The sequence below is a fragment of the Amorphoplanes friuliensis DSM 7358 genome, from assembly GCF_000494755.1.
Classification (GTDB): domain Bacteria; phylum Actinomycetota; class Actinomycetes; order Mycobacteriales; family Micromonosporaceae; genus Actinoplanes; species Actinoplanes friuliensis.
Genome location: NC_022657.1, coordinates 1,052,688 through 1,282,820, shown reverse-complemented (window position 1 = coordinate 1,282,820; position 230,133 = coordinate 1,052,688). Strand labels below are relative to the sequence as shown.

Below are 230,133 nucleotides of genomic sequence, written 5' to 3'. Positions count from 1 at the left end.
CTGACCCGCGGAGGCCGCACTCCCGGCGTCACGGTCCGCTTCATCATCGCAACCGGCGCGGGGCTGGGCCTCGGCGCGCTGGGCGCCCTCTCGATCATCACGATCAACACCGAGGGCTGGCTGTACGCCGTGGTCGGCGGCACCGTCGCCGCCGCGGCCACGATCGGCGGCGCCCTCGCGGGCCTGCGCTATCCCCGGGTCATCGCGGCGGTGTGCTGGGGCGCGGTCGCGGTGTTCGTCGTCGGCTTCGTGCTCAACTACCTGCAGGACCCGCTGCTGTCCGCCCTCGGCTCCGGCGACACCGCCGCGTCGCAGACCGGCGCGGCGAGCTGGTTCGCGCTGCTCCAGTCGGTGCTCAGCGGCGTGGCCGGGGCCGTCGTGGCCTACCGGGTGCTGCGCCGCGCCCGCCGCCGCAGCGGCTCCGACGTGCGCTGGCCGTTCTACGCGCTCGCCGGTGCCGGCCCGGGCCTGCTGCTGATCGTCGGTGAGGCGCTGACGCGGACGGCGGGCTCCCGGGTGCTGGAGCTGGCCGGCAAGGTCAGCGAGCTCGAGCTGACCGTCCAGCAGATGCTCAGCGGCTCCCGGCTCAACAACGGCCTGATCGTCCTCTTCGTGGGCGCGTTCACCGGCATGATCGCGGTGGGCCGCACGATGGGCTCACCCGCGGCCGCCCCCGCTCCCGCCCCGGCTCCGGCTTCCCCTCCGGTCGATCCGGACGCGATCGAGCAGGAGGCACGGGCCGACGAGCCTTCTACAGCAACTCGTCCAGCTCCGTGACCGCGTACCACTCGAGCTCGTGATCCTCGGCGCCGTCCACCGTGAACTGCGCGTCCGGGTCGCCCGCGAGGGCTTCTTCGACCACGTCGGCCGCGGCGCCGATCTCCGCCGCCGCGGACAGGCCGTCGAGGTGGATCGACGCGACCTCCTTCAGGGAGATCGGCTGCGGCAGGCGCACGGTGCTCGAACCCAGCTCGACGTCCTCCCGCACCAGGGCGGTCGACGCGACATCGGCCGAGACGACAACCCGGCGGCGCGGAGCCTTGGGGTCGTGGCGCAGCAGCTGCAGCGCGGCCTGGGCGGCGCGGGTGAAGGCGACGTACTCCAGCTCCTCCTCGTCGCCTTCGGCGTACCACTCGCGCAGCGCCGGGGTGACGGCGTGTGCCACCACCGGACCCGCGCCGAGCTGCCCGGTCGTGCGCATCTCGGCCAGCATCGGAACGGTCGCCGGCACGTAGACCCGGACCAGATCGGTGATCGGCACTCTTCCCCCTGCGATTGACGTCCCCCGTATTACACCGCGGGGGACGCTACCGGAAGGCTTTTGGCGCCCTCAGCACCCACAAGCGACAACCAGCGGATCGGCCTCCCGCGCCACGTCCCCACCGGCCGTCCGCAGCGGGAATCCCTCGCGGATCCAGTACTCGACTCCGCCGATCATCTCGCGTACGGCGTACCCCTGGATCGACAGCGCGAGCGCCGCCCGGGTCGCGCCGTTGCACCCGGGCCCCCAGCAGTAGGTCACGACCGGCACCGCCGGATCCAGCACCTCGGCCGCCCTCTCGGCGATCTCCGCGGTCGGCAGATGCAGCGCGCCGGGCACGTGCCCCTGAGCCCACGCGGCGTCGGAGCGAGAATCCACCAGCACAAACCCGGGTACGGCCGCAGTCAGCGCAGCCTGCACGTCAGCCACATCGGTCTGGGTCGCAAGCCGCTCGGCAAAAATCTCGGCGGCCCGCTCAGCACTCATCGTCATGCCCAAAACCTAAGATCTTTTCCGGTACGCCGACAGGCGCGCTCCACGGCCTCCCGTTGTTCTCGCGCTCGAATCAACGGTAGTTTGCGCCCATGCCCGTGGATCCCACGCTCGACCAGACGGACTGGCGTCTGCTGGCCGAACTCCAGCGCGACGGCCGAGCCTCCTACGCCGACCTGGCCCGCGCGGTAGCCATGTCCCCGAGCGCCGTAGCCGATCGGGTTCGCCGCCTCGAGGAAGCCGGAGTGATCGCCGGCTACCGCGCCGCCGTGGACCCGGACCGCGTGGGCCTGCAGGTGATGGCCTTCGTCCGCCTGCGCTACCCCACGGGCAACTACAAGCCGTTCCACGCCCTGCTGGACACCACTCCCGAGATCATCGAAGCTCACCACGTCACCGGCGAGGACTGCTTCGTCCTGAAGGTCCTGACCCGCTCGATGCGCCACCTGGAAGAGGTCACCGGCCGCATCTCCGGCCTCGGCTCGGTAACCACGAGCGTGGTCTACTCCAGCCCACTCCCCGGTCGTGCGGTGTCCCCGTCGTAAGCAAACGGTGGCAAACTGAGTGTGTTGGTGAGGGAAGGAGCCCGGCGTGGAGTCCAGATTCATGCTGCTGTCGGACGTAGCGGCAGAGCTGAACGTCTCGGACTCCCAGGTCTACCACCTGGTCCGCAGCGGCGACCTCCCCGCCATCAAGATCGGCGGCCGCGGCCAGTGGCGCGTCGAACGCGCCAAGCTGGAGGAATACATCCAGCAGAAATACGACGAAACGGCAGTCTGGGTCGAAAACAATCCCCTGACCGACCGCGACCCCGACTGACCAGGGGTTCTTCTCCGTTATCCACAGCCCGTGCACAAGGCATTGACGCGTCTCAACTCGCCCGTCCAGACTCGTCATCACAGGCAAACGAAAGCAAACGCAAGGATTGGCGGGCGCGCATGTCGACGGTCGAGGTGACGAGGCAAGGCCCCAGACCAGCGATCAGACTCCGTCCGGCCCCACGCCACGAACCCCCCTTCGACGACGAACGCGACCCCGAAACCTGGCCCAACCCGCACCAGCTCGCCCTCGACTGGGCCCACCTGATCGCCGCCCCACCACCCCCGCCCGAGGCTCCCCCACCCCCGGTCAAACGCACCATCGTCTCGGGCGTTTCCTCGGACGCAAAACTCGCGGTCCGCCGCTTCGTCAAACTCTGCGTCGAAGTCCTCAACGGCAACCGCCCGGCGGCCCACCTCCGCCCCCTGACCCAACCCCGCGAAGTCCTCACGGTCCTCGCCGAAGGCCGAGCAGCCGCCCAACGCGTAGCTCAGGCTCGCCGCACCCCCACCAGACCCCGACCCCGCCGCCCCAGCCCGGTCGTGGTCCTCCGCCTCCAACTCTGCGAACCCCGCCCCGGCGCCGTCGAAGCAGCCTTGATCCTCATGACCGCCGACCGAACCTTCGCCCTCGCCCTCCGCCTCGAACTCCACAACGACCTCTGACAAGCCACCACCCTCCACCTCCTCTAGAACCCCCGGGGCGTCCCCCGATCCCCAAGCGATGGCCGTCCCGGGCCACATCACCACCCACCACAGCAGCCGGCTGGACAAAACCAGACCGCACTGGCGCGCTGCACCAGGCCGAGCCGCGCAGTGCCGGGCCGGGCCGTGGGCGGGCCGCTGGGCTGGGCGAGCCGGGCCGTGGGCGGGCCGCCGGCCCGTGGGCGGGCCGCTGGACCAGGCGAGCCGGGCCGCCGGGTCGGGCCGTGGGCGGGCCGCCGGGCCGTGAGCGGGCCGCCGGGCCGTGAGCGGGCCGCCGGGCCGTGGGCGGGCCGCCGCGCCGGACGAGCCGGGCCGCCGGGCCGGGCCGTGGGCGAACCACTGGGCCAGGCGAGCCGGGCCGCCGGGCCGGGCCGTGGGCGGGCCGCCGGGCCGTGAGCGGGCCGCCGGGCCGTGGGCGGGCCGCCGTGCCGGACGAGCCGGGCCGCCGGGCCGGGCCGTGGGCGAACCACTGGGCCAGGCGAGCCGGGCCGCCGGGCCGGGCCGTGGGCGGGCCGCCGGGCCGTGAGCGGGCCGCCGGGCCGTGGGCGGGCCGCCGCGCCGGACGAGCCGGGCCGCCGGGCCGGGCCGTGGGCGAACCACTGGGCCAGGCGAGCCGGGCCGCCGGGCCGTGAGCGGGCCGCCGGGCCGGGCGAGCCGGGCCGTGGGCGGGCCGCCGAGCCGTGGGCGGGCCGCCGAGCCGTGGGCGGGCCGCCGCGCCGGACGAGCCGGTCCGCTGGGCCGGGCCGTGGGCGAACCACTGGGCCAGGCGAGCCGGGCCGCTGGGCCGGGCCAGCCGCCCAACATCGCTGAAGTTGGGCCTTCAGCAGCTCTTGGTAAGCCCAACTTCAGCGATGTTGTGGTGACCTTGTGGCCCTCGGCCAGCCTCCCGCGCGGGCCTCCGCATCGTCAGTGGGCGCGGCACCCCTTTCTGCACCAGCCTCGCTGTAGTCGGATTCATCCACGACCACATTTGCCAACCGTCGGCGCAGTGGGCCTGCGCGGGACTGGGTCACCCCAACATCGGCGAAGTTGGGCCTTCAGCACGCCTCGATAGGCCCAACTTCACCGATGTTGGGGTGACCTTGCGCCCTTCCTCACTACCGCGACCTCAACCGGCCCGCGATCGTCTTTGCCTGCCCGCTGGGCAAGCCGCTGAGCTGGACGAGCCGGGCCGCCGGGCTGGGCCAGCCCGGCCGCTGAGCTGGACGAGCCGGGCCGCCGGGCTGGGCCAGCCCGGCCGCTGAGCTGGGCGCTGAACTGGCGAGCCGGGCCGCCAGGCGGGCCGTGCCGGTGGGCGGGCCGTGCCGGGTGGGCGGGCCGTGCCGGTGGGCGGGCCGTGCCGGTGGGCGGGCCGTGCCGGGTGCGCGAACCGCGCCGGGTGGGCGGGCGCGGCCGCGGGTCGAACCCGGACTGAGCGGCGTGACCCGGTTGACCGAGGGCGAAGGTCAGTGCGCCAGCCGGTCGGATCCTGGCCTCATAGCCGATGCCGACGACACGAAACGGAACGACCACGCCAACCCCAACCACCAGAGCGGCGCTGGTAGCAGTGGCTGACGAGGGCAGCGCCGCACGCATCAGGTAACAGCACCGCTGCACGGACGCTGCGGTAGAGAGTCGGCGGGTCGAGCTGGCCGGCAGGGCGCCGCGCCCCGGTGACGGACTCAAGCCCGCGAAGCGCCGATGGCGGGGCCGAGGCGGCACATCCGCTGAGTTGTTGCCCGCCGAGCACCTCGAGACCGGCAGACGGAGATGGCTCAACATCAAGCGCTGCCGACATCCGGCTAGAAACATGACCGGTCGCTCAGAAGGCCACCTGGCGGGACCAGGACAGCGACCAACAACAAGGCAGTCGCCGACCCGAAAGCCGGACAATCCGACCCGGCGCCGACCCGGAAACCGGAACCACAACGGGCTTGGGGGCGGGGATGACCCACGGAGGGATCAAGCCTGACCGCCCGGAGTGGGTCATCCCCGCCCCCAAGCCCACCCCCCGAAAACGCAAAAGCGGCCCGCAAAGTTCGCGGGCCGCTAATTACGAAACAGATCAGACAGCTCCAGGCGCCCCATGGCAACGCTTGTACTTCTTACCGGACCCGCAGTAGCAAGGCGCATTCCGAGAAGGACCGTTGCTGGCCTCGGCCTGACCGGACGAGGACGTCCGGCCCTGCCGGTTGGCAGCCGAGTGCGCAGGCCCGGCCGGCACAACAGGAGACCCGCCGAGACCCAGAGCGGGAGCCTGCTGCTCCTGCTGGATCTGCGGTGCCCCAGCACCGGCTTCACCGTCGATTGTCGGCGCCGTGTACTGCAGGGCCTGCGGCCGGCGGTTGCCGCCCAGGCCCTTGGCGCGGACCTCGACACCGGGCTCGGAGCCCGGCATGGCGACGGCCTGGGACGGGTCGACCGTGACGGTCGGGGCTTCTTCGACCTGGACTTCGAGGTTGAAGAGGAAGCCGACGGCTTCTTCCTTGATCCCCTCCATCATCTGGTTGAACATGTCGAAGCCCTCGCGCTGGTACTCGACGACCGGGTCGCGCTGGGCGTAGGCCCGCAGGCTGATGCCTTCCTGCAGGTAGTCCATCTCGTAGAGGTGTTCGCGCCACTTGCGGTCGATGACGGCGAGGAGGACCTGGCGTTCGAGTTCGCGGACTGCTTCTTCGCCGAGTTCTTCCTCGCGGGCTGCGTACGCCGCCTGGGCGTCCTTCTTCAGCTCTTCGACGAGGTATTCCTGGTCGAGGGTGGTGCGTTCGCCGCCGGAGTCCTCGATGAGGTCTTCGATGGTGACACTGACCGGGTAGAGGCGTTTGAGGCTGACCCAGAGCTGGTCGAGGTCCCAGTCCTCGGCGTAACCGTCGGACGTGGCGGCTGTGACGTAGTCGGCGATCACGTCGTCGATCATGTGCTGGGCCTGGTCGTGCATGTCTTCGCCGTCGAGGACGCGCTTGCGCTCGGCGTAGATGACCATGCGCTGCTTGTTGAGGACCTCGTCGTACTTGAGGACGTTCTTGCGGATCTCAGCGTTCTGACCCTCGATCTGGGTCTGTGCGCTGCGGATCTGGCGGGTGACCATCTTCGACTCGATGGGCACGTCCTCGGGGATGTTGAAGCGGTCCATGACTGCTTCGACCGCGCCGGCGCGGAACCGCTTCATCAGGTCGTCCTGGAGGGACAGGTAGAAGCGGGATTCGCCGGGGTCGCCCTGGCGGCCGGAGCGGCCGCGGAGCTGGTTGTCGATGCGGCGGGAGTCGTGGCGTTCGGTGCCGAGGACGTAGAGGCCGCCGGCTGCGGTGACCTCGGAGGCTTCGACCTCGCAGGCTTCCTTCCAGTTCGGGAGGACCTCTTCGAGGGCTTTGGCGTATTCCTCCGGGTCTTCGACGGGGTCGAGGCCGCGCTGGCGGAGCTCGCTCGCCGCGAGGAACTCGGGGTTGCCGCCGAGGAGGATGTCGGTGCCGCGGCCGGCCATGTTGGTGGCGACCGTGACGCCGCCCTTGCGACCGGCCTGGGCGATGATCGTGGCTTCCTGGGCGTGGAACTTGGCGTTCAGCACGCTGTGCGGGATGCCGCGCTTGCGCAGGAGGGTCGAGAGGATCTCGGAGTTCTCGACGGACACCGTGCCGACGAGGACGGGCTGGCCGGTCGCGTGGCGCTCGGCGATGTCCTCGATGACCGCGTTGAACTTGGCCTTCTCGGTCTTGTAGATGACGTCCGGGTGATCGATGCGGATCATCGGGCGGTGCGTCGGGATGGAGACGACGCCGACCTTGTAGACCTGGTTGAACTCGCCGGCCTCGGTCTGCGCCGTACCGGTCATGCCGCCGAGCTTGTTGTAGAGCCGGAAGTAGTTCTGGAGGGTGATGGTCGCCAGGGTCTGGTTCTCCTGCTTGACCTCCACACCTTCCTTCGCCTCGATGGCCTGGTGCATGCCCTCGTTGTAGCGGCGGCCGTGCAGGATGCGGCCGGTGAACTCGTCGACGATCAGGACCTCGCCGTTCTCGTCGACGATGTAGTCCTTGTCCTTACGGTAGAGCTCCTTGGCCTTGATGGCGTTGTTCAGGTAGCCCACCAGCGGAGTGTTCACCGACTCGTACAGGTTGTCGATGCCGAGGCGGTCCTCGACGCGGGCGACGCCGCGTTCGGTGACGGCGACGGTGCGCTTGGCCACGTCGACCTCGTAGTCGCCTTCGCCGTCGGTGCCCTTCTGGAGGCGGCCGACCAGGGCGGCGAACTCGCCGTACCACCGGGCGGAGTGCTCGCCGGGGCCGGAGATGATCAGCGGCGTGCGGGCCTCGTCGATGAGGATCGAGTCGACCTCGTCGACGATGGCGAAGTTGTGGCCGCGCTGGACCAGCTCGGCGGCCGACCACGCCATGTTGTCGCGCAGGTAGTCGAAGCCGAACTCGTTGTTGGTGCCGTACGTGATGTCGCACTCGTAGGCCGCGCGGTGCTCGGCGGCCGGCCTGTTCGGCAGGATCACGCCGACGGACAACCCGAGGAAGACGTGCACGCGGCCGACCCACTCGGCGTCACGCTGGGCGAGGTAGTCGTTCACGGTGATGATGTGCACGCCCTCGCCGCTCAACGCGTTGAGGTAGGCGGGGAACACGCCGGTCAGGGTCTTGCCCTCACCGGTCTTCATCTCCGGGATGTTGCCGAAGTGCAGGGCGGCACCACCCATCAGCTGGACGTCGTACGCGCGCTGGCCGAGGACTCGCCGGGCGCCTTCGCGGGCGACCGCGAACGCCTCCACCATCAGCGAGTCAAGCGATTCGCCGTCGGCGACGCGCTCCTTGAAGCTCTCGGTGCACTGCCGCAGCTCGTCATCACTGAGGTCGGTGTACTCGTCCTCGATCGAGTTGACCGCGTTAGCGATCGCCTTGAGCCGTCGCACCATGCGGCCTTCGCCGGCGCGCAGGAATTTTTCCAAAATCGACACGGGTCAACGCTCCCCTAGACGGTCTGCCGAACCATCGTAGGCGTCTCGTCTGGGTGGCCGTGACCCGAGCCTCCCATTAACCTCGCAAAGAGGGCTAAAAGGACCAAGAAGTTCGCTGACAGCGCATCATCCGGCCCGCTGCAACCTTTTGGAGGCCCGGGGCGTGTCGGGCAGGATGGCCGCGTGGAAACGGTCGAGATCACCGCCGGCGACCTGCTGCTCCGGCCGTGGCAGCCGGGTGACGCGGAGGCCGTGCACCGCGCGTGCCAGGATCCGGTCCTGCATCGCTGGGTCTCCGGGCTCCCCTGGCCGTACCAATTGTCGGATGCCGCGATCTTCGTCGGCGAGCTGGCACCGCTCCGGCTGGCCGAGGGCGCCGCACTGCATCTCGGCGTCTTCGACAAGGGGGAGCTGGTCGGGTCCGTCGCCCTCAACGCGATCAACCTCACCGCCCGCACGGCCGGGATCGGCTTCTGGTCCGCGCCCTGGTCCCGCGGACGGCGAGTGGCCGAGCGCGCCTCCCGAGCCCTGCTGAGCTGGGCTTTCGGGGACGGTCTGGGCCTGGTCCGCGTCGACTGGCAGGCCACGATCGGCAACCACGCCTCGCGCGTCACCGCCCTGCGGCTCGGCTTCCGGATCGTCGGCGAGCGGCCCGCCGACGGCGGCGGCAAGATCCGTTGGCTGGCCTCCCTGGTCCCCGGCGATCTCACTGCCGAGGACACAAACCTTTCCGATCCTGTACGCCGCACAGCACGCACCTTCGGTGCACCGCACCCGACCCTGCCCGCCGGGGCACTCACCCTGCGCCAGCCGCACCCCGGCGACGTGGAGGCACTGGTCGCCACCCGCAGCGATCCGGAGACCGCCCGCTGGTTCGGGGTGCCGCAGCCCTACACCGAGGCCGACGCGCGGACGCACATCGACCACAACGTGCCCCTGCGGTGGGCGCGAGGCGCCGAGGCCGTTTTTGCGATTGCTGACGGCGCTGACGCGTACATCGGCTCGGTTGATCTGAGGATCCGGCCGGGAGATCCGCACGTGGGTGAGGTGGGTTACGTGGTCTCGCCGTGGGCGCGCGGGCGCGGTCACGCGCCGGCCGCGCTCGAGGCGATCTGCCGGTGGGGTTTCGAGGCGCTCGGGCTCACCAGGATCGAGTGGCGCGCCGAGGTGGGCAACGATGCATCGAGAAGGGCGGCCGAGAAGGCAGGCTTCACGGTGGAGGGCACGCTGCGGCAGGCCCTGGAGATCAACGGAGCACGGCGGGACTGCTGGGTCGGTTCGCTGGTGAAAGGTGAGTCGGCATGATCGTTCCCACCGTCCAGGGCGAGGGTGTACGCCTGCGCGCCTTCGAGCAGCACGACGTCGACGACCTGCTGGCCGGGTACGGCGACCCGGAGGTGCAGCGTTTCCTGCCGCCGCTGCCGGTGCCGTTCACCCGCGCCCAGGCCGAGTCCTACATCAGCGACGTCGCGCCGAGCATGTTCGCCTACGGCGGCGGCCTCTACGCGATCGCCGACCCGGAGACCGACCGGCTGCTCGGCGGTGTGGGCCTGGACAAGATGGTGCCCAACCGCGGTCAGACCGAGATCGGCTACTGGGTCGGGCCGTGGGCGCGCGGCCGGGGTGTGGCCACCGCGGCGGTGCGGGCGCTGACCGGGCACGCGTTCCACACCGGTATGGCCCGCATCGAGTTGCTCACCCATCGGGAGAACGCCCCCAGTCAGCGGGTGGCGCTGGCCACGGGGTTCCAGCCCGAGGGCGTACGCCGGGGTGTGCTCCCGAACCGTGACGGCGGCCGCGACGACCTGCTCGCGTACGCGCGGCTGGCCGGCGACGATCCCGGTCCCGTCGAGCGGCTGCTGCCGGACCTGCCGGGCGGCGAGCTCACCGACGGCGTGGTCTGCCTGCGCCCGCTGACCCCCGGCGACCTCGATTTCTACGTCGCGCTGCACAGCGTGGAGGACGTGGTGGCGACCACCGTCCCGCCGATCGCGCCGAGCCGCGAGGAGATGCGGCGGCGCTGTGCGTGGGCCCAGTCGCACTGGCTGGCGGGCGACCGGGCCGACCTGGTCATCATCGATGTCGCCACCGGCACACCCGCCGGTGAGATCGGCCTGTACTACCAGGAGCCCCGGACCGGACAGGCCATGATCGGCTACAGCATGCTGCCCGCGTGGCGCGGCCGTGGCTTCCCGACGCGGGCGGCACAGCTTGTGTCGTTGTGGGCGTTCGCGGAAACGGGCATCGCACGGCTGATCGCCGGTGCGCTGCCCACCAACCTGGGCTCGCAGCGGGTGCTGGAGAAGGCCGGCTTCAAACGTGAGGCGTACCTGCGGTCGAGGTTGCCGGGCCACGACGGCCGGCGCAGCGACGACCTGCAGTTCGCGCTGGTCGCCGAGGACCTGTTGCGGGAGGGTGCGCGCCTCGACGGCTGACGCGCGGGGTTTCCGCACGCCAGCCGGAGGGCTTCTCCTCAGCTATCCCGTTGTCTCCAGGCTGAGAATGCCGTAGTCGTACCCGCGACGCCGGTAGACGACGCTGGGCCGGCCGCTCTCCTTGTCGTGGAACAGGTAGAAGTCGTGGCCGACGAGCTCCATCTGGAAGAGGGCGTCGTCGACGGTCATCGGGTCCGCGGGGTGTTCCTTCTCCCGCACGATGCGCCAGGGTTGATCGTTGTCGTGTTCGAGGAGATCCGTCGCCACGGACGACTCCTCGTCCTGCGGCGTCAGGCTCGGCAGGTCGGTCGGGAGTCCGGCGGTGGCGGCGGCGACGGACACCGGCGCGTGCCGTCCACGGTGTACGCGGCGGCGGTCCGCAGCGCGGCGCAGACGCCCGTCGAGCTTGTTGAATGCGAGGTCCAGCGCGGCATAGAAGTCCTTGGCGCAGGCCTCCGCGCGAATCACCGGCCCGCGTGTCACGACGGTGATCTCCACGCGCTGGCAGTTGTCGGACTGCCGGGGATTGCGTTCGTGGAAGAGCTCCACGTCGACTCTGATCAGCTTCTGATCGTAACGTTCGATCTTGGCCAGTTTGTCGGCGACATGTTCCCGATAGTGATCGGGAACCTCTACGTTGCGGCCCTTGACGACAATGTCCACTCGTGACCTCCCCCAACGTTTCGTGATGCGGGCGCCCTGCGACGGGGTGCCGGGGGCGCCGTACTACGACGCGGCGTGCTGGTTTCGGCGATGCCGGGATCACGGAACGAAACCGCGCATCAGACCGAATCGGCTTACGAGGACGCTCCTTTCCGGTGCGGCGGGCTGAGCCCTGCAAGAGGGCTTCGACTTCGCTCCGGTGGCGGGTAAGTGCGGACGCTTACCCTCGTCACCAAGACGCTAACCTGCCGACGCCCGCCAGTCACCCCTCGTTCGGGGAACGGACCGGGAGACTTTCGGCCCTGGTGGAGCGGCCGCGGCGGCTCGCACGCCGGCCGGCACCCGGCCGCCGCGCAGTTTTGTCGCCGCCAGCACCGCAGCCGCCGTGACCTGCATGTCCGCCTCCCGGAGACGACCCGTGACCGCGGCCAGCGTGGCGCCGGTCGTGACGATGTCGTCAACCACTATCAGGGTGCCTCTCATCGTCGGTCGGCGTCGCGAAATCCGGATCCGGGCGTCCTTGATTCGCAGCGAACTCTCAGCCGCCGCAGCGCGACCGGCTACGTCCAGTGACGCGGAGTCCGGACGCGGGAGCGCCCGGAGCGGCTGACTCAGCTCAGCGTTCCAGCCGGCCGTTCGCAGCCGTCGCACGGCGTGTGTGGCCAGTCGCACCATGTGGTCGCCGTGCCGCTCCCGGACGGCGCTCGCCGTCGACGGCACGGGAATCAGCGTCACCGGCCGGCCCGGGGTCGCGACCCGGGCGACGGCCACCGCGAGCAGCGCGCCCAGCGGCCCGGCGAGTCGATGCCGGCCCTTCTCCTTGTACGCGAGCAGCACACCTCGCAACGCCCCCGCGTACGGGCCGACAGCCGTACAGGGAGGCATGCCCGCGGGTGGAGGCACCGGAGCCGTGGAATAGGGCGTCAGGGCTTCCAGGGCGCTCGCACACCGGGCGCACACGCCGAACCGCAGTGGCACACGGTCGGCGTCGCAGCCGGCGCAGGCGCTGGGCAGGACGAGGTCGGCCAGGTCGGCGCCGAGACCGGACAATCGTGCGGCAGCCATGCGGAGCGGCTCAGCGCAGGAAGAACGGCGCGGTCGGCACCACATCGGCCGGCGGGTCGGCCACCGGGTCGGCCAGGTCCGCGACGGTGATCCGGACCGGCCCGGACGGCACGGAGAACGCGTCACCGTCGGCGACGTACGCGACGTTGTCCGAGCTCTCCTTGCCGACGGTCGGACGCTGCGGATAGGCCGTCAGGTAGGTGACGGCCTCGGTGCCGATGTCCTCGAGCCGCTCGGTCATCTGTGTCCCGTCGACCGTCACCTCGAAGATCGCCACGCGGTTGCGGTCGGCGCGGTCACCGGCGACGGTCAGCCAGGTCTCGCTGCTCCAGTCGACGGCGCTCGCCCGGCGCAGCAGCGGGGTGAGGATCTGTCGCGACTGACGGATCTGCACCCCGTCGCCGCTGGTCGACAGCGACGCGATCGACACCCGGCCACCGGCCACCAGCGCGATCCGGCGACCGTCCGGAGCAACGGCCACCGCGGCGATGCCCCCGGCCGGACCCGGCCCGCCGACCGGGGTGACCGCGTCGCCCTCGGAGTCGAAGCTGTAGAGGCGCCCGCCGACCGTGATCAGGCCGACTGCGGGTGTCTGCGGGTCGGGCGACGTGACAGCCCAGACCGGCTGACCGGTGGCTCCGGCGGGCAGACGCAGCCGGGCCAGCTCGGCCTGCTGTCCCACGGCCGCGGCGCCGACCCGCAACTCCTGACGGTTACCGGCGCTGACCACCAGGGCCGCGAACCGGCGGTCACCCGAGCCGGCCATCGCGGCGGCCTGGACGTCCTTGTTGGCCTCGGGGCGCAGCACCGGCAGCGCCTCGGTGGCGTTGAGCGACCGGGAGACCCGGCGTACCTGACGGTTGTAGATCACGAACCGCTCGGGCGTGGGTGTCAGCTGGTAGGCCAGGTTGCTGGTGAGGTAGTCGGTGCTGTCGTAGTCGTTGCGTTCCTGGGTGCCGACCCGCAGCTCGAGCGTTCCCGGCAGATTGGGTCGCAGCGACCACATGAGCTGGCGTCTCAGGCGGTCCATCGCCTCCGGATCGTCCGGCGGCTGGACGGCCTGGCCGCTCAGGTTGATCTGCAGCTTGTCGTCCCGCGCCGCGGGCACGTTGCCGTCGAGCACCGTCCCGTCGGGCAGCGGCTCGACCGCATCACCGAGCAGGTCCGACGGGCCGTCGATCAGCCACTTGATGATCTCGTTGGGCTGCTGCTCCGACGGCACGTCCTTGGCGAGGTACCGCACGTCGGGCACCAGCGCGGTGTGCTCGAGGTTCCAGAAGTAGAGGTTGCGCCGGTCGTAGAACGTGTTGAGCGCGGTGTCGCTGACCAGCAGCGTCGGCGGCGCCTTGGTCACGAAGAGGCCGTTCTCGCCGGTGATGTACCCGACGGTGAAGTCGTACGTCGTCTCCGAGTTGTTCGAGACAGGGTTGAGGATGCCGTTGCGGCCCAGCACCCCGACCGTCTTGGCGCTCAGCGTCACCCGGTCGTCGCCCGGGTTGACCAGGGGGTCCTCGACCAGGTGCACGACGGTCAGGTCGCTGCGCGCGGGGAACTTGAACGAGTTCGCCGCCGAGGGGGAGAGGAACTGCCTGACGCGTTCGGCCGCACCGTTGGGGTCGCCGGCCGCGGCCTCGAGGTAGTACTCGACAAAAGTCTTGGCGAGCAGCGTCGACTCCCGGCTGTGCCGGGTCGGTGCGACGTCGCCGCCGGTGGAGGTGCCGGTCGACGGCCCCGGGCCGACCCGCTCGACCTCGGTGCTGTCCGGGATGCCGCAGCCGCCGAGCAGGAGGGCCCCCAGCAGCGGCGCGACCAGCAGGGCCCGCAGGCTGCGCCTCATCGGGCCACCTCCGCGGGCTCGCCCGCGTCCTCGGCGCCCGCCACCGGCGCCGCCTCGAGGGCGAGCGGGAGCACGTCGATGGCACGGTCACGCGGGATGAGTGGCAGCGGCGCGGCCACCAGACGGTCACCCGAGCGCACCGGGACGGTCAGCCGGAACTGCGCCCCGCCACCCGGCTCGCCCCAGGCCTCCAGCCAGCCGCCGTGCAACCGCGCGTCCTCGACCGAGATCGACAGGCCCAGGCCGGTGCCGCCGGTCTGCCGGGCGCGGGAAGGGTCGGCCCGCCAGAAGCGGTTGAACACCAGACGCTCCTCCCCCGGCTTGAGACCCACGCCGTGGTCCCGGACCGTGACCGCCACAGCGGCCTCGTCGGTGGCCAGCGTGACCTCGACCGGCCGGCCCTCGCCGTGCTCGACGGCGTTGCCGACCAGGTTGCGCAGCACCCGCTCGATCCGCCGCGGATCCACCTCGGCGATGACGGGTGTCTCCGGCAGCCGCAGCTCGATGGTGACCCCGACCCGCTCGGCCAGCCCGGCCAGCCGGTCCGCGACCCGCTCGACGATCGGCACCAGGTCGCTGTGCTCGGCGTCCAGCGCGGCAAAACCCGCGTCGAAGCGACTGATCTCCAGCAGGTCGGTCAGCAGGCTCTCGAAGCGGTCCAGCTCGGCCTGCAGCAGCTCGGCGCTGCGCGCCACGGCCGGATCAAAATCCTCACGCTCCGAGAAGAGCAGGTCGGCGGCCATGCGTACGGTCGTGAGCGGCGTCCGGAGCTCGTGGGACACGTCCGAGGTGAAGCGCCGCTGCAGCCGCGACATCTCCTCCAGGCGCACGATCTGCCGCTGGAGGTTGGCCGCCATCTGATTGAAGGACGCGGCCAGCAACGCCAGGTCGTCCTCGCCGTCGACCTTCATGCGCTGGTCGAGCAGACCCGCGGAGAGCCGCTGGGCGGTGCGGGCGGCGACCCGGACCGGTGTCACCACCATGCGGGTGACCAGGCCGGCGACAACACCGAGCAGAATGACCAGCGCGAGACCGGTGACCAGCACCGTCGTCCGGATCTGGTTGGCCGCCCGGTCCTCGGTGGTCAGCGGTACGAGGTAGTAGAGCTCGACCTGACCGAAGCTCGTCGGCACCGGTGACCCGTACACGAGGTACTTGGTCCGGACACCGTTGACGTCACCGGTGCGGATCTGCTGGCCGACCTGGCCGTCGTCGGCGACGGTGTGCACCAGCTCGGGGCTGATCAGCGGGCCGGTGTCGACCTTGGTCGAGGTGACCGGCTTGAGCTCGGGGAACCGCTCGGCCTGGAGCGAGACGATCGCACCGCCGCTCTCCGCCGAGTCACCGTCGGCGAGCCGGTTGACCGTGTCGATGATCGTCAGCGGCAGCGTCTTGTCGAACACCTGCCGGTGCACGGTGAGCTGCTGGTACGCGTACTCGACCTTGCCCTGCATCTGGGCGTTGACCTCGTCCTCGGCCCGGTCCAGCAGGATCTGCGTGCTGCGGTCGGCGATGAACCAGCCGAAGCCGCCGACCAGCAGGCTGGACATGACCAGGGTCAGGGTGACGACGCGCAGGTGCAGGGAGCGGCGCCAGGCACGCCGGGCGGGCGCCGAGACGCGGCGCCCCCGGCGCACGCCCACGCGCCACTGCCGCCGCACCACGCGAAGGGTGCGGCGGATGGGCATCGGAAGCCAGGCAGGAGCATGCATGTCGGGGGCAAGGTTAGCCCCTCGGCCCCCTTATCCGGTGCCCGCCTTGTACCCGACACCACGGACCGTAAGGATGATCTCCGGCCGTTCCGGGTCCGGCTCGATCTTGGCGCGCAGCCGCTGGACGTGGACGTTGACCAGGCGGGTGTCCGCCGCGTGGCGGTAGCCCCAGACCTGCTCGAGCAGCACCTCCCGGGTGAAGACCTGGCGCGGCTTGCGGGCGAGCGCGACCAGCAGGTCGAACTCGAGCGGCGTCAGCTTCACCTCCTCGCCGTCGCGGGAGACGGTGTGCGCGGGCACGTCGATGGTGATCTGGTTGCCGGGCGGCCCGATGGTGAGCATCTCGGGCGCGGCGTCCTCACCCCGGCGGAGCCGGGCACGCATCCGCGCGACGAGCTCCTTGGGCTTGAACGGCTTGACCACGTAGTCGTCGGCGCCGGACTCCAGCCCGAGCACCACGTCGACCGTGTCGCTCTTGGCCGTCAGCATGACGATCGGGATGCCCGACTCGGTGCGGATGGCCCGGGCCACGTCGATGCCGCTCATGCCCGGGAGCATCAGGTCCAGCAGGACGATGTCGGGCCGGCTCTCACGGAACGCGGCAAGGGCGCGCTCGCCATCGGCGACGAATGACGGAAGGAAACCTTCGCTGCGCAGGACGATACCGAGCATCTCGGCCAGCGCTGGGTCGTCATCGACGACGAGTACCCGGGCTCTCATGCGATCCAATATTGCACTGTCCCCTTTCGGCCCGTGTGACCGCCCGGCGATCATGTGGCGGCGCCGTTGCTGATCATGGACTGGCCGGCGGGAAAAAGCCAGGTCAGATGAAGAGCGCCCGGCCCCAGAAATCGTCCGGTCCGGACACGCCGGGTGGGCATGCGAAGAGCCCCAGCGAGACCGGTTTGAGGTATTCGTTCATCTCGTCCTGGCGCGACAGGCTCCGCTGGATCGGGACGAACTGCTTGCGGGGATCACGCTGGAAGGCGATGAAGAACAGCCCCGCGTCCAGGCGTCCGAGGCCGTCCGAGCCGTCGACGAAGTTGTAACCGCGGCGGAGCAGCCGGGCGCCACCGTTGGTCGTCGGGTGGGCCAGGCGGACGTGCGAGCGCAGCGCCAGCAGCGGCTCGCCGTCGGCGCCCTTGGCCTCGAGGTCCGGCTCCTCGAACTCGCCGGACTTGCCCAGCGGCGCACCGGTCCCCTTCTGCCGGCCGACGATCATCTCCTGCTCGGCCAGCGAGGACCGGTCCCACGTCTCCACGATCATCCGGATCTTGCGGCTGACCAGGTAGGAGCCGCCGGTCATCCAGTCCGGCCCGTCACCCGGCTGCACCCACAGGTGCTCGCGCAGCAGGTCCGTCTCCTCGAGCTTGAGGTTGGCGGTGCCGTCCTTGAAGCCGAAAAGATTGCGCGCGGTCGTCTGAGTGGTCGACGTCGACGACGTACGCCCGAAGCCCAGCTGCGACCACCGCACGCTGACCACACCCATGCCGATCCGCGCGAGGTTGCGGATCGCGTGCACCGCCACCTGCGGGTCGTTGGCGCACGCCTGCACGCACAGGTCACCGCCGGACAGGGAGTCGTCGAGCACGTCCCCCGGGAAGTGCGGCAGGTCGTCGAGGGCGGGCGGGCGCTTCGCGGCGAGCCCGAAGCGGTCCTTGCCGGTGGCGTCCCGGAACAGCGTCGGGCCGAAGCCGACCGTGATGGTCAGCCCCGACGGCGGCAGGCCCAGCGCCTCACCGGTGTCGTCGGGCGGCGCCTCGGGCACACCGCCGACCGCACCGATCTCACCGGCGTCACGGCCGGCCGTCATCCGCGCGGCAGCGGCCGTCCAGTCCTTGAGCAGCCCGATCAGCCGCTCGCGGTCCTTGGTGATGACGTCGAACGCCACGAAGTGCAGCCGGTCCTGGGCGGGCGTGACGATGCCCGCCTGGTGCTCACCCGTGAACGCGACAGCTCCCTCGACCGGGTGCGGTGTCGTGTCACCGGCTGAACCCTTGACCAGGGCACTGCCGATCGCCGCCGCGCCGGTCACCCCGGCCACGCCGACGCCGGCGAGCGCGATGGCCCGCCGGCGGGACAGGGAGCTGTCGGACATCAGGTCTTCCTTACTTCTTGGAGACGACCGCGGCGACCTTGCTGATCGGCTCCGCGAGCGCGTTGATCGCGTCGGAGAGACCCTTCAGGTCGGCCTCGGTGAGCTTGTTGTGGAGCTTCCAGCCGTCGCCCTCGCGGTACTTAGTCAGCGTGGTGTCGACGTTGGCGAACTCGGTGTCGAGCGTCTTGACCAGCGCGGGGTCACGCTCCTCGAGGACCGGGCGCAGCGAGGCGATCGCGGCCTTGGAGCCCTCGACGTTGGCGTTGAAGTCCCACAGGTCGGTGTGCGAGTAGCGGTCCTCCTCGCCGGTGATCTTGCCGGTGGCGACCTCGTCGAGCAGGCCCTTGGCGCCGTTGGCCAGCTGCAGCGGGGAGAGCTTCTCGGCGTTGGCCTTGGCCACGATCTCCTTGACGTCGGTCAGGAGCTGGTCGGCGATCGGCCCGTCCTTGGAGACGTCCGGCTTCGCCGCCCACAGGTCCTTCTCGAGGCGGTGGAAGCCGGTGAACTCCATGCCCTCCTCGATGACCTCCTCGCGACCGTCGATCTTCGGGTCCAGGTCACCGAAGATCTCGGCGACGGGCTCGATGCGCTCCCAGTAGGTCCGCGCGATCGGGAACAGCGCCTTGGCCTTGTCGACGTCGCCCGCCTTGACCGCGGCGACGAACTCCTCGGTCTTCGGCAGCAGCGCACCGGTCTGGCTCTTCACGTACCGCGAGTAGCTGGCGGTGGCGTCGGCGAGCTTGGCGTCGTCGGTCAGCGGTGCGGCCGACCCGGAGACGGTCAGCGCGGCGCGGATGCCCTTGCCGATCATGCCGGGCTTGCAGGCGGTCTCGTACGTGCCGGACGGCAGCTCGACGTGCAGCTCACGCGAGAGCCCGGGCGCGATGTTCTCGACCTCACCCATGACCCGATCGCCCGGCGCGTACACGTAGAACTCGGTGACCTTGTTGCCGCCGTTGGTGATCGTGAAGACGCTGGTCCCGGCGTCCACCGCGTTCTTCGCGACCTCGCAGGTCGTGTCGGACGCCTTGACGGTGATGGGCCCGCCCGCACTGCCGGCGGCGGCGGTGTCGTCGGCACTGTCGCCACCGCACGCGGCCAGGGCGCCGCCGAGGACGCCGACCGCGGCGAGCGCGAGGATTCGGGTGGTACGCATGGGCACGTTCTCCTACTGCTGCGGCGCGGACGCCGGGGTGGGTTCTGAGGTGGTGGCGACCGGCTTCTCGCCCGCCGGCTTCTTGCGTGACGGCCGCAGGAACAGGACGAGGACCGGGATCCCGTACGCCGCCCAGGCGATGCTCTCGAGCACCGACGCGGTCGGCGTGATGTTGAACATCCCGGTGAGCAGGGCGGTGTACCAGGCCGACGGGTCGAGCACGCCGCTGATGTCGTACGCGAGGGTGTTGAGGCCCGGAAGCACGTTGGCCTCCTGGAAGTCGTGCACGCCGTACTTGAGGATGCCCGCGGCGACCAGGATGAGCAGCGCTCCGGTCCAGGTGAAGAAGACGGAGAGGTTGATCCGCACGGCGGTGGCGTACATCAGGTAGCCGATGGCGACCGCGGAGGCGATGCCGGCCAGCAGCGCGTACAGGGGGCGGCTGTTGTCGGAGGCGCCCTGCACGGCGGAGTAGAAGATCAGCGAGGTCTCGAGGCCCTCGCGGACAACAGCGAGGAAGGCCATCAAGGCGACCGAGATCGAGCCGACCGCGAGTGCGTCCTGGAGCTTGCCGCGCAGCTCACCCGCGATGGAACGGGCCGCCTTGCGCATCCAGAAGATCATCCAGGTCACGAAGACCACGGCGAGGATCGAGGTGACGGCCTCGAAGAGCTCACGGTGCTCGTACTTCTGGAGCAGCGTGGTCGAGGTGTAGCTGAGCAGCCAGCCGAAGAAGACGGAGAGGGCGACCGCGAGGCCGACGCCGGCCCACACCTGCACGAGCCGGTCCTTGCGGTCCGACTTCACCAGGAAGGCGATGAGGATGCTCACCACCAGGGTGGCTTCCAACCCCTCACGGAGGCCGATGAGGTAGGTGGCGAGCATGGCACTCCGTTGCTAAGGCATCCCTAAGTAAGGCTCGGCATACCTTAGCCACGGCTCGGGCCGCCACGTCAAGTTCCGGCCGTATCACGCAGGTCACAAGGCGGTCTCCTCCCCCGGAGACCGCCCTGCGGGTGAAGCGGTCAGCGGCGGTCGAACTCCCCGTCGCGGACACCCGCGACGAACTCCGCCCAGCCCTCGGCGCCGAACTCGAGCACCGGCCCGGCGACATCCTTGGAGTCCCGGACAAAAACGGCCGCGGCGGCTGCCGCAACCTCGACACAGTGGCCGGCGGCGGCACTCCGGGTGCTCTTTCGCCAGGTCAAACCGTGGTTATGCAATGTCATGCCCTTCAGCGGATGAATACTCGCTCCGGTCAACGCCGCGAGGTCACCGCAGGGAATCGCCCGTCCGGGCGATGCAGTCCCGCGTCTCACTGATGGACAGTGCACGACCGCGCAGATCCTCGAACGCATCCCGATAGATCTGCACGTCACCAGGTTTTGTCCGCAACTGACCACCGACAAGATCCTCGCTGTGCACGACCGGCGCCCGCTCCTCCGACCCGAACTCGAAGATGACAAAGGCCTCGCCGAGCGCGGCGTGCGCCCCCGCCCGGAACGGCAGGACGTGCAGCTCCACCCCGGGGCGGTGACTGGCGTCGTAAAGCCGCTGCACCTGACGGTGGAGCACAGCCCGGCCCCCGACCTCCCGGTGCAGGGCCGACTCGTCCAGCACCACACACAGCCGGGGCGGCGGTTCCCTGGTCAGGACGCTCTGCCGGGCCATCCGCAGAGCCGTACGCCGCAGGATCGTCTCCTGGTCGCTGACGTCCGCGCCGACCTCGATGACCGCGTGCGCGTACTCGTCCGTCTGCAGCAGACCGGGAACGACCTGCGCCTCCCACTCGCAGATGGAGACAGCCTCGGCCTCGAACGCGACGTACTCGTCGTAAGGCTCGGCCACCGACGACCGGTAGGGCGCCCACCAGACCCGCGCCCGGCCCCGGCGCGCCAGCTCCCGCATGCGGAGACGGTCCGCCGGAGTGCACCCGTACGCCCGGAGCAGCCGCTCCAGATCGGACTCACTGATGCCCGTCCGCGCCGTCTCGATGCGGCTCAACTTCGACTCGGACCAGCCCAGCAAGCGGGCAATCTCGGCGCCACGGCGCTCCCCGCGCAGCCGGCGCAACTCGTCACCGAGCTCCCGGCGCGCGGCCATCGATGTCGGCCTGGCCACGCCGCCCACCGTACCGGTCACGGCTTGCAACTTGCACTTCACTTTCTGCACTTGCAGACGGGCCCGGACCGTGTGCTAATGAGATGAGAAAGAGGCTTTGGTGCGGGTCACCGGGCGGAGACCCTGCACCGGGCCGCGACCTACGCGGCCACTGCCGGCGCCTGCGGGGGCGACCAGCAGACAGGGAAGCGGACCGGTGGCGGCAACCGCCGGTTCGCTTTTCCATGTCCCCGAACGATCAGTCCGCGGTGCGGCCCAGCTTGTCGGACCCCTTGACGGCAAATCCGGGGATCAACCGCTCGTCGCGACGGCCCGGCCATGGTGATCTTGGTGTTGAGGGGCCGATATTGCCCACGATCGCCGGAGCTTCATCCGCCACGTGCTCGCGCGCGACGGACCCCGACGCACGATGCCAGGCCCTCGTCGGGGCCAGGAAGGCCCAACTTCGTTGAAGTTGGGCCATCACCGGGCCCACCCGGTCACGGTGGAGAAGATGCGGCAGCCCCGACCACGTCGTCCGTCGTGGTGATTTGGACGCCGTCCATCACGGTCACCGTTGCCTCAACCGCAACCTCGCCGGCAGCGGATCCACCTCGCCGACCGCAGGAGCCAGGCAGGCGGCGGGCGACCTTCCGAGGTCGGGCGGCGCCCGGCGCGGTCGGCGTGGCGTCACTCCGCTGCCGTGGCCGCCGGAGAAGATCAGCCGGACAGCGAACGGGGCGACGTGTCCGAAGACCCGCCGCCCCGTTCATCCCCCCGGTTTGGTACCGCGCGCGCCGTGGGACCCCCCGATCACCATTGACGCTGCGTGTTTATAGATTCACACTCCGCAACCGCTGTGTCAAGCAAATCCGGAAATTTACCGTTTTGTCGAGGCCGAACAACTCCAACGAGCGCACTGCGCCGGGTTGCAGGAGGTGAGCCGGACAGTCCCCCGACATCCGTCTGCCGAAGCCCGGGAAACGGAAAGGCGCCCGGCCTGCCGGCCCGGCGCCTTTCGAGGAGAGCGTGGATCAGCCGGCGACCGAGGCGACGAAGATCTGGCCGACGCCCGCGACCGTCGCCGGGCCCGTCTCGGCCGGGACGTAGGCCGCCGTACCCGGGGTGACCTCGACGGGGGTGCCGTCGACGGCTTCGGCCACGTACACGTCGCCCTGGGTGCCGAAGATGATGCGGGGGCCGGTGCCCGGGAGGCTCAGAGGTGGGGTGGTCGGTGTCAGGGTCAGGCGGTAAAGGGCGAACTCTCGGACCGGGACCTGCCACGTCTGGACGCCCGGGGCCACCTCGGTCGCCGCGAGGATCGGGTTTTCGAGGACCTCGAAGCGCAGGACGCGAAGGAGCTCGCCGACGTCGACGCGTTTGGGGGTGAGGCCGCCGCGGAGGACGTTGTCGCTGGCCGCCATGATTTCTACGCCGGTGCCGGACAGGTAGGCGTGGAGGTTGCCCGCGGGCATCCAGATCGCCTCGCCCGGCGCCAGGTGGACCAGGTTGAGCAGCAGCGCCACCAGGACGCCGGGATCGCCCGGGTAGTGGCCGGCCAGGTCGGTGGCCAGGCTGTAGCTCTCGGCGTGGTCGGACGGGCCGTTCGCGGCCGCCGCGACCACCTCGGTGATCAGCGCCGCCCGGTCGTCGGCGGGCCAGGTCAGGAGGGTCTGGACCGCGTCGCGAAGGCCGGACGGGCCGGTGCGCAGGGCGGCGACGACCGGGGCCAGCCGCGGGATGGCCAGGCCTTCGATCGCCGCGGCCGACACGTCCGGTGCCCGGAATCCGCACAGGGCGTCGAACGCGGTGAGCGCCACCAGCATCTCGGGCTTGTGGTGCGCGTCCGTGTAGTTCCGGGGTGCTGCCGGGTCGGCCTCCTGGGCCGCCCAGGCCTGCTTGGCATAGTCGGCGTCCGGGTGCGCCTGCAGCGACAGCGGCGCCTCCGCGGCCAAGAGCTTCATCAGGTACGGCAGGCGTACGCCGAACTCGTCCGCAACCTCCGCGCCGAGCTGGCCCTTGGGGTCGTCGGCGATGAGTGCCGCCAGGCTGACGGGGCCGTCCGGGCCGGTGACCGTGGAGGGATCACCCGGGTGGGCGCCCAGCCACAGCTCGGCCTCGGGGGCGTCGCTCGGCGCCGGACGGCCCTGGAGCTCGGCGATCGCGGTGCGCGAGCCCCAGGCGTACGGACGGATGACACCTTGCAGCGGGAAGACAGCAGCCACAGCCGCCCTCGTTTCTTTACGCGGTTGCGGGAGCTTCCGAGGCCGCGGGCTTGGGCGCCTGCGGGCTGTAGATGTCCGGCTCGAGGTAGATGACCCGGGCGATCGGCAGTGCCTCGCGGATGCGGGCCTCGGTCTCGTTGATGTGCCGGGCCACCTCCGCCGCACTCTCGGTCGCCGGCACGGCGATCTTGGCCGCGACCAGGAGCTCCTCGGGGCCCAGGTGCAGGGTTTTCATGTGGATGATGCGCTCGACGCCGGGTCCGGCGACGATGGCCTGCTCGATCTTCGTGACGTCCTCGGGGTTGGCGCCCTCGCCCAGCAGCAGGCTCTTCGTCTCGATCGCCAGGATGATCGCGATGACCACGAGCAGCACACCGATGGCGAGGGTGCCGATGCCGTCCCAGACACCGTTGCCGGTGATCAGGGTCAGCACGACGCCGAAGAAGGCGAGCACCAGACCGACGAGCGCACCGGCGTCCTCGAGCAGCACGACCGGCAGCTCGGGAGCCTTGGCGCGGCGGACGAAGTTGACCCACGTGGTCTTGCCGCGGGTGTGGTTCGACTCCTTGATCGCGGTCCGGAACGAGAAGCTCTCCAGGCCGATGGCGATGACCAGCACCGTCACCGGGACCCACTGCCAGGACTCGATGCCCTCACGGTGCTGCACCTTGTGGTAGCCCTCGTAGAGCGCGAAGAGCCCACCCAGGCTGAACAACACGATCGACACGATGAACGCGTAGATGTAGCGCTCACGCCCGTACCCGAAAGGGTGTTCGGGGGTGGCTTTGCGGGTGGCGCGTTTGCCGCCGAGCAGGAGCAGGGCCTGGTTGCCGGAGTCGGCGATCGAGTGGATGCCCTCGGCGAGCATCGACGACGAGCCGGTGAGCAGCCAGGCGAGCAGCTTGGTGGCCGCGATGCCGAGGTTGGCGGCCAGGGCCGCGATGATCGCCCTGGTGCCACCGCCGGCGCTCACTGAAGTCCTTCCGGCATCGGGTTGCTCAGTTCCTTCATCTCGTTGATCGCGGGTACGGCCATGGGGTCGAGGCCGTGCGCCAGCGCCAGGTAGATCGACGCGAAGTCGGGGACCGCCACCAGCGACGCGAGGCGTTCCAGGGCGGAGCCGCCCTCGGCGGTGACCACGTCACAGCGCACACCGCGGCGCTCGGCCAGGGTCTGCACGGCGTCCGCGCGGCGCTCCTCGACGGCGACGGGCTCGTCGGCCTCGTCCTCGGGGTTGAGGCCACCGTCGCGGAAGACGACCAGCCGCAGGCGGGTGTTGGCCTCTTCCTCCTCGTCCGGGTCGGCGAAGATGTCCCGCGACGACTCGGCCAGGCCACCGAACGGACCGTCGAGCAGACCGACACGACCACGGCCGGCCTCACCCAGCGCACCCGCCATGACGGGATAGCGGGCATTCGCGGCCAGGGTGTCCGCGAAACGGCGGGCGGCGACCGTGGCCAGCGGGGACGAGCCCCAGACGATCGGGATCGAGCCGGCCAGGCCCAGGGCCAGGGACTTCGCCGGATTGGTGAAGGACTCGGCATTGGCCCGGCACCGCTCGGCGTCGGCGTCGAGGCGGGCCGCGGTCTCGGCCAGGTCGGCCTCGTTGACCTTGACCAGGCCCAGGCTGCGAGCGGCCAGCAGGACCGGCACGGCCAGGCCCCACAGGCTGGCCCGGGCGGGCGCGCGGCGCGGCACCGGGATGAACGGCGCCCGGGCCCGCTCGGCCATGGCCTGCAGCTCAGAATCGGGGTTGCCGATCGCCACGAGCCGCGCGCCACGCCGGGCAGCGGCGTCCGCGGCGGCCAGCGCCTCGGGGCTGCGACCACTGGCGGACACGGCGATGACCACGTCGGCGGCACCGACCCAGCCGGGAACACCGGCGCTGCGGTGCCCGATGACGGGAACCGGGCAGCGCGGACCCGCGACCGTGGCCAGGATGCTGCCGGTCAGACCGGCCGTACCGATGCCGGCGACCACAACCGCACGCGGGCGGCCCTCGTCGGCCAGGACGGTCAGGTTGGCCTCGGCGGCGAGCGCCGCCGACTCCCGAACCTGCGCACCGGCCGACGCCGTGGCGCGCAGCATGCCGCCCGGGTCGTTCTCGAGCATCGTCTTCTCGTCCTCGAGCAGCGACTCGTCCGCCACCCGGCGGCCGGTGAGGCCGGCCGCTCCCTCGATCGGGCCCGCCATCAAGAAGCCTTTCCGGGCGTGGTCGCTTCGTCCAGCAGCAGCACCGGGATGTCGTCACGCACCTCGAAGACGCGACCACACTCCGTGCACGTCAGTGTCTGCGCGCCCGCGTCGTAATCGAGCGGCGCGTGGTGTGTGTCCGGGCAGGCCAGAATCTCCAGCAACTGCGGGTCGAGGGCCACCGAACGGCTCCTTAAGCGTGCGCAAGCGATAAGCGGAACCAGGTGATCCTAACCGCGAACGATGGCAAGCACTTCGTCGCGGAGGGCCGCCATCCGGTCCGGCTTGGCCGCCTCGACGTTGAGTCGCAGCAGCGGCTCGGTGTTCGAGGCCCGCAGGTTGAACCAGGCGCCGTCGGCGAGCTGCACGGTCATGCCGTCCAGCTCGTCGAACGTGGCGCCGGAATAGGCGGCCCGGACCTCGGCGACCTTGGCCGCCGCGTCGGCGACCGTGCTGTTGATCTCACCCGAGGCGGAGTAACGCTCGAACTCGGCCGCGAAGAGCGACAGCGGCTGGTCCTGCCCGCCGAGCGCCGCCAGCACGTGCAGTGCGGCCAGCATGCCGGTGTCGGCGAACCAGAAGTCGCGGAAGTAGTAGTGCGCGGAGTGCTCGCCACCGAAGACGGCGTTCGTCCGGGCCATCTCGGCCTTGATGAAGGAGTGGCCGACCCGGCTGCGGACGGGCAGGCCGCCGTTCTCCTCGATGATCTCCGGCACCGCGTGGGAGGTGATCAGGTTGTAGATGACCGTGCTGCCGGGGAACTTCGCCAGCTCACGCTTGGCCACCAGCGCGGTGATCGCCGACGGGGACACCGGGTCGCCGTTCTCGTCGACGACGAAGCAGCGGTCGGCGTCGCCGTCGAAGGCGAGACCCAGGTCGGCGCCGTGCTCGCGGACGGCCGCCTGCAGGTCGACGAGGTTGGCCGGGTCCAGCGGGTTGGCCTCGTGGTTGGGGAACGAGCCGTCGAGCTCGAAGTAGAGCGGCACGATCTCCAGCGGGAGCGCCTCCAGCTCCTGGTCACCGAGCACGGCCGGAACGGTGTAGCCGCCCATGCCGTTGCCGGCGTCGACGACGATCTTGAGCGGGCGGATGCCGGAGAGGTCGACCAGCGAGCGCAGGTGCCGGGCGTAATCGGCGAGCAGGTTGACGTGCTCGATCGCCGGCGGCACCTCACCCACCGCGGCAAGATCATCGAGCAGGCCCTCGGCGTACCGGCGCATGACGACCAGGCCACTGTCCTGACCGACCGGACGGGCGCCCGCGCGGCACAGCTTGATGCCGTTGTACTGCGCGGGATTGTGACTGGCGGTGAACATAGCACCGGGCAGGCCGAGCACACCCGAGGCGTAGTAGAGCTGATCGGTCGAGCCGAGGCCGGTGTGCACGACCGTCGCGCCGGCGGAGTTGGCGCCTGCAGCGAACGCCGCGGCCAGGCCTGGCCCGGTCTCGCGCATGTCGTGAGCGATCACGATCCGTTCCGCTGCGTCGCCGGACTCCCGGAGCATCTCCACGAAGGCCGTGCCCAGCGCGCGGGCCACCGTCTCGTTGAGCTGGTCGGGAACGACGCCACGGACGTCGTACGCCTTGACGAGCTGGGACAGATCAGTCAACGCTGGCTCCTCGGCAGACCACAAACAGGACCAGCCGAGAGTAACGGAGCACCGGTAACCGAAAGGTCCCAATGGCGCGGCGTCACCGTCTCGGGACGGTTACGTCCTGGGGGTGCTGATCAGGGCGTCGCGGCAGGCGCGGTCGGCGGCGCGGGTTGTTTCCGGGAGGCGGAAGCGGGGGGTCAGGGTCAGGGTCAGGGCGCACGCGGTGTCGAGGTCCATGCGGTGACCGACCGAGACGAAGACGGGCTTGACTGCCTGCCGGGTCCGCAGGACCGCGCCGACCACTTCGCCGGCATCGACGAGGTCGGATCGGGCGCCGCGCCGGTCGGCCGGTGGGGTCCAGGTGCCGATCAGTGGGGTCTTGCCGACGCCGAACGACGGGAGGCCGGTCAGGACGCCGAGGTGGCACGCGAGTCCGAAGCGGCGGGGGTGGGCCAGGCCGTGGCCGTCGCAGATCAGGACGTCGGGGCGGACCGTGAGTTTTTCCAGTGCCTCGAGCAGCGCCGGGATCTCGCGGAAGGCGAACAGGCCCGGAATGTAGGGGAACGACGGTTTGCCCTGGACCACCGCCGTGTCGCGGACCTCGTGCGTGCGTGTGTCGAGCACGACGATCGCGGCGGCGAGGCGGTCGCCGTCCTCGTGGTAGGCCACGTCGAGGCCGGCGACGGTCGTCGGATCGGCCGGCCCGGGGCCGCCGATCACCCGTGGGCGCAGGGCGTCCTGCACCGCCAGCGCTTCTTCTTCCGTACGCGGAAAGCCCGTAAGCGGTAAGCCGGTCACGGACGCAGACGCTAGCGGCAGGCCGGTCGCGGGGAGTTTCTGCCCCGCGACCGGCCCCGGCTCACGACGGGAGGGCCGCCACCTCTTCGGGCGTGAGCACGCGGCTGCGGATCAGGAAGCGCACCCCCTCGGGCGCCTCCAGGCTGAAACCGCTGCCCCGGCCCGGGACCACGTCCACGGTGATGTGGGTGTGTTTCCAGGCCTGGTACTGCGACGTGCTCATCCAGAAGGAGATGGGCTCGTCCACGCCGTCGATGTGGAGCTCCTCGAGGAGCACGTCACTCGCGCCGGTGCGGAACTCACCCTCCAGGTAACACATCGGGGCGCTGCCGTCACAGCAGCCGCCGGACTGGTGGAACATCAACGGGCCGTGCTGCCCCCGCAGCGACCGCATCAGGTCGGCCGCCGCAGGGGTCACGTCTACTCGGGCTCCCATGGCCTAGAAGAATCCCATGGCCTTGGGCGAGTAGCTGACCAGCAGGTTCTTCGTCTGCTGGTAGTGGTCGAGCATCATCTTGTGGTTCTCGCGGCCGATGCCGGACTGCTTGTAACCGCCGAACGCGGCGTGCGCCGGGTACAGGTGGTAGCAGTTCGTCCAGACGCGACCGGCCTTGATCGCCCGGCCCGCCCGGTACGCCGTGTTCGAGTCGCGGGTCCAGAGGCCGGCGCCGAGGCCGTACAGGGTGTCGTTGGCGGTCTTGATCGCGTCGGCGTAGTCGGAGAACGACGTCACCGAGACGACCGGGCCGAAGATCTCCTCCTGGAAGATCCGCATCGAGTTGGAGCCCTCGAAGACGGTCGGCTGCACGTAGTAGCCGCCGGCGAGGTCGCCGCCGAGGTCGGCGCGGGCACCACCGATGAGGACCTTGGCGCCCTCCTGCCGGCCGATGTCGAAGTACGACAGGATCTTCTCGAGCTGGTCGTTCGACGCCTGCGCGCCGACCTGGGTGTCGGTGTCCAGCGGGTTGCCCTGCTTCATGTTCTCCACGCGCTTGACGCCCGCGGCCAGGAAGTCCGAGTAGTGGCCCTGCTGGATCAGCGCCCGCGACGGGCAGGTGCAGACCTCACCCTGGTTCAGGGCGAACATCGAGAAACCCTCGAGCGCCTTGTCCAGGAAGTCGTCGTCGGCCGCGCTGACGTCGTCGAAGAAGATGTTCGGGCTCTTGCCGCCGAGCTCCAGCGTCACCGGGATGATGTTCTCGGACGCGTACTGCATGATCAGGCGGCCGGTGGTGGTCTCACCGGTGAAGGCGACCTTGGCGACGCGGTTCGAGCTGGCCAGCGGCTTGCCGGCCTCGACGCCGAAGCCGTTCACGATGTTGACGACACCCGGCGGCAGCAGGTCCGCGATCAGCGACATCCAGTAGTGGATCGAGGCGGGGGTCTGCTCGGCGGGCTTGAGCACCACGGCGTTGCCGGCGGCCAGCGCGGGGGCGAGCTTCCAGACCGCCATCAGGATCGGGAAGTTCCACGGGATGATCTGAGCGACGACGCCGAGCGGCTCGTGGAAGTGGTACGCCACGGTGTCGTCGTCGATCTCGCCGAGGGTGCCCTCCTGGGCCCGCAGCGCACCGGCGAAGTACCGGAAGTGGTCGATCGCCAGCGGGATGTCGGCGGCCATCGTCTCGCGGACGGGCTTGCCGTTCTCCCAGGTCTCGGCGACGGCGAGCTTCTCGAGGTTCTGCTCCATCCGGTCGGCGATCCGGTTGAGGATGTTGGCCCGCTCGGCCACCGAGGTACGCCCCCAGGCGTCGGCGGCGCCGTGCGCGGCGTCCAGCGCCCGCTCGACGTCGTCCGCGGTGCCGCGGGCGATCTCACAGAAGTTCTGGCCGTTCACCGGCGAGGGGTTCTCGAAATACTGACCCTTGGCAGGCGGTACGTACTCGCCACCGATCCAGTGGTCGTACCGGGACTCGTAGTTGACGACCGCGCCGTCAGTTCCGGGCGGAGAGTAGATGGCCATGCTGGTGTCCTCCGTACCTGGGTTCGGGTACGGGCGACGTTAGTTACGAGGACGTTGCACAGACGTTGCAGAGTTGATGGCCTCGCCTCCGGCTCCGCGGGATTGCGCCCCGGGAGGTCGGTGTCGGGGCCACCGAAAATGACTACGGCAAAAGACGCCTGGTCATTTTCGGCGTCCCCGACACCGACGGGCGCAATCCGTACTCCCCGGCCAGCTCGACGACACGGTTCAGGGCGTGGGGGCGGGCTGGGGAGCCTGGTGGGAGGGCTGTTGCGTAGGCCTCCCACATCTCGAGGTCGTCGGCGCCCCAGGGTGCGCCGACCCAGGTCTGGATCAGCCGGGGGTCGCCGCCGGTGAGGACGGCCGCGCGCAGCCGCGAGTCGATCAGCCGGCGCAGGCGGACGATGCCCGGCGCGTCCGAGGACGGCAGCAGCGGCCCGTCGTAGGCGGCGAGCGCCTCCGCGACCAGCCCGCACTCGAGCAGGCGGGTCACGGTGAGGAAGTCGGCGCCGAGCTCGGCGCGCAGCCGGTAGGGCCGCGAGTCCAGCAGCTCCGGCCCGAGGATCCGCCGCAGGCGCGAGAGCTCGGCGCGCACGGTCACCGGGTTCAGGTCGTCGGCATACAGATCAAAGGCGAGCTGATCCCCGGTACGCCCTTCCGGGTGCACCAGGAGCAGGACGAGGAGCTCCGAATGCCGCCGCCCGAGACGGAGGCGCCGCCCGCCGACCGACAGCACGGCGTCCTCACGACCCGACACCGAGACGGTGGCGGCGTGCTTCTCGGGCGCGGGCTGGTGAGCGCTGAGATAGGCCTCGGCCGCGAGTGCGGTCGCCCGGACCAGCGCGAGGCTGTGCGGGTTGGCGAGGTGGTCGCCACCGGTGACGTCGATGGCGCCGAGCAGCCGCCCGGTCGCCGGGTCGTGGATCGGCGCGGCCGCGCACGTCCAGCGCTGCACACCCCGGCTGAAGTGCTCGGTGGCGAAGATCTGCAGCGGGTGGTCGACGGCCAGGGCCGTACCGGGGGCGTTGGTGCCGGCGTGCGCCTCGTCCCAGCGGGCGCCGGGCACGAAGTTCATCGACTCGGCGCCGCGCAGCACGGAGGCGGTGCCCTCGACCCAGAGCAGGCGGCCGTGCGCGTCGCAGACCGCCATCATGTGGTCGCCGTCGTCGGCCAGCCCGCCGAGCAGATCCCGGAAGATCGGCAGCACCCGGGCCAGGGGGTGCGCCGCGCGGTACGCCTCCAGGTCCCCGTCGCTCAGCTCGATCGGCGCGGTGCTGTCCGGATTGACCAGTGCTCCCGCGGACCGGCGCCAGGAATCGGCCACCACGGACCGCACCTGCGTCACCGCCTGCTCGCCGGTCACGAAGCGCTCGTGCGCGCGGCCCACCTGGCTGATGCGTTCGGTGGGGTCGGCGCCGAGGGTGAGGGCGAGCCACGGATTGGACATGCGCACCTCCAGTCCCCACCATCGTGACCCGCATCACGTCCAACGACAACCATCTGTTCAGGGAAAAGACCATCCCGGCATAGGCTGCGGGCGTGGACACGACAGCGTTCTACGTCGCCGGCGAGGCAGTGCACGGCGACGAGGAAGTGGCGGTGACCCACCCGTACGACGGACGGGTGGTCGGGCGTACCACCTGGGCCAGGGATGAGCAGGTCGAGGCCGCTGTCGCGGCAGCGGCCGCAGTGGCCGATCGGGCCGCGGCACTGCCCGCCCACGTCCGTGCGGCGGCGCTGGACCACGTGTCGCGCCGCATCGGCGAACGCCGCGAGGAAATCGCCGCACTGATCACCGCCGAGAACGGCAAGCCGCTGAAGTGGGCGCGGATCGAGGCCGACCGGGCCGTCTCGGTGTTCCGCTGGGCCGCCGAGGAGGCGCGCCGCTTCGCCGGTGACCTGCAGCGGCTCGACACCGACCCGGGCGGCACCGGCCGGATCGCCGTGGTCAGGCGGGTGCCGCGGGGACCGGTGCTGGGGATCTCGCCGTTCAACTTTCCGCTGAACCTGGTCGCGCACAAGGTTGCCCCGGCCATCGCCGTCGGCGCGCCGATCGTGCTCAAGCCCGCGCCGGCAACCCCGCTGACCGCGCTGCTGCTCGGCGAGATCCTGGCCGAGACCGACCTGCCCGCCGGGATGTTCTCGGTGCTGCCGGTCCCGAACGACCGGGCGCCGGCGCTGGTCGCGGACCCCCGGCTCCCGATCGTGTCGTTCACCGGGTCGGGCCCGGTCGGCGCGCAGATCCGCCGCGCGGCACCGGAAAAACACGTGACGCTCGAACTCGGCGGCAACGCGGCCGTGCTGCTCTGCGCCGACTACGGCAGCGACGCCGACCTCGACTGGGCAGCTCAGCGGGTGGCGACGTTCGGCACGTACCAGGCCGGACAGAGCTGCATCGCGGTCCAGCGGGTCTACGTGCACGCCGCGCACACCGGCTTTCTGCCGCGCCTGACCGAGGCGGTCGCCGCGTTGCGTACCGGTGACCCGAACGACCCGGAGGTCGAGGTCGGCCCGATGATCAGCGAAGACGCCGCGAAGCGGGTCGAGCAGTGGGTCGACGAGGCCGTCGCCGCCGGAGCCACCGTGGTGGCCGGCGGCAAGCGCGACGGCGCGACCTACCCGCCGACGGTCCTGACCGGCGTGCCGGCGGGGGCCAAGGTGGTCGCCGAGGAAGTCTTCGGGCCGGTGCTGGTGGTCTCCGAGGTCACCGACGACACCGCCGGCTTCGCAGCGATCAACAACTCCGCGTACGGGCTCCAGGCGGGCGTTTTCACTCACAGCATCCAGACGGCGTTCACCGCCCACCGCGAACTCAAGGTCGGCGGCGTGATCGTGGGCGACGTCCCGTCCTACCGCGCCGACCAGATGCCGTACGGCGGTGTGAAAGGCAGTGGGGTCGGCCGTGAGGGCGTGGCGAGCGCGATGGACGACTACACCGAGCCGCGCGTCATGGTGCTGACCGGAGTCGATCTCTGACCGTGCGGGGTCGCCCATCCGGGCAGTGACGGGTGTCTTTGCGGGCAAACGGTCATCCGTGCCGTCGTGCGCTGCGTACCGGTGGGCAGACCTAACTGAGGAGTACCGCCATGCCCCGTACGCGTACACGCCTCCGGGCACTGACCCTGGCTGCCGCAGCGACCGTCGTCGCCGGTGTCGGCGCCGTCACCTACCAGGCCTCCGCCGCCGAACTCGCCGGTGGACCGGGCCCGCGACCGCACCCGAGCGCGTCGCCGTCGCCCATCGACCCGCCGGCCGGCGCCAAGCGCATCGGCTCCTTCCGCGTCACCACCGGTACCCAGACCTACACCTGCACCGGCGGCGTCTTCACCGGCTCCTCGGTGCCCGAGGCCCAGCTCGCAGGCCCCGGCGGCCGCATCCACCACTTCAAGGGACCGAGCTGGCAGTCCACCCGCGACGGTTCGCTGGTCACCGCCAAGAAGAAGGACGAGCTGCCGCGCACCGGCGCGATCCCGGAGCTGCTGCTCGAGGTCACCAGCCACAGCGGACCCGCCGACGGCCTGCTCGCCAAGGCAACCTACATCCAGCGCCTCTCCACCACCGGCGGCCTAGCACCGGCCGGCGCCTGCACCGACGGCGCCACCAAAGCCGTCCGCTACGGCGCTGTCTACGTCTTCTGGGCGTAGTCCCACCCTCGTCACAGGACGGCGGTTGCCCTTTCGGGTAACCGCCGTCTTCTGTTCTCCCCCATCAGTGCCACGCCTCCGGGTGATCGAGGTTTCCGGGCGGACGCGGGACCATATTTCTCCCGTCCCCGTTTGTGGTCACCGGACGGAGTTGTCTGTGATGCGTACCCCCAAGGTTCTGTTCCTCGGATTTGCCCTGGCCGTCCTGGCCGGCTGCGGCACGGCCGTTGCCGACGAGAACGGCCCTGTGTGGATCGGTGCCGCGCCGCCGAGCGAACCCGCGCCCTCCGTTTCCTCTCCCTCTGCGAAACCCAAGCGCACCCCGGTGGGCGTTCCTCTCAAGACCACTCCGGTACGCGCAAAGCCGACCGCCACCACCACCCCCACCAAGGTGAAGCACAAGGCGCACACCGGGCCGTCCGAAAGCCTGATGAAAACCGGTGACACCGGTGTCGCGCTGACCTTCGACGACGGCCCCGACCCCGCCCAGACCCCGCGGATGCTCGACCTGCTCAAGAAGAACCACGTCAAGGCGACGTTCTGCGTGGTGGGCGAGAACGCGCAGGCGTTCCCCGACCTGATCAAGCGAATCGTCGACGAGGGGCACACCCTCTGCAACCACACGTGGCGGCACAGCCTGACACTCGGCAAGAAGAAGCCGGCCACGATCAAGGCGGACCTGCAGCGCACCAACGACGCCATCCACGCGGCCGTCCCCGACGCCCCGATCAAATACATGCGGGCGCCCGGCGGCAACTTCACCGACCGCTTCGTCACGGTCGCGTCCGAACTCGGCATGAAATCGATCTACTGGCAGGTCGACCCCCGCGACTGGGAGCACCCAGCCACCGAAACGGACGGCGCCCACAAAGCCAAGATCATCCACTCGGTCAAAAAGCACGTTGGCAAGGGGGCGATCGTGCTCAGCCATGACTATGCGCAGCCGGACACGATCGAGGCGTACGAAGAGCTCCTGCCGTGGTTGAAGGGCCGCTACAAGCTCGTCGCCTTGCCTCGGTGACCTGCGCGCAGCTCTCGTCGACGCAGGGCTGGACCGGTGCAGGCCCAACTTCCTTGATGTTGGCCCCTGCAACCCGCAACTGCCGCTGCTGACAGACAGCTCGGCCGGTGCAGCCCCAACTTCCCTGATGTCGGGCCCTCACCGCGCGTCCACCGGCACACAGCCGGACGGCGCTAGCCCAACTTCCTTGATGTCGGGCCCTGCACCGCGCCGCTGCCGCAAAGCTAGGCCAGCGCAAGCCCAACTTCCTTGATGTCGGGCCCTGCAGCACGCCGCTGCCGCAAAGCTAGGCCGGCGCAAGCCCAACTCCTTGATGTCGGGCACAGCGCGCAGCCACCGCCCACATCAGCTGGCCGGCAAAAGCTCAACTTCCCCGATGTCGGCCCCTGCACCGCCCCCAACCCTCGCTGACACACAGCTCGGACAGCAGACCCCGCAACTTCCTTGATGTTGGGCCTGCGTCGCAGCCCTCGCCGACTCACAGCCAGACCGGTGAAAGCCCAACCTCCGCGATGTCGGGCCCACACTGCGCAGTCCCCGCCGACACAGCCAGACCGGTGAAAACCCAGCTTTCCTGATGTCGGCCTCTGCACCGCCCGCGCTCAGCTCGGCCGGTGCAGCCCAACTTCCTTGATGTTGGGCCTGAGCCGCGCAACTGGCTGGCGCGCACGCTGCCGGCCGGTTCGAAGACTGCCAACGCCGGAAAAGTCGGACATCGCCCGCCCCGGACGTCCGCGCAGCGCGGCTGGCTTCACACGGGCGCGCAGGACGTCGTCGGCTGGAGACGCGGCGTCAAGCACGCGGCCGCCAGGCGTACTTGAGTCAGGCACGCAGCGGCAGGCGTACCTGACGGTCAGGCATGCGGCGGCCAGGCGTACCAGGGCTCAGTGAGAAGGCGGGATGACGCGGAGGTGGCCGCGGCGGCCGGTCTGGTGGCCTGGGAGGTTGTCGTGCTCCTCCGGGCGGGGCGGTGGCGCCGGACGGGCCGCCTCCCGCACCGCGTCGGCCAGGGCGACGAGGTCGTCCGTGGTCGGCGGGGGTGGGGCGAAGTCACCGTCGTGGCGGACCAGTTCCCAGCCGCGGGGTGCGGTGAGGCTGCGGGCGTGGGGTTCGCACAGGTCGTACGTGTGGGGTTCGGCGAAGGCCGCCAGCGGGCCGACCACCGCGGTCGAGTCGCTGTAGACGTAGGTCAGCGTGGCGACCGCCTGTCGGGGACAGCCGTTCCGGGAGCAACGCCGTGGTGACCTCACGGCGGCACGTTATCTCTCCGCGGCGGCGCGCAGCGGCGACACGCCGACCCACGATGCATCACGATTTTGACATGGCGCACCGACACGCCGTCCCAATGGGACGAATTCCCGGGGACGAAACGCGGCCGACACAGCCTGACCACGGACGACGGCCTGCGCGGGCTAGGCTGACCGGCGTGACTACCAGCCCCGACCGTCGTCGTTCCGGCGCGGATCCCGGCCGTCCCGGCGCCGATCCCGTGCGTCCCGGTGCGGACCCCGGCCGGTCCGCTCGTGCCGGCGGGCCCGGGCGGCCCGCTCGCCGCGACCGGCATGGTCGCGGGCTTCGCGGTCGTCTGGTGCCGGCGACCGTGCCGCTCGCCCGCACCAAGGCGGAGATCTTCGACGACCTTGTCCTGGACACGGTCGAGAGTCTCGAGCGGCGGTACGCCAAGGAGCTGGCGGGTGTCGAGTTCGCCGTGGAGGACGTGCCCCCGGAGCTGAACGTCTACGACTCCGATGTGCTCGAGGACGGCGAGGTGCCCCTGGCCCGGCTGTTGCCGGGTCGTCCCGGACGCCAGGAGTTGCCGCCGCGGATCGTGCTGTACCGGCGGCCGCTGGAGTTCCGGGCGATGGACCGTGAGGACCTCGCCGACCTCGTACACGATGTGATCATCGAGCAGGTCGCCAACCTGCTCGGCGTGGATCCTGACGAACTTTCCTGAGACGGCCCCCCGGCGTCTGGGAAGTTCGTGCGTCAGGCGACCCGACGCTTGAGCTTGCGGCGTTCGCGCTCGCTGAGCCCGCCCCAGATTCCGAAACGCTCGTCGTGGCCCAGCGCGTATTCCAGGCATTCGGACTTCACGTCGCAGCGGCCGCAGATGCGCTTCGCCTCGCGGGTCGAACCGCCCTTCTCCGGGAAGAATGCCTCTGGATCGGTCTGCGAGCACAGTGCCCGTTCCTGCCACTCGGGCGCGTCCCCGAGCAGGTCCACCCCTTCAACCTGCGCTTCCATCGGCGTGCCTCCTTTTCCGCGCCGGCAGCGATGCCTGCGCTGACCCCCCACGCACGCGGCGTGTTTCTTGCGGGAATCTCGCGGTTCGCGCCGCGTCATTCCCACAACCCCACCGAAATTACACGCGTGTAAGACGTGCGTCGTCAAGCCGAACCTGATAAATAGGCCCGTTTCCTCGAGGCTCTGTCGCCGCCTCGTGGTCCCGTTCCAGCCCTATCTCTCAGAGCCACCGGAAGGTAACGCGAGGTCGGCGCGTCGAGTCCAAATTACCCCATTTTGTGACCTGTTGACTAGGGGTGAAGATCAGCGACGTCCGTACACGGTGGTGCGCTCGGCGGCGGGGCGTCCTGCGGAAGCGGCCAATTCCTTCAATTGCGCGACCGTACGCGCGGATCCGTGCTCCGACCCGGCCATTCGCGAGATCGTCTCCTCCATGAGCGTGCCGCCGAGGTCGTTGCACCCGCCGTTGAGCATGGCCACGGTGCCCTCGTCGCCCAGCTTCACCCAGGAACACTGGATGTTGCCGATCCGGCCGTGGAGCAGAATCCGGGCCATCGCGTGGACAACGCGGTTTTCCCGCCAGGTGGGACCGGGGCGAGCGATGCCGGCCAGATAGATCGGCGCATTCGTGTGAATGAAGGGCAATCCCACAAATTCCGTGAAGCCGCCCGTGGTGTCCTGGATCCCGGCGAGCACGCGGAAGTGCCCGAGCCACTGCCGTGGGTGGTCGACGTGGCCGTACATCATCGTCGAACTGGAACGGATGCCCACCTGGTGCGCCGTGGTCACCACGTCGATCCACGCCGAGGCGGGGAGCTTGCCCTTGGTCAGCACCCAGCGCACGTCGTCGTCGAGGATCTCGGCGGCCGTGCCGGGGATCGTGTCGAGCCCGGCCTCGTGCAGCTCAGTGAGCCAGTCGCGCACCGACACACCCGCCTTGGCGGCACCCGTGACGATCTCCATCGGCGAGAACGCGTGCACGTGCATGCCCGGCACGCGGCTCTTCACGGCCCGGACCAGGTCGGCGTACGCGGTGATCGGCATCTTGGGGTCGATGCCGCCCTGCATGCAGACCTCGGTGGCGCCGTCCTTCCAGGCCTCCTCGGCCCGGTCGGCGACCTGCTCGACCGAGAGCCTGTACGCGTCAGCGTCCTTCTCCCGCTGCGCGAACGCACAGAAGCGGCACCCCACGTAACAGACGTTGGAGAAGTTGATGTTGCGGTTGACCACGTAGGTGACGTCGTCGCCGTTGACCTCGCGGCGCAGGTCGTCGGCGATGCGGGCCAGCTCGTCCAGTGCGGACCCGTCCGCGTTGAAGAGCGCCATCGCCTTGACCTCGTTGGCCGGGTCGAGCAGCGCGCCCGGGTCCTCGGCCGCCAGTTTCAGGCCGGCGAGCACGTCGGACTCGACGCGCGGGACGACCTTGCCGGCACCGGCGGCGACGGCCTCGGCGGAGATGTGGGCCGCCACCTCGTCCCAGTCGCCGTAGACACTGTCGAAGTCACCGCGGCGGTCGCTGGTGCGCCCGTCGGTGTCGATGGACGCGAACAGGTCGGTCCGGCCACCGGCGGCGTACGCGTCGTCGGGCTCCTGCCACGGCAGCCCGACGGGCATCGCGTCCTCGCGCGCCAGGCCCGTCTCCGGGTCGGAGAGTGCGGCCACGTGCGCGGCGAGGCGGGGGTCGAGCCAGTTCTCTCCCCGGCGTACGTACTCGGGGTAGATCGTGAGGCGTTCCCGCAGCTCGAAGCCGGCTTCCCGGGAGTGCTGCCGCAGTGACTCGATCTGCGGCCAGGGCCGCTCGGGGTTGACGTGATCGGGCGTCACCGGGGAGACGCCACCCCAGTCGTCGATGCCCGCGCGCAGCAGCAGGGCGAACTCTCCCGCGATGAGGTTGGGCGGGGCCTGGATCCGGGCACGCGGACCGTTGATGACCCGGGCGACCGCAACCGTGGCGGCGAGCTCCCGCAGCTCGGCGTCGGGCATGCCGCGCATCGCCGTGTCCGGCTTGGCGCGGAAGTTCTGGATGATGAGCTCCTGGATGTGGCCGAACTCGCGGGCCGTGCGGCGCATCGCGAAGAGCGCGTCCACCCGCTCGGCCGGCGTCTCGCCGATGCCGATCAGGATGCCGGTGGTGAACGGCACACCGACGCGGCCGGCGTCGTCGAGCACCCGCAGCCGCACCGCGGGCTCCTTGTCGGGCGAGCCGTAGTGCGGGCCGCCCGGCTCCGACCAGAGCCGGGTCGCGGTCGTCTCCAGCATCATGCCCATGCTCGGCGCGACCGGCTTGAGCCGCTGCAGCTCGGCCCAGCTCATGATGCCCGGGTTGAGGTGGGGCAGCAGGCCCGTCTCCTCGAGCACGGCGATCGCGCACGCCCTGACGTAGTCGAGCGTCGAGTCGTAACCGCGCTCGTCCAGCCACTGCCGGGCCGCCGGCCAGCGCTCCTCGGGGCGGTCACCGAGGGTGAACAGCGCCTCCTTGCAGCCCTGCGCGGCGCCCTCCCGGGCGATCGCGAGCACCTCGTCGCGTTCGAGGAAGGCCGCCGGCAACCGGTGCGGGACGGTCGCGAACGTGCAGTAATGACAGCGGTCGCGGCACAGCCGCGTCAGCGGGATGAAGACCTTTTTCGAATAGGTCACCACGCCCGGGCGCCCGGCCTCGCGGAGCCCCGCGTCACGGACACCGCCAGCAATCGCCAGGAGTTCGTCGAAGAGCGGCCCCTCGGCCGCCAGCAGGGCCGTCGCCTCGTCGGCATCGACCGCCTTGCCGTCGGAGGCACGCTTGAGCGCGCGTCGGATGCTGGCCTCAGTCACGTCTGCCACCTGTGCAGCCTAGGCCGGAATGATGTCAGCTGCTGTCGGGGCTGCCGGTCGGTGCAGTGGTCTGGAACACGTCCTGCCCGGACTCCAGCCGGTGGCGTCCGGGCAGGACGCCACCGGGGCTGTTGTCACTGGCGGGGCGGGTGCTCCTCGCCGACGATCTGGGTGCGGTCCTCGTCGGCGGGGCGGGGCGGCATCGCCTGGGTCGCGTCGGCCGGCCCCGGCTGCGGCTGGCCGTAAGGCGGCTGCGGCGGGTAGGAAGGTGCGCCGTAGCCCTGCGGGTGGCCCGGCTGCGGGGCGAACGGTCCTGGCGGAGTGCCGGGAGCGCCACCCGAAGCGGGCTGCGCCGAAACGGGCTGCGCCGGCGGGGCCGAGGACGGCGGGGCGACCGGCGGCTGAACCGTCGTGGGCTCTCCCCAGGCGGGCTGCGCGTAGGGCTGCTGCGGCTGGCCCCACTGACCGGGCGGCGGCTGCTGGCCAAAACCAGGCTGACCGGGCTGACCGGGCTGGCCGGGCTGCAGGTATCCGGGCTGGCCGCCGTACTGCGGAGGCGGCTGCTGCTGCCACTGCTGCTGCGGCTGGCCGTACATGCCCTGCGGGGCCTTCGGCTTGGGCGTGTAGTAGAGGTTGCGCCAGATCAGGAACACCGCGTACGCCGCAGCCGCAAAGACCGCCAGCCAGGCCGTACGGACGAGGAACTCCTCGAAAGCCACCCGGACGCTCCACCGGGCGATGTTGATCAGGCCGATCAGGAAGCCGAAGACGATGGCGAAGAAGCCGGCCACGGCGTACTCGATCAGTGCCGCGACGGTGATCAGCTTGGCGTGTTTGTGCACCGGCTGGACCAGCGTCGCCAGCAGCACCGCGGCGATCGGCAGCGCGACGAGCTCGACGTTGACGAAGCTGTAGAAGCTGTTCTGCACCCGCGTGAGGAAGTCCTGCCCGACCCCGGACGGGATCAGGCGGATCACGGCCACGAAGAGCCAGACGGCAGGCGCCGCCACGAGGGCGTAAGCGGCAAGGTCACGCAGCGGCCGGATCACTGGGAGAACCGGTCGCCCCGCTGGCTGCGGCGGCGGTGTGCTGGTCACGGCAGGACTCCTGACAGGGGAGGTGGGGGCAAGTCGGCTCACTCTAGACCGGATACGCACATCACACCGGGGACCCGCAGGCCGCGAATCGGGCCGCGGTGCGCAAGGATGGTCGGATGCGGATCGTGGTCCTGACCGGGGGTATCGGCGGCGCCCGGTTCCTCGTGGGCGTGCGCGCACATGCGCGGCGCATCGGTGCCGAGGTCACTGCGGTGGTGAATGTCGGCGACGACGTGCGGATGCACGGCCTGCAGATCTGCCCCGACCTCGACAGCGTCATGTACACCCTGGGCGGCGCGGCCGACCCCGACCGCGGCTGGGGCCGCGTCGGCGAGACCTGGGTGGTCAAGGAGGAGCTGGCGAAATACGGCGCCGAGCCGTCGTGGTTCGGCCTGGGTGACAAGGACACCGCCACCCATCTCGTACGCACGACGATGCTCAACGCGGGTTATCCGCTGTCGGCCGTCACCACCGCACTGTGCGATCGGTGGCAGCCGGGCATCAAGATGCTCCCGGCCAGTGACGACCGCCTGGAGACCCACGTGGTCGTCGACGTCGAGGGTGAGCGCAAGGCCATCCACTTCCAGGAGTGGTGGGTGCGCTACCGCGGTGACGTGCCCACGCACCGGTTCGTTTTTGTCGGCGCGGAGACGGCCAAGCCCGCCGCGGGGGTCCTGGAGGCCATCGGCAACGCCGACGTCGTTCTGGTCGCCCCGAGCAATCCGGTGGTGAGCATCGCGCCGATCCTGGCCGTACAGCAGCTCAAGGAGGCCGTGCTGGACGGCCCGGCGCCGGTCGTCGGGGTGTCCCCCATCATCGGCGGCTCCCCCGTGCGCGGCATGGCCGACCGCTGCCTGGCCACCCTCGGCGTCGAGGTCAGCGCCAACGGCGTCGCCGGCCTCTACGGCGCCCGCCGCGACAACGGCCTGCTCGACGGCTGGCTCGTCGACACCACCGACGAGTCGGCGAACATCCCCGGCGTGACCACCCGCGCGGTCCCCCTGTGGATGACCGACGAGGACAAGACCGCCACGATGGTCGCCGAGGCCCTTCGGCTGGCGGAGGAGTTGCGATGATCGACGGCCTCGAGGTGCTGCCCGTCCGCGGCATCGGCGACGTGACCGCGGGTGACGACCTGGCCGCCCTGATCACCGCGAACGCCCCCTGGCTGCGCGACGGCGACGTCCTCGTCGTGACCAGCAAAATCGTCTCGAAGGCCGAGGGCCGCCTGGTCGAGGTCCCCGCGGACGGCCCCGAACGCGAGCTCGCCCGCGAGCGGGCCCTCGCCTCGGAGACCCGCCGCGTCGTCGCCCGCCGCGGCCCGACCGCCATCGTCCAGACCCACCACGGTTTTGTGATGGCCGCCGCGGGCATCGACGCCTCGAACGTCGACAAGACCCACCTGGTCCTGCTCCCCGCGGACCCGGACGCCTCGGCGCGCGCCCTGCGTACGGCCCTGGCCGCCCGGGGCCTCCACGTCGGCGTTGTCATCTCCGACACGATGGGCCGCGCCTGGCGCAACGGCCTGACCGACGTCGCCCTCGGCGCCGCCGGGATCGAGCCCTTCCGTGATCACCGCGGCGAGATCGACCCGTACGGCAACGAGCTCCAGCTCACCCAGATGGCCGTCATCGACGAACTCGCCGCCGCCGGCGAGCTGGTCAAGGGCAAGTGCGATCAGGTACCTGTGGCCGTGGTCCGCGGCTACCCCGGCGCCGGAACGACGGAGACGTCCGGTGCGGTGGTGCTGCTCCGCGACGCCGCCTCCGACATGTTCTCCCTGGGTACCGCCGAGGCCCACACCGCCGGCCTCGTGTCCGCAGCCACGCTCCCCGACACCCAGCCTGCTGCGCCGGGTGCTTCGACCGCAGCCATCGCTCGAGCGCTGGCTACCGTCGCGGACGTCATCACCTGTGCCGTTTCCAGCTCGCTGACCTGCACTCCCGTCGATCTGACACCTTCCGGCCTGATGCGCCTCGGCGCGGACGTCCACCGGCTGCGTTCCGCCCTGGCCGCCGAAGGTCTCACCTCGACAGTCACCTGGTCCGACACCAGCGCCCAGATCACCGTCTCCTGAAGGCTGCGTGCAACCGTGCTCTACGACAACGCCGTGGCCACCCTGACCGCCTGGCAGGCCACCTCCGACGAGGCCGACCTGGCCCGCAAACGCACCCTCGAGCTGCTCACCGCCGGCCCGGCCGCAATGACCCGCGCCCACCGCCCCGGCCACGTCACCGCCAGCACGCTGATCGTCGACGACCAGCGCCGAGTGCTGCTGTGCCTCCACGGCCGCCTCGGCATGTGGATGCAACTGGGCGGCCACTGCGAGCCGACCGATGAAACGCTGACGTCGGCCGCCCTGCGGGAGGCCACCGAGGAGTCCGGCATCCCCGGTCTCCGCCTCGACCCCGACCCGATCGACGTCGACATCCACGCAGTCCGCTGCGGCGCCGCTCCCGGCGAGCCGGCGACCGAGTCCCTGCACTACGACGTCCGCTTCCTGGCCGTCTGCCCACCCGGCGCGATCGAGTCGATCAGCGAAGAGTCCACCGCGCTCGCCTGGTTCACACCGGACGCCCTCCCCAGCCCGCTGGCCGCCGGCGTCACCCAGCAACTGGCTCCGGCGTTCGCCCGGCTCTGACCACTACTCTGATCGGCCGAAACACAGGCGGTTCCCGGCTGAATCGCGCCCGTTCAGCACACGGAAACCTCCCGCGCTGACGCCTCGGGGTGGTCTTGCTGCCACGCCCACAGCCCAGCCCCAACATCGGTGAAGTTGGGCCCTCACCAAGCCCGCGTTGCCCCAACATCGCTGAAGTTGGACCCTCACCAAGCCCCCGTTGCCCCAACATCGCCGATGTTGGGCTTTCACCAAGCCCCCGTTGCCCCAACATCGCTGAAGTTGGGCTTTCACCAAGCCCCCGTTGCCCCAACATCGCTGAAGTTGGGCCCTCACCAAGCCCCCGTTGCCCCAACATCGCTGAAGTTGGGCCCTCACCAAGCCCGCGCTACCCGACATCGCTGAAGTTGGGCCTTCACCAAGCCCGCGTTAGCCCAACATCGCTGAAGTTGGGCCTTCACCAAGGCCCGCGTTAGCCCAACATCGCTGAAGTTGGGCCGATCAAGAACGGCGCGGCGGAACTCGGGCCAGACGGCGTCGTAGCCCAGGTGACGCCCTGCCGAACGGGCGCGCGAGTGCCGAAGCCCAGCCCGGCATTGGCAGACGGCGCCCATGCTCGAGAGCCACGACCCCGGCCGGCGGCGACCGATGGGGGTGACTGCGGGAGCCTTCAGGACCGAAAAACCGGGACCACAGCGGGCTCGGGGGCGGGGATGACCCACGGAGGGATCAAGCCTGACCGCCCGGAGTGGGTCATCCCCCGCCCCCGAGCCCACCACCCACAAACCTAGATGTAGTGCAGGTCGCCCTTGGACTTCAGCTCGTCCACCAGGGACTTGACTTCCTGGGCCCGATTACGGGGGCACACCAGCACGGCATCCGGCGTATCCACGATGATCAGGTCGCGGACGCCCAGAGCCGCGACCAGACGACCGGAGTTCGGGACCACCACGAGGTTCTCGGTCTCACGGAGGAGAACGCTGGGCGTGTTCAGGACATCGGAACCGACGACCACGTTGCCGCCCGAGTCGGCGGTGAGGACTTCGCCGAGGGTGTGGAAGTCGCCGACGTCGTTCCAGCCGAAGTCGCCGGGGACGGTGCCGACGCGGCCGACGGTGGCCGCGCCTTCCATCACCGCGTAGTCGACGGAGATGCGGGGCAGGGTCTGCCAGACCTCACCCAGGACTTCTTCGCGGGACGGCGAATCCCACGCCTGGGCGATGCGGGCGATGCCGGCGTGGAGCTGGGGCTGCTGCCGGGCGAGCTCCGACAGGAAGACGTCGACGCGCCAGACGAACATGCCGGCGTTCCACAGGTAGTTGCCGGATTTTACGTAGCTCTCGGCCACGTCGTACAAGGGCTTTTCCTTGAATTCCTCGACCGAGAGCACCGGGCCGTCGCCAACCGGGCCGCCGCACTGGACGTAGCCGTAGCCGGTCTCGGGGCGGGTCGGCGTGATGCCCAGGGTCATGAGGAGGCCTTGGCGGGCGCCGGTCATGGCCTGGCGGATGACGTTGATGAAGCGGTCGTTCTCGGCGATCAGGTGGTCGGCGGCGAAAGAGCCCATGATCGCTTCGGGGTCGCGGCGGGCGATCACGGCGGCGGCCAGCGCGATCGCCGCGCAGGAGTCGCGGGGTGAGGGCTCGACGAGGATGTTCTCCGCGGGGAGCTCGGTGAGCTGGCGGGCGACCGCGGCGGCGTGGGCGACGCCGGTGACGATCAGGACGCGGCTGGGGTCGGCCAGGGGCGCCAGGCGCTCCACGGTGGCCTGGAGCAGCGAGGCGTCGGTGCCGGTCAGGGGGTGCAGGAACTTGGGGTGACCGGCCCTCGACAGTGGCCATAGACGAGTACCACTGCCACCTGCGGGAACGACGGCGTACAGCTCGCCCGGGTTCTCACTCATGCGCACGCAGTGTAACGATCGGCGTCTGGTCGGGGGTGTGAACCCTCACACCGCCACCCTGTTCCAGGTGGCGACGTGCACCTCCGCGCTGCCGGCCCAGGTGAACTCCTTGGCGCGGTCGAAGCCGGCCTTGGCGAGTGTCAGGCGGCGGGGCTCGTCGTGGAGGAGGTCGGCGAGGTCCTCGGCGATGCGGTCGGGGTCCTCGGTCGTGTACGCCACCGCGTCTCCTCCGACCTCCGGCAGCGACAGGCGCGGCGTGGTGAGCACGGGCGTGGCGCAGGCCATGGCTTCGAGGATGGGGAGGCCGAAACCTTCGCCGAACGACGGGTAGCAGGCCACGAGGGCGCCGCCGAGGAAGCCGGGCAGGTCGGCGTACCGGAGATAGCCGGGGCGCAGGAGGCGCAGGTGGGACGGGACCTCGGCCACCGCGCGGTCGATGTCGTCGTCGTGGCCCTGGCCGCCGGCGATGACCAGGGCCGGCGGGCGGGGCCAGTCGGCGACCGCGCGGGCCCAGCCGCGGATCAGGTTGGGGACGTTCTTGCGGGGTTCCTTGGCGCCGAGGAAGGCGACGTAGCCTGCATCGGTGAGGCCCAGACGAGCCCGCACCCTGGCCTTTTCTTCCTCGGTGGGCGCGTGGAACGCCGTCTGGTCGACGCCGTGGTAGGCCACGTCGATGTGGGTCGGGTCGGCGTCGAGGAGGCGGATCAGCTCGTCGCGGGTCGCCTTGCTCGGCACGATGACACGGGCGGCGCGGCGCAGCGAGGTCTTGATGGCGCTGCGGAAGAACGTGCGCTTGGTGTTGTCGTAGTGCTCGGGCTCGGTGAAGAACGTCGCGTCGTGCACCGTCACCGTGACGGGGCAGCCCGCCCGCAGCGGGCAGGTGTAGAACGGCGAGTGGAGCACCTTGGCGCCGACCTGCTGGGCCAGCAGCGGCAGGCCGGTCTGCTCCCAGGCGAGCCGGGCGGGCCGGTGCGCGACGGCTGACGGGCCGGCGATCACCTCGGCGTTCACCAGCATGCGGGAGTAACGCTCCGCATCCGAACGCTGCGCCACCACGGCGAGGTCCAGGCGGTCGGGCCCGATGGCGCCGAGGGCGCCCAGGAGGCCGTCGACATATCTGCCGACACCACCCCGGTCGGCGGGGACGCTCGTGGCGTCGACGAGGACTCGGGGCGGACTACCGGCGGTCACGTGGCAACTCCTCGGGGGCTGTGGGCCAGACCACTGGCAAGGGTACGCCGCTCGATGGGTGTCGTGTCGACCGCGACACCGCACGACATCCCACCGTTATCTGCTCGTCCCCGAGCCACGCCCACCGGAGATCATCCGGTCACTGACCGTCAACCGACTATCGTCGGCACCGATGATTGAGACGATTCCGGCAGCCCTCGCGGCCGCGGTGCGCCGCGACCCCACGACACCCCTGCTGACCTGGTACGACGATGCGAGCGGCGACCGCACCGAGCTGTCCGGGGCGACGATGGCCAACTGGGTGGCCAAGACCGCCAACCTGCTTGTCGACGGTGTGGGCCTCGGCTCCGGGGACTCGGTGGCCGTGCTGATGCCGCCGCACTGGCAGACCGCCGCTGTCCTGCTCGGTTCGTGGGCCGCGGGGCTCGCCGCCGACCTGGGTCCCGACCCGCGCCCGGTGGAGGTGCTCTTCACCACACCCGAGCGGGCCGAGGTCGCGGCGGGCTGGTCCACCACCGACCGGTACGCGACAGGCCTGCTGCCGCTCGCGGCTCCCCTGCGGCAGATCCCCCCGGGTTTTGCCGACTACACCGTCGAGGTACGCGCCTTCGGCGACTACTTCTCCTCCAGCCCCGTGGACAAGAACGACCGGGCGCTCGCGGGTCCGGTCGAGGAGAGCCACCTCTCGGTGTGCGAGATGGCGACCGAACGGGCTGTCGAGCTCGGCATCAAGCCCGGCGACCGGGTGCTCGTCGACGCGAGCGCCTACCCCGATCCGACGGACTGGCTGCTGGCGCCGCTGATCGCCGGGGCCAGCATTGTCCTCTGCGGCAACCTCGACGCGGCGAAGGTGCAGAGCCGCACCGAGGCGGAGAAGGCGACGCTGCTACTGGCGTGAGGCCGCGAGCTCCTCGAAAGCGGTCAGCGATTCCGGGTTGGCCAGCGCGCCCTTGGCCGCGGCCCGGTCGGCGGGGGTGCCGGTGAGGATCCGTTTCACCGGTACCTCGAGTTTTTTGGCGGAAAGGGTGCGCGGCACCGCGCGTACCTGGTGGATCTCGTCGGGGACGTGCCGCGGGGAGAGCGCGGCACGCAGGTCTCCCCGGATGCGGCCGCGCAGCTCGTCGGTGAGCTCGGCGTCCCTGGCCAGGACGACGAAGAGCAGCAGCTCGTCCTGGCCCTCGGCGTCGAGGTGCACGACCACGGAGTCGGCGACACCGGGCACGGCCTCGACGACCGAGTAGAACTCCGCGGTGCCCAGCCGCACGCCGCCGCGGTTGAGGGTGGCGTCGGAGCGGCCGGTGATCACGCAGCTGCCGTCCTCGGCGATGGTGATCCAGTCGCCGTGCCGCCACACGCCGGGGTAGACGTCGAAGTAGGCCTCGAAGTAGCGGCGGCCGTCCGGGTCGTTCCAGAAACCGACGGGCATGCTCGGCATCGGCGCGGTGATGACCAGCTCGCCCAGCTCCCCCAGGACAGGTTTGCCGTAGGCGTCGTACGCCTCGACGCGCGCACCGAGGGCACGGCACGAGATGACACCCTCGACCACCGGCAGCAGCGGGGTGCCGCCGACAAAACCGGTGCACACGTCGGTGCCGCCGGACAGCGACTGCAGCTGCGGGCGGTCGCCGAGGACCTCGTAGACCCAGCGGAAACCTTCGGGAGGCAGCGGCGCGCCGGTCGACCCGACAGCCCGGATCTCCGTCGCCGGCGGGATCACCCCGGCCTTGCGGCAGGCCATCAGGAACGGCGCGGACGTACCGAAGTAGGTGATCCCGGCGTCGGCGGCGAGCTGCCAGGTGGCGGAGAGGTCCGGCCAGCCGGGGTTGCCGTCGAAGAGCACGATCGCCGCGCCGACCGCCGGGCCGGAGGCGAGGAAGTTCCACATCATCCAGCCGGTGGTGGTGAACCAGAAGAACCGGTCGCCGGGGCCGAGGTCATGGTGCAGAGCGAGCATCTTGAGGTGCTCGAGCAGGATGCCACCGTGGCCGTGCACGATCGGCTTGGGCAGGCCCGTCGTGCCGGAGGAGTAGAGCACGTAGAGCGGGTGCTCGAACGGCAGCGCCGCGAAGGTCAGCGGGTCGTCGCCGTCCAGTTCGGCCCAGTTCCCGGCGTCCGGGTCCAGGTAGCCGATCATGATCAGGTGCTCGACGCTCGGCAGCGCGGCGTGGATCGCGGCCACCTCCGCGGTGCGGTCGATGCGCTTGTCGCCGTACTGGTAACCGTCGACCGCGACCAGGACGCTGGGCTCGATCTGGGACCAGCGGTCGATGACACTGCGTGACCCGAACTCGGGCGCGCACGACGAGAACACCGCGCCGAGACTCGCGGTGGCGAGCATCAGGACGTAGGTCTCCGGGATGTTCGGCGCGTACGCCGCGACCCGGTCGCCCGGCCCGACACCGCGCCGCCGCAGCCCGGCGGCAACCCTCCGGACCTGCTCACGAAGCTCGCTCGCGGTGAGCGTCACCTGATCCCGGGTCTGGGAGTACGCGAGCACCACCGCATCGTCGTCACCCAGCCCCGGCATCCTCAGCACGTGCTCGGCGTAGTTCAGCGAGGAGCCGCGGAACCACCGCGCGCCGGGCATGGTCGCGTCACTCAGCGTGGCGGTTGGCGGAGTGTGCGAGATGACATCGAAGTAGTCCCAGACCGCCCGCCAGAAGCCCTCGAGATCGGTCACGGACCACTGCCACAGCTCGGCGTAGTCGGCGACGACCACGCCGCGCTTCTCCCGCAGCCAGGTCATGAACTGCCCCATCCGCGACGTCTCGAGCACGTCCGCAGGCGGGGTCCACAGCACTGTGCCCGTCATGCCGTCACCTTAACGGTTATTCAGCCGGGGTGGCCCGGGCGTCCTGGATCGCCTTGCGCCGGGCCAGACGATGTTCCCGCCTGATGATCGCCTCGCGGAAGCGCCGCTCGTCCTCCGACGTCTCCGGCAGCACCGGCGGGATCCGGCGCGGCTGCCCGGAGACATCAACCCCGACAAAGACCAGGTACGCCGTGGCCACCGTCAACGGTTCGCCGCCCGCGGTGTCCCAGCGTTCGGCGGTCAACTTCACCCCGACCTCCATCGAGGTGCTCCCGGTCCAGTTCACCTGCGCGTACGCGTGGACAAGATCACCCACGCGTACCGGCTCGACGAACAGGATCTCGTCGATCGCGGCGGTCACGGCCGTCCCGCCGCTGTGCCGTGCCGCGGACGCACCGGCGACGTCGTCGACGAACTTCATCAGCACACCGCCGTGCACCGTGCCGTACAGGTTGACGTCGGTCGCGTTCATGATCCGACTGAGCGTCACCCGCGAGTGCGAGGTTGCCCGTCCGACGAGATGGTCACTCATGACCGATACGTTATTCCTCGTCGTTGCCGCTGACGGGTACGGTCCGAGCGTGCGCCATCTACGGTCGATCATCTATGCCCTCGTACTGGCCCCCGCGGTCTGGATCCTCTGCGGCGTCGGCTTCGACCAGGACCTGACCGGGAGGGCCCGCGACAACGGCGGCATCGAGTCCCTCTCCGGCGTCCTGCTGCTCCTTCTTGCCGGAGCGGCGTACTCGATCTTGCTCTTCTCCCCGATCTCACCCCTCGGCCCGCTGCTCGCCGGCCTCGCCTTTGTCGGCGTCGGCGCGTGGGCCCGCCTGGCCCCCGACCAGTACGCGGGGATCTGGCCCCCGAACGTCGTCAAGGAAGGCTTCGACGTGAGCACGCCGGGCTACGGCCTGGCGGTGCTGCTCGCCGTACCGATGCTGTGCACGGCGCTGAGCGCACGCCGCTGGAAGGGCTTCGAACCCCCCGAGATCCTCCTGATCGGCACGATCGGCCGGGCCCGCGGCGCGGCCCCGGTCGCCGGCACCCCGATCGCTGCCGAGCGCACCACGGTCATCCCCCAGCAGCGTCAATACCAGGTACCCCCGGCTCAGAGCTTCCCTCCGCCTCAGAGCTTCCCGCAGGGACAGCCGACGTACGGGACGCCGGCGGCCACGCCGTTCCCGGCGAACGGTGACGAGAACACCACCGTGGTTCCGGCGCAGGCCACGACGGTGCTTCCGCAGGAGGACGACGAGGAGAAGACAACCGTCATGTCGCTGGGCCGGCCGGCGGCGTCTGCGCCCACCAGTCCCGCCCGACCGCCGGCGGACGAGGTGACCACGTTGCTCACGCCGCCGGGCCGGCCCCACGAGGAGCCCGCGACGATCGCCGTCAGTTCGCCGGCTGATGACCGAACTGAAGTCCTGACGTCGGCCCACGAGGGCTCCGTGGCCGGGGCGGCCGCACCCGACGAGTTCAGCAACCAGACCACCCGCGAGGTGGCCGACAGCGAATCCACCCGTGACGTCGTCAGCGACCAGCCCACCCACGACGTGGCGGCGTCCGAAAACACCGCTGACGTGAGCGCGGACGAGGCCACGCGCGATATGAGCGCGGACGAGGCCACGCGCGATATGAGCGCGGACGAGGTCACTCGGGACGTGGCCGGGGATGAGGCCACGCGGGACGTCGGCGGGGACGAGGTCACCCGGGATGTGGTCGCGGAGGACGACGAGCCCACTCGCCCGGTCATCGCGGACGAGGCTCGCGGCGAAGAGACGACGCGGGATGCCGGTGCGGGTCAGGTGACTCACGACCTGGCCGGGGACGAGACGACGCGGCTGGCGGTCGTGCCGCCGGCGCCGGGCCGCTACGAGCCGCACGGCTCCGGTGAGGAGACCACCCGGCTGGTCTTTCCCGCCGCCGCTGAGGCGCAGGGTGACAACGACAAGACCGAGGCGCTGCAGCTCCCGGCCGCGACGGACGGCGAGCGGACGCAGCTGATCCGCTCCGGAACCGTCCAGCCGCCCGGTGACCGCACCCAACTGCTCACCTTCCCCACCCCGGGAGAAGCAGCCACCGCGCGGAACGGCGCGGCAGACCCCCCGGGCGAGACGGCCTCCAGGCCGGACGAGGCAGTGACCCGGGCCGCGACAGGGCCGGGTGAGGCGGCGACGGTGGTGAATCCGGTGGGTGAGAAGACGCACGAGTCGACCAAGGCGATGTCGATCGTGGGTGAGGAGCGACCCGATCCGGGTGAGGATCCGACGACTCGGTTGAGTGCTGTCCGGGATCCGGGTCAGGTGACCGAGCCGCGGCGGGGTGCGATGAGTGCGACCAACCTCGAGCGGCCCGCCGACGAGGCTCAGGACGACACCCGGCCGCTGACCCTGCCCGCGCCGCGGGAGGCGACGAAGGACAGCTGATCAGCCGCGGCGCAGGGTTCTGATCGCCTCGTGCAGCTGGCGCCGGAGGCGGTCGTCCTTCCAGACCAGTGCGGCGCTGCCCTGCACAACGCGGTTGTCCTGGGTCGCGAGCGCGGTCAGGCCCGGCAGTGCTGACGTGGCGTTCATCTCCACCAGGAGGTCGACCGCCTCGGTGTGGACGTACGTGTCAGCGGCTGCGGTGAGCAGCGGCCGGACCAGGTCGTCGACGGGTGTGCCCGAGCGCCACAGCGCGCGGGCGGCGTCGACGACACCCCAGTCGCCGCTCACTGCTTTGCGGAGAGCCGGGACGAGCGAGGTCACGTCGGGCAGTTCGGTGGCGAACTTCGCGGCCGAGCGGGCCGGGGAGTCGCCGGTACGCAGCGCCGCGTCCACTGTGGGCAGAACGGCCGCGGTGTCACCGGTGGCACGCCAGACCACCCGGGCGGCGGCGATCTGGTCCTCGCCCTCGTAGTTCGGCGCGGCCCGGCCGGTCAGCCAGGGGGTCAGCAGGGGCACCAGCGGCGCGGCTGCCGGCCCGGCGTCGGCGAGAAGTTCGAGCTCCCACTGGAGGCGGCCCCTCGGGTCGGTCAGCAGCTGTCGACCGGCGCGGACGAGCGGCCCGGGGTCGCCGGTGAGCCGCCAGACCGCGTGGCCGTCCCGTACCTGACCGCGGTCGGCCTGGGCCGTCAGGGCCGGCACGGCGAAGAGTGCCCGCTCGCCCATCCCCGCCAAGGTCGCCGGAACGATCCACGGCGCCGCGAACCGGGCGGCGAGCACGTCCTCGGCCGCGTCAGCCGCGGCCGGGCCCCAGTTCCTCAGCAGGACGACAAGCGCGATGACGGCGTTGGCCTGCGGCATCGGCTGGGCGGTCAACACCCGCAACCGCCGGCGGGCCGCGGCAAGAACGACCGGGTCGAACGGTGGCGGGAAGTCGCCGAGGGTGCTGACGACCGACGGGTCCTGACCCGCTTCCCAGGCGGCGATCAGCGGCTCGCGCCAGCGGGGGTCGCCGAGCCTGGCGAGGACGTTCAGCGCCAAATGGGCTGGACCGTTCCAGCGTTCCTCGTCCGCCGTGCCCTGGGCCATCTCGGCGAGGATGTCCGCCACGGCTGCGGACGGGGCACCCGCGTGGGTGACGGCCTGCATCGCCGCGGCACGCACCTCGGCGTCGTCGTCGGTGAGCAGCTCGCGCAGGCGGGGCATCAGCTCGACGGGTGCCGACCGCTTGCTCTCGAACCGGTCCGCCATGGCCTCCGCGGCCCGCAGCCGAGACCGGACGCCGGGCTGCCGTTTGCCGCCGGGTGCGCTGGTCAGCGCGACGGTCAGGGCACCAGCGGACGCGCCGTCGAGCAGTTCCAGAACCTCGGACAGCGCGCCGTCCTGCCCCGGCCACGGGCTGTCCCACGGCTCGGCCGCACCGAAGGCCGCCGCGATCGGGATGATCGTCTCCGACGGCAGGGGCAGCCCGGCTCGGGCGTACACCAGCGCCGCGGCCACCGGGACCGGGAACGGTTCGGTCAGCGCTGCCTCTCGCGCCAGGTCCACGGATCCGAGGCCCATCAACAACGACGCGCGCACCTGCGGATCGGTCTCGAGCGGCCAGCGCCCGGTCAGCGCGGCACGGTCGCCGCACTGACCGAGCACATAGGCCGTCAAATCACGCAGTTCCGGATCGGGATCGTCCAGCAGCTGCTCCAGTCGCGCCGCGTGGGCCACAACCGCAGCACGTACGGCGGGCTGGTCGTCACCGTAGGACTCCTCGGGATCACAAATTCCGCCGAGGATCCGCAGCAGGTGCGACCGGTTGTGCACACCTTCGGTGACCGCCAGCTCGACCAGGCCCGGGACGACAGTGACGGTCTCGGGGTAAACCGTCCCCTGGTGCCAGACGGAGTCGAAGAAGTCGTCGAGTGCCTCCTCGGCGACCTCCGCATCAGCCGATCCCAACCCGTCGATGATCCCGCCAACGTCGTCCTGCATCGCGCCACCATAGGGTCTTTCCGCCCTGCAATCACCTGGCAGGGTGGGGAGGGCCGCCCATGAGCCGCCAGGCGATTGGCCCTCCCCACCCGGTCTCGGCGTGAGCGACGGTCAGAACCATGCACCCAGGCACGACATCGTTCTTGTCATCGACCGTCGAGGTGGGCCGGCAGCAGGAGTGCGTTGACGTCTTCGGCCCAGCTCAGCAGGCGGCGCCGGGTGTGGCCGGCCTGGACCGGGTCCTCGCAGAAGCAGCTGGAGTGGTCGCGGAATTCCAGCTGCAGCGGCGTGTGCACGATGTCGCCGGCGAAGAGCGCGCGGTCGCCACCCGATTCGAGCTTGACCACCGCGTGGCCCGGGGTGTGCCCGGGCGCGGCCTCCAGCAGCAGACCTCCGTCGATGCGGTGCGTGTCCTCCCAGAGCTGCACCTGACCGGCGGCATGCACGGGCGCAATGCTGTCGGCGAAGGCGTTCTGGTTGACACCGCCCTCGACCGCCGGGTTGTTCGCCGGGTTCCAGAAGTGGAAGTCGACCGCCGGCATGAGGTAGGTCGCGTTCGGGAACGTCGGAACCCACTCGCCGTCGGCGAGCCGGGTGTTCCAGCCGATGTGGTCGACGTGGAGGTGGGTGTTCACGACCAGGTCGACGTCCTCGGGCCGGACACCGGCCTCGGCGAGACGGCCCAGATAGTCGACGTTCTGGTGGTTCCAGCCCTCGACGGCCGGGCGGTCCTTGTTGTTGCCGACGGCGGTGTCGATCAGGATCGTGCGGCCCTCGCTGCGCACCAGCCAGGTCTGCATGGCCGCGAGCACCAGGCCGTCGGCGTCGAGATGCTCGGGGATCAGCTGGTCCTGGTGTTGGTCCCAGGCCTCCTGCGGCATGGTCGGGAAGAACGCGCCGGTCGGCATGATCGGGCCGTGCGTCTCCACGATGCGGGTGACGGTGACGTCGCCGACCTTGGTCTCGTTCATGACAGGTGCCTTTCTCAGGGCATGGAGGGTCCGGCGCTCCTTGCGGAGCACCCGGAAATGGGAAGACGGATCAGACGGTCAGGCGCGGCCCGGTGACGCGGCTGTGGACCAGCAGAGTCATCGCCGCCTGCGAAGGGGAGCCGGCCTCGGTCGTGGCGACCACGACCGCCTGCCCGCCCTCGGTCCACAGTGCTTGCTGGGTCACCCGCATCGGACCGACCAGCGGGTGGAGCATTTCGTAGACGGCGTCGCCGCCGGCTTTGACGCGGTGGTCGGCCCACATCGCGACGAACTCCGGGCTTTTCACCGACAGTTCGCCGACCAGCGCCGCGAGCAGCGGGTCGTCCGGGTGACGGCCCGAGGCCATGCGGAGGGTCGCCACGACCGCGCGGGCCTTGGCCGGCCAGTCCGCGTAGAGGGCCCGGGTGTGGGTGTCGAAGAACATCAGCCAGGCCAGGTTCGGTTTCGAGTCCGCGGCCAGATGGCCCGCGAAGAGCGAGTGACCGGCGGGGTTCCAGGCCAGCACGTCGCTGCGCCGGCCGAGCACCACCACGGGCACGTCACCGAGCGCCGCGACGAGTTGCCGGGTGGCCTCGCTCAGCTTCTCTGGCGCGGGCCTCTTCGCCCGGGTCCGGCGGCGGCTGCCGGTGGCCAGCTCGTCCAGGTGGAGGCGTTCGGTCTCGTTCAGGCGCAAAGCCCGGGCCAGGGCGTCCAGCACCTCGGGCGAGGCGTTGGCGGCCTGCCCCTGCTCCAGCCGCGAGTAGTAGGACGCGCTGACGCCGGCCAGCAGGGCGAGCTCCTCGCGGCGCAGGCCCGGCACGCGGCGGCGCCCGCCGTAGGTGGCGACACCCACGTCCTCCGGTCGCAGCTGGGAGCGCCGGGTCTGCAGGAACTCCCCGAGCTGGCGTTGTGCATCCATGACTCACAGTATTGGCGGCCGTTCCTGCCCCAGCCACACCTTGCCAGTGGGTGGCTCCGGCATAGTAATCAAGGAGATTGGCAAGTTTCGTAGTAGTGTTGTCGTCATGATCCAGGACAAGCTCCGGCTGCTCTCGGCCGAGCAGCAGGATTTCGCGCGTCTGATGGCCGCCCGCCTGGGTGTGGACGCCGCGGGACTCGCAGCGCTGTACTACCTGAGCGACCGCGGCGCGGCGACGCCGACCGAGCTGGCCCGCGCGCTCAAGATCTCCACCGCGGCCACCACGCTGGTCGTCAACCGCCTCGTGGCCGCGGGCCACGTCGGCCGGGAGCCGCATCCCTCCGACCGTCGCAAGGTCGTGGTGGTCCCGGTGCAGGCTTCGGTCGACGCCGCGTACGAGCTGGTGCGTTCCGTCGCCGAGACGGTGGAGACGCTGACCGCGGCCATGACCGCCGAGGAGCGAGCCGCGGTGGAGAGCTTCCTCGACCGCATGACCGAGGCGTACCAGCAGGCCCAGGCACCTCTGCGCGATCAGCACGGCAGCACCGGCCGGCCGAACGACATCGGCGACGGCGTTCTTTTCACTGTCTGAAGGTCGAGAGGACCACCATGCCCGGCAGGACCGTTCTCATCTCCGGCGCGAGCGTCGCCGGACCGGCACTCGCCTACTGGCTCGAGGCCGCAGGCTGGCAGGCCACCATCGTCGAACGTGCCGCCGAGCTGCGGAGCGAGGGCCAGAACATCGACATCCGCGGCGCGGCCCGCGAGGTCGTCCGGCGAATGGGCCTCGAGGACACGATCCGCGCCGCCGGCACCGGCGAGGAAGGCACCCGCATCGTCGACGCCGGCGGCCGGACCCGGGCAAGCTTCCCGGCGACCAGGTCGGACACCGCCGGCGCGACAGCCGAGCTGGAGATCCTGCGCGGCGAGCTGTCCCGGATCGTCGTGGCGCAGACCAGCGCCGAGTACCTCTTCGGCACCACGATCACCGCCGTCCACGAGGACGAGGACGGCGTGGCGGTCTCCTTCACCGACGGCCCCGACCGGCGCTTCGACGTCGTCGTGCTGGCTGAAGGGATGCGGTCGCGCACCCGCACGCAGGTCTTCGGCACCGAGGCCCGGATCCGCCACCTCGGCATGTACACGTCCTACTTCACCATCCCGAAAAAGCCCGGCGACCCGGACTGGTGGCAGTGGTACAACGCCGTGGGCGGGCGGAACCTCGGCCTGCGCCCGGACAACCTCGGCACGATGCGGGCCACGCTGTCGTTCCTCTCCCCGCCGCGCGGGTACGAGGACCTCGGGCAGGACGAGCAGAAGCAGCTCCTGCACCGTGTCTTCCGCGACGCCGGCTGGGAAGCACCGCGGATGCTCGCGGCGATGGACGACGCCGAGCTCTACTTCGAGAACCTCGGCCAGGTGTTCGCCCCGACGTGGCACCGCGGACGGATCGCGCTGCTGGGAGACGCCGCGTACTGCGCGTCGCCACTGAGCGGGATGGGCACCAGCCTGGCCCTGGTCGGCGCGTACGTGCTGGGCGGCGAGCTGAGCCGGGCCACCTCGCACCGGGAGGCGTTCGCCAACTACGAGCGGCTCATGCGGCCCTACGTGGACAAGGCCCAGAAGCTGATCCCGGGCGGTCCCCGGCTGGCCAACCCGAAGAGCCGCCTCGGCATCAAGGTGCTGCAGACCACGATGGGGGTGGCGGCACGGATCGGGTCGCTCAGCCTGCTGACACCACCGGCCGACAAGTTCGAGCTTCCCACCTACAGCTAGGCGTACGCGGGCAACGCCGCGTTCCAGAACGTGCAGATCGGTCGATGGCCTCTTTGACCGGGTTGTGAGCCGTGGGTACGCTCCGCGCGACGACCCACAGAACAGGCTCTGACCACATCATGAGCATGCCGCTGCGTCCTGGCGACCCCCTCCGGCTCGGCAGATACGAGATCCTCGGCCGGCTCGGCCAGGGCGGCATGGGCACGGTCTTCCTCGCCCGTGACGCCGACGACATCCGGGTCGCGATCAAGATGGTCCGGCCCGAGTACGCCGACGACCCCGAGTTCCGCGGACGTTTCCGCAGCGAGGTGACCCGCGCCCAGCAGGTGCCACCGTTCTCCACCGCGGCGGTCCTCGACGCCGACCCCTCGCACGATCCGCCGTACCTGGTGGTCGAGTACGTCGACGGTCCTTCGCTGACCTCGTACGTGCACGAGCGGGGACCGCTGTCCGGCCCGGCCCTGGACAGCGTGGCCGTCGGCATCGCCACGGCCCTCACCGCCATCCACGGCGCGGGTGTCATCCACCGCGATCTCAAGCCCGGCAACGTGCTGTTCGCTCTCGGTGGCATCAAGGTGATCGACTTCGGCATCGCGCGCGCGTTCGAGGCGACGAGCCGGCACACGCGTACCGATCAGATGGTCGGCACGGTCGCCTACATGGCGCCGGAAAGATTCGACCCCGAGTACGGCCAGGACGTGACCTCGGCGGCGGACGTCTTCGCCTGGGGTGCCGTCGTGGCCTACGCGGCGACCGGACGCACACCCTTCTCGGCGGACTCCCCCGCCGCGACAGCCGTCCGCATCCTCACCCAGCCTCCGGACACCCGGGGCATCCCGGAACCACTGCGCGGCCTCGTGGAAGGCGCGCTGGCCAAATATCCGGAGCAGCGCCCGACCGCCCGCGAACTGCTCGACACGCTGCTGGGCAGCCAGACCACACCGGTCCGGTGGTCACCCGCGGTGGTGGTGCCGCCGCCGCACGACGCCCCTCCCGCGTCCCCGCCTCGGCCTCCCCGACGCCTCCGCCGGGTTGTTCTGGCTGTCGGGGCTGCGGTGGTGCTGCTGACCGGTGGCCTGGTCGGTCTGCACCGGTCCAAACTGGTCGAGCCTTCCGGCGGCAAAGCGCCGGTCGTGTCCGCGGCCCCGGTGGATCCCCTCACGGCGATCCTGGCCGGCAACCGGCGCTTCTCGATCCAGTTCGCCGGGGCCGACCGCTACTTCATGCTCGACGGCTCGGAACTCGAGGTCTCCGACGGCACGGGCTCGAAGTCCCAGTTCGTCCTGCAACCGGTGGGCGTCGATTACCTGATCAAATCGCTGGGTAACGAGAGCTACGCCGGTCCGGAAAGCTGCCTGGGCGTCAAAATCCTCCCGGACGAGGAAGCCGCCCCGGCGGTCAGCGCTCCCTGTACCCCGACCAAGGCCACGCTCTTCTCGATGTCCGAGACCGGCAAGAAGGACAAGAAGGGCCGCCCCACCTACCGCATCGGCAACGACGAGTACGGCTGGCTGCTCTGGGACGCCGACGCCAAACGCTCGGACGTCACCGAGGTCGGCGAACCCCAGTTCGCCGACCAGTACACCCTCGTCGACCGCGGCGAAATCTGAGGAGAACCCCATGCACCGCACTGCCCGGCTGACGATGGCGGCTGCCACGATCACCGCCCTCACCGCCTGCGGCACGGCGACGTCTTCCGCCCCGACGTTCTCCTCCCCGCCCTCGCTGCCGCCGTCGCCGTCGTCCTCGCCTTCCACCGCACCCACCACTTCGGACCCGGACCTGGTCGACGCAGACCTGTCCCAGCTGAAGAACTACTCGATCGACCTGGCCGTCCCCGTTGTCATCACCACGTCCGCCGACGCCGGCACCGAATACCACCTGGACGCCCACCCGGACGGCCGCATCGACTTCACCGGCACCGCCGTCACCGAGACCACCCGGATGACGGTGAAGCCCGCCAAGGTCCGCAAGCGCACGGAAAAAACCAGGAACACCGTGATGATCGTGGCGACGCCGAAGGTCGCCGGCTCGGCCCCGGAGTCTTGCGTCACCGACAAAAGCGAGGGCGTCCTCCGCATGGACCCGTGCCGGCCGGGCGACGCCACCCAGTCCTGGCGCCTGGTCCCGGCCGGCGACTCCGGCCTCTTCGAACTGAACGGCAAGAACACCGCCGTCCGTGTCGACGAGGGCAAGCTGGTCAAGGAAGGCGGCTACTCCGCCCTCCAGACCATCGCCGTCAAGTAGCGGGTCAGTCCTTGAGCATCTGGCGGGCCATGACGACGCGCTGGACCTGGTTGGTGCCTTCGTAGATCTGGGTGATCTTTGCGTCGCGCATCATGCGTTCGACCGGGTAGTCCCGCGTGTAGCCGTACCCACCCAGCAGCTGCACCGCGTCCGTCGTGATTTCCATGGCCGCGTCCGAGGCGAAGCACTTGGCTGCCGCGCCGAAGTACGTCAGGTCGGCGTCGCCGCGTTCGCTCTTGCCGGCGGCCACGTACGTCAGCTGGCGTGCTGCCTCGAGTTTCATGCCCATGTCGGCGAGCATGAACTGGATGCCCTGGAAGTCGGCGACGGCCTTGCCGAACTGCTTGCGTTCCTTGACGTAGCCCTTGGCGAAGTCGAGGGCACCCTGGGCGATGCCGACAGCCTGGGCGGCGATGGTCACGCGGGTGTGGTCGAGGGTTTTCATCGCCGTGGCGAAGCCTGTGCCCTCGTCGCCGATCATGCGGTCGAGGGGGATGCGGACGTTGTCGAAGTAGACCTCGCGGGTGGGGCTGCCCTTGATGCCCAGCTTCTTCTCCGGGGCGCCGAAGCTGACACCCTCGTCGGACTTCTCGACCACGAACGCCGAGATGCCGCGGGAGCGGGCGGCCGGGTCGGTGACCGCGAAGACCGTGTAGTACTCGGAGACGCCGGCGTTGGTGATCCAGCGCTTGACGCCGTTGAGGACCCAGTAGTCGCCGTCGCGGACCGCGCGGGTGGTCATCGAGACCGCGTCACTGCCGGCCTCCGGCTCGGAGAGGCAGTACGAGAACATCGCCTCGCCCGACGCGACGGGGGTGAGGTAGCGCTGCTTCAGCGACTCCGAACCGGCGAGGATCAGCGGCATCGTGCCGAGTTTGTTGACCGCCGGGATCAGGGACGAGCTGGCGCAGGCGCGCGCGACTTCCTCGATCACGATCGCTGTGGCGAGGGCGTCGGCACCGGCACCGCCGTACTCCACCGGAATGTGAGGGGCGTGGAAGTCGGAGGACCGCAGGGCGTCGTAGGACGCCTTGGGGAACTCACCGCTCTCGTCCGCCTCGGCCGCGTTCGGCGCCACGCGCGCGTCGCAGACCTCGCGGACGGCTGCGCGGATGGTCTCGTGGTCCTCCGGCAGCTGGTACACGTCGAAATCAGGCATGGCTGTGGCCCTTCCTCTGCGGCTCCCGCCCTATGTTACCGACGCGTAGGGTACGCGCACTATCCTTCGCCGCGGACGGTGCGCGGATCACGCGTGCGCCGTCATGAGAAGGTGAAAGCCACGTTTCGGCGCAGGCCCCCCTCGGCGCCCCGTGTGAGTGGAGTTTCTCCCGGTGACCATCCCTTACCCGACCCATCAGCCCGTGCCTGCCTTTCCCGAGGTCGAGCCGCCGTCCGGTGCCGCGCGCCCGCGTCTGGCCTTCCTCGGTACGGGTTATCTCGGCGCCACCTACGCCATCTGTTTTGCCGAGCTCGGGTACGAGGTGCTCGGTTTTGACGTCGACGAAGCCAAGATCGGCAAGCTGGCGGCCGGGCAGATGCCGTTCCACGAGGCCGGGCTGGACGACCTGCTGCGTTCCAACCTCTCGGCGGGCCGCTTGCGCTTCACCACCTCGTACGAGGAGGTTGCCGACTTCGCAGACGTGCACTTCATCTGCGTCGGCACCCCGCAGCGTGGTGACGGCATGGGCGCCGACCTCTCGTACGTCGAGACGTCCGTCACCAACCTCGCCCGGCACCTGAAGCGCCGCGCCCTGATCGTCGGCAAGTCGACCGTCCCCGTCGGCACCGCCGAGTGGATCGAGCAGCTGGTCGCCAAGCACACCGACCCCGGGCTGGGCGTCGAGGTGGCCTGGTCGCCGGAGTTCCTGCAGGAGGGCTTCGCCGTCGAGGACGTGCTGCGCCCCAACCGGATCGTCGTCGGCGTCAAGTCGGACTGGGCGAACGGCATGCTCTACGCCGCGCACAAGGGTGTCTTCGATCTGGCCGCCACCGAGGACCGCGAGGTGCCGCTCGTGGTCACCGACTTCGCGACCGCCGAGCTGGTGAAGGTCGCCGCGAACGCGTTCCTCGCCACCAAGATCAGCTTTATCAACGCGATGGCCGAGGTCTGCGAGGTGGCCGGCGGCGACGTCACCCAGCTCGCGAAGGCGATCGGTTACGACCCGCGCATCGGGAACCGTTTCCTGCAGGCCGGTGTCGGTTTCGGCGGCGGCTGCCTGCCGAAGGACATCCGCGCGTTCCAGGCCCGGGCCCAGGAGCTGGGTGCGGGTGAGGCGCTGCGCTTCCTGCACGAGGTCGACCTGATCAACCTCCGGCGCCGCAGCAAGGTGCTGCAGCTCGCCGCCGAGCTCCTCGGCCGCCGTTCCGGCCCGGCCGGTCCGGATCTTTCCGGGACCCGGGTCGCCGTTCTCGGCGCGGCCTTCAAGCCCAATTCCGACGATGTACGCGACGCGCCGTCACTCGCCGTCGCCGCGGCCCTCGCGAAGGCCGGTGCCGACGTCCGCGTCTACGACCCGCAGGGCATGGAGAACGCCCGTACGGCCCAGCCGGGACTCAACTACGAGGCCTCGATGGCTGATGCGGTCACCGGCGCGGAGCTTGTGTGCGTGCTCACGGAGTGGGCGGAGTTCCGGAACGCGGATCCGCAGACGCTCGGCGAGCTCGTCGCGGACAAGCGTGTCATCGACGGCCGGAACTGCCTGGATGCGGTCCTGTGGGCCCGGGCCGGCTGGCAGTATCGCGGCATGGGACGTCCCGCGCCAGTCCTCTGACGGCGTACCGAAATGGGCCCTCGGCCGCGAACCTGCCGGGTTCGCGGCCGTTTCCATTGATCTCGACCTGCCTAAGACTGTTCTAATGAGGTGTCGGTTGCTTCGTGGGTGACGGGTCGAGGAGGTGCCGTGGCGCAGTCGCAGGAGCCGGACGGCTACGACGATGAGCTCGCTCGCATCGATGCGTCGATCGCAGACCTCAAGATCCGCGACATGGCGGCAGCGAAGGAACGCACCCAGATAGCGAGCAAGATCCAGGCCGCGCAGTTCCAGCGGGACATCCTGGCGCACGCCAACCAGCAGAAGAAACGCCCCGCGAAGACGACACGCCGGGTGCGACGCCGCCCGGAGGAGAGCACCGGGGCGCCGTCCTGGTCCGAGCCCGGCACCGCACGGACGCCCCCGCCCGGTGCCGCGACCGACGGTGTGACGATGCTGCTCGACGACCCGCCGCCGACCGAGAGGCCCGCACCGCCTCCGCGTCCGCCGCGCCGGCCCCGCGTCGCGCCGCTGCCGCCGGAGCCCGAGGCGCACGCACCGCACGAGCCCGAGACTTCCTCGCAGTCGGTGCAAAACATTCTGCTCGGCCTCAGCGCGCTCGTGCTGGGCGTCGCGGCCATCGTTTTTGCCGGTGCGGCCAGCAACGCCGTCGGTCGCGCGTTCATCCTCGCCATAGCCACCGCCGTTGCCCTCGGTGTGGCGCCCATGGTCTCGCGCCGCGGGCTGACCTCGACGGCGGAGACCCTGGCCGCGGTCGGCCTGGTGCTGCTGCCGATGACGATGTTCGCGCTGCACGGCAGCCGGGCACTCGGCGGCACCGCTGTTCCGTCCACCGTTTTCCTCGGCATCACCCTGCTGATCTCCGCCGTGGCGTCGTTCCTCTACGCCGGTGTCACCCGGCTCGCCGCACCGCGTTACGCCACGGTTGTCGCGGTGCAGCCGGTGCCGCCGCTGCTGGCGTACCCGGCGATCGAGAGCCCGGCCGGCTGGGCGTTGGCGCTGACCGCGGTCGCGCTCATCGACCTGCTGCTCCTGACCACCGTGATCCGCAAGGGCCGCCTGCTGCCGCGCTGGCCGCTGGGCCGTCCGGTCGCCGGTGACCGCGAGACCCTGGCCGAGGCGGATGCCCGCCAGCGAGGCGCGGACGACTTCGCGGCCCGGGAGGACGACCCGGCCGACCCGGCGTCCTACGAAGACGCCCCGGCCCGGCCCGAGTCGCTCCCCGAAGAGCCCGACCTGATCATCGACGGGCTGACCGGACGCCGCCGCTGGAAGTGGCTCCCGACCCGGATCTTCCCCGGTCCCCGCCCGGCCGGCGCCCCGGCCGCGGGAACGGTCCCGCTCGCCCCGCCGGCCACACCGCCGTCGGCCGGCTGGCTGCGCGGCCTGACCTTCGGCCTGCTCTGCCTGGCCGCCGCCGGTGCCGTCGTCTACGCGAGCGCGGCCCTGCTGGGCGCCGACGCCGTGATCGACGCCGTGCGTTCCGGCCTGATCCTGGTGCTGGCCGCCCTCACCGTGTCGGCCGCCGCGCGCATGGTCGACCACATCCTGGCCCGCAACATCGCCGGCGGTGTGCTCGCGCTGGCCGTGATCGCGGCCGTCGCCCGGATCGCCGCCGTCGCCTCGCCCGCCTGGACCCTGGCCGCCGCGGCAGCCGCCGTCGCGCTCACCGGCGCCGTCGTCCGCATGGTGCCCGACGAGGTCCGGCGCGGCCCGCAGTACGCGTCGGCCGGTGCGCTCACGCTCATCGGCCTCTTCGTCGCCGTGGACGCCCTGCGCGCCGCGATCGCCCCCGTGCAGGCCGCCCGCCCGATCTGGAACGCCGACACCGCCGCCTACGCCACCCGCATCGCCGAGGCCGCCGGCCAGTCCGGCTGGCTGCTCGCCCTGAGCGCGTTGCTGCTGACCATCGCCGCCGCGCTCGCGCTGCCCACCGAATACCGGCACGAGGGTGCGGTCACCGGCGTGGCGCTGACCGCTCTGGCCGTACCGGCATCTTTGGGTCTGCCCTGGTCGGAGGCCCCGTGGCCGCTGGTGCTGGCGGCGATCGGCCTCGGCGGCGCCGGCCTGATGGCACCCACCCGGCGTATCGCGATCGCGCACATCGCGGCCGCCGGAGTGGTCGGTCTCTTCGGCGCGGCCGCCGCGCTCAGCGCGTCGTGGCTCACGGCCGCGGTCCTGCTCGCGCTGGCCGGCGCCGGTGTCATGGTCGCGGTCGCGGCCCGACAGATCCCGGTACGCCTGTACGCCTGGCTGATCGGTGACTGGGCTTCCGGCGCCGCCGCCCTGGCGATCCCGGGTGCCGTGGTGACCGCCGTGCTGGCGACCAGCGACCCGGGAGGCGGCCCGCCGCCGACCGAGGCCGTGACCGTGCCCGCGCTGGCTCTGGGCTTCCTGGCTGTCGCCGGCACGCTCACCTACGCCGCGGTGTTCCAGGTGGCCCGCCGCGAGATCAGCCTTCCGATGACCGGTGGAGCCGGTGCGGGCGCCGTGGCGATGGCCCTCGCCGCCCTGCTGGCGCCCGGTGCCACCGCACCCGACATCTGGGTCGGCGCACTGCTGCTGGCCGCCGCCGGGCTGCTGTTCTTCGCCAAGTCGCTCGACGCCGGCCGCCGCGCGGACCGGATGGTCGACGGACCCGACATCGCCGCCGCCGCGGCCACCGTGGCCGTCTGCGGCGCGCTGGCCCGCGTCGCCGCTCTCGCCTTCCCCGAAGCGCCCCTCGCGGTCGCCGCGATCGTGGTGCTGATCGTGGCGTTCGGCGTCCGGGCGCTGCCCGAGGACTGGCGTCGCGGACCCGTACGCGGTGTCGGCGCGGCGGGCATCGTCATCGTCGCGATCGCCGGATGGCAGGCCCTGGCGGGCGGTCTGCGGATCATCTCCGCGCCCGGCCCCATCTGGGCCTCCGAGATCGGCGCCTACTCGACGACCCCGCCGGCCGGCGCCTGGCAGGCCCCGGTCGCGCTGGTGATCGCCGCCGTGGCTGCTGCCGTCGCGCTGCCCCGCCCCGCCAAATACGACGTCAGCGCCCTCTGCGTCGCCCTGGCCACCGTCGGGGCACCGGCCGCCTTCGGCCTGCCGTGGTGGTCGCCGCTGCTCATCGGCGGTGCGGTGGCCCTCGCGTACGGGATGGGTGCGGTCGCGGCCACCGACCCGCGCGCGGCGATCGCCCGGGCCGCTGTCGCAGCGGTTGTCGCCCTGCACGCGGCCGGCGCCGGCCTCGTCCGCCCCTGGTCGACGGCGATCGCGCTCGGTCTGATCACGCTCACCGGCATCCTCGTGGCCTGGATGGCACGAGCCGACCTGACACCGGGTTCCCACCGGCAGTGGGCCGAGACCGCCGACGGCGACGAAGTGGTCAACCTCGCGCTCGACGACACCGGCATGCCCCGCCACCGCGCCCAGATCGGCGGCGCCGCCACGGCCGCGGCCCTCTTCGCGGCCCCCGGTGTGCTCGCGGCCATGGCCGCCGACCAGGGCAACAGCGCCCAGGTGGTCCTCACCGCGGCGCTCGCCGGCTCCAGCGTGGCCCTCGCTTTGCTGGCGCTCGCCGCCCGCTGGGTGCCGCAATATCTGCCCTGGGCCACCTTCGGCCTGGTCTTCGGCGCGTTTGTCACCGCCATCGCTTCGATTCCCAGCGACTACCCCACCGCCCTCTACGCCGCCGCAGCCGCGCTGCTCGGCGTGGTCGCGGAACTGCTGCGCGGCGCCACCCCGGCACCCGGTCTCACCGTCGCCCCGAACCGCTTCTGGGGCGAAGGCGGCTATGTCCGCCCCCGCTGGACCGCGATCCGCCCGAGCGGCCTCCGCGGCCGCTGGCTGGTCGACCCCGCCACCGGCGCGGTGGTCGTCGCCGCCCTGCCCACCGCCCTGGCCCTGATCTCCATCGCACCGGCCCTCAAGGCCTCCCTCCTCGACCCGATGCAGCAGCTCAGCGCGATCTGGGAAGGCCCGGTGGCCGCCGTGGCCACTCCGGCCTCGGGCAGCGTCGACGGCACCAGCGTGCTGGCCGCGGTCCTGCTCACCGTGGCCGCCGCGCTGGCCGCACTCGGGTTCGGTGGCAAGCCCGCCGAGGCCGTACCGGTGATCCTGCCCGGCCTGGCCATCACCCTCCTGATCGCACCGATCGCCCTGAACGCCCAGTGGCCGGCCGCGACCTCGACAGCGCTGATCGTCTTCACGATCTCGATGCTGGGCCTGGCCCTGACCCCGCCACCGATCGCCACCCGGGCCACCCTGCTCCGCACGACCCGCAACATCGTCTTCGTGATCGGCCTGCTCGCGGGCGGCGCCGGCCTCGCCGGAAGCCTCGCCACCCAGCAGCTGACCCTCTTCACCCTCGGCGCCGCCATCGGCGTCGGCCTGGTCGGCGCCATCGCCGGCCGCAGCCGCCACGCCCGGATCCTCGGCTGGATCTTCACCGCCGTCATGGGCCAGTTCTTCGTCCTGACGGTCGCCCTCGTCGCCGGCCTCACCCCGCCGTGGGCCGCGTTCGGCGTCCTCGCCGTGGGGGCGGTGCTGCTGGTCCTCGAAGCCGCCATCCCCCGCCTCGGGCTCCCCGAATACCGCCAGGAAGCCACCACCGTCGAATGGTCCGGGTACGCGTCAGCCCTGCTCGCCGGCGCCCTCGCCTACAGCTCCCCGGCACACCTGGCCGCACTGCTGGCCGCCTGGGGCGCGGTCCTCGGCCTGGCCGCAACCCGCCCCGGCCGCACCCCGAACCAGCGCCGCAACCTGTTCTGGCTGGCCGTCGGCTTCGAAATCATCGGCATCTGGCTCTTCATCGCCATCGCGGACGTCGCCCTGCCTGAGGCCTACACCCTGCCGTTCGCCGCCCTGGCCCTCCTGGTCGGCATCCTCGAATCCCGCCAGCGCCCCGACCTGAGCAGCTGGGCCGCCTACGGCCCGGCGCTCGTAGCGGCCTTCGTGCCCACGATCGGCATCGTGGTCGCCACCGACGCCGGCGACCTCCGGGAGCTTCTGCTCCTGCTCAGCGCGGTGGCCACCCTGATCATCGGCTCGCGCATGCAACAACAAGCGCCGGTCGTGGTCGGCGCGGTAGCCACCGCAATCGCGACCATCCACTTTGCCACGACGCTGGTCGGCCCGTGGCTCGTCCTGGTCCCGGTCGGCGTCATCCTCCTCTTCCTGGGCGCCACCAACGAAAACCGCCGCCGCACCCAGGAACGCCTCCGCGGCGCCCTCGTCCGCATGCGCTGACCCCATCCGCCGCGGGCTTGATCAGGCGGTTCGGCTCAGGGATCTGCCAACCCGCCCAGCCTGACCCGCTGGCCGAAGCGGCTCGCCTAGCTCCGGGCAGGTCTACGGCCAAGCGAATCGGCAGTGCGCGCGCGACCTAGCGGATCGGCAGACCGGCCCAGGGTGGCGGTCGGACGGTCCCGCGCGGCCAGACCCAGCCGACGGTCAGCCGCGCCCCAGCAGTAAGCCGGGCCGTCGGTCAGCCGGCCACGTCAGCAGTTAAGCGGGCCAGCATTCAGCCACGCACCGGCGGTCAGGCGGTCGACGAGCCCAGCGATCAGGCGAGCACGCAATCGGAGGGCCAGCGCCCAAATGAGCCAGATCAGCCGAGAGCCTGCCACGAGCCAGCGATAAGACCGACCAGCGGTCAGCCGCCATTCACCGGTCAACCAGCCAGCGATAGGACGTGGACAGGCGGGCGCGCAGCCACGCGGGTGCGCTCGGCCAGGCAGGCGCGCTCGGACAGGCGGGCGCGCAGCCACGCGGGCGCACTCGGCCAGGCAGGCGCGCTCGGACAGGCGGGCGCGCAGCCACGCGGGCGCACTCGGCCAGGCAGGCGCGCTCGGACAGGCGGGCGCGCAGCCACGCGGGCGCACTCGGCCAGGCAGGCGCGCTCGGACAGGCGGGCGCGCAGCCACGCGGGCGCACTCGGCCAGGCAGGCGCGCTCGGACAGGCGGGCGCGCAGCCACGCGGGCGCACTCGGCCAGGCAGGCGCGCTCGGACAGGCGGGCGCGCAGCCACGCGGGCGCACTCGGCCAGGCAGGCGCGCTCGGACAGGCGGGCGCGCTCGGCCAGGCGGGCGCGCTCGGCCAGCTGAGAATGGACCACGCGCCAGCTATCCGCTTCACCAGCGGTCAGCCACATGTCAGCAGTCAGCTGGCCAACGGCCAGGCGGGCCACCAGGCCGGCGGGCCCGATCAGCCGCGAGTCAGCGGCGGGGTGGAGCCGGCAGTTGCGGCTGACGCCGTTGCGGCCCACGCACCAGCGATCGGGCGGTCAGTGAGAGCCGACGGTCGAGCGGGCCAGCGGTCAGGCAGGTTGGCCGCCGGGCGTCAGCGGTCAGGGAGGTCGGCCCGCCGGGCGTCAGCGGTCAGGCCGAGCCGGTGGTCAGCCGAGGATGCGGGCTCGGAGGGCTTCGTCTTTGTCGGCGACGACCTGCTCGAGGTTGGTCTGGAAGGCCTGCATGCGCTTGAGTAGCACCGGGTCCGACGCGGCCAGGATGCGGACCGCCAGCAGGCCGGCGTTGCGGGCCCCGCCGATCGAGACCGTGGCGACCGGGACGCCGGCGGGCATTTGGACGATGGAGAGGAGGGAGTCCATGCCGTCGAGGTATTTCAGGGGGACCGGGACGCCGATCACCGGGAGGGGGGTCATCGAGGCGACCATGCCGGGGAGGTGGGCTGCGCCGCCCGCGCCCGTGATGATGACCTTGAGGCCGCGGTCGGCGGCGGTGGTGGCGTAGTCGACCATTTTTCGAACCGTGCGGTGAGCGGAGACGACGCCTACCTCGAACGGCACTTCGAACTCGGCGAGGGCGAGTGCTGCGGCTTCCATGGTGGACCAGTCCGAGTCGCTGCCCATGATCACGCCGACTACCGGGGTCATTGTTGGCCTTCCTGGAGCCAGCGGGCGGCACGCACGGCGCGGGCGCGTACCTCGGTCATGGTGTCGCCGAGGACGGTGACGTGGCCGATCTTGCGGCCGGGGCGGACCTGTTTGCCGTACAGGTGGACGCGGGCGCCGGGGTCGGCGGCGAAGAGGTGGTGGAGGCGCTCGTCGAGGGACATGCCGCCGGGCTCGCCGCCGAGGACGTTGGCCATGACAACCGCGGGCGCGGTGAGGGAGGTCTCCCCCATCGGGTAGTCCAGGACGGCCCGCAGGTGCTGCTCGAACTGCGACGTCCGCGCGCCTTCGATGGTCCAGTGGCCGGAGTTGTGGGGGCGCATGGCCAGCTCGTTGACGACGATGCCGGCCTCGGTCTCGAACAGTTCGACCGCCAGGAGGCCGACCACACCGAGCGCGTTGGCCAGGTCGATCGCCAGCTGCTGCGCCTCGACGGCGAGGTCCTCGGGCAGATCGGGGGCGGGGGCCAGCACCTCGACGCAGATGCCGTCCTGCTGCACGGTCTCCACGACGGGATAGGCCGCAACCTGCCCGAACGGCGACCGGGCCACGAGCGCGGCCAGCTCCCGGCGCAGCGGCACCCGCTCCTCGACGATCAGCTCGGTGCCGGTGCCGACCAGCTCTTCCGCGGCGGCGAGGTCGTCGAGCATCCAGACGCCGCGCCCGTCGTATCCGCCCCGCACTGCTTTGGCGACAACCGGCCAGCCGACGGAACCGGCGAAGTCGGCGATGTCCTGCGCCGAGGCCACCGGGCGCCACTGCGGGACCGGGGCGCCGAGCGCGCTGAGACGTTCGCGCATCTGGCGCTTGTCCTGGGCGTACAGGATCGCCTCGGCACCGGGGTAGATCTTGACGCCTTCGGCGGCCAGCGCGGCGATGTGCGCGGTCGGCACATGCTCGTGGTCGAAGGTGACGGCGTCGCAGCCCTTGGCGAACTCCCGCAGGGCGGCCAGATCGGTATGCGTTCCGATCCGCACGTCCGCGGCGACCAGGGCGGCGCTGTCATCGGGCGACTCGGAGAGCACGCGCAGTGACTGGCCGAGGGCAATGGCGGCCTGGTGGGTCATCCGGGCCAGCTGGCCACCGCCCACCATGCCGACTACGGGCAGACCGGTTCGGGTATCCATCTCGCCCGCCAGCCTAACGAGCCGCACACCCGCCCGGCGCACCGCCCTGAGCAGGTGCCGGTCAGGACGACAGGCGGTCCACCAGCTCTTCCGGCGTGGTGACCGGGCGGTCGCAGACGAAGCCGCGGCACACGAACGCCGCCGACGCGCCGTTGATCAGTGGGCGGTCGGCCAGCAGCGGCACGCCGGGGCGATCCGGTTCGCCGACCACGACGACCGTGCCCGGCGGGGCGTGGCGGTGGGCCGCCGCGACCAAGGGGTCCGTCGCCGGGGCGTTTGTCGCGATGGCGATCTCGTACGGGCCGGCGACGACCGCCTCCGCCACCGTGGCCGAGTAGCCGGCGAACCGCGCATGGCCCTCGATCAGCGGCCCGACGGTTTCGAGCGCCGCGTCGGCCGCCTCCCGGTATCGGGTTTCACCGCTCAGAGCCGCGTACGCCACCAGTCCGGCGCAGAGAGCGGCCAGTCCGGACGGGGTCGCGTTGTCGGTCGGGTCGGCGGGGCGGGTGACGAGCTTTTCGGCGTCGTCGGCCGTGTCGTACAAGCCGCCCGAGCCGGTGGCGAAGTGGTCCAGGGCGACGTCGAGCAGGGCGCCGGCGCGGACCAGCCACTGACCGTCGCCGGTGAGCTGGTGGACGGCGCAGAAGGCTTCGGCGACGGTGCCGTAGTCCTCGAGGACGCCGTCGGGGGCCCCGACCACGCCGTTGCGGGAGACGCGGCGGAGGCGGTCGTCGACGAGGTGTCGGTCGGCCAGGACGGATGCCAGGTGGACGGCCGGGTCGGGAGAGGAGCCGGTGAGCTGCGCGTATTCGGCCAGGGCGGTGATGGCCAGGCCGTTCCAGGAGGCCACGACCTTGTCGTCGCGGGCCGGCTGGGGGCGTTCGTTGCGGGCCGCCAGCAGGCGGGAGCGCACGTCCTGCCAGCGGGCGACCAGCTCGGGTGCTGCCGCGTCGATGTCGCGGGCCAGCACCAGGACGCTGCTGCCGTGTTCGAAGGTGCCCTTGGTCGTCACCCGGAACAGGTCGGCGGCCCAGTCGCCGTCCTCGTCGCCCAGTGCTTCGCGCAGCTGGGCCGGCGTCCAGGCGTACGTGAGACCTTCGGTGCCGTCCGTGTCGGCGTCGAGGGCCGAGGCGAGGCCGCCCGCGGGTGTGGCCAGGTCGCGGAGCAGGAACGCGGCCGTCTCGTCGGCGATACGCCGGGCGAACGGGTCGTCCGTGAGCCGCCACAGCTGGGTGTACACGCGCAGGAGCAGGGCGTTGTCGTACAGCATCTTCTCGAAGTGGGGCACGGTCCACGTCGTGTCGACGGCGTAGCGCGCGAAGCCGCCGGCCAGCTGGTCGTAGATGCCGCCGCGGGCCATCTGCTCGGCGGTGTGCCGGACGATCTCCAGATCCGCCTCCGCGCCGGTGCGCTGGTGGTGGCGCAGGAGGAAGAGCAGGTCCATGTGGGGCGGGAACTTGGGGGCGCCGCCGAAACCGCCGTACGAGGGATCGTGCTCCTTGGCCAGGCTCGCGGCCGCGGTGTCCAGGAGCTCCGGCGAGATCGGGGTGGTCGGGCCGCCGACCAGCTGGGCGCCGCCGATGGCCTGGACCACCGCCGAGCCCTGGGTGATCACGGCGTCGCGTTGGTCGCGCCAGGCCGTCGTGACGGAGTCGAGCAGGCGGGTGAAGCTGGCCTTGGGGAAGTAGGTGCCGCAGAAGAACGGCTCGCCGGCGGGCGTGGCGAAGACGGTCATCGGCCAGCCGCCCTGACCGGTCATGGCCTGGGTGGCGGTCATGTAGACGGCGTCGACGTCGGGGCGTTCCTCGCGGTCGACCTTGATCGCCACGAAGCCGTCGTTCATCAGCCGGGCGACGGCCTCGTCCTCGAAGGACTCGTGGGCCATGACGTGACACCAGTGGCAGGCGGCGTAGCCCACGGAGATCAGGACGGGCACGTCACGCCGCCGGGCCTCGGCGAAGGCCTCGTCGGACCAGGGCCACCAGTCGACAGGGTTGTCCTGGTGCTGCAGCAGGTAGGGCGAGGTCGCGCCGGCGAGACGGTTGGCCATGCTTCCAAACTAGCCCGGGGGTGCGTCGATAAACCTCAGGAAGCACCGTCGGCGCGCAGCGGAACGATCTTGGAGGGGGCCGCCTCGGCCAGCTGGTGCAGTGCCGCCACGATCTTGTCGGCGGGAAGCGGGCGGCTGAAGTGGTACCCCTGGGCCGAGGTGCAGCCCAGCGCCAGCAACGCTTCGCGCTGGTCCGTCGTCTCCACACCCTCGGCCACGACGCGCGCGCCCAGGCGGGCGCCCAGCTCGACCGCACCGCGGACCACGGCGGCAGCCGCCGGCGAGTCGGTCATGCCCGTCACGAAGGAACGGTCGACCTTGAGCTCGTCGACCGTCACACGGGTCACGAAGGACAACGAGGAGAAGCCGGTGCCGAAGTCGTCGACCGAGATCTGGACGCCCATCTCGCGCAGGGCGGCGATCACCTCGTCGACGACCTCCTGATCGCTGACCGCCACCGACTCGGTGATCTCGAGGACCAGCTGGTCGGCGTCGAGGTGGTGCCGGCGCAGCGCGTCCGCGACCTGCGCCGGGAACGTCGCGTCGAGGAGGCTGCGGGCGGAGACGTTGACCGAGACCGGGAGATCCAGGCCGGATTTGTTCCAGTCGGCGGCGGCGGTGAGGGCCCGGTCGAGCACATAGCGGGTGAACGGGCCGAGCAGCTCGCCGTGCTCGATCGTCTCGATGAAGTCGCCCGGGCTCAGCAGGCCGCGGCGGGGATGGCGCCAGCGGATGAGCGCTTCGACGCCGGTGGGCGCGCCGGTCTCCAGGTCGACCTCGGGCTGCAGGACGAGCACCAGCTGGTCGTCCGCGGTCAGCGCGTCGTGCAGCTCGGCCGGCAGTGCCAGGTGGTCGGTGCTGCTGGCGTCGCGGGCGGTGTCGTACGCGGCCACGCCGACCTGCAGCTCCTTGGCCTGGTCGAGGGCGATGCCGGCCCGCCGGATGAGCTCGGCGAGGTCGGTGCCACCGGCCGGGGACACAGCCACGCCGACGGCGACCTCGGTCACCAGCCGGACGCCACCGATCTCCATCGGCAGACCGAGCTGATCGACCACTTCACGAGCCCGGCGTACGGCGCGGGGCAGCGGAACCGGAGCCTCGTGCAGCGGCGTCGCCGAGTCGGTGAGTGTGCTGATGGTCGGCAGCAGGATCGCGAACTCGTCGTCGCCGAGGCGGGCCACGACCTCCTGGTCGCGGGCGAGGTCGGTGAGGCGTTCGGCGACCGTGCACAGCATGGCGTCGCCGGCGCGGTGCCCGAGGGTGCCGTTGACCTCACGGAACTCGTTGAGGTCGAGCAGCAGCAGCGCGACCTGCTGGTCGCGGTGGATGGTCTGGAGCATGGCGTCGCCGTCCGCGATCAGCGCGGACCTGTTCGCGAGGCCGGTCAGCGGGTCGTGCACGCCGTCGTGGGCGACCTTGGCCTCCAGCTGTGCGAGCCGCTCGTGAGCGGCGGCGTCGTGCAGGGCCCCGGCGAGCGCGTCGCCGTAGGCGGAAACAGCCAGCTCGTCGCGGGCCACGGGCAGGGTGGGTTCGGCCAGCCACACGGTCAGCTCGCCGACCGGGGTGCCACCGACCTCCATGGCGCGGGTGATCACCGCTCCGGGCAGGGAGCCAGGGGTGGGGTCCTGTGCCGTGCCATCGGCTGCGTAGCGGCGCGGGCTGCCACCGTGCGGCTGGAGCACGTCGATCTCCACCCGGCGGGCGCCGAAGACGTCGAGCGCGCCGCGCAGGCCGGCCGCGGCGACGGCCAGCTCCGAGGAGCCGCCCAGCGTGCGGGTGGCCCGGGCGAACGCCTCCCAGATCCGGCGTTCCTCCTCGGCCCGCAGGTGGTATCGGTAGGTCCGCTGCAGCAGCCACAGCGAGGGCGGCAGGGCCAGCAGCCAGACCGGGCCGTTGACCAGCGCGAAGATCGTCAGGAGACCGACCAGCACGTTGCCGACGAACATGGGCAGCTTGGCGTGCAGCGCCCGGACGGCGATGTGGGCGGGCGGGGCGTCGCGGTGCAACGACAGCGTCAGCACCGCCAGGCCGAGCGTGATCAGGAGGTAGGTGGCCGCACCGGTGATGAGCCCGACCTGGACGCGGGTGCTTCCCATCGGCGCCGAGGGTCCGGTGATGGCGTAGGTGACCGCGGTGGCTCCGGACGCGCCGAGGGTCAGCGACGCCGCGAGGTGGGCCAGGTCGGCGACGACCCGCTGGTCGTTGAGCCAGGTGATGAGGAGCCAGGCCCCGGCGGCGCCGAGCAGGGTGGCGACGGGCAGCCAGCCCGGAGGGGCGAGCGCAAAGCCGATGATGAACGCGGTCTCGCCCCAGGAGATGCTGACCGTGCCGCGCCCGACCCGGAAACGGAGACGGGCGAGCTGTGCGGCCCCGACGAGCAGGACGGCGACGCCGACCCCGCCCACGGGTGAGAGGTCGACGATCGCGGGTCGCGGGAGCGGCAGGACCACACCGAGCACGGCGGCGGCGACGGCCACCGCGACGAGCGTCCAGGTAAGGACCCGACCGGCTTTCGGTCGCGACACCTGGCCGACCTTGGCGGACGGCCGGTCACGCCTTCCGGCGGTTACGGGATCGGGCTGCGGTGTCATGCCACCCCCCTGCTGACCAGCGGCACAGGCGAATGCACGTGCATCTGCAGTGGAGGATGCGGGGGGCGGGAGATGGTCATCGACAGCCCCCTTTCCGCACAGGGTGGAGGGACGTCAAAGCCCCCCGGCGGAAGGCTAAGCCAATCCGCCGGAACGCAACAGGGGTTGACTGATGGCCACTGTCGATGTTCGACCCGGAAGGACACGGGGAGTCACGGCCGACCCCGCTCCTGGCAAAGAGGAGCCGGCGCTGTCGCGGTTAAGCGCGGTCGCCCCGGGCGCCGTCGGCGGGCGGCGCATCGACCGATTCCGTGGCCTTGACCTCGGCTTCCGCGGGCCTGATCTCCACATCGGAGGCCTGGTCACCGGCCTCGGCGGCCCGAGGGTCAGCATCGGGGCGCTCGAGGTCGGCGTTGAGGCGAGTGATCTCGGCCTCACGGCGTGCGGCGGCCGGATCCGGAAAACTGTCGGGAAGCCGACGCAAGCGCTTGTTCATGTTGCGGATCAAGAGAACTGTGCCTATGGCCATCAGCACGATGACGAACAGCCCCATCGGGCCGGCCAGGCCGCCCGATCGGGTGTCACCGAAGTTGTTGACCGCCACCACGAAGTTCACAGGGCTCACGGTACGCCACTACCTCGCCTGAACCGACTCCCGGATGCCCGCGAACAGGTCGGACTCGGGAACCGGGCTGTCGACGAACGACCGGGCCAGCTCGAAGTCCTCGGTGGGCCAGACCTTCTGCTGGAGCTCCATCGGCACGTGGAACCAGAAACCGTCCGGGTCGACCTGGGTGGCGTGGGCCCGCAGCGCGTCGTCGCGAACCTCGAAGTACTCACCGCACTCGACCCGAGTGGTGATCTTGTCGCCGCGGTCCTGGCGGTCCTCCCACTTGTCGAGCCACTCCGTGTAGGGCGACTCGAGGCCGGCCGCGAGCATCGCCTCGTGCAATGCCATGAAGCGAGCCCGGGTCCAGCCGGAGTTGTAGTAGAGCTTCAGCGGCTGCCAGGGCTCACCCAGCTCGGGGTGCTGCTCCGGGTCGCCGGCCGCCTCGAACGCCGCCACCGAGATCTTGTGACACATGATGTGGTCGGGGTGCGGGTAGCCACCGTTCTCGTCGTACGTCGTCATGACGTGCGGCTTGAACTGGCGGATCAGCTTGATCAGCGGGAGCGCGCCCTCGGCCGGGTCGACGAGACCGAAACACCCCTCGGGCAGCGGCGGGAGCGGGTCACCCTCGGGCAGCCCCGAGTCGACGAACCCCAGCCAGGCCTGCTCCACACCGAGGATCTCGCGCGCCTTGTCCATCTCGGCCCGGCGGATGTTGGAGATGTCGGCCAGCACCTCGGGGCGGTCCATCTTGGGGTTGAGGACGCTGCCGCGCTCACCACCCGTACACGTTGCGACCAGCACCTCGACGCCTTCGGCGACGTAGCGGGCCATCGTGGCCGCGCCCTTGCTGGACTCGTCGTCGGGGTGCGCGTGCACCGCCATGAGACGCAACTGCTCAGCCACTGAATTCTCCCTCGACCGGGCCTCGTCGAGGACCCCCGGTTGAAGCTGCGAAGATGGACCTCGCCATTCTGGCTGATCGCACCGACAACTTTCGCAGGAGAGGGCCCCCTGGTGAGCGAGACGCGCGCCACAACGCCGGTATTCCCGCCGGGCCGCTACGGGTGGCGCCGCGACGGACGCCGCCGGTTGTTCGTGCCGATCGTTCTCGCTCTCGTCTTCGCGGTCGGTGTCAGTTTCCTGGCCACCCGCCTGTACTCGCGGTACGGCAGCCCGGACTACGACTCGCAGATCGTCGGCTGGTCCGACGTCACCGACAGCCAGATGAAGATCGAGTTCACCGTGCGGGTGCCCGCGGGCGCGTCCGCGACCTGTGGCCTGCGTGCCCGCAGCTACGACGGCGCCGAGGTCGGCCGGGCCACCGTCACGGTGAAAGCGCAGGCCGGAGCGACCACGATCGAGGCCACCGAGCCGGTGCCGACCACCGCGAAAGCCGCGATCGGCGAGGTCGTCCGCTGCGCGGCGGCGAGCTGAATCTCTCCGTCGCAACAGGGGCAACTTTCACCTCTCGAAGCGGTATGCACACCGCTGGTAAGCTAAGTGATTCGCTCCGTACGCCTGTTCACCCATCCGTACGTACGTGCTTGCAAGGAGAAGAGTCTGTGACCAGTTCAGAGGCGTCGAAGACCTGGCTCTCCCAGGACGCTTACGACCGGCTGCAGGCCGAGCTCGACGAGTTGATCGCAGCCCGGCCGGCCGTCGCCGCCGAGATCAACGCCCGCCGTGAGGAGGGCGACCTCCGCGAGAACGGCGGCTACCACGCGGCCCGCGAGGAGCAGGGCAAGCAGGAGGGCCGGATCCTCTACTTGAAGGAGTTCCTGCGGAAGGCCGAGGTCGGCGACGCGCCCAGCGCGGACTCGGTGGCCCCCGGCACGGTCGTCACGATCTACTTCGACGAGGACAAGTCCGATACCGAGACGTTCCTGCTCGGCTCGCGCGAGATCGCGGCGACGACCGACTACACGGTCTACAGCCCCGAGTCGGCGCTCGGTAAGGCGATCCTCGGTGCGGGTCCGGGTCAGACCGTGACCTACACCGCACCCAGCGGCGCGGACATCAAGGTCACCGTGGTCGAGTTCGCCCCGTTCGGGGGCTGATCAGTCGTTTCCGGACCGCCGGGCCCGCTCATCGGGCCCGGCGGTTCCGTGTCAGGGAGTGCCCGACAGCAGCGTCAGTGAATATCCGGAGCTGCGGAGGACGCTGATCAGCGCCGCCGAGTGGTCCGGCCCGCGGGTCTCCACCGAGAGCTGCACCTCGACCTCGCCGAAGCTCAGCCGCGGGTTCTGCCGGGAGTGCGCCACATCGACGATGTTGGCCCGCTGCTCCGCGATCTCCGCCAGCAGGCGGGCCAGCTCACCCGGCTGATCCCCGGTACGCACGGAGAGCCGCAGGAACCGGCCGGCCGACACGAGCCCGTGCTCGATAACCCGCAGCAGCAGCATCGGGTCGATGTTGCCGCCGGAGAGGATCGCCACGACCGGCGGCTTGAGGTCGACCTTGCCGGTGAGCAGCGCGGCGACCGCGGCGCCGCCGGCGGGCTCGACGACCATCTTGTGGCGTTCCAGCAGCACCAGCAGGGCCGCCGACAGGTCCTCGTCGGTCACCGTGACCACGTCGTCGACGAGCTTGCTGACGTGGGCGAAGTTCAGCACGCCGGGCCGCATGACCGCGATGCCGTCGGCGATCGTGGCCGAGCGCTCGAGCGTGCGCGGCTCCCCCGCCGCCAGCGAGGGCGGGTAGGCGGCCGCGCCGACGGCCTGCACGCCGATGATCCGGATGTCGGGGCGCAGCGCCTTGGCGGCCACCGCCACTCCGGAGATGAGGCCGCCACCGCCGACAGCGGTCACGATCGTATTGACCTCGGGGCACTGCTCGAGGATCTCCAGTCCGACCGTGCCCTGACCCGCGATGACGTCGGGGTGGTCGAACGGGTGGATCAGGATCGCGCCGGTGGCGTCCGCGAAGTCCCGCGCCGCGGCCAGCGCGTCGTCGACGGTGCTGCCGGCGTACTCGATCGTGGCGCCGTAACCCTTGGTGGCCGAGACCTTGGGCAGCGGGGCGCCCTCGGGCATGAAGACCGTGGACTTCGCACCCAGCAGGCCCGCGGCCAGGGCCACACCCTGGGCGTGGTTGCCGGCGCTCGCGGCGACGACACCCCGGGCCCGCTCGGCGTCGGTGAGCCGGGAGATCCGGGTGTAGGCCCCCCGCACCTTGTACGACCCGGCGCGCTGCTGGTTTTCGCACTTGAGCCAGACCGGCACACCGAGGGTGCGGGTCAGGGGCATGGAGTGCTCGAGCGGTGTCGTCTTGATGATCCCGGTGAGCAGAGCCCGGGCGGCCTCGATGTCGGCGAGCTCCAGCAGGTCGGTCATGGCCCTGATCGTGCCACCCGCCTCAGACGAAGGCGTGACGAGGCCAGGGGTTCGCCACCTCGAACTGCCCGGCGATCGCGAGCAGCAGCAGCTCCGAGTCGGGCGGTCCCACCAGCTGAATCCCGACCGGGAGCCCGTCGGGGCGCAGGCCGATCGGTACGACGATCGCCGGCAGACCCGCGATGTTCCACGGGGCGGCGTAGGGCGCGTACCGCATGTTCACCTGCATGTTGCTCCGCCAGCTGCCGGCGGCGTGCCCGTCGGCGGGCGGCGGTGTTGCCGCGAGTGCGGGCGTGAGCAGCACGTCGATGTTGTTGTCGGCGAAGAACTGGATGCTCTTCTCACGCCACGCGTCACGCTGCGACTGCTTCGCCCAGCCGCGCTTGATCATGAGCTTGCCGAGCCGGATGTGCCGCCGCGTGCGGGGCTGGAGCTTCTTCAGGTCGACCCCCGACGCCTCGGCCTCCTGGTACGCGCAGGCGAACCAGGTGGCCAGGCCGGTCAGACCGACAACCGTCGAGTACGCCGGCTCCGCGGTGACCGTGTTGTGCCCGGAGGCGACCAGGATCTTCGAGGCCGTCGCCACAGCCTCGCGGTTGGGCTCGTCCGGGCGTACCCCGGCCACCGGTGAGCGCAACGAGACGCCGACCCGGAGCTTTTCCGGCTGGACGAGTTTGGCCGGGGTCCGGCCGGCCATGACGCTGAAACCGAGAGCGGCGTCGGACACCGTGGTGGCCAGGATGCCGTTCTCCACGAGGCCGAGCCAGCCGTCGACGCCCAGGTCACGCGGCACGACGTCCCGGCCGGGCTTGAGCCCGATCAGACCGCAGCACGCCGCGGGGATGCGCACCGAGCCGAGCCCGTCGTTACCGTGCGCGATGGGCACCAGACCGGCGGCGACCGCGGCGGCGGAACCCCCGGACGAGCCTCCGGGCGTACGGTCGAGGGCCCAGGGGTTGCGGGTGGCCTCGTCCGGACCGTCGGTGGTCGCCCAGAGCCCCATCTCGGGCATCCGGGTGACACCGACGACGACCGCGCCGGCACCGCGGAGCCGGCGCACCACCTCGTGATCCTCCTCGGCCACGGCCGAGCGGGCCGCGGCCGAGCCGAACCAGGTCGGCAGGCCGGCGACCGGAGTGTTCTCCTTCACCGCGACCGGGACACCGGCCAGCGGGAGGTTGGCAAGATCCTCCTGGTCGTCGACCTTCTCGGCCTCGGTGATCGCCTCACCGCCGCGCACCACCCGGAACGCGGCCAGCGAGGGGTCCGAGATCCCGATCTGCTCGAGGTGATCAGCGACGACCTGCACAGCAGTGGTGTCGCCGCGGCGCACCGCGCGCGAGATCTGCTTCGCCGTGGCACCCACCCACGTGGTCGCCAGGTTGTCCATGCGCCCGCTCCGTATATAGAGGACCTAGCCGAGCGCCTGCTCCAGATCCGCGAGCAGATCGTCAACGGTTTCGATGCCGACAGACAGTCGCACGAGATCGGCGGGGACTTCAAGCGGTGAGCCCGCTGCGGACAGGTGTGTCATCTGCCCCGGGTGCTCGATCAGCGACTCGACACCACCGAGGGACTCGGCCAGGACGAAGAGCTTTGTCCGGTTGCAGATGTTGATCGCCTGCTCAGGGCCACCGGCCGCGCGGAAGGAGATCATCCCGCCGAAGCGCGACATCTGCTTCGCCGCGATCTCGTGTCCGGGATGCGACTCGAGACCGGGATAAAGAACCTGACCGACCGCTGCATGGTCACGGAGATAGGTCACGATGCGCTCGGCGTTGTCACAGTGCCGGTCCATGCGTACGCCCAGAGTCTTGATCCCGCGCAGAGTCAGCCACGCGTCGAACGGGCCGTTGACCGCACCCATGGCGTTCTGGTGGAACGCGAGCTGCTCCCCGAGCTCGTCGTTCGCCGCGATCAAGGCACCACCGACAACGTCCGAATGCCCGCCGATGTACTTGGTCGTCGAGTGGATGACCACATCGGCACCGAACCCGATCGGCTGCTGCAGGTACGGCGACGCGAACGTGTTGTCGACGGCCAGCAGCGCGTCGTACTCGTGGGCGAGCCCGGCCAGCGCCGCGATGTCCGCGATGTTGAGCAGCGGATTGGTGGGCGTCTCGGCCCAGATCAGCCGCGTGTGCCCGGGCCGGAACGCGGCGCGCACCTTGTCCAGGTCGTTGAGCGGCACCGCGGTCCAGTCGAGACCCCAGTTCTCGGCCACCTTCGAGAAGAGCCGGTACGTGCCGCCGTACGCGTCGTCGGGGATCACGACGTGGTCGCCGGGCCGGCACACCGCCCGCAGCAGCGTGTCCTCCGCGGCGAGCCCGCTGGCGAAGGCCAGACCACGACGACCACCCTCGATCGCGGCGAGGCACTCCTGCAGGGCGTCACGTGTGGGGTTGCCCGAGCGGCTGTACTCGTACCCGAGCCGGGGAGCACCGACCGCATCCTGCGCGTACGTACTGGTCTGATAGATCGGCGGCACGACTGCCCCGGTCCGGGGATCCGGTTCCTGCCCGGCGTGGATGGCCAGAGTGTCGAAGCCGTACGTGTTACCCGTCATGAACGGCAAGGCTAGTCTGCGCTGATGCCCGACTGCCTCTTCTGTTCGATAGTGGCGGGCACAGTTCCCGCGTTCAAGGTCGTGGACTCGCCGGACGGGGTCGGTTTCCTCGACATCCGCCCCGTCTTCAAAGGCCACGTCCTGGTGGTGCCCCGCCCCCACCTCACCCAGCTGTCCGACCTGCCCGCCGACCTCCTGCCCGGCTACTTCACGCTCGTGCAGCGCGTGGCGGCGGCAGTGCCCCGGGCGCTCGGCTCCCAGGGAACGTTCGTCGCGGAGAACAACGTCGTGTCCCAGTCCGTGCCACACCTCCACACCCACGTCGTACCCCGGACAAAAGGTGACGGACTTCGCGGCTTCTTCTGGCCGCGTACCCGATATTCGTCCGACGACGAGGCCCGCGACTTTTCCGGCCGCATCGCCGCCGAGCTCGGGTAAGGATTCAGAGAGAACGAGCGTTACGTCTGTCGGATGAGAGGAGTCACCGTGTTCCTGCGGAGCAAGAAGCTCGACCTGCCCACTCCCGACCAGGCCCTCCCCGGCCGCCAGATCCAGATGCCGGTCGCCTCGACCCACACGGTCCTCGGAACGCCCCTGGTGGGCCCCTGGCCGGCCGGTTACGAGACCGCCGTCTTCGGCCTCGGCTGTTTCTGGGGTGCCGAGCGCATCTTCTGGCGCCTGCCCGGCGTCCACTCGACCTCCGTCGGGTACGCGGGCGGCTCGACCCCGAACCCGACCTACGAGGAGACGTGCTCCGGGCGTACCGGCCACGCCGAGGTCGTCCAGGTCGTCTACGACCCCGCCAAGATCAGCTACGAGCAGCTGCTCAAGGCCTTCTGGGAGAACCACGACCCCACCCAGGGCATGCGCCAGGGCAACGACGTGGGCACGCAGTACCGCTCCACGATCTACACGACAACACCTGCGCAGGCCCAGATCGCCCAGGCGTCACTCGAAGCGTTCCAGCCGGTGGTGACCGCGGCGCGTCGCGGAACGATCACGACTGAGATCGCGCCGCTCGGCACGTACTACTACGCCGAGGACTACCACCAGCAGTACCTCTCGGACTCCAAGAACCCGGGCGGCTACTGCACCCACGGCCCCAACGGCATGACCTGCCCCATCGGCGTCGCCAAGACCGCCTGACCTCCGCGAACGGACGGGCATCCGCATCGGATGCCCGTCTCGTGCGACGATGGTCACCAGGAGGTGACCTTCATGCGTCGATATGCCAAGCCAATCGTTGTAGCGGACGACCTCGCGCTTTTGCATGGGCCGACCTCCGGCACCGTCACTTTGCCTCGTCATCTCGACTGGTCCGGCTCGGCCGACTACACGCTCGACAGCCCCGGCCGGATCGTCGACCTTTATCGCACGGTCCTGATCGAGGCCACCAAACCGGCGGACCTGCACGCGTTTCTGGACCGGGTCACCCTTACCCGGCTCTGGCCCTCGCTCTGGCTGCCGCCCGATCTGCGCCGCGCGTGGGAAGAACGCTTTCCGGAAAGCCTGCGGACCGGTTCGAGGACCACCGCCGCGTAAAGTTCTGCGACATGGATCCACGCCACCGGCGGCTCGCCGAGATCGCCCTCAGCGCCGCCGGCAGCGACTACGGACTCGCACTTGCCGGCGGCTATGCGGTCCGGGAGCACGGCATGGGCGACCGCCCGAGTGGCGACGTCGACCTGTTCACCGACTGGCAACGGCGAGCCGACTTCCCAGCTGTCGCCGATCTCGTCATCAAAGCCCTGACCGAGAACGGCTTCCTGGTCGACGTCGATGCCCGAGCCGACACCTTTGCTCGGCTTCTCATCACAGCGAACGACGAGCCCGGCACAGAGCCGCAGAAAATGGAACTGGCAGCTGACTGGCGCGCCCACCCACCGGTGACGTTGAACATTGGACCCGTCCTGCATCCAGACGACGCTGTTGGCAACAAGATGGCCGCGCTCTACGGCCGCGCACTTGCAAGAGACTTTCTCGACGTCGACGCCGTGCTCGCCAGTGGACGCTACTCCAGCGAACAACTCCTCCAACTCGTGGAGGCTGCCGATGCTGGATTCGATCGTGCGCTCTTCGCCGACACACTGGGAGCGCTGGGCCAGATCAGCGATACCGCATTCGCTGCTTACGGCGTGAATGCTCAAGCTGTCCAACGCCTGCGTCAACGGTTCGCCGATTGGCGCAACGAGCTGACCCAGCCGTGATCTGAACCCGGGGCAGCTATTGCATCCACGGCGCCCAATCGGCGTCGCAAAAACCGCCTGGCTCCGTCGAGGGATCGGTGTTCGCGCATTCGGCCCTGACAGTGAAGCAACCAGCGGCACTCTTGTGCCATGGAGACCTGGAGCCGGTTGTCGTTGGGCCTCGTGGCGCCTTAGTGGCAGCAACACCAGTCGCATGCGGGAACGCCACCGCCACGCAAGCAGGTGCATCGATCACTGCAAGCAAGGTCGGCGAGCCCGCGGCCTGGTATCTCGCGCCCGGGCAGAATCTTCAAAGCTCGTCCAGGACGTTCACCGCCCTCGTCAGCCGTGTCGACTGCAACAACGGCATCACCGGCGAGGTCTTGACACCGGAGGTTCGATCAACCGGTGCGAAGGTGATCGTCGCCTTCACCGTTGCTGCGAAGCAGGCTGAATACGGCCTCTGTCAAGGCAACAACAAGGTCCCATACCAGGTGGACCTCGGTGAGCCCTGGGACGACAGAACGCTCGTGGACGGTCTGTGCCTGACGGCCGATAAAGCTTTGGCACGATCGATATTTTGCGCTTCCGGAGCAACTCGGTTGGAGCCTTGATCAATACTGGTCGCCGGCTAGACGCCGGGGGCGCCGGAGGCCAGGGATTGGGTGATCAGGAAGCCCACGATCGTCAGGAAGAGGCCGGCGGTCAGCCACAGCGCCGGATGCTCGCGGACGCGGATCCAGCAGCCGTAGATGATGGCCGCCAGGCCCAGGCCGGCACCCACCGGCGCCGACCAGGGCCCGAACACCTTGCCGGCCGGCGTGCAGATCGCCGTGGTCGTGTCTCCGCAGTTGGCGATGGACACCCCGATCAGGCCCGGTCCCCAGATCAGGGCGATCACACCCCACAGCATCAGGGCGGCGACAGACAGGCCGACCACAACGTGGGTGCCGACACCGGGCTTGTACCGAGAGGGCGAGGGCGTCATGGCAGCGACGCTAGCCAAAAGCGCCCCCGCCCGTTGTCCCGTTCAGGAGAGCTCGGCGGGGACCGTGACCACGTCCACGAAGGCGTTCTTGCGGAGGACCGTGATCGGCAGGTTCGTGCCGATGGCCGGGCCGAGCATCAGCCGCTGCAGGGCTTGAACGGTCTGAACGGGTTCGCCGCCGGCGGTGATCAGGATGTCGCCCAGGTAGATGCCTGCGGTGCCGGCCGGACTGCCAGGGACGACCTCGACCACGCGCAGGCCCAGCTTCTGGCCCAGGCGTTCGGCGATCGGCGGCGGCAGCGGCGCGGGCACTCCGGCGACGCCCAGCCAGGCTCGGCGGACGCGGCCGGTGGCGACCAGTTCGCCGATGATGTGGCGGGTGGTTTTGTTGATGGGGACGGCCAGGCCGAGGCCGTAGCCGGCGACTGCCGTGTTGATGCCGACCACCGTGCCGGTGGAGTCGGCGAGGGCGCCGCCGGAGTTGCCGGGGTTCAGGGCGGCGTCGGTCTGGATGACGTTGTCGATGATGCGGACGCGGCGGCCGTCGCGGGCCGGGAGGGAACGGCCGAGGCCGGAGACTACGCCGGCGGTTACCGAGCCGGCCAGGCCCATCGGGTTGCCGACGGCGACGACGAGCTGGCCGATGCGCAGGCCGTCCGCGTCGCCGAGGGGTGCGGACGGTGCGCCCGGGTTGTGGACGCGGACCACGGCCAGGTCGGACAGGGCGTCGGCGCCGACCACGTCGAAGCGGGTTTCGGTGCCGTCGGCGAAGTCGGCTGTGCCGCCGGTTGCGCCGGCGACCACGTGGGCGTTGGTGAGGAGGAATCCGTCGTCGGTGAAGGTGACCGCGGAGCCGGCGCCGGCCCCGCGGGCGGTACGCACGGACAGCGCCGCGACGGACGGCAGCAGGTGGGCGGCGACGCCGGTGACGACACGGCTGTAGGCGTCGAGTGCCCCGGCTTCGACACCGGTGTGTTCGGTATCCATGACGTCCAGAACGCCTGGCCGGAACGCATCGATGCCCGTGGGGTGTCCGCCCAGGGCGAAACAGTGACCGTCACGGATAGTTGCGAAGGTCGCACAGACAGTCCGACCGTACGGGGGCGGGTGGGGGTTGTATGGGTGACGAAGGAGTCAACGAGCCGGACGGGAGGGTGGGGAAATGGTCATCGCCGACCAGGCTGTACCGGCCGACATCGTGGACCGCCTGCTCTGGGACGACGCCCAGCAGATGCTCGGGCGGCACGCGGAAGCCGGGCACGACGGGAACTGCGTCTGGTGCGGGTGGCGCTGGCCCTGCGCACCGCGCCGCCTCGCGGAACGCGCCGAGCTGGCCTCGCGCCGGCCGTGGCGGGAAGCGTGGACGTTGCGTCACGACCTGAACAGCGTCCGGGAGATGCCGGGCATCCGCACCGGGCTCGACGACAACCGGATCCGCCGTGGGACCCCGAAGATCGACGACCTGAACCGAGGTTATTTCGACTAGACCATCGACGTCGGCCGGGAGCTTGACCGTCCCCCGGCAAGAACCGAGCCATCGGACCGGCCGACGTCTGACTGCGGTGATGCCGCTGTGCCCCGCCAGCACGCCGGCGTCCCGCGCCCGGACCCGCCCATGAACCGTTTCGACCGGCACGCCTCCGCCGGTCGGCGCCTCCGGCCAGGCGCTAATCCGGTTCGGGCGGGCGCGGTTGGCGGGAGTGCGTGACCACAGGTTCCCCCGCATTCACTCGGTCATGCACTCCCGCCCACCACCCCGGCAGCACGTCCGTAACGCAGCTGGAGCACCGGCTCGCCGCCGATCGGTTCCGTGCGGGTGACACCGTCCGCGACCCAGCCGCCCCGCTCGTAGAAGCGCCGGGCGCGGGTGTTGGGCTCCAGCACCCAGAGCACCGCGTGATCGGCGATCCGGGCCAGCGCGGGCAGGGCATCCAGCATGAGCAGGCGTCCGACGCCGGTGCCGACAAATTCCGGGGCGGCGTGGATCGCGTACAGCTCGGCGGCGCCCTCCTCCTCGCTCGGGCCCAGGTAGGAGAAACCGGCCAGGGTGCCGCCGTCGACCGCGACCGTCAGCCGGTGCGTCTCCTTCTCCCACTTCCACCGCTCGGACCACCACTCACCCATGACCTCGGGCGAGCCATGATCCAGCGCCTCCGGCGAGAGAATTTCCGCGTACGCGTGAGCACGCGAAGTGAAGTGCAGGGCACCGACGGCGGGCAGGTCGTCGTCAGCGGCGGGACGCAGAAGCACGGTCATCGGTCGAACCTAACCGCGGCGGCACCGGCACCCGCATCAGGTCCTCGGCGAGCACGATGTCGCCGTCGAACTCCGCGCGGGCCTCGTCGAGGAAGCGCGTGCTGTCCGCGTACCGCTGGGAGAAGTGGGTGAGCAGGAGCGTGCGGACGCCGGACTGCCGGGCCACCGACGCGGCCTGACCCGCCGTCAGGTGGCCGACCTGGGCGGCCATCGCGGCGTCCTCGGCCAGGAAGGTCGACTCGATCACCAGCAGGTCGGCGCCCTCGGCGAGCCGGAAGACGTTCTCGCACAGCCCGGTGTCCATGACAAAGGCAAAACGCTGGCCGGGCCGCGGCGCGCTGACCTGTTCCAGCGTGACCCGGCCGGCGCTGCCCGTACGCTGCAGCTCGCCGACCATCGGGCCGGTGATGCCGTGCGCGGCGAGCAGGGACGGGACCATGCGGCGGCCGTCCGGTTCGGCGAGGCGGTAGCCGTACGTCTCGATCGAGTGCCGGAGCGGCAGGGCGGTGAGCGGGCCCGCGGAGGTCTCCACGCGGAAGCCGTCGCTGACCGGCTCCGGGCTCAGGTCGGCGACGTCGTAGAAGCTCGTGGCGTGCCGGAGGCGGTCGAAGAACTCACGCCCGCCGGCGGGGAAGTGCATCGCTACCGGGTGCGGGACCTTGTCGAGCGAGATCCGCTGGATGATCCCCGGCAGGCCGAGCGAGTGGTCGCCGTGGAAGTGGGTGATGCACACGCGGCGCAGCGGGGTGACCGCCTGACCGGCCAGGAGCATCTGGCGCTGGGTGCCCTCACCCGGGTCGAAGAGGATGACCTCGTCGTCCCAGCGCAGCAGGTAGCCGTTGTGGTTGCGGTGCCGGGTCGGGACCTGGCTCGCGGTCCCGAGAACGGTGAGCTCCCGCATGAACGCCCCCAGACAGGAAGCGACCCCCGGGGACTTCCACGCCTTGGCGTGGTCCGGTCGGACTGGGCCGGATCCCCGGGGGTCGGGTGGCTACCTGATATTCGCCGCACCGCTGCCACACGGTCTCGACGCTGTTACGAAGCTGTCAAGGACAGCGGCTAGCGGACAGCCACCTCACGAGTCCCGTTGCTATACAACTTCGGACCACCTCCCTTCACGTGTACGGCCACGTTAACCAAGGAGACGGGTCGTCGACAACGCTTTTAAGGTCACTACAGCCGAGGGAATACACGCGGGGACATCTCGGTGCCCTCGACGGCCAGCGAGGCGGGCCCGACGATCTGCGGATCGGGGGTGCCGACGACGCTGAGGTCCTTGTCGTCGTAGTTGAAGCGGTTGAGCACGTAGCGGATCGCCTCGAGCCGGGCGCGCTTCTTGTCGTTGCTCTTCACGACGGTCCACGGCGCGTCGGCGGTGTCCGTGTAGAAGAACATCGCCTCCTTCGCCTCGGTGTACTCGCCCCACTTGTCCAGCGACTCGAGATCCATCTTCGAGAGCTTCCACTGGCGGACCGGGTCGACCTGCCGGATCGCGAAGCGGGTGCGCTGCTCACCCTGCGACACCGAGAACCAGAACTTGATCAGGTTGATGCCGGAGCGTACGAGCATCCGCTCGAGGTCGGGCGCCTGACGCATGAATTCGAGGTACTCGGCGCGCGTGCAGAAGCCCATGACCCGCTCGACGCCGGCCCGGTTGTACCAGGACCGGTCGAAGAGCACGATCTCACCGGACGCGGGCAGATGGCTGATGTACCGCTGGAAGTACCACTGGTTGCTCTCGCGCTCGTTCGGCTTCTCCAGCGCCACCACGGAGGCGCCGCGCGGGTTCAGGTGCTCCATGAAGCGCTTGATCGTGCCGCCCTTGCCGGCGGCGTCCCGGCCCTCGAAGAGGATCACCATCCGCTCGCCGGTGCGCTTGCACCAATTCTGCAGCTTGAGCAGCTCGATCTGCAGCAGACGCTTGTCGTGGTCGTAATCGTTGCGGGGCATCCGGTCGTCGTACGGATAATCCTCACGCCACGTGTCCACCGGCGAGCCGTCCGGGAGGAGAAGCACCGGGTCGTCGTCGTCGTTGTCCGCGACCCTGTACCCGTCGAGCTCGGCGATCGGTCCCCGGTAGGGCTCGGTCGTCAGTTCCTCGTCCCACTGATGGCCGTTGTGGTCGTCGTGCTCCTGGTCCGCCTGCATGCGCCTCTTCTTACCCAGCTTCGCCGAAATACCAACTGGCGCTCCGTGTCCGGAACGTGGACGAGGGGTTAACGATCAGCCAAGCCAGGCCCGCAGTTTGCCGCCCCGCGACGCTTCGATCACCTCGGGGAGCTCCTGGCGGGTCTCTTCACCCACCTGCTCCTGCCGGGCCCAGAGAACGCCGTACCCGAAAGCGTCGGGCGCCGTCCGGGCCACGTCCCGCAGCACCTCGCGGGCGACCACGGAGTCCTGGTGGGCGCCGAGCACGTCCTGGAGGCTGGTCAGGGCCTTGACCAGGCGCTTTCCGGGCTTGCCGGCGCTGGGCGCGAAGATCTCGACCGCGTACCGCGCCTGCTTGTAGGCCTTGCGGGCCTCGTGCAGCTCGGCGTCCACACCGTCGGCGGTGGCCTCGTCGAGCAGCCGGTCGGCCTTGCGCAGCGCCTTGGCGGCCCGGCGCAGCGCACCCGCGTCGTCCGGCTCGGGCTCGTCGACGAGGGCGTCGATCGCGTCCAGCAGGGCCAGGTAGCGGTCGCTGTCCAGGGCGGCGACCAGCTCCTCCTTGCCCCGCGCGACATCGGCGTCGAGGCGCTCGCGGATGCCCTGCGCCACCTCCGGGAACTCACCGGCGGTCGTGAGCAGCTTGTGCGACAGCACCTGACCGTCGCGGACGTTGCCGAGACGGTCCGCCAGCCACTTCAGCTCAACCTTGAGCGTGGCGGCCCGCTCCGGCTCGAACGACCCCTTGAACGTCTTCAGCGTGCTCCGCAGCCGCCGGGTCGCCACCCGCATCTTGTGCACGGCTTCGGCGTCTCCCGCGCGTACGCCGGCGTCCTGCTCCTCCACGGTCTCGCGCTGCTCACGGGCGTACCGGAGCACGGGGTTGATCTTCTTGCGGCGGCGCCGGGGTGCGGTGAGGCGGTTGCCGAGCGCCCGGGCGAGCTTCGACGGGCCCTCGGCAGGGGTGGCGCCGGCGGCCAGCAGCAAGCCCTCGACGGCGTCGAGCACCTCGGGGCCGCCGTCGACCAGCTCGACCTCGACCTCCTGCCAGCGCTGGTCACCGTCGTCGGTCTCCGCGCCGACCTGGTCCTGGGCGACGAGCGCGAGGGTCCGGCCGTCCGCGTCCCGCAGCGGTGTCTCGACCCGGCGGGTCCGCAGGCGCGCGACCGGCCGCAGCTCCCGGGTCCGGACGATGGTCCGCACCTCCGTGACCAGCTCGGCGGGCACCTCGTCGCCGTCGGTCAAGGGCAGGCGGTGCTCGGTGCGGCTCGAGCCGTCACCCGGGGTCTTGAGATGCCACCCCGCATCCCCTCCCCCGGTACGCCGGCGCAGCGTGCGCTTGTTCCGGGCGAGACGCAGGTCCTCGGTGTCGAAGTACGTCGCGTCGAGGTCATGGGTCTCGGCATCACCATGGCCGCTCACCCCGGCCGCGCCGACCAGCGTCGGCAGCGAGAAGCCGGCCGGGACGTCGTATTTGCGTTCGGTCTCCGTCGCTGTCTGCATGCCTCTCAATATGCCCGGTGTGAAGCGGCTCAGCTATCTCTCAGCGGAACGGGGCAGCATGGTCATCCGGTCTTCCTCCTGGAGGTTGTCGTGAACGAGCCGGAACGACGCAAGGTTTCCCTGGCCGGGCTCGGCCTGATCGGTGCAGGCGCGGTCCTCGGACTCGCACTCGCCGGTCCCGGTGCCCCGCAGAACGACGCCGCGGCCCAGCCGCCGGGCAGCAGCGCCCCGGCCGACCCGCCCAAGAGCCCGCCGGCCGACTGATTCCCAGCTGAATCCGGGCTCGGCTTCAGCGGTTTCCCAGGAGTCACTCGCACACTCGAAGAAGGCTCCTGCGGGATCCGCCGCTCGTCCCCCGTGCGAGCGGCGGGTCTCTCAGGCCTGACGAGAGCGCCGCTTCGACCGCCGCCCCGGTCGAGGTGGCGCTCTTTGTGTCGCGGCTCGTGTTGCAACGCAGATGCACCCGCAACCGGGCGACGCAGGTCACTTCCGGCCTGTCTGATAGGTACATGACATCGCGGGGCTGGCGGGCGTACGCGATCCTCGCTGTCCTCTCCCTGAGCCTTTATCAGGTGATCCCGGACGGTGCATGGCGAACGACGCTCTCGGTGGCCATCGGCTACCTGGCCGCGGCGGCGACCGTCGCCGGCTCCCGGCGCCTGAAGCCGGTGGACCGGCTGCCCTGGTGGCTCTTCGCCGGCGGCATGGCCTGCAACTCCTCCGGCACCCTCGCCGTCGCCGCAGGCTGGTCGGACGTGCTGTACCTGGCGTTCTACCCCGCCGTGGCGCTGGGCCTGGCGCTGCTGATCCGCCGTCAGTACTCCCGCTCGCGCCGGGCGGCGCTGGTCGACGCGGCCACCATCACCGCCGGCCTGGGCCTGCTCGCCTGGGTCTACGCCATCGAACCGGCCCTCGCCGACCCCGACATCTCTCCCCTGGTACGGATGATCAGGGTGTCGTACCCGCTCGGGGACCTCATTCTCATCGCCCTGACGGTGCTGCTGATCCGCAACGGCGTCCGCAACCAGTGGACACCCCGCGGCATCGCGCTGTCGCTGCTGATCTTCCTGGCCGGCGACATGATCTGGCTCGTGGTCGGCACCCTCGGCCTGGACGTCACCGGCGACCCGCACATCGGCCGGGTCATCGACACGGTCTACCTGTCCTCGTTCGCGATCTTCGGCTATGCCGCCCGCCGCTCCGGCGACACCCTCCTGGAGGAGCCGGCCGGTGCCCCGGCCCGCAGCGGCATCCCCCTGATGCTCACGCTCGCGGCCGCGCTGCTGGTCGCCCCGGCGGTGCTCCTCGCCGAACTCATCGACGGCACGATCGACAACGGCCTGGCGATCGCGGTCGGCTGCACGGTCATGTCACTACTGGTGGTGACCCGCATGTTCCAGCTGCTGCGGCACAGCGAACGCCAAGCCCTGGTGGTCCGCGAACTGTCCCGCCGCGACGAGCTCACGGGCCTGCCCAACCGCCGCGCCTGGGTCGACGAACTCCCCCAGGTCCTCGAACGCGCCCGCCTCCTCGGCGAACCCGTCAGCATCGGCATGATCGACCTCGACCACTTCAAGCTGTACAACGACCGCTTCGGCCACCCGGGCGGCGACCGCCTCCTCAAGGAGGCATCCGCGGCCTGGTCCGGCGCCCTCCGCCGCTCCGACATCCTGGCCCGCTACGGCGGCGAAGAATTCATCGTGCTCCTCCCCGGCGCCGACCTCACCCAGGCGTCGATGGTCCTGGAACGCGTCCGCGGCGTGACACCCGGCGGTGAGACGTTCTCGGCCGGCCTCGCCACCTGGGACACCCGGGAAACCCCCGACGACCTGATCGCCCGGGCGGACGCCGCGCTCTACCAGGCCAAAGCCACCGGCCGCGACCGCATCGTCGGCGCCTCAGACCCGGGCCCCACCCCGGCACCGGAGGTAGTGAGCGCGTGAGTACTGCGCGGCGGCCGCGTTGTAGTACATGGTCGCCAGCGAGACATGGAAACTGTTGTCGGTCAGGGCATTCTTCGCATTGGCCGTCTCCGACCAGCGGATCTCCGCATCCGAAGCACTGATCCCCCGGCGCGCGCACCGCTGCTGGTTGAGCTCCTTGCCCAACCGCCACGTCTCCAGGGCGCTCTCAGCCTGCTTCATCATCGCCCGAGCGGTCGCCAGCAGCGACTCCGCCAAAGTCCAGGCGGCCCGCTCCTCCTCGTTGTGAAACCCCGTCATGACCGACCTCCCGAAGGCAACCTCCTGATTTGTCCTCTTGTTCAGTGTGTGAGCGACCTCGGCGTCTGTCGATCTTTTACACCCACAAGAAGGACCCGCCGTCATGCCCGTTCCAAGCGTCACGGAGTGGGCGGGCAGCGTCCCGGCGATCATCAGATTTCCCTTGGAATCGTTCAAGAAAAGCGTGGCGATGCATTCTTCGCGACGTGAGATGCCTCCACATAATTGAGTATGTGACGCACATCTCTCTCCGTAATCAATTGATTACGCTTCATGGGAGCATTGGACGATGTCAAAGGGGGGAAAGGCCAGGACAAGCCAGGCGAAGCGGCCCGTCAAGACGTCCCGGACGGCCGAAAAAAGCCGAAAAGACGCCACGGTGGACGCGGCCGAGATCTCGCGCGCCGGCGTTGTCGCCGGAGCCAAGATCAACCTGATAGGGATGCTCATCGCGGCCGCCGTGGGCGGCGCCGCAACCACCTCAGCAGCAATGATCACCTTCAGCAGCAAGCTCAAGGATGCGGGCGCTGCAACCGCGATCGTTGTGCGTCAGGACCCGAACCTCGATATTCCTGAAATCATTCTGCCCCCGGCCATGCTGGGACCACAGGAAACGTCACCGATAAGTGAATTGGACGGTCGCCGGATAGAGGACACCGTCAGGAGGATGGGAATGCTTCTGATGACGGTCGAATGCGAGCCGGGAGAACGTCCCCGCTGCACGATGCTGCCGGAGATGCGGCCGAGTGCGCGACTCGAGGTGCGAACCAGGTAATCGAGGGCGCAGCCGTCGATGTGCTTGCCGCGGAGCGGCGGAGCGGGGGCGCTCACTCACCTGGCAGGGAGCGGCAGCGATCCGGTCCCGGCGGGAGCGACGGCCCGTACTCCGACGGACCGTCGCCATCCAGCAGTTGATCTTGATCAGGAGAGGTGGGCGAGCAGATCCTGCCTGGTCAGGACGCCCGCCGGCTTGCCGTCGACGAGGACCATGGCCGCGTCGGCGTTTTCCAGGAGGGTGACCGCCGTGCTGACCGGCTGGCCGCCGCCGATCATCGGGAGCGGGTCGCCCATGTGGCGTTCGATCGTGTCGTGGAGGTGGGCCTGGCCGGTGAAAAGGGCGTCCAGCAGGGCCTTCTCCGCGATCGAGCCGGCCACCTCGCCGGTCACGACGGGCGGTTCGGCCTTGAGGACCGGGAGCTGGCTGACGCCGTATTCGCGCATGTAGTCGATCGCGTCGCGGACCGTTTCGGTCGGGTGGACGTGGATCAGCGGGGGCATTTCGCCGCTCTTGGCGCCGAGGGCGTCGGCCACGGTGGCTTCGCCGTCGCCCGTGGTGAGGAAGCCGTAGCGGGCCATCCAGGTGTCGTTGAAGATCTTCGACAGGTAGCCGCGGCCACCGTCGGGCAGGAGGACCACGATGACGTCGTCCGGGCCGGCCTTGCGGGCGGCTTCGAGGGCGGCGACGACGGCCATGCCGCAGCTGCCGCCGACCAGGAGGCCTTCCTCGCGGGCCAGGCGGCGGGTCATCTCGAAGGAGTCCGAGTCGGACACCTCGATGATCTCGTCGCAGATGCCGCGGTCGTAGGTCTCGGGCCAGAAGTCCTCGCCGACACCTTCGACCAGGTACGGGCGGCCGGTGCCGCCGGAGTAGACGGAGCCTTCCGGGTCGGCGCCGACGATGCGGACGTCGCCCTGTTCCTTGAGGTACTTGCCGACGCCGGTGATCGTGCCGCCGGTGCCGACGCCCGCGACGAAGTGGGTGATGCGGCCCTCGGTCTGTTTCCACAGCTCGGGGCCGGTCTCCTCGTAGTGGGAGCGCGGGTTCGCCGGGTTGCTGTACTGGTCGGGTTTCCAGGCGCCGGGGATGTCGCGGGCCAGCCGGTCGGAGACGTTGTAGTACGAGCGGGGGTCCTCGGGGGCGACCGCGGTCGGGCAGACCACAACCTCGGCGCCGTACGCCCGGAGGACGTTCATCTTGTCCTCGCTGACCTTGTCCGGGCAGACGAACACACACCTGTACCCGCGGAGCTGCGCCACCAGGGCCAGCCCGACGCCGGTGTTTCCGCTGGTCGGCTCGACGATTGTGCCGCCCTCGCGGAGCAGCCCCGCCTTCTCGGCGTCCTCCACCATGCGCAGCGCGATGCGGTCCTTCACGGAACCGCCCGGGTTGAAGTATTCGACCTTCGCCAGGACGGTTGCCGCTATGCCGTCGGTGACGCTGCGCAGCCGTACCAGGGGGGTGTCCCCGATGATGTCGACGACATTGTCGTAGTACCGCACGTCACTGTGCCCTTCTGGGGTGCTGACCTGTCCTGGTCAGCCTACGGCTCAGCCGACCACGGATCCGGGCAGGACCGCGTCGCGCTGCTTCTCCCACTCGATGAAACGTTGCGTCTCGGCGAGCACGGTGCCCGCCAGCCACGTGATCATGACGGCGTCGTCGGCGAGACCGAAGACGAGGAACATCGCCTCGGGGATCACGTCGATGGGCGACACCACGTACGCCGTGGCGGCGGCCATCATCGCCACTCGCAGACCACCGTCGTACTGGCCCTTTGCCGTGGCCTTGAGCATCCGGGGCAGGGCGGCGAGCCGTTTGCCGATCGACGGGCCGCCGCGCGACCCCGACACCAGCGCCTTCGCCAGCGCGGTGAATGCGGCGGTCCGCTGCAGAGTTCTGGGCATGTCGTCCCCTTTCGCTTACACCAGCATGACGGTCACGCGCCAGATGTGCCCGCTCGGCGCGGGGTTCAGACACATGTCGCATGCGCGCGTTAGATTCGAAGACCCACCATCGCCGGAAAGCCAGGTTTTCAGTACCGGCCGACGGGCAGGCACCCACCGAGCGAGAGCGAGGGAGAGCGTGCGACAGGTGCGCAGTTTGACGGAGGAGGAGTGGCGGCGGCTACGGCTGGCCGGGCAGATCGCCGGCGGCGTCACCGGGGCCGCGGCAGGCCTCACTGCCCTCTCGGCCGGTGTGCTGCTGCGGCAGGCCGCCGAAGCTCGCAAGATCATTCCGATGGCCGAGGCACCACCGCCCCGCGGTGACGGTCTCTACGGCCCGAAGTTCCCCGGCCGGCCACTGAGCATGGTCATCCTGGGCGACTCGTCCGCGGCCGGTTACGGCGTGCACCGTCCGCGCGAGACCCCCGGAGCGTTGCTGGCCAACGGCGTGTCGCGCCGCCTGCGCCGGCCGGTCCGGCTGCACCGGCTGGCCGTCGTCGGCTCGATGTCGTCCGGCCTGCCGTACCAGGTGGACGCCGCCCTTGAGTACGAGCCCGAGGTCGCCGTCATCCTGGTCGGCGGCAACGACGTCACCCACGTTTCCGCCCGCGCCGCGGCCGTGCGCCATCTGGGCGACTCGGTCCGCCGGCTGCGCGCCGTGGGCTGCAAGGTCGTGGTCGGCACCTGCCCGGACATCGGCGCGATCCAGCCGATCAAGCCGCCGCTGCGCTGGCTGGCCCGCAAGTGGAGCCGCCAGCTCGCCGCCGCGCAGACGGTCGCGGTCGTCGAGGCCGGCGGCCGGACGGTGTCCATCGGCGACCTGCTCGGCCCGGCGTTCGAGGCCGACCCGGTCCGCTTCTTCGGCTCGGACCGCTTCCACCCGTCGGTCGAGGGTTACGCCCGCGCCGCCGCGGTCATGATGCCCACCCTGATGGCGATGCTGGGCGAGGACGACCGCGCCCCGGCGAGCGGCCCCGACGGTGTGCGGAGCCTGGACCAGGCGGCCCACGAGGCGGTCCGCACCGCGGGCACCGAGGTCAGCGCCGTGCAGGTCGACGGTAACGAGCACGGACCCGCAGGTCGCTGGGCACAACTGCGCCGGCACCCCTGGTTCGGTGAGCCGCGCCTGTGGTTCGGTCACCGCGCCGCGACGACCGCTCCGGCGGAGGAGTCCGTTCCCAGCGTGTCCGGCCGGTCGGCCCCGAGCGCCGTAGGCTGGACACCGGAGGATCACCAAGCAGCCGTCGACTGACGGGTTCCCCACTGCGGCAGGAGGCGACATGACGAGCCTGGCAGGACGCATCGGCAGAGCGACGGCGACCACGCTGTTCGCCGGGGCCGTCGGCGGTGTCGCGCTGCTGGCCGGCGAGGCGATCGCCGCCCGCACCCGGCGGTACGCCAAACCGACCATGGGCCTGGCCCTGCGCACGTCGATGGGCCCGTCCGCGGCTCCCCCGCTGCGCCTAGTGCTGCTCGGCGACTCGGCCGCCATCGGTGTCGGCGTGGAGTGGCTGTCCGAGACGGTCGGCGGCCAGCTCGCCCGCCTGCTCGCCGAGGGCACCCCGGAGACCGGCCAGCGGCACGTGCTGCTCTCCAGCGTCGGTGTCGCCGGGTCGCGGTCGACCGACCTCGCCACCCAGGTCGCCCGGGCCCTGCTCGGTGACCGCCCGGACGTCGCCGTCGTCCTGATCGGCGCCCGCGACGCGACCGGTCTGCGCAGCCCCGACGAGTCCGCCACCCACCTCGGCGACGCCGTACGCCGCCTGCGTGACGCGGGCGTGCAGGTTGTCGTCGGCACCTGCCCCGACCTCGGCGCTGTCCGCTCGATCGCGCCGCCGCTGCGCCAGCTCACCGGCTGGGTGGGCCGCCGCGTGGCCCGCGCTCAGGCCGCTGCGGTGGTCGCCGCGGGCGGTGTGGTGGTCGACCTGGGCGACGAGACCGGGGCCGTGTTCCGCGCCGACGCCGGGACGCTCTGTTACGACGGTTTCCACCCGTCCGCCGACGGATACCGGGTGTGGGCACACGCCCTCTACCCCGCGGTGCTCGACGCGGCGCAGGCCGCGGGCCGTCGCACCACGCTCGAATAAGTGTGACGAAGTGAGACTTCCCCGCTAAGTTACCGGCGCGTTAACGTTGGCCTCATGCCGGAAGCTGTCATCGTTGCCACTGCCCGCTCCCCCATCGGCCGTGCGTTCAAGGGCTCGCTGAAGGACCTGCGCCCCGACGACCTCGCCGCCACGATCATCGATGCCGCGCTGAGCAAGGTGCCGCAGCTCGACCGCACCCTGATCGAGGACCTCTACCTCGGCTGCGGCCTCCCCGGCGGTGAGCAGGGCTTCAACATGGCCCGCGTCGTCGCCACCCTGCTGGGCCTCGACGGCCTGCCGGGCGCGACCGTCACCCGTTACTGCTCCTCGTCGCTCCAGACGACCCGCATGGCGTTCCACGCGATCAAGGCCGGCGAGGGTGACGTCTTCCTCTCCGCCGGCGTCGAGACCGTCTCCCGCTTCGCCCGCGGCAACTCCGACAGCCTCCCCCCGGACGCCCAGGCCCTCGTCGGCGGCGGCTGGGAAAACCCCAAGTTCGCCGAAGCCCGCGCCCGCACCACCGAGAACGCCAAGACCGGCGGCGTCTGGCACGACCCGCGCGAGGACGGCCAGCTCCCCGACATCTACCTCGGCATGGGCTACACCGCGGAAAACCTCGCTCAGGCGTACGACGTCAGCCGCGAAGACATGGACGAGTTCGGCGTCCGCAGCCAGAACCTCGCCGAGAAGGCCATCGCCGACGGCTTCTGGGAACGCGAAATCACCCCGGTGACCACCCCCGACGGCCGCGTCATCTCCACCGACGACGGCCCCCGCCCCGGCGTGACGATGGAAGCCGTCTCCGGCCTCAAACCCGTCTTCCGCCCCGACGGCCGCATCACCGCCGGCAACTGCTGCCCCCTCAACGACGGCGCGGCCGCAGTGGTCATCATGAGCGACACCAAAGCCCGCGAGCTCGGCCTGACCCCACTCGCCCGCATCATCTCGACCGGCGTCTCGGCCCTGTCCCCCGAAATCATGGGCCTCGGCCCCGTCGAAGCATCGAAGCAGGCCCTGAAGCGCGCCGGCATGACCATCGACGACGTCGACCTCGTCGAAATCAACGAAGCCTTCGCAGCCCAGGTCATCCCCTCCTACCGCGAACTCGGCATCCCCCTCGAAAAACTCAACGTCAACGGCGGCGCCATCGCCGTCGGCCACCCCTTCGGCATGACGGGCGCCCGCATCACCGGCACCCTCCTCAACTCCCTCGAATGGCACGACAAGACCATCGGCCTCGAAACAATGTGCGTCGGCGGCGGCCAGGGCATGGCCATGGTCCTCGAGCGGATCTGATCTCCTCGAAGAGCTCCCGTCGGGTCCGGCTGTCAGAGGGCGGCCGGGCTCGGCGGTTTTTAAGTCCCTGCAGCACGTTCCCTGCGGCGCGCGCTCGGGGCGGCGCGCGCTCGGGACGGCGCGCGCTCGGGGCCCGCTTACTCGGGGAATCGCTGAGACCAACCGGCGCTTTCCGTAGGCCCACGCTTCCCCGCGCCACGGGAAGGACTTCCCGGACAAGGCTGCGTTCGTCCGTTGCGTCATGAGGCCAGCGCGTGCTTTCGCGATTCAGGGCGTGGCATCCGGCAGCTCACGGTAGGCGGACGCGCTCACTGCGGCGGGCGGTGCGCGAGTGATGGTTCCACCGACCTTGGCCTCACCCCCGCGGGTTCCTGCTCGGTCGCGCCGCCACGCTACGCACACCAGGCTGACAGGCCAGATCGCCCAAAGCCTCGCCGGTCGGCTGGTGGAAGGTGACCGATGCGGCGCGGCCGGCAAGGGGCAGTTGGTGCAGCGCAGCCCCGTGCGGGGACGGCGGTCCAGTACGGCCCGTGCAGGGCGAGGCGCAGCCCAGGCCCAACATCAGCGAAGTTGGGCCTTGGCGCAGTGCGGGGACGGATGAGGGCGGTGCAGCGCAGCCCATGCGGGGCGGGCAGGTTCCCGCGCGAAGCGCGGTCCAGTACGGCCCGTGCGGAGCTAGGCGCAGCCCAGGCCCAACATCAGCGAAGTTGGGCCTAGGCGCAGTGCGGGGACGGTGCGGGGCGGTGCACTACACCGCACCGCACCGTGCAGCGCGGCCCGTGCAGCGCGGCCCGTGCGGTGCGGGCAGTGCGGGGCGGGCAAGGCGGGGCGGGCAAGGCGGGGCGGGCAAGGCGGGGCGGGCAGGGCAGAGCGGGGCGGGGCAGGGCGGGCAGAGCGGAACGGCCCGTGCGGGGCGAGGCGCAGCCCAGACCCAACATCAGCGAAGTTGGGCCTTGGTGCAATGCGAGGCGGTGCGGAGACGGACCGGGCAATGCAGCGCGACCCGTGCGGGGCAGGCAGCGGCACGGCCCGTGCGAAACGGGCAGGGCAGTACCGCCCGTGCGGGGCGAGGCGCAGCCCAGGCCCAACATCAGCGAAGTTCGGCCTTGGTGCGATGCGGGGCGGTGCGGAGACGGACCGGGCAATGCAGCGCGACCCGTGCGGGGCAGGCAGCGCAGCAAGGCCCGTGCCGGGCGAGACGCAACACAGGCCAACATCAGTGAAGTTGGGCCTGGGTGCGGTGCGGTGCGGTGCGGTGCGGGCGGGGACGGACGGGGCGGTGCAGCGCCATCACCCAGCACGGCCGGCGCAGCACGGTCGGCGCAGCACGGCCGGCGCAGCACGGCCGGCGCAGCACGGCCGGCGCGGAGTGGCCGGCGCGGAGTGGTTGGGCCCGGGCGTGCGATCTGGGACGGCCGGCGAGAGGCAGCCGGTGCACAGTCTCCGGGAGAGGCAGCCGGCCTGGGCGAGGCGTCCGGTGCGCCTCGGCCGCTGAGGAGCCGCCGGTGCGGCGCCACCGACGCAAGGTCAGAGGGCGCGGCGAATTGTTGTCACGGCTTCGGTGGCGGTGGTCAGGACTTCTGGACTTGGGGAGGCGGCGAGGAGGTCGTCAGCCATGACGCGGAGCTGGTCCGGGAGGACGGTGTCGGCCAGGCGGGGCACCGGGCGGCGGCGACGGTTCTCCGCATCAGCCGCGTGGTCGGCCAGGCTCTGGACCAGAGCAAAAACAGCATCACCGTGGGGGCGCCAGCGGGTGGTTTCCCAGTGGTTGACCTGGCCGATGAGGCGTTGGACGGCGGTGTCGAAGGTCCCTGCGGTCACGGGGCGACCATACCCGGGAAAAGGGCAACGCCCGGACCGCGGGGAGGCGGGCCGGGCGTTGACCGGGTTCAGGCGGGGCTGCTAATCGTCGCCTTGGAGGAAACTCAGCAGGCGCAGGATCTCGATGTACAGCCAGATGAGGCTGACCAGGATGCCGAACGCGGCAGTCCAGGAGTAGCGCTGCGGGAGGCCCATCCGGACGCCCTCCTCAACCTCGTTGAAGCTGAGGATGAAGCTGAGGGACGCCACGACGATGCAGACGAGGCTGAAGATGATGCCGAGCGCGCCGTTGCTGCGGAGACCCGTTGTCACGCCGAAGAGGGCGAGGACGAAGTTGATGAGCATGACCGCGAAGAGGCCGGCCATCACCGCGATCATGCCGCGCTGGAACTTCGGGGTGGCCCGGATGACCTTTGCGCGGTACAGGAAGGCCATCAGGAAGAAGACGCCGAAGGTGGCGATCACCGCCTGCAGGACGATGCCCTGGTAGCCGAGGATCTCCTGGTACGTCTTGCTGATCAGGCCGACGAACGCGCCCTCGACGATCGCGTACGCGATGACCAGGACCGGGTTTGCCATCCGCGAGAACGAGATGATCAGACCGAGGACCAGGCCGACGACGGCGGCGCCGATCCAGGCCGGGCCGAGCAGCGAGTTCGGGATCAGGTTCCACGCCGCGACGGCGGAGACGCCCGTGATGCCGAGCAGTGTCACGGTCTTGACGACGACGTCGTCGATCGTCATGGGCTGTACGGCCGGCGGCGTGGCCGGATATCCCGGAGCCGACGGGTACGGCTGACCGTAACCCGGCTGACCGGCGGCCGGTCCGTACGGTCCGGCCGGGTTGTACCCGGCTGACCGCTCCCGCTCGGCCGCCCGGCCGAGGCGCGAGAGCACCGGGTTGGAAGTCTTCACTGTGTCCAGCCTCCCTTTGAGGTTGAGGCACGTAGGGGCCGTGCCTATCAAGGGTAAGCGCAACACCAGCTCAATGGCGCCCGCGAAAGCTGTGAGCAGGCTGAAAACGTGAGTAAAACGCGAGTTCGAGCGTGCCCGGGGCGGGTCTCGAACCCGCACGCCTTTTGGGGCAGCCGCTTTTAAGGCGGCCGTGTCTGCCGTTCCACCACCCGGGCCCGATGCGCTGATGCTCACCGTAGCCGGTTCGGCCCGCCCGGCAGAACGCCGGACGGGCCGAAATCACGCTCAGCGGGTGCCGGCGCCGACCGATTCGGCGGCACGGTCGTCGCTCAGGGGCGGCGTCACGTGGGTGAACTCCTCGCGGGGCGCGTGCAGCTGGCCCAGCGAGATGACCTCGCGCTTGAGGATGAACGCGAGGGTCCAGTCGGCCAGCACGCGGACCTTGCGGTTGAACGACGGGATGCGGCTCATGTGGTACGTGCGGTGCATGAGCCAGGCGGGGAGGCCCTTGAGCTTGATGCCGTAGACCTGAGCGACGCCCTTGTAGAGGCCGAGGCTGGCGACGCTCCCGGCGTACTTGTGCTTGTAGTCCTTGGGGGTGGCGCCGATCACGACGGCGCGGATGTTGTCGGCGAGCTGGGCCGCCTGCCGGACCGCGTGCTGGGCGCTCGGGGAGCACCAGGCGCCCGGGTTGGCCAGGTCGGGGACCTGGGCGCAGTCGCCGGCGCTCCACGCGCCGTCGAGGACGCGGTCGCCGTCGACGATCTGCAGCGTCGGGATGCAGGTCAGGTGTCCGCGGGGGCCGCGCGGGAGGTCGGTGTGGTCGAGCATCGGCGACGGCTTGACGCCGGCCGTCCAGACCAGGGTCTCGGCCGGGAATGAGTCGCCGTCGGAGAGCTTGATCTGGCCGTCGACGCAGGACTCGAGCCGGGTCTCCAGGCGCAGGTCGATGCCGCGCTGGTCGAGTTGGCGGGCGGCGTACGCGCCCATGTCGGGTCCGACCTCGGGAAGGATGCGGTTGGTCGCCTCGACGAGGACAAACTTGACCTCGTCCTTCTTGAGCTCGGGGTAGTACTTGAGGGCGTCGCGGACGACGTCCTCCATCTCGGCCAGGGCTTCGATGCCCGCGTAACCGCCACCGACAAAGACGAAGGTCAACGACGCTTTGCGTACCTCGGGGTCCGGGGTGATCGCCGCGATGTCGAGCCGGTCGAGGATGTGGTTGCGCAGGTAGATGGCCTCGCCGATGGTCTTGAAGCCGATGCCGTTCTCGCGCAGCCCCGGGATGGGCAGGGTGCGGGAGACGGAGCCGGGCGCGACGACGATGTGGTCGTACGCGATCTCCTTGACCGGGCCCTCGATGGGCTGGACGGTGACCGTCTTGCGGGCGTGCTCGATCCGGGTGACCTCGCCGGAGACGATGCGGCAGCGCTTGAGCTCGCGGCGCAGCGGCACGACCGAGTGGCGCGGCGAGATGTTGCCCGCGGCGGCTTCCGGCAGGAAAGGCTGGTATGTCATGTGCGGCTGGGGATCGATGACGATCACTTCGGCCTGACGGGAATTGAGCTTCTTCGACAGGCGCAGAGCAGCGTACAGCCCCACGTGACCTGCCCCTACGACAACGATCCGCTGAGGTTTCACGGCCTTCATTGTTCCGCCTGGGGCGTCCGGATGCGGCGGTCTGTGACCAAGGACAACCCCGTTAGTCAAGTGCCGTAACGCACACGTTTCGGTTTCATTTCGCTGGGAGCCAGGGGGTGGCTGGTGGATCAGGGCGAGCCTGCGGCGAGGTCCAGGTTTCGCGTCGCAAGTGGGCCGGAAGGTCGCATACCGGTGTTGTATGCGGCCTTTCGGCCCGCGCAGCGAGGCGGAAGCTGGGCCCGGCGCAGGCCGCCCTGATCCACCAGCCACCCCCAGGGGTTGCCTCATCGTTACGGGCGGCGCAGCATCCGGGCCAGCACGAGGGTTGCGCCGACGGCTGCGGCCAGTCCGACCAGGGTTGCGATGACAAATGCCTCGCCGGCCAGTTCGGCGGTCAGGGCGAGGGCGATCACGGTCAGCACCGCGGAGATCAGCACCACCAGCAGGGCGCGGGTCAGCCAGCCGGCGACCACGTCGGCGTTGACCAGCGCGTCGGTCGGCAGCACGGCCGCCAGCGCCGCGAGGATGTGCCCGAGGTAGAGCAGCGTTGCGATGGCCAGGACACGCCACAGGGCGACGCGGGCGTCGTTCCAGGTCGTGTCGAGGATCCAGCCGCCGACGACCACGAGGATCGCGAAGGTGACACCGCGTCCCCGCGGTGCGAAGGCCGGCCAGGCCGCGACGAGCCCCAGCAGCACCACGTACCGGCTCACCACCAGGCCCGGGGGCCAGGCGACGGTCATGGCGGCAAACAGGGCCAGCCCGATGCCGCACCGGACGACCAGGGGCAGCAGGGTCGCGCGGGACACAGCCTTCTGGGCGCGTTCGAGGCGGCGGTTGAGTCCGTCGAGCATGTCAGCGTCCCCGGGGTGCGGAGGCGAGGCGGGAGACGTCCCGCAGCACCATGTCGAGGCTGCCGGCGCCGGCCCAGGTCACCACGGGCACGCCGTGCTCGCGCAGGCGACCGAGGACGTTCTCGCGTTCCATCCGCCACAGCCGTGTGGCCAGGGGTGTCCACGGGCCGCGGCTGGGCGGCTCGGCACCGGCCGGGAGCGTGTCGACGGCGACGGTGTAGCGCCCCGACTGGGTCAGGCCGGCCAGCATGTCGGCCGAGCGCGGGTCGACCAGCGGTGTCAGCACCACCACCAGCGCGTCGGACGAGACGTGGTGGGCACCGAAGACGTGCTCGTACGGGCTCTGGTCGCCGTCGGTGTCGGCGCGGACGTCGAGCAGCCACTCGAGAACGGTCAGGTACTGCCTCCGGCCGGTGGCCGCGCGCAGACGCCGGGCGGATGCGCCGTACTCCAGGAGGGACACGCGGTCGCCGCGCTGGAGGTAGTGCTCGGCGATGGCCGCCGCCGCGCGCACGGTCGTGTCGAGCACCGACGCCTTGCCCTTGACGCCGCCGGAGGAGCCGGCCTCGCCGAGCACGTCGAGCAGGAGCAGGACCTCGGCGTCACGGTCCGAGAGGGTCGAGGCCACGTGCAGGTCCCGCGTACGCAGGGAGACCCGCCAGTCGATGCGCCGGAGCCGGTCGCCGGGCGCGAACGGGCGCACACCCGCCAGCTCACCACCCTCGCCGGGCCGCCGCGAGCGGTGGTTGCCGACCAGACCGGCCGCGGCGGGCATCGCCTCGGTGGCCGCGAACGGCTCGGTCTCGGGGTAGACGCGGACGCCCCGCGCCGGTGTGACGACCGGGCGGCAGGCGAGCAGGCCGTCGCAGGCCGCGACCCGGGCCGCGGCGGGGCCGACGTCGTGCCGTCCCCAGCGCAGTGCGTGGCCGGGCAGCTCGACACCGGTCCAGCCGTCGGGCGCGACCGTGATCGCGAACGGGCGGTCGGAATTCTCCAGCTCGAGCCACGGTGAGGTGCGCGCGCGGACGACAACCAGGTCGTACGTGATGACGTCGGGGTTGGCGACGACCAGTCCGGCCTCGACCCGCCCGCCCTCGACGAGGTGTTCCTCGGTGGCCTGGATCGTCAGCTCGGGCGCCGAGCGCGGCATCCGGCGCAGACCGATCGCGGCGCCGATGGCGAACGGCGCCGCGAGCAGCACCAGGTCGACCCGGCCCAGAGCGACGCCGAGCACCAGCAGCAGACCGGTGAGCAGGACCGTCCGGCCCAGCGCCCGGGTCGGTACCCAGGCCGGCGCCGCCCACGTCTCGTCGGCCGCCGGCTCCGCAGGGGGCACGGCGGCACGCAGCGACGGCGGCTCCAGGACGGTCACTGTTCGGCGTACCCGCCCGCGTACGTGGGCAGCGCACCACTGGCCGGCGTCGGCACCGCCTGCAGCACCTCCTGGACGACGAACGACGGGTCGACGCGGCGCAGCCACATCTCCGGCCGCAGGGTGATCCGGTGGGCGAGGGCGGGAACCGCCACGTCCTTGACGTCCTCGGGCACCACGTAGTCGCGGCCGGCCATGACCGCGCGGGCCCGGGCGAGCAGCAGCAGCGCCAGGGAGCCACGCGGGGACGAGCCGACCAGCGCCGAGGCGTGCTCACGGGTCGCGGAGGTCAGCGCCACGATGTAGCGGCCGATCGAGTCCTCGACGGCGACCTGTTCGAGCGCGGCCTGCATGGCCATCAGCCGGTCGGCGTTGACCACGGGTGTCAGCTGCGACTCCTCCTGGCGGCGGGACATGCGGCGGCGCAGCACCTCCCACTCCTCGTCCTGGGTCGGGTATCCGAACGAGACGCGGAGCATGAAGCGGTCGAGCTGGGCCTCCGGCAGCGGGTAGGTGCCCTCGTACTCGATGGGGTTCGCGGTCGCCAGCACGTGGAAGGGCGGGTCCAGGCGGTAGGTCACGCCCTCGACGGAGACCTGCTTCTCCTGCATGGCCTCGAGCAGCGCGGCCTGGGTCTTCGGCGGCGTCCGGTTGATCTCGTCGGCGAGCAGCATGTTGGTGAAGACGGGACCGGCGCGGAACGCGAAGTCACCCTTGCGCTGGTCGTAGAGGAACGACCCGGTGACGTCGGCGGGCAGCAGGTCGGGGGTGAACTGCAACCGCCGGAAGTCCAGGCCGAGCGCCTGGGCGAAACACCGGGCGGTCAGCGTCTTGCCGAGCCCCGGAAGGTCCTCGAGGAGCACGTGGCCGCCGGCGAGGATGCCGGCGAGCACCAGCTCGAGGGATTCCCGTTTGCCGACCACCACACTGCCGACCGAGTCCAGGACAGCGGCGGCCAGCCTGCCCACCTCGTAGGGCGGCAGGGCCTCCACGCTCGCGTCCGTCACCGAACCACCCTTCTCAGATTTTCTCTAGTGCGTCGACGTACTGGGACAGCTCCCGTGCTTTCGGCACGCGGCGGTCACGGTCGTCCAGAAGCTCCCACAACGGCTCGCCGACCAGCTCCCGGGCGCGCCGGGGGTCCGACGACCGGGTGATGCCGTGCTTGAGGCGCAGCCGCTCGTCGGTGAGCTCGGCCAGCACGGGCAGGACGTTACGCGAGAACTTCTCCGCGTCGTTCTGCGACCAGTCCAGGCGCTGTTCCCACCGGCGTACCGCCGCGCGCAGGGTATCGGTGCCCGCCCAGTGGTAGTCACCGTCCTCCTCGCCCCGCCGCGACTGCCGCCGGATCGGCGGGGGCGGCGCGACCTCGGAGACGGCGAACATCAGCAGGCGCAGCGCCACGAACGCGGCCACGACCAGCAGCACCGAGACGCTGATCCCCCGCGATCGCAGCCCGGCGACCGTGACCACCGTGGCGACCACGATCAGGGCGACGTTGCGCAGGATCCAGCCGATCGGTGAGCGCCGCTTCTCGACGATCTCGACGGGCTCCTCGACGACAACCTCGTCGGCGCGGCGGCCGAAGAGACCCTCGAGCCCGCCGTCGGCGTCGCGGCTCATGCCGGCACCCCCGCACCGAGGTCGGTCCGGAGCCGTTCGAGGGCCGTACGCGCCTGCTGCCGCATCTGATCGTCGACGGTGTGAGTCGCATAGCGGGCCTGGCGGTAGACAGCCGCGAACGGTGTCAGCACACCCGCGTCGACGTGCTGCTCGGCCAGCAGCCGGGCGACCAGGTCGGTGGGGCTGTCCCCGGCGTGACGCGGGGTGCCCGCAGCTGCGGCCGCCTGTTCGAGCCGGACCCAGCAGGCGATCACCGCCCGGCGCGGGTCACGGTCGGTGTCGGAGAGCTCCTGCAGACCGGCGTCCAGGGCGGCGACCAGGTCCTCCGCCGTCCGGGAGTCGGGGCGCCGGGGGTCACGGCGGCCCTTGCGGGTGCCGCGGCGGCCGAGCGTCTGACGCAGCACCGCCCAGATCACCAGCCCGAGGACGACCAGGGCGAGGACGCCGAGAACGATCAGGGCGACGCGGCCGACCCAGTCGGGCAACTCGCCTCCGGCCACCGGCTCCGCGGACGGCGGCGGGACGACCTCCCGTGACGGCGGAAGCAGCGGCGGCGGCTCGGTGGTCGGCGCGGCGTCCGGGTTGAACCGCTCGAGCTGCGGCGCCGAGCGGGTCGCCGCCAGCGAGGCGAGAAAGAGCAGCCCGAGGACGGCGGCCAGCGGCCACCAGCGACGCAGTGCGGCGAGGTCCAAGATCTAGGCCCTAGGTTCCGTTCCGGCGAATGTTCGGCTGAGCACGCATCATGCCAGGCCCGCCAGGCGTTTTGCACTGGCGAAGACATCGTCGAGCATGGCGGGTGTGAGCCGGCCGGTGAAGGTGTTCTGCTGCGAGACGTGGTAGCAGCCGAGCAGGTCAGGGGTGCCCGGGACGCTGACCTGCGCGCCGTGCCCGAACGCCGGCCGCGGTACGGGCGGTTTGTGGCCGTAGACCGCGGTCATCGCCGGCCACCAGGCCGCCCAGGCGAACGCCCCGAGCGCGACGACCACCCGCAGCGTCGGCCGGATGAGAGCTAATTCACGGTGCAGCCAGGGGGCGCAGGTGTCGCGTTCGACCGGCAGGGGCTTGTTGTCCGGCGGGGCGCACCGGACCGCCGCGAAGATCCGGGTGTGGTGCAGGGCCAGCCCGTCGTCCGCCGAGACGCTGGTCGGCTGGTTGGCCAGCCCGGCCCGGTGCAGCGCCGCGAAGAGCACGTCGCCGGAGCGGTCGCCGGTGAAGATGCGGCCGGTGCGGTTGCCACCGTGGGCGGCGGGTGCGAGCCCCAGGATCGCGATCGGGGCGTCGGCGGGACCGAACCCCGGCACCGGGCGGCCCCAGTAGTCCTGGTCGCGGAACGAGGCCCGCTTGACGACCGCGACCTCCTCACGCCAGGCGACCAGGCGCGGGCAGGCAAAACAGTCGGCGACGCCGGCGTCGACCGCGGTCAGATCGGCCGCGGCGGCCGCGTGGGCGGAGACCTCTTCGGGTGTACGGCTCAGCACGGCACCCAGCACAGCACTGCACGGCGGGACGGGAGCACCCGGGGTGGATGCTCCCGCCGTACCGAAGTGGATCAGGCAGCCTTGGGGCGCAGGCAGAGCAGGTAACCGCCCTTGGCCTCGCTGCTGTAGACGTAGTACTCCTCGTTCTCCTTGAAGAACTTCTCGCAGGACTTGCTCTTGGTGTCGGTCTCGCCGTCGACGCGTCCGACCACGGTGAACGCGGCGTCGCCCGAGGTGCAGTCGACGACCTTGGCCTCGGCCTCGGTGGTCTCGTCGACCTTGACGTCCTGCGACGAGGCGATGCAGTCGCCGACGGCCGCGTCCTTGGCCTTGTCACCGAAGAGGAAGTCCTTGGCCACGAGGATGACCACGAAGACGACGATCGCGCCCACGATGCGCAGGGCGATGCGGCCGAACGCGCTCTTCTTCTTGGGCTCGGGCGCCGGGCCGACACCCTGCTCCGGCGCCGGACCGAAACCCTGCTCGGGCGCCGGACCGAAGCCCTGCTGCGCCGGGTCACCGGGGGGCGGGCCCTGGGCCGGCACAGCGCCGTGGGGCTGGCCCTGCGCGGGCGGCGGGAAGCCGTCGCCGGCGGGGGGCGGTGGCGCAACCGGGTTGCTCACGATGGTTCCTTTCGGGGTCCGGCCGAGGGGGTCGGCCGATCGGAGCACAACCTAGCGACCAGCCGGATCCCCCGCGACCCCGTTACCCGACGTTCATCTGGGCGTGGGCGTTTTTGTCGGACCGGCCGTGGGAGTGGCCGACGGGCTCGCGGACGGCTCCCACAGCGGCCCCGGCCCGCCGGTGGTCGACGGCGCACCGCTGGGGCCGGCCGCGGACGGCACCCGCCACGGCGCCCGCTCCGGACAGTACGGATAGGTCAGCGTGTCGACCTCCTCGTACGTGCCGGCCTCGTCGTAGCAGTACTGGTTGCCCATGCGCAGCGGCTCCCCGTTCTGGTCGACGATCCGGGCGTTGGTGACCAGGCGGCCCTGCTCGTCGTACACAAAAAGGTCTTCGACGTTGCCGTAGGGGTTGTCGTAGTTGACGTCGGTGTAACCCGAGTCGCGGCTGCTGCTGTCGGCGGAGCTGAAACCGCCCAGCGCGACCAGCACGAGGATCACCGAGCCGGCGTAGAGCGCGAGGCGCGGCCACCGGGTCAGCCGGAGCGAGCGGCGGCCGAGCCAGATCGAGGCGACCACACACAGGCCGAGCAGGAGCAGGGCGACCGCCTCGCTGCCACCGATGCGCGGCAGCAGGCCGATCGGCTGGCCGCTGTCGTCGAGCATCCAGGCCAGCACCATGGCCGCGAGATAGCCCCGCAGGACCCACCAGGCCGGACGGAGCAACACCAGAAATTCACTGACCTTCGGGTACCCGAGGAGGGGCCCGAGCTTCCGGTCGGCCTGTCCGAGCCGGAGCATCGCCTGGTCGCGCACCTCGTAGAACTGGTGCCGGCGGGTCGGCGGGTCCGGGAAGCCGCTGACGAACCCGACGCTGGCCCGCAGGTCCGCGGCGTACGCCTCCGGGCTGCCGAGGCGTTCGACGAGTGTGCCGCCGCCGTCGGCCAGCACCTCGGCCAGGTGCTCGGGCAGGTCCTCGAGCAACTCCTCCCGCAGCGACTCCGGGAGGTCGACGAGGGCGGCCCGCACCGCAAAAACGTACAGATTGATCTCGTCCTGAGCTGTGGTGATCACGCCGTCTCCCGCTCGCGAAGCAGATCGTCCATGGTGGAGGCAAAGCCGTGCCAGGTCTTGGAGAAGCGCTGCAACTCGGCCCGGCCGGCGGCGTTGAGCGCGTAGTACTTGCGGTGGGGGCCCTCGTCGCTGGGCACCACGTAGGTCGTGAGGAGTCCGGCGTTGAAGAGCCGGCGCAGGGTGCCGTAGACCGAGGCGTCGCCGACGTCGGTCAGACCCGCGGTCCGCAGGCGGCGCAGGATGTCGTAGCCGTAACCGTCCTCGTCCCGCAACGCGGCGAGACAGGCGAGATCGAGCACGCCTTTGAGGAGCTGGGTCGTATCCACGCGGTGCACACTACTGCGCGATGCGAAGTAGTGTCAAAGACGGACTAGACCAGGGAGAAGGCGATGCCGTCGAGGATGTCGTGCTCGCTCGCAACGACGGACGTCTTTCCCGCGCGTTCCATGATGATGCGCAGGATCAAGGCCCCCGCACCGATGACGTCGGCCCGGCCCGGGTGCATCACCGGCAGGTCGAGGCGGTCGGCGACGGTCGCACCGAGCAGGTCGAAGGTCACCTTGGCCACCTCGTCGTACGGGACGCGGGCGTGGTGGATGCGCGTGGCGTCGTACCCGGGCAGGTGCAGAGCCAGGGCCGCGACGGTCGTGACCGAACCGGCCAGACCGACCAGCGTGGCCGTGCCGTGACCCGACACCGTCCGCAGGGCGGTGTCGACCGCCCGGGTGATGTCCGCCTCCGCCGCGGCGACCTCCGCCGGGGTGGGCGGATCGCTGTGCAGGTGGCGCTCGGTCATCCGCACGCAGCCGATGTCCATCGAGATCGCGTGCTTGACCTCGGTGCTGCCGACCACGAACTCGGTCGAGCCGCCACCGATGTCGACCACCAGGTAGGGCGCCTCGGCCTCCAGACCGTGCACGGCACCGGCGAACGACAGCCGCGCCTCCTCGTCCCCGGTGATCACCTCGGGGTCGACACCCAGCGTCGCGCGGACCATGTCCGTGAAGTCCGCCGCGTTCGCCGCGTCGCGGGAGGCCGAGGTCGCGCACATGCGGACCCGGTCGACACCCAGCTCGGCGATCTCCATGGCGTACCCCAGCAGCGCCTTCCGGGTGCGCTCGATCGCCTCCGGCGCCAGCCGCCCGGTGCGGTCCACACCCTCACCGAGCCGGACGATCTCCATCCGGCGGGACACCTCCGACAGCCGGCCGTCGCCGACGTCCGCGATGAGGAGCCGGATCGAATTGGTCCCGCAGTCGATGGCCGCGACTCTCACGCTGTTCTCCTAGAGATGGAGGAGCATCCTGGTGTTGCCGAGCGTATTCGGCTTGACCCGCTCGAGGTCGAGGAACTCCGCGACACCCTCGTCGTACGAGCGCAGCAACTGCTCGTAGACCCCGTGCGGCACGGGCGCGCCGTCGATCTCGGTGAAGCCGAACGAGCCGAAGAAGCGGGTCTCGAAGGTCAGACAGAAGACCCGGGCCACCCCGAGCTCACGGGCGACGTCGAGCAGCTCCGCGACCAGGCGGTGACCGATCTTGAGTCCGCGGCAGGCCGGGTCGACCGCCACCGTACGGATCTCGGCCAGGTCCTCCCACATGACGTGCAGAGCGCCGCAGCCGACCACGCGCTCCTCGTCGTCGACGTCCACGGCGACCCAGAACTCCTGAACGGCCTCGTACAGCGTGACCGTCGCCTTGCTGAGCAGGCGGCGGTCCGACGTGTACGTGTCGACGAGCGCACGGATGGACCGGACGTCGGACGTCCGCGCGCGGCGGATCTCGACCTGCATTCCGCAGAGTTTATTCAGCCTCGGGGCGCACGCACGGACCGCCTGTCCACCACGGCTCGACCGCCGCGCGGACCTCGTCACCGAACGGATTGATACCCGGCCCCGCCGCCAGGGCGTGACCGAGGTGCACGTGCAGGCACTTGACCCGGTCGGGCATGCCACCCGCGGAGACCTTGCTGATCTCCTCGACGTGCTCGACGGCCTCACGGCGCCGCAGGTAGTCCTCGTGCGCCAGCTCGTACTGCTTGGCCAGCACGGGATCCGTGGAGAGCCGGTCCTGCATGTCTCGCATGACCCCGGCCGACTCCAGCCGGCTGCACGCCGCCGTGGCGCGCGGGCAGGTCAGATAGAACATCGTCGGGAAGGGTGTGCCGTCGTCGAGACGCGGGGAGGTCTCCACCACGTCCGGGTTGCCGCAGGGGCAGCGGTGCGCGACGGCGCGGGTGCCGCGGGGGCGGCGGCCCAGTTGCTGGGCGACGATCTCAAGATCGCTCTCGGAAGGAGTCGACATCTACTTTCGGGATTCTGCGTTGGCGGCGGCGACGCTGCCCCAGAGTGTGTCGTACCAGCGGTCCGGGGCGTCCGACGCCGAAGTCTGGCCGGCGGCGCGGGCGGCACCCTCCGGGTCGTTCAGGACGAGCAGCGGCACCTCACCCGGCCGCACGTAGAACAACCGGTCGCGGGCCTGGATGCGGACGTACTCCTTGTCCTTCCACTTCTCGACCTCTTCGGTCAGTCCCGAGATCTTGGCCTGCTGAGCAGCCTGCTCGGCCTGCATCTGGGCGATCTGGGACTCCTGCGCGAGATAGACGCGCACGGGATAGGTGTAGGCCAGGGCCAGCACGACGAGCACGATGATCAGGACGGTGGCACGGCCGGTGAAGGCTTTCGGCCGGGTCGCGACAGTGCGTTTGGTGGCGCCCGCCGCGGCCGCACGCCGTGCAGCCGCCGGCCGGTTACCGGACCGGATGCCGCTGGTGGTCCGGGTGGCGGGAGTCCGGCGCGGTTCGATGCGGGTCGCGGCCGTGTCCCTGGTACGCGCGGGGCGGGCCGCCGTCCGGCTACCCGGACGTCCCGCATGTCCTCCTGGACGGCGGGCCGGACCCTGTCCACTCGGAGTGCGGCGCTGCGTCATCCCCTGCCCCTCCCCCGGAGCTCGCCAAGACCATGGAGTTGCGGCACCTGCCTCTGGACACTATGCCCACGAAACGCGGAGCCACAACTCCATGATCTGTCGACAGAGGGTTACGCGGTGCGGTAACGGGGGAACGCGCCCGCTCCGGCGTACCGCGCGGCGCTGCCGAGCTCCTCCTCGATGCGCAGGAGCTGGTTGTACTTCGCGACGCGGTCCGAACGGGCCGGGGCGCCGGTCTTGATCTGCCCGCTACCGACAGCGACGGCCAGGTCGGAGATCGTCGTGTCCTCGGTCTCGCCCGAGCGGTGGCTCATCATCGTCTTGAAGCCGGCCCGGTGCGCCATGTCCACGGCGTCCAGGGTCTCGGTCAGCGAGCCGATCTGGTTGACCTTGACGAGAACCGCGTTGGCGGCGTTCTCGGCGATGCCCCGGCCGATGCGGGTCGGGTTGGTCACGAACAGGTCGTCACCGACGATCTGCACCTTGCCGCCGATCTGCGAGGTGAGCGCGGTCCAGCCGGCCCAGTCCTCCTCGTCCAGCGGGTCCTCGATGGAGACGATCGGGTACGCCTCGGCGAGCTTGGCGTAGTAGTTGATCATCTCGTCGGTCGACTTCGGCGAGCCCTCGAAGACGTACGCGCCGTCCTTGTGGAACTCGGTGGCCGCGACGTCCATGGCCAGCACGATGTCGGTGCCGAGAGTGAAGCCGGCGGCCTGCACGGCCTCGGCGATCAGGTCCAGCGCGGCGGCGTTGGTCGGCAGGCTCGGCGCGAAGCCGCCCTCGTCGCCCAGACCCGTCGAGAGGCCCTTCTTCTTCAGCACGGACTTCAGCGCGTGGTAGACCTCCGCGCCGGTGCGCAGCGCCTCGCGGAAGCTCGGAGCGCCGATCGGGGCGATCATGAACTCCTGCACGTCGACGTTCGAGTCGGCGTGGGCGCCACCGTTGAGGATGTTCATCATCGGCACCGGGAGCACGTGGGCGTTCGGCCCGCCGATGTAGCGGAACAGCGGCAGCTCGGCGGAGAGCGCGGCGGCCTTGGCGACCGCGAGCGACACACCCAGGATCGCGTTGGCGCCCAGCTCCGACTTGGCGGCGGTGCCGTCGAGGTCGAGCATCTTCTCGTCGATCAGGCGCTGCTCGCTCGCCTCGTACCCGAGGAGCTCGTCGGCGATCTTGTCCTCGACGTTGCTGACGGCCTTCTCGACACCCTTGCCCAGGTAACGGCCCTTGTCGCCGTCCCGGAGCTCGACTGCCTCGAAGGCGCCGGTGGAGGCACCGGACGGCACAGCGGCGCGTCCTACGGTGCCGTCGTCCAGGCCCACCTCGACCTCGACGGTGGGGTTGCCCCGCGAGTCGAGAATCTCCCGGGCGACGATCGCTTCAATGGTGGCCATCTGTCGTGTCGCTCCTCATGCTCGTATGGATAGATTCCAGACCGCGACCCTGCGGCCCACCACGCGCTAGAGCGTATCGACCCGGGGTGCCGCCCGTGGCGGCGGCCGGTGAACTTCCGCGGTCACATGCCTCAGACAGGTCCCGGAACTGCCGATCTCGGGAATCGCCATGACTACTTCCGTGCTCCTTCCCGATGCCGGCTCGTACGTCGAGATGACCGCCTCCGACGAGCAGGCCAACCGTGTCCGTGTGGTCCACGCCGACGGCGCGGCCCTCACCCTGTCGGCCCCGCTGGTTGCCGTCCCCGGCGTGGGCTCGGCCGTCACCCTGCGCTGGTCGGCCGCACCCCGAGGCCGGTACGCCCTCACCTGCGCCGTCGTCGAGGTCGACGAGAACCGGCTCGAGCTGGAGGTCCGCGGCGAGCCCCTGGTCGAGCAGCAGCGCCACTTCGTCCGCGGCGGTGGCGGCGAGCAGGTCGTCATGCGGCGTACCGGCTTCCCGGAGGCCACCGGCTGGATCCGCGACATCAGCGAGCACAGCATGCGCGGCCACTTCGAAGGCACCAACGTCCGCGACGGCGAAACTCTCCACCTCTGGATCCAGCTCGGCACCGAGGTCGTCGAGCTGACCGCCATCGCCACGAAGGTGGCCGCCCTGCCCCAGCAGGTGCCCCCGGGCCCGATGTCGGTCGAGCTGGTCGCCATCTTCTCGGTCACCGAGGCCGAGGCCAGGATCATCCGCCGCTATGTGATGAAGCAGCAGCTCCTGAGCCGCACCCGCGCGTAACCGGTTTGCGCCCGGTTGCACGCATCGGCAAAGGTGGGCACGTGCCTTCCTCCCGCCGACGATTCGCCGCGGCCGCGCTCGTGCTCTGCGCCGCCCTGACGGGGTGTTCGGACCTGGACGAGCCGGGCCAGGGCCTGAGCCGCAACGACCTGGTGTCGGACCTGGCCGCCCAGATGTCGACCGCCGCGGCCCTCACCTACGAGGCGAGCTACCAGCTCTCCGGCGGCGAGAAGGCCACGGTCGCCCAGGCCCAGAAACCGTTCCGCTCGGCATACGTCTACCCGGGCGGCAAGGTGACCGTCACCGCGGACGCCACCACCCAGTGCCGCACGCAGGCAAAAGCCACCACCTGCACGCTGACCGCCCCGGCCACCCCGACCAGCCCCCCACCGGCCAAACTCTTCGAGGGCGCCGACGCCACCGGCCTGGTCCTGCCCTCCACGGTGCTGGCCCTGCTCAACGCCGCCGAACTGGACAACGACGTCGAAGTGGTACAGCACGACACGACCATCGCAGGCCGGCACGCAACGTGCGTCCAGCTCACCGGGGTCGACGACGCCGCAGCCCGCGACTTCACCACCTGCATCACCAACGAGGGCGTGCTCGGCAGCTTCAGCGGCATCCTCAACCAGACCCGCGCCGAAGTGGCCATGACCCACTACGCCGAAACAGTCACCGAAGACATGTTCCAACTCCCCCCGACCGCCAAACTCGTCGACCGCCGCAGCCGCTAGTCCGCATTGATGATTTTGAGGACCTGCCTCGCGGCAAAAACGCGGCCGTACTGCCGGCCCGTTCGTTCCTCCAGAATCCCGAGCTGAACGAGGCGTTTCACCGCGGTGTTGGCCGCCGGGTACGTCACCTTGTTCCGGTTCGCCGCCACCGTCGGCGTGACCATCGGATATCCGATGAGATCCTCCGTGATCCGGTTCGCCACCCCGCGGATGTGCTCTTTCTCCAGCGTCTTGAGCGCCTCGTCACGCCACTCGTGGAGCGCATCGATCTTCTCAACCGCACGGACGGCCTGAGCCCGGACCGCCTCGCAGAAGAACCGGATCCACGCGTCGAACTCGCCCGTCGCGCTGCACCGCAGCAGATGGTCCTGATAATCGCGGCGACGCGGCTCCAACCACGGAGACAGGTTGAGAACGGGAACCCTGAGCTCACCGCGGCATGCGAGCTGAAGGACGCACACGAGTCTTCCGAGGCGGCCGTTGCCGTCGTTGAACGGATGCAGGGTCTCGAACTGGTAGTGCCCGAGCGCCATCTTGACGATCAGCGGAAAGACCTCACCCGCGTTGATCCACGTTGCCCAGGCATCCACCCCCGCACGCAACTGGTCACCGGGTGGAGGTGGAATGAAGCGAGCGTCTCCCACGCGTCCGCCGCCCGCGCCGATGAAGACCTGAGTACTACGGATCCGGCCGGCATCCGCGGAGTCGCCTCGCGTGCCGCGAACCAACACCTTCTGCAGCTGTTCCAGCATCCCGACCGTGATCGGCTTGTCCTTGATCCACTCGAACGCCATCTCTGCCGCCTCGACGTAGTTGACAACCTCGGAAACCGAGGCGGTCAACTGGTCGCGCTCCAGGAAATCCGCCTCGAGGACGTCGTCCAGAGCCGCGTATGTGCCTTCGAGCGCAGAAGTAGCGACCGCTTCCCGCCTGATAGCGGGCCGGGCGAGGAGACCCGGGTTCGGGAGTTTGAAGGCAGCTTGGTCCAGTCGCGCAACCGCAGCGGTTGCGTTGGCCGCGGCGACGTAGGACTCCTGCTGCAGATCCAGCTTCATGGGAAGTGGATCAGGCAGGAAGGCGTGCTCGTCGTACCGCTCGCTGTACCGGGGATCCCACCCGGCAATCCGGACGAGAGACCCCACAGGGGATGTTTGGAACGCGTCGTACTCCACGAGATTTAAAGTATCTGGGCTTCGACTTTCAATCTAGAGCTGAGATTGTAAGTAACTCGCTCGGCACATTGAGGTTTGTAAGTCAGGGTATGAAAACTTTAAATCGTGGGCCGAGAATGTAAGTCCGCGGCAGGACACCGAGCCTCAGACCCCGAGGAGGGTGCGGAGGTGGCGGGGTGGTGGGGAGCCGTGGGCGAGCATGGCGTCGTGCCAGGCTTTGGGGGTGGCGCCGAAGGGGCGGGCTGCCGCGATCGCTGACACCTCCGTGTAGCCCACGAAGTAGGTGGAGAGCTGCGTCGAGGTGAGCAGGGACCGCTTCCATTTGCCGGCGGCTTCGCCGACTTCCTGGAAGCCGCGGCCGGTCAGCATGGCCATGGCGTCCTGCTCGGTGAGGCCCTCGCAGTGGACGAGCTGGTCGATCACGGCGTTCAGGCTCATGCGGAGCTGCATCTTGAGCTGCTGGAGGCGTACGGGGAGGCCGCCGAAGCCCAGGCCGGCCATCAACTCCTCGGCGTAGACGGCCCAGCCTTCGACGAAGGGGCCGGAGAAGCCCAGGGAGCGTACGCGGGTGGCGGCGCGGAAGCGGCGGGAGTGCGCCAGCTGCAGGAAGTGGCCGGGCATCGCCTCGTGGACGGTGAGGTTGCGCAGCATGTGGTCGTTGTATTCGCGGTAGAACGACTCGACGCGGTCCTTCGGCCAGTCCGCGGGGGCCGGGGCGATGCAGTAGAACGTGGGCACGTCCGCGGTTTCGAGGGGGCCGGGCGGGTCGCAGTAGGCCACCGCGACGCCGCGGGCGAATTCCGGCATCTCCTCGATGACGCAGGGGTCGTCGATCAGGGTCATCAGGTCGTGGGCGCGGACGAACTCGGTGGCTTCGGCCATCGTCACCTTGGCCAGGTCGACGATCGTGCTGTCGTCGGGGTGGTCGGCGGCGAGGGTGTCCAGCGCGCGGCGGACCGTCTCGTCGGTGGGCGGGCCGCCGACGAGTTCGGCGGCGGCCTCCCGCAGCTGTTCGCCGACCTCGTCGAGGTTGCGTTCGGCCCGGGCGAGGACCTCGGCGGCCGGGAGTTCGGTGTCGAGGGTGTGCCAGAGCCGGGCCTCCCACAGCGGGCGGCCCAGGCGGGGGTCGCGGCCCGGGTCGCCGCTCTCCAGGCCCTGCTTGAGCCAGCTGTCGAACTCTCCCAGCGCGTCCAGCGCCGCTGCTGCCGCCGGCTCGACCGCACCGCGCAGGGCGGGCGCCTGGGCGAGCAGGCCGGGCAGTTCGGTACGGATCAGGGAAGCGGCACCGGCGAACTGGCCGACGGCGATCTCGGCGTGCAGCCGGGGCACGTCGCGCAGGACCGCGCGGGCCGTGGCGAGGGCGTCGGGGATGGCCGCGAGCCGGCCGCCGAGGCTGGTCAGTCGCTCGTCCACCGGGGCGAAAGAGCGGGCCATCAGCGTGTGGAGCAGGGGCCCTGGGTTGTGCTCCAGGGGGTTCCACTCGTGCTCGCGGACGTCGCCGAGCTCGAACATGCCGCGTTCGACCACGGCGGCGAGGATGGCGTGGTCGACCTTGTCCTGCTCGTCGAAGTCGTCGGGGTCGGTGCCCGCCAGCGCGTCCGCCGCGTCGCGCAGCATGGTGACCCGGTCGGCGACCGCACCGGGTGACAGGTCGGGCAGGCGGTCGTCGTATCGGTGGTCACCGGCGAACGACGCCAGTGCGGGGTCGCTCTGAAGGATGGCGTCGACGATGCTCTCGGCGAGCGGCACGAACTCCGGCATGGAGCAAAATGTACTGCCTGGGGTCACCCCTCGGCTTTGCGGATCTCCTCAGCCAGAGCCAGCGCCGCCTGCCGCAGGGCGGCCTCGGGATCCTGACCGTCCGCCCGCGCCTCGGCGACCAGGCGCAGCAGCGTCGCCCCGAGGTCGGTGCCGGTGGGCAGCGGCACCTCGAGACCGGCCCGGCCGGCCCGCTGGAGGATCTTCGCCGCGAGCGACAGCGCCGGCTGGCTCAGGGCGATGCCCTCGAGCACCGAGTCCCGCGCCTTCTCTTCCTTCTTGATGCGTTCCCAGTTGTCGATGATGTCCTCGACGCTGCCGACCGTCTCGCCGGCGAAGACGTGCGGGTTGCGCCGCACCATCTTGTCGACCAGTCCCCCGGCGACGTCGTCGACGCTCCAGCGTTCGTCCTCGTCGCGGTCCTCGGCGAGGCGCGCGTGCAGGACGACCTGGAGCAGGACGTCGCCGAGCTCCTCGCGCAGCGCGTCGAGGTCACCGGCGACGATCGCGTCGTACGCCTCGTAGCTCTCCTCGAGCAGGTACTGCGCGAGGCTGGCGTGGGTCTGCTGCTGCTTCCACGGGTCACCGCCGGGCGACACCAGGCGGTCCATCACGGCGACGGCGTCGAGCAGCCGGGCGCCGGGCGGGTCCCACGAGCCGTAACAGAGCTCCAGCTCGGCCAGGGAGGGCTCGCGGGCCAGCCGCAGGCCGAGCCGCCGGGCGAAGTCCTCGTCACCGGCCGCACCGGCCAGCCAGATCACGGTGTCGTGCGAGGACAGGGCGGTGATCAGCGTCTCGGGGTCGGGCTCGACGACCGTGACGGGCACCCCGGAGGCGCGCAACGCCTCGGCCTGCTCGGTCTCGGCCGCCGTGTAGACCGGGTGGGCACGGGCGAGGTCCCAGGCCGCGGCCGTGAGCAGACCGGCCGGCAGTCGCGGGGACGTGACCAGCAGGACGATCCGCCCGGCCGGATCCATCAGGAGGAGACGTCGGAGACGAACGGCGCCTTCGAGGCATCGGCACCGGCGAACGACAGCTCGACCAGCGGCACCTCGGCGTTGCCCGCGTTGGCGGAGAGCAGCACGAGCTGCTGGTCGCCGTACCGCGGGTTGAGCTTGACGTTCTCGTCGGCAACGATCTTCAGCAGCTCGTCGCGCAGGCCGAGGCTCTGCTGCAGCGCCGTCTTGTTGGCGTCGGAGAGCTGCGACTTGAACTGCTCGTACGGCGTCGAGTCACCGGCGCCGGTCGCGAGCAGCCGGTCGTAGACCGGGCGCAGGTCCTCGTCGGAGAGCGGCGACGGCGTCACCTTGGGCAGCAGCGCCGCCCGCAGCTGGAAAGTCTTGGCGTAGAGCTTCGTGTATTCCCAGCCCGGCGAGAAGCTCGAACCCTGCGCCACGGCCTCGACCGTCGGCTCGGCGGCCGGCTGGACGTTGTGCGCGGCCGCGGCCCGCTCCAGCACGTCGACCGTGAGCAGTGCGTTGAGGACGTCCTTCTGCTTGAAGGGCATCTGCACCGGCGGGGCCGGCTCACCCGACGGGGCCGCCTGGTTCTGCTGCTGGATCTGCGCCCGCGACGCCGTCAGCTCGTCCTTGGCCTGGTCGTAGACCTTCTCCACCTGCGACTCGGTGATCGTCTTTCCACCGATGTACGCGGCCACGTCCGGCTCGGCCCGGCAGGCGGAAAGACCGCTGACGGCGAGGACTGCGACGACGGCGATGGATGCGAGTCGGCGGGCAGGCTGCATACCGATGACTCTCTCACGGCCCTTGTGACCCACGCCGCGCACCCCCGGAAATCGGATCATGCGGGCACCTTGGCCGGAACGTCACCGAGGACGTCCTTCAGCAGCTGCGCACACCACTGCAGCAGGGCCTGGTCGCGCAGCGGTTCGCCCCCGACCCGCCGGGTGCTCGGCCGGGGCACGCTGACCTGGTCGTTGGCGGTCTTGTAGACCGAGTCCGGGTGGTACCGCTTGAGCCGCATCTGCTTGGAGTCCGGCAGCGGCAGCGGCGAGAACCGCAGGTGTTTGCCCTGCACGGACACGTCGGTGAGGCCGTACGCGCGGGCCACCAGCCGGAACCGCGCCACCGCGATCAGGTTGGCCACCTCGGTCGGCGGCTCGCCGTAACGGTCGGTCATCTCGGCGACGACCTCGTCGAGGCGGGCGCTGTCGCGGGCTTCGGCGAGCTTGCGGTACATCTCCAGGCGCAGGCGTTCGACCGCGATGTAGTCGGTCGGCAGGTGCGCGTCGATCGGCAGGTCGATCTTGACCTCCGGCTCCTCCTCGGGGCGTTCGCCCTTGAAGGCGCTGACCGCCTCGCCGACCATCCGCACGTACAGGTCGAAGCCGACACCCTCGATGTGGCCGGACTGCTCGCCGCCGAGCAGGTTGCCGGCGCCGCGGATCTCGAGGTCCTTCATCGCGACGTACATGCCGGCGCCGAGCTCGGTGTGCTGGGCGATGGTCGCGAGCCGCTCGTGGGCGGTCTCGGTGAGCGGCTTCTCCCTCGGGTAGAGGAAGTAGGCGTAGGCGCGTTCCCGGCCCCGGCCGACCCGGCCGCGGATCTGGTGCAGCTGGGAGAGTCCGAGCAGGTCGGCACGCTCGACGATGAGGGTGTTGGCGTTCGGGATGTCGATGCCGGACTCCACGATGGTCGTGCAGACCAGGACGTCGAACTCCTTCTCCCAGAAGCCGACCATCACCTTCTCGAGCGCTTCCTCACCCATCTGGCCGTGCGCGACGGCGACCCGGGCCTCGGGCACCAGCTCGCGCAGGCGCCGGGCGGCCTTGTCGATCGACTCGACGCGGTTGTGCAGATAGAAGACCTGGCCGTCGCGCAGCAGCTCGCGGTGGATCGCCGCGGCCACCTGCTTGTCGTCGTACGCCCCCACGAACGTCAGCACGGGGTGCCGCTCCTCGGGCGGGGTGGCGATGGTCGACATCTCGCGGATGCCGGTGATCGCCATCTCGAGCGTCCGCGGGATCGGCGTGGCCGACATGGTGAGCACGTCGACGGACGCCCGCAGGGTCTTGAGCTGCTCCTTGTGCTCGACGCCGAACCGCTGCTCCTCGTCGACGATGACCATGCCGAGGTTCTTGAAGCGGGTCGCGGCGGCCAGCAGCCGGTGGGTGCCGATGACGATGTCGGCGGTGCCGGCGGCAGCGTCCTCCAGCGTCTGGGCGGCTTCCTTCGGCGTCTGGAAGCGCGACAGCTGCTTGATGGTCACCGGGAACTGGCTCATCCGCTCGGCGAACGTGTTGTAGTGCTGCTGGGCGAGCAGCGTCGTCGGCACCAGGATCGCGACCTGCTTGCCGTCCTGCACCGCCTTGAACGCCGCGCGGACCGCGATCTCGGTCTTGCCGTACCCGACGTCGCCGCAGATCAGGCGGTCCATCGGGATCGCCTGCTCCATGTCGTGCTTGACCTCGATGATCGCGGCCATCTGGTCGGGCGTCTCCGTGTACGGGAAAGCGTCCTCGAGCTCGCGCTGCCACGGCGTGTCGGGACCGAACGAGTGGCCCTTCGACGCCTGGCGGGCGGCGTACAGCTGGATGAGCTGGGCAGCGATTTCGCGCACGGCCTTGCGCGCCCGGGCCTTGCTCTTCTGCCAGTCGGAGCCGCCCATCTTGTGCAGCGCGGGCGACTCGCCACCGACGTACCGGGAGAGCTGGTCGAGCTGGTCGGTGGGCACGAAGAGGCGGTCACCGGGCTGGCCGCGCTTGGAGGCGGCGTACTCGATGACCATGTACTCGCGCTCGGCGCCGTTGACCGTGCGCTGCACCAGCTCGACGTACTTGCCGATGCCGTGCTGCTCGTGCACGACGTGGTCGCCGGGCTTGAGCTCCAGCGGGTCGATGGTGTTGCGCCGCCGGCTGGGCATCTTGCGCATGTCCTTGGTGGACGCGCCGCGGCCGCCGGTGATGTCGTTGCCGGTGATGACGGCCAGCTTCGAGCCCTCGTCGACAAAGCCGTGGTTGAGACCGCCGCAGGTGACGAGCAGCTGACCCGGCTCGACGGCGACCGGGATCGAGTCGACCGGGGTGACGCCGAGACCGGCGTCGCGCAGCAGCTCGGTGGCCCGCTGGGCGGTGCCGTGGCCCTCGAAGACCAGCGCGATCGACCAGTTGTCGGACGACCAGGTCTGCAGGTCGGCGGCCAGTTTGGCGGTGTCGCCGTGGTAGAGCGGCACGGGCTGGGCGTGCAGGGCGATCGCGTCACCGAGGTCGGGCGAGACCTCCACCGCGGGGGTGTCGAGCCAGGGCGTCTCGGACTCCGGCGCGTCGGCCTCGGCCAGGCCGAACGGCGAGACGGTCCACCAGGGCTGGTGCAGGACCGCGGCGTGGGCGCGTACGTCGGCCAGGGTCTTGAAGGCGGCGGCGCCGACGTCGATCGGGGCCTGGCCACCGACGGCGGCCGCGGCCCAGCCGGCCTCGAGGAACTCGTCCGAGGTCCGGGTCAGGTCGTGGGCCCGGGTGCGGATCCGCTCGGGGTCGCAGAGCAGCACGTGGGTGCCGCGGGGCATGCAGTCGATGAGCAACTCCATCGAGTCGGTGCCCTCCATCAGGGCGGGTGCCAGCGACTCCATGCCCTCGACCGGGATGCCCTCGGCGAGCTTGTCGAGGATCTCGGCGATCTCGGGGTGCTCCTCGGCGAGCTGAGCGGCCCGGGTCCGCACCGGCTCCGTGAGCAGCAGCTCACGGCACGGGGGCGCCCAGAGCCGCTGGACCTCCTCGATGGTCCGCTGGTCGGCGACGGCGAAGGTGCGGATCTCCTCCACCTCGTCGCCCCAGAACTCGACCCGGGACGGGTGCTCGTCGGTCGGCGGGAAGACGTCGAGGATGCCACCGCGGACGGCGAATTCGCCGCGCTTGGTGACCAGGTCGACCCGGGCGTACGCCATGTCGGTGAGCCGGCGCGCGACACCCTCGAGCTCGGCCGTCCCACCGGGGGTGAGCTCGACGGGCTCGAGGTCGCCGAGCCCCTTGAGCTGCGGCTGGAGCAGGCTGCGCACGGGCGCGACCACCACCTGGACCGGGCCGTTCTCGGGGTGTGCGAGCCGGCGCAGCACGGCCAGGCGGCGCCCGACGGTGTCGGAACGCGGGGAGAGGCGCTCGTGCGGCAGCGTCTCCCAGGACGGGAAGACGGCGACGCGGTCGGGCGAGATCAGGCAGCCGAGCGCGTCGGCCAGGTCGTCGGCCTCGCGGCTGGTCGCGGTCACGGCGAGGACCGGACGGCCGGCGCCACCGGTCTCGGCCGGTCCGGCGACCGCGGCCACGACGAACGGGCGCAGCGAGGCGGGTGCGGTGAGGTCGAGGGCGTCGGAGTCGGCTCCGCCCTTGTGAGCCAGATCGCGGGCCCGGGCCAGCCCGCGGTCACGCAGGGCGGCCGGGATCAGGCCACTGAGTTGCATGGAAAAAGACCCCCGGAAGGCACATCGAAAACCCCCGACGCCAGTTGGACGGGGGGTATGCCCCAAAGCTTAGTCCGCCGATCGGCTGCACCGGCACGACGGACCGCTATCGGACAGCAAGTCCGACATGACAACAAATAGGTAGTTCAGACTGCCCGTTCGTTGTGGGGGGAATTGTCTGGGGAGGCAATGTGCGGGTTCTGCTGCTCGTGTCGGCGTTCAACGGTCTGAGCCAGCGGGTCTGGTGCGCGCTGCGGGAGGCGGGCCACGACGTCGGGGTCCTGGTCGCCACCGGGCACGAGGACATCGTCGACGGGGTCGCGGCCGCACAACCCGAGCTGATCATCTGCCCGTACCTCAAGGACCGGGTCCCCGCCGAGGTCTGGAAACACCACCGCACGGTGATCATCCACCCGGGGCCGGTCGGTGACCGCGGGCCGTCGTCGCTGGACTGGGCCATCCTCGAGGGCGCCCCCACCTGGGGTGTGACCGCCCTGCAGGCCGTCGAGGAGCTGGACGCGGGCCCGATCTGGGCGACCCGCACGTTCCCGATGCCCGCCGCCGCCCCCCGCAAGTCGTCCCTCTACAACGGACCGGTCGCCGATGCGGCCGTGGAGTGTGTCTTCGAGGTGCTCACGAAGGCCGCCGACCCCGCGTTCCGGCCGGTGCCCGCGACCGAGCTGACCATCGAGGTGCAGGGCGCCCGGCCGCGGCCCGCGATGAAGCAGGCGGACCGCGCCTTCGACTGGACGCAGCCCTCCGAGCACATCATCCGGCGGATCCGGGCCGCCGACGGCAACCCGGGCGTGCGTACGACGCTCGCCGGTCTGGACGTCTTCGCCTACGACGTGCACCCGGGGCTGACCCGGGGTGCGCGCCCCGGCACCCTGCTCGGCCGCCGGCAGGGCGCTGTGCTCGTCGGCACCGGCGACGGCAGCGTCTGGCTCGGCCACCTGCGCGACGCCACGCAGACGCGGCCGGTCAAGCTGCCCGCGACCACCCTGCTCGGCAAGCGGCTGCGCGGTGTGCCCAACTCACCCGTACCCGTGGGCACCGAACCGGAAGGACCCGCGTACCGGCAGGTGCGGTACCGGCGGTCCGGACCGGTCGGCTGGCTGGCCTTCGACTTCTACAACGGCGCGATGTCCGCCGGGCACTGCCGCCGGCTGCTGGCCGCGTTCCGGCACGCCGCGGCGCAGGACACCCGGGTGCTCGTGCTGCGCGGCGGCACGGACACGTTCAGCAACGGGATCCACCTGAACGTCATCGACGCGTCCGGTGACCCCGCCGACGCCGCCTGGGCGAACATCAAGGCCATCAACGAGGTGTGCCGCGAGATCATCACGTGCACGCGGCAGGTCGTGATCGCCGCGTACGCGGGCAGTGCCGGCGCCGGTGGCGCGATGCTCGGCCTCGGTGCCGACATCGTCGCGGCCCGGCAGGGTGTGGTCCTCAACCCGTACTACGACATGGGGCTCTACGGCTCCGAGCTGCACACCTTCACGCTGCCCCGGCGGGTCGGACCGGAGACCGCCCAGCGGCTCATCGACGCGAAGCTGCCGGTCAGCGCCGAGCAGGCCGCCGACCTGGGGCTGGTCGACGAGGTCGGGCCGCGCCACCCCGAGGCGTACGGCGAGTGGCTCACCGCTCTGGCCGTGCGGCAGGCCGACGCGCGGGAGGCGCGCCGCCGTCAGGCCGCGAAGGCCAAGCGGCTCGCCGGGGAACGGGTGCCGCTGGACGCGTACGAGGCGCGGGAGCTGGCCGAGATGAGCAGCGACATGTTCGGCGACCGGTCCGGTTTTGCCGCCGCCCGGCGGGCGTTCGTGGGCAAGGTGCGTCCCACCACCACACCCGCCCACCTGCTGCCGGCCCCGCGCTCGGAGCAGCCCGCGGCCCGGCCGCGTCAGCTGAGCCGCCCGCGCAACACCGCGCCGGCCGGTGACACCCAGGTCCGGGTGCGGTCCGCGGTCCCGATGTCGGCCTGATCCCCCGCACGCCACGGCGGACGCCCCTCGGGCGTGCGCCGATTCCGCCATGCCCGGGTCTGAGAGGACGCCGATGAGCGACCAAGGAATTCCCGCGCCCAGAGCAGCTGTCGATCCCGCCCTGGCGCGAGCCCTGAACACACCGACCCAGCTTCTGCCCGGCAAGTACGAGTACAGCGGCTACAGCGTGCTGGCCGGACCGGCCGAGGTGCCCGGCCCCGGCCCGCAGCGGGTGCGGATGCGCCCGCTGGCCAGCCGCCGCCCGATCGCCACGGTGCTGATCACCCTGTTTGCGTTCGCCTTCGAGAGCACGTTCTTCGCCTGGCTGCTCTCCTCGATCGAGGTGCCCGACGCGCACCTGCACCGCTGGCTCTACGCGGCCACCGTCGTCATGATCGTGGCGACCGCGCTGATCGAACTGTTCCGGCTGGTCAACGTGTTCACGCTGTGCCTGGCCACACTGTGGGCGCGTGATCCCGTGCCGATGATCCCGGACCGGGCGCTGCGCGTCGCCTTCCTCACCACGATCGTGCCGGGCAAGGAACCGGTCGACATGGTCGAGCGCACGCTGACGGCTGCCCGCGCGATCCGGCACCCCGGCTGTTACGACGTCTGGCTGCTCGACGAGGGCGACAACGACGAGGTCAAGGCGATGTGCGCGCGGCTCGGTGTGCAGCACTTCAGCCGCAAGGGCCGGCCGGAGTACAACACCCCGGCGGGTGCGTTCAAGGCGAAGACCAAACACGGCAACTACAACTCGTGGGTGGAGGAGAACGGCGACGACTACGACGTGTTCGTCTCGGTCGACCCGGACCACGTGCCGATGCCGAACTTCTGCGAGCGGCTGCTCGGGTACTTCCGCGATCCCGACGTGGCGTTCGTGGTGGGCCCGCAGATCTACGGGAACTACGACAACGTCGTCACCCGCTGGGCCGAGTCGCAGCAGTACCTCTTCCACTCGTTGCTCCAGCGGGCCGGCAACCGGCTCGGCGTCTCGATGCTGGTCGGTACGAACAACGCCGTCCGCATCTCGGCCCTGCGCAGCATCGGTGGCCTCCAGGACTCGATCACCGAGGACATGGCCACCAGTCTGGTGCTGCACAGCGCGCGCAACCCGCACTCCGGCAAGCGCTGGCGTTCGGTCTACACGCCGGACGTGCTCGCGGTCGGTGAGGGCCCGTCGTCGTGGACCGACTACTTCACCCAGCAGCACCGGTGGTCACGGGGTACGGACGAGGTTGTCGTCACGTCGTTCCTGAAGTTCCTGTGGCGGCTCGGGCCCCGGCGTGGGCTGCACTACTGGCTGCTGACCTCGTACTACCCGCTGACCGCGCTGGCCTGGCTGCTCGGTGCGGCCAACGCCGTCTGTTATCTGGTGCTGGGCGCCAAGGGTGTGCAGGTGCCGCAGGAAGTCTGGCTGATGCTCTATGTGGACGCCGCGCTCTTCCAGCTGGGCCTCTACGTGTGGAACCGCCGCCACAACACCAGCCCGCACGAGGAGGCCGGTTCGTCGGGGCTCACGGGCATGCTCGTCTCGACGCTGTCCACACCCGTCTACGTGTCGTCCTACCTCGGGGCACTGCTGCGCCGGAAGACCGGCTTCGTGGTGACGCCGAAGGGCGACTCGTCCAGCCCGGACCGGCTGCTGACCTTCGGGCCGGGCCTGCGGTGGGCCGCGTTCTACGTCGCGCTGCTCATCGCCGCGCCGATCGGCGGGCACGTCGACGGCGCGATGTGGCTGTGGCCCGCCATCAACCTCGTCATCTGCCTGATGCCGCCCGCGATCTGGGCCGGTCAGGAATATCAGCGCCGCCGGGCCACCCCGCCGCCCTCCGGCACACCGTCCGAGAAGAACACCGAAGAGCCCGTGGAGTCGTACGTATGAAACCCCGCCCCCGCATGTCGACGGCCCGCCGCCTGCTGAGCGGCGTGATCGGTCTCGTCGTCCTCGGCCTGCTCGTCTTCGTCAACCGTCCCGTGGTCGCGTTCGGGTCCGACGCCCTGCACGACTTCACCATCAACCGCCAGTCCTACAAGGAGAAGTACGGTCACTGGGCGCGGCTGCCGGTGCCGCAGAAGTACCGGGTCAACGCCATCCACGCGGCCCTGCTGAACACCGGCAAGGTGCTGATCGTGGCGGGCAGCGGCAACAACCGGGAGAACTTCGAAGCCGGCACCTTCCGGACGGTCCTGTACGACCCCGCGAAGAACTCGTTCACCGAGGTGCCGACACCGACGGACGTCTTCTGCGCCGGGCACACGTTCCTGCCCAGCGGCAACCTGCTGATCGCGGGCGGGACGAAGTCGTACGAGGTCCTGGAGAAGGACATCACGCACGCCGCCGGGGTCATGAAGATCAAGAACGAGTCACCGGCGGGTGGCCCGCGGAAGTTCCCGAAGGGCACCCGGCTGACGGCCGCGGACGGCCGGGCCTACCTGACCCGCGACGACGTGACCGTGCCGCCGGCGAAGGCGATGAACCACGGCGGCAAGGTGATGACCCACGCGGGCGCGGCCGAGGTCTGGGTCGACGCCGTGGCGGAGGGTGATGCCTCGATCGTCGACCACCCCGCCCAGTACGCGGTGGCCGGTCTCACCGGGCTGGACAAGCGCAACATCTACGGCGTCTCCGACAAGATCACGCGGGAGAAGCAGGAGTACGGCGGTGACAAGACGTCGTACGAGTTCGACCCGCGCACCGAGCGCTACGTGCGGACCGGTGACATGGTCAAGAGCCGCTGGTACCCGACCCTGGCCGAGCTGCCGAACGGTGACGTGCTCGCGGTCTCGGGGCTGGACGAGTTCGGCCGCATGCTGCCCGGCGACAACGAGCGGTACGTCAAGGACCAGCGGCGCTGGGTCGACGCGCCGAAGCTCAAGCGGGTCTTCCCCACCTATCCCGGCCTGCACCTGATGACCGACGGGCGGCTGTTCTTCTCCGGCTCGAACTCCGGGTACGGCTCGGACACCGAGGGGCGTACGCCCGGGCTGTGGGACCTGCGTGACAACAAGTTCCAGGTTGTCCCCGGACTGCCGGAACCGCGGCTGACCGAGACGAGCTCGTCCGTGCTGCTGCCGCCCGCACAGGACCAGCGCGTCATGATCTTCGGTGGTGGTGAGGTCGGCGAGTCCCCGATCTCCACCCGGCGGACGGCGATCGCCGACCTGGACGGGCCGCGGCCGGCGTACCTGCCGGGACCCGACCTGCCGCAGCCGGCGCGCTACCTGAGCACCGTCGTGCTGCCCGACGACACCGTCCTGACGACCGGCGGCTCGTCCGGGTATCGCGGCGGTGAATACCGCGGCAAGACCCGCAGCGACCTGTTCAACGTGCAGATCTACCGGCCCGCCAAGGACCGCTTCGAGACGGCGGCCGAGTCGACCGTCGGCCGCAACTACCACTCGGAGGCGCTGCTGCTGCCGGACGGACGGGTCATCACGATGGGCAGCGACCCGCTCTACGACACCGCCGGCAAGGACCCCGGCACCTTCGAACAGCGCATCGAGGTCTACTCACCGCCGTACCTGTTCAAGGGCAAACGACCGGTGGCCGGCGCCGGACCGACCGCCGTGCAGCGCGGCACGACCGTCGACTTCGCCACCCCGGACGCCAAGCGGATCCGTACGGCCAGACTGCTGCGGCCCGGCGCGGTCACCCACGTGACCGACGTGGACCAGCGGTCCGTTGCCCTGGACGTGACACCGACCGCCGACGGCGTGGCGCTGTCCGTGCCGAAGTCCAAGGGGCTCGTGCCGTCCGGCTGGTACATGCTCTTCCTGGTCGACGACAAGGGTGTGCCGTCGACCGGGCGCTGGGTCCAGGTGCGCTGACGATGCGCCGCCACTGGCCGCTGATCGCCGCCGGACTCTCCCTGACGCTGGTCCTCACGGCCATCGTGACCCTCTCGATGCGCGGTGACGACTCGCCTGTGGTGGTCGGTCCGGCCGCTGCGCAGAAACCCGTACCCACTCCGTCGCGGGCCGGGCGGCTCGCCGATCGTCTGCTCTACGTCGACCCGCAGGGCGCGGCGATCGAACAGGCCGCCGAGTGGGAACGCGCCGGGCGTACCGAGGATGCCCGGACCGTCCGCCGGATCGCCGACCAGCCGACCGCGACCTGGTTCGCCGACGACTCCCCCGGTTACGCCCAGCGGGCCCGGCAGCTGGTCACGGCCGCGACCGCGGCCGGCCGGCTGCCCGTCCTGACCTTCTACAACATCCCCTACCGGGACTGCTCCGGTCAGTCCGCCGGCGGCGCGGCGGACGCCGAGGACTACCGATCCTGGGTACGCGCACTGGCGGCCTCCCTCGACGGACACCGGGCGCTGATCGTGCTGGAACCGGACGCGATCCCGCAGGCGGTCCAGGGCTGCCTCGACGCCGAAGACACCGCCGAGCGGTACACCCTGCTGGCCGAGGCCGTGGACGCGTTGCGCGCGTTGCCGGGTGTGCTCGTCTACCTCGACGCCGGCAACCCGACCTGGATCGAGCCGGGCCCGATGACCACCGCACTACGCCGGTCGGGTATCGAACGCGCCTACGGTTTTGCGCTCAACGTGGCCAACTTCGAGACGACCGAGGACAACCTCGCGTACGGCGCCCGTCTGTCCACATTGCTCGGCGGCACGCACTTCGTGATCGACACGAGCCGCAACGGCAACGGTCCGGCGCAGAAGGGCGCAGGCGACCGCCACTGGTGCAACCCGTCCGGCCGCGCACTGGGCGAGACGCCGACCACCCGCACCGGGGTTCCCCTCGCCGACGCGTTCCTGTGGATCAAACGCCCGGGCGAGTCCGACGGCGCCTGCGGCAGCGGCGCTCCCCCGGCCGGCCAGTGGTGGCCGGAGTACGCCCTTGATCTGGCGGGGCCCCCGTCCTGACCCCGGGATTGTTACGGTGTCCGCCTTCGGGGGAGGACATGCATGAGGTTCAGGGTGATGGCGCTCGCGCTGGTCGCGGCCGCGGCGGTGACCGCGGTGGTGCTGCCGGCGGACGCGGCCGAGACACCGGTGTTCACGTCGGGTGACGTCGGCTTCTCGGAGGGCGGGTCGCTCGACGGCCTGGCCGGGCGGCTCGACGCGATGGACGCCTACGTCGGTGATCGCAAGCCGATGCTGCGGCTCGACCTGAACTGGTCGGCGGTCCAGCCGGCCGCCACGGACGAGCCGCGGTTCACGGCGCTGGACCCGGTTGTCGACGCCGCAGCCGCCCGGGGCATCCGCGTGCTGCTGATCCTGAACTACGGCACGACCTGGACCGGCGGTGTGCACTCGTTCCCGTCCAGCGACGCCGCCTGGCGCGGCATCGTCGACGCCACGGTGACGCACTTCGGCAGCAAGGTGCAGGCGTACGAGGTGTGGAACGAGCCGAACTACGCCCGGTTCGGTGACTACGGCGACGGCAGTGCCGGTGTCCGGCGGGCGCGGTACTGGCAGCTGGTCCGGATCGCCCACGACCGGGTGCACGCCGGCTGCGCCGGCTGTGTCGTGCTCGCCGGGGCCTCGGGTGTCGGCGACGCGGTGAGCGAGACCCGCAACGACAACGAGTCGGCGCAGTGGCTGGACTGGGCCTACGCCAACGGTTACAAGAACAGCTTCGACGCGGTCGCGCATCACCCGTACCCGGCGTGGAACATGGGCCGCAGCCCGTCCCGGCCGGAGTGCACGACGCGGTGGTGGAGCATGTTCGGGCCGCCCGACGCCAAGTGCGCCGAGCTGGCGGCGGTCCGGGCCGTGATGGTCGCGCGCGGCGACTCGGCCAAGAAGATCTGGGGCACGGAGTTCGGCTACCCGTCGACGGGCACCGGCATCACCAAGCTGACCCCGGCCGCCGTCCGCGACAACCTCGAGGAGAGCGTGCGGATGTGGCGGGCCCTCGACTACACCGGGCCGCTGTTCCTCTACTCGTTCCGCGACGCAGCCGTGTGCGGTCCCGATCCGGCCGACGCCGAGTGCCACTTCGGGCTCGTCGACACGGCGGGAAAGCCCAAGCAGCCGGCGTACGACAGTCTCCAGCTCGCGTTGACCGACACCCGGCTGCGGACCCTCGCACCGGGCCGGTCACTGCACCGGGCCTCGGCCCTGCGCTCGACCGACGGCCGCCTCGAGCTGTGGCTGCGGGCCGACGGCAACCTGATCCTCTACCTGGGCAAGACCGAGCTGTGGAAGAAGGTCGGTCTCCAGGGTGTCCGCCTGACCAACCAGACCGACGGCAACCTGGTGCTCTTCGACGGCGCGGGCAAGCGGGTCTGGAGCACCGGCGCCGAGGGCCGCGGTGTCTCCGACCTCGATCTGCAGGACGACGGCAACCTTGTGCTCTACCCGCGGGACAAGTCCAAGAAGCTGTGGTCCACGAACACCTACGGGCACTGACCCCCACGCTGGAGTCAGTGCCCGCAGGCCGCAGGCTGGGTCAGCCCTCGATGCCGTTGACCGGCGGCACCTCGAGGGTGCGCGCGGTCGGCGTACCGCCCAGGATGATCTTCCGGAGCGACGTGTTGTTCGTCGTGCTGAGCTCGGTCAGCTTGTTCGACGGGTTGGCCTTGGTCTCGATGTAGTAGGTGCCGTTCGGCAGGTCGGTCACCTCGAAGGACTGGCCGGGCCGGTCCTGCGTGTAGGTGTCACCGTTGCCGATGTCGAGCACCTCGCGCACCGCGACGGCCGTGTTCTGGCCACAGGAGCTGGAGAGGTCGGTGTTCTCCGGGCGCCACTTGGCGTTCGGGATCGTGTAGTCGACCGCGTCCGTGTTGGCCAGGCAGAAGGCCTCCTTGCCGCTGCGCACGGCGAGCTTCTGGTCGGCCGCGAGCAGGTTGTACTGCGCGAAGTCGGTGAAGTGCCAGTGGCGGTGTCCCTCGCGGGCGTCCCACTCCATCGTGCCGGCGGCGACCGAACCGGTCTCCTTGCCGTTGGCGTCGAAGAAGTACTGGTACGCGTCCATCAGGTCCGTACCGGTCTGGCGGAAACCGTCGACCAGCAGCGGCGACGTGCCCGCGTTCCAGACGGTGGCGCCGAAGGCGACGTAGCTCTTGTCGCCCTCCTGGTTGAGCGAGATGCCCCACGCGGGAAGCGACTTCAGGTCGGGGCGGGGGCCCTTCGCGATGCTCGACGCCTTCACGGCCTTCGGCTTCTTCGCCGGCGGCCGGAAGTTCGGCTTGTACGCCGAGATCTGCAGCGACGGGTCACCCTGGCCGGCGTGCTCGCCGTGCTCGGCGACAGCCGCTTCCGGTGAGGTGTCCTGGCCGACGCGGGCCGCCTTGGACTTGGCCACGACGGCCTCGCCATCGGCGGTCTCGCGCTCGTCGATCGTCTCGACCTTGACGTTGATCTTCAGCGTCCCGCTGTCGGCGGCGATCTTGAAGTAGTCCTGGTACTGCTTGTTCAACGAGACCGTGGCGGTGTAGCTGCCGTCGGCCAGGTCGAAGTCCTCGCCCTTGGGCATGCTGTCGGTGGCGGCGTTCCAGCCCGCCTGGATGCCCCAGACCGCGCCCAGGTTGAACGGGTTGTAGTCGCTGCAGCCCTGCGGGTAGGGGTTCTCCGCGGGTGCGTCACGCCGGGTCCGCGCCGAGTTGTAGCTGTTCGGGCAGAAATCCGTGGTGTAGTTGGCCACCTGGGCGCCGGCCGCGTCCTTGATGGTGACCGTGGTGAAGTCCTTGAGCCCGCCCCAGCCGGTGACCATACCGGCGGGCAGCTGCACGTTCTTCTTCTTGCCGTTCTTGACCACGACCTGGTTGGCCACGATCGGGTCGGCGTACGACTTGCGGGTCGCCCGGATCTCGAACGGGTCCTTGCCCGCGATCACGTTGACGCCCAGATCGAAGTACAGGTACGCCTGGCCGTCGTCGTCCCAGATGTAACGCTCGGCGACGACGTTGGGGGTGGCCAGGGTGAACGCCAGTGGCGGCGGGTCGGTGGCCGCATTGGCCACGCCCATGCCGGCGGCGGTGAGTCCCACCGCGGTGGCCACAGCGCCGGCCACCAGTACTCGGGTCCTTCTTGTCATGCTTTTTCCTTCCGGGAACCTTTGTGTCGCACAGGTAAACCGGAAAGACGTGAAGCGGACGTAAGGACCTATGAGACTTACCTCAAATCACGCAGGCAGGGCGGCTCACCGATACGATCGGCAAAGTCGGGACAGCGCTGTCCTCCGTACGCGACGTAGAGGAGCGCCCCGGTGACAGACCAGCACGGCCAGCTCGACCCCGACGGCCCCGACGCGGCGCTGCGCGCCGACATCCGGCGCATCGGCACGTTGCTCGGCCAGACCCTCGCCCGGCAGGAGGGCAAGCCCCTGCTCGACCTGGTCGAGGAGGTCCGAGCGCTGGTCCGGGCCGACGCCCCGGCCGCGGCCGAGCGCCTCGCCGCCATGGACGTCACCACCGGCACCAAGCTGGCCCGGGCGTTCTCCACCTACTTCCACCTGGCGAACATCACCGAGCAGGTGCACCGCTCCCGCGACCTGCAGCGCCGCCGCGCCCGTGACGGCGGCTGGCTCGACCAGGCCGCCAAGCGGATCGCCGAGCAGGGTGTGCCCGCCGACGAGATCGCCGCCGCCGCCCGCCGCCTCGCGGTCCGCCCGGTCTTCACCGCCCACCCGACCGAGGCGGCCCGCCGCTCGATCCTGTCCAAGCTGCGGCAGCTCGCCGACTCCCTGGACGGCGAGGCCAGCGCCGCGATCCTGTACGGCGCCAGCGACACCACCGCCTCGACCCGGCGCTTCGCGGAGCTGATCGACCTGCTCTGGCAGACCGACGAGCTGCGCCTGGACCGCCCGGACCCGACCGACGAGGCCCGCAACGCCGTCTACTACCTCAAGGACCTCTACGCCGAGGCCGCGCCGCAGGTGCTCGACGACCTCGCCGAGACGCTGCGCCAGCTCGGCGTGGAGACGGCACCGACGTCGCGCCCGCTGACCTTCGGCACCTGGATCGGCGGCGACCGCGACGGCAACCCGTTCGTCACGCCGGCCGTCACCCGCGACGTGCTGATGATCCAGCACGAGCACGGCATCCAGGCCACCGAGGCCGCCATGGACGCCCTGATCGACGAGCTGTCGGTGTCCCGGCGGCTGCGCGGGGTGTCCCTGGACCTCTCCGCCAGCCTCGCCAAGGACCTCGACCTCCTGCCCGAGGTCGCGGAGCGCTTCCGGCGCACCAACGCCGAGGAGCCGTACCGCCTGAAGGTCCGGTGCATCAAGGCGAAGCTGGCCAACACCCGCGAACGCCTGCGCCGCGGCACCGCACACGTCGCCGGCCGGGACTACCTCGGCAGCGACGAGCTCATCGCCGACCTCGAGCTCATGCGCGCGTCCCTGGCCCGCAACTCCGGCCAGCTCACCGCGGTCGGCACGGTCGCGTCGGCCATCCGTACGGTGTCGAGCTTCGGCCTCCAGCTGGCGACGCTCGACGTCCGTGAGCACGCGGAGAAGCACCACGAGGTGCTCGCCCAGATGTACACGCAGGTCGGCGAGGTCGACGACTACCTGTCGCTGGGCCGCCCCGAGCGCACCAAGCTGCTCGCCACCGAGCTCACCGGACGCCGGCCGCTGTCCAGCGCCGACACCCCGCTCACCGACTCGGCGCGCAAGACGTTCGACGTGTTCAACACCATCCGCGAGTCGCAGGACCGGTTCGGCGCGGAGGTCATCGAGTCGTACATCATCTCGATGACCCTCGGCGTCGACGACGTGCTCGCCGCGGCGGTCCTCGCCCGCGAGTCCGGCCTGATCGACATCCAGAACGGCCGGGCCCGGATCGGCATCGTCCCACTCCTGGAGACCCCGGCCGAGCTGGACGCCGGTGGCGAGCTGCTCGACGAGATGCTGTCGCTCCCCGCGTACAGGGAGATCGTGAAGGCTCGGGGTGACCTGCAGGAGGTCATGCTCGGCTATTCCGACAGCAACAAGGAAGCCGGCATCACCACCAGCCAGTGGTCGATCCACAAGGCCCAGCGCGCCCTGCGTGACGTGGCGGCCCGGCACGGCGTCCGGCTGCGGCTCTTCCACGGCCGCGGTGGCACGGTCGGCCGTGGTGGCGGCCCCACGCACGAGGCGATCCTGGCGCAGCCGTACGGCACCCTCGACGGCGCGATCAAGGTGACCGAGCAGGGTGAGGTCATCTCCGACAAGTACACGCTGCCCGCGCTGGCCCGCGAAAACCTCGAGCTGACCGTGGCCGCGGTGCTGCAGGCGACCCTGCTGCACACCACACCGTCGGTCGACCTGGAGTCGCTGGCCCGCTGGGACGGCGCGATGGACACGGCGTCCGGTGCGGCGTTCGGCGCCTACCGCGCTCTGGTCGAAAATCCGGACCTGCCCGCGTACTTCTGGGCGGCGACCCCGACCGAGCTGCTGGGCGCGCTGAACATCGGCTCCCGGCCCGCGAAGCGGCCGAACACCGACGCCGGTCTCGGCGGCCTCCGGGCAATCCCGTGGGTCTTCGGCTGGACTCAGACCCGGCAGATCGTGCCGGGCTGGTTCGGGGTCGGCACGGGCCTGGAAGCGGTCCGCGCGGCCGGCCAGGCCGACGTCCTCCAGGAGATGTACGCCAACTGGCAGTTCTTCCGCACCTTCATCTCCAACGTCGAGATGATGCTGGCGAAGACCGACCTCAACATCGCCCGCCGCTACGTCGAGACCCTGGTCCCGGCCGACCTCAAGCCGATCTTCACCACGATCGAGCAGGAGTACGCAAAGACGGTCGAGCAGATCCTGGCCATCACCGGCCGCGAGGACCTGCTGTCGAGCCAGCCGGAGCTGTCGCGCACGCTGGGCGTCCGCGACACCTACCTGGAGCCGCTGCACCACCTGCAGGTGGCGCTGCTCCGCCAGTACCGCGAGCTCAACGACGAGGACCGCTCCCTGCCGACGGCGCCGGGCACCCGCCGGGCCACCTCGGACTCGACGGCCCTCGAACGCGCCCTGCTCACCACCGTGAACGGCATCGCCGCCGGCATGCGCAACACCGGCTGACCCACTGTTCTGAAACGTGTTGATGGCCGGGCCTCGAAGGCCCGGCCATCGCCATGTCAGACGGCGTCCGGGTACAGCACCCGCGGGTCACCGGCCAGCGCCGCCTTGACCTGCGCGGTCGGCTCGTCCACGATCACCTCGAGCTGCCCGGCCTCGATCCCGTCGAGCGACAGCCGCGCCACCTCGAGCGGCGCCACCTTCTCGATGTCGAACCCGGCCATCATGTCCGTGTCGGCCGCACCGAGCAGCACCCCGGTGACCAGAGTGCCCTGCTTCGCCAGCTCGAGACGCACACCGTTGGTGAGGCTCCACTCGGCCGCCTTGGCCGCCGCATAACCGTTGGCACCGTCGTAGGAAACCCACGACAACCGCGACAGCACGTTGAGGACGGCACCACCCCCGAGCTGCGGCGCAAAGGCCCGGATCATGCTCAGCGTGCCCCAGAAATGCGTGTCGAACTCCAGCCGGACCTTCTCCAGATCCCCCGTCACCAGGTTGCTGTAGGTCGACACCCCCGCATTGTTGATCAGCAGGTTGACGTCGCCGGCCCGCTCCGCCACAGCGGCAACGGACGCAGGATCAGTGATGTCGAGCTGCAACGTCTCGACACCCGGCAGATCGATCGATTCAGGCTTGCGCGCGGTCGCATAAACCTTGGCCGCCCCCCGCTCCAGCAGGTGCTGAGCAAACGCCCGCCCGATCCCACGGTTGGCGCCGGTGACAAGAGCAACTGACCCAGAAATCTTCATACGGCTACGCTAAAACCTGACACTGACGTCAGAGGCAAGAACCGTGACCACCCTCACGCAGCGAAGGACGGACCATGCGCATCGGCGAGCTGGCAACAAAATCCGGCGTGAGCGTCCGCGCCCTGCGTTACTACGAGGAGCAGCGCCTCCTGGCCGCCGAACGCACCACCAGCGGCCAGCGCGTCTACCCACCCAAGGCCCTGGACCGCGTGCAGCTCATCCAGCAGCTCTACGCCGCCGGCCTGCCGAGCAAAACAATCCTCGACCTGCTCCCCTGCGTGGACGCCGGCGTCAGCACCCCGGAATCCCTGGCCCGCCTGTCCCTCGAACGCAACCGCATCAACGACCAGATCAACTCCCTGATCGCCACCCGCGACCGCCTGGACGCCGTAATCGCCGTAGCCACCGACTCCACCCACCCCTGCCACACACCCTGACAACCCCAGCCCCCAGACTCGACCGTCCACCACTGTCGGACCCCAGCCGTACCGTGTGACCCATTCACGCGCGAAGCAGGGAGCAGGACTTTGCAGGAAGAAGGCCGATTCCTTCACGGAGTCAGCATCGGCGGCTACCGAAGCTTCTCCGGCGAACAGCAGACACTCGGCGGCCTCAGCCGAATCAACATCCTGGCCGGCCAGAACAACGCCGGAAAATCCAACATCATCCGCTTCCTCAAGGGCTACCTACGCCCCGACGCAATAACTCCGGACGAACTGGATCTCCCGGCCGGCAGGCCGCGAGGCTCGGGCATGACAATGTCGCTCGCCAGGCCCATACGCGACGACGACTTGGAAGCCGCCCTCGAGCCCTACCGACAGCAAGGCAGCATCGACGCCGGGCTGAGAGCTCTCAAGAAGATCTTTCACGCATCCGCCATGGATCGCGGCTACGACGACCTGGTCTGGTTCGATTACCGACTCCCGGACCCGTCAAGCGGATCGTGGGGGACATGGCGCCTTGGCGAGCAGCAGATCGGCCAGATTGTCTCAGCTGAGTTTCATGGCTACGGCGAGACTCAGCTTCGCGACGCGACAATGAGCGTGTTCCACCGAGCAGGTTCCAGCGCAGACAACCTTCGCCGACTCCTCGAGTTGTTCAGCCCGCTTCGCCACCTCCCGAAATTTGAGGTTGTGGAGGCGTTCCGGCAGATCAGGGTTGACTCGGCCACTGACACTGCGCAGATCAGTACCAACGGCGAGAATCTCGTTCGGGCTCTGCAGCGGCTGGAACGGCCAACGATCGATCGGCTCTCCGACGAAGACCGCTTCGAGGCGATCAACAAGTTCGTGCAAGTCGTACTCGACGACGAGTCCGCGCGCCTACGGATTCCGCATGATGCGCAGATAATTCAGGTGCGCCGTGCATCGGGGACGCTTCCACTCAGCCATCTCGGGACCGGGGTCCACCAGGTAGTCATCCTGGCCGCCGCCGCAACGCTGCTGGAGGATCACGTGGTCTGCATCGAGGAGCCCGAGGTCCATCTCCACCCGCTGCTCCAACGCAAACTACTTCGTTACCTCGCAACGGAAACCACGAACCAGTACGTGATCGCAACGCATTCCGCACACCTGCTCGACTCTTCGGATGCCACGGTCTTCCATGTGCAGCTGACCGAGAACGGAACCGAGGTGCAACGCGCTGGAACGCCGCAGGATCTTTCGAACATCTGCCACGACCTGGGCTACCAGCCGTCCGACCTGCTGCAGGCCAACAGCGTGATCTGGGTCGAGGGCCCGTCTGACCGCATCTACCTCAAGCATTGGATCAGCCTCGTTGATCCCTCTCTGGTCGAGGGGATCCACTACTCGATCATGTTCTACGGTGGCCGCCTGCTCAGCCACTTGAGCGCGAACGACCCTGAGGTCGACGAGTTCATCTCGCTGCGCCGGCTCAACCGCCACATCGCCATCATGATCGACAGCGACAAGCGATCCTCCGGCGCTTCGATCAACGCCACGAAGCGGCGAATTCGGGACGAGTTCGACGACCCCACCTATCCAGGTTTCGCCTGGGTAACCGCGTGCCGAGAGATCGAGAACTACGTCCCGCGAGACGTCCTGCGTGAGGCCATCGTGGCCACACACCCGAATGCTGTTCCGATTCATGACGGCCAAGCCTGGTCGGCCCCCCTCGAGCTGCGAGGCGGCAGGGCCCACGTCGACAAGGTCCGGGTAGCGCGGGAAGCTTGCCTGCGGATCGGACCCGACAACCTTCGCCAGTTCAAGCTGGACCAAAGGCTTCGCCAGCTAATCACCTTCATCTCAGAAGCAAACGGTGCCACAGCCCCGAAGCCCCAAAACAAGCGTTGAATCACGCCCGCCGGCCAGCCAAGGCTCGTATTCAAACTTCCCGAACCGCAACCGGCAAGGTACGTCCGCCTGACCCCGCACCCACCTGGGCCTGCCCAATAAAATCCCCCAGAAGCACCACCGAGCGAAGCCAGACCACACCCGCAAGGGGATCACTCAGCCGTTCCTGCAGAAGCAGCGAGGAACCAATCTCCAGCTGCAAGTGAAGGCCATGCAAGGTTGGGGCCCCGGGGTGACCAAGAACGGCATAAAAACGCCCCACAGCCGTCTTGGTCACCCCGGGGCCCCAACCGTCAACCAGAACCAAAAATCAGCTGGTCTCCCCCGCCATGCTAAAACTACGAAGCCGATCAATCGCATAAACCGCACACCCGACAATGAACAAAGCAGCCATCACAATCGACACAGGCACAGAAACCTTGGCATCCAGAATTGCGGTAGGAGCGATCTTGTCAGCGATCGTGATGACGTACTGCTCGATGGACAACACCCGGGTGCCACTGACGAACCGACCGAGCAGCCCCTCCCAGACCAGGATGTAGACCAGACCCAGCAGAACAGGCCGACGGGTCAGCAGGCTGAGCAGCAGGAAGAACGCGGAGTAGGCGCAAGCTCCGACCACAGCAGCCACCGCGAGCCCCAGACCGAGACGGGCAGAGTCGGCGAGCATGCCGGCGACGAAGAGCGGCACAGCTGAGGTGACAGCGCTGACCCCGATGGCCACCCCGAGCTTGGCCAGGATGATGTCGCGGCGAGGCAGCGGTTTGGTGAGGATGTGGACGATCGTGCCGTCGTCCACTTCGGAGCCGAGGACACCCGTTCCCACGATCAGTGTGATGACCGGGAGGACGACGGCGAGGCCGAGGCCGACCAGGACGGGGGTGCCCCATTCCGCCGGGTTGACGTCGTACGCCCGGCAGAGCAGAGCGAGCCCGATGAGCAGGATCGGGAGGGGCAGGAGCAGGAGCACACGACGCCGGCCGAACAGGCCACGAGCGGTGATCCACGCAACGGTCGACACGTCAGGCCTCCAGCAGGTAGGAGAAGACACTCTCCAGGGATTCGTCGGACGGCAGGAGTTTGCGGAGGCGGATGCCTTCGCCGAGCGCGATGCGGGGCAGCGCACGGGTGAAGCTGCCGTAGTCGGATGCGCGGACCGTCAGACCGGTGTTGTCGATCTCCACGCCGCTCACCGATTTTTCGCTGATGAGGGCCACGGCCAGGCGCCGGTCGTCGGAGGACTGGAGGGCGAAGACGTGGGGGCGGTTGGTCATCAGGCGGCGGATGCGGCGGTAGTCGCCCGAGGCGGCGAGGCGGCCGGCCACGATGACCTGGACCGTGCCGGAGACCTGTTCGACTTCTTCGAGGATGTGGGAGCTGAAGAGGATCGTGTGGCCGCGGTCGCCCAGTTCGTGGAGGAGGCCCATCATGTGCATGCGCTGGCGGGGGTCCATGCCGTTGAACGGTTCGTCCAGGAGCAGGACCTGCGGGTTGTGGACCAAAGCGGCGGCGACGCGGGTGCGCTGGCGCATGCCTTTGGAGTACGTCTCGATGCGGCGGTCGGCGGCGTCGGTCATCTCGACCATCTGTAGTGCCCACTCCGCGGCGGCCTTGGGGTCGGGCAGTTTCTGCATGCGGGCACTGGCCTGGACGAATTCGCGGGCGGTGAGGAAGCCGTGGACGGCTTCGCGTTCCGCGACCAGGCCGAGGCGGCGGTAGATGTCCGGGTTGCGCCAGGTCGGGGCGCCGTCGATGGTGACTTCGCCGCGGGATGGTGACAGGAAGCCCGCCATCATGTGCAGGACGGTTGTCTTGCCGGCGCCGTTCGGGCCGAGGAGGCCGGTGACGCCGGGTTCCAGTGTCATGGTGATGTCGTTGACCGCCACGACGTTGCCGTACCAGCGGGACACGTTCTTGAGTTCGACCGTGGTCACAGCGAGGCCACCCTCCGGTAGCGGGCCAGTAGCAGCAGGAGGCAGGTGGCGATCAGGGTGATGGCTTCGATCGCGTACACGGGGCCGAATCTGCCGATGTTCAGGCCGGTGTTGGCGCCGGTGATCAGCCATTGTCCGACGCCGCTGACCAGGGTCATCGGGCTGGCCAGGGCGGCGAGTTCCTGGGCCGTGGTCGACGGGAGGATGGAGAGCACTCCGACCACCGGGGTGGTCATGAGGAAGACGGCGACGATGCCGCCGGCGGCGAAGGCCCGTTTGCCGGTCAGTGACGCGATCAGCAGGCCGATGCCGGTGAAGAGCAGGGCCCAGAGCAGGCTGTACGCCCAGGCCGGCAGGAGGTCGCCGAGTTCGTTCCACACGCCGGACATGCCGGTCTTGGTGGTGAACGCGCCGCCGAGGAAGATGATGAACTGCGGGCCGGCGAGCAGCGCCCAGACGGCGGTCACCATCGCGGCGACCTTGGCACCGATGTAGTCGGCGGCTCGGAGTGGCCGGCTGAAGTACAGCGGGAGCACCCCCGAGCGCATGTCGCGGGAGACGAGTTCGGGTGCCACGATCGCGACGAAGAAGATGATGAGCCAGCTCATCGCGTCGGCGAACTGGATGTAGTTCAGCGGGAGCAGGCCGGTCTGGGCGCGTACGGCGGCGAGGATGACGGCGACGAGGCTGACGATGCCGACGACCAGCCACGGGAAGATCTTGGCTTTGGCGGATCGGCCGAGGCCGTAGGCCGCTCGCAGGCCGTGGACGTAGATGGCGGCGAAGACCGCGCCGCGGCCGAGGCGGGGGCCGGTGTAGCGCTGGTATCCGATGTCGTGGATGACGCTCGACTCAGACATCGGCGGTCTCCCTCGTGGAGAAGAGCTCGGCCACCCGGTGGCGTCGCTGGTCGAGGCGGTGCAGGGGCAGGTCGAGGTCGGCCACGGCCTGCAGGATGCGGTCGTACGTGGCTTCCTGGTCCAGCTCGACCAGGAGCAGCCGGCCGTCCTGGTTCACCGTCAGCCCCAGTTTGGTGAGGGCGGCGGACAACTCTTCCGTACCGTCGCTGACCTCGACGGCGAGGACGTCGCGGGCCTCGGTCATCGCGGAGATGCGGTCGGCGCGGAGCAGCCGGCCGCCTTCGATGGCGACGAGTGAGTCGCAGATGCGTTCGACCTCGCCGAGGAGGTGGGAGCAGACGACGACGGAGATGCCGAATTCGGTGCCGATGCGGTGGATGAGCGCCAGCATGGCGTCGCGGCCGGCCGGGTCGAGGCCGTTGGTCGGCTCGTCGAGGAGGAGCAGGTCGGGGTCGTGGACCAGCGCCTGGGCGAGTTTGACCCGCTGTTTCATACCGGTGGAGTAGCCACCGATCTGGCGGTACCGCTCTTCGTAGAGGCCGACGTGGCGCAGCGCCTCGGAAGCGCGTTCACGGGCGGCGGTCCGTGGGAGGCCGCTGATCCGGCCGAGGTGGGTGACGAACTCCGCGGCGGAGACGTCGGGTGGGAGGGCGTCGTGCTCCGGCATGTATCCGACCTTGGCCCGGACACGGTCGGGGTCGACGGTGGGATCGATGTCGAAGACCCGCACCTGCCCACCCGTCGGCGCGATCAGGCCCAGCAGGATCTTGATGAAGGTGGACTTGCCGGCGCCGTTGGCGCCGACCAGTCCGATGATCCCGGGCTCGACGGAGACGGTCAGGTCCTGCAGTGCAGTGACCCGCGCGCCGTACGTCTTGGTCAACCCTTGCGTGTCGATGAGGCTCACAGCGACAGCCTAGGAACACCTGTCACCGTCGCGTATCAGGTGAACCCCCGGACTCACCCCTGAGAGCCCCTATGTCTCAGGGCAGGGATGGTGCCACGTGGACCTGGAAGATCGGGAGTTTGCCGAGCTTCCGGTAGGCCTTCAGCGCTTCCGGGGTGGCGTCGACGCGCGAGTCGCGGCCTTCCTGGTTGTGCGGGGTGTCGAAGTGCACCATCGCGCGGATGTTCGGGAACTTGACGATCTGCTTGCCGACCTCGCGGTAGAACTCCGCCTTGTGGCCGGGGTTCTTCTTCGACGACCAGACGCCCCATTCGGCGACCATCAGGGGTTTGCCGGGGTGTTCACGTTTGGCCCAGTTGTAGAAGCCGGGCCAGTTCGGCCGGGCGGAGCTCTGCCGGTTGAGGAGTTCGGCGAAGTCGCCGTGGCCGTAACCGGGGTCGCTGTACGCGTACGTGTCGAAGCCGATCCAGTCGACGACGCTGTCGCCGGGGTACATGTCGTCGAACCAACTTTTGCTGGTGTGCGGCACGTACGCCATGTGCACGAGCACCGTGACGAGGTTGTCGACGCCGTGGGCGCGGAGGCGTTTGACGACGTGGCGGTACATGGCCGAGTAGTCCTCGGCGGTGTAGCCGGAGCCGGCTTTTTCCTTGACGTTGTCCTCGGCCTCGTGGTGCACCGTGAAGAAGAACTGTTCCGGGAATTCCCGGTTGATGTGCTTGGCCAGCCGGTCCAGGAAGGCGTCGGTGACCTTGTCACCCTTGGCGATCTTGGCCCAGGAGGCGCCCGACGGTTTCCAGTTGAGGAAGAGGATGCGTTCCTTGCCGGGGTCGCGGGCGATGTCGATCTCGGCGTCGGTCGGGAAGAGCTGCCGGTTGCCCTTGTGGTACGCGTGGTAGACGTCCTGGTGCCGCTCGGTCTTCTTCTCGAAGTCGACGAGGGCCTGCTTGCCGCGCTTGTCGGTGAAAGCGCCGGGCGCGACACCCCACAGCACACCGCAGGACGGTACGAGTTTGCGGCCCGTGCGGCATTCACCGTTGCCGGCGCGGGACGGCCGCGGCCCGCCGAGTGCGGTCTGACCAGGGCCGGGCTTGGCCGGTTCGGCGCCGGGCGCGGCCGAACCGGAGGCTCCCGGTACGCCGGAAGCGCTCGGCACCGCGGTCGGCTGACCGGGCAGTGCGGGTACGCCGGGTTCCGCCGTGGGTCGTGCACCGCCGAGCGGCGGCAGCGGCCGGCCGGGCACCGTGACGGTGGGATCGTTGCCCGGCCCGTACGGCAGGCCGAGTTGGTCCACGCCTCCGGTCCAGGCCCACGACAGGGTCGCGACCACGGAAAGCGCGAAGATCGCCGTGACGGCGATGAGGTGCAGGAGCCTGGTCCGGGGCGGTCGACGTCTCACGATCGCCCAGTATTGGACCTAAAGTCCGTTTTGTCGACTACCGGGCCGGGTTGTGCGCGTGGCGACGGTCGAGAACGGACAGACTGCCGAGCCCCACTCGACCCCGGCGGATGCTGCTGCGAAACTGTCCCTCAAGTCGCTGCAGGGGGAGTCTTAGGTGAACGACGGTTCTGTGCTGCCCGAGGACGTGCTGCGTGACGCGCCGTCATACACGCCGCGTGCGCACGAACTCGCCGACCTCGAGTTGCTGCTCTCCGGCGCGTACGCGCCGCTGACCGGCTTCCTCGGCCGGGCCGACCTCAGCGCGTTGCAGCGCCGGGGCCGCCTCGCCGACGGGACACCGTGGCCGGTGGGTGTGACGTGCGAGATTCCCGCCGAGTTGGCGACCGTCCTCGACCTCGCCGATCCACTGCGGCGCACGGTCGTGCTCACCGATCCCGAGGGCGCCCCGGTGGCCGCGGTCGAGGTGACCGACGCGTGGCCCACCAGCGCGGGTATGTACGCGATCGGCGGCGCCGTGCGCCGGATGGGCGACGGCGGGCACGGCCCGTTCCAGCGGCTGCGGCGCAGTCCGGCCGAGGTGAAGGCGCTGCTGCCACCCGGCCGGGTGCTCGGTGTCATCGCCGATCGTCCGCTGCACCGGCCACAGCTGGCCCAGATCGCGCATGCCGCCCGTACCCTGGCGGCTCATCTCTTGATCATCATCCCGGTGACCGGGCCGGGACCGGACGGCCTGCCGCCGGAGGCTCTGGTCCGCACGATCTTCGCGGCCCGGGACCGGATGCCCCCGGCCACGATCGTGGCGGTGCCGCTGATGCCGCGCAGCGACGAGATGCGTGACGCCCTGCTGCGGGCGCGGGTGGCCACGGCGTACGGCGTCACCCACGTCCTGTCCACCGGGGACATGCTCTCCGGTGGCGGCCTGCGGGTGCTGGTCCCGCGGGAGCTCGCCTACGACAACCGTGACGGGCAGTGGCGCTGGGGTGAGGACATTCCGCCGCGCAACCGCCGGCTGGCGATGTCCACCGCCGAGATCGAGGATCTGCTCGACCGCGGCTTCCCGCTGCCCGAGTGGCACACGCCGCCGGCGGTGGCCAAGGAGCTGTCCCGGGTCCGACCGCCACGCCGGCACCGTGGCCTGGTCGTCTTCTTCACCGGTTTTTCCGGCTCGGGCAAGTCGACCATCGCCCGCGGTGTCGCCGACTCGCTGCGGGAGAGCGGCGAGCGCACGATCACCTTCCTCGACGGTGACGTCGTGCGCCGCGAGCTGTCGGCCGGGCTGGGCTTCAGCCGCGCCGACCGCGACCGCAACGTGCGGCGGATCGGCTGGGTCGCCGCCGAGGTCGCCCGGCACCGCGGCATGTCCATCGCCTGCCCGATCGCCCCGTACGAGGACGCCCGCGCCGCGGTGCGCGCGATGGCCACCGAGGCGGGTGCCGGCTTTGTGCTGGTCCACGTGGCGACCCCGCTGGAGGTGTGCGAGCGCCGCGACCGCAAGGGGCTCTACGCCCGTGCCCGCGCCGGTCAGCTGCGGGGCATGACGGGGATCGACGACCCGTACGAGGTGCCCGCCGACGCCGAGCTGACGCTGGACACCACGGACATGACGGTGCCCGAAGCCATCGACGTCGTGCTCGCGTACCTGCTGGAATCGGGCTGGGTGGAACCGAACATGAAGTAACCGGTCGAGGTGGAGTAGTTACGCAACGGCGCACGGGCCGTTTACCCCCTCGGGGGCGAAAAGCCCGATTGCTGTCAACTCTCAACTCCACCCCGAAAGGGCCGCCGAACCGATGGAAGATCCACGCCCGGTGTCCGCCGACCTCTCGCACTACCTGGGCGTGTTCCGCCGGCACTGGTGGGTCGTCCTCACCGCCGGTGGGGTGGGACTCGGGCTCGGCGCCCTGGTCACCCAGACCATCCCGAAGGTTTACGAAGCGTCCACGTCGGTGCTGGTACAGGCCGTTTCCGGGGACGTCAACGCGTCCGGTGGGCGTACCAAGGGAACCATCAACCTCGACACCGAGGCCCAGCTCGTGGGCTCCGGGGCGGTCGCCGTGAAGGCCGCGACGCTGCTGCGCACGGATGTCTCGCCGATCGAGCTCGCCCACGACGTCTCCGTCGAGGTGCCGGCCAACACGACCGTGCTGGTGATCCGCTTCGAGGCGGACTCCCCCAAGGGGGCTCAGGCCGGGTCGCACGCTTTTGCCGAGGCGTACCTCCGGAACCGCGAGGAGACCGCCCGGGCCGGGCTGGATCAGCAGATCAAGACGCTGACCACCAAGGTCAAGCAGCTGACCGCCACTCTGACCAGCATCAACAACCGGCTGGCCAAGGCCGAGGACGGCAGTTTCGAGCGCGGCAACCTGGAGAGCCTGCGGAACAACTCGCAGAACCAGCTCAACAGCCTGACCGGGCGGCTCAACGAGCTGACCACGGCCACCGTGGGCGCCGGCAGCATCATCAGCGACGCCCGCGAGCCCGAGGCGCCGACCAGCCCGAACGCGATGCTCAACATCGCCACCGGCGGCATGATCGGCCTGCTGATCGGGCTGGTGCTGGCCTTTGCCCGGGAGCGCTTCGACGGGCGGCTGCGGACCGCGGCGGACGTGCGGGACCGCGGGCGCATCCCGGTGCTCGCCGCCCTGGACGAGCGGACGACACCGCACTTCGACGACGTGCTGCAGCCGTACGGGCCGGGCGGGCGGGTCTTCAACCGGCTGCGCAACGAGGTCCTGGCCAGCCTGAGCACCGGCGACCAGATCATCGTGGTGACCGGTGCGAGCCGGGGCTCCGCGACGACGCTCGTCGCCGCGAACCTCGCTGCGGCGCTGGCGCGTACCGGAAGTGATGTTGTCCTGATCGGGGCGCACCTGCCGGACAGTGTGGTCGAGGCCGCGCCGCTGGCGCGGATGCTCGGTGTCTCGGCGATGCCGGGGCTGTCGGACCTGCTCGCCGGGCGGATCGGGCTCAACAAGGCGATGCAGCGCACGCCGCGCATCCCGTCGCTGCGGGTCATCACGACCGGCGGCGCGGCGACCGCGGCCGGCCTCATGCAGTCGCAGCGGCTGCGGGACACCCTCGAGGCGCTGCGCCGGCAGACCGGCTACGTGGTCATCGAGGCGCCGTCGACGAGCAGCAGCGCCGACGCGCAGAGCCTGGCCAGCCTGGCCGACGCCGCCATCCTCGCGGTGGAGCTGCGCCGCGCCAAGCGCCCGGCGCTGCTGGACGCGGCCGAGCAGCTGAGCCGGGTCGGCACGCCGCTGCTCGGCGCCGTGGTGCTGCCCCGCCTGACCAGCCTGCGCGACGCCGACGAGAACCTGCCGGCGGTCACGCTGCCGTCGGAGCGCCGGGAACAGCTTCCGTCCGAACGCCGGGAACAGCTGCTGTCCGAACGCCGGGAGCCGCGGCCGGACGAGACCGCCGTGCTCGACACCGAGCGGACCCAGCCGATGCGGATCTCCACCGGGCCGAAGCCGGGCGGGTCGGGCGGGCCCGGCGGGCCGGTCCGGCCGCGTGACGGTGGTATCGACGACGTCACCGCGGTCATCGACATGGGCTCGAACGGCCCGCACACCAAGGTGTCCCCGAAGCCCAAGGCCGGCACGCAGACCCAGACGGCCGAGAAGCCCGGCGACCAGCCGGAAGAGAAGTGACGCTGGTCGTCCCGGGCGGCCCAGGCACCACCAGCACCCGGGCCGCCGGGCCCGCGCACGCGGGTGAGGCGAAGCGGCCGACAGCGCTGCCCGCCTGGCCGCTCGCGAGTGCGCTCGCGTTCTATCCGGTGTGGTGGGCCCTCGGGCTCGGCGTGCTGATCTTTCCGATCATGGCGGCGCCGATGCTGGTGCTGCTGTTCCGCCGGCGCGCGGCCGGGCGGCCGCTGCGGCTCCCGCCCGGCTTCGCCTGGTGGATGCTGTTCCTGGCGGCGGTCGTGATCAGTGTCGCCGCGCTCGGCGCCGATCCGACCGGCACGGTGGCCGAGCACGCGAGTTCCCGCCTGGTCGCGGTCGTCTACCGCTTCAGCCTGTACGCGTCCCTCACCGTCCTGCTCGTGTACGCGGGCAACCTGACCGAGGCCGAGCTCCCCCGCCGCCGCCTGGTGAAACTGCTCGGCTGGCTGTTCGTGGTCACGGTGCTGGGCGGTCTGCTCGGCATGGTCGCCGGACGGTTCGAGTTCACCTCGCCGGTCGAGTGGCTGCTGCCGCACAGCGTCCGCAGCAAGGGCTTCGTGCAGTCGCTGGTGCACCCGTACGCGGCGCAGATCATGGATCTGGTCGGTGGTGAGAAGCCGCGTCCGGCCGCGCCGTGGGGGTACACCAACACCTGGGGCAACAACTTCTGCCTGCTCATGGGCTGGCTGGTGGTGGCCGCGTGGGCCTCACGGCGAGCCGGGGTGAAGCTCTTCGCGGTGGTCTGCCTGGCCGTCTCGATCGTGCCGGCCGTCAGCTCGCTCAACCGCGGCCTGTGGATCGGCATCGGCGTGGTGGTCCTCTACGTCGCGGCCCGGTACGTGCTGATGGGCAAGGTCTGGATCATCGGCGCCGTGATCTTCGCCGGCGGCGCGCTGGTCGTCGCGCTGATCGCCACGCCGCTCGGTGACACGGTGACCGCGCGCCTCGACAACGGCAAGTCCAACGGTGTGCGCTCGTTCCTGATCGAGCGGGCCGTCGACGGCTTCGCCGAGTCCCCGGTGATCGGTTACGGCTCGACCCGCAACACCATCGGCGGGCGCAACTCGATCACCGTCGGCGAGAGCTCCGAGTGCGAGCGCTGCGGCAACTTCACCGTCGGCGGCAACGGGCAGTTCTGGCAGCTGATGTTTGCGCACGGCACCGTCGGCACGGTCGCCTACCTGGGCTTCTTCGCCTACGGCCTGTGGCGGTTCCGGCGTGACCGTACCCCGATCGGCATCGCCGGCAGCGCCGCGATCGTGAGCTCGTTCTCGGCGATGCTCTGGTACAACTCGCTGGCCACGCCCCTGGTCTTCATGTTCCTGGCCTACGCGCTGCTCTGGCGCAATCAGATCGAGGGAGATGGCTCTTGAGTCCGGTGAAGACCGCTCCGGCGGAACTGACCGCGGGAGACGCGGCACTGCGGACGCAGTACCTGACGGAGGTGCTCGAACTCCTCTACCCGGCGCCGTGCGACACGGCGGGCGGGCCCGGCGAGCAGATCGCCGAATATCTTGTCGTTCCCGACGCGCGGCGGCCCCGGCTGCTGGTGCCCAACACGTCCCGCAAGGTGGCCGCCGCGGCTGTCCGCCGGTACGCCGAACCCCAGTCCCGGAGTGCCCGCCTCAAGCGCGACGCCGTGGTGGCCGCGCTGCGTACGGGTGCCTCGGGTGTGCTGTTGCGCGACCGGGTGAGGATCACCGGCCCGGCGGCGGAGAGCATCGACGGGCACCTGCGGGAGTCCCTCGGCCGTGAGCTGTCGGTCAGCATCCACATCGGACCGGCGCGCGCCAACCGCAAGCCGGTGCTGCAGCTGATCAGCCCCGAGGGTGAGACGTTCGGGTTCGGCAAGCTCGGCACCGGGCCGCTCACCCGGCACCTGGTGCAGGCCGAGACCGCCGCGCTGCGGGCGCTGGGCACCGTCGGGCTGAGCAAGCTGACCGTGCCGACCGTGCTCCACGACGGGCAGTGGCGCGGCCTGCAGGTGCTGATCCAGTCGGCGCTGCCGGTGTGGCTGCCGCGGGCGCCGCTCGACCCCGGCCGCCTGAACGCCGCGATGCTGGACGTCGCCGGCTGTTACGGGTTCACCAGCGGCACCCTGGTCGGCAGCGCGTACTGGGCCGAACTGCGCGGGCGGCTCGCCGCCGTCGGTGACCGGCCGGAGGGGGTCGCGCTGACGTCGGCCGCCGAACTGCTGGCCACCCACGCCGGGCAGCACTCGCTGCAGTACGGCGCCTGGCACGGCGACTGGGCGCCCTGGAACATGGCGAACCTCGCGGACACCCTGCTGGTCTGGGACTGGGAACGGTTCACCAAGGGCGTACCGGTGGGTTTCGACGCCGTGCACTACGAACTGCAGCGCCGGATCCAGTCGACCGGTGACGCCGCGGAGGCCGTCGAGGCGACCGTGCGGCGGTCCGCGGAGCTGCTGGCGCCGTTCGGTGTCGCCGCCGACGTCCGCGAGCTCACGGCCCTGCTGTACCTGGTCGACCTGGCCGCCCGCTATCTGACCGACCGCCAGGCCGAGGCGGGTGCCCGGCTGGGCGTCCTCGGCACCTGGCTGCTTCCGGTGCTCATCCGCCGGGTGGAGGAACTGTAGACATGGACGTCTCCAAAGTCCCGAGCCCGGTCAAACGGGTCGTGCACCTGGGATCCCGCTCGTACGGCCGGCTCACCGCGCCCGCGCGCATGACCCCGTCGTTCCTGATCTGTGGTGGCCAGCGCTGCGGCACCACGTCGCTCTACCGCGCGCTCGCCGCCCACCCGGCGGTGCTCAAGGCCGTGCTGCACAAGGGTGTGCACTACTTCGACGTGTCCTACGACCGCGGGATGGGCTGGTACAAGGGCCACTTCCCGATGCAGCGCAGCGCCGAGAAGATCCGCACCAAGCTCGGGTTCGAGGCGCAGACGTTCGAGTCGAGCCCGTACTACATGTACCACCCGCAGGCGGCCGCCCGGATCGCCGCTGACCTGCCCGGGGCAAAGCTCGTGGTGCTCGTCCGTGACCCGGTCGAGCGGGCGTACTCGCAGCACCACCACGAGGTGGCCCGCGGCTTCGAGCAGGAACGCGACTTCGGCAACGCGCTCGCCCTCGAGCCGGCCCGGCTGCACCGCCAGGAGCACCGGCTGGCGACCGACCCGTCGTACTACTCGTTCGCCCACCAGCACCACGCCTACCGGGCCCGCGGCGAGTACGCGCGCTACCTGAGCGTCATGGCCCAGCACGTCGGCCGCGAGCGCATCCACGTCGTCGAGAGCGAGCGGTTCTTCACCGAGCCGGAGCAGGCGTACGACGAGGTGTGCGAGTTCCTCGGCCTGCCCCTGGGGCTGGAGCGGCCGGCGTTCGAGCGCCACAACGCCCGTCCGCGGAAGTCCGACATGGACCCGGTGCTGCGCCGCGACCTGACCAACCACTTCGCCGAGCACGACGACGCACTGATCTCATGGCTGGGCCGGGTACCGATCTGGCGTCAGGCATGACCACGACGGCGGTCGCCGACCCGCCGCGCCGCAAGGGCACCCAGGGTGTCGCGCGGGGCGGCCTGGCCAACATGGCCGGCTCCGCGCTGGCCGGTGGGACCGGCGTCGCCGTCACCTGGGTGGTCGCGCGCGGCCTCGGCGCCGAGCAGGCGGGCGCGTTCTTCGCGGCCACCGCCGCCTTCGTGCTCGCCGGAGGTCTCGCCAAACTCGGTACGCAGACCGGGCTGGTCTACTGGCCGGCCCGGCTGCGCGCCACGGGCCGCGACCACCTCCTCGGCACCTGCCTGCGCACCGGCCTCGTCCCCGTGCTCACCCTCGCGGTGGTGCTCGGGGTCGCGATGTGGTTCGGCGCACCCGCCGTCGCGCACCTGACCGCCGCGGACTCACCGCACGTCGTCGACGCGCACACCACCGGCCTGCGGGTGCTCGCCGTCTTCCTGCCGCTGCAGGCGCTGACCGACGCCCTGCTGACCGCCACCCGCGGGTACAAGGCCATGCGGCCGACCGTCACGCTCGACCGCATTCTCCGCAGCACGCTGCAGTTGCTGTGTGTGGGTGCGGTCGGCGTGGCGGCCCTCTGGACCACCGCTACCCTGCCGGCGTTCGCCCTGGCCTGGGCGCTGCCGTACCTGCCGGTGACCGTGCTGGCCGCGTTTGCGCTGCGCCGGACCTACCTGGCGGGACGCCCCGAGCGGCCGAAGATCCGGCGCAGCGAGCAACGGCAGCTGCGCCGCGACTTCTGGCGGTTCACCGGGCCCCGGGCACTGGCCAGCGTCGCCCAGCTCGCTGTGCAACGCGTGGACGTGCTGCTCGTCGCGGCGCTGGGCGGGCTCGCACCGGCCGCGATCTACGCCGTCGCCGGGCGGTTCGTGGTGCTCATCCAGTTCGCCAACCAGGGCATCTCGCAGTCGGTGCAGCCACGGCTGGCCGAGGCCCTGGCGACCGGCGACCGGGAAACCGCCAATCACCTCTACCAGACCGCCACCGGCTGGCTCGTCCTGGTGACCTGGCCGATCAACTTCCTGGTCATCCTCTTCGCGCCGCTCTACCTGGGACTGTTCGGCGACGCCTACCGCCAGGGCGCCGACGTGGTGATCGTCCTGGCCTGCGCCATGCTCGTCGCCACCGGCTGCGGCATGGTCGACATGGTGCTGGCGATGGCCGGGCGCACCTCGTGGAACCTCGTCAACGTCCTGATCGCGCTCGGCGTGACGATCGGCCTCGACGTCCTGCTCATCCCCCGGTACGGCGCACTCGGTGCCGCCATCGGCCTCGCCTGCGCGATGGTCGCCAACAACCTGCTGCCGCTCGTGCAGGTGGGCCGCTCCGCCCGGCTGCACCCGTTCGGCGCGGGCACGCTGGCCGCCGGTGGGCTCTCCGTCGCCTGCTTCGGCGTACTGCCCCGGGTGGTCACCGCCGTGGCCGGCACCGGCGCCGCCGGACTCACCCTGGCCGTGGCGCTCGCCGTGCCCGCCTTCGCCGCGGGCGCCTGGCTGCTGCGCGGCCGCCTCGCCCTCGATGCTTTCCAGCCCCGCAAGCTCATCCAGAGGAGGACCGGTTGACCACCGACTACACCAAGGTGTTCCAGGACGCGGACGCCGTCGACAAGTACGAGCACGTCACCTACGCGCCGGACAGCTACGCGTCGCGGATCAACGAGCGACAGCAGGCGTACCTGCGCAAGCTCGTCGACAAGGAGTTCGACACCGCACCGGTGCAGCACGACTTCGCCTGCGGCACCGGCCGGGCGATCCGTACGCTGCACGGCCTGGTCCGTGAGGCGCACGGGTACGACACGTCGGCCGAGATGATGGCGAAGGCGGCCGAGGTCGGCTCGCAGGCCCACTGGCACCAGGTGCCGATGGACGGCCCGGTGCCGAACCCCGTCCAGGCCGGCTACCCGGCGATCGTGACGATGTTCCGCCTGCTGCTCAACGTCCAGGAGGACGTCCGCGACCGGGCGATCGCCTTCGCGGCCAAGGTCCTGCCGGACGCGAAGTCGGGAGTCCTCGTCGTGGAGAACCACGGCAACGCCGGTTCGCTGCGCCACCTGCGGGCGCAGCGGCACTCCGGCGAGCGCTGGTTCGCCGAGCTGTCGCACGAGGAGGTCGCCGCGCTGCTCGACCGGCACGGCTTCGAGATCGTCGAGCGGCGTGGTTTCTCCATGCTGACCGAGTCGCTCGACAACAAGGTGCTCGCCCGCGCCGCCGACGCCGCCGCCCGCAAGCTGCCGGGCACCGACGCCTTCGCGGTGAACGTCCTCTACACGGCCCGCCGGAAGAAGTAGCCACTGTCATGCGTCGCGTCCTCGCCCTGCTGGGCCTGCTCGTCCTCGTGCTCGCCGGCTGCACCTCGAACCGGCGGGCCGAGCCCGAGCCCACGCCGTCCCCCGACCTGACCAGTGCGCCGATCGCGGTGGCGGTCAACCCCGGACCGTTCGAGTCCGGGCCGTTCGAGGCGCCCTCGACCGGCGCCTACCTGGGCGCCTGGATCAAGCCGGACGCGCTCACGCACGTCGGCCGGGTCGAGGCCGTGGCGGGTCTCGAGGAGGACCTGGGCCGGCCGCTGGACATCATCAACACGTACCGGCGGTTCGAGCAGATGGTCGGCACCGAGTCCGACGCCGAGTTCCTGGACCAGGGCGCGACGCTGATGGTCAGCTGGGCGACCGGCGACAACCGGTCGATCCTCGCGGGTGAGCACGACCGCCTGATCAAGCAGCAGGCCAAGGCCATCCGCAAGGTCAAGAAACCGGTGCTGCTCCGCATCCGCTGGGAGATGGACCGGCCCAACCTGCGCGCGACGATGTGGTCCGGCGAGGACTACATCGCCGCGTACAAGCACATCCGCGCGATCTTCGCGGAGCAGCGGGTGAAGAACGTGTCCTGGGTGTGGTGCCCGACCGCTGAGGGCTTCATCCGCGGTGACGCACCGGCCTTCTACCCGGGTGACGACCAGGTCGACTGGACCTGCGTGGACGTCTACGCCGGGAACGTCTTCCAGCCGATCGGGCAACTCATGGGCCCGTTCCTGCAGTGGGCCGCCCAGCGCCCCAAGCCGATCATCATCGGCGAGTTCGGCGTGGCCAAGGCGTGGGGTTCGCAGGGGCGAGCCGACTGGTTGAAGAACGCCGCCCGGACCTTCAAGGCGAACCCCCAGATCAAGGGTGTCGTCTACTTCGAGTCCAACCCGGAGGGCAACGGGCCCAAACAGCAGTTCCAGCTGGCGGGCGACAGACCCGCATTCCGGGAGTTCACCAAGCTGACCAAGGACCCGTACTTCAATCCGCGGTAGTGCTTCGCGGGCACCCGCGATCGGCAGCCATCTGCCACCATCGAAGCCGTGCAGCCCTCGACGTCGCGCTACCAGTTCTCGTACGGCTTCACCACGAGCCGCTCGACCCGCCTGCTGTTCCTGACCTTCGCTGGTCTGCTCGGTGTGCCCGCGGCCGGCTGTGTCGGCGCCATCGTCGGCGGAGGCATCGCGACGCTGTTCGACGAGCCGGGGCCCAACGGCAGGGTGCTGATCGTGATCCCGATCATCCTCGTCCTCCTGCTGGGCGGCGGCATGCTCGCCTGGCTGGTGGTCAGCATCCGCACCGTCGCCAAGATGGGCGCCTCGCTCGAAGGCACCCGCCTGACGGTGCGGGAGCGGCGTTCCGCGACGGTTGATCTCGCCCGGGCCCGATCCGTGTCGCTGCAGCCGTCCCGCATCCGGTGGAAGACCCCGCCGCACGCCGGCGTTGCGACCAGCGATCAGATCCCCGAGGTGGTCGTCATCGGGGACGAGGGCGAGGTTCGGATGCGACTCAGTAATGCTGAGCGTGTGCCGATGTCCCCGCAGGAGCTCCACATCCTCGCGGGTGTCCTGAGGACGGTGCAGGCGCCCGGCGCGGCCCAGGTGGCCCAGCATCTCCAGGTGCTGGCCGGGTCCGCGCCGAACCGGGGCTGATCAGCCCCGGCGTGTGGCGGCGCCGGCCAGCAGACGCATGGCGTAGGGCGCATCGTGCTTGAGGTACCGGGTTGCGAGCCGGCCGGGTTCCGTACCGAGCCGGTGCGCCCATTCCAGACCTGTCTTCTGCATCCAGCGCGGTGCCCGGTCGATGTCGCCCGCGACGAAGTTGACCGCGGCGCCGCAGCCGATGAACCACGCCGCCGGTAGGGCCTCGCGCAGCCGGGTGATGACTGCTTCCTGCTTCGGGAAGCCGAGTCCGACAAACACGAGGTCGGGTTCGGCGCCTGCCACCTTGGCGCAGAAGTCCGCGTAATTACGCTGGTCCTTCTCGAAGCCGAAGTCCGGGCAGAGCGTCCCGGCGATCCGCAGGCCGGTGCACTTCGCGGCCAGGCGATCCGCAGCGCGGGTGGCACCGTCCTTCACACCGTCGGCGCCCGGGGCCCCGCCGATCACAAAGATCGAGCGCTGGTCGTAGCCCAGGCCCCGGGACAGCGACCAGATCAGGCTGCTGCCCGCGACCCGCTCCGGCAGCGGGGTTCCGCTGAGCTTGCTGGCCCAGACCAGCGGCATCCCGTCGGCCACGACCAGGTCCGCGTCGTCCAGGTACGCGCGTACGCCGTGGTCGGTCTGCGCCTGCCGCAGGATGTCGATGTTCGGGGTGAGGATGCGTCCACCCCGGCCCTCCGCGATCGCCTCGCGGACCACCGACACGACCTCGTCCTCGGTGATGCGATCGATACCCGTGCCGTCCAGCTGGACGCGATCAAAAGCCTCGACTGTCATACAACGCCTCCTTCAACCCTGTTGCTTCGTTATACGAGCGAAACGAGCGAAGGTGGTCGAAAGTGGCACGGGTTCTATATTTGGGCGGATTAGGACGAAGCGGGACAACGTTGGTCGAGCGTCTGCTCGGGGAACTGCCCTCCGTGTGTGCGCTCGGCGAGATCGTCCACCTGTGGCAGCGCGACATCCGCGACGACGAACGCTGCGGCTGCGGCGCCCGCTTCTCGGCCTGCACCTTCTGGAAGCGCGTCGGTCAGGTGGCGTTCGGCGGCTGGACCAATGTGGACGTCGACCGCGTGCACGCGCTGCGTGATGTCGTGGAACGCACCCGCCACATCCCCCGCCTCGCCGGCGCCAACCTCCCCGACGCCCAGCGCGCCGACGTCCGCGAGTACGCGGGCTACTACGCCAAGGTCTACGCGGCCGCCGCCGAGGTGTCGGGTGCCGCGGTGGTTGTCGACTCGTCCAAACACAGCGCTCTCGCTCATGTGCTGCGCTGGGCGGACGATGTGGACCTGAGGGTCGTGCACGTGGTGCGGGACGCACGCGGCGTCGCGTACTCGTGGACCAAGACCGTCTCCCGGCCGGAGACGGACGGCAGCGACGAGATGACCCGCTACTCGCCGGGTCGATCGGCCCTGCTGTGGAACGCCCACAACGCCGCCTTCGGGCTGCTGTCGCGGCGCGGCGTCCCGGTCCGGCGCATCCGCTACGAACAGTTCCTCACCGATCCCCGTGCCGCGCTGCGCGAACTCGCCGACTACGCCGGAGTCCCGGCCGGCGACGACGACCTCGCCTTCCTCGGCGACGGGTACGCGGATCTCGGCGTCGGTCACAGCGCCGCCGGCAACCCGATGCGCTTCACCGTCGGGCGGCTGCCGATGCGCCGCGACGATGCCTGGATGCGCTCACTCCCCAGCGGCCAGCGCCGCCTCGTCGGTGCCGTGTGCGCGCCGATGCTGCGCGCGTACGGCTACCCGCTCAACCCCGCAGAAGTGTCCCAGGAGGCGTGATGAACTGGCCGTCCGTCGGTGTCGTGATCCCCACCCGCAACCGCCCGGAGCTGGTCCGCAAGGCGATCGCCGCCGTCCGGGACCAGCGTTATCCGGGCGAGGTCAAGATCGTTGTGGTGTACGACCAGACCGAGCCCGACTATCTCCTCGCCTCGACCGAGGGCACCCAGGTCCTGGTCCTCACCAACTGGCGCACCTCCGGCCTGGCCGGCGCCCGCAACACCGGCATCCTGGCGCTGGACAGCGAATATGTGGCGTTCTGCGACGACGACGACAAGTGGGCGCCGGACAAACTGCGCCGCCAGGTCGCCGCCCTGCTGGCCGAGCCGGACTCCGAGTTCGCCACGTGTGCGATCGAGGTCGAGTACGAGGGCAAGACAACACCGCGGCTGGCCGGTTGCAGCCGGGTGACCGTCGACGAGCTGGCCCGCTCCCGGATGGCGATGCTGCACTCGTCGTCGTTCCTGGTCCGCCGGGAAGCGCTGGCCGAGTCGGCGATCGGCCTGGTCGCCGAGGACGCGCCGGGCAGCCAGAACGAGGACTGGGACCTGCTGCTGCGCGCCGCCCGCCGGTCGCCGATCGTGCACCTCGACGAGCCGCTGGTCCGCGTCCTGTGGGGACGGACCTCGCACTACGCGTACGAGTACGCCACCAAAATCTCGTCCCTGCGCTGGATGATGCAGAGGCACCCGGAGATCAGCGGTTGCCGGCCGGGCGCGGCCCGCGTCTACGGGCAGCTGGCGTGCTGGTCGGCGGCGACCGGGAACCGCAGTCAGGCCTGGCAGTTCAGCAAGGAGGCGGTCCGCGCGAACTGGAAGGAGCCACGCACCGCGATCGCCCTGGCGGCCATGACGGGTGCGGTCAAGGTCGAGAACGTGCTCTCCGCCCTGCACAAACGTGGCCGAGGTATCTAACACACACTCTTTTGCGCACACCCGATCAGCAGGTAGTGTTCGCACGTGTGCGAATTCGTGCGGTTAGAACAACTCATCGTGGGTGAGTGCTGATGCTGGCGCAGCAGCGTCAGGCAGCCATTCTGGACCGGGTGCGAGCGGCCGGCGGCGTGCGCGTCAGCGAGCTCGCCACCGAGTACGGCGTGTCCGACATGACGATCCGCCGTGACCTGGAGTCTCTCGCCGACCGGGGTCTTCTGGCGAAGGTACACGGCGGCGCCACCACGGTGAGCCCAGGTTCGGCACACGAACCGGGCTTCGCGGCCAAATCCGTCCGCCAGCGGGCCGAAAAAGCGGCGATGGCCATGCGGGCCGCCGCTCTGGTCTCCCCCGGCGACGCCATCGCGCTCTCCGCGGGCACCACGACCGCCGGGCTCGCCCAGCGACTCGTCGACGTGCCCTCGCTGACCGTGGTCACCAACTCCATTCCGGTGGCGGACATCTTCTACCGGGCCGGGCGCCCGGACCAGACCGTGGTGCTGACCGGCGGGACCCGGACCCCGTCGGACGCCCTGGTCGGCCCGGTGGCGGTCGCCGCGATCGGCACGCTGCACCTCGACGTGCTCTTCCTCGGTGTGCACGGCATGAGCGAACGAGCCGGCTACACGACACCGAACCTGATGGAGGCCGACGTCAACCGGGCGCTGGTCGAGGCGGCCGAACGACTGGTCGTGCTCGCGGACCACACCAAGTGGGGCACCGTCGGCATCTCCTCGATCGTGCCGCTCGAACGCGCCGACGTCGTGATCACGGATGACCAGCTGGACGAGACCGCACGCGCGGTCCTGGCGGAACAGGTGAACGAGCTGATGGTGGTAACCGCTCAATGATCTCCAAGAGGACAGCGATCCGGCTCTCCGACGGCCGTGAGCTCATCTACTTCGACGAGACCGCGGACTCGGGGCGCGCCAAGTGGCCGGACACCCGGCAGCTGCCGCCCCCGCCGCCGACGTCGCAGCTTCGGTACGACCCGCTGGTCGACGAGTGGGTGGCGGTCGCCGCGCACCGGCAGACCCGCACGTTCCTGCCGCCGACCGACAAGTGCCCCCTGTGCCCGTCGACGCCGGACTTCGCGAGCGAGATCCCCGCTCCCGACTACGACGTCGTCGTGTTCGAGAACCAGTTCCCCTCGTTCAGCGACCGGGTCAAGGCCGGTGAGATCACCGAGCTCACCGACATGGTTCCGGTACGCCCGGGCGTCGGCCGCTGCGAGGTCGTCTGCTTCACCAGTGACCACAACAGCTCGTTCGGGGCGCTGACCCCGGAACGCGTCCGCACGGTCGTCGACGCGCTGGCCGACCGCACGACGGAGATGTCCGCGCTCACGGGCGTCGCGCAGGTGTTCCCGTTCGAAAATCGCGGGATCGAGATCGGCGTGACGCTGAGCCACCCGCACGGGCAGATCTACGCCTACCCGATGGTTCCGCCGCGCACCCAGGCGATGCTGCGGGCGGCCCGGAAGCACGCCGAGCACACCGGCGGCCGCAACCTGTACGCCGACGTGCTCGCCGCCGAGCGCAAGGCCCAGGTGCGTGTGGTCACCGCCAACGAGCACTGGACGGCGTACGTGCCGGCGGCCTCGCGCTGGCCGTTCGAGATCCAGCTCGCCCCGAACCGCCAGGTGCTGGACATCCCGGCCCTGACCGACGCCGAACGCGACGCCTTCGGCCCGATCTACCTGGACATCCTGAAGCGCTTCGACGCGCTCTTCGACCGGCCCATGCCGTACATCTCGGCCTGGCACCAGGCGGTCACCGGTGAGGGACGCGACCTCGGTTACCTGCACCTGCAGCTGTTCAGCATCCGCCGGGCGGCGGACAAGCTGAAGTTCCTGGCCGGTTCGGAGTCCGCGATGGGCGCCTTCATCAACGACATCGTCCCGGAGACCGCCGCGCAGATCCTGCGCGACGTGCGCTGAGCCGAGATTAGGGGGCGGGGGGCCCGGGACAAGGCCCCCCGCAGGGAAGGGACGGCAGGCGTCGAGCGCCTACTGGCCGCACTTCCGCGCCAGAACCGGTCGGCGCCCGGGACGAGGCAGCCAGATCGGTGGGCGACTGACGCAGCGGTGCGACCGTCATCCGTTTCACCAAGAGAAACGAGTGGCGTTGCCCTTGGTTACGCGTCCTAAACATGCGCTTTGTCGCATAGGTCACACACAAAAAGGCCGCCGGGTCTCCGGCGGCCTTTTTCGGTACGCGATCAGGCGAGCTTGCGCGCCAGGTTCTCGTCCAGCGCGTTCATGAACTCGTCCGTGGTCAGCCAGGGTGCGTCCCGCGAGATGAGCAGCGCGAGGTCCTTGGTCATCTGACCGCCCTCGACCGTCTCGACGCAGACCTTCTCGACCGTCTCGGCGAACTCCGTGACCGCCGGGGTGCCGTCGAGCACACCGCGGTGCTTGAGGCCACCGGTCCACGCGAAGATCGACGCGATCGGGTTCGTCGAGGTCTTCTCACCCTTCTGCCACTGCCGGTAGTGCCGGGTGACCGTGCCGTGCGCGGCCTCCGCCTCGACGGTCTTGCCGTCCGGCGTCATCAGCACCGAGGTCATCAGGCCGAGCGAGCCGAAGCCCTGCGCGACGGTGTCGGACTGCACGTCACCGTCGTAGTTCTTGCAGGCCCAGACGTAGCCGCCCTCCCACTTCATCGCGGCGGCGACCATGTCGTCGATCAGCCGGTGCTCGTAGGTGATGCCGGCTTCCTTGAACTTCTCCGCGAACTCGGTCTCGAAGATCTCGGCGAACAGATCCTTGAACCGGCCGTCGTACGCCTTGAGAATCGTGTTCTTCGTCGACAGGTAGACCGGGTAGTTGCGGGCCAGGCCGTACCGGAACGAGGCGCGCGCGAAGTCGCGGATCGAGTCGTCGTAGTTGTACATCGCCATCGCGACGCCGCCACCCGGGTAGTCCGCGACGTGGAACTCCATCGGCGCGGAGCCGTCCTCGGGCGTGAACGTGACGGTGAGCTTGCCCGGCCCCGGCGTCACGAAGTCGGTCGCCTTGTACTGGTCACCGTGCGCGTGCCGGCCGATGATGATCGGCTTGGTCCAGCCCGGTACGAGCCGGGGGACGTTCGACATGATGATCGGCTCACGGAAGACCACACCACCGAGGATGTTGCGGATCGTGCCGTTCGGCGACCGCCACATCTTCTTCAGGCCGAACTCCTCGACGCGAGCCTCGTCCGGGGTGATCGTCGCGCACTTGACGCCGACGCCGTGCCGCTTGATGGCGTTGGCAGCGTCGATGGTCACCTGGTCATCGGTCTCGTCGCGGTACTGGATCGACAGGTCGTAGTACTCGAGATTGACGTCGAGATACGGCAGGACCAGCTGCTCGCGGATCTGCTTCCAGATGATCCGGGTCATCTCGTCGCCGTCGAGCTCCACGACCGGGTTGTTGACCTTGATCTTCGCCATCGACCGGCGCTCCTCTCCCGGGACACACATGCTCTAGCAGTACGAGCGTACTGCAGCTCGTAACAAGATCGCCTTTGACCCTTCCCTCAGGATGCGCCCGGACCTGGCGAGAAGTTGGGAAACCCGTAACCGGCAGGCAGTCGCATCGAGACATGTCATTGCCTGAGAAGCTCGATCTGCCGATCAGCCGCCGACTCTTCGTCTCCGGGGTCGCCGGCGTGGAGTGACCACCGCCGACCCGCGGCTCGGACACTCCGTGCATGTCGATGTGCGCGGGCTGCGCTCGGACGCCGTCTACTACTACCGCTTCCGGGCCGGGACGCAGGTGTCGCCGGTCGGGCGGACCCGGACCGCGCCCGGGTCCCGGTCGAAGCCGCGGAACCTGCGATTCGCCTTTGCCAGCTGCCAGGACTACCAGGCCGGGTTCTACACGGCCTACCAGCACCTGGCGGCCGAGGATCTGGCGTTTGTCGCCTTCCTCGGGGACTACATCTACGAGGGTGCACCCAACCCCAACGCCGCCCGGCAGCACGAGGGCGCCGGGGAGCCGTACTCCCTCGCCGAGTACCGGAACCGGCACGCGCGCTACAAGAGCGACGTGAATCTGCAGGCGGCGCACGCCGCGTTCCCGTGGATCGTGACCTTCGACGACCACGAGATCGACAACAACTGGGCCGACGAGATCCCGCAGGACCCGGCGTTGCAGACGCCGGAGGCGTTCCGGGCCCGGCGGATCGCCGCGTTCCAGGCGTACTACGAGCACATGCCGCTGCGCCGCAGTTCGCTGCCGGCCGGGCTGGACATGCAGGTCTACCGGCGGCTGCGGTTCGGGTCGCTGGCGAGCGTGCACGTCCTCGACACCCGGCAGTACCGCAGCGACCAGCCCGCCACCCTGACCGCGGCCCAGGATCCGGCGCTCACCATGACGGGCCCCGAGCAGGAGAAGTGGCTCGTCGACGGGCTCGAATCGTCCGGCAGCCGGTGGAACCTGCTGGCCAACCAGGTCATGTGGGCCTCCAACGACCGCAAGGCGGGTCCGGAGCAGTCCTTCGACTTCGACAACTGGGACGGCTACCGGGTCCAGCGCAAGCGCCTCCTGGAAGGGTTCGGCCGCGTGGACAACCCGGTCGTGCTCACCGGGGACCGGCACTGCACCTGGGTCTGCGACCTGCGGCCCGACTTCGACGACCCGTCGACGCCGGTGGTCGGCGCCGAGATCACCGGAACCTCCATCACCTCGGGCGGCAACCCGGACGTCGCCGGATTCCATGCCACGTACGACCCGATCATGGCCGAGAGCCCGCACTGGCGGTACATCGACAACCAGCGCGGCTACATCGTCTGCGACGTGAACGCCGAGCGGATGCTCAGCAGTCTGCGTCTCGTCGACACGATCTGGGCCACCAGCGCGACGGTCCGCACTGCGGCGGAGTTCGTGGTCGAGGCGGGCCGGCCCGGCATCGCCTCGGTCAGCGAGGAGCAGGCACTCCTGCGCCGGCAACCGCCGGCCGGGCCGATCTACGACGTCCACGACGATCAGGACGCGCACCCGCTGCGCGGCTGACGTTTTTTCGCGGACAGCGCGGCCGGGTGCGGGGAGGGCAGAATGACGTGATGTCTGCCCTCCGCCGCATCGGCCCTCTGACCGTCATCGCGTTGCAGGATGCCGAGGGGCCGCACTTCGATCGGCGTGAGGATGCGATCCCGGGGGCGACCGGGGACCAGTGGGCCGCGGCCGACCGGTTCGATCCGGGTGCGCGGGCCGAGGACGGCCGGTGGTGGTTGCGCTTCCGGAGCTTCGCGATCCGGTACGGCGACAGCGGCCCGGTCACCCTGGTCGACGCAGGGATCGGGCCGGCGCATTCACTCGCCGCCGACTGGGCGCCCGTGCCGGGGCAGTTGCCGGAGGAGGTGGCTGCCGCCGGGATCGCCGCGGAGGATGTCGAGGCGATCGTGCTGACCCATCTGCACACCGATCACATCGGGTGGGCCGTGCCGGCTGACTCGCCGTTCACCAACGCGCGGGTGGTCGTGCAGCGCGCCGACGTCGAGGCCTACGCGGCGGCGAGCGCCTGGTCACGGCAGGAGGAGGTGCTGCTCGAGCCACTACGGCGGCTGGGCCGCCTGCACGTGGTCGACGGCGACACCGAGCTCGGCCCCGGAAAAAAGATCATCTTCACGCCGGGGCACACGCCCGGGCACCAGTCGGTGCTGGTCGAGGGTGGGGGCGACAGCCTGCTCATCACCGGCGACCTGCTGGTGCACGCGGTGCAGCTTGTTGATCCGTCACTGGCCTACGGGCATGACATGGACGCTGACCTGGCCCGCATCAGCCGGCATGCGGCGTTGACGACGGCCCGGACCGGTGACTCGTGGTTGGCGGTGTCGCACTTGGGTCAGCCGTACTGCCGTACAGAAGCATGAAAGGCCGGGGTGCACGGACCCCGGCCTTCCCACTGCTTTTGATTTACAGCTCGGCGACGTCCGCCTGCTTGGCGCGGACGGCCTCGGCGGCCTCCTTGAGACCGGCGAGCTCGGTGTCGGTGAGCGCGGTCTCGACGACCTTCTTCACACCCTCGGCGCCGATCTCGGCCTCGACACCCAGGTACACGCCCGAGATGCCGTATTCGCCGTCGACCCAGGCGCAGACCGGCATGACCGCGCCGGAGTCCTCCGCGACGGCCTTGGCCATGCGGGCGGCGGCGGCGGACGGCGCGTAGTACGCCGAACCGGTCTTGAGCAGCGCGACAACCTCGGCGCCACCGTTGCGGGTGCGGGTGACGAGCTCCTCGACCTTGTCAGCGGGGAGCAGGTCGGCGAGCGGCTTGCCGTTGACCGTCGACTTCGACGGCACCGGGACCATGGTGTCGCCGTGCGAGCCCAGGGTCAGCGTGGTGACGGTGCTGACCGGGACCTTCAGCTCCTCGGCGACGTTGTTGGTGAAACGCGCCGAGTCGAGCATGCCGGCCTGGCCGAGCACGCGGTTCTTCGGGAACTGCGTGGCGATCTGCGCGAGCGCGGTCATCTCGTCGAGCGGGTTCGACACGACGATGACAACGGCGTTCGGGGCGTACTTGGCGATGTTCTCGGCGACCGAACGCACGATCTTCGCGTTGACACCGAGAAGGTCCATGCGGCTCATGCCCGGCTTGCGGGGCAGGCCGGCGGTGATGACAACGACGTCGGAGCCCTCGATGGCCTCGTAACCCTCGCCGTTCGGGCCGGTGGTGGCGCCGACGATCTTGGTCTCGAAGCCCTCGATCGGCCGCGACTGGTTGAGGTCCAGCGCGAGTCCCTCGGGCTTGCCCTCGACGATGTCGGTGAGCACCACGGTCTCGAAGATGTCGTACTCGGCCAGACGCTGTGCGGTCGTGGACCCGTAGAAACCGGCGCCTACGACGGTGACCTTCTTGCCCATGTCTCTCACTCCCAGTCGGCGGGACGATTTTTCCGGACCGTATCAGTCGGTTAACGGCGCATTACCTGGCAGGGCCGTCCGGGGGGAGGTAAACCACTCCTCAGCCCATGACCTGAGCGCCGTGGGCGGTCGCGAACAGCGCCGCCTGAGCCAGATCGATCTTGGCGCCGTCGAGGGCGACACCGCGCAGCGCGACCCCGTCGAGGTCGGCACCGCGCAGGTCGGCGCCCTTGAGCACCGCGTCCTTGAGCCGGGCGTGCGACAGGTCCGCACCCCGCAGATCCGCCCGGGTCAGATCGGCGTTGGTCAGATCCGCCTCGCGCAGCTTCAGGCCACCGAGCTTCGCGGCGGTGAGGTTCGCCCCGCGCAACGAGACAAAACCCCAGTCGCCGCCGTCGATGGTCAGCGGGCGCAGTCCACAGTCGAGGAACTGCGTACCGGTCAGTTTGCAGCCGGTGAGCGTCGCGTCGAAGAACGAGGAGCGACGCACCACCGACTGCGTGATCGCACAGGTGGTCAGCTCGGCCGCGTTGAACCGCACGTTACCGAACTCGCAGTGCGTGAACGTGCAGCCGCTGAGTTTCGCCTCGGACCAGTCGACGTCGTGGAACGCGCAGTCCTCGTAATGTGCGCGTTCCACCTCGGCCAGAGCCCAGTCCTGGCCGGAGAACGTCTCGTTCCGGACGACGTCCATCAGTGGTAGAAGTGCCGCGTACCGGTCAGGTAGACGGTGAGTCCGGCCTTCTCGGCCGCCTCGATCACCAGGTTGTCGCGGATCGAGCCACCGGGCTGCACGACGGCCTTGATGCCCGCCGCGATCAGCACCTCGAGGCCGTCCGGGAACGGGAAGAACGCGTCGGAGGCGGCCACACTGCCCTTGGCGCGGTCCGCACCGGCCCGGTTCACGGCGAGGTGCGCCGAGTCGACCCGGTTGACCTGGCCCATGCCGACACCGACGGTCGCGCCGTCGTGCGCCAGCAGGATCGCGTTGCTCTTCACACTGCGGATCGCCCGCCAGGCGAACGCCAGATCCGCGAGGTCCTCGGGCGACGCCGCCTCACCGGTGGCCAGCGTCCAGTTCGCCGGGTTGTCACCCTCGGCGTCGATCCGGTCCGACATCTGCACCAGCACACCGCCACCGACCTGCTTGATCTCCGCGGGCGGCGGGTTCCAGGCCGGCGCGACCAGCACACGCAGGTTCTTCTTCTCCCGGAAGACCGCAAGAGCCTCCTCGGTGAACGACGGCGCCACGACGACCTCGGTGAAGATGCCGTCCAGCTGGTCGGCCAGCTCCACGGTCACCTGCCGGTTGACCGCGATGACCCCACCGAACGCCGACACCGGGTCACACGCGTGCGCCTTGCGGTGCGCCTCGGCGACATCCGCACCGACCGCGATGCCGCACGGGTTGGCATGCTTGATGATCGCCACGCACGGCTCGGTGAAGTCGTTCGCCGAACGCCAGGCGGCGTCCGCGTCGACGTAGTTGTTGTACGACATCTCCTTGCCGTGCAACTGCACGGCCTGCGCGAGCCCGGCCGGCGCGTTCGGGTCCAGGTAGAGCGCGGCCTGCTGGTGCGGGTTCTCGCCGTAACGCAGCGCACTCTCCCGCTTCAGCGCCAGCCCGGCGAACTCCGGCCACTCCGACGGCGCGAGGGTCGTCGCGCACCAGTTGGCCACCGCGACGTCGTACTCCGCGATGTCGGCAAAAGCGCGAGCCGCGAGCAGCTTCCGCTGCGTCAGCGTGAAACCGCCGTCCCGCACGGCGTCCAGGATCAGCGGGTACGCGGCCACGGACGTCACCACGGCGACCGACGGGTGGTTCTTCGCCGCCGCGCGGACCATCGCGGGGCCGCCGATGTCGATTTGCTCGACACACTCGTCGACGGTCGCACCGGACGCGACGGTCTCCGTGAACGGGTACAGGTTGCTGACCAGCAGGTCGAACGGCTCGATCTGCAACTCGGCGAGCTGCGCCTCGTGGGCCGGCAGCCGCAGGTCGGCGAGCAGCCCGGCGTGCACCTTGGGGTGCAGCGTCTTGACCCGGCCGTCCAGCGTCTCGGGGAAACCGGTCAGCTCCTCGACCCGGGTCACCGGCACACCGGCGGCCTCGACGGTCGACGCGGTCGAACCGGTGGAGACGACCTGCACACCCGCGGCGTGCAGAGCCTGCGCGAGCTCGACCAGACCGGTCTTGTCGTACACGCTCAGCAGCGCGCGCTTCAGCGGACGGCGACCGTCTGTGCCGCTACCCAAGCCTGGACTATCAGTCGGCGGAGCTGCGCTCGTCATGGAATGGAGACCTTCCTGTCCGTGATGGTCCAGCCTTCGCGCACGAGCCGGCCGACGTACTCGACCAGCTGCCCGCGCTCGGCTTCCTTGATCCGCTCGGTCAGCGTCTCCTCCGTGTCGTCGTCGAGCACGGGCACACTGACCTGGGCGATGATGGGTCCGGTGTCGACACCCGCGTCGACGAAGAACAGCGTCGCCCCGGCGATCTTCACGCCGTACGCCAGCGCGTCGCGGGGTCCGTGGATCCCCGGGAACGACGGCAGCAACGCGTTGTGCGTGTTGACGTACCGGTCGCCGAACGCGGTCAGGAACTCCGTCCCGACCAGCTTCAGGAAGCCGGCCGAGATGACCAGGTCCGGCTTGTGCTCGGCGACGTGCGCGGTGAGCGCGGCATCCCAGTCGGCGCGGGTCGGATAAGCCTTCACCGAATCCACGAACGTGGGCACGCCGGCTCTCCCGGCACGGTCGAGCCCGGCGATGCCGTCCCGGTCGGCCCCCACAGCAACAACCTTCGCACCGTACGCGGGATCCGCGGCGGCATCGAGAAGGGCCTGCAAATTGCTGCCGGAGCCGGAGACGAGGACGACCAGGCGGGCGGGCGCGGGGTCTGTCACCCGAGCACCCTATCGCCGAGCCCGTTCGGGCTGCTGAACGGGGCACAAAGGCGGACAGCAAAACCGCTGATCATCAGTTAGGCTGCGGGCCGCTCACGTGATGGCCCGCGTGAACGTTGATATGCACATCACCGCATTGCGCGGACTTATCTGGAGGATTCGCCCGTGACGCCACCGCCTTACTACGGTCAGCAGCCGCCCGCAGCCCCGGGCAACGACAAGGTGACGCTCTGGGGCGTCCTCGGCATCGTGTTCGCGTTCTGCTGCTGGCCCCTCGGCATCGTCTTCGGCGTGCTGAGCCTGCTCGAGGCCCGCAAGGTCGGCAAGCAGCCGACCCTCGCCTACGTGACCTTCGGTGTCATCGTCCTGGCGCTGATCGTCAACATCATCCTGGCCGCCACCGGCGCCCTGGGTGACATCATGTCGAACAGCTGATCGACACCCCGCACCACCGAAGGGCGCCCGGCCACGGCCGAGGCGCCCTTCGCCATTCACAGCTCGACCCGCACACCTGACGGATCCGGCAGCCCGATCACAACCGTCAGCCCGGCGCAATGCAGGCGAACCCGGGCTCGGTGACCCCAACTTCGCTGTAGTCGGGCCAGGCCACCCAGCGAGCCCGGCGGAAATGCAGGCGAAGCCAGGCCGCCCGGCCGGCCCGGCGCAATGCAGGCGAACCCGGGCTCGGTGACCCCAACTTCGCTGTAGTCGGGCCAGGCCACCCAGCGAGCCCGGCGGAAATGCAGGCAAAGCCAGGCCCGCCCGGCCTCCCCGGCGGCGGAGCCGCTTGTTGCAGGTCGAACCGCGCTGCGCACGGGATCCAGCACGTCACCCGCGATTCCGGCCCGGACGCTAGCGGCCGTTCACCGGCAGCCCTCATTCCAGCCGCCTTCCTTACCCGAACCACTTCCGGAGCGGCCGGGGCGAATCCGCGGGTGCGAAGGTGCAAGGCCAAGGCGCAGAGATCTGCGCGGGCGGCGGGACTGCCGTGGTTCAGCCGCGGGCGGGGGCGCGGAAGGCGCGGCCCGCAGCCGCGCCGATGCTGGCCGAGACCGCGACCACGATGGTGGCGACCAGGGTGACCTGCCACGGCACCGGGCCGATCTCGGCGAGGCGGCCGTTGCCCATCGAGCCGCCCGACATCCATGACAGCAGGCCGAGCAGCAGGCCTGCGACCGGTCCCGACAGGACCGCCGCGCCCAGGACCAGGGACCAGCTCGGTTCGGCCGGGGCCGGGTCGCCGGGGTTGCGGCCGTGGACGAGGTGGCCGTCGACGACGTGGTGGATGCTGACCAGGCGGCGGGTCAGGAGCCAGCCCGAGGCCATCGCGGCCAGCACCGGTACGGCCAGGAGGGCGGCACCGCTCGCGCCGATCGGGCCGTTGGGGAGGCCGGCCAGCAGCGGCAGGGTGGGCAGCAGTGGGCCGACCGTCACTTCGGTGAGGCGTACCACGGAGTCGGTGCCGAGCAGGAAGCCCGGTCCGAGCAGGTAGGCCGCCGCCCAGATGACGCCGTTGGCGCCGTAGGCGAGGCTGACCAGGGTGATGCCGGCCTGACCGGCGACACCCGTCCGGTAGGCGGAGATCATGTCCGCGGCCTGCCCGCCGCCGACCGCGACCGACAGGCCGGCGATGGCCGCGCCGGCGGCCAGGATGAGCAGGGCCGACATCACGCCTGCGCGCAGGCCGTGGCGCAGCGTCGGTGAGATGCGGCGGGCGACGACGACCAGCGCCTCGGTGCCGCGCAGGGAGCCGATCAGGGAAAAGGCGAGGCCGGCGAGGAAAAAGTTCAGGGCCGCCCGGGTCGGGGAGACGTCCGTGCCCCGGCCGTCGACGACGAGGGCCGCCAGCAGACCCAGGATCGCGTACGCGACCCCGATCGTCCCCGCCACCAGCAGCGCCACCCGGGGTGAGCCGCTGCGGCGGGCGCCGATGGCCCGGGTGACGTGGAGGCCGGCGCGGTTGAGGCGCCAGCCGGCCAGGAGGGTGAGGAGCAGGGGCGCGACACCTACGGGGCCGATGGAGGTGCCGATGGGCACACCGTGGCCGAGCAGCCAGCCCGCCAGGCCCGCGTGTGCGGCACCGCCGAGGCCGCCCTGGCCCTCGAGCGTGCGGGCCAGGCCGACGACCGCGGCCACCGGCACGTACGCGACGAACGCCGCCCAGAAGGTGGCGAACGCCGCGGCGACCGGAAGCGGGGCCCGTCCACGGCTGTCGACGGGGCGTCGCTGGCCGGGCAGCTTGACCGTGGGGTGGTTACGCGGGTCGATGCGTACCGTGGACCGGTCGGCGGGGTTGATCTTGACCGTGGAGTGGTCGCCGGGCGTCGAGCGGCGCACCGTGACCGGCACCGTCTCGCGGGCGGCAAGGTGAACGGCCTCGGCGGCCTCGAACTGGTCCTCCGAGCCGGCGGGTCGACCGTCGGGACGGTCGGGGGTGGTCGGCATCGCGGCCTACTTTTCCACGCCGGACGGCCTGCGGCGACGCAGAAACGACGACTCGCCGCCGAACGATTCCTCAGGCGAGGGGAAAAACGCCCGTAACGGCGGCGCGCCGCCGCCCGGATCGGGAAGATCCGCGCGACGGCGCGTCTGCACGCGTACCAAGATCAGCTCATGACCTCGCGCATGAGCCGCGCGGTCTCGCTCGGGGTCTTGCCGACCTTGACGCCGGCGGCCTCGAGGGCCTCCTTCTTGGCGTCGGCGGTGCCGGCGGAACCGGAGATGATCGCGCCGGCGTGGCCCATGGTCTTGCCGACCGGGGCGGTGAAGCCGGCGATGTAGCCGACGACCGGCTTGGTCACGTTGGCCTTGATGAACTCGGCCGCACGCTCCTCGGCGTCGCCGCCGATCTCGCCGATCATCACGATCGCGTCGGTGTCCGGGTCGTCCTGGAACGCCTTGAGCGCGTCGATGTGGGTGGTGCCGATGATCGGGTCTCCGCCGATGCCGACGGCGGTGGAGAAGCCGAAGTCGCGCAGCTCGTACATGAGCTGGTAGGTCAGCGTGCCGCTCTTGCTGACCAGGCCGATGCGGCCGCCCGGGGTGATGTCGGCCGGGATGATGCCGGCGTTCGAGGCGCCCGGCGAGGCGATGCCGGGGCAGTTCGGGCCGATGATGCGGGTCTTCTGACCCTGCGCGACGTTGTACGCCCAGAACGCGGCCGAGTCCTGCACCGGCACGCCCTCGGTGATCACGACGGCGAGCGGGATCTCGGCGTCGATCGCCTCGAGCACCGCGGCCTTGGTGAACGCGGGCGGCACGAAGATGACCGACACGTCGGCGCCGGTCTCCTTGATCGCCTCGGCGACGGACGCGAACACCGGCAGCGAGGTGCCGTCGAAGTCGACGCTGGTGCCGGCCTTGCGCGGGTTGACACCGCCGACGACGTTCGTGCCGGCGGCGAGCATCCGGCGGGTGTGCTTGGAGCCCTCCGCGCCGGTCATGCCCTGGACGATGACCTTGGAGTCCTTGGTGAGCCAGATAGCCATGTCGTCACTTCCCCGCAGCTGCGAGCTCGGCGGCGCGCTCGGCCGCACCGTCCATCGTGTCCACCCGCTGCACCAGCGGGTTGTTCGCCGCGTCCAGGATCGCCCGGCCGGCCTCGGCGTTGTTGCCGTCGAGGCGGACCACGAGCGGCTTGGTGACGGCTTCGCCACGCTCACCGAGCAGGGCGAGCGCCTGGATGATGCCGTTGGCGACCTCGTCGCACGCGGTGATGCCACCGAAGACGTTGACGAAGACCGACTTGACCGCCGGGTCGCCGAGCACGATCTCGAGGCCGTTGGCCATGACCTGCGCGCTGGCACCGCCGCCGATGTCGAGGAAGTTGGCGGGCTTGACCCCACCATGACCTTCACCCGCGTACGCGACCACGTCGAGCGTCGACATGACCAGGCCCGCGCCGTTGCCGATGATGCCGACCTCACCGTCGAGCTTGACGTAGTTGAGGTTCTTGGCCTTGGCCGCCTGCTCCAGCGGGTCGACCGCGGACTGGTCGACCAGCGCCTCGTGGTCGGGGTGCCGGAAGCCGGCGTTCTCGTCCAGGGTGATCTTGGCGTCCAGCAGCAGCACACGGCCGTCGCCGACCTTGGCCAGCGGGTTGACCTCGACCAGGGTGGCGTCCTCGGCCACGAAGGCCTGCCAGAGCTTCACCGCGATGTCGACGATCTGGTCGGCCACGTCGGCCGGGAACTTGGCGGCAGTGACGATCTCGCGCGCCGTGACCTCGTCCACACCCTTGTTGGCGTCGATGGCGATCTTGGCGACCCGCTCGGGGTCCTCCTCGGCGACCGTCTCGATCTCCATGCCGCCGGCGACGCTGGCGATGCAGAGGAAGGTGCGGTTGGCCCGGTCGAGCAGGTAGGAGAAGTAGTACTCCTCCTTGATGTCGGCGGTCTCGGCCAGCATCACCTTGTGAACCGTGTGGTCCTTGATGTCCATGCCGAGGATGTCGGTCGCGCGGGCCTCGGCCTCGTCGGCGTCCGCCGCGAGCTTGACGCCGCCGGCCTTGCCGCGGCCGCCGACCTTCACCTGGGCCTTGACGACGACCCGGCCGCCGAGGCGCTCGGCGATCGCGCGGGCCTCCTGCGGGGTCTCGGCGACCCCGCCGCCCAGCACGGGCAGCCCGTGCCGTTCGAACAGGTCGCGCCCCTGATACTCGAACAGGTCCACGTGTCTCCTTTCGCTCGCGACGCTTGCCCCGGCAAGCCGCGTACCTGCGTCCCGACCTGATGTCCGCGGCGCGTCGCCGCCGGCGTGAGAGAAATGTCGGCCCAGAGGGCCTCAATTCGCAGCCTAGCCACAACACCACCGGCTGCGCCGCTGCGGGTGCGCTGTGTGCAAGACGGCACAGGTCCGTCGTCCGGCACCCTGCCCGCAGCCGCTCGGGCCTTCGCTGGAAAAAGACGCCCCTGGTCGCGTAACCCTGCTCTGGAGGCGTCGTTGAGTGTGTTGTCAGAGCGCTGAGCGATGACAAATACGGCCGATGCCCTGTCGGTCGAGGGGTGGCGGCGGGGCATCGTGCATGAGAGGCCGGACGTGTGAGGGGTGCGTCCGGCCTCTCCCCTTAACTCTTTGCAGCTAATTGGTCACGCTACTGGCGTGGCCACATTGGCGCGTACCCATTCGATGATGGATGCGGTCGTCGCGCCCGGCGTGAAGATATGCGCGACACCGAGCTTCTCCAGTTCGGTAATGTCGTCGGCCGGAATAATGCCGCCGCCGAATACCACGATGTCAGCTGCGTCACGTTCCGCGAGCAGTTCCACCACGCGGCGGAACAGCGTCATGTGGGCCCCCGAGAGCACCGACAGCCCGATGGCGTCCGCGTCCTCCTGGATGGCCGTCTCGACGATCTGCTCCGGCGTCTGATGCAGCCCCGTGTAGACGACTTCCATGCCGGCGTCCCGCAGCGCCCGGGCCACGACCTTTGCGCCGCGGTCGTGCCCGTCCAGCCCCGGCTTCGCCACCACGACCCTGATCCGTGCTTGCATCTACGACCCCTTCGGCGCTCACCGGCAACACTGCCGGCCGACCCTGTGACTGCCACCTGAACGAACGGTAACCCCTCACCGTTGAACCGTGGAAGCCACCGCTCCGTACTACTGCGCAGACCAAGACCACCTCGGCTTATTACGCAAGCACCGTTTAACGTATTCCACGTCACATGACTTTGCGTTAGTAACGCAGTTACGGAGAGCCAACGCTGCTGGTACTCTGAAATGCCAGCAACTCGGACAATCGCCCCCGAATGCCGACAGAGAACTGTCAGGGAATTGGCGCTGCGACTTGTGACCGGCGTTGCGTTTCGTTACCGTGGCCCACGGCTGTCAACCGGTTAACCCCGGACCGACCGCTCGGCAAACCACCGTTCAGCATCTGTTCTGCTGGTCGGCTGCCGCTCTTTGCCACCGACGGAGGACTGTTCGTGCGTCAGCGCTTGTCGTCTGAGCCCGACCGCTATCGCGGCCGTCGCCGCGTGCCCACCCCTCCGCGCAGCCGCTATGCAGTTGTTGTCACCTCTGCTTTTGTCGGCGCCGGTGTGGTCGCCCTGGGAGCCGCCTCCGAGCTCCCGGACGCCAAGGCCGTCAACCCCACCGTCCTGCAGAACCTCAACGTCGCCGCCGACGGTGGTGACGCCCTCGCCGAACGTTCCGCCGACGGCGACCGCGCATCGCGGGGCGAGGAGCGCGCGGCCAACACCAAGATCTCCGACGAGGACGCGGAAGCCGAAGCCTGGCTGCTCCCCCTCGACGACTACGAGTTCACCTCCGCCTACGGCGTCCGCTTCGGCAAGCTGCACGCCGGCATCGACCTAGCGGCGCCCGAGGGCACCCCGTACAAGGCGGTTCACGCCGGCAAGGTGAAGTCCGCCGGTTACATGGGCGGCTACGGCTACGCCGTCACCGTCGAGCACTCCGACGGCACGGAAATGATCTACGCCCACTCGCGGCGCCTGCTGGTCAAGACGGGCGACGTGGTCAAGGCCGGACAGGTCATGGGCGAGGTCGGCAACACCGGTTACTCCTACGGCACCCACCTGCACCTCGAGGTCCACGTCGGCGGCAACCCGACCGACCCGATCGTCTTCCTCCGCGAGCACGGCGTCGACATCAAGCTCCGGATCGAGTCGGTGTACGGCATCGCCTCCTGATCCCAGCAACACCCTCGCGCGGCTGGACCTTCACGGTCCGGCCGCGTTTTTGCTGTCCTGCAACCGTCCTGCCACCGGGGCGGTTGCACCGGGCCCAGTCCTCTCAAGATCCGCAGGGTGGTGCCGACCAGGCTGGTGTCGGACACCGAGACCCTGGAGGATCACCCCGCCGTGCAGCATCGAGCCAACCGGAACGTCCGCGGCCGCCACCGTCGAACGACCCCGCTGCACAGCCACCGGGCCCCGACCACCCCCATCACCGAAAAAGGCCGGTACGCCGTAGCCGCCGCCCTCGTGGCCGGTGTCGGCGTGGCGAGCGTCGCAGCCGCAACAGACGGCGCCTCGTCGTCCCCTGCGGCCGCACAGGCACGCACCCAGACCGCCGCCGCCCAGGTGCCGTTGATCGCCTCTCCGTCGCCCACAGCCGTACCCACGCCGTCGGTGACGCCTTCTGCGGCTGTTGATGCCGCCGTCGCCTCGGTCGACGGGCTGAATCTGGACACGGGCGTGCCGTTCGTCGCCCAGGGCCGCAAGGCCAAGCCGCTGCCGCTGTGGGTCAACCCACTCCCCGAAGCTGCGGTGACCTCCTGCTTCGGCCAGCGCTGGGGCCGCCTCCACGCAGGCGTCGACCTGGCCGCCGCCGACGGCACCCGCATCCGCGCCGCCGGCGCCGGCACGGTTGTCGCGGCCGGCCCCGCCGAGGGCTACGGCAACGCCGTTTTGATCGACCACGGCAACGGCTACCTCACCCACTACGGGCACATGTCAGCCATCACGGTGGTGCTGGGCCAGAAGGTCAAGGCCGGCGACCAGATCGGCAACGAGGGCTCAACAGGCCACTCGACCGGCCCGCACCTGCACTTCGAGGTCCACGAAGGCACCTACCAGAACCCGATCGAACCCACCCGCTGGATGCACGACCACGGCGTGGACATCCCCGGCTGCCCGACCCCCACCAGCTAGACCCGCCCGCGGCTGTCCCGATTCGGATCCCCGCCAGGCCAACCGGTCAGCCGGCGGGTCGACTCACCGGTCGTCAGATCTTTTCGATCGGGGCGTGGCGGAGGACCAGCCACATGACCTGGTCGCCGAAGTCGATCTGGGCGCGGGCGCCGGGGCCGTGGCCGTCGACGACCACCACGCGGCCGAGGCCGTAGCGCTGGTGGTTGACGCGGTCGCCCGGTGCGACCTTGGGTGGCTGCTTCAGCTCGCTGGCCGTGGTGAGTCTGCTGGCGTCGACGCCGAGACGGGACGCGAGTTGCTGGGCTTTGGGGGTACCCCCGGCGAAGCCACCACCGCGCCCGCGGTCTCCCCCACCGCGACCACCGACGCCTCCGCCCGTGCCGGACCACGACGTGTAGGACCCCGCGGTGCGCTCCCAGCGCACCAGCTCGGGCGGCAACTCGTCGGTGAACCGCGACGGCGGGTTGTACTGCGGCTGCCCCCACGCCGAGCGGGTGACCGCCCGCGACAGGTAGAGCCGCTGCCGGGCACGCGTGATGCCGACGTAGGCCAGGCGGCGCTCCTCCTCGAGCTCCGTGTTGTCACCGAGCGCGCGGGTGTGCGGGAAGACACCGTCCTCGAGCCCGGTCAGGAACACCACGGGGAACTCGAGGCCCTTGGCCGTGTGCAACGTCATCAGGGTGACAACACCCTGGTGGTCGGGGTCGTCGCTGGGGATCTGGTCGGCGTCGGCGACCAGGGCCACCTGCTCCAGGAAACCGGCGAGGGTGGCGGCCGGCGCGTCGTCGTCCTCGGCGGCCTGCGCCTCGACGCGTTCGGTGTATTCGCGGGCGACGCTGACGAGCTCCTGGAGGTTTTCGACCCGGCCCTGGTCCTGCGGGTCGAGGCTCTCCTCCAACTCGGACAGCATGCCGGAACGCTGCAGCACGGCCTCGAGGATCTCCTCGGGTGGCGCCGTCCGGGACTGTTCGCGCAGGTCGTCGAGCAGTTGCACGAAGTCGCCGATGCTGTTGGCCGCGCGGGTCGAGATGCCCGGGGCGTTCTTGGCACCGCGCAGCGCCTGCCCGAACGAGATGCGGTCGCGGGTGGACAGTGCCTCGACGCAGGCCTCGGCCCGGTCACCGATGCCCCGGCGCGGGGTGTTGAGGACACGGCGGATGCTCACAGTGTCGTCGTCGTTGACCACCGCACGCAGGTAGCCCAGGGCGTCGCGGACCTCCTTGCGCTCGTAGAAGCGCACCCCGCCGACCACCTTGTAGGGCAGGCCGACGCGGATGAACACCTCTTCGAACACTCGCGACTGGGCGTTGGTGCGGTAGAAGACCGCGACGTCGCCGGGGCGTACCTCGTGGTTGTCGCAGAGCCGGTCGATCTCCCGGGCAACCCAGTCGGCCTCGGCGTGCTCGGTGTCGGCGACGTACCCGACGATCTGCTCGCCGGCGCCCTGGTCACTCCAGAGCCGCTTCGGCTTGCGCGACGTGTTTCGGTCGATCACGGCGTTGGCCGCCGACAGGATCGTCTGGGTGGAGCGGTAGTTCTGCTCCAGCAGGATCGTGCGCGCGTCGGGATAGTCGCGCTCGAACTCCAGGATGTTGCGGATCGTCGCGCCCCGGAACGCGTAGATCGACTGGTCGGCGTCACCGACCACGCAGAGCTCACCGGGCTCCAGGTCGCCCCCGGGCTTGCCCACGAGCTCCTTGACCAGCATGTACTGCGCGTGGTTGGTGTCCTGGTATTCGTCGACCATCACGTGCCGGAACCGGCGGCGGTAGGTCTCCGCGACGTGCGGGTGCGACTGCAGCAGGTGCACCGTCGTCATGATGATGTCGTCGAAGTCGAGCGCGTGCGCCTCCTTGAGGCGGCGCTGATAGAGCTCGTACGCCTCGGCGACCGCCCGCTCGTTCGGCCCCTTCGCCTTGTCCTTGAACTCCTCGGGCTCGACCAGCTCGTTCTTCAGGTTCGACACCTGCGCGGCGAGACCCCGGGCCGTGTAGCGCTTCGGGTCGAGATCGAGCTCCCGCGCGACCAGCTGCATGAGCCGCCGCGAATCATCGGCGTCGTAGATCGAGAACGTGCTCTTCAGCCCGGCGTGCTCGTGCTCCGCCCGCAGGATCCGCACACACGCCGAGTGGAACGTCGACACCCACATCAGCCGGGCCCGCGGCCCGACCAGTGCGGCGACCCGCTCCTTCATCTCACCGGCGGCCTTGTTGGTGAACGTGATCGCGATGATCTGCCCGGGGTGCACATCCCGCTCGGCCAGCAGATAGGCGATCCGGTGCGTCAGCACCCGCGTCTTGCCCGACCCGGCACCCGCCACGATCAGCAGCGGCGACCCCGCATGGGTGACGGCGTCACGCTGCGGCCCGTTGAGGCCGACCAGCAACGACTCAGGATCAAGCCGACGGGCCGCCGGACGCTTCGGCGCACCCTCCTGACCAGGGGATTTCCCCTGCTGGACAGGCGGCATCGCAAACAGGGGCTGGGAATTTTCCGGAAGGGCTCGCATCGCCGGACAAGTCTATGCCGCACCCCCGACAATCTTTCTCAGGCAGTCGTCCGATCCGGGGGTAGGACACTCATGCAACACCGCCACCTCGCGCCGGCCATCGCCGCGCTGATCACAATCTTCACAACAGCCACGCCGAGTGACCTCGAGTCCGGCTCACGCACCGATCCGGTCGCCGTCCGCGGGTGAGGCTCCCGCAACCAAGCTGTCATGTCGAAGTGGTAGCGCTGACCAGCGTCGATACACCAGGCTGGGTCAGTTGGTTGATCCGTAACCCGACCGGGAGACCGAATACTATGGACCACCCCCGCCGCCGCGGCTGGGCCGTGCTGCGTCATCTCGCAGTGCCTGCCCTCGCTCTGGCCGTTGTCGCCACCCTGCCGATGACGCGTTCCGAGGCTCCGAAACCTGTTGCGCAGCACCTGCCCGGGATGGCGCCCGCGAGCGTTTCCTACGGACTGTCCGGCAAGACGGTCAAGGGCCAGTTCCTCAGCTACAACGACTTCCACGGCGCTGTCGACCCGCCCGGTGGGAGCGGCGCGGCCGTCAACGGCGTGCCTGCCGGTGGTGTCGAATATCTGGCGACCTACCTGAAGAAGCTGCGCAGCGAGGCTGCCGCGGAGGGCCGCTCGACCCTCACGGTCGGCGCCGGTGACCTGATCGGCGCGACGCCGCTGGTCAGTGCCGCGTTCCACGACGAGCCGACGATCGAGCTGATGAACGAGGTCGGGCTGCAGGTCAGCTCGGTCGGTAACCACGAGTTCGACGAGGGTGTCGACGAGCTGATCCGCATGCAGCGCGGTGGCTGCCACCCGAAGGACGGCTGCCAGGACGGCGACGGCTTCAAGGGCGCGAAGTTCACGTACCTCGCGGCGAACACGATCAACAAGAAGACCGGCCTGCCGATCCTTCCGCCGATCGACATCAAGTTCGTCAACGGCGTACCGGTGGGATTTGTCGGTCTGACGCTGGAGGGAACCGCCGGGATCGTGAACCCGGCCGGCATCCAGAACGTGCGCTTCGCCAACGAGGTCGAGACGGCGAACAAGTGGGGCCGGCTGCTGAAGCTGTTCGGTGTCAAGGCGCAGGTGCTGCTCGTGCACCAGGGCGGCCAGCAGAACGTCTCCGAGCAGGTTCCGGTGCCCGGCGTCTCGGACTGCAACGCGTTCTCGGGTCCGATCGTGCCGATCGTCGCGGGCCTGAACCCGGAGTTCAGCCTGGTCGTCTCGGGTCACACGCACCGCTTCTACTCGTGCACGCTGCCCAACTCGAACGGCACGTCCGTCGTGACCAGCGCCGGCACCAACGGCCAGCTCGTCACCGACATCGACTACTCGATCGACCGCCGCACCGGCCGGTTCGCCGAGGTCACGGCCAAGAACGTCGTGGTCGAGAACGGTGTTTCCGACGGTAAGGGCGGCTGGCTCAAGGACGCCGCGGGTGTCTTCCTGAAGAACCCCGACACGGTCGACCCGAAGGCGAAGAAGGTCGCGGACAAGTACCGCACCGCCGTCGCCCCGATCGCCAACAAGGTCGTCGGCAGCATCACCGCCGACATCACCCGCACGGCCGGCGCCAACGGCGAGTCCGCCCTCGGTGACGTCATCGCCGACGCGCAGCTGGCCTGGACGCAGAGCAGCAACGCCCAGATCGCGTTCATGAACCCCGGTGGCATCCGCGCCGACTTCGACGCCGAGCAGTCCTCCGGCGGCGAGACCAACGGCCAGGTCACCTACGGCGAGGCGTTCACGGTCCAGCCGTTCAACAACCTGGTCGTCACGCAGACCTTCACCGGCGCGCAGATCAAGAACGTGCTCGAGCAGCAGTTCGTCGGCTTCGGCGGCCAGACCACGCAGCGCATCCTGCAGGTCTCCGCCGGCCTGACCTACTCCTGGACCAGCACCGCACCCGCCGGCTCGAAGGTCACGGCTCTCGCCCTGAACGGCACCCCGATCGACCCCGCCGCGAACTACCAGGTCACCACGAACGACTTCCTGGCCAACGGCGGCGACGGCTTCACCAACCTGACCCTTGGAACCGGCCGCACCACCGCCCCGGGCTTCGACGTCGACGCCCTGGTCGGCTACCTCGGCGCCGGCGCCCCGGTCGCCCCGGGCCCGGCCAACCGCATCACCAAGGCAGGCTGAGCAGCACAATCCCACGGTTCGGGCGGTTTCCTTGCGAAGCCGCCCGGCCCGGGGGCATACTCGCATCGTGATCCAGCCGACGCGATTTTTTTACTACGGAACCGGAAGTCCGGCGACCGTAGGACGCGTCTGAACGACAGACCTACATCAAGCCCCGGGCTCCCGAGCCCGGGGCTTGATGCTGCCCGGGCCGGCCCGACCGAGGCGTCAGCACCCGAGGAGCACACCATGAGCGCAGACGTAAAAGCCCAGCCCACCGGCACCGACGCCGCCCCGGCCGCCGAAGAGATCACCGCGATCCGCGAACGCATCGACGAGATCGACCAGTCCCTCATCGACCTGTGGCTGGAACGCTCCCGCCTCAGCCAGCAGGTCGGCCGCACCCGCATGGCCTCCGGCGGCACCCGCCTCGTCCTGAGCCGCGAACGCGAAATCGTCGAACGCTTCCGCGAAGCCCTGGGCCCCGACGGCACGCAGGTGGCGTTGCTGCTGCTCCGCGCCGGCCGCGGACCGCTCTGAAGCCGGCTTCCCGGCCCTGACCGTCGCTCCCTCGAGCGTGGTTTCCCACGGCCTTCGAGGAAAACCAAGGTCAAGGGGCCTCCTTGCCACGGTCCGTGCATGGTGCTGACCGTCGCTCCCGCGGACAACGGGCCCGGGGATCCATTCGCTTGGCGCTCATGAACGGATCCCCGCACCCTGCCAGGTCCGTGCTTCCCCCAACTTCAACGAAGTAGGGCCTTCCCGTGCGACCGAAGGCCCGACTTCCTTGAAGTTGTGCAGGAGGGCGGGTTGCGCCGGGCTCGGACGGACACCGGGCAGGCGCCCCGCTGACGCGGAATCGAACCCGCTCCCACGAGGATTCCCATCGCTTGACGCTCATCAACTAGTTCCCCCAGCCCGCCGGTCCGTGCCCGCCCAACTTCAAGGACGTTGGGCCTTCCCGCGCGGCCGAAGGCCCAACTTCCTTGAAGTTGTGCACGCAGGCACGCGGACGGATCTGCACCGGTTTTCCCGCTTGAACAGGTCATCCATTTGCTCGGCGCCGCGCCATGAGCGAATCCCCCGCCCTGCCAGGCTTGTTGTGCCCCAACTTCAACGAAGTAGGGCCCTCCCACACGAGCAAAGGCCCAACTTCGTTGAAGTTGCGCGCGCAAGCACGGAGCACACGGGCACGCGGCATACCCCGCGCCCGGCTCCCGGTCCACGCCCACGCCCACGCCCACGCCCACGCCCACGCCCATGTCGGCCACATGACGGAGCTGCAGCGGGCTTCCCGCGCAGACAGGTCATCTATTTGCTCGGCGCCGCGCCATGAGCGAATCCCCAACCGTGCCAAGTTCGTAGTGCCCAACTTCAACGAAGTAGGGCCCTCCCGCGCGAGCGAAGGGCCGGCTTCCTTGATGTTGGGCAAGCGGGACGGCGGGTGGGGTGGCACCGGGCCTAGGCTGACGGAATGCGACTTGGGCTGGCCACCGTGGTGGTCGAGAACTATGACTCGGCGATCGACTTTTTCGTCGGTGCGCTCGGCTTCGACCTGATCGAGGACTCCCCTGCCAAGACCACCGACGGCCGTCCGAAACGCTGGGTCGTGGTCCGTCCCCCGGGCGCCGTGACCGGCCTCCTCCTCGCCGAAGCTGACTCCGACACCCAACGCGCCGCCATAGGCAACCAACTCGGCGGCCGCGTGGGCTTCTTCCTCAACGTCGACGACTTCGACGCCCAGTTCAAGCGCATGACCGACGCCGGCGTGCACTTCAACGAGGAGCCCCGCTCCGAGCCCTACGGCAAAGTGGTCGTCTTCACCGACATAGCCGGCAACAAGTGGGACCTCCTGGGCCCCGCCTGACAACATCCGCCCAGCCACTCAGCAACCAGCCGCCGGCCCGCCCGCCATGTCCGAGCTGGCTTGGCCGGGCAGGGCGTAGTTGGGCCGGACGGGCTGGCCAGACTGGGCACCGGGCTCGCTGACCGGGCGGGCTACGCGGGCTAGGCACCGGGCTCGCTGGCCAGGCTGACCGCGCTGGGCGCGCTGACCGCGCTGGGCGCGCTGACCGCGCTGGGCGCGCTGGGCCGCGCTGGGCCGCGCTGGGCCGCGCTGGGCCGCGCTGACCGGGCTGGGCGCGCTGACCGCGTTAGGCGGGCTGGGCGAACGGGTCTAGCCGAGCCGCCCCGGCTGGCCGAGCCGGATAGGTCGGGCTGGATAGGCCGGCTGGGCTGGTGGGGTGGAAGAGCACGGACCTGGCAGGGTGCGGGCGGCCGTTCAGGAGCGCCAGCGACTGGCTGGTCGTGCCCGGTGTCCGCGGGAGCGACGGCCAGCACCATGCACCCACCGTGGCAAAGAAGCTCTTGATCTTCGGAGACGCAAAAGAAGGGGCCCACCGGATGGCAGGCCCCTTCTTCGAAATACAACAACCTCAGACTGCGTGAACCACGTCTCGGGGTTCGGCGAAGTGGCACGCGCTGGGGTGGGGGGAGCGGTCGCGGATCTGGAGCAGGGGTTCCTGCTCGGCGCAGACCGACTGGGCTTTCCAGCAGCGGGTGCGGAAGCGGCAGCCGGACGGCGGGTTGGCGGGCGACGGGACGTCGCCTTCCAGGACGATCTGGTCCCGTTGGCCGCGGAGGCGGGGGTCGGGGACCGGGACGGCCGACAGGAGGGCCTGGGTGTACGGGTGGGTCGGCTGTTCGTAGATCTGCTGGTCGTTGCCGATCTCGACGATTTTGCCGAGGTACATGACCGCGACGCGGTTCGAGATGTGGCGGACGACGGACAGGTCGTGGGCGATGAAGATGTACGACAGGCCGAAGTCCTTCTGGAGGCCTTCCAGCAGGTTGATGACCTGGGCCTGGATGGACACGTCGAGGGCTGAGACCGGCTCGTCGCAGACGATGATTTCCGGCTTCAGGGCCAGGGCTCGGGCGATGCCGATGCGCTGGCGCTGACCGCCGGAGAACTGGTGCGGGTAGCGGTTGACGTGGTCGGGGTTGAGGCCGACCGTGTCGAGGAGGTCCTGGACCGCGCTGGCCCGGCCCTTGCGGGGGGTGACCTCGGGGTGGATCTCGAAGGGCTCGCCGATGATGTCGCCGACCGTCATGCGCGGGTTCAGCGACGTGTACGGGTCCTGGAGCACCATCTGGATGTTGCGGCGGGCCCGGCGGAGGTTGCCGCCGCGGAGCTTGACCATGTCTTCGCCGCGGACGTTGATGGCGCCTTCGGTGGGCTTTTCCAGGCCGACGAGCAGCTTGGCCAGGGTGGACTTGCCGCAGCCGGACTCACCGACGACGCCGAGGGTTTCGCCGCGGCGGAGTTGGAGGTCCACGCCGTCGACGGCGCGGACGGCGCCGACCTTGGACTTGAAGACGATGCCCTGGGTGATCGGGAAGTGTTTGACGAGGCCCTTGGTTTCGAGGACGACGTCATCGCGGTCGCTCATTCGCCGACTACCTCCCTCCAGAAGTGGCAGCGGGCCGTGCGGCCCGGCGCGACGATGTACGGCGGCGGGGCCGGGTCCTGCCGGCACACGTCCTGGGCGTAGGCACAACGCGGGTTGAAGGCGCAGCCCTTCGGGATCGCGGTCAGCGCGGGCGGGAGGCCCTTGATGACGTTGAGTTCCTGGCCCTTCATGTCGAGGCGGGGGATCGACTCGAGCAGGGCCTTCGCGTACGGGTGAGCCGGTCGCGCGTAGATGTCGTAGACCGGCGCCTCCTCGACGACCTTGCCGGCGTACATGACCGAGATGCGGTCCGCGACGTCGGCGACCACGCCCATGTCGTGCGTGATCAGGATGAGGCCCATGTTGCGCTGCTGCTGGAGTTCGGCGAGCAGGCCCATGATCTGCGCCTGGACGGTCACGTCGAGGGCCGTGGTGGGCTCGTCGGCGATGAGCACCTCGGGGTCCAGGGCCAGCGCCATCGCGATCATGACGCGCTGGCGCATGCCGCCGGAGAACTGGTGCGGGTAGTCGCCGATGCGGGCCTTCGCGGCCGGGATCTTGACCTGGTCGAGGAGCTCGATCGAGCGGCGCTTGGCGTCCGCGCGGGACATGCCGCGGTGCACCCGGAACAGCTCGGCGAGCTGGTAGCCGACCGTGAAGACCGGGTTCAGCGCCGACAGGGCGTCCTGGAAGATCATCGCGATCTGGTTGGCGCGGACCTTGCGGCGCTGGCTCTCCGGGAGTTTCAGCAGGTCGAGGCCGCGATACTTGACCTCGCCCTTGGTGATGAACCCGGGCGGGCTGTCGAGGATGCCCATGATCGCCTGCGCGGTCACGGACTTGCCGCAGCCGGACTCGCCGAGGATGGCAAGGGTCTCGCCGGGTGACAGCAGGAAGTTCGCGCCGTTGACAGCCCGGGAGATGCCGTACTGGGTGCGGAACTCCACGTGGAGGTCGGTCACCTCGAGGAGCGGGGCACGCGGGTCGAGTCCGGGTAGGACGTCGATCTCCGCCTTGATATCGGTCATCTCGGGATCACCGCAGCTTCGGGTCGAAGGCGTCGCGGACCGCGTCGCCCAGCATGATGAAGGCCAGCACCGTGGCCGCCAGGAAGATGGACGGCCAGATCAGCGGTTCCGGAGCGGTCCGCACGTAGGAACCGGCTTCGGAGATCGCGATGCCCCAGGAGATCGCGTCTCCCTTGAGGCCGATGCCGAGGAAGGACAGTGTCGCTTCGCTCGCGATGTTCGTTCCCAGCAGGATCGTCAGCACCACGATGAAGGACGCGATGGAGTTCGGCAGGATGTGCCGCATCATCAACCGGGCCGGGCCGGCACCGAGCATGCGCGCCGCCGCCACGTAGTCCTGGTTTTTCGAGGCGATCACCGAGGACCGCATGATGCGGGCCGCTGTGGTCCACCCGAGCACACCCAGGGTGATGGTCACCGCCACGATGCCGTTGCTCTCCGGGTTCGACGACAGGCGCTTGGCCAGCACGATCGCGGCGAGCAGGAACGGGATGCCGAGCACGATGTCGATGAAGCGCGACAGGATCGCGTCGACCCAGCTGCCGAAGTAACCGGCGCCGAGGCCGAAGAGCAGGCCGATGATGCCGGACAGCAGCGTGGCGAGCACGCCGACCTCGATCGAGGCGCGGGCGCCGTAGATCGTCTTGGCGTAGACGTCACAGCCCTGGAAGTCGTACCCGAAGAAGGCCGAGCCGCTCGGGCCCGCGTGCTGCCGGCTGAGCGCGCAGTCGCGCGGGTTGGCCGAGGTGAACAGCGAGGGGAAGATCGCCATCAGCAGGACGATGACCACCAGGATGGACGCGAACCAGAAGATCTTGTTGCGGCGCAGGTCGATCCAGGCGTCGCCGGCGAGGCTGCGGGGCTTGTCGCGCTTGTCGACGTGCCGGGGCTCCGTCGGAGGGGTGCCGGAGGGGCCGGCCGCGGCGGCTACTGCTTCGAGATCACTCATAACGAATCCTCGGGTCGAGGGCGGCGTACAGCAGGTCGACCAGAAGGTTCACGACCAGGAAGACGATGACTAGGACACTGACAAAACCGACCACCAGTGGCCCGTCCTCGGTACGGATGCCGCGGAAGAGGTTGAACCCGACGCCGGGGATGTTGAACACGCCTTCGGTGACGATGGCCCCGGACATGAGACCGCCGATGTCGACGCCGATCAGCGTCACCACCGGGATGAGTGAGTTCCGCAGCACGTGGACACCGATCACCCGCTGGCGGGACAGACCCTTGGCGCGTGCGGTGCGAACGTAGTCGGAGCGCAGGTTCTCGGCGACGGACGAGCGCGTGACGCGCAGCTCGGTCGCGATCACCAGGCTGCCCAGGACCAGAGCGGGCAACAGAAGTGCCCAGAAACTCGGATGGGCGCCGGCGGTGGGCGGGAACCAGCCCAGCTTGATGCCGAAGATCAGCTGCGCGAGTGGTGCGAGCACCACGATCGGCAGGGAGAGGATGATCAGCGTGATCACGAGGGTCACGTTGTCGAACAGGCTGCCGCGACGGATGCCGGAGACGACACCGGCGACAACGGCGACGGTCGCCGCGATCACGATGGCGATGAGGGCGAGCCGGATGGTGACCGGCCAGGCCTGGGCCATCATGTCCGCGATCTTGCGGCCTGTGAGCGAGGTGCCGAAGTCCCCGGTGAGCAGGCCCTTCATGTAGTACCAGTACTGCATGATGAAGGGCTCGTCGAGGTGGTAGCGCTCGGTCAGAGCCTGACGAACGTTCTGGGTGAGGGGTCGTTCGCCCGCCAACGCCTGGAGGGGGTCGTCCTGGTTGGCGAACATCAGCGCATACACGATGAAGGTGGCCCCGAAGAACGTCAGGACCATCTGTAGTAGGCGCCGCACGATATAGCGGAACATACGGATTTAGCCTCTTCCGCGGAAGATGCGCCGCCGGGCGTCGTGGGCGCGGCGGCTGTAAGTAGGGGGATACAGCGGTGGCGCCACGGTTTCACAGAATCCGTGGCGCCACTACTGCACTAACGGCCTGAGATCAGCTGTTGACTTCGATCTTGTACAGGTCGACCTTCGAGAACAGGTCCACCTCCACGTTCTTCACCTTCTGCGAGTGGCCGAAGACGTTCTGGCCGAACCGCAGCGGGATGACCGGCATGTCCTGCGCGAGGATGTCCTCGGCCTGCTGCCACTTGGCGATGGCCTCGTCGGTCGTCTTGGCCGCCGAGCCCTCCTTCACCAGGCTGTCGAACGCCGGGTTGGAGTAGCCGTAGTAGTTGGAGGAGCCACCGGTGCCGTACAGCGGGCCCAGGTAGTTCTCCATCAGCGGGTAGTCCATCAGCCAGCCGAGGCGGATGAGGCCGACCGGCTCCTTCTTCTCGACCTTGGTGAGGAGGTCAGCGAACTTGGGCTCGCCGACACCCGTGCACTCGATGCCGAGCGACGCCTTGATCTGGTTGCACATGGCGTCGACCCAGGCCTTGTGGCCACCGTCGGCGTTGTACGTGACCTGGATCTTCTTCGGGCCACCGTTGGCGTCGTAGAGCGCCTTGGCCTTCGCGGGGTCGTACTTGCAGTTGTCACCACAGGTGTTGTCGCGGTAACCGGCAACCACCGGGGACACGAAGGACGTGGCCGGCGTCTGCGAGCCGAGGAAGATCTGGTCGGTCATCTCCTGGCGGTTGACCGCCATGGAGAGGGCCTGACGGACCTCCTTCTTGGCGAACTCCTTCTGGAACGTCGGGAAGCCGACGAACGCGAACGAGGAGCTCGGGCTCTTCTGGAAACGGTCACCCAGGTCGCCGGGCGCGGCGGCCAGGCTCTCGATCGGGATGGTCGTCTGGACGTCGACGTTCTCCGCGGTGAGGTCCGCGTACTCCGCCTTCTGGTCCTGGTAGATCTTCCAGGTGACGCCGTCGATCTTCGGGACGGTGCCCTTGAAGTCGGCAACCTTCTCGACGACGATCTGCGAGTCGTGCTCCCAGGTGCCCTTCATCTTGAAGGGGCCGTTACCGATGATCGCGTCCTCGAAGCCGTCGGCGATGACGCCGGGGGCGGAGAAGGCGGCCTTCGGCAGCGGGTAGAACGCGGTGTAGCCCATGACGGACTCCCAGCCGGCGAAGGGCGCCGACAGGGTCACCGTGAAGGTGGTGTCGTCGACCTTCTTGAGGCCGGTCAGCGTCTTGGCCTTGGGCTCGGGGGCCTTCTTCGGGCCTTCCTCACCGTCGGGGTCGACCGACTGGAGGTCGGCGTAGCCCTCGATGCGCTCGTAGAAGTACGAAGCGCCCTGGGCGTTGGGCCCGTACGCGCCGTAGTTCCAGGCGTCGATGAAGTTGTCGGCGATGACGGGCTCGCCGTTGCTGAACGTGAAGCCCGACTTCAGCTTGATCGTCCAGACCTTGTTGTCGTCCGAGGTGACCGACTCGGCGCCGACCTCGACCGGCTTGCTCTGCGCGTCGAAGTCGACGAGCGGGTAGAACAGCGAGGAGAGGACCTGCGCGCCGCTCGACTCAGTCGCGTTCGACGGAATGAGGTGCTGCGGCTCTCCGATACCAATCACGACGGTGTTGGAAGCGGCGTCGGTGTCCTCCGACCCGCCTCCAGAGCAGCCGGCGGCCAACAAGGCGATGGCGGTCGCGCCGACCGCCATCTTCCATGGGCGATTCCCGAGCATGGGAGTTACTCCTTCAAGGGCGCTCACGAGGGGTTGTGTGAGTAGAGGACACCTTCGCACAGAGCCCCTAGGCCCTGACGGCGCCGTTATCAAGCCGATATTAGCCCGATACGCCTCTGCCGCTCCCTGAAGATCGTCCTTTCGGTCAGGAACAGGGCCCTGACCAGGGGTTTGAGGAACGCTGTAGTAACCCAATAACTTTGTGTAGCCGTGATGTCGGTTTTCCGCCGTGAAAGGGTAAAACGCCCGGACCGGTCGGTTGATGCGCCCTAGACGAGACGGCGATCCGCGGCCCACCGCGACAGTTCGTAACGATTGGACATCTGCAGTTTTCGTAACACGTTCGACACGTGGGTCTCCACCGTCTTGATGGAGATGAACAGTTCCTTGGCAATCTCCTTGTACGCGTAGCCCCTGGCGAGCAGGCGCAGCACCTCCCGCTCGCGGTTGGTGAGCTGGTCCAGCTCGGGGTCCGCGACCGGGACATCGGGGCGCGAAGCGAACGCGTCGAGGACAAAACCGGCCAGGCGCGGGCTGAAGACCGCGTCGCCGTCGGCCACCCGCCTGATGGCCGCGGCCAGCTCGTCCGGGGAGATCGTCTTGGTGACGTAGCCACGGGCGCCGGCCCGGATCAGGCCGATCACATCCTCGGCGGCATCGGAGACGGACAGGGCCAGAAACTTGACCTGCGGATGTGTACGCCGCATCGCGTCGAGGACGGCACGGCCACCGCCGTCGGGCATGTGCACGTCGAGCAGCACGACGTCCGGAGTGGTCGCCGCGATCCGCGCGACCGCCTCCGCCACGGAGCTCGCCTCCCCGATCACGTCCACGTGCGCACCCAGCTCGGCGCGGACGCCGGCCCGGAACATCGCGTGGTCGTCCACGAGGAAGACGGTCAACCGCCGGGTCTCCCCGGCTACAGGCTCGGTCATCGTGCAGTCTCCTTTCCGGCGGAGACGCTCTCCCGCGAAGCGGGCAGCGTCAGGCGTACCTCGGTGCCGTCACCGGGGGCGCTGCGGATCTCGGCCTGGCCGCCGTGCCGCTGCATCCGCCCGATGATGGAGCCGCGGACGCCGTGTCTCGTATCCTCCACCTCCGCCGGGTCGAACCCGGCACCACGGTCGCGGACGAAGACGCTCAACTCGTCGTCCTCCACCTCCGCGTAGAGCGACACGGTCTCCACACCGGCGTGCCGCGCGGCGTTGACCAGTGCTTCGCGGGCGGCGGCGACCAGTGCGGCCACCCGTTCGTCACACTGCGTGTCGCCGACCACCACCGCTTCGACCGAGATCGCGTACGTGTCCTCGACCTCGGCGGCGGCCTGCTCGAGCGCGGCGGCGAAGCGTTCGGTGGGTGAGGCCATCGGCTTGTAGAGCCAGTTGCGCAGGCTGCGCTCCTGACCGCGGGCCAGGCGCTGCACCTCTTTGATGTCGGTGGAGTTGCGCTGGATCAGGGCCAGGGTGTGCAGCACCTGATCGTGGATCATGGCTGCGACCTCGGCGCGTTCCTGCTCGCGGATGCGGCCCTCACGCTCGGAACGCAGCTGGCTGAACGTCCGCCAGAGCAGCGGCGCGACAACAACACCGACACCGAGCAGGCCGACCAGCGCGAAGATCACGCCGTTGAAGACCGCGGTGAGACTGCCGGCCGGTGCGTAGACGGCGAGGACGCCGATGACGCCCGTGGCGACCAGCACACCGCCGCCGATGAAGCGGAACAGGAAGGACCGTCGGTCACTCTCCGCCACCACCGCAGCGAGCCAGGGTGCCTGCGGGTTGGCCGCCCACTGACCGCGGCGGGTCGGGTCGGACTGATGCCAGATCACACCCGCGCCGACGGCGATGATGGCGACCAGCCAGCCGGCCGTACCGGCGACGCGGTTGTCACCGAAGAGCAGGCCCTGCAGCAGGATGACACCGAGGCCGATCGCGCCGAAGGGAAGCAGCAGCGCCAGGTCGCGGCGGGTCTGCTGCTGGCCGTCGGGCAGCTGCTGCGGGAGCACGGCCCAGAACACCGCGTAGAGCAGCAGGCCCAGGCCGTTGAAGCCGAGCAGGAGCACGAGCGCGATCCGGACCGCGGTGACCGGCACCCGCAGGTGCCGCGCGATACCGGACGCGACACCGGCGATGACACGGTGATCGCGCGGCCGGTACAGGCGGCGCGGCTGGGGTGCTGCGGTGGCGGTGATCGCTCCTCCTCCGGGGTTGCGGGCACGGCGTGACGCCGGGCCTGTTCGATCGTCACACGCGGCGGGGGTCGCGGACCACGGGGAAACTCCCCCATCCGTACGGCCCCCGGATCTCAGGGTGGCGTCAGGGTCGCCTCCTGAGGCGGCTCGGGTCGTTCTACCGCCAGTATCGATGGCATGACCGACGAAGCTGCCCAGTCCCGCGAAGCTTCCGGGTCGTCGCAGGACGCTCCGGCACCTTCCGCCGTTCCGCCGCCGTACGAGGCGCCGGCCGCGGACGCGCCGCCCGCGGCCGACCCGCCGCCCCCGCCACCGCCCGGTTCCGCTCCCCCGCCCGGTGCCGCTCCTCCACCCTGGTTCGGTACGGGCGAGGACGGTCCTTCCTTCTCCCGCGAGAAGTTGATCCGCCCCACCCGCGGCAGGTACGTCGCCGGTGTCTCCGGAGCGATCGCCAACGCCACCAACACCGACCCGGTGCTGTGGCGTGTCGTGCTGGCCGTGCTCGGCTTCTTCGGCGGCGTCGGGGTGCTGATCTACCTGATCGGCTGGCTGCTGATCCCGGCCGAGAACGACACCGCCTCGCCGATCGAGTCGCTGCTGGGACGCGGTCGCTCGGCGATGCAGCCGCTGTCGATCGTGCTGCTGAGCGGGGCCGCCATCCTGACCTTCGCCTTTGTCGTCCGGGACGGCTTCCGCGCCACCCTGCTGGCGGCGGCGGTCCTGGTCTGCGGCGCGCTGCTGCTCAAGCGGGGCAACAAGCTGAACGCGAACCGGTCCACAACGGCTCCGGCACCGGCCGGCACGTGGTCCGCGGCGACCGCTGCCCCGTTTCCCCCGGCGCCGACGACCCCGCCGGCCACGCCCGCTGATCAGAAGGCAGACGAACCCACGATGGCGTACCCGGCCGCGGCCGCACCGGCCGACGAACCGCTGACCGCACCGCTGCCTCCGCAGCCGCCCAACTATGAGCCGCCGAACTACGCGCCGCCGAACTACGAGTCGCCGAACTACGCGCCGCCGGCCTACCAGTCGCCGCAGCCGCCGAACTACACGCAGGCCGCGTACATCCCGCCGACCGGTGGCTACCGGCCGCCGTTCGCACCGCACGGGCCGTGGGCGCAGCAGTCCGCCGGACCGGCCGTGCACCCGCCGGCGCCGCCGAGGCCTCCGCGACCCCCGAAGCCGAAGCGGGAACGCTCGAAGCTCGGCCGCATCACGTTCTTCATGATCGTCATGGTCATGGGTCTGCTGGCCCTGATCGACCTGGCCGGCGTGAACGTCGCGGTCTCGGCGTACTTCGCCGCCGCACTGACCACGGTGGCGCTCGGCCTGATCGTGGGCGCCTGGTTCGGCCGGGCCCGGGGACTCATCTTCCTGGCCGTGCTGACCAGCCTCGGCCTGGCCGTCTCCAGCGGCACCGAGACCTGGGGCGCCGAGCTCGGCACCAGCTCCTACCGGCCGCAGAGCATCACCGCGGTCGCGGACCGCTACGACTTCACCATCGGTACGGCCACGCTGGACCTGCGTGCCGTCGACTTCACCAACCAGCAGCAGGTCACCACGGTCGCCATGAACCTCGGCCAGCTCAAGGTCCTGCTGCCGGACAACGTCGACACCACCACGACCGTACGCATGGACGGCGGCCGGGTGCAGTTGTTCGGCCGCGAGTGGGGTGGGAACGACCTGGGCTCCCAGGCGGTCACCGATCTGGGCGCGGACGGCGCCGGCGGTGGCACCCTGACTCTGAACATCGAGATGAACACAGGCGACGTGGAGGTGACCCGATGAAGCCGCACCGCACCGATGGCATCTCACTGAGTTTCGGACTGATCTTCCTGCTCATCGCGGGCTGGTGGGCGATCACCCGGGTGATGTCCGTCCACCTGCCCGCCGCGGGCTGGCTGGTGGCCGGCGGGCTGATCCTCTTCGGTGTGATCGGGCTGCTGGGTGCGATCCGCTCCGGCAAGCGGACCGAGGTGCCCGCGCCGGTGCAGGCCGAGGCCCAGGTGGAGACGCCCGGGGACCTGCCGCCCGAGATGCACGCCGACATCGTCCGCGAACTGCTGGACAACCCGGCCGACCGGGTCGACCTGCACCCGGCCTACCTGTCCCACCCGGTCTCGACCCCGCCGGCGCCGCAGTCCCCGGCCGCACCGCCCGCCGAGACGGACAAAAAAGACAACTGACGGTCCGCGGGTCACACCAACGGGTGGGGCCCGCGGACCGCGCAATATGCTCTTCGAGCAGAGGAAATCCCCAGCGCGAGGAGCCCGCACCGCCATGACGCCGTTTCCCGCCGTGTCCACCGCTCCCGTGACCGGCGTCGGGCCGCGCGCCGCCCGCGCCCTCACGGCCGAGTTCGCCCGCCACAACGCCGCCACGACGGCCCTGGTCATCGCGGCCGACCACTCGTCGTCCGTCGTGGCCGCCGCCGTCGAGGCACTGCTCCCCGGTGACACGCTGACCCTGGTCGCCGGCGAACGCAGCACGGCCGACCTGCTCCGCGACCACATCACCGGGCTGGGCAGCTGGATCTCCGACCGGGTCCGCATCCTGGACTCGCTCGCCGAGGCCGACCCGGCCGACGTGGTCATCCTCGGTGAGCCGCTCACCGGCACGGCCGAGGAGACCCGCGCGGTCCTGGAGAGCCTGACCAAATATCTGAACGAAGGCGCGGTCGTCTCCGTCGCCACCCCCGCGGTGCCCGGCCGTACCGGCGGTGCTGCCGCCGAACTGTTCCGGCAGAGCGCCCTCTTCGGGGTCGGCTCCGACCTCGTCACCCGCAACCAGCCGCCGCTGCGGGTCCACAAGCTGCGCTTCAGCCAGGCCGACACCGCGGTGGCCGCGACGCTGGCGCCCGCGTACAGGCCGTCGAGCGTTCCGGTGACCCGGACCATGCACATCGACTCGAACGGTGTTGCTGCTGCCGGTATTGCCCTCGGGCTGGCGGCGGTGGCGCGGGCAGCCCGGCCGAAGTCGAAGTTGTGGCTGCTGCCGGCCGTGCTCGCCGCGCCTGTGGCCGCGTTCTTCCGGGACCCGGAGCGGGATGTCCCCGCCGATGCTCGGTCGATCGTGGCGGCCAGTGACGGGCGGGTTCTGTCGGTCGAGCGCATGACCGACGAGCGGCTCGGCGAAGGTGAATTCCTCCGGATCGCTGTTTTCCTGTCGGTGCTGGACGTGCATGTTAACCGGGTGCCGGTTGCTGGACGGGTCACCGATTACTTCGTGATCGATGGCGGCTATGCCAATGCCATGACCGCGGCTGCTGAGCACAATGTGGCGGCTTACACGGTTCTGGATACAGACCACGGGACGGTGGCTGTTGCGCAGCGTACTGGGCTGATTGCTCGTCGTATCGTGCAGCGGGTGCCGGTGGGGACTCTGGTGGCTCGCGGCGAGCGGATGGGGTTGATCCGGTTCGGGTCTCGCACCGACGTCTATCTTCCCGCTGACCGGGCTGAGGCCGTTGTTGCGGTTGGGGACAAGGTCGTTGGGGCCAGCTCCGTGATCGCGCGCTGGCTGAGCTAAATGGCTCCGCTTCGCTTCGCCGGCACTTCGCCCCAGGGGCAGTCGGTGTCGAGTGCACCAAAACAAGCCACGGCAAAGGGCGCCTAGCTTGTTTTGGCACCCTCGACACCGACGGGCGAAGTGCGACTCTGGTTGCGGCTTGACCACGTTGGGGTTGGGGCCGTAATCAGGTTCGCCACCCGGGCGGGGTGGGCTTTGTGGGCAGGTGGACGAGCCCTGCTTACTGGACACGTCGAGTGCTCTCAGGACATGAAAAAGCCGGTCCCGCGTTGGCGGGACCGGCTTTTTGGGTGCTTGGTCAGGCGATTCGCTTGGCTCTGGCCCACATGATGGGGCCGCTGAAGAGGTAGGCGGCTACGACCATGACGAAGGTCAGTTCGGCGTTGATGAGGGCGGCGCCGATGGGGAGCAGCCACAGCCACATGGGGAGTTTCACGAGCTGGGCGACCTTGGCGTACGGGAAGCTCGAGACCATGGCGATCGCCAGGAGGGCTACGCCGCCGACCACGACGATGCCGGGCATCGGCAGGTCGAGGAGCACGGTCAGTGCCAGGACGGCCGCAGCCATCGTCGTGGGGACGCCGGAGAAGAAACGGCCGTCCTTGGGCGAGACGTTGAAGCGGGCCAGGCGGATCGCGGCGCAGCCGGCGACCAGGACGCAGGCGATCGCGGCGAACGCGGTCGGCACGCTGTGCGCGAGCGAGGCGTAGACCACGACCGGCGCGGCCAGGCCGAACGAGCACATGTCGGCGAGCGAGTCCATCTGGGCGCCGAACGGGCTGGAGACGCCCAGCTTGCGGGCCAGGGCGCCGTCGAGCCCGTCGAAGCCGACGCAGGCCACCAGGCAGGCGGCCGCGATCCGGACGTCGCCGTGCATGGCCAGGAAGATCGCGAGGAGGCCGAGCCCGAGGCTGGCCAGGGTGCAGGCGTTGACCAGCGCGAAGCTGACCTGCCGGCGCAGGGTGTGCTCACCCGGCAGCAGCGAGGCGGAATCGGCCTCGACGACGGCCGGCTGGGCCATCGCCACGGGTCCGTGGCTGCTTCCCGAGGTCGCCACGGTGCGACCGCGGGCGTACGACGGGGACGGGAGAAGGTCTGTGCCGGTGTAGATCACCTCAGCCCGGGTGGCCGTGGCGGCGCGGCCGGCATCGCCGGACCTGCGTCCCACGCGCACCAGCAGGGCCTGCCGAGCGATCGTTCCGCTACGGCGCAGCCGGCCTGCCCAACGACGTCCGGCGGGACGGGGACTATCCGTCGTACGACGCCGGCGCCAAGGGGTTCTCGGCACGTGCTCCTCCATCTGGGGGTTGGAAGCCCCGCCGGCTATGGCCGGTCCGGGGGTGCTGCCCTACGCCCGTACGTCTACGGACAGTTATGTCGGGCGGGTTACACAATCGCATAGCCGAGCGGTCTTGGCGATAGACCTCGTAGACCTCATCAGCCGTCCTGTGCAACGACGTCCTCTGGAGTTTTCATCCTCCGACGGGCGCGGGAGGCACGCACGCTGCCTGGCCCTGTGACGAGTCTAACCGAGGCTTTCCAGGACGATCACCGATGAGCTGTTTCCTCCGCGAGCCGACCGGCCGCAGCCCGGGTGACCTCGGTCAACGGCATTTCACTCACCGTGGCGAGGTCGAACCAGCCCGCCGCGGCCGTGGAACCACCTTTTTCCTCCGTCACCACTGGTTCTGTCGGCACGTCGACCAGAACCCTGAACAGGACACGGACGACGTGCCAGTCGATCGGCACCCCTTCCGGGCCGAGCTCCGCGGGGCTGTGCCGGTGCGAGGTGCCCAGCAGTTCCGTCACCCGTCCGTGCTGGCCGGTCTCCTCGAGGATCTCGCGGGCCAGGGCCGCCTCGGGTAGTTCACCGTGATCCGTGCCACCGCCGGGAAGGTGCCACAGGCCGGCGCCCGGGTAGCCGGCGGAGATCTGAGTGAGCAGCATCCGGCCCGCCGGATCGGTGACCACGCCGTACGCCCCGAAGCGCTGGCCACGCCCCGGAGTGCGGGCGACAATCTCGTCGGGGTCGTCCGGAATGTCGGAAGCGGTGTCGGGCAGGCCCAGGACGCGGGCCGTGAACGGCATCAGCGGCAGCCCGTCCGGCCGGCGCCACTCGACCAGGTCGGTCGTGCCCTCGGCCTCGTTGCGCAGGCTCCCGCCGACCGGTTCGACGTCGTAGATGATCCGGTCGGTGTGCTCCCACGTGTCGGTGCCCGGCAGCCGGAACACGTCCGCGGTCACCGAGCGCAGGCCGATCCTGCTCACGACCAGGCCGGTCTCCTCGGCGAACTCCCGGACCACCGTGTCGTCGGGGTCCTCCCCCTGCTCGACACCACCGCCCGGCAGGGTCCACAGACCCTGGAACGTCGAGAGGTGCGAGTTGCGGGCGAGCAGGACCCGGCCGGCGCTGTCGCGGCAGACGCCGTACGCGCCGATTCGTCTGACCTTCACACCTCTCAGGCTAGCTTCGCCGCCCGCAGGGCCTCGGCAGTCACCTCGGTCAGCTGGTCGGCGGGGAGCTCGGCGACCTCCTTGAGGGCCATCCAGCAGGCCTCGGAGGTCGATCCGCCGACGTCCTTCACGCTCACCTCGGTGGGCGCGTCGACGAGGACCCGGTAGAACGCCCGGACACCGTGCCAGTCGATCGGGTAGCCCTCGGGGCCCAGCGACGCCGCGTCGCGGTGGCTGGCGACGCCCAGCAGCTCGATGAGGCGGCCCTCCTGGCCGGTCTCCTCGACCAGCTCGCGGATCAGGGCCGTGCCGGGCTGCTCGCCGTAGTCGGTGCCGCCGCCGGGCAGGTGCCAGCAGCCGGCCCCGGGGTATCCCGGGGCGATGCGGGTGAGCAGCAGGCGATCCTGCGGGTCGGTGGCGATCGCGTACGCCGCGAAGCGCTGCGCGCGGTGCAGCCCGTCCGGGCCGGCGACGGCGTAGAAGGACGGGAAGTCGGGTGTCTCCTCGGGCCGCAGGTCGGCCGAGGCGGCGGAGAGACCCAGCGCGGCGGCGGTGAACGGCCGCAGGCGCAGCCTCTCCGCCTCCTCCAGGGTGTGCCAGCGGGCCAGGTCGGTGGGCTGGCCGATGCGGTCGTAGAGGTTGCCACCACGGATCGACACCTCGTAGACGAGGCGGTCGGTGTGGATGGTGACGCCGCGGTGCGGCAGGGACCTCATGTCGGCGAGGACGTCACGCAGACCGGTGACGGCGACGGACAGACCGGTCTCCGCGGCGGTCTCGCGGACGACGGTGTGGTTCGGGTCCTCACCGTGGTCGACGGCACCGCCGGGCAGCGACCACACGCCGGGGGTGCCGGAGCGTGCCGAGGCACGGACGAGTAGGACGCGGCCTTGGGGATCGGTCGCGACGGCGTAGGCCGCGATCCTGCGGAGCGGCTCCAGAGCGGGGGTCACGTGTCGGCATTCTGCCCGGATTATGTTACCTCCAGAAAACGTCTGTCGGATTCCTGACAGGACGATAGCCCACAGTAATCGCTGATCAGGGCGGTTCTCCGCACCGAACGCACCCGGGTCGTAACAGACAGCAAACCCCGCGAATCACCCATCCCGCAGGGACGAATCAGGGTCGGAATCGGGGCTCTCACCGAGGCGGCAAGGGGCCGCCACGACGCACGCTGGTGACATGACTCAACCGACTGTCGCCCCGTACAAGCAGCTCCGCCGCCCCCTCGACGACCGCATCGTGGCGGGCGTCTGCAGCGGGCTCGGGCGTTACCTCGGTGTGGACCCCGTGCTGGTCCGCGTCGGCTTCGCCGTGCTCACCGTCATCACCTGGGGCACGGCCGCGCTCGCGTACCCGATCATGTGGTTCATCATGCCGGAGGAGCCCGCCGAGGCCGCGCCGCCGGCACCGCCGTGGCGCGACCCCGCCGACCCGACCTGGGGTCAGCCGCCCACGCAGTGAGCGGTCACTCCCACTCGATCGTGCCCGGCGGCTTGCTCGTCACGTCGAGGACCACCCGGTTGACCTCGGGCACCTCGTTGGTGATGCGGTTCGAGATCTTGGCGACGACGTCGTACGGCAGACGTGACCAGTCCGCGGTCATGGCGTCCTCGCTCGAGACCGGCCGCAGCACGACGGGGTGCCCGTAGGTCCGGCCGTCGCCCTGCACACCCACGCTGCGGACGTCGGCCAGCAGCACCACCGGGAACTGCCACACCTCGCGGTCCAGGCCGGAGGCGGTCAGCTCCTCACGGGCGATCAGGTCGGCGGCGCGCAGCACGTCGAGCCGCTCCCGGTCGACCGCGCCGATGATGCGGATCGCCAGGCCCGGACCCGGGAACGGGTGCCGCTGCACGATCTCCTCCGGCAGGCCCAGCTCGGCACCGAGCGCGCGCACCTCGTCCTTGAAGAGGGTGCGCAGCGGCTCGATCAGCGCGAACTGCAGGTCGTCCGGCAGGCCACCGACGTTGTGGTGCGACTTGATGTTCGCCGTCCCGGTGCCGCCGCCCGACTCCACCACGTCCGGGTAGAGCGTGCCCTGCACCAGGAACTCGATGTGCCGCTCGGCGTCGAGGTCCCGCGCGGCGCCCTCGAACGTACGGATGAACTCGCGTCCGATGATCTTGCGCTTCTGCTCCGGGTCCGTGACACCGGCCAGGTGACCGAGGAACGTCTCCTCGGCGTCGACCACCACGAGCCGGATGCCCGTCGCCGCGACGTAGTCCTTCTCCACCTGCTCGGCCTCACCGGCGCGCAGCAGCCCGTGGTCGACGAAGACGCAGGTGAGCTGGTCACCGATGGCCTTGTGCACCAGCGCCGCGGCCACCGCCGAGTCGACACCGCCGGACAGCCCGCAGATGACCTGCTTGTCACCGACCTGCTCGCGGATAGCGGCGACCTGGTCGTCGATGATGTTGGCCGAGGTCCAGGTCGGCTCGAGGCCCGCGATGTCGTAGAGGAACCGCTGGAGCATCTCCTGCCCCTGCTGGGTGTGCGCCACCTCGGGGTGGAACTGCACGCCGGCCCGCCGCGTCGCCAGGCTCTCGAAGGCCGCCACCGGCGCACCCGGCGAGGAGGCGGTCACCGTGTAACCGGTCGGCGCCTCGGTGACCGAGTCGCCGTGCGACATCCAGACCGGCAGATCCGCGGGAAGCTCCCGCATCAGCGTCCCGGCCTCGGACAAAGGCGACAGCAGCGTACGCCCGTACTCCCGTGCGCCGGTGTGCGCGACGGTGCCGCCGAGCGCCTGCGCCATCGCCTGGAAGCCGTAGCAGATGCCGAAGACGGGCACGTCGTGCTCGAACAGGGCTGCGTCCAGGGACGGTGCTCCCGTCTCGTACACACTGGACGGTCCGCCGGACAGGATGATCGCCGCGGGGTTCTTGGCGAGCATCTCGGCGACCGGCATCGAGTGCGGCACGATCTCCGAGTAGACCCGCGCCTCGCGGACCCGGCGGGCGATCAGCTGGGCGTACTGGGCGCCGAAGTCGACAACAAGAACCGGACGCGGTGTGCTCATGGAGCGCGAGTTTACTTGCGTCAGCGGTACCACTTCCGGGCCGGGGCGTACCGGACGTTGCCGGCCCTGTCGTAGGCCCGGACCTGCACCGTCATGACCTTGCCGTACTTCCACGTCTGCACCGGGAACTTCCGGACGGTGCCGGCGTACCAGTAGGTGACCTTGCCGTCGACGAGGAGCTCGACGCGCTTGATCCCGTGGGCGTCGGCGGCCGTCGCCGTGACGTACCGGGTCTTGCGGACGCTGCGGGTGCCGTTGGCTGTGGTGCTGGTCGCCCGGACGGTCGGGGCCTGGTTGTCGACGGTCACACGGCGGGTGGCGGTCGCCACGTTGCCGCTGTAGTCGTAGGCGCGCAGACCCAGCGCAACGGTCGCGGCCGGGGCGGTGGTGCGCCAGGAGAACGCGTACGGGGCCACGCGGTCCGTGGCGACGACAACGCCGTCGGCGAGCAGCTCGACCCGGGCGATGCCGATGTTGTCGGTCGCCCGTGCCGTGACGCCGACCGTGCCGTGCACGTAGGCGTTGCCGCCCGGTGTGACGAAGGACGCCGCCGGGACGACGTGGTCGTCGCCGCTCAGGACGGCGAGTGCGGTCGCGGCGTTGATCCGCCCCGACGACGAGGCGACCCAGTTGCCGGAGATCTTGGTGGCGGTCGTGGTCAGCGCCGCACGGATCGCCGCGGAGGTCGGGGCCGGGCTGGTCGAGGCGAGCAGAGCGGCAACACCGGAGACGAACGGTGTGGCCGAGGACGTGCCGCAGAACTGCCCGACCAGGCCGTTGCGGGCCTGCGCCGGGTTGCAGCCGGGTGCGGCGATGTCGACCCAGCTGCTGCCGTAGTTCGACCACGAGTACCGGCTGTCGTTCGACGTGGAGGCGCCGACGGCGAGCACGGCCGGGATCGCCGCCGGGTAGTGCTGCGACGACTTCCCGTCGTTGCCGGCGGCCGCGATGACCAGCGCACCCTTGCCGGTGGCGTACGCGACCGCGTCCCGCAGCAGCTGGCTGTCGGAGGCGCCGCCGAGCGAGAGGTTGATGATGTCCGCGCCCTTGTCGGCGGACCAGCGGATGCCCTGCGCGATGTTGCTGTAGCTGCCCGCACCGGACGAGTCGAGGACCTTGACGGGCAGGATCTTGCAGTACCAGCAGATGCCCGCGACGCCGACACCGTTGTTGCCGCCCGCCGCGATCACACCGGCGGTCATCGTGCCGTGGCCCTGATCGTCGTCGGGGTTGCTGTCGTTGTTGACGAAGTCCTTGCCGGCGAGCACACGCCCGGAGAGGTCGGGCAGCTTCTTCACACCGGTGTCGACCACTGCCACGACGATGCCGCCGGAACCCTTCGTGGTGTCCCAGGCGCGGTTGACCCCGGTCTTCGTGATGCCCCACTGGTCGGAGTAGTACGGGTCGTCGGGGGTGACCGCGGCGATCCGGGCGACCTGGTCCCGCTCCACGTACGCGACCGCGGGGTCGGCCCGCAGCACGTCGGCGGCCTCGGCGACCTGGTCGGCGGGCACGTCGACGGTGACCGCCCCGGTCAGCGGCTCACTGGCGACGACGTCGACGCGGCGCTCGAGCGGCGTGACCACGTCGGTGACGCTGCGCAGCCCGACGATGAGCGAGACGGGTGCCTCGTCCGCCGGTGCCGCGACGGCGGGAGCACCCACCAGCGCGAAGCCACCCACCAGGAAACCGACAGCCAGAGCCCGCAATGTCATGACGACCACGGTCGGGCCCGTCCGGTGGAAAGGTCGGACCGTCATGGTTGCTATCGGGTAGCAGAAAGCCCTCGCCGGGAGCGCTCGGCGAGGGCTTTCTGTTCAGAGCTGGGTCAGCGCGTGTAGTTGCGCGTCGCCTCGTACTTGATGTTCCCGGCGAGGTCGACCGCCCGGATCTGGACCTTCATCTTCGTCGGCTGCTTCGAGGCGGTGAAGCTGAAGTTGTACGGGGAGGTGGTGTCCGTCTGGATCACCTTGCCGTTCATCAGCATCTCGACGCGGCGCATGCCGTAGGTGTCGGAGGCGGTGACCGCCAGCTTCACCGTGCCGGAGACCTTTGCCTTGTCCTTCGGCCCGCTGGTGATCTTCACGGTGGGCAGGCCGTTGTCGGCGACGATCGTGCGGTCGAAGGTCGCCTTGTTGCCGGCCTTGTCCCAGACGCGGATCTGCATCTTGACCGTGCCGTTCTTGCCCGCGGTGTTGTACGGCAGCGAGTACGGAGCCGTCCGGTCCTGCGACTTGTAGACGCCGTCGACGTAGAGGTCGACGTTGCGCACACCGGACCACGCGTCGCCGACACCGGTCGGGACGACGTTGAAGGTGCCCTTCATGCGCCAGTTCTCACCCGGGGTGGAGATGCCCGTGATCGTCGGCGGGTCGAGCTCGGTGCCGATCGTCAGCAGCTTGTTCGCGTCGAGCATGCCGTACCGCGCCCAGCTGCCGTTGGCGAGCGGGCGGGCCGAGACCAGCAGCGCGCGGGAGAGGGACCAGCCGGTGTACTCCGGGTGCACGGCCTTGAGCAGACCGGCCGCACCGGAGACCATCGGCGCCGAGAACGACGTGCCGGCCTCACCCGTGTGGTAGTTGCCGAAGCGGTCCATCGTGGTCACGATGCCCGGCGCGGCCATGTCGACCCACGTGTCGCCGGACTTGTTGAAGCTGGAGAAGTCGGCGCGGGCGTCGGAGTTCCGGGCCGTGGCACCGACGGCGAGCACGTCGGTCAGCGCCGCCGGGTACTGCTTGGTGTTCTTCTGGGTGGTCAGGCCCGCGTTGCCGGCGGAGGCGACGACCAGGACACCCTTGAGGTTCGCGTACGCGACCGCGTCGGTGAGGACCTGGCTGGTGGAGGTGCCGCCGAGCGACATGTTGATGATCTTCGCGCCGTGGTCGGTGGCCCAGACGATGCCCTTGGCGACGTTGCTGTCGTACCCGGCACCGGTCTTGTCGAGCACCTTCACCGGCAGGATCGCGCAGGTCCAGCAGGCGCCGGCCATGCCCGCGTTGTTGTTGCCACGACCGGCGATCAGCGAGGCGACCATCGTGCCGTGGCCGTAGTCGTCAGCCGCGTTGGTGTTGTTGCTGACGTAGTTGTAGCCCGGCAGCACCGCACCCGACAGGTCGCCGACACTCGTCACACCGGTGTCCAGCACCGCGATCTTGACCGCGCTGCTGCCCTTGGTGGTCTCCCACGCGGCGGGCAGCTTGACCTGGTCGACCTCACCCTGGTGGCCGTCGGTGTACATCGGGTCGTCCGGGCTCACGTCGTAGGCCTTGCGCACCTGGTCGACCTCGACGTACGCGACGTCGGGGTTCGCCTTCAGGGCCGCGATGACCGAAGCCTTGCGCGCCGCGGAGACCTCGACGGTCTGCGCGCGCAGGGCCGACATGGCCTTCTGGGCCGGGCCGTTGGCGTCCATCGTCCGCACGCCCATGGAGGAGACAGCGCCGGCCGCGGTCGCGGCCTCGGGGGCGTTCGCCTTGAGACCGACGACCAGCCGGACAGGCCCGGCGGGGGTCTCGCCCGCGAGCGCCCAGGTCGAGACTCCGGCCATCGTCACGACCACCGCCGCGGACAGCGCACTGACGGTCACCCGTCGTGAGACGTGCTTCATGTAGGACGTGCCTCCCCGTGTCCGACCCACCCCTCGGCGAATCGCGGCGGTCAGCGTAAGGCCGATCACCCGTATTTCCATGCCCCGTTCCAGTACGCGAGATCTTGAGGCATTGAGCAGGGTGTGGACGTCACCTACTGTTTCCACCATGCGGACCAACAAGACCCTGTGGGTGGTAGTAGGTGCGGTCGTGGTGCTCCTGCTGGCCGGAGCGGGGATCGTCGTGGCCCTCCGGAGCGGCTCCGACGAGCCGGATCCGGTCGCCGCGCCCAGCGCCGGTCCGCCCTCGGCGCCGCCGGCCTCGGCGAGCCCGGCCCCGCCACCGGGCGCCGACATCACCGGTCCGCTCGACGTCCTGATCCTCGGCGTCGACACCCGGGTCAGCATCCCGGACTGGCAGCCGCACGCCGACGCCATCATGCTCCTGCACGTCGATGCCGATCTCAAGTCCGGATACCTCTACTCGCTCCCCCGGGATCTGCGCGTCGACGTGCCCGCATTCGCCAAGAACGGTTTCGACGGCGGAAACCACAAGCTCACCGAGGCGATGAGTTACGGCGCACGGGTCAGAGGCACCGACAAACCGAACGTGGAGCAGGGGTACGAGTTGCTCGCGCGGACGATCGAGAAGTACACCGGCATCAAGAAGTTCGACGCCGGCGCGATCCTGACCTTCAACGGGCTCAGCAAACTCACCGACGCCCTCGGCGGTGTCACCCTGAAGATCGACCAGAAGGTGCAGTCGCAGCACCGGCGCCCCGACGGCACCTCCCGCACGCTGCGCTCGGGCGGCGGCGGATACGTCGGCCCGCAGGCCACCTACCTGCCCGGCACCCGCAAGCTCGTCGGCTGGCAGGCGATCGACTACGCCCGTCAGCGGTACACCGCCGGCGGCGACTACACCCGGCAGCGGCACCAGCGGCAGCTCGTCAAGGCGCTGCTCACCCAGGCCGAGGACTCCGGACTCGCCACCGACCAGTCCAAACTGCAGTCGGTGCTCACGGCGCTGGGCGACACCCTGGTCTACTCCGGCGAGCGCACACCGATCGAGTACGCGTACGCGCTGCGCGACCTCACGCCCTCGCAGCTGACCCTGGTCGGGCTGCCCGGCGCTTCGGTGTCCAACGGCGGTGGTTACATCGGTGAGCAGCTGACCACCAAGGGGCGCGGCTTCCTCAAGGCACTCAACGCCGGCACCGCCGACGCGTACCTCGCGAAGAACCGCGACCTGATCAATAAGTAGGGCGGGTCTTCCCGAACAACCACTGCTCGAAAAGGTCACCGAGGTCCTTGCCCGAGGCCTTCTCCGCGGCGGCGATGAAGTCCTCGGTCGTGACCGTGCCGTCGCGGTTGTCGGCCGGCCACGACTTGAGCAGGGCGAAGAACGCCTTGTCGCCCATGGCCTTGCGCAGGGCGTGCACGGTCATCGCGCCGCGGATGTAGACGGCGTCGCTGAAGAGCCGCTTGGCGCCCGGATCGCCGGGCGGGGTCGACCAGTCGAACGCCGCGTAGACCCGGTCGAACGACTGCTGAACGGTCCGCCCGCCCTCGTGCTCGCTCCACAGCCACTCCGCGTAGGTCGCGAAGCCCTCGTTGAGCCAGATGTGCTGCCAGCGGTCCAGGGCGACGCTGTCGCCGTACCACTGGTGGGCCAACTCGTGCGCGACGACGGAGACGTCGGCGCCGCCCTTGAAGAAGGTGTTGCCGTAGACCGGGCGTGACTGCGTCTCCAGCGCGTACCCGACCCGGTCGTCGTCGAGCACCACACCGCCGTACGCGTCGAACGGGTACGGGCCGAACTGCGTCTCCAGGTAGTCGGCGACCTCACCGGTGCGCGCCATCGCCCGCGCGGCGTTGCTGGTCGGCGGCAGCGACTCCGGGATCGCGATGACCATCGGCTTGCCCTTGTGGGTACTGGTCTGCACGCGGTACTGCCCGATCGCCACGAAGGCCAGATAACTCGCGAGCGGCTTCTGCTCTTTCCACGTCCACGTGGTCCAGCCGCCGGCGGTCTCGCGCGGGCCGGGCACACCGTTGCCGATCGCCTCGGTCCCGTCGGGAACGGTCATCGACAGCGCGAGGGTCGCCTTGTCCGACGGGTGGTCGTTGACCGGGAACCACGTGCTCGCCGATTCCGGCTGACCGAGCGCAAAAGCACCGTCCTTGGTACGCAGCCAGCCGCCGACACCGAGCGCCTCGTTGTTCAGCGCCTCGGGCTTCCCGCTGTAGTCGACAACCACGGTGAACGCGGTGCCGGTGCGGATCCCGGCCGCCGGCGTGACCACAAGCTCGTCGCCGTCCGCCGCACTCGTGGCCGCCTGCCCGTCGACGGTCACCTTGCTCGCCTTGAGCCGCGCCAGGTCGAAGTTGAACCGCGCCAGATCCTGCGTCGCCGTCGCACTGATCGTCGCCGTCCCACCCAGCTCACCGCTCGCGGGGTCGTACCGCAACTTCAGGTCATACCCGGCAACGTCATAACCCCCGTTCCCGTACGTGGGAAAGTACGGGTCCCCGATCCCCTCACCCCCGGCCCCAAAACTCGGCGCAACGGACGGAGAGGCCGCCGACGGAGACGGATCGGGCTTGTCATCCGCCGAGCAACCAGCCAACGCCAGCACCACGACGGTCGCGACAGCCACCGGAGCCCTACGCATGTGCCCTCCCCAGCTCAAGTGGAACCGACGGTACGCAGGGCAGGCGAAAGCGCGGCGAAGCCGCGGCAGGTTCTACCGAGCAATCAGCCGGCAATCGGCGGGAGCGACGGTCAGTGCCATGCAACCAGGCACGACATGAACTGGCCCTTGAACTCGATCCGGCTCTTGATCCTCAGCGGTCGAGGACGAGCGAGACCTTCTGGAATTCCTTGACGTCGTGGTAGCCGCACTTGGCCATGGCCCGGCGGAGGCCGCCGAACAGATTGAGCTGGCCGTCGGGGCGGTTGGCCGGGCCGTAGAGCAGCTCTTCGAGGCTGCCGTCGGGCTCGCCGGCGATGCAGAAACCGCCACGCGGGAGCTTCGGGTGGCTGGCCGCGGAGTGCCACCACGCGCCGCCGGCCGGGGCGCCCTCGGCGAGCGAGAGCGGCTCGCCCAGCATGACCGCGTCGGCGCCGCAGCCGATCGCCTTGGCGATGTCACCCGACGTCTGGATGCCGCCGTCGGCGATGAGGTGCACGTAACGGCCACCGGTCTCGTCCAGGTAGTCCCGGCGGGCGGCCGCGGCGTCGGCGATCGCGGTGGCCATCGGGACGCGGATGCCGAGCACAGTGTCCGTTGTGGACCACTCGTCGGCGCCGATGCCGACGATGACACCGGCCGCACCCGTGCGCATGAGGTGCAGCGCCGTCTTGTAATCGGTGCAGCCGCCGACGATGACCGGCAGGTCGAGGTCGGCGATGAACTCCTTGAGGTTCAGCGGCTCGTCCGTTGTGGACACGTGCTCGGCCGAGACCAGCGTGCCCTGGATGACGAGCAGGTCGACACCCGCGTCGAGGATGACCGGGGCCAGCGCCAGCGTGTGCTGCGGCGACACGCGGACGGCGACGGTGACGCCGCCCTCGCGCATCACGCGGACCCGCTCGGCGATGAGCTCCGGCCGGATCGGCTCCGAGTAGACCTCCTGCAGACGCTTGGTCGCGTCCGCCTCCTCGTCGAGCGAGGCCAGCTCCTCGAGGATCTTGGTCGGGTCCTCGTAGCGGGTCCACAGACCCTCGGCGTTGAGCACGCCCAGGCCGCCGAGGCGGCCCAGCGCGACCGCGGACTGCGGGCTCATCGTCGCGTCCGACGGATGCGCGACGCAGGGGATCTTGAACGGGTACGCGTCCAGGCGCCACTCGGTGGACACGTCGTCCACGTCGCGGGTGCGCCGGCTCGGAACGATCGCGATGTCGTCCAGGTGATACCCGCGCTGGGCCGTCTTGCCCAGACCGATCTCCACCACGTCACGCATGTCGGATTACCTCTTAACGATTAACGGGAGTGGTAGTTGGGGGCTTCGACGGTCATCTGGATGTCGTGCGGGTGGCTTTCCTTCAGACCCGCAGCGGTAATCCTGATGAGCTGGCCCTTCTCCTGCAAGTCGGGGATCGTCTCGGCGCCGACGTAGCCCATCGCGGCCCGCAGGCCACCGATCAGCTGGTGAGCGACTCGCGACAGCGGGCCACGGTAGGGAACCTGACCCTCGACACCCTCGGGAACCAGCTTGTCCTCGGTGACATCCTGCTGGAAGTAACGGTCCTTGGAGTAGGACTTCGCCTGACCACGGGACTGCATCGCACCCAGCGAACCCATGCCGCGGTAGGTCTTGTACTGCTTGCCGTTGATGAAGATCAGGTCGCCGGGGCTCTCCTCGGAACCCGCCAGCAGACCACCGAGCATCACCGTGTCGGCGCCGGCCACGATCGCCTTGGCGATATCACCGGAATACTGGATGCCACCGTCGGCGATCACCGGCACACCGGCCGGGCGGCAGGCCCGCGAAGCCTCCATGACCGCGGTGATCTGCGGAACACCGACACCCGCGACGATCCGCGTCGTGCAGATGGCGCCGGGTCCGACACCCACCTTGACCGCGTCGGCGCCGGCCTCGACCAGAGCCTTGGCCCCCGCGTACGTCGCGATGTTGCCACCCACGATGTCGGTGGTCGTGTCCTTCTTGAGCCGGGCCACCATCTCCAGCACCGCACGCTGATGCCCGTGCGCCGTGTCCACGATGACCACGTCGACCCCGGCGTCGATCAACAACCGGGCCCTCTTGTACGCGTCGTCGCCGACACCGACCGCGGCGGCGACCCGGAGGCGGCCCTGCGCGTCCTTGGCGGAATTCGGGTACTGCTCGCTCTTGGTGAAGTCCTTGACGGTGATCAGCCCGCGCAGCCGGCCCGCGTCGTCGAGCAGCGGAAGCTTCTCGACCTTGTGCCGCTGCAGCAGCGCCAGCGCCTCGTCCTTGCTGACCCCCACCGGCGCGGAGATCAGCGGCGCCTTCGTCATGACGTCGCGCACCTTGATGCTGTTGTCGGTGACAAAACGCATGTCGCGGTTGGTGACGATGCCGACCAGCACACCATCGGCGTCCACCACCGGCAGACCCGAGATGCGGTACCGGCCACAGAGCTGATCGACCTCACGCAGAGTGTCGTCAGGGCTGCACGTGACCGGGTTCGTGATCATCCCGGACTCGGAGCGCTTGACCAGATCAACCTGCGAGGCCTGATCCTCCAGCGACAGATTGCGGTGCAACACACCGATGCCGCCCTGGCGCGCCATCGCGATCGCCATCCGCGCCTCGGTCACCGTGTCCATCGCACTCGACAGCAACGGGATCGACAGCTCGACATTGCGGGTCAACCGCGTGATCGTGTTGACGCGGCTCGGCACGACGTCCGATTCGCCCGGCTGGAGCAGCACGTCGTCGAAGGTGAGACCCAGAGGAACCGTGCGGGCCGACTCGTTATCCACAGATCATCCCTAGCGAAGAGGCGGAGTGTTTCATCCTACCCATCCAGCTCAGCGTCTCCGAAGGGCGGACAGAGCGTGCGGGCCAGCACACATCGCCGCTTCATGGGTACGGTAGACACCGTGCAAGAAGAGCCGATCGACCCGTTCAACGGCGACCCCGCCGACCCGGCCGCCGGACTCGACGACCTCACCGAGGACGCCGAGACCGACCCGCTGACCGAGGCCGAGCGGCAGGACGTCCTCGAGGACCTCTCCGACCTGGAGATCTACCAGGCGCTGCTGAGTCCCACGGGCATCCGAGGGCTGGTGATCGAGTGCGAAGACTGCCACGAGCCCCACTACTTCGACTGGGACCTGCTCCGCGGCAATCTCCGCCATCTGCTGAGCAGTGGGCGCCCGCGAGTTCACGAGCCGGCCTACGACCCGGACCCGGACCACTACGTAACGTGGGAATACGCCCGCGGCTACGCCGACGGCGTCCACGACACGTTGACCGAAGGTTCGGACGACGAGCCCAGCTAGCCACCCAGAGCCCGCGCCCCACCAGCTCCGACTGACCGCCCGGCCCAGCCCCGGCGCGCGCTGATCACCTCGCCCGAGCTGAGTTGGGGTTCGACCTTGATTACGGCCCCAACCCCAACTTGGTCCGACCGCAACCAAAGTCGCACTTCGCCCGTCGGTGTCGAGGGCGCCAAAACAAGCTAGGCGCCCTTTGCCGTGGCTTGTTTTGGTGTCCTCGACACCGACTGCCCATGGGGCGAAGTGCCGGCGGAGCGAAGCGGAGCCCAGAGGCACAGGCCCGTTCACTGGCGCGCAAACCCCAGCCACGGGTTCGCCTGATCACCCAGCCCACCCCGACCGGGTGTCGAACCTGATCACGACCCGACCCCAACCTCGTCGGACCGCAACCAAACTCGCACCTCGCCCCTCCGTGTCCTTGGGGCGAAGTGCCGGCGAGGCCCAGCAAGCACAGCTGACCGATGCGCGAAGCCCAGCCACATCCAGTCACCAAACGGAGAGCCGAGCCAGGCGAACTGCCCTGGCCCGGCCCCACCGAAACAGATCAAGCAACCAGGCCGGCGCGGAAGCCGGCGGCTACTGCGTGGGCTCGGTCGCGGGCGCCGAGTTTGCGGAAGAGGCGGCGGGCGTGGGTTTTGACCGTGTCTTCGGAGACGAAGAGTTCGCGGCCGATTTCTGCGTTGCTCTTGCCGTCGGCCATGCCGCGCAGCACCTGCAGCTCCCGCTCGGTGAGCGTGAGTCGCCGGCCGGTCGGGCCGTCGGTGCGGCCGGTGTCGTTGCCGGGCCAGACCATCGGCCGGCCGGTGGCCGGGTCGATGTCGGAGCCGTCTCCCCTCTGGGAGGGGACCATGGGTGAGTTCGGCAGCATCGCGGGGATGCCGGCACCGTTGGGTGTACCGGCCATGGCCAGCCCGTCCCGGTGCAGACCGCGGGCGGTCGCCGAGTTGTTGTTCCGGCCGGCGCCTCCGACGGCGGCCGGCTGGGCGTTCGCGCCGTTGATCGGCATGCCCTGGGGGCGTACCGGTAGCAACAGCAGGAGCAGCGCCTTGGCGACGACACTGACCAGGTCGTGCTCGACACCGCGGATGACTCCGCGGGCGCCGGCGGCGACGGCGGCCGCGGCGACCCGGGGGTCTTCGGCGCCGAAGAGGACGACCTGTGCCTGTGGGGCACGGGCGAGGACGCGACGGGTGAAACCGACGCTGTCGGGACGGGTCACGGCGGTGTCGGCCAGGACAACCTCGGCCGGCCTTTCAGCCAGTCGGATCATGGCCTCGGTCTCGCTGACCGCCGTCCGCACGACCCCGGTCATCCCGAGCCGGGCCGCGGTAGAGGCGACGGTCTGGGCCGCAAGTGGGGTTCGGACGCACACGAGGACGGTACGCACAGTGATCCTCCTTCTCTCTCAGAGGAGATCACGCAACGGCCGCAGCATTACGCGCTTTAGATGGAAAAAATGGGAAACATCGGAACGGCTCACAGCACCGGTGAGATACGCCTGACGAAGACATCGACCAGTCGTGTGTGATTCGGCTTGCGCCGGGGTACACGGGCGGCAGGCCTGAGCCAGGCCCCTCATGACAACACTCCGCGGTGCCGCGCGGGAGGAGGGTGTTGATGTCGAACGTACGCAGACTGCCCGGGCCCATCGCCGACCTTTGGGACTGGCAGCGACTCGGCCTTTGCAGAGGGCGCGACAGCGCCCAGTTCTTCCACCCGGACGGCGAGCGTGGTTCTTCCCGCAACCGTCGCGAGTCGAAGGCCAAGACCATGTGCGGCGCCTGCCCGGTTCGGGCAGAGTGTGCCGCCCATGCGCTGGCTGTCCGTGAGCCGTACGGCGTCTGGGGAGGTTTCAGCGAAGCGGAGCGGCTGCGGCTGCTCGCGGTCGGCTGGGAGGACCTTGCCGATCGGACTCACGGGCGGGTCGACCTTGTGCGGCTCGAAGCGCGCCTCGGCCGGCCCCACAAGTCGACGGTTCCCGCACAACGGCAGGTTCCGGCGGCCTGACGCCTTCCGACGCGCGGCACGACAACACAGCTGATGACGCGGTTCCCTGCGGGGAACCGCGTCTGCTTGTTCAGTGGCGTGTCAGCCGCATCGGTGGACATGCAAGCCACCGTATGAGCGAACTTGGGGTTGACGTCGGACCGAAAGTGCGGCTTAGGGGTGAATCCGTTCAGCCGACCGTGACCTGCACGGAATGCCATCCTGTCGCCCCGTCGGGTGCCGGCGGTGCGGGTGTGCTCGTCTGAGTCTGACCATCCTTGTCCGTCGCCCGGACCTGGACGGTGTGGTCGCCGGAGGTCGCCTGCCACTGGTACGACCACTGCACCCAGGTGTCCGAGGAGACGGCCGAAGCCAGGGTCGCTTGCGCCCACGGCCCGCCGTCGACCTGCACCTCGACTTTTTCGATGCCACGGTGCTGCGCCCAGGCGACGCCGGCGACCGTGACCGGTCCGGCGGAACGCTTCGCGCCGTCGCGGGGGGTGTCGATGCGCGACTGAGTCTTGATGGGTCCGAGCGCCGACCAGCCGCGGGGCACCCAGTACGCGTCGAAGTCCGAGAAGCGGGTCAGCTCGATCTCGGTGATCCACTTGCAGGCGGAGACGTAGCCGTACAGGCCGGGGACGACCATGCGGACGGGGAAGCCGTGCGCCACCGGCAGCGGCTGGCCGTTCATGCCGATCGCCAGCAGGGCGTCCCGGCCGTCGCGCAGCACCTCGGTCGGGCTGCCGCAGGTCCAGCCGTCGCTCGAGCGCTGGACGACCTGGTCGGCGCCGGGCAAGGGCTCCGCCTCGTCGAGCAGGTCCTTGATCGAGGTGCCGAGCCAGAGCGCGTTGCCGATCAGGTCGTCGCCGACCTCGTTCGACACGCAGGCGAGGGTGACGTACCGCTGCACCATCGGGCGCTGCAGCAGCTGCTCCCAGGTGATGGTGATCGGGTTGCGGACCATCCCGTGGATGCGCAGCTCCCAGGTCGACGGGTCGATCTGGGGCGGGTACAGCGCGGTGTCGATGCGGTAGAAGTCGGCGTTCGAGGTCACGTACGGGACGGCACCCTGGACCTGGACACCGGCGGGGACAGCGGGAGCGGCCTGCGAGGGCAGTGGGAGCACCACGGCGGCGCGGGCCGCGGTCACCGCACGCCGCGAGGTCAGGAAGCGGCCGCCGACTCCCCCGACTGCGGCCACGGCGGCCGCACCGCCCACCACGAAGAGGAACCGTCGCCGGCTGTCCTCCCGGGTGATCGGGTCCGCCGTGACGCGTTTCCGAGCGGTGGCCGGCACGGTCTCGAGATCACGACTGCCGGACTCCTCCCCCGCGACGGCCAGCGTCACGAGGTAGTGCAGGGCGACCGCCGCGACCACGGTGGCGATGATCGACGGCACCACGGCCGAGAATCCGGCGTCGTGGCGGGTCGCCGCGGCGGTCACGCCGACGGCGCCGAAGAGCACAACACCGCCCAGGGCGACCGGCCGGCTGCGCAGGGCGATGACACCGAGCAGGGCGGCGTAGAGGCCGAGGAGAATCACGGTGCCGGTGATCAGGGCGGTCTTGTCGTGGGTGCCGAAGACCGCGATGCCCGCGTCCTTGACCGGTGCGGGCACGTTGTCGACGACCACACCGCCCACGGCGAGCAGCGGCGACGAGAGCGGACCGGTGAAGACGGCAATGACCTCGGCGACACCGAGGGCGACACCGGCAGCAGCAACGCCGGCCAGTGCGGCCCGCAGGGAGAGTTTCACGTCTCCCATCCTCCACCTCTACGGGCAAACAACCCTTACGGTTCGGTGACGGCCTGACGCAGCGGGGGCAGAGCTGCCACGAGCGCGTCCAGCAGTTCGACCGCACAGCGGTCCGTCCGTGGCACCGGCAGCTTCGGAACCCCCTCGGCCGGGAGCTCCCAGCTCACCCGTCCGGGGTCGAGCCGGTCGAGGGCGTTGTACCACTGCTGCAACGGCTCGCGGAGCTGGACGTGCGCCGCGAAGTTGCGCCGGCGCCGCGTCTCGTCGGTGTCCCGGCGGCGCTGGAGTGTCTCCACCTCGGGCAGGCCGACCAGGATCGCGTCGGCGAACCCGAGCCGGCCGACGCGGAACGCCTCCCTGGTCACGGTCAGCTCGCGCTCGAAGCGGGCCCGCGGCGCCAGCCCGAGAGCCGCCATGCCCCAGGCGTAGTGCAGCTTGAGCGGGTCGGTGTCGCAGAAGGCGACACCGTCGGCCCGTTCGAGGTCGAGTGCTTCCGTCCAGCGCCGCATGCTGACTCGCGCCCAGTGCCGGGCCAGCGCGACCTCGTCGGCGGGCTCACGACCGGTCGCGGCGTACTCGGCGACGTACCGGCCGACGTACCGACGGCACCACGACGTCTTGCCGGCCGCGGTCGGACCTTCCACCACGACGATCATCCGCGCCTCTTTCCCCCGAATCCCGCATCACACACGAGAAAGGGCGCGCCGCGGAATGCGACGCGCCCTTTTTGCTCCAAGTACTCAGAAACCCGGGCCGTGCTGGTGACCGTGGCCACCGTGGCTGTGGCCACCACCGGCAGCGGCGGGCTCCGGCTCGGCCGGCTTCTCGACCACGAGGCTCTCCGTGGTGAGCAGCAGCGCGGCGATCGAGACGGCGTTGGAGACCGCGTTGCGGGTCACCTTCACCGGGTCGATGATGCCGGCCGCGACCAGGTCGACGTACTCGTCGGTGGCCGCGTTGAGGCCGTGGCCCCAGCCGAGCTCGGCGGACTTGCCCACCACGACGTAACCGTCGTGACCGGCGTTCTGGGCGATCCAGCGCAGCGGCTCGACCAGTGCCTTGCGGACGATCTGCACGCCGACCGCTTCCTCGCCGGTGAGGCCGAGGTTGCCGTCGAGCGTCGAGGCGACCTGCGCGAGGGCGGCGCCGCCACCCGGGACAGTGCCCTCCTCGACCGCAGCCTTGGTCGCCGCGATGGCGTCCTCGATGCGGTGCTTGCGCTCCTTCATCTCGACCTCGGTCGCGGCACCGACCTTGATCACCGCGATGCCGCCGGACAGCTTGGCCAGCCGCTCCGAGAGCTTCTCGCGGTCCCAGTCGGAGTCCGACGCCTCGATCTCCTTGCGGATCTGCGAGACCCGGTCGTCGATCTCGGCCTTGCGACCGCCACCGTCGACGATGGTCGTGTTCTCCTTGTCGACCACGACGCGGCGGGCGGTGCCCAGCATGTCGAGGGTGACCTGGTCGAGCTTGTAACCGAGCTCGGGGGCGATGAGCTCGCCACCGGTCGCGATCGCGAGGTCCTGCAGCATCGCCTTGCGGCGGTCCCCGAAGCCGGGCGCCTTGACGGCGGCGACCTTGAAGGTCTTGCGCAGGGCGTTGACCACGAGGGTCGACAGCGCCTGGCCGTCGACGTCCTCGGCAACGATGAGGAGCGGCTTGCCACCGGAGAGAACCTTCTCCAGCAGCGGCAGCATCTCCTCGACGCTGGAGATCTTCTGGGTGGTGATCAGGAGGTACGCGTCCTCGAGGACGGCCTCCTGCGACTCGGCGTCGGTCACGAAGTTCGGGGAGATGAAGCCCTTGTCGAACTGCAGACCCTCGGTGACGTCGAGCTCGGTGTGCAGGGCGGAGCCCTCCTCGACGGTGATGACACCGTCGCGGCCGACCCGCTCCATGGCCTCGGCGATCAGGTCGCCGATGGTGGCGTCCTGCGCCGAGATGGTGGCGACGTTCGCGATCGCCTTCTTGTCGGCGACCTCGACCGCCTTCTCGAGCAGCGCCTTGGAGACGGCCTCGGCGGCCAGGTCCATGCCGCGCTTGAGCGCGATCGGGTTGGCACCGGCGGTCACGTTGCGGAGGCCCTCACGGACCAGCGCCTGCGCGAGCACGGTCGCCGTGGTGGTCCCGTCGCCGGCGACGTCGTTGGTCTTCGTCGCCACCTCCTTGACCAGCTGGGCACCGAGGTTCTCGTACGGGTCGGAGAGCTCGATCTCCTTGGCGATGGTGACACCGTCGTTGGTGATCGTGGGCGCACCGAACTTCTTGTCGAGAACGACGTTGCGGCCGCGCGGCCCGAGGGTGACCTTGACCGTGTCGGCGAGCGTGTTGACGCCGTGCTCCAACAGGTGCCGGGCGTCGTCGGAGAAACTGAGAATCTTCGCCATTTATGGTCCCTTCAACGCACCGGCGCCCTGGACCGGAAGCCGGGCCAGGGCGCTCAGCACTGTCAGATCAGGTCTACTTCTCGATGACCGCGAGGACGTCACGGGCGGAGAGCACCAGGTACTCCTCGCCGGCGTACTTGACCTCGGTGCCGCCGTACTTCGAGTACAGGACGGTGTCGCCGACCTGCACGTCGATCGGGACGCGGTTGCCCTTGTCGTCGATCCGGCCGGGGCCCACAGCGAGGACGGTGCCCTCCTGCGGCTTCTCCTTGGCGGTGTCGGGGATCACGATGCCCGACGCCGTCGTGGTCTCGGCCTCGTTCGCCTGGACCACGATGCGGTCCTCGAGCGGCTTGATCGCAACCTTTGTCGCGGTAGTCACGGGCATACCCTCCTGGGTACAGGTGTTGTCGCCGGCCAGTGGACAGGCCGGGCTGATGCCTCATGCCACCGGGCGGGGCCGTCGTCGCGGGTGCCGGTCCGCCTGGCGCAAGCGCACGTCCCCGCAAGGGGAGCACGCTGGCACCCTCAGGTTGAGAGTGCTAATCGGAGATTATGCCGGAACTAGCACTCCGTCAACCAGAGTGCCAACACGTCAGCTCCTAGCAGAATGACTCACCGTGGACCTCGAACTGCTCGCCGCCCTGCGTACCGATGAGGGGTCTGCCGCACTGGCGGCCGCCGCCGAGGTCGCCGGGGGTGACCCGCTGGCCGCTGCGACCGCCCTGCGTTCCCGGGGTGTTCCCCCGGCTCTGGCCTCCGCCGCTCTCACCCAGGCCGACCTGCGGATACGCGCGGCGGCGAAGTTCGGCGCGGCCGGCGCCTCGATGGTTTTCACCCGCGCGGGGCTGGAGCAGGCGACGCGGGCGGTGGTCGCCGACCGCCGGGCCGCACGCCTGCGCGCGGCCGGTGTCGAAACTCTCGCCGACCTCGGCTGCGGGCTCGGCTCCGACGCCCTGGCCGCCGCCCGTCAGGGCATCAAGGTGTACGCCGTGGACGCCGATCCCCTCACCGCCGCCCTCGCCTCCGCCAACGCCGAAGCGGCGGGACTGGCCCACCTCGTGACCGTGGAATGCGCGGACGCGACGAGTGTGCCGGTGGAGCAGTTCGACGCGGTTTTCGCCGATCCGGCACGCCGGCGGGCGGGACGCGGCCGGCTGATGGACCCACGCTCTTGGTCCCCGCCGTGGGACTTCATCTCCGCCCTGCCCGGCCGGGTGCCGCGCACGGTGCTCAAGCTGGCCCCCGGCATCGACCACGCCCTGCTGCCACCGGGCGCCGAGGGCGAGTGGGTCAGCGTCGACGGCGATCTGGTCGAGGCCGCGTTCTGGTGCGGACCGCTCGCGGAATTTGCTCGGCGGGCGATCCTTCTGCCCTCGGGTGCCGAGCTGACCGGGTCGGGTGTCGAGGCCGCGCCGGTCGGCCCGGTCGGCGCCTATCTCTACGACCCCGATCCGGCGGTGGTCCGGTCGCATCTGGTGGCCGAGTTCGCCGCGTCGATCGGGGGGCGGATCGCCGACCCCGAGATCGCGTACGTCTACACGGACACCCCGGCCGACACCGTGTTCGGACGGCGGCTGGAGATCACTGACGTGCTGCCGTTCTCGCTCAAACGGCTGCGGATCCTGCTGCGTGAGCGTGGTGTCGGGCGGCTGGAGATCCGCAAGCGCGGGTCGGCGCTCGAGCCCGAGCAGCTGCGCCGGGATCTGCGACTCAGCGGCAGCGCCGGGGCGTCCCTGGTGCTGACCCGGGTGGCTGGCGCGCCGACGGTGCTGCTCTGCCGCTAGCCTGCTTGATCGTGGCGAAGAAGGCTGCCGGCACACCGGCCACCGTGCTGCTCACCGCGCAGGGGGTGGCGCACGAGCTGCATCCGTACGACGCCTCCCCGGACGCCCCGAACTACGGCGCGCTGGTCGCCGAGGCGCTGGGGGTGGATCCGGCGGTGCTGTTCAAGACGTTGATCGCCGAGGTCGACGGTGTCCTCACCGTCGCCGTGGTCCCGGTGACCGGCGAGCTGGACCTCAAGGCCCTCGCCGCGGCCACGGGCGGCAAGCGTGCGGGCCTGGCCGACCGGGCGGCCGCCGAACGCAGCAGCGGGTACGTCCGGGGTGGCATCAGCCCGCTGGGCCAGCGCAAACGCCTGCCCACGGTCGTCGACGACTCGGCGGCCGGCCTCGACCGGATGTACGTGTCGGCCGGGCGCCGGGGCCTGCAGGTGTCGCTGGCGCCGGCCGATCTGATCCGGCTGACCGATGCGTCGTCGGCGAGGATCCGGACATAGAGCTTGATACCCGCCTTCGCCACCCTCCGTTATGACACCGTGACAAACCTCTGTGACCTTTCTCCCGAGATCCGGCAAATCGGAAGCTCGAAGTGACCTAGCGTCACGGTGTGGGGCGACTCGTCCGGCGGGCTTCCGCAGCTAGCGATCAGGCCCGTTGTGCCACGCCCCGGACCGGGAATACGTTGCCCGTCAGCACCGAGGTCCGCGACGTTCCCGGCAGCGCACACCACATCCGACGCTAGGTCCGGATTTGATCCGAGAGGACTCGAGGAATGCGTAAGGGAATGTTCGCCCTTGCCGCGGTGGGCCTGCTGGCCACCAGCAGCATGACTGCATGCGGTGACGACAGCGGAACCGACTCCGGCAGCAGCAGCGGCTCGTCCGTTGGCAAGGTGGGCGTCATCCTGCCGGACACCGCCAGCTCCCAGCGATGGGGCTCCGACGACCCCAAGTTCCTGAAGGCGGCGTTCGACGCGGCCGGTGTGGCGGTCGACATCCAGAACGCCCAGGGTGACAAGAGCCAGTTCCAGACCATCGCGGACGGCATGATCTCCAGCGGCGTCAAGGTGCTGATGATCGTCAACCTGGACTCCGGTACGGGCAAGGCGGTCCTCGACAAGGCCAAGGCAGCCGGCATCGCGACGATCGACTACGACCGGCTCACGCTCAACGGCGGCGCGAACTACTACGTCAGCTTCGACAACGTGGCCGTCGGCAAGCTTCAGGGCGAGGGCCTCGTCAAGTGCCTCACCGACATGAAGGCGACCAAGCCTGTCGTGGCCGAGCTCAACGGCTCGCCGACCGACAACAACGCCACCCTGTTCAAGGAGGGCTACGACTCGGTCCTCAAGCCGAAGTACGACTCGGGTGACTACGTCAAGGGCCCGGACCAGTCCGTACCCGACTGGGACAACGCGCAGGGCGGCACCATCTTCGAGCAGATGCTGACCGAGAAGAAGGACATCAAGGGTGTGCTCGCGGCCAACGACGGCCTGGGCAACGCGGTCATCTCGGTGCTCAAGAAGCAGAGCCTCAACGGCAAGGTCCCGGTCACCGGCCAGGACGCCACCGTGCAGGGCCTGCAGAACATCCTCGCGGGTGACCAGTGCATGACGGTCTACAAGGCCATCAAGCAGGAGGCCGACGCGGCTGCGGACCTCGCCATCTCGCTGGCGAAGGGCGAGAAGAAGGACGTTTCGCAGAGCATCACCGACCCGGAGTCCAACACCTCCGTGCCGTCGGTGCTGCTGACCCCGAAGGCGATCTACAAGGACAGCGTCAAGGACGTGGTCGCCGACGGCTTCGTCACCAAGGATCAGCTGTGCACCGGCGACTTCGCCAAGCTCTGCACGGACAACGGCGTCAGCTGACACCCTCTCGGGCACGACGGCGCCGCTCATGCCTGGCCGGGCGTGGGCGGCGCCGCATCGAGTGAAGGAGAAACACCCGTGGCCGCGACACCTCTCCTGGAGTTGCGCGGGATCGACAAGAGCTTCGGTCCCGTTCAGGTCCTGCACGATGTCGGACTGAGCGTCTATCCCGGCGAGGTCACCGCGCTGGTCGGCGACAACGGCGCCGGCAAATCCACCCTGGTCAAATGCGTCAGCGGCATCTACACCATCGACTCCGGCTCCGTCACCTTCGACGGCAACCAGGTCGCCATCCACACCCCCCGCGACGCCGCCGCCCTCGGCATCGAAGTCGTCTACCAGGACCTCGCCCTCTGCGACAACCTCGACATCGTCCAGAACATGTTCCTCGGCCGCGAAAAAGTCCGCGGCCTGGTCCTCGACGAACCCACCATGGAACAAATGGCCGGCGACACCCTCGCCAGCCTCTCCGTCCGCACCGTCAAATCCCTGCGCCAACTCGTCGCCAGCCTCTCCGGCGGACAACGACAAACCGTCGCCATCGCCAAAGCCGTCCTCTGGAACAGCCGCGTCGTCATCCTCGACGAACCCACCGCAGCCCTCGGCGTCGCCCAAACCGCACAAGTCCTCGAACTCGTCCGCCGCCTCGCCGACAACGGCCTCGGCGTCGTCCTGATCTCCCACAACATGAACGACGTCTTCGCCGTCTCCGACCGCGTCGCCGCCCTCTACCTCGGCCGCACCGCCGCCCAGGTCAAAACCAGCGACGTCACCCACTCCCAGATCGTCGAACTCATCACCTCAGGGCGCAGCGGCAACCTCGGCCTGCCACCCGAGAAGCCGGCGGCGGCGTCCGGCTTCATCGACATCACGCCTCCGGGAGCCGACCAATGACGACCACGACCACATCGAACGCCGGCGTCCAGGTGGTCAAGCCGACAGTCGCCAGCCACCTGCACGACTACTGGGGTCGCGTACGCGGTGGCGACATCGGCAGCCTGCCGGCCATCCTGGGCCTGATCGTGCTCTGCCTGATCTTCGGCATCGCCCGCCCGACCTTCTTCAGCGCGGTCAACTTCGCCAACCTGTTCTCGCAGGGTGCGGCCGTCATCTTCATCGCGATGGGCCTGGTCTTCGTCCTGCTGCTGGGCGAGATCGACCTGTCGGCGGGCTTCGCCAGCGGTGTCTGCGGCGCGGTCATGGCGATCCTGCTGACCAACCACGGCTGGCACTGGAGTTCCGCGATCCCGACCGCCCTGGTCACCGGGCTGGTCATCGGCTTCGTGCTGGGCTTCCTGGTCTCGAAGATCGGCATCCCGTCCTTCGTCGTGACGCTGGCCGCCTTCCTGGCCTTCCAGGGCATCCTGCTCGTGCTGCTCAGCGGTGGTAAGAACATCTCGATCCGCGACACCTTCGTGCTGTCGCTGGCCAACAGGAACATGTCGGTGGTCGTCAGCTGGACCATCGCGATCGCGGCCGTGGCCGTGTACGCCGGTCTGCAGTTCGCGAAGGTCCGGGGCCGCGCGGTCCGCGGCCTGGTCACCGAGCCGATGGGCATCGTGCTGGCGCGGATCGCCGCGCTCGCCGTGCTCCTGCTGGCCGCGGTCGCCGTGCTGACCACCGAGCGCAGCATCAACCCGCTGATCAGCGGCTCGGTCAAGGGTGTGCCGATCGTGGCGCCGATCATCGCGGTCTTCCTGATCCTCTGGACCTTCGTGCTGGGCCGGACCACGTACGGCCGGCACGTGTACGCGGTCGGCGGCAACAAGGAAGCGGCCCGCCGCGCGGGTATCCCGGTGGACCGGATCCGCATCTCGGTGTTCGTCATCGGGTCGTTCATGGCGTCGATCGGCGGCATCATCGCCGCGAGCCGCGCGAACTCCGTCGACCCGAACTCGGGCGGCAGCAACGTGCTGCTCTACGCGGTCGGCGCGGCCGTCATCGGCGGTACGAGCCTCTTCGGCGGCAAGGGCCGTGTCCTGGACGCGGTCATCGGCGGCGCGGTCATCGCCGTCATCGACAACGGTATGGGCCTGATGGGATACAGCGCGGGCACCAAGTTCGTCGTCACCGGCCTTATCCTGCTGCTGGCCGCCAGCGTCGACGCCCTGTCGCGCCGCAGAGCGGCAGCCACCGGAAACAGATGAGCGAGGGTTGATGCGAGCCGGCCCCAGCCAGGAAGAGGTTCGCCGGCACAACCTGGGCACGCTTCTGCGTTATGTGCACGTTCACGGCGATACGTCCCGGGCCGAGCTCACCACCAAACTCGGGCTCAACCGGAGCACGATCGGGGCACTGACCTCCGAACTGGCCGCCGCCGGGCTGGTCACGGAGCGACCGCCCCGCCAGACCCGCAGGGCCGGGCGACCATCACTGGTCGTCCGGCCCGAGTCGTCCCAGGTGTACGCGTACGCGCTGGCCATCGAGGTGGACCGGCTGCGTGCGGCGCGGGTCGGGCTGGGCGGGAAGATCCTGGACCGCCGCGAGACCGAGCGCCCCCGCGGCATGCAGGTCATCGACGCGATCCAGCCCCTGGCCGGCTTCATCCACGAGATGCGCCTCGACGTCCCGGACGGTGCCCGCTACGTCGGTGGTGGCGTCGCGGTGGCCGGCATGGTCCGCCGCGCCGACGGCATGGTCCGCCTCGCCCCCACCATCGGCTGGGTCGAGGAGCCGGTCGGTGAGGCGCTCAGCGAGGAGATCGGCGACGTCGGCCCGCTGGTGGTCGGCAACATCGCGGACGTGTCGGCCCTGGTCGAGCACAGCCGTGGCGCCGCGGCCGGCCGGGACAACGTCATCTACCTGTACGGCGACGTGGGCGTCGGTGGTGGCATCATTGCCGGCGGCCGCCGCGTCACCGGTCACGGCGGGTACGGCGGCGAGGTCGGCCACATGGTGATCAACCCGCACGGCCGGCCGTGCAGCTGTGGTTCGCGCGGCTGCTGGGAGACCGAGATCGGCGAGTTCGCGCTGCTGGAGCTGGCGGGCCGCGGCCACCTGAGCGGCCGCGAGGCGGTCCTGGGTGTCGTCGACGCGGCGATGCGCGGCGACTGGGCCGCTCAGAAGGCCGTCCGTCACGTCGGCGACTGGATCGGCCTCGGTGTCGGCAACCTGATCAACATCTTCAACCCGGAGGCCGTGATCTTCGGCGGTACGCTGCGCGACGTCTACCTGGTGGCGGCGGCCCAGATCCGCAGCCGTCTCAACGAGGTCGCCCTCCCGGCCTGCCGCGAGCACGTGCGCCTGCGTACGCCCGAGCTCGGCACGGACGCGGCACTGATCGGCGCGGCCGAACTCGCCTTCGAACGCCTGCTCGCCGACCCTCTCGTCTGATCAGCCCGGCGCTGCCCGGGGTGGAGCTGCGGTGACCGGGGCGCCGTGCCACGAGGCCCACAGCGCCGCGTAGGAGCCGCCCGCGGCCACCAGCTGGTCGTGCGAGCCCAGTTCGGTGATCCGGCCGTCCTCCACGACCGCCACCCGGTCCGCATCGTGGGCCGAGAAGAGCCGGTGGGCGATCGCGACGACCGTGCGTCCCTTGAGCACCGCCGCGAGCGACCGTTCCAGGTCGCGGGCCGCCCGCGGGTCGAGCAGGGAGGTCGCCTCGTCCAGCACCAGGGTGTGCGGATCGGCGAGGACCAGGCGGGCCAAGGCCACCTGCTGCTCCTGGGCAGCCGAGAGGCCGGTGCCGCCCGTACCGACCTCGGTGCTGAGGCCGTCCGGGAGCGCCTCCGCCCAGTCCAGGGCGTGCACTGCGGCCAGGGCGCTGCGTATCTCGTCGTCGGAGGACTCGGGACGGACCATGGCGACGTTGTCGCGCAGCGTACCCAGGAAGACGTGGTGTTCCTGGCTGACCAGCGCGACCTCGGTGCGCAGCCGGTCCAGCGGCAGACTCGCGAGCGGCACACCGCCGACGGTGATCGAGCCCCGGCCGGGCACGTGCACACCGGCGAGCAGACGGCCGAGGGTCGACTTGCCCGCACCGGACGGGCCGACGATCGCCAGCCGCTCCCCCGGTTCGATCGTGAGCGAGATGCCGTGCAGGATCTCGCGCCCGGCCACGTACGAAAAATGGACGTCCTCGGCGACCATGCCCGCACCGCGCGGGGTCTGTCCCTGCCCCGGTGCGGCCTCGCCGACCTCGTGCACGCCGAGCAGCCGGGCCAGTGAGGCGCCGCCGACCTGCAGCTCGTCCAGCCAGCCGAGGAAGCGGTCGATCGGGTCGATCAGCAGTTGTGCGTAGATCACCGCCGTGGTGACCTGGCCGAGGCTGACCCAGCCGTGGAGATAGAACCAGCCGCCGATGAGCAGCGTCCCCACGACCGGCAGGACGTAGCCGATCTCCACCGACGGCGACCAGACGGTCCGGAGAAACAGCGTGTACCGCTCGGTCAGCCAGGAGCGCCGCAGGTCGGCGTCGGTGCGCCGGATCCGGTCCGGCTGACGGCGCAGCGCGTCGATCGTCCGCGCACCCTCGACCGTCTCCGCAAGACCGTCGGTCACCTGCGAATAGGCTGCGTTCTGGCGCAAATAGCCGGCGCCGGCACGACGCAGGTACCACCGGGCGGACGCGACCAGGACCGGCACGGCGAGCAGCAGCGGCAGCGCGAGCAGCGGGCTGACCAGCACCAGCGCGCCGATCGCCAGCACCGCGGTGATCATCGCAATCAGGATCTCGGGCACCGCGAACCGGACGCACCGCGACAGCGCGTCGACGTCGCGGGAGGTGCGGGTGAGCAGGTCGCCGGTGCCGGCACGTTCCACGACGGACAACGGGATGGCCAGCACCCGCTCGACGAACTCCTCCCGCAGCTCGGCCAGCACCTGCTCGCCGAGCCGGGCCGACGCCACGTACGCGAACCGCACCAGCACCGCCTGCACGACGATGAACACCGCGATCGTGATGGCGATCCGGTCGACGGTGCCGGGCGCGCCACCGTGCTGCAGCGACTCGACCAGATCGCCGAGCAGGCGGGGCCCGGCCAGACCGGCGACCGCCGCGAACGCGTGCAGCAGCAGCGCGGCCGCCAGGGCACGCGGATGCCGGCGGAAGAGAGCACGGGCATAACGCCGGACCTCACGGGTGCCGGCCACGGGCAGTGCAGTGCTCACTCCCGCAGCACCGTCCTCGCGTAACCGGCGCAGCTGCCCAGCAGCTCCCGGTGGGTGCCCTCGGCGACCACCGCACCGGCCTCGACGTAGAGGACGACGTCGGCGCGGTCCAGCACCAGCGGGCTCGTCGAGCAGACCACCGTCGTGCGCCCGCGCCGGGCCGCACCGAGCCGGTCCGCGATGCGCGCCTCGGTGTGCGCGTCGACAGCGCTGGTCGGCTCGACCAGCACCAGGATCTCGGCGTCGGCGACCAGCGCCCGGGCCAGCCGCAACCGCTGCTGCTGACCGCCGGAGAAGGTCCGCCCACGCTCCTCGACCTCACTGTCGAGCCCGTCGGGCAGCGCCGCGACGATCTCGTCCGCCCCGGCCGCCGCCAGCGCCGCCTCCACGGGCGCCGAGCCGCTCGGATCAAGATCCTCCCGCAGCGGCCCGGAGAACAGGCGCGCATCGTTGTCGGCCACCAGGATCCGGTCGCGCACGGTCGCCAAATCAAGATCATCCAGCGGTACGCCCGACAGCGTCGCCGTCGTGTCCACATAACGCCCGAGCCGGTCCGCGATGGCCACGGCGTCGGCGGGTGCGGCCGCCGCGATGGCCGTGACCAGGCCCGGGCGCACCACAGCAGCCGACTCCGGGTCGACGAGCTTCCCCGGCCCCGGTGACATCGCGGGCCGCTCCGGATCCGGAAGGTCGGTACGCGCCCGCAGCATCGCCACCACCCGCCGGCCGGAGACGTGACCGCGGGTCATCTTGTCCAGCGTCTCGGTGAGCTGACGCAGAGGCGCGACCAGGAACGCCGCGTACCCGTAGAAGGAGACCAGCTGCCCGATGGTGATCCGCCCGGAGAGGGCGAACCGGGCGCCGAGCCAGGTCATCAGCACCAGGAAGATGCCCGGCAGCAGCACCTGAGCTGCCTCGAGCAGCGACTCGACCTGCGCCTCACGCACACCCGCCGCCCGCAGCTTCTGGGAATCACGGCGGTAACGCCCGGACATCATCGGCTCGCCGCCGACGCCGCGCAGCACCCGCAGACCGCCGACCAGGTCCGCGGCCCGGCCGGTCAGGCGCCCCTGCTGCTCCCGGTACGCCTGCTGGCGGTGGTGCAGCGGCCGGATGAGCAACCCGACCACCGCCATCAGCACCGGCACGCCGATGACCACGATCAGGCCCAGGGGCACCGAGGTGACCAGCAGGATGACCGTGACGATGATGATCGCGACAAGCGACCCGGCGCCCCGGGCGGTGATATCGAGGGCTCCGCCGATGTGGCTGATGTCGGCCGTACCGATGGCCACGACCTCTCCGGCGTCCAGCCGCCGCGGCAAGGCCGAGCCCAGCCGGTTGGTCTGACGGACGACCACCTGGACCGTGCGGTAGGCCGCGGACAGCCAGTTGAAAACGGTGAGCCGGTGCCGGATCACCCCCGCGCCGGCCTGCACGAGGCCGACACCGAGCAGCACCAGGCTCCAGACCAGCAGGTCGTGGCGGTTGCGGCCGGTCAGGCCCGCGTCGATGGCCCGGCCGACGATCGCGGGAACCAGCGCCTGGCAGGTCATCCAGATGATCGCGAAGACGATGCCGCCCACGACGGATACCCACATCCGCCGGGCGAGCCAGCCCAGGTAGCGGGTGGCGGACCGGTCGTCGGGAATGCCGGGATCGGCGGGGGGCAGCTCGCGCATTCTGCCCTGACGGTACGTAAGTGCGCCGTCACGATCCAGTGCGTTATCTATCGACCGGTGTGAAATCCCAGACATGCGGCGCGCGGGCCGTCAGGTGCGGCGGAGGCGCCGGCAGGTCGGCGGGGGTGTTCCGCCACTTCGAGATGACGACGATGCGGTGGTCGGTCGACGAGAAGACGTCGCTCGACACGTGCGACGGCAGCACCTCGACCTGCGGCAACGCCACATCGCAGACCCAGGTCAGCAGCTCGTCGAAGCCGCTGCCGAGGGCGCGTACCTCCCACATGCGTGCGATCATGCTGCTTCCTACCCCGCCACAGTGACCGAGGTCAATGGCATGGCCGAATCGGCCGGCAGGTCGAGACGGCTCGGCGCGACCCCGGCGGCCACCAGGTGCGAGCCGAGCGCGGCGACCATCGCGCCGTTGTCCGTGCAGAGTCCCGGCCGCGGCACACGGACGCGGATGCCGAGCTTGGCCGCACGCTCCTCGGCGAGCACCCGCAGCCGTGAGTTCGCGGCGACACCACCACCGATGATCAGGGTCTCGACACCGTTCTCCCGGCACGCGTCCAGCGCCTTGGCGGTGAGCACGTCACAGACCGCGTCCTGGAAACTCGCGGCGACATCGGCGACCGGCACCGGCTCCCCGGCCCGCTCCCGGGCTTCGACCCACCGGGCGACCGCCGTCTTCAACCCCGAGAAGGAGAAGTCGAAACGGTGCTTGAGCTGGTCTTTCGGCGCCGTCAGCCCGCGCGGGAAGGCGATCGAGCCGCGGTCACCCTCACGGGCGAGCCGGTCGATGACCGGTCCACCGGGAAACCCCAGCCCGAGCAGCCGCGCCACCTTGTCGAACGCCTCGCCCGCCGCATCGTCGATCGTCGCGCCCAGAGGTGTCACCCCGGCGGTGAGATCGTCGACGAGCAGCAGCGACGAGTGCCCGCCGGACACGAGCATCGCGATGGCGGGCTCGGGCAGCGGGCCGTGCTCCAGCGTGTCGACCGCCACGTGGGCGGCCAGGTGGTTGACGCCGTAGATCGGCTTGTCGGCCGCGAGGGCGTACCCCTTGGCCGCCGCGACCCCGACGAGCAGCGCACCCGCGAGACCCGGACCGGCCGTCACCGCGATCGCGTCGATGTCGGCCAGGGTGACCTTCGCCTCGTCGAGCGCCCGCTGCATGGTCGGCACGATCGCCTCGAGGTGGGCGCGGCTGGCCACCTCGGGCACCACCCCTCCGAACCGCGCATGCTGCTCGACGCTGGACGCGAGCGCGTCGGCGAGCAGGGTGTTCCCGCGCACGATGCCGACACCGGTCTCGTCGCAGGAGGTCTCGATCCCGAGGACCAGAGGTTCGTCAGGCACTTCTCATCATCACCAGGGCGTCGGTGTTGCTGGGCTGGTAGTAGCCGCGCCGGAGACCGACGGGCTCGAAGTCGTAGGTCGCGTAAAGACGCTGGGCAGGAGCATTGTCGACGGCGACCTCGAGGAGCACCTTCCGCTTCCCGGCCTCCGCGAGCAGGGCCTCGAGCAGCTGCCGCCCGATGCCCCGCCGCTGCGCACCACGGTCCACGGCGATGTTCTGCACCCAGCTCTCGTCCTGGTCGACCACGGCCAGACCGGCGTACCCGAGCACCTTCTCGTTTTCCTCCGCGACCAGGTAAAAGTGCCGCTGCGCCAGCTCGTTCCAGAACATCGCAGCGGACCACTTCTCCGGCCCGAAAAGATCCTCCTCGAGCGCCAGCACCTCGGTGATGTGCCACCACCGGAACCGCGTGATCTCCATCAGTGCAGCACAGACTTGCGGGCGGCCGGCTCGACCGCATCGGGCCGCCGCAGGTAGAGCGGGGTCAGCACCTCCGACGCCGCACCCTCCCGGACCTTGGCGGCGGCGAGCGCGATCAGGGCCTCCCCCGGCGGGAACAGCAGCCGGTCGTCGATCGGCACCCCGAAGATCTCGCTGTACTTCAGCGACCCCTCACCGACGGCCCGGTCCGCCTCGATCCGCAGGTCGGCAGGCTTCGCCACGTCGGGATCGGTCACCCGAACACCATCGACATAGGTGGCAAAATAGACCTCACGACGCCGCGCATCGGTCGCGACCAGCACCCGTCCCGGCCCAGCGGCGCGCCCCAGAGCATCAAGCGAGCAAATTCCGTACGTAGGGATGCTCAGCGCCTGCCCCATGGCTGCCGCGGTCGCCAACCCCACCCGCAGCCCGGTGTACGGCCCCGGCCCGACCCCGGCGACGATCGCGCCCAGATCCCGCGCCCGCACAGCGGCATCCTCGAGCACCAGCTGCACCTGAGGCGCCAGCCGCTCCCCGTGGGCCCGAGGGTCGACGGTGCGGCGCTCCGCCAGCCCTCTCATCCCACCAGCACTGACCTCGCCCAGAGCGGCAGTGACCGCGGGCGTGGAGGTGTCCAGAGCAAGTACGAGCACGCCAAGAACCCTAGCCGCCCTGGCCCCGGCCAGCCGCCCGCCCCTGACCCGCACCGCCGGACCACCCGCCACCCTCCCGACCTGGCACGACACCACCCTGCCCGGATCCCGCCGCCGGGCCGTAGGCGGTCGCCGACCGTAGACGATCCACCGGCCGTAGGCGATCCGCCGGGCTGTTAGGCGATCCACCGGCCGTAGGCGGCCCGCCGGGCCGAAGCGGCCCACCAGGCCGAAGGTGCTCTGCCGGGCCGAAGGCGGTCCGCCGAGCCGAAGGCGGTCCGCCGGGCCGTAGGCGGTCCGCCGGGCCGAAGGCGGTCCGCCGAGCCGTAGGCAGTCCGCCGGCCGAAGGCGATCCGCCGGGCCCTCGGAGGTCCGCCGCGCCGTAGGCGATCCGCCGGCCGTAGGCAGTCCGCCGGCCGAAGGCGATCCGCCGGGCCCTCGGAGGTCCGCCGCGCCGTAGGCGATCCGCCGGCCGTAGGCAGTCCGCCGGCCGAAGGCGATCCGCCGGGCCCTCGGAGGTCCGCCGCGCCGTAGGCGATCCGCCGGCCGTAGGCGATCCGCTGGGCCCTTGGAGGTCCGCCGGGCCGTAGGCGTCAGGGTTCGGAATTGGTCAGGCGCGGGTGTCCCAGTTGATCAGGGGACGG

General features: G+C 70.1%; 199 protein-coding genes and 1 tRNA gene (2 of these 200 running past the window's edge). 79 read left to right on the top strand and 121 right to left on the bottom strand.

Features of this window, described 5'->3' with window-relative positions:
- Window positions 1–777, top strand: the 3' portion of a protein-coding gene (locus tag AFR_RS05895; protein WP_238547237.1) for a hypothetical protein. It extends 255 nt beyond the left edge of the window; the window shows 777 of its 1,032 coding nt (coding positions 256–1,032); its start codon lies beyond the left edge, outside the window; its stop codon occupies window positions 775–777.
- Here AFR_RS05895 and AFR_RS05890 read toward each other — a convergent pair.
- Window positions 752–1,213 (bottom strand): DUF6912 family protein, encoded by a 462-nt coding sequence (locus AFR_RS05890; protein ID WP_193786371.1) that lies wholly within the window; start codon window positions 1,211–1,213, stop codon window positions 752–754. The genes AFR_RS05895 and AFR_RS05890 overlap by 26 nt on opposite strands.
- A 117-nt stretch (window positions 1,214–1,330) precedes the next feature.
- Entirely contained in the window at window positions 1,331–1,753 is a 423-nt protein-coding gene (locus AFR_RS05885; protein ID WP_023358983.1) for a thiosulfate--cyanide sulfurtransferase, read from the bottom strand.
- 92 nt (window positions 1,754–1,845) lie between these two features.
- Between AFR_RS05885 and AFR_RS05880 the strand changes: the two genes are divergently transcribed.
- The 3 genes from AFR_RS05880 to AFR_RS44810 all read left to right on the top strand — a co-directional run bounded on the left by AFR_RS05880 (window position 1,846) and on the right by AFR_RS44810 (window position 3,237).
- A complete protein-coding gene (locus AFR_RS05880) occupies window positions 1,846–2,298 on the top strand; it encodes an Lrp/AsnC family transcriptional regulator (RefSeq protein ID WP_023358982.1) in 453 nt (150 codons plus the stop codon).
- Window positions 2,299–2,359: 61 nt separating this feature from the next.
- On the top strand, window positions 2,360–2,572 hold the full coding sequence (locus tag AFR_RS05875) for a helix-turn-helix domain-containing protein (protein WP_023358981.1): 213 nt from the start codon (window positions 2,360–2,362) through the stop codon (window positions 2,570–2,572).
- 119 nt (window positions 2,573–2,691) lie between these two features.
- Window positions 2,692–3,237 carry an Rv3235 family protein gene (locus AFR_RS44810; RefSeq protein WP_084297914.1) on the top strand — a complete coding sequence of 182 codons (546 nt, stop codon included), beginning with the start codon at window positions 2,692–2,694 and terminating at the stop codon, window positions 3,235–3,237.
- Between the two features lie 2,083 nt (window positions 3,238–5,320).
- Here AFR_RS44810 and secA read toward each other — a convergent pair.
- Complete coding sequence (gene secA, locus AFR_RS05865; RefSeq protein WP_023358980.1) at window positions 5,321–8,206, bottom strand: preprotein translocase subunit SecA; 2,886 nt, start codon at window positions 8,204–8,206, stop codon at window positions 5,321–5,323.
- Window positions 8,207–8,389: 183 nt separating this feature from the next.
- Between secA and AFR_RS05860 the strand changes: the two genes are divergently transcribed.
- Window positions 8,390–9,511 carry a GNAT family N-acetyltransferase gene (locus tag AFR_RS05860; protein WP_023358979.1) on the top strand — a complete coding sequence of 374 codons (1,122 nt, stop codon included), beginning with the start codon at window positions 8,390–8,392 and terminating at the stop codon, window positions 9,509–9,511.
- The gene (locus AFR_RS05855; RefSeq protein ID WP_023358978.1) at window positions 9,508–10,641 is read left to right on the top strand and encodes a GNAT family N-acetyltransferase; all 1,134 of its coding nucleotides are present in this window, start codon (window positions 9,508–9,510) and stop codon (window positions 10,639–10,641) included. The genes AFR_RS05860 and AFR_RS05855 overlap by 4 nt, the downstream gene beginning before the upstream one ends.
- A 42-nt stretch (window positions 10,642–10,683) precedes the next feature.
- Here AFR_RS05855 and hpf read toward each other — a convergent pair whose 3' ends face one another.
- The 19 genes from hpf to AFR_RS05760 form a co-directional block, all read right to left on the bottom strand.
- Window positions 10,684–11,304 (bottom strand): ribosome hibernation-promoting factor, HPF/YfiA family, encoded by a 621-nt coding sequence (gene hpf / locus AFR_RS05850; RefSeq protein ID WP_023358977.1) that lies wholly within the window; start codon window positions 11,302–11,304, stop codon window positions 10,684–10,686.
- Window positions 11,305–11,544: 240 nt separating this feature from the next.
- Window positions 11,545–12,369 carry a ComF family protein gene (locus AFR_RS05845; protein ID WP_023358976.1) on the bottom strand — a complete coding sequence of 275 codons (825 nt, stop codon included), beginning with the start codon at window positions 12,367–12,369 and terminating at the stop codon, window positions 11,545–11,547.
- A gap of 10 nt (window positions 12,370–12,379) precedes the next feature.
- Window positions 12,380–14,206 (bottom strand): LpqB family beta-propeller domain-containing protein, encoded by a 1,827-nt coding sequence (locus AFR_RS05840; RefSeq protein ID WP_023358975.1) that lies wholly within the window; start codon window positions 14,204–14,206, stop codon window positions 12,380–12,382.
- Window positions 14,203–15,894 (bottom strand): MtrAB system histidine kinase MtrB, encoded by a 1,692-nt coding sequence (mtrB, locus tag AFR_RS05835; RefSeq protein ID WP_084297912.1) that lies wholly within the window; start codon window positions 15,892–15,894, stop codon window positions 14,203–14,205. The genes AFR_RS05840 and mtrB overlap by 4 nt, the downstream gene beginning before the upstream one ends.
- A 54-nt stretch (window positions 15,895–15,948) precedes the next feature.
- On the bottom strand, window positions 15,949–16,638 hold the full coding sequence (mtrA, locus tag AFR_RS05830; RefSeq protein ID WP_023358973.1) for an MtrAB system response regulator MtrA: 690 nt from the start codon (window positions 16,636–16,638) through the stop codon (window positions 15,949–15,951).
- Window positions 16,639–16,741: 103 nt separating this feature from the next.
- Complete coding sequence (efeB, locus tag AFR_RS05825) at window positions 16,742–18,016, bottom strand: iron uptake transporter deferrochelatase/peroxidase subunit (protein ID WP_023358972.1); 1,275 nt, start codon at window positions 18,014–18,016, stop codon at window positions 16,742–16,744.
- 10 nt (window positions 18,017–18,026) lie between these two features.
- Complete coding sequence (gene efeO, locus AFR_RS05820) at window positions 18,027–19,172, bottom strand: iron uptake system protein EfeO (RefSeq protein ID WP_023358971.1); 1,146 nt, start codon at window positions 19,170–19,172, stop codon at window positions 18,027–18,029.
- Window positions 19,173–19,184: 12 nt separating this feature from the next.
- Complete coding sequence (gene efeU / locus AFR_RS05815) at window positions 19,185–20,057, bottom strand: iron uptake transporter permease EfeU (protein WP_023358970.1); 873 nt, start codon at window positions 20,055–20,057, stop codon at window positions 19,185–19,187.
- 140 nt (window positions 20,058–20,197) lie between these two features.
- A complete protein-coding gene (locus tag AFR_RS05810) occupies window positions 20,198–20,401 on the bottom strand; it encodes a DUF397 domain-containing protein (protein WP_041840639.1) in 204 nt (67 codons plus the stop codon).
- A gap of 43 nt (window positions 20,402–20,444) precedes the next feature.
- A complete protein-coding gene (locus AFR_RS05805) occupies window positions 20,445–21,293 on the bottom strand; it encodes a helix-turn-helix domain-containing protein (RefSeq protein WP_052359659.1) in 849 nt (282 codons plus the stop codon).
- A gap of 1,013 nt (window positions 21,294–22,306) precedes the next feature.
- A complete protein-coding gene (gene manA, locus AFR_RS05800; protein WP_023358967.1) occupies window positions 22,307–23,497 on the bottom strand; it encodes a mannose-6-phosphate isomerase, class I in 1,191 nt (396 codons plus the stop codon).
- Window positions 23,498–23,513: 16 nt separating this feature from the next.
- Complete coding sequence (locus tag AFR_RS05795) at window positions 23,514–24,470, bottom strand: cation diffusion facilitator family transporter (RefSeq protein ID WP_023358966.1); 957 nt, start codon at window positions 24,468–24,470, stop codon at window positions 23,514–23,516.
- Window positions 24,467–25,690, bottom strand: a complete 1,224-nt coding sequence (locus AFR_RS05790) for an SIS domain-containing protein (RefSeq protein ID WP_023358965.1) — start codon at window positions 25,688–25,690, stop codon at window positions 24,467–24,469. The genes AFR_RS05795 and AFR_RS05790 overlap by 4 nt, the downstream gene beginning before the upstream one ends.
- A complete protein-coding gene (locus AFR_RS05785; RefSeq protein WP_023358964.1) occupies window positions 25,690–25,872 on the bottom strand; it encodes a Trm112 family protein in 183 nt (60 codons plus the stop codon). Before AFR_RS05785 ends, AFR_RS05790 begins: the two co-directional genes overlap by 1 nt.
- Window positions 25,873–25,920: 48 nt before the next feature.
- Window positions 25,921–27,300, bottom strand: coding sequence for a phosphomannomutase/phosphoglucomutase (locus AFR_RS05780; protein WP_023358963.1), 1,380 nt, complete (start codon window positions 27,298–27,300; stop codon window positions 25,921–25,923).
- A 99-nt stretch (window positions 27,301–27,399) separates the two neighbouring features.
- Entirely contained in the window at window positions 27,400–28,083 is a 684-nt protein-coding gene (nfi, locus tag AFR_RS05775; RefSeq protein ID WP_041840637.1) for a deoxyribonuclease V, read from the bottom strand.
- 61 nt (window positions 28,084–28,144) lie between these two features.
- On the bottom strand, window positions 28,145–28,519 hold the full coding sequence (locus tag AFR_RS05770; RefSeq protein ID WP_041840636.1) for a DUF779 domain-containing protein: 375 nt from the start codon (window positions 28,517–28,519) through the stop codon (window positions 28,145–28,147).
- Between the two features lie 3 nt (window positions 28,520–28,522).
- Window positions 28,523–30,046, bottom strand: a complete 1,524-nt coding sequence (gene adh, locus AFR_RS05765) for an aldehyde dehydrogenase (RefSeq protein ID WP_023358960.1) — start codon at window positions 30,044–30,046, stop codon at window positions 28,523–28,525.
- 142 nt (window positions 30,047–30,188) lie between these two features.
- Window positions 30,189–31,493: a GAF domain-containing protein gene (locus tag AFR_RS05760; RefSeq protein WP_023358959.1), complete on the bottom strand. Its 1,305-nt coding sequence runs from the start codon at window positions 31,491–31,493 to the stop codon at window positions 30,189–30,191.
- A gap of 92 nt (window positions 31,494–31,585) precedes the next feature.
- Between AFR_RS05760 and AFR_RS05755 the strand changes: the two genes are divergently transcribed.
- The 3 genes from AFR_RS05755 (at window position 31,586) to AFR_RS47635 (ending at window position 34,711) form a co-directional block, all read left to right on the top strand.
- Window positions 31,586–33,022: an aldehyde dehydrogenase family protein gene (locus AFR_RS05755; protein WP_023358958.1), complete on the top strand. Its 1,437-nt coding sequence runs from the start codon at window positions 31,586–31,588 to the stop codon at window positions 33,020–33,022.
- A gap of 110 nt (window positions 33,023–33,132) precedes the next feature.
- A complete protein-coding gene (locus AFR_RS05750) occupies window positions 33,133–33,690 on the top strand; it encodes a DUF3455 domain-containing protein (protein ID WP_023358957.1) in 558 nt (185 codons plus the stop codon).
- A gap of 82 nt (window positions 33,691–33,772) precedes the next feature.
- A complete protein-coding gene (locus AFR_RS47635; RefSeq protein WP_238547236.1) occupies window positions 33,773–34,711 on the top strand; it encodes a polysaccharide deacetylase family protein in 939 nt (312 codons plus the stop codon).
- 884 nt (window positions 34,712–35,595) lie between these two features.
- Here AFR_RS47635 and AFR_RS05740 read toward each other — a convergent pair.
- The gene (locus tag AFR_RS05740) at window positions 35,596–35,961 is read right to left on the bottom strand and encodes a DUF3499 domain-containing protein (RefSeq protein ID WP_023358955.1); all 366 of its coding nucleotides are present in this window, start codon (window positions 35,959–35,961) and stop codon (window positions 35,596–35,598) included.
- A gap of 239 nt (window positions 35,962–36,200) precedes the next feature.
- Between AFR_RS05740 and AFR_RS05735 the strand changes: the two genes are divergently transcribed.
- The gene (locus tag AFR_RS05735; RefSeq protein WP_052359331.1) at window positions 36,201–36,665 is read left to right on the top strand and encodes a metallopeptidase family protein; all 465 of its coding nucleotides are present in this window, start codon (window positions 36,201–36,203) and stop codon (window positions 36,663–36,665) included.
- 32 nt (window positions 36,666–36,697) lie between these two features.
- On the opposite strand, the gene AFR_RS05730 is transcribed toward AFR_RS05735, so the two are convergent.
- The 3 genes from AFR_RS05730 to AFR_RS05720 all read right to left on the bottom strand — a co-directional run bounded on the left by AFR_RS05730 (window position 36,698) and on the right by AFR_RS05720 (window position 40,815).
- On the bottom strand, window positions 36,698–36,955 hold the full coding sequence (locus tag AFR_RS05730) for a WhiB family transcriptional regulator (RefSeq protein ID WP_023358953.1): 258 nt from the start codon (window positions 36,953–36,955) through the stop codon (window positions 36,698–36,700).
- 303 nt (window positions 36,956–37,258) lie between these two features.
- On the bottom strand, window positions 37,259–39,775 hold the full coding sequence (locus AFR_RS05725; protein ID WP_041840635.1) for a bifunctional FO biosynthesis protein CofGH: 2,517 nt from the start codon (window positions 39,773–39,775) through the stop codon (window positions 37,259–37,261).
- A 125-nt stretch (window positions 39,776–39,900) separates the two neighbouring features.
- A complete protein-coding gene (locus tag AFR_RS05720; RefSeq protein ID WP_023358951.1) occupies window positions 39,901–40,815 on the bottom strand; it encodes a hypothetical protein in 915 nt (304 codons plus the stop codon).
- Between the two features lie 164 nt (window positions 40,816–40,979).
- Here AFR_RS05720 and cofD point away from each other — a divergent pair, with 164 nt between their 5' ends.
- Genes cofD through AFR_RS05705 form a run of 3 tightly spaced genes read left to right on the top strand, consistent with a single transcriptional unit; the run spans window position 40,980 to window position 43,504 of the window.
- Window positions 40,980–41,939 (top strand): 2-phospho-L-lactate transferase, encoded by a 960-nt coding sequence (gene cofD / locus AFR_RS05715; protein ID WP_023358950.1) that lies wholly within the window; start codon window positions 40,980–40,982, stop codon window positions 41,937–41,939.
- Entirely contained in the window at window positions 41,936–42,940 is a 1,005-nt protein-coding gene (locus AFR_RS05710; protein ID WP_023358949.1) for a coenzyme F420-0:L-glutamate ligase, read from the top strand. The genes cofD and AFR_RS05710 overlap by 4 nt, the downstream gene beginning before the upstream one ends.
- A 3-nt stretch (window positions 42,941–42,943) precedes the next feature.
- Window positions 42,944–43,504, top strand: coding sequence for an NUDIX hydrolase (locus tag AFR_RS05705; RefSeq protein ID WP_041840633.1), 561 nt, complete (start codon window positions 42,944–42,946; stop codon window positions 43,502–43,504).
- Window positions 43,505–44,270: 766 nt separating this feature from the next.
- On the opposite strand, the gene AFR_RS05700 is transcribed toward AFR_RS05705, so the two are convergent.
- Window positions 44,271–45,386 (bottom strand): mannose-1-phosphate guanylyltransferase, encoded by a 1,116-nt coding sequence (locus tag AFR_RS05700; RefSeq protein ID WP_023358947.1) that lies wholly within the window; start codon window positions 45,384–45,386, stop codon window positions 44,271–44,273.
- Between the two features lie 45 nt (window positions 45,387–45,431).
- Window positions 45,432–46,577, bottom strand: coding sequence for a glycosyltransferase family 4 protein (locus tag AFR_RS05695; protein WP_023358946.1), 1,146 nt, complete (start codon window positions 46,575–46,577; stop codon window positions 45,432–45,434).
- A gap of 172 nt (window positions 46,578–46,749) precedes the next feature.
- Between AFR_RS05695 and AFR_RS05690 the strand changes: the two genes are divergently transcribed.
- Entirely contained in the window at window positions 46,750–47,475 is a 726-nt protein-coding gene (locus AFR_RS05690; protein WP_023358945.1) for a TIGR03089 family protein, read from the top strand.
- On the opposite strand, the gene AFR_RS05685 is transcribed toward AFR_RS05690, so the two are convergent.
- The gene (locus AFR_RS05685) at window positions 47,464–49,389 is read right to left on the bottom strand and encodes an acetoacetate--CoA ligase (protein ID WP_023358944.1); all 1,926 of its coding nucleotides are present in this window, start codon (window positions 49,387–49,389) and stop codon (window positions 47,464–47,466) included. The genes AFR_RS05690 and AFR_RS05685 overlap by 12 nt on opposite strands.
- Window positions 49,390–49,405: 16 nt before the next feature.
- A complete protein-coding gene (locus tag AFR_RS05680) occupies window positions 49,406–49,921 on the bottom strand; it encodes an acyl-CoA thioesterase (RefSeq protein ID WP_023358943.1) in 516 nt (171 codons plus the stop codon).
- A 49-nt stretch (window positions 49,922–49,970) separates the two neighbouring features.
- Here AFR_RS05680 and AFR_RS05675 point away from each other — a divergent pair, with 49 nt between their 5' ends.
- The gene (locus AFR_RS05675; RefSeq protein ID WP_041840632.1) at window positions 49,971–51,815 is read left to right on the top strand and encodes a hypothetical protein; all 1,845 of its coding nucleotides are present in this window, start codon (window positions 49,971–49,973) and stop codon (window positions 51,813–51,815) included.
- Here the strand turns inward: AFR_RS05675 and AFR_RS05670 are convergent, their stop codons facing one another.
- The 3 genes from AFR_RS05670 to AFR_RS05660 all read right to left on the bottom strand — a co-directional run bounded on the left by AFR_RS05670 (window position 51,816) and on the right by AFR_RS05660 (window position 55,685).
- Complete coding sequence (locus tag AFR_RS05670) at window positions 51,816–53,795, bottom strand: HEAT repeat domain-containing protein (RefSeq protein ID WP_023358941.1); 1,980 nt, start codon at window positions 53,793–53,795, stop codon at window positions 51,816–51,818.
- 146 nt (window positions 53,796–53,941) lie between these two features.
- On the bottom strand, window positions 53,942–54,766 hold the full coding sequence (locus AFR_RS05665; RefSeq protein ID WP_023358940.1) for an MBL fold metallo-hydrolase: 825 nt from the start codon (window positions 54,764–54,766) through the stop codon (window positions 53,942–53,944).
- A gap of 70 nt (window positions 54,767–54,836) precedes the next feature.
- On the bottom strand, window positions 54,837–55,685 hold the full coding sequence (locus tag AFR_RS05660; protein WP_023358939.1) for a helix-turn-helix domain-containing protein: 849 nt from the start codon (window positions 55,683–55,685) through the stop codon (window positions 54,837–54,839).
- A gap of 106 nt (window positions 55,686–55,791) precedes the next feature.
- Here AFR_RS05660 and AFR_RS05655 point away from each other — a divergent pair, with 106 nt between their 5' ends.
- The 4 genes from AFR_RS05655 (at window position 55,792) to AFR_RS05640 (ending at window position 59,708) form a co-directional block, all read left to right on the top strand.
- A complete protein-coding gene (locus AFR_RS05655) occupies window positions 55,792–56,277 on the top strand; it encodes a MarR family winged helix-turn-helix transcriptional regulator (protein WP_023358938.1) in 486 nt (161 codons plus the stop codon).
- A gap of 17 nt (window positions 56,278–56,294) precedes the next feature.
- Window positions 56,295–57,461 carry an FAD-dependent monooxygenase gene (locus AFR_RS05650; protein ID WP_023358937.1) on the top strand — a complete coding sequence of 389 codons (1,167 nt, stop codon included), beginning with the start codon at window positions 56,295–56,297 and terminating at the stop codon, window positions 57,459–57,461.
- A 125-nt stretch (window positions 57,462–57,586) separates the two neighbouring features.
- Window positions 57,587–59,071: a serine/threonine protein kinase gene (locus AFR_RS05645; RefSeq protein ID WP_023358936.1), complete on the top strand. Its 1,485-nt coding sequence runs from the start codon at window positions 57,587–57,589 to the stop codon at window positions 59,069–59,071.
- Between the two features lie 10 nt (window positions 59,072–59,081).
- Window positions 59,082–59,708, top strand: a complete 627-nt coding sequence (locus AFR_RS05640) for a hypothetical protein (RefSeq protein WP_023358935.1) — start codon at window positions 59,082–59,084, stop codon at window positions 59,706–59,708.
- A gap of 4 nt (window positions 59,709–59,712) precedes the next feature.
- On the opposite strand, the gene AFR_RS05635 is transcribed toward AFR_RS05640, so the two are convergent.
- Window positions 59,713–60,867 (bottom strand): acyl-CoA dehydrogenase family protein, encoded by a 1,155-nt coding sequence (locus tag AFR_RS05635; RefSeq protein ID WP_023358934.1) that lies wholly within the window; start codon window positions 60,865–60,867, stop codon window positions 59,713–59,715.
- Between the two features lie 172 nt (window positions 60,868–61,039).
- Here AFR_RS05635 and AFR_RS05630 point away from each other — a divergent pair, with 172 nt between their 5' ends.
- Window positions 61,040–62,479, top strand: a complete 1,440-nt coding sequence (locus AFR_RS05630) for a UDP-glucose dehydrogenase family protein (RefSeq protein WP_023358933.1) — start codon at window positions 61,040–61,042, stop codon at window positions 62,477–62,479.
- Between the two features lie 129 nt (window positions 62,480–62,608).
- A complete protein-coding gene (locus AFR_RS05625; protein ID WP_023358932.1) occupies window positions 62,609–67,699 on the top strand; it encodes an SCO7613 C-terminal domain-containing membrane protein in 5,091 nt (1,696 codons plus the stop codon).
- A gap of 1,147 nt (window positions 67,700–68,846) precedes the next feature.
- Here AFR_RS05625 and purE read toward each other — a convergent pair.
- The 6 genes from purE to mca all read right to left on the bottom strand — a co-directional run bounded on the left by purE (window position 68,847) and on the right by mca (window position 76,646).
- Window positions 68,847–69,344: a 5-(carboxyamino)imidazole ribonucleotide mutase gene (purE, locus tag AFR_RS05620; protein WP_023358931.1), complete on the bottom strand. Its 498-nt coding sequence runs from the start codon at window positions 69,342–69,344 to the stop codon at window positions 68,847–68,849.
- Window positions 69,341–70,489, bottom strand: coding sequence for a 5-(carboxyamino)imidazole ribonucleotide synthase (locus tag AFR_RS05615; protein ID WP_041840629.1), 1,149 nt, complete (start codon window positions 70,487–70,489; stop codon window positions 69,341–69,343). Before AFR_RS05615 ends, purE begins: the two co-directional genes overlap by 4 nt.
- Before the next feature lie 61 nt (window positions 70,490–70,550).
- Window positions 70,551–72,539, bottom strand: coding sequence for a thioredoxin domain-containing protein (locus AFR_RS05610; RefSeq protein ID WP_023358929.1), 1,989 nt, complete (start codon window positions 72,537–72,539; stop codon window positions 70,551–70,553).
- A gap of 35 nt (window positions 72,540–72,574) precedes the next feature.
- Window positions 72,575–75,130 (bottom strand): EAL domain-containing protein, encoded by a 2,556-nt coding sequence (locus tag AFR_RS05605; protein WP_023358928.1) that lies wholly within the window; start codon window positions 75,128–75,130, stop codon window positions 72,575–72,577.
- A 259-nt stretch (window positions 75,131–75,389) separates the two neighbouring features.
- The gene (locus AFR_RS05600) at window positions 75,390–75,755 is read right to left on the bottom strand and encodes a hypothetical protein (protein ID WP_041840627.1); all 366 of its coding nucleotides are present in this window, start codon (window positions 75,753–75,755) and stop codon (window positions 75,390–75,392) included.
- Between the two features lie 9 nt (window positions 75,756–75,764).
- Window positions 75,765–76,646 (bottom strand): mycothiol conjugate amidase Mca, encoded by an 882-nt coding sequence (gene mca / locus AFR_RS05595; protein WP_023358926.1) that lies wholly within the window; start codon window positions 76,644–76,646, stop codon window positions 75,765–75,767.
- 111 nt (window positions 76,647–76,757) lie between these two features.
- On the opposite strand from mca, the gene AFR_RS05590 reads away from it, so the two are divergent.
- Both AFR_RS05590 and greA read left to right on the top strand, forming a co-directional pair.
- Entirely contained in the window at window positions 76,758–77,177 is a 420-nt protein-coding gene (locus AFR_RS05590; protein ID WP_041840626.1) for a DUF4307 domain-containing protein, read from the top strand.
- Between the two features lie 128 nt (window positions 77,178–77,305).
- A complete protein-coding gene (gene greA / locus AFR_RS05585) occupies window positions 77,306–77,800 on the top strand; it encodes a transcription elongation factor GreA (RefSeq protein ID WP_023358924.1) in 495 nt (164 codons plus the stop codon).
- A gap of 51 nt (window positions 77,801–77,851) precedes the next feature.
- Here greA and ilvA read toward each other — a convergent pair whose 3' ends face one another.
- Genes ilvA through AFR_RS05570 form a run of 3 tightly spaced genes read right to left on the bottom strand, consistent with a single transcriptional unit; the run spans window position 77,852 to window position 81,641 of the window.
- Complete coding sequence (gene ilvA, locus AFR_RS05580) at window positions 77,852–79,075, bottom strand: threonine ammonia-lyase (protein WP_023358923.1); 1,224 nt, start codon at window positions 79,073–79,075, stop codon at window positions 77,852–77,854.
- Window positions 79,076–79,097: 22 nt separating this feature from the next.
- Window positions 79,098–80,465: an amidase gene (locus tag AFR_RS05575; RefSeq protein WP_023358922.1), complete on the bottom strand. Its 1,368-nt coding sequence runs from the start codon at window positions 80,463–80,465 to the stop codon at window positions 79,098–79,100.
- Between the two features lie 24 nt (window positions 80,466–80,489).
- Window positions 80,490–81,641 (bottom strand): cystathionine gamma-synthase, encoded by a 1,152-nt coding sequence (locus tag AFR_RS05570; protein WP_041841822.1) that lies wholly within the window; start codon window positions 81,639–81,641, stop codon window positions 80,490–80,492.
- Between the two features lie 24 nt (window positions 81,642–81,665).
- On the opposite strand from AFR_RS05570, the gene AFR_RS05565 reads away from it, so the two are divergent.
- From AFR_RS05565 to AFR_RS45860, 5 genes are all read left to right on the top strand, one after another.
- Window positions 81,666–82,079 (top strand): HIT family protein, encoded by a 414-nt coding sequence (locus AFR_RS05565; RefSeq protein ID WP_023358920.1) that lies wholly within the window; start codon window positions 81,666–81,668, stop codon window positions 82,077–82,079.
- A 48-nt stretch (window positions 82,080–82,127) separates the two neighbouring features.
- Complete coding sequence (msrA, locus tag AFR_RS05560) at window positions 82,128–82,787, top strand: peptide-methionine (S)-S-oxide reductase MsrA (protein WP_023358919.1); 660 nt, start codon at window positions 82,128–82,130, stop codon at window positions 82,785–82,787.
- Between the two features lie 72 nt (window positions 82,788–82,859).
- Window positions 82,860–83,183 carry a hypothetical protein gene (locus AFR_RS05555; protein ID WP_041841821.1) on the top strand — a complete coding sequence of 108 codons (324 nt, stop codon included), beginning with the start codon at window positions 82,860–82,862 and terminating at the stop codon, window positions 83,181–83,183.
- A gap of 11 nt (window positions 83,184–83,194) precedes the next feature.
- Complete coding sequence (locus AFR_RS05550; RefSeq protein WP_023358917.1) at window positions 83,195–83,848, top strand: nucleotidyl transferase AbiEii/AbiGii toxin family protein; 654 nt, start codon at window positions 83,195–83,197, stop codon at window positions 83,846–83,848.
- Between the two features lie 173 nt (window positions 83,849–84,021).
- On the top strand, window positions 84,022–84,441 hold the full coding sequence (locus tag AFR_RS45860; RefSeq protein ID WP_148307878.1) for a hypothetical protein: 420 nt from the start codon (window positions 84,022–84,024) through the stop codon (window positions 84,439–84,441).
- A gap of 17 nt (window positions 84,442–84,458) precedes the next feature.
- Here the strand turns inward: AFR_RS45860 and AFR_RS05545 are convergent, their stop codons facing one another.
- The gene (locus AFR_RS05545) at window positions 84,459–84,815 is read right to left on the bottom strand and encodes a hypothetical protein (protein WP_041840625.1); all 357 of its coding nucleotides are present in this window, start codon (window positions 84,813–84,815) and stop codon (window positions 84,459–84,461) included.
- Between the two features lie 42 nt (window positions 84,816–84,857).
- A complete protein-coding gene (locus AFR_RS05540; RefSeq protein WP_023358915.1) occupies window positions 84,858–85,802 on the bottom strand; it encodes a S1C family serine protease in 945 nt (314 codons plus the stop codon).
- Between the two features lie 175 nt (window positions 85,803–85,977).
- Between AFR_RS05540 and AFR_RS05535 the strand changes: the two genes are divergently transcribed.
- Window positions 85,978–86,301 carry a hypothetical protein gene (locus AFR_RS05535; RefSeq protein ID WP_023358914.1) on the top strand — a complete coding sequence of 108 codons (324 nt, stop codon included), beginning with the start codon at window positions 85,978–85,980 and terminating at the stop codon, window positions 86,299–86,301.
- Window positions 86,302–86,549: 248 nt separating this feature from the next.
- On the opposite strand, the gene AFR_RS05530 is transcribed toward AFR_RS05535, so the two are convergent.
- The 4 genes from AFR_RS05530 to AFR_RS05515 form a co-directional block, all read right to left on the bottom strand.
- Window positions 86,550–87,071, bottom strand: a complete 522-nt coding sequence (locus tag AFR_RS05530; RefSeq protein WP_023358913.1) for a GNAT family N-acetyltransferase — start codon at window positions 87,069–87,071, stop codon at window positions 86,550–86,552.
- Entirely contained in the window at window positions 87,043–87,972 is a 930-nt protein-coding gene (locus tag AFR_RS05525) for a ribonuclease Z (protein ID WP_023358912.1), read from the bottom strand. Before AFR_RS05525 ends, AFR_RS05530 begins: the two co-directional genes overlap by 29 nt.
- Window positions 87,973–88,244: 272 nt before the next feature.
- Window positions 88,245–89,219 carry a polyphosphate kinase 2 gene (ppk2, locus tag AFR_RS05520; RefSeq protein WP_023358911.1) on the bottom strand — a complete coding sequence of 325 codons (975 nt, stop codon included), beginning with the start codon at window positions 89,217–89,219 and terminating at the stop codon, window positions 88,245–88,247.
- A gap of 75 nt (window positions 89,220–89,294) precedes the next feature.
- Complete coding sequence (locus AFR_RS05515; protein ID WP_023358910.1) at window positions 89,295–90,719, bottom strand: CYTH and CHAD domain-containing protein; 1,425 nt, start codon at window positions 90,717–90,719, stop codon at window positions 89,295–89,297.
- A gap of 90 nt (window positions 90,720–90,809) precedes the next feature.
- Between AFR_RS05515 and AFR_RS47060 the strand changes: the two genes are divergently transcribed.
- Together AFR_RS47060 and AFR_RS05510 are read left to right on the top strand one after the other, a co-directional pair.
- Window positions 90,810–90,983 (top strand): hypothetical protein, encoded by a 174-nt coding sequence (locus AFR_RS47060; RefSeq protein WP_169739449.1) that lies wholly within the window; start codon window positions 90,810–90,812, stop codon window positions 90,981–90,983.
- A gap of 245 nt (window positions 90,984–91,228) precedes the next feature.
- Window positions 91,229–92,662: a GGDEF domain-containing protein gene (locus tag AFR_RS05510; RefSeq protein ID WP_023358909.1), complete on the top strand. Its 1,434-nt coding sequence runs from the start codon at window positions 91,229–91,231 to the stop codon at window positions 92,660–92,662.
- Here AFR_RS05510 and AFR_RS05505 read toward each other — a convergent pair.
- Entirely contained in the window at window positions 92,618–92,941 is a 324-nt protein-coding gene (locus AFR_RS05505) for a hypothetical protein (RefSeq protein WP_023358908.1), read from the bottom strand. The two genes, AFR_RS05510 and AFR_RS05505, sit on opposite strands and share 45 nt — an antisense overlap.
- A 379-nt stretch (window positions 92,942–93,320) precedes the next feature.
- Between AFR_RS05505 and AFR_RS05500 the strand changes: the two genes are divergently transcribed.
- Complete coding sequence (locus AFR_RS05500; RefSeq protein ID WP_023358907.1) at window positions 93,321–93,716, top strand: hypothetical protein; 396 nt, start codon at window positions 93,321–93,323, stop codon at window positions 93,714–93,716.
- Window positions 93,717–93,862: 146 nt separating this feature from the next.
- On the opposite strand, the gene AFR_RS05495 is transcribed toward AFR_RS05500, so the two are convergent.
- Together AFR_RS05495 and AFR_RS05490 are read right to left on the bottom strand one after the other, a co-directional pair.
- Window positions 93,863–95,221: a cystathionine beta-synthase gene (locus AFR_RS05495; protein ID WP_023358906.1), complete on the bottom strand. Its 1,359-nt coding sequence runs from the start codon at window positions 95,219–95,221 to the stop codon at window positions 93,863–93,865.
- A gap of 48 nt (window positions 95,222–95,269) precedes the next feature.
- Entirely contained in the window at window positions 95,270–95,626 is a 357-nt protein-coding gene (locus tag AFR_RS05490; protein WP_023358905.1) for a YkvA family protein, read from the bottom strand.
- A 187-nt stretch (window positions 95,627–95,813) separates the two neighbouring features.
- On the opposite strand from AFR_RS05490, the gene AFR_RS05485 reads away from it, so the two are divergent.
- The 3 genes from AFR_RS05485 to AFR_RS05475 are packed head-to-tail and all read left to right on the top strand — an operon-like array spanning window position 95,814 to window position 99,048.
- Entirely contained in the window at window positions 95,814–96,917 is a 1,104-nt protein-coding gene (locus AFR_RS05485; protein WP_338012107.1) for an SGNH/GDSL hydrolase family protein, read from the top strand.
- 28 nt (window positions 96,918–96,945) lie between these two features.
- Entirely contained in the window at window positions 96,946–97,752 is an 807-nt protein-coding gene (locus AFR_RS05480) for an SGNH/GDSL hydrolase family protein (protein ID WP_023358903.1), read from the top strand.
- Between the two features lie 54 nt (window positions 97,753–97,806).
- Window positions 97,807–99,048: an acetyl-CoA C-acetyltransferase gene (locus AFR_RS05475; protein ID WP_023358902.1), complete on the top strand. Its 1,242-nt coding sequence runs from the start codon at window positions 97,807–97,809 to the stop codon at window positions 99,046–99,048.
- A 1,527-nt stretch (window positions 99,049–100,575) separates the two neighbouring features.
- On the opposite strand, the gene AFR_RS05465 is transcribed toward AFR_RS05475, so the two are convergent.
- The 18 genes from AFR_RS05465 to eno form a co-directional block, all read right to left on the bottom strand.
- Window positions 100,576–100,869 (bottom strand): hypothetical protein, encoded by a 294-nt coding sequence (locus tag AFR_RS05465; RefSeq protein ID WP_023358901.1) that lies wholly within the window; start codon window positions 100,867–100,869, stop codon window positions 100,576–100,578.
- Between the two features lie 81 nt (window positions 100,870–100,950).
- A complete protein-coding gene (locus AFR_RS05460) occupies window positions 100,951–101,784 on the bottom strand; it encodes a Bax inhibitor-1/YccA family protein (protein WP_023358900.1) in 834 nt (277 codons plus the stop codon).
- 132 nt (window positions 101,785–101,916) lie between these two features.
- A tRNA-Leu gene (locus tag AFR_RS05455) sits at window positions 101,917–101,999 on the bottom strand.
- 70 nt (window positions 102,000–102,069) lie between these two features.
- Window positions 102,070–103,425, bottom strand: coding sequence for an NAD(P)/FAD-dependent oxidoreductase (locus tag AFR_RS05450; protein WP_041841819.1), 1,356 nt, complete (start codon window positions 103,423–103,425; stop codon window positions 102,070–102,072).
- 290 nt (window positions 103,426–103,715) lie between these two features.
- Window positions 103,716–104,279, bottom strand: coding sequence for a hypothetical protein (locus tag AFR_RS05445; protein ID WP_023358898.1), 564 nt, complete (start codon window positions 104,277–104,279; stop codon window positions 103,716–103,718).
- A gap of 1 nt (window position 104,280) precedes the next feature.
- The gene (locus AFR_RS05440) at window positions 104,281–105,627 is read right to left on the bottom strand and encodes a DUF58 domain-containing protein (RefSeq protein ID WP_063749580.1); all 1,347 of its coding nucleotides are present in this window, start codon (window positions 105,625–105,627) and stop codon (window positions 104,281–104,283) included.
- Window positions 105,628–105,647: 20 nt separating this feature from the next.
- Window positions 105,648–106,658: an AAA family ATPase gene (locus tag AFR_RS05435; protein WP_023358896.1), complete on the bottom strand. Its 1,011-nt coding sequence runs from the start codon at window positions 106,656–106,658 to the stop codon at window positions 105,648–105,650.
- A gap of 13 nt (window positions 106,659–106,671) precedes the next feature.
- Complete coding sequence (locus tag AFR_RS05430; RefSeq protein ID WP_023358895.1) at window positions 106,672–107,274, bottom strand: hypothetical protein; 603 nt, start codon at window positions 107,272–107,274, stop codon at window positions 106,672–106,674.
- Window positions 107,271–107,966, bottom strand: coding sequence for a DUF4129 domain-containing protein (locus AFR_RS05425; RefSeq protein ID WP_023358894.1), 696 nt, complete (start codon window positions 107,964–107,966; stop codon window positions 107,271–107,273). Before AFR_RS05425 ends, AFR_RS05430 begins: the two co-directional genes overlap by 4 nt.
- A gap of 48 nt (window positions 107,967–108,014) precedes the next feature.
- Complete coding sequence (locus AFR_RS05420; RefSeq protein WP_023358893.1) at window positions 108,015–108,764, bottom strand: uracil-DNA glycosylase; 750 nt, start codon at window positions 108,762–108,764, stop codon at window positions 108,015–108,017.
- A gap of 59 nt (window positions 108,765–108,823) precedes the next feature.
- Window positions 108,824–109,375, bottom strand: a complete 552-nt coding sequence (locus tag AFR_RS43375) for an LppU/SCO3897 family protein (RefSeq protein WP_023358892.1) — start codon at window positions 109,373–109,375, stop codon at window positions 108,824–108,826.
- Window positions 109,376–109,468: 93 nt separating this feature from the next.
- Entirely contained in the window at window positions 109,469–110,449 is a 981-nt protein-coding gene (locus AFR_RS05410; protein ID WP_023358891.1) for an HAAS signaling domain-containing protein, read from the bottom strand.
- Window positions 110,446–110,775, bottom strand: coding sequence for a PadR family transcriptional regulator (locus AFR_RS05405; RefSeq protein ID WP_023358890.1), 330 nt, complete (start codon window positions 110,773–110,775; stop codon window positions 110,446–110,448). The genes AFR_RS05410 and AFR_RS05405 overlap by 4 nt, the downstream gene beginning before the upstream one ends.
- A gap of 44 nt (window positions 110,776–110,819) precedes the next feature.
- Window positions 110,820–111,725, bottom strand: coding sequence for a Ppx/GppA phosphatase family protein (locus tag AFR_RS05400; RefSeq protein ID WP_023358889.1), 906 nt, complete (start codon window positions 111,723–111,725; stop codon window positions 110,820–110,822).
- Window positions 111,726–111,734: 9 nt separating this feature from the next.
- Window positions 111,735–112,241, bottom strand: a complete 507-nt coding sequence (locus tag AFR_RS05395; RefSeq protein ID WP_023358888.1) for an amino-acid N-acetyltransferase — start codon at window positions 112,239–112,241, stop codon at window positions 111,735–111,737.
- A 10-nt stretch (window positions 112,242–112,251) separates the two neighbouring features.
- On the bottom strand, window positions 112,252–112,752 hold the full coding sequence (locus AFR_RS05390; RefSeq protein WP_023358887.1) for a DUF501 domain-containing protein: 501 nt from the start codon (window positions 112,750–112,752) through the stop codon (window positions 112,252–112,254).
- A complete protein-coding gene (locus AFR_RS05385) occupies window positions 112,753–113,376 on the bottom strand; it encodes an FtsB family cell division protein (protein ID WP_023358886.1) in 624 nt (207 codons plus the stop codon).
- Between the two features lie 110 nt (window positions 113,377–113,486).
- Window positions 113,487–114,770, bottom strand: a complete 1,284-nt coding sequence (gene eno / locus AFR_RS05380) for a phosphopyruvate hydratase (protein WP_023358885.1) — start codon at window positions 114,768–114,770, stop codon at window positions 113,487–113,489.
- A gap of 169 nt (window positions 114,771–114,939) precedes the next feature.
- Here eno and AFR_RS05375 point away from each other — a divergent pair, with 169 nt between their 5' ends.
- Together AFR_RS05375 and AFR_RS05370 are read left to right on the top strand one after the other, a co-directional pair.
- A complete protein-coding gene (locus AFR_RS05375) occupies window positions 114,940–115,557 on the top strand; it encodes a hypothetical protein (RefSeq protein WP_041840622.1) in 618 nt (205 codons plus the stop codon).
- Between the two features lie 41 nt (window positions 115,558–115,598).
- Complete coding sequence (locus AFR_RS05370) at window positions 115,599–116,291, top strand: hypothetical protein (RefSeq protein ID WP_052359329.1); 693 nt, start codon at window positions 115,599–115,601, stop codon at window positions 116,289–116,291.
- Here the strand turns inward: AFR_RS05370 and AFR_RS05365 are convergent.
- From AFR_RS05365 to mfd, 5 genes are all read right to left on the bottom strand, one after another.
- The gene (locus AFR_RS05365; RefSeq protein WP_041840621.1) at window positions 116,288–117,463 is read right to left on the bottom strand and encodes a Fic family protein; all 1,176 of its coding nucleotides are present in this window, start codon (window positions 117,461–117,463) and stop codon (window positions 116,288–116,290) included. The genes AFR_RS05370 and AFR_RS05365 overlap by 4 nt on opposite strands.
- Before the next feature lie 144 nt (window positions 117,464–117,607).
- The gene (locus tag AFR_RS05360; protein ID WP_023358881.1) at window positions 117,608–119,224 is read right to left on the bottom strand and encodes a DUF885 domain-containing protein; all 1,617 of its coding nucleotides are present in this window, start codon (window positions 119,222–119,224) and stop codon (window positions 117,608–117,610) included.
- A 23-nt stretch (window positions 119,225–119,247) separates the two neighbouring features.
- Window positions 119,248–120,198, bottom strand: a complete 951-nt coding sequence (locus AFR_RS05355; protein ID WP_023358880.1) for a nucleoside triphosphate pyrophosphohydrolase — start codon at window positions 120,196–120,198, stop codon at window positions 119,248–119,250.
- Complete coding sequence (locus AFR_RS05350) at window positions 120,198–121,025, bottom strand: hypothetical protein (RefSeq protein ID WP_148307877.1); 828 nt, start codon at window positions 121,023–121,025, stop codon at window positions 120,198–120,200. The genes AFR_RS05355 and AFR_RS05350 overlap by 1 nt, the downstream gene beginning before the upstream one ends.
- Complete coding sequence (mfd, locus tag AFR_RS05345) at window positions 121,022–124,633, bottom strand: transcription-repair coupling factor (protein ID WP_023358878.1); 3,612 nt, start codon at window positions 124,631–124,633, stop codon at window positions 121,022–121,024. The genes AFR_RS05350 and mfd overlap by 4 nt, the downstream gene beginning before the upstream one ends.
- A 191-nt stretch (window positions 124,634–124,824) precedes the next feature.
- Between mfd and AFR_RS05340 the strand changes: the two genes are divergently transcribed.
- From AFR_RS05340 to AFR_RS05320, 5 genes are all read left to right on the top strand, one after another.
- Window positions 124,825–126,618, top strand: a complete 1,794-nt coding sequence (locus tag AFR_RS05340) for a hydrogenase maturation protein (protein ID WP_023358877.1) — start codon at window positions 124,825–124,827, stop codon at window positions 126,616–126,618.
- A 73-nt stretch (window positions 126,619–126,691) separates the two neighbouring features.
- Complete coding sequence (locus AFR_RS05335; protein WP_023358876.1) at window positions 126,692–128,503, top strand: glycosyltransferase family 2 protein; 1,812 nt, start codon at window positions 126,692–126,694, stop codon at window positions 128,501–128,503.
- Window positions 128,500–130,449: a radical copper oxidase GlxA gene (glxA, locus tag AFR_RS05330; protein WP_041840620.1), complete on the top strand. Its 1,950-nt coding sequence runs from the start codon at window positions 128,500–128,502 to the stop codon at window positions 130,447–130,449. Before AFR_RS05335 ends, glxA begins: the two co-directional genes overlap by 4 nt.
- 2 nt (window positions 130,450–130,451) lie before the next feature.
- Entirely contained in the window at window positions 130,452–131,498 is a 1,047-nt protein-coding gene (locus AFR_RS05325; RefSeq protein WP_023358874.1) for a glycoside hydrolase family 6 protein, read from the top strand.
- Window positions 131,499–131,540: 42 nt separating this feature from the next.
- Window positions 131,541–132,989: a hypothetical protein gene (locus AFR_RS05320; protein WP_148307876.1), complete on the top strand. Its 1,449-nt coding sequence runs from the start codon at window positions 131,541–131,543 to the stop codon at window positions 132,987–132,989.
- A gap of 40 nt (window positions 132,990–133,029) precedes the next feature.
- Here AFR_RS05320 and AFR_RS05315 read toward each other — a convergent pair whose 3' ends face one another.
- Complete coding sequence (locus AFR_RS05315; RefSeq protein ID WP_041840619.1) at window positions 133,030–134,616, bottom strand: lysyl oxidase family protein; 1,587 nt, start codon at window positions 134,614–134,616, stop codon at window positions 133,030–133,032.
- Between the two features lie 171 nt (window positions 134,617–134,787).
- On the opposite strand from AFR_RS05315, the gene ppc reads away from it, so the two are divergent.
- Window positions 134,788–137,583: a phosphoenolpyruvate carboxylase gene (gene ppc, locus AFR_RS05310; RefSeq protein WP_023358871.1), complete on the top strand. Its 2,796-nt coding sequence runs from the start codon at window positions 134,788–134,790 to the stop codon at window positions 137,581–137,583.
- Between the two features lie 56 nt (window positions 137,584–137,639).
- Here ppc and AFR_RS05305 read toward each other — a convergent pair whose 3' ends face one another.
- Window positions 137,640–138,332 carry an SDR family oxidoreductase gene (locus AFR_RS05305; protein WP_023358870.1) on the bottom strand — a complete coding sequence of 231 codons (693 nt, stop codon included), beginning with the start codon at window positions 138,330–138,332 and terminating at the stop codon, window positions 137,640–137,642.
- A gap of 74 nt (window positions 138,333–138,406) precedes the next feature.
- On the opposite strand from AFR_RS05305, the gene AFR_RS05300 reads away from it, so the two are divergent.
- Both AFR_RS05300 and AFR_RS05295 read left to right on the top strand, forming a co-directional pair.
- On the top strand, window positions 138,407–138,769 hold the full coding sequence (locus AFR_RS05300; RefSeq protein ID WP_023358869.1) for a MerR family transcriptional regulator: 363 nt from the start codon (window positions 138,407–138,409) through the stop codon (window positions 138,767–138,769).
- Window positions 138,770–138,859: 90 nt separating this feature from the next.
- Entirely contained in the window at window positions 138,860–140,644 is a 1,785-nt protein-coding gene (locus AFR_RS05295) for an ATP-dependent nuclease (RefSeq protein ID WP_023358868.1), read from the top strand.
- 310 nt (window positions 140,645–140,954) lie between these two features.
- Here the strand turns inward: AFR_RS05295 and AFR_RS05290 are convergent, their stop codons facing one another.
- The 5 genes from AFR_RS05290 to AFR_RS05270 form a co-directional block, all read right to left on the bottom strand.
- On the bottom strand, window positions 140,955–141,665 hold the full coding sequence (locus tag AFR_RS05290) for an ABC transporter permease (RefSeq protein WP_023358867.1): 711 nt from the start codon (window positions 141,663–141,665) through the stop codon (window positions 140,955–140,957).
- Between the two features lies 1 nt (window position 141,666).
- Window positions 141,667–142,578 (bottom strand): ABC transporter ATP-binding protein, encoded by a 912-nt coding sequence (locus AFR_RS05285; protein WP_023358866.1) that lies wholly within the window; start codon window positions 142,576–142,578, stop codon window positions 141,667–141,669.
- The gene (locus AFR_RS05280) at window positions 142,575–143,438 is read right to left on the bottom strand and encodes an ABC transporter permease (RefSeq protein ID WP_023358865.1); all 864 of its coding nucleotides are present in this window, start codon (window positions 143,436–143,438) and stop codon (window positions 142,575–142,577) included. Before AFR_RS05280 ends, AFR_RS05285 begins: the two co-directional genes overlap by 4 nt.
- Window positions 143,431–144,345: an ABC transporter ATP-binding protein gene (locus tag AFR_RS05275; RefSeq protein WP_023358864.1), complete on the bottom strand. Its 915-nt coding sequence runs from the start codon at window positions 144,343–144,345 to the stop codon at window positions 143,431–143,433. Before AFR_RS05275 ends, AFR_RS05280 begins: the two co-directional genes overlap by 8 nt.
- Before the next feature lie 76 nt (window positions 144,346–144,421).
- Window positions 144,422–145,744: a glycoside hydrolase family 26 protein gene (locus AFR_RS05270; RefSeq protein ID WP_023358863.1), complete on the bottom strand. Its 1,323-nt coding sequence runs from the start codon at window positions 145,742–145,744 to the stop codon at window positions 144,422–144,424.
- A gap of 157 nt (window positions 145,745–145,901) precedes the next feature.
- On the opposite strand from AFR_RS05270, the gene cysC reads away from it, so the two are divergent.
- The 9 genes from cysC to AFR_RS05225 all read left to right on the top strand — a co-directional run bounded on the left by cysC (window position 145,902) and on the right by AFR_RS05225 (window position 156,846).
- The gene (gene cysC, locus AFR_RS05265; RefSeq protein WP_023358862.1) at window positions 145,902–147,425 is read left to right on the top strand and encodes an adenylyl-sulfate kinase; all 1,524 of its coding nucleotides are present in this window, start codon (window positions 145,902–145,904) and stop codon (window positions 147,423–147,425) included.
- A 130-nt stretch (window positions 147,426–147,555) separates the two neighbouring features.
- Complete coding sequence (locus tag AFR_RS05260; protein WP_023358861.1) at window positions 147,556–149,400, top strand: Wzz/FepE/Etk N-terminal domain-containing protein; 1,845 nt, start codon at window positions 147,556–147,558, stop codon at window positions 149,398–149,400.
- Window positions 149,397–150,788: an O-antigen ligase family protein gene (locus AFR_RS05255; RefSeq protein ID WP_023358860.1), complete on the top strand. Its 1,392-nt coding sequence runs from the start codon at window positions 149,397–149,399 to the stop codon at window positions 150,786–150,788. Before AFR_RS05260 ends, AFR_RS05255 begins: the two co-directional genes overlap by 4 nt.
- On the top strand, window positions 150,785–152,014 hold the full coding sequence (locus AFR_RS05250; protein ID WP_052359328.1) for a hypothetical protein: 1,230 nt from the start codon (window positions 150,785–150,787) through the stop codon (window positions 152,012–152,014). The genes AFR_RS05255 and AFR_RS05250 overlap by 4 nt, the downstream gene beginning before the upstream one ends.
- A gap of 2 nt (window positions 152,015–152,016) precedes the next feature.
- On the top strand, window positions 152,017–152,895 hold the full coding sequence (locus AFR_RS05245; RefSeq protein WP_023358857.1) for a sulfotransferase: 879 nt from the start codon (window positions 152,017–152,019) through the stop codon (window positions 152,893–152,895).
- Complete coding sequence (locus tag AFR_RS05240) at window positions 152,892–154,457, top strand: lipopolysaccharide biosynthesis protein (RefSeq protein ID WP_023358855.1); 1,566 nt, start codon at window positions 152,892–152,894, stop codon at window positions 154,455–154,457. The genes AFR_RS05245 and AFR_RS05240 overlap by 4 nt, the downstream gene beginning before the upstream one ends.
- Complete coding sequence (locus AFR_RS05235) at window positions 154,454–155,182, top strand: methyltransferase domain-containing protein (RefSeq protein ID WP_023358853.1); 729 nt, start codon at window positions 154,454–154,456, stop codon at window positions 155,180–155,182. The genes AFR_RS05240 and AFR_RS05235 overlap by 4 nt, the downstream gene beginning before the upstream one ends.
- A gap of 8 nt (window positions 155,183–155,190) precedes the next feature.
- Window positions 155,191–156,189 carry a glycosyl hydrolase gene (locus tag AFR_RS05230; protein ID WP_023358851.1) on the top strand — a complete coding sequence of 333 codons (999 nt, stop codon included), beginning with the start codon at window positions 155,191–155,193 and terminating at the stop codon, window positions 156,187–156,189.
- A gap of 48 nt (window positions 156,190–156,237) precedes the next feature.
- The gene (locus AFR_RS05225) at window positions 156,238–156,846 is read left to right on the top strand and encodes a hypothetical protein (RefSeq protein WP_023358849.1); all 609 of its coding nucleotides are present in this window, start codon (window positions 156,238–156,240) and stop codon (window positions 156,844–156,846) included.
- On the opposite strand, the gene AFR_RS05220 is transcribed toward AFR_RS05225, so the two are convergent.
- Window positions 156,847–157,632 (bottom strand): WecB/TagA/CpsF family glycosyltransferase, encoded by a 786-nt coding sequence (locus AFR_RS05220; protein WP_023358847.1) that lies wholly within the window; start codon window positions 157,630–157,632, stop codon window positions 156,847–156,849.
- Between the two features lie 62 nt (window positions 157,633–157,694).
- On the opposite strand from AFR_RS05220, the gene AFR_RS05215 reads away from it, so the two are divergent.
- The 4 genes from AFR_RS05215 to galT all read left to right on the top strand — a co-directional run bounded on the left by AFR_RS05215 (window position 157,695) and on the right by galT (window position 161,516).
- A complete protein-coding gene (locus tag AFR_RS05215) occupies window positions 157,695–158,645 on the top strand; it encodes a sulfotransferase (RefSeq protein ID WP_041840617.1) in 951 nt (316 codons plus the stop codon).
- Window positions 158,645–159,559, top strand: a complete 915-nt coding sequence (locus AFR_RS05210) for a glycosyltransferase family 2 protein (RefSeq protein WP_023358843.1) — start codon at window positions 158,645–158,647, stop codon at window positions 159,557–159,559. Before AFR_RS05215 ends, AFR_RS05210 begins: the two co-directional genes overlap by 1 nt.
- Before the next feature lie 92 nt (window positions 159,560–159,651).
- A complete protein-coding gene (locus tag AFR_RS05205) occupies window positions 159,652–160,428 on the top strand; it encodes a DeoR/GlpR family DNA-binding transcription regulator (protein ID WP_023358842.1) in 777 nt (258 codons plus the stop codon).
- Window positions 160,425–161,516 (top strand): galactose-1-phosphate uridylyltransferase, encoded by a 1,092-nt coding sequence (gene galT, locus AFR_RS05200; protein WP_023358840.1) that lies wholly within the window; start codon window positions 160,425–160,427, stop codon window positions 161,514–161,516. Before AFR_RS05205 ends, galT begins: the two co-directional genes overlap by 4 nt.
- 281 nt (window positions 161,517–161,797) lie before the next feature.
- On the opposite strand, the gene AFR_RS05195 is transcribed toward galT, so the two are convergent.
- Window positions 161,798–163,012 carry an NADP-dependent isocitrate dehydrogenase gene (locus tag AFR_RS05195; RefSeq protein WP_023358837.1) on the bottom strand — a complete coding sequence of 405 codons (1,215 nt, stop codon included), beginning with the start codon at window positions 163,010–163,012 and terminating at the stop codon, window positions 161,798–161,800.
- Window positions 163,013–163,268: 256 nt separating this feature from the next.
- Here AFR_RS05195 and AFR_RS05190 point away from each other — a divergent pair, with 256 nt between their 5' ends.
- Window positions 163,269–164,576, top strand: a complete 1,308-nt coding sequence (locus AFR_RS05190) for an alkaline phosphatase D family protein (protein ID WP_238547235.1) — start codon at window positions 163,269–163,271, stop codon at window positions 164,574–164,576.
- Window positions 164,577–164,626: 50 nt separating this feature from the next.
- Window positions 164,627–165,436, top strand: a complete 810-nt coding sequence (locus tag AFR_RS05185) for an MBL fold metallo-hydrolase (protein ID WP_023358834.1) — start codon at window positions 164,627–164,629, stop codon at window positions 165,434–165,436.
- 43 nt (window positions 165,437–165,479) lie between these two features.
- Here AFR_RS05185 and mdh read toward each other — a convergent pair whose 3' ends face one another.
- The 4 genes from mdh to purN all read right to left on the bottom strand — a co-directional run bounded on the left by mdh (window position 165,480) and on the right by purN (window position 169,336).
- Window positions 165,480–166,430 (bottom strand): malate dehydrogenase, encoded by a 951-nt coding sequence (mdh, locus tag AFR_RS05180; RefSeq protein WP_023358831.1) that lies wholly within the window; start codon window positions 166,428–166,430, stop codon window positions 165,480–165,482.
- A gap of 100 nt (window positions 166,431–166,530) precedes the next feature.
- Window positions 166,531–167,124 (bottom strand): pentapeptide repeat-containing protein, encoded by a 594-nt coding sequence (locus tag AFR_RS05175; RefSeq protein WP_023358829.1) that lies wholly within the window; start codon window positions 167,122–167,124, stop codon window positions 166,531–166,533.
- Complete coding sequence (gene purH / locus AFR_RS05170) at window positions 167,124–168,722, bottom strand: bifunctional phosphoribosylaminoimidazolecarboxamide formyltransferase/IMP cyclohydrolase (RefSeq protein ID WP_148307875.1); 1,599 nt, start codon at window positions 168,720–168,722, stop codon at window positions 167,124–167,126. Before purH ends, AFR_RS05175 begins: the two co-directional genes overlap by 1 nt.
- Window positions 168,719–169,336 carry a phosphoribosylglycinamide formyltransferase gene (purN, locus tag AFR_RS05165; protein ID WP_023358825.1) on the bottom strand — a complete coding sequence of 206 codons (618 nt, stop codon included), beginning with the start codon at window positions 169,334–169,336 and terminating at the stop codon, window positions 168,719–168,721. The genes purH and purN overlap by 4 nt, the downstream gene beginning before the upstream one ends.
- A 165-nt stretch (window positions 169,337–169,501) precedes the next feature.
- Between purN and AFR_RS05160 the strand changes: the two genes are divergently transcribed.
- Window positions 169,502–169,771, top strand: a complete 270-nt coding sequence (locus AFR_RS05160) for a hypothetical protein (protein ID WP_023358823.1) — start codon at window positions 169,502–169,504, stop codon at window positions 169,769–169,771.
- 558 nt (window positions 169,772–170,329) lie between these two features.
- Here AFR_RS05160 and AFR_RS05155 read toward each other — a convergent pair.
- The 4 genes from AFR_RS05155 to icmB all read right to left on the bottom strand — a co-directional run bounded on the left by AFR_RS05155 (window position 170,330) and on the right by icmB (window position 174,828).
- Window positions 170,330–171,781 (bottom strand): cell division protein PerM, encoded by a 1,452-nt coding sequence (locus AFR_RS05155; RefSeq protein WP_023358821.1) that lies wholly within the window; start codon window positions 171,779–171,781, stop codon window positions 170,330–170,332.
- Window positions 171,782–171,942: 161 nt separating this feature from the next.
- Window positions 171,943–172,824, bottom strand: a complete 882-nt coding sequence (gene sucD, locus AFR_RS05150; RefSeq protein ID WP_023358819.1) for a succinate--CoA ligase subunit alpha — start codon at window positions 172,822–172,824, stop codon at window positions 171,943–171,945.
- 4 nt (window positions 172,825–172,828) lie between these two features.
- The gene (sucC, locus tag AFR_RS05145) at window positions 172,829–174,007 is read right to left on the bottom strand and encodes an ADP-forming succinate--CoA ligase subunit beta (protein WP_023358817.1); all 1,179 of its coding nucleotides are present in this window, start codon (window positions 174,005–174,007) and stop codon (window positions 172,829–172,831) included.
- A 416-nt stretch (window positions 174,008–174,423) separates the two neighbouring features.
- The gene (icmB, locus tag AFR_RS05140; protein ID WP_023358815.1) at window positions 174,424–174,828 is read right to left on the bottom strand and encodes a coenzyme B12-dependent isobutyryl CoA mutase small subunit; all 405 of its coding nucleotides are present in this window, start codon (window positions 174,826–174,828) and stop codon (window positions 174,424–174,426) included.
- Between the two features lie 434 nt (window positions 174,829–175,262).
- Between icmB and AFR_RS05135 the strand changes: the two genes are divergently transcribed.
- Window positions 175,263–175,988: a M23 family metallopeptidase gene (locus AFR_RS05135; protein ID WP_041840615.1), complete on the top strand. Its 726-nt coding sequence runs from the start codon at window positions 175,263–175,265 to the stop codon at window positions 175,986–175,988.
- 117 nt (window positions 175,989–176,105) lie between these two features.
- Window positions 176,106–176,951 carry a M23 family metallopeptidase gene (locus tag AFR_RS05130; RefSeq protein ID WP_023358812.1) on the top strand — a complete coding sequence of 282 codons (846 nt, stop codon included), beginning with the start codon at window positions 176,106–176,108 and terminating at the stop codon, window positions 176,949–176,951.
- Between the two features lie 73 nt (window positions 176,952–177,024).
- On the opposite strand, the gene pcrA is transcribed toward AFR_RS05130, so the two are convergent.
- Window positions 177,025–179,421: a DNA helicase PcrA gene (pcrA, locus tag AFR_RS05125; RefSeq protein ID WP_052359327.1), complete on the bottom strand. Its 2,397-nt coding sequence runs from the start codon at window positions 179,419–179,421 to the stop codon at window positions 177,025–177,027.
- A gap of 335 nt (window positions 179,422–179,756) precedes the next feature.
- On the opposite strand from pcrA, the gene AFR_RS05120 reads away from it, so the two are divergent.
- The 3 genes from AFR_RS05120 to AFR_RS05110 all read left to right on the top strand — a co-directional run bounded on the left by AFR_RS05120 (window position 179,757) and on the right by AFR_RS05110 (window position 183,453).
- Window positions 179,757–181,607 carry a bifunctional metallophosphatase/5'-nucleotidase gene (locus AFR_RS05120; protein WP_023358808.1) on the top strand — a complete coding sequence of 617 codons (1,851 nt, stop codon included), beginning with the start codon at window positions 179,757–179,759 and terminating at the stop codon, window positions 181,605–181,607.
- 228 nt (window positions 181,608–181,835) lie between these two features.
- Complete coding sequence (locus tag AFR_RS05115; RefSeq protein WP_023358806.1) at window positions 181,836–182,126, top strand: chorismate mutase; 291 nt, start codon at window positions 181,836–181,838, stop codon at window positions 182,124–182,126.
- A gap of 934 nt (window positions 182,127–183,060) precedes the next feature.
- Window positions 183,061–183,453: a VOC family protein gene (locus tag AFR_RS05110; RefSeq protein WP_041840613.1), complete on the top strand. Its 393-nt coding sequence runs from the start codon at window positions 183,061–183,063 to the stop codon at window positions 183,451–183,453.
- A 568-nt stretch (window positions 183,454–184,021) separates the two neighbouring features.
- On the opposite strand, the gene AFR_RS05105 is transcribed toward AFR_RS05110, so the two are convergent.
- The 7 genes from AFR_RS05105 to AFR_RS05075 all read right to left on the bottom strand — a co-directional run bounded on the left by AFR_RS05105 (window position 184,022) and on the right by AFR_RS05075 (window position 191,893).
- Window positions 184,022–185,038 (bottom strand): ABC transporter ATP-binding protein, encoded by a 1,017-nt coding sequence (locus AFR_RS05105; RefSeq protein ID WP_023358802.1) that lies wholly within the window; start codon window positions 185,036–185,038, stop codon window positions 184,022–184,024.
- Window positions 185,035–186,066: an ABC transporter ATP-binding protein gene (locus AFR_RS05100; protein ID WP_023358800.1), complete on the bottom strand. Its 1,032-nt coding sequence runs from the start codon at window positions 186,064–186,066 to the stop codon at window positions 185,035–185,037. The genes AFR_RS05105 and AFR_RS05100 overlap by 4 nt, the downstream gene beginning before the upstream one ends.
- Window positions 186,067–186,073: 7 nt before the next feature.
- Window positions 186,074–187,015: an ABC transporter permease gene (locus tag AFR_RS05095; protein ID WP_023358373.1), complete on the bottom strand. Its 942-nt coding sequence runs from the start codon at window positions 187,013–187,015 to the stop codon at window positions 186,074–186,076.
- On the bottom strand, window positions 187,008–187,934 hold the full coding sequence (locus tag AFR_RS05090; protein ID WP_023358371.1) for an ABC transporter permease: 927 nt from the start codon (window positions 187,932–187,934) through the stop codon (window positions 187,008–187,010). Before AFR_RS05090 ends, AFR_RS05095 begins: the two co-directional genes overlap by 8 nt.
- 133 nt (window positions 187,935–188,067) lie before the next feature.
- Window positions 188,068–189,702, bottom strand: coding sequence for a peptide ABC transporter substrate-binding protein (locus tag AFR_RS05085; RefSeq protein WP_052359326.1), 1,635 nt, complete (start codon window positions 189,700–189,702; stop codon window positions 188,068–188,070).
- A gap of 269 nt (window positions 189,703–189,971) precedes the next feature.
- Window positions 189,972–190,637, bottom strand: a complete 666-nt coding sequence (locus AFR_RS05080; protein ID WP_023358367.1) for a response regulator — start codon at window positions 190,635–190,637, stop codon at window positions 189,972–189,974.
- Window positions 190,634–191,893, bottom strand: a complete 1,260-nt coding sequence (locus AFR_RS05075; protein WP_084298333.1) for an ATP-binding protein — start codon at window positions 191,891–191,893, stop codon at window positions 190,634–190,636. Before AFR_RS05075 ends, AFR_RS05080 begins: the two co-directional genes overlap by 4 nt.
- A 177-nt stretch (window positions 191,894–192,070) precedes the next feature.
- On the opposite strand from AFR_RS05075, the gene AFR_RS05070 reads away from it, so the two are divergent.
- The 3 genes from AFR_RS05070 to AFR_RS05060 all read left to right on the top strand — a co-directional run bounded on the left by AFR_RS05070 (window position 192,071) and on the right by AFR_RS05060 (window position 195,421).
- Entirely contained in the window at window positions 192,071–193,681 is a 1,611-nt protein-coding gene (locus AFR_RS05070; RefSeq protein ID WP_023358363.1) for a PspC domain-containing protein, read from the top strand.
- On the top strand, window positions 193,678–194,079 hold the full coding sequence (locus AFR_RS47630; protein ID WP_023358361.1) for a hypothetical protein: 402 nt from the start codon (window positions 193,678–193,680) through the stop codon (window positions 194,077–194,079). Before AFR_RS05070 ends, AFR_RS47630 begins: the two co-directional genes overlap by 4 nt.
- Window positions 194,080–194,173: 94 nt before the next feature.
- Window positions 194,174–195,421 carry a phosphatidylserine decarboxylase gene (locus AFR_RS05060; RefSeq protein WP_023358359.1) on the top strand — a complete coding sequence of 416 codons (1,248 nt, stop codon included), beginning with the start codon at window positions 194,174–194,176 and terminating at the stop codon, window positions 195,419–195,421.
- Between the two features lie 298 nt (window positions 195,422–195,719).
- Here the strand turns inward: AFR_RS05060 and AFR_RS05055 are convergent, their stop codons facing one another.
- The 3 genes from AFR_RS05055 to AFR_RS05045 form a co-directional block, all read right to left on the bottom strand.
- A complete protein-coding gene (locus AFR_RS05055; protein WP_041841800.1) occupies window positions 195,720–196,634 on the bottom strand; it encodes a CDP-alcohol phosphatidyltransferase family protein in 915 nt (304 codons plus the stop codon).
- A 335-nt stretch (window positions 196,635–196,969) separates the two neighbouring features.
- Entirely contained in the window at window positions 196,970–197,875 is a 906-nt protein-coding gene (locus AFR_RS05050) for an NUDIX domain-containing protein (protein WP_023358355.1), read from the bottom strand.
- Between the two features lie 5 nt (window positions 197,876–197,880).
- The gene (locus tag AFR_RS05045) at window positions 197,881–198,828 is read right to left on the bottom strand and encodes an NUDIX domain-containing protein (RefSeq protein WP_023358353.1); all 948 of its coding nucleotides are present in this window, start codon (window positions 198,826–198,828) and stop codon (window positions 197,881–197,883) included.
- A gap of 229 nt (window positions 198,829–199,057) precedes the next feature.
- On the opposite strand from AFR_RS05045, the gene AFR_RS05040 reads away from it, so the two are divergent.
- Window positions 199,058–199,339 carry a PspC domain-containing protein gene (locus tag AFR_RS05040; protein ID WP_023358351.1) on the top strand — a complete coding sequence of 94 codons (282 nt, stop codon included), beginning with the start codon at window positions 199,058–199,060 and terminating at the stop codon, window positions 199,337–199,339.
- Between the two features lie 4 nt (window positions 199,340–199,343).
- On the opposite strand, the gene guaA is transcribed toward AFR_RS05040, so the two are convergent.
- The 3 genes from guaA to AFR_RS05025 all read right to left on the bottom strand — a co-directional run bounded on the left by guaA (window position 199,344) and on the right by AFR_RS05025 (window position 204,504).
- On the bottom strand, window positions 199,344–200,897 hold the full coding sequence (guaA, locus tag AFR_RS05035) for a glutamine-hydrolyzing GMP synthase (RefSeq protein ID WP_023358349.1): 1,554 nt from the start codon (window positions 200,895–200,897) through the stop codon (window positions 199,344–199,346).
- Between the two features lie 20 nt (window positions 200,898–200,917).
- Window positions 200,918–202,612, bottom strand: a complete 1,695-nt coding sequence (locus tag AFR_RS05030; RefSeq protein WP_158510511.1) for a S8 family serine peptidase — start codon at window positions 202,610–202,612, stop codon at window positions 200,918–200,920.
- A gap of 113 nt (window positions 202,613–202,725) precedes the next feature.
- Window positions 202,726–204,504, bottom strand: a complete 1,779-nt coding sequence (locus AFR_RS05025; protein ID WP_023358345.1) for a S8 family serine peptidase — start codon at window positions 204,502–204,504, stop codon at window positions 202,726–202,728.
- Between the two features lie 148 nt (window positions 204,505–204,652).
- Here AFR_RS05025 and AFR_RS05020 point away from each other — a divergent pair, with 148 nt between their 5' ends.
- The gene (locus tag AFR_RS05020) at window positions 204,653–205,747 is read left to right on the top strand and encodes an LCP family protein (RefSeq protein ID WP_023358343.1); all 1,095 of its coding nucleotides are present in this window, start codon (window positions 204,653–204,655) and stop codon (window positions 205,745–205,747) included.
- Here the strand turns inward: AFR_RS05020 and AFR_RS05015 are convergent.
- From AFR_RS05015 to guaB, 3 genes are all read right to left on the bottom strand, one after another.
- Window positions 205,737–207,158, bottom strand: a complete 1,422-nt coding sequence (locus AFR_RS05015) for a M1 family metallopeptidase (protein ID WP_041840611.1) — start codon at window positions 207,156–207,158, stop codon at window positions 205,737–205,739. The genes AFR_RS05020 and AFR_RS05015 overlap by 11 nt on opposite strands.
- 172 nt (window positions 207,159–207,330) lie before the next feature.
- Window positions 207,331–208,449, bottom strand: a complete 1,119-nt coding sequence (locus AFR_RS05010) for a GuaB3 family IMP dehydrogenase-related protein (protein ID WP_023358339.1) — start codon at window positions 208,447–208,449, stop codon at window positions 207,331–207,333.
- Window positions 208,450–208,469: 20 nt separating this feature from the next.
- Window positions 208,470–209,957, bottom strand: coding sequence for an IMP dehydrogenase (gene guaB, locus AFR_RS05005; protein WP_023358338.1), 1,488 nt, complete (start codon window positions 209,955–209,957; stop codon window positions 208,470–208,472).
- 120 nt (window positions 209,958–210,077) lie between these two features.
- On the opposite strand from guaB, the gene AFR_RS05000 reads away from it, so the two are divergent.
- The gene (locus AFR_RS05000) at window positions 210,078–210,479 is read left to right on the top strand and encodes a DUF5319 domain-containing protein (protein ID WP_041841798.1); all 402 of its coding nucleotides are present in this window, start codon (window positions 210,078–210,080) and stop codon (window positions 210,477–210,479) included.
- 541 nt (window positions 210,480–211,020) lie between these two features.
- On the opposite strand, the gene AFR_RS04995 is transcribed toward AFR_RS05000, so the two are convergent.
- Complete coding sequence (locus tag AFR_RS04995) at window positions 211,021–211,863, bottom strand: response regulator transcription factor (protein WP_041840610.1); 843 nt, start codon at window positions 211,861–211,863, stop codon at window positions 211,021–211,023.
- Window positions 211,864–212,093: 230 nt separating this feature from the next.
- On the opposite strand from AFR_RS04995, the gene AFR_RS04990 reads away from it, so the two are divergent.
- Entirely contained in the window at window positions 212,094–212,483 is a 390-nt protein-coding gene (locus tag AFR_RS04990; protein WP_023358332.1) for a WhiB family transcriptional regulator, read from the top strand.
- A 169-nt stretch (window positions 212,484–212,652) separates the two neighbouring features.
- On the opposite strand, the gene AFR_RS04985 is transcribed toward AFR_RS04990, so the two are convergent.
- From AFR_RS04985 to groES, 4 genes are all read right to left on the bottom strand, one after another.
- The gene (locus AFR_RS04985; RefSeq protein WP_041840609.1) at window positions 212,653–214,230 is read right to left on the bottom strand and encodes a molybdopterin-dependent oxidoreductase; all 1,578 of its coding nucleotides are present in this window, start codon (window positions 214,228–214,230) and stop codon (window positions 212,653–212,655) included.
- A 26-nt stretch (window positions 214,231–214,256) separates the two neighbouring features.
- Window positions 214,257–214,877, bottom strand: a complete 621-nt coding sequence (locus tag AFR_RS04980) for a hypothetical protein (RefSeq protein ID WP_023358328.1) — start codon at window positions 214,875–214,877, stop codon at window positions 214,257–214,259.
- Between the two features lie 84 nt (window positions 214,878–214,961).
- Entirely contained in the window at window positions 214,962–216,608 is a 1,647-nt protein-coding gene (gene groL / locus AFR_RS04975; RefSeq protein WP_023358326.1) for a chaperonin GroEL, read from the bottom strand.
- A gap of 73 nt (window positions 216,609–216,681) precedes the next feature.
- On the bottom strand, window positions 216,682–216,990 hold the full coding sequence (gene groES / locus AFR_RS04970; RefSeq protein ID WP_023358324.1) for a co-chaperone GroES: 309 nt from the start codon (window positions 216,988–216,990) through the stop codon (window positions 216,682–216,684).
- 238 nt (window positions 216,991–217,228) lie between these two features.
- On the opposite strand from groES, the gene AFR_RS04965 reads away from it, so the two are divergent.
- From AFR_RS04965 to AFR_RS04940, 6 genes are all read left to right on the top strand, one after another.
- Window positions 217,229–218,395, top strand: a complete 1,167-nt coding sequence (locus AFR_RS04965; protein ID WP_023358322.1) for a class I SAM-dependent methyltransferase — start codon at window positions 217,229–217,231, stop codon at window positions 218,393–218,395.
- An 11-nt stretch (window positions 218,396–218,406) separates the two neighbouring features.
- Window positions 218,407–218,889 carry a Cys-tRNA(Pro) deacylase gene (gene ybaK / locus AFR_RS04960; protein WP_041841797.1) on the top strand — a complete coding sequence of 161 codons (483 nt, stop codon included), beginning with the start codon at window positions 218,407–218,409 and terminating at the stop codon, window positions 218,887–218,889.
- Window positions 218,890–219,164: 275 nt separating this feature from the next.
- Entirely contained in the window at window positions 219,165–220,262 is a 1,098-nt protein-coding gene (locus AFR_RS04955) for a sugar ABC transporter substrate-binding protein (protein ID WP_041840608.1), read from the top strand.
- A gap of 78 nt (window positions 220,263–220,340) precedes the next feature.
- A complete protein-coding gene (locus AFR_RS04950; protein WP_023358316.1) occupies window positions 220,341–221,156 on the top strand; it encodes an ATP-binding cassette domain-containing protein in 816 nt (271 codons plus the stop codon).
- A complete protein-coding gene (locus tag AFR_RS04945) occupies window positions 221,153–222,409 on the top strand; it encodes a sugar ABC transporter permease (RefSeq protein ID WP_023358314.1) in 1,257 nt (418 codons plus the stop codon). Before AFR_RS04950 ends, AFR_RS04945 begins: the two co-directional genes overlap by 4 nt.
- A 10-nt stretch (window positions 222,410–222,419) precedes the next feature.
- Window positions 222,420–223,595, top strand: coding sequence for an ROK family transcriptional regulator (locus tag AFR_RS04940; RefSeq protein WP_023358312.1), 1,176 nt, complete (start codon window positions 222,420–222,422; stop codon window positions 223,593–223,595).
- Here AFR_RS04940 and AFR_RS04935 read toward each other — a convergent pair whose 3' ends face one another.
- The 7 genes from AFR_RS04935 to AFR_RS04905 form a co-directional block, all read right to left on the bottom strand.
- The gene (locus AFR_RS04935; RefSeq protein ID WP_041840607.1) at window positions 223,596–225,371 is read right to left on the bottom strand and encodes an ABC transporter ATP-binding protein; all 1,776 of its coding nucleotides are present in this window, start codon (window positions 225,369–225,371) and stop codon (window positions 223,596–223,598) included.
- Window positions 225,368–227,053 carry an ABC transporter ATP-binding protein gene (locus AFR_RS04930; RefSeq protein WP_023358308.1) on the bottom strand — a complete coding sequence of 562 codons (1,686 nt, stop codon included), beginning with the start codon at window positions 227,051–227,053 and terminating at the stop codon, window positions 225,368–225,370. Before AFR_RS04930 ends, AFR_RS04935 begins: the two co-directional genes overlap by 4 nt.
- Before the next feature lie 43 nt (window positions 227,054–227,096).
- Entirely contained in the window at window positions 227,097–227,351 is a 255-nt protein-coding gene (locus AFR_RS04925) for a hypothetical protein (protein WP_023358306.1), read from the bottom strand.
- Window positions 227,352–227,359: 8 nt separating this feature from the next.
- Window positions 227,360–228,412, bottom strand: coding sequence for a tRNA (adenosine(37)-N6)-threonylcarbamoyltransferase complex transferase subunit TsaD (gene tsaD, locus AFR_RS04920; RefSeq protein WP_023358304.1), 1,053 nt, complete (start codon window positions 228,410–228,412; stop codon window positions 227,360–227,362).
- Window positions 228,405–228,833, bottom strand: a complete 429-nt coding sequence (rimI, locus tag AFR_RS04915) for a ribosomal protein S18-alanine N-acetyltransferase (protein WP_023358302.1) — start codon at window positions 228,831–228,833, stop codon at window positions 228,405–228,407. The genes tsaD and rimI overlap by 8 nt, the downstream gene beginning before the upstream one ends.
- Entirely contained in the window at window positions 228,833–229,489 is a 657-nt protein-coding gene (gene tsaB, locus AFR_RS04910; protein ID WP_041841796.1) for a tRNA (adenosine(37)-N6)-threonylcarbamoyltransferase complex dimerization subunit type 1 TsaB, read from the bottom strand. Before tsaB ends, rimI begins: the two co-directional genes overlap by 1 nt.
- A gap of 610 nt (window positions 229,490–230,099) precedes the next feature.
- Window positions 230,100–230,133 carry the end of a uracil-DNA glycosylase gene (locus AFR_RS04905; protein WP_023358298.1) on the bottom strand. The gene runs 644 nt beyond the window's last position, so 34 of the gene's 678 nt are visible here — the last part of the coding sequence; the start codon falls outside the window, past its right edge; it ends in the stop codon at window positions 230,100–230,102.

What these genes read in the sequence shown, in the direction of transcription:
- AFR_RS04955 (WP_041840608.1), top strand. Translation starts at nt 219,165, where the DNA reads ATGCGTAAGGGAATGTTCGCCCTTGCCGCGGTGGGCCTGCTGGCCACC.
- AFR_RS05555 (WP_041841821.1), top strand. Translation starts at nt 82,860, where the DNA reads ATGCGTCGATATGCCAAGCCAATCGTTGTAGCGGACGACCTCGCGCTT.
- AFR_RS05790 (WP_023358965.1), bottom strand. Translation starts at nt 25,690, where the DNA reads ATGGCGGGCCCGATCGAGGGAGCGGCCGGCCTCACCGGCCGCCGGGTG.
- AFR_RS05300 (WP_023358869.1), top strand. Translation starts at nt 138,407, where the DNA reads ATGCGCATCGGCGAGCTGGCAACAAAATCCGGCGTGAGCGTCCGCGCC.
- AFR_RS05355 (WP_023358880.1), bottom strand. Translation starts at nt 120,198, where the DNA reads ATGGATCCGGCCGGGCGGATCGTCCTGCTGGTCACGTCCCCGCGACTG.
- AFR_RS05205 (WP_023358842.1), top strand. Translation starts at nt 159,652, where the DNA reads ATGCTGGCGCAGCAGCGTCAGGCAGCCATTCTGGACCGGGTGCGAGCG.
- AFR_RS05610 (WP_023358929.1), bottom strand. Translation starts at nt 72,539, where the DNA reads ATGGCCAACCGTCTCGCCGGCGCGACCTCGCCCTACCTGCTGCAGCAC.
- AFR_RS05475 (WP_023358902.1), top strand. Translation starts at nt 97,807, where the DNA reads ATGCCGGAAGCTGTCATCGTTGCCACTGCCCGCTCCCCCATCGGCCGT.
- AFR_RS05110 (WP_041840613.1), top strand. Translation starts at nt 183,061, where the DNA reads ATGCGACTTGGGCTGGCCACCGTGGTGGTCGAGAACTATGACTCGGCG.
- AFR_RS05845 (WP_023358976.1), bottom strand. Translation starts at nt 12,369, where the DNA reads ATGGCTGCCGCACGATTGTCCGGTCTCGGCGCCGACCTGGCCGACCTC.
- adh (WP_023358960.1), bottom strand. Translation starts at nt 30,046, where the DNA reads ATGGCCATCTACTCTCCGCCCGGAACTGACGGCGCGGTCGTCAACTAC.
- AFR_RS05020 (WP_023358343.1), top strand. Translation starts at nt 204,653, where the DNA reads ATGCGGACCAACAAGACCCTGTGGGTGGTAGTAGGTGCGGTCGTGGTG.
- mtrB (WP_084297912.1), bottom strand. Translation starts at nt 15,894, where the DNA reads ATGCCCATCCGCCGCACCCTTCGCGTGGTGCGGCGGCAGTGGCGCGTG.
- AFR_RS05650 (WP_023358937.1), top strand. Translation starts at nt 56,295, where the DNA reads ATGCCCGGCAGGACCGTTCTCATCTCCGGCGCGAGCGTCGCCGGACCG.
- AFR_RS05515 (WP_023358910.1), bottom strand. Translation starts at nt 90,719, where the DNA reads ATGCAGACAGCGACGGAGACCGAACGCAAATACGACGTCCCGGCCGGC.
- AFR_RS05535 (WP_023358914.1), top strand. Translation starts at nt 85,978, where the DNA reads ATGGTCATCGCCGACCAGGCTGTACCGGCCGACATCGTGGACCGCCTG.
- AFR_RS05880 (WP_023358982.1), top strand. Translation starts at nt 1,846, where the DNA reads ATGCCCGTGGATCCCACGCTCGACCAGACGGACTGGCGTCTGCTGGCC.
- AFR_RS05070 (WP_023358363.1), top strand. Translation starts at nt 192,071, where the DNA reads ATGACCGACGAAGCTGCCCAGTCCCGCGAAGCTTCCGGGTCGTCGCAG.
- sucD (WP_023358819.1), bottom strand. Translation starts at nt 172,824, where the DNA reads ATGGCTATCTGGCTCACCAAGGACTCCAAGGTCATCGTCCAGGGCATG.
- AFR_RS05525 (WP_023358912.1), bottom strand. Translation starts at nt 87,972, where the DNA reads ATGCGGGAGCTCACCGTTCTCGGGACCGCGAGCCAGGTCCCGACCCGG.
- AFR_RS05615 (WP_041840629.1), bottom strand. Translation starts at nt 70,489, where the DNA reads ATGGATACCCGAACCGGTCTGCCCGTAGTCGGCATGGTGGGCGGTGGC.
- AFR_RS05030 (WP_158510511.1), bottom strand. Translation starts at nt 202,612, where the DNA reads ATGACATTGCGGGCTCTGGCTGTCGGTTTCCTGGTGGGTGGCTTCGCG.
- AFR_RS05570 (WP_041841822.1), bottom strand. Translation starts at nt 81,641, where the DNA reads ATGACGGGTAACACGTACGGCTTCGACACTCTGGCCATCCACGCCGGG.
- AFR_RS05080 (WP_023358367.1), bottom strand. Translation starts at nt 190,637, where the DNA reads ATGACCGAGCCTGTAGCCGGGGAGACCCGGCGGTTGACCGTCTTCCTC.
- AFR_RS05240 (WP_023358855.1), top strand. Translation starts at nt 152,892, where the DNA reads ATGACCACGACGGCGGTCGCCGACCCGCCGCGCCGCAAGGGCACCCAG.
- AFR_RS05060 (WP_023358359.1), top strand. Translation starts at nt 194,174, where the DNA reads ATGACGCCGTTTCCCGCCGTGTCCACCGCTCCCGTGACCGGCGTCGGG.
- efeU (WP_023358970.1), bottom strand. Translation starts at nt 20,057, where the DNA reads ATGCTCGCCACCTACCTCATCGGCCTCCGTGAGGGGTTGGAAGCCACC.
- AFR_RS04940 (WP_023358312.1), top strand. Translation starts at nt 222,420, where the DNA reads ATGCGAGCCGGCCCCAGCCAGGAAGAGGTTCGCCGGCACAACCTGGGC.
- AFR_RS05665 (WP_023358940.1), bottom strand. Translation starts at nt 54,766, where the DNA reads ATGAACGAGACCAAGGTCGGCGACGTCACCGTCACCCGCATCGTGGAG.
- efeB (WP_023358972.1), bottom strand. Translation starts at nt 18,016, where the DNA reads ATGTCCGACAGCTCCCTGTCCCGCCGGCGGGCCATCGCGCTCGCCGGC.
- AFR_RS04990 (WP_023358332.1), top strand. Translation starts at nt 212,094, where the DNA reads ATGTCGAACGTACGCAGACTGCCCGGGCCCATCGCCGACCTTTGGGAC.
- guaA (WP_023358349.1), bottom strand. Translation starts at nt 200,897, where the DNA reads ATGAGCACACCGCGTCCGGTTCTTGTTGTCGACTTCGGCGCCCAGTAC.
- AFR_RS05320 (WP_148307876.1), top strand. Translation starts at nt 131,541, where the DNA reads ATGAGGTTCAGGGTGATGGCGCTCGCGCTGGTCGCGGCCGCGGCGGTG.
- AFR_RS05090 (WP_023358371.1), bottom strand. Translation starts at nt 187,934, where the DNA reads ATGTTCCGCTATATCGTGCGGCGCCTACTACAGATGGTCCTGACGTTC.
- AFR_RS05220 (WP_023358847.1), bottom strand. Translation starts at nt 157,632, where the DNA reads ATGACAGTCGAGGCTTTTGATCGCGTCCAGCTGGACGGCACGGGTATC.
- galT (WP_023358840.1), top strand. Translation starts at nt 160,425, where the DNA reads ATGATCTCCAAGAGGACAGCGATCCGGCTCTCCGACGGCCGTGAGCTC.
- AFR_RS05605 (WP_023358928.1), bottom strand. Translation starts at nt 75,130, where the DNA reads ATGACACCGCAGCCCGATCCCGTAACCGCCGGAAGGCGTGACCGGCCG.
- AFR_RS05655 (WP_023358938.1), top strand. Translation starts at nt 55,792, where the DNA reads ATGATCCAGGACAAGCTCCGGCTGCTCTCGGCCGAGCAGCAGGATTTC.
- AFR_RS05445 (WP_023358898.1), bottom strand. Translation starts at nt 104,279, where the DNA reads ATGCTCGACGGACTCAACCGCCGCCTCGAACGCGCCCAGAAGGCTGTG.
- AFR_RS05325 (WP_023358874.1), top strand. Translation starts at nt 130,452, where the DNA reads ATGCGCCGCCACTGGCCGCTGATCGCCGCCGGACTCTCCCTGACGCTG.
- efeO (WP_023358971.1), bottom strand. Translation starts at nt 19,172, where the DNA reads ATGCGTACCACCCGAATCCTCGCGCTCGCCGCGGTCGGCGTCCTCGGC.
- AFR_RS05510 (WP_023358909.1), top strand. Translation starts at nt 91,229, where the DNA reads ATGACATCGCGGGGCTGGCGGGCGTACGCGATCCTCGCTGTCCTCTCC.
- AFR_RS05115 (WP_023358806.1), top strand. Translation starts at nt 181,836, where the DNA reads ATGAGCGCAGACGTAAAAGCCCAGCCCACCGGCACCGACGCCGCCCCG.
- AFR_RS44810 (WP_084297914.1), top strand. Translation starts at nt 2,692, where the DNA reads ATGTCGACGGTCGAGGTGACGAGGCAAGGCCCCAGACCAGCGATCAGA.
- AFR_RS05750 (WP_023358957.1), top strand. Translation starts at nt 33,133, where the DNA reads ATGCCCCGTACGCGTACACGCCTCCGGGCACTGACCCTGGCTGCCGCA.
- AFR_RS05505 (WP_023358908.1), bottom strand. Translation starts at nt 92,941, where the DNA reads ATGACGGGGTTTCACAACGAGGAGGAGCGGGCCGCCTGGACTTTGGCG.
- AFR_RS05350 (WP_148307877.1), bottom strand. Translation starts at nt 121,025, where the DNA reads ATGATCCGATTTCCGGGGGTGCGCGGCGTGGGTCACAAGGGCCGTGAG.
- AFR_RS05840 (WP_023358975.1), bottom strand. Translation starts at nt 14,206, where the DNA reads ATGAGGCGCAGCCTGCGGGCCCTGCTGGTCGCGCCGCTGCTGGGGGCC.
- AFR_RS05640 (WP_023358935.1), top strand. Translation starts at nt 59,082, where the DNA reads ATGCACCGCACTGCCCGGCTGACGATGGCGGCTGCCACGATCACCGCC.
- eno (WP_023358885.1), bottom strand. Translation starts at nt 114,770, where the DNA reads ATGGCCACCATTGAAGCGATCGTCGCCCGGGAGATTCTCGACTCGCGG.
- mdh (WP_023358831.1), bottom strand. Translation starts at nt 166,430, where the DNA reads ATGGGCAAGAAGGTCACCGTCGTAGGCGCCGGTTTCTACGGGTCCACG.
- AFR_RS04930 (WP_023358308.1), bottom strand. Translation starts at nt 227,053, where the DNA reads ATGCGCGAGCTGCCCCCCGCCGATCCCGGCATTCCCGACGACCGGTCC.
- AFR_RS47630 (WP_023358361.1), top strand. Translation starts at nt 193,678, where the DNA reads ATGAAGCCGCACCGCACCGATGGCATCTCACTGAGTTTCGGACTGATC.
- AFR_RS05855 (WP_023358978.1), top strand. Translation starts at nt 9,508, where the DNA reads ATGATCGTTCCCACCGTCCAGGGCGAGGGTGTACGCCTGCGCGCCTTC.
- mfd (WP_023358878.1), bottom strand. Translation starts at nt 124,633, where the DNA reads ATGCAACTCAGTGGCCTGATCCCGGCCGCCCTGCGTGACCGCGGGCTG.
- AFR_RS05085 (WP_052359326.1), bottom strand. Translation starts at nt 189,702, where the DNA reads ATGCTCGGGAATCGCCCATGGAAGATGGCGGTCGGCGCGACCGCCATC.
- AFR_RS05120 (WP_023358808.1), top strand. Translation starts at nt 179,757, where the DNA reads ATGGACCACCCCCGCCGCCGCGGCTGGGCCGTGCTGCGTCATCTCGCA.
- AFR_RS05185 (WP_023358834.1), top strand. Translation starts at nt 164,627, where the DNA reads ATGTCTGCCCTCCGCCGCATCGGCCCTCTGACCGTCATCGCGTTGCAG.
- AFR_RS05635 (WP_023358934.1), bottom strand. Translation starts at nt 60,867, where the DNA reads ATGCCTGATTTCGACGTGTACCAGCTGCCGGAGGACCACGAGACCATC.
- pcrA (WP_052359327.1), bottom strand. Translation starts at nt 179,421, where the DNA reads ATGCCGCCTGTCCAGCAGGGGAAATCCCCTGGTCAGGAGGGTGCGCCG.
- AFR_RS05700 (WP_023358947.1), bottom strand. Translation starts at nt 45,386, where the DNA reads ATGAGTGAGAACCCGGGCGAGCTGTACGCCGTCGTTCCCGCAGGTGGC.
- AFR_RS05810 (WP_041840639.1), bottom strand. Translation starts at nt 20,401, where the DNA reads ATGACATTGCATAACCACGGTTTGACCTGGCGAAAGAGCACCCGGAGT.
- AFR_RS05575 (WP_023358922.1), bottom strand. Translation starts at nt 80,465, where the DNA reads ATGGACAACCTGGCGACCACGTGGGTGGGTGCCACGGCGAAGCAGATC.
- AFR_RS05155 (WP_023358821.1), bottom strand. Translation starts at nt 171,781, where the DNA reads ATGCCGACCACCCCCGACCGTCCCGACGGTCGACCCGCCGGCTCGGAG.
- AFR_RS05375 (WP_041840622.1), top strand. Translation starts at nt 114,940, where the DNA reads ATGACTACTTCCGTGCTCCTTCCCGATGCCGGCTCGTACGTCGAGATG.
- AFR_RS05685 (WP_023358944.1), bottom strand. Translation starts at nt 49,389, where the DNA reads ATGACGGGCACAGTGCTGTGGACCCCGCCTGCGGACGTGCTCGAGACG.
- icmB (WP_023358815.1), bottom strand. Translation starts at nt 174,828, where the DNA reads ATGCAAGCACGGATCAGGGTCGTGGTGGCGAAGCCGGGGCTGGACGGG.
- AFR_RS05565 (WP_023358920.1), top strand. Translation starts at nt 81,666, where the DNA reads ATGCCCGACTGCCTCTTCTGTTCGATAGTGGCGGGCACAGTTCCCGCG.
- AFR_RS05760 (WP_023358959.1), bottom strand. Translation starts at nt 31,493, where the DNA reads ATGTCCAATCCGTGGCTCGCCCTCACCCTCGGCGCCGACCCCACCGAA.
- AFR_RS05040 (WP_023358351.1), top strand. Translation starts at nt 199,058, where the DNA reads ATGACTCAACCGACTGTCGCCCCGTACAAGCAGCTCCGCCGCCCCCTC.
- AFR_RS05015 (WP_041840611.1), bottom strand. Translation starts at nt 207,158, where the DNA reads ATGCGTAGGGCTCCGGTGGCTGTCGCGACCGTCGTGGTGCTGGCGTTG.
- AFR_RS05710 (WP_023358949.1), top strand. Translation starts at nt 41,936, where the DNA reads ATGATCGACGGCCTCGAGGTGCTGCCCGTCCGCGGCATCGGCGACGTG.
- AFR_RS05230 (WP_023358851.1), top strand. Translation starts at nt 155,191, where the DNA reads ATGCGTCGCGTCCTCGCCCTGCTGGGCCTGCTCGTCCTCGTGCTCGCC.
- cofD (WP_023358950.1), top strand. Translation starts at nt 40,980, where the DNA reads ATGCGGATCGTGGTCCTGACCGGGGGTATCGGCGGCGCCCGGTTCCTC.
- purH (WP_148307875.1), bottom strand. Translation starts at nt 168,722, where the DNA reads ATGACGAGCGCAGCTCCGCCGACTGATAGTCCAGGCTTGGGTAGCGGC.
- AFR_RS04985 (WP_041840609.1), bottom strand. Translation starts at nt 214,230, where the DNA reads ATGGGAGACGTGAAACTCTCCCTGCGGGCCGCACTGGCCGGCGTTGCT.
- AFR_RS05195 (WP_023358837.1), bottom strand. Translation starts at nt 163,012, where the DNA reads ATGGCGAAGATCAAGGTCAACAACCCGGTCGTGGAGCTCGACGGCGAC.
- glxA (WP_041840620.1), top strand. Translation starts at nt 128,500, where the DNA reads ATGAAACCCCGCCCCCGCATGTCGACGGCCCGCCGCCTGCTGAGCGGC.
- AFR_RS05315 (WP_041840619.1), bottom strand. Translation starts at nt 134,616, where the DNA reads ATGACAAGAAGGACCCGAGTACTGGTGGCCGGCGCTGTGGCCACCGCG.
- AFR_RS05095 (WP_023358373.1), bottom strand. Translation starts at nt 187,015, where the DNA reads ATGAGTGATCTCGAAGCAGTAGCCGCCGCGGCCGGCCCCTCCGGCACC.
- AFR_RS04980 (WP_023358328.1), bottom strand. Translation starts at nt 214,877, where the DNA reads ATGATCGTCGTGGTGGAAGGTCCGACCGCGGCCGGCAAGACGTCGTGG.
- AFR_RS05245 (WP_023358857.1), top strand. Translation starts at nt 152,017, where the DNA reads ATGGACGTCTCCAAAGTCCCGAGCCCGGTCAAACGGGTCGTGCACCTG.
- AFR_RS05390 (WP_023358887.1), bottom strand. Translation starts at nt 112,752, where the DNA reads ATGTCGACTCCTTCCGAGAGCGATCTTGAGATCGTCGCCCAGCAACTG.
- AFR_RS05335 (WP_023358876.1), top strand. Translation starts at nt 126,692, where the DNA reads ATGAGCGACCAAGGAATTCCCGCGCCCAGAGCAGCTGTCGATCCCGCC.
- rimI (WP_023358302.1), bottom strand. Translation starts at nt 228,833, where the DNA reads ATGGAGATCACGCGGTTCCGGTGGTGGCACATCACCGAGGTGCTGGCG.
- AFR_RS05550 (WP_023358917.1), top strand. Translation starts at nt 83,195, where the DNA reads ATGGATCCACGCCACCGGCGGCTCGCCGAGATCGCCCTCAGCGCCGCC.
- AFR_RS05360 (WP_023358881.1), bottom strand. Translation starts at nt 119,224, where the DNA reads ATGCCGGAGTTCGTGCCGCTCGCCGAGAGCATCGTCGACGCCATCCTT.
- ilvA (WP_023358923.1), bottom strand. Translation starts at nt 79,075, where the DNA reads ATGACCGACCTGCTGGAGCTCGCCGACATCGAGGCCGCCCGGGCTCTG.
- mtrA (WP_023358973.1), bottom strand. Translation starts at nt 16,638, where the DNA reads ATGAGAGCCCGGGTACTCGTCGTCGATGACGACCCAGCGCTGGCCGAG.
- AFR_RS05280 (WP_023358865.1), bottom strand. Translation starts at nt 143,438, where the DNA reads ATGTCTGAGTCGAGCGTCATCCACGACATCGGATACCAGCGCTACACC.
- AFR_RS05305 (WP_023358870.1), bottom strand. Translation starts at nt 138,332, where the DNA reads ATGAAGATTTCTGGGTCAGTTGCTCTTGTCACCGGCGCCAACCGTGGG.
- AFR_RS05430 (WP_023358895.1), bottom strand. Translation starts at nt 107,274, where the DNA reads ATGAGCCGCGACGCCGACGGCGGGCTCGAGGGTCTCTTCGGCCGCCGC.
- groL (WP_023358326.1), bottom strand. Translation starts at nt 216,608, where the DNA reads ATGGCGAAGATTCTCAGTTTCTCCGACGACGCCCGGCACCTGTTGGAG.
- AFR_RS05175 (WP_023358829.1), bottom strand. Translation starts at nt 167,124, where the DNA reads ATGGACGTCGTCCGGAACGAGACGTTCTCCGGCCAGGACTGGGCTCTG.
- AFR_RS05645 (WP_023358936.1), top strand. Translation starts at nt 57,587, where the DNA reads ATGCCGCTGCGTCCTGGCGACCCCCTCCGGCTCGGCAGATACGAGATC.
- AFR_RS05025 (WP_023358345.1), bottom strand. Translation starts at nt 204,504, where the DNA reads ATGAAGCACGTCTCACGACGGGTGACCGTCAGTGCGCTGTCCGCGGCG.
- AFR_RS05730 (WP_023358953.1), bottom strand. Translation starts at nt 36,955, where the DNA reads ATGGAAGCGCAGGTTGAAGGGGTGGACCTGCTCGGGGACGCGCCCGAG.
- AFR_RS05690 (WP_023358945.1), top strand. Translation starts at nt 46,750, where the DNA reads ATGATTGAGACGATTCCGGCAGCCCTCGCGGCCGCGGTGCGCCGCGAC.
- AFR_RS05010 (WP_023358339.1), bottom strand. Translation starts at nt 208,449, where the DNA reads ATGCGTGACGTGGTGGAGATCGGTCTGGGCAAGACGGCCCAGCGCGGG.
- AFR_RS05105 (WP_023358802.1), bottom strand. Translation starts at nt 185,038, where the DNA reads ATGAGCGACCGCGATGACGTCGTCCTCGAAACCAAGGGCCTCGTCAAA.
- AFR_RS04945 (WP_023358314.1), top strand. Translation starts at nt 221,153, where the DNA reads ATGACGACCACGACCACATCGAACGCCGGCGTCCAGGTGGTCAAGCCG.
- AFR_RS05770 (WP_041840636.1), bottom strand. Translation starts at nt 28,519, where the DNA reads ATGGGAGCCCGAGTAGACGTGACCCCTGCGGCGGCCGACCTGATGCGG.
- AFR_RS05540 (WP_023358915.1), bottom strand. Translation starts at nt 85,802, where the DNA reads ATGGATACCGAACACACCGGTGTCGAAGCCGGGGCACTCGACGCCTAC.
- AFR_RS05490 (WP_023358905.1), bottom strand. Translation starts at nt 95,626, where the DNA reads ATGCCCAGAACTCTGCAGCGGACCGCCGCATTCACCGCGCTGGCGAAG.
- AFR_RS05875 (WP_023358981.1), top strand. Translation starts at nt 2,360, where the DNA reads ATGCTGCTGTCGGACGTAGCGGCAGAGCTGAACGTCTCGGACTCCCAG.
- AFR_RS05885 (WP_023358983.1), bottom strand. Translation starts at nt 1,753, where the DNA reads ATGACGATGAGTGCTGAGCGGGCCGCCGAGATTTTTGCCGAGCGGCTT.
- purE (WP_023358931.1), bottom strand. Translation starts at nt 69,344, where the DNA reads ATGACCCCGGTAGTCGGCGTGATCATGGGCAGCGACTCGGACTGGTCC.
- AFR_RS04925 (WP_023358306.1), bottom strand. Translation starts at nt 227,351, where the DNA reads ATGATCGCACGCATGTGGGAGGTACGCGCCCTCGGCAGCGGCTTCGAC.
- AFR_RS05395 (WP_023358888.1), bottom strand. Translation starts at nt 112,241, where the DNA reads ATGCAGGTCGAGATCCGCCGCGCGCGGACGTCCGACGTCCGGTCCATC.
- AFR_RS05385 (WP_023358886.1), bottom strand. Translation starts at nt 113,376, where the DNA reads ATGACGCAGCGCCGCACTCCGAGTGGACAGGGTCCGGCCCGCCGTCCA.
- AFR_RS05480 (WP_023358903.1), top strand. Translation starts at nt 96,946, where the DNA reads ATGACGAGCCTGGCAGGACGCATCGGCAGAGCGACGGCGACCACGCTG.
- ppk2 (WP_023358911.1), bottom strand. Translation starts at nt 89,219, where the DNA reads ATGCAGGCGGACCAGGAGCACGACGACCACAACGGCCATCAGTGGGAC.
- AFR_RS05530 (WP_023358913.1), bottom strand. Translation starts at nt 87,071, where the DNA reads ATGACCGTGCTTCTGCGTCCCGCCGCTGACGACGACCTGCCCGCCGTC.
- AFR_RS05660 (WP_023358939.1), bottom strand. Translation starts at nt 55,685, where the DNA reads ATGGATGCACAACGCCAGCTCGGGGAGTTCCTGCAGACCCGGCGCTCC.
- AFR_RS05680 (WP_023358943.1), bottom strand. Translation starts at nt 49,921, where the DNA reads ATGAGTGACCATCTCGTCGGACGGGCAACCTCGCACTCGCGGGTGACG.
- AFR_RS05890 (WP_193786371.1), bottom strand. Translation starts at nt 1,213, where the DNA reads ATGCTGGCCGAGATGCGCACGACCGGGCAGCTCGGCGCGGGTCCGGTG.
- AFR_RS05100 (WP_023358800.1), bottom strand. Translation starts at nt 186,066, where the DNA reads ATGACCGATATCAAGGCGGAGATCGACGTCCTACCCGGACTCGACCCG.
- AFR_RS05670 (WP_023358941.1), bottom strand. Translation starts at nt 53,795, where the DNA reads ATGCAGGACGACGTTGGCGGGATCATCGACGGGTTGGGATCGGCTGAT.
- AFR_RS05545 (WP_041840625.1), bottom strand. Translation starts at nt 84,815, where the DNA reads ATGACGCCCTCGCCCTCTCGGTACAAGCCCGGTGTCGGCACCCACGTT.
- AFR_RS05210 (WP_023358843.1), top strand. Translation starts at nt 158,645, where the DNA reads ATGAACTGGCCGTCCGTCGGTGTCGTGATCCCCACCCGCAACCGCCCG.